This window comes from Nocardia mikamii NBRC 108933 (genome assembly GCF_001613505.1).
In the GTDB taxonomy this organism is placed as follows: domain Bacteria; phylum Actinomycetota; class Actinomycetes; order Mycobacteriales; family Mycobacteriaceae; genus Nocardia; species Nocardia mikamii.
Genome location: NZ_BDCM01000004.1, coordinates 173,015 through 403,700, shown reverse-complemented (window position 1 = coordinate 403,700; position 230,686 = coordinate 173,015). Strand labels below are relative to the sequence as shown.

205 protein-coding genes and 1 riboswitch (1 of these 206 only partly in view) are annotated in these 230,686 nt (G+C 68.1%); of the genes, 114 read left to right on the top strand and 91 right to left on the bottom strand.

The features are described from left to right. From NMI01S_RS06715 to NMI01S_RS33935, 4 genes are all read left to right on the top strand, one after another. Positions 1-290: the 3' portion of a universal stress protein gene (locus NMI01S_RS06715; protein ID WP_062995064.1), read on the top strand. 214 nt of this gene lie to the left of the window's left edge; only the last 290 of its 504 coding nucleotides appear in the window; its start codon lies off the left edge, out of view; its stop codon occupies positions 288-290. A 94-nt stretch (positions 291-384) separates the two neighbouring features. Continuing rightward, entirely contained in the window at positions 385-1,485 is a 1,101-nt protein-coding gene (locus NMI01S_RS06710; protein WP_062995063.1) for an isochorismate synthase, read from the top strand. A 127-nt stretch (positions 1,486-1,612) separates the two neighbouring features. Further along, the gene (locus NMI01S_RS33940) at positions 1,613-1,783 is read left to right on the top strand and encodes a DUF2613 domain-containing protein (protein WP_083871340.1); all 171 of its coding nucleotides are present in this window, start codon (positions 1,613-1,615) and stop codon (positions 1,781-1,783) included. Beyond that, on the top strand, positions 1,764-6,596 hold the full coding sequence (locus NMI01S_RS33935; protein WP_084512533.1) for a DUF3367 domain-containing protein: 4,833 nt from the start codon (positions 1,764-1,766) through the stop codon (positions 6,594-6,596). Before NMI01S_RS33940 ends, NMI01S_RS33935 begins: the two co-directional genes overlap by 20 nt. On the opposite strand, the gene NMI01S_RS06700 is transcribed toward NMI01S_RS33935, so the two are convergent. Further along, on the bottom strand, positions 6,577-7,776 hold the full coding sequence (locus tag NMI01S_RS06700) for an acyltransferase family protein (protein ID WP_084512530.1): 1,200 nt from the start codon (positions 7,774-7,776) through the stop codon (positions 6,577-6,579). The genes NMI01S_RS33935 and NMI01S_RS06700 overlap by 20 nt on opposite strands. A 233-nt stretch (positions 7,777-8,009) precedes the next feature. Between NMI01S_RS06700 and pgfA the strand changes: the two genes are divergently transcribed. Further along, complete coding sequence (gene pgfA, locus NMI01S_RS06695; RefSeq protein ID WP_062995062.1) at positions 8,010-9,149, top strand: cell envelope lipid trafficking protein PgfA; 1,140 nt, start codon at positions 8,010-8,012, stop codon at positions 9,147-9,149. 65 nt (positions 9,150-9,214) lie between these two features. Here the strand turns inward: pgfA and NMI01S_RS06690 are convergent, their stop codons facing one another. Genes NMI01S_RS06690 through NMI01S_RS33930 form a run of 3 tightly spaced genes read right to left on the bottom strand, consistent with a single transcriptional unit; the run spans position 9,215 to position 11,023 of the window. Next, positions 9,215-9,658, bottom strand: a complete 444-nt coding sequence (locus NMI01S_RS06690; protein ID WP_062995061.1) for an SgcJ/EcaC family oxidoreductase — start codon at positions 9,656-9,658, stop codon at positions 9,215-9,217. A 10-nt stretch (positions 9,659-9,668) separates the two neighbouring features. Further along, positions 9,669-10,376, bottom strand: coding sequence for an SDR family NAD(P)-dependent oxidoreductase (locus tag NMI01S_RS06685; RefSeq protein ID WP_218020930.1), 708 nt, complete (start codon positions 10,374-10,376; stop codon positions 9,669-9,671). Positions 10,377-10,384: 8 nt separating this feature from the next. Further along, positions 10,385-11,023 carry an SgcJ/EcaC family oxidoreductase gene (locus NMI01S_RS33930; protein WP_084512527.1) on the bottom strand — a complete coding sequence of 213 codons (639 nt, stop codon included), beginning with the start codon at positions 11,021-11,023 and terminating at the stop codon, positions 10,385-10,387. 95 nt (positions 11,024-11,118) lie between these two features. Here NMI01S_RS33930 and NMI01S_RS06675 point away from each other — a divergent pair, with 95 nt between their 5' ends. Then, positions 11,119-11,601 carry a MarR family winged helix-turn-helix transcriptional regulator gene (locus NMI01S_RS06675; RefSeq protein ID WP_062995059.1) on the top strand — a complete coding sequence of 161 codons (483 nt, stop codon included), beginning with the start codon at positions 11,119-11,121 and terminating at the stop codon, positions 11,599-11,601. An 18-nt stretch (positions 11,602-11,619) separates the two neighbouring features. On the opposite strand, the gene NMI01S_RS06670 is transcribed toward NMI01S_RS06675, so the two are convergent. Both NMI01S_RS06670 and NMI01S_RS06665 read right to left on the bottom strand, forming a co-directional pair. Next, on the bottom strand, positions 11,620-12,948 hold the full coding sequence (locus NMI01S_RS06670) for a hypothetical protein (protein ID WP_062995058.1): 1,329 nt from the start codon (positions 12,946-12,948) through the stop codon (positions 11,620-11,622). A gap of 82 nt (positions 12,949-13,030) precedes the next feature. Further along, positions 13,031-13,534 (bottom strand): DinB family protein, encoded by a 504-nt coding sequence (locus tag NMI01S_RS06665; RefSeq protein WP_084512524.1) that lies wholly within the window; start codon positions 13,532-13,534, stop codon positions 13,031-13,033. A 180-nt stretch (positions 13,535-13,714) separates the two neighbouring features. Here NMI01S_RS06665 and NMI01S_RS06660 point away from each other — a divergent pair, with 180 nt between their 5' ends. Next, positions 13,715-15,697, top strand: a complete 1,983-nt coding sequence (locus NMI01S_RS06660; RefSeq protein WP_062995143.1) for an MmpA family trehalose lipid delivery protein — start codon at positions 13,715-13,717, stop codon at positions 15,695-15,697. Between the two features lie 48 nt (positions 15,698-15,745). On the opposite strand, the gene NMI01S_RS06655 is transcribed toward NMI01S_RS06660, so the two are convergent. Continuing rightward, positions 15,746-17,029 carry a glycosyltransferase family 4 protein gene (locus tag NMI01S_RS06655; RefSeq protein ID WP_062995057.1) on the bottom strand — a complete coding sequence of 428 codons (1,284 nt, stop codon included), beginning with the start codon at positions 17,027-17,029 and terminating at the stop codon, positions 15,746-15,748. A 134-nt stretch (positions 17,030-17,163) separates the two neighbouring features. On the opposite strand from NMI01S_RS06655, the gene NMI01S_RS06650 reads away from it, so the two are divergent. After that, positions 17,164-17,952 (top strand): class I SAM-dependent methyltransferase, encoded by a 789-nt coding sequence (locus NMI01S_RS06650; protein WP_062995056.1) that lies wholly within the window; start codon positions 17,164-17,166, stop codon positions 17,950-17,952. A 15-nt stretch (positions 17,953-17,967) separates the two neighbouring features. On the opposite strand, the gene NMI01S_RS06645 is transcribed toward NMI01S_RS06650, so the two are convergent. The 5 genes from NMI01S_RS06645 to NMI01S_RS06625 all read right to left on the bottom strand — a co-directional run bounded on the left by NMI01S_RS06645 (position 17,968) and on the right by NMI01S_RS06625 (position 23,809). Then, a complete protein-coding gene (locus tag NMI01S_RS06645; protein WP_036506885.1) occupies positions 17,968-18,252 on the bottom strand; it encodes a hypothetical protein in 285 nt (94 codons plus the stop codon). A gap of 199 nt (positions 18,253-18,451) precedes the next feature. Continuing rightward, positions 18,452-18,676 (bottom strand): hypothetical protein, encoded by a 225-nt coding sequence (locus NMI01S_RS06640; RefSeq protein WP_157126052.1) that lies wholly within the window; start codon positions 18,674-18,676, stop codon positions 18,452-18,454. Positions 18,677-18,943: 267 nt separating this feature from the next. Beyond that, the gene (locus tag NMI01S_RS06635) at positions 18,944-20,776 is read right to left on the bottom strand and encodes a phosphoenolpyruvate carboxykinase (GTP) (protein WP_036506897.1); all 1,833 of its coding nucleotides are present in this window, start codon (positions 20,774-20,776) and stop codon (positions 18,944-18,946) included. 284 nt (positions 20,777-21,060) lie between these two features. Further along, positions 21,061-22,680, bottom strand: a complete 1,620-nt coding sequence (locus NMI01S_RS06630; protein ID WP_245716736.1) for an amino acid adenylation domain-containing protein — start codon at positions 22,678-22,680, stop codon at positions 21,061-21,063. Further along, a complete protein-coding gene (locus tag NMI01S_RS06625; RefSeq protein WP_245716735.1) occupies positions 22,667-23,809 on the bottom strand; it encodes a tRNA modification GTPase in 1,143 nt (380 codons plus the stop codon). Before NMI01S_RS06625 ends, NMI01S_RS06630 begins: the two co-directional genes overlap by 14 nt. A gap of 400 nt (positions 23,810-24,209) precedes the next feature. Between NMI01S_RS06625 and NMI01S_RS06620 the strand changes: the two genes are divergently transcribed. The 5 genes from NMI01S_RS06620 (at position 24,210) to NMI01S_RS06600 (ending at position 31,794) form a co-directional block, all read left to right on the top strand. Further along, positions 24,210-25,565, top strand: coding sequence for a lipase family protein (locus NMI01S_RS06620; protein ID WP_062995053.1), 1,356 nt, complete (start codon positions 24,210-24,212; stop codon positions 25,563-25,565). A 92-nt stretch (positions 25,566-25,657) separates the two neighbouring features. Then, positions 25,658-26,461 (top strand): tRNA (guanosine(46)-N7)-methyltransferase TrmB, encoded by an 804-nt coding sequence (gene trmB, locus NMI01S_RS06615; RefSeq protein WP_084512522.1) that lies wholly within the window; start codon positions 25,658-25,660, stop codon positions 26,459-26,461. A 2-nt stretch (positions 26,462-26,463) separates the two neighbouring features. After that, a complete protein-coding gene (locus NMI01S_RS06610) occupies positions 26,464-27,219 on the top strand; it encodes an NYN domain-containing protein (RefSeq protein WP_062966523.1) in 756 nt (251 codons plus the stop codon). Further along, the gene (locus NMI01S_RS33695; protein WP_062995052.1) at positions 27,219-31,343 is read left to right on the top strand and encodes an MMPL family transporter; all 4,125 of its coding nucleotides are present in this window, start codon (positions 27,219-27,221) and stop codon (positions 31,341-31,343) included. Before NMI01S_RS06610 ends, NMI01S_RS33695 begins: the two co-directional genes overlap by 1 nt. A gap of 61 nt (positions 31,344-31,404) precedes the next feature. After that, positions 31,405-31,794 (top strand): VOC family protein, encoded by a 390-nt coding sequence (locus NMI01S_RS06600; RefSeq protein WP_062995051.1) that lies wholly within the window; start codon positions 31,405-31,407, stop codon positions 31,792-31,794. A gap of 3 nt (positions 31,795-31,797) precedes the next feature. On the opposite strand, the gene NMI01S_RS06595 is transcribed toward NMI01S_RS06600, so the two are convergent. Genes NMI01S_RS06595 through NMI01S_RS06585 form a run of 3 tightly spaced genes read right to left on the bottom strand, consistent with a single transcriptional unit; the run spans position 31,798 to position 34,062 of the window. Continuing rightward, complete coding sequence (locus NMI01S_RS06595; protein ID WP_062995140.1) at positions 31,798-32,493, bottom strand: DUF1707 SHOCT-like domain-containing protein; 696 nt, start codon at positions 32,491-32,493, stop codon at positions 31,798-31,800. Between the two features lie 35 nt (positions 32,494-32,528). Continuing rightward, a complete protein-coding gene (locus tag NMI01S_RS33925; RefSeq protein ID WP_281186646.1) occupies positions 32,529-32,846 on the bottom strand; it encodes a LuxR C-terminal-related transcriptional regulator in 318 nt (105 codons plus the stop codon). A gap of 34 nt (positions 32,847-32,880) precedes the next feature. Next, entirely contained in the window at positions 32,881-34,062 is a 1,182-nt protein-coding gene (locus NMI01S_RS06585; protein ID WP_062995139.1) for an AI-2E family transporter, read from the bottom strand. A 244-nt stretch (positions 34,063-34,306) separates the two neighbouring features. On the opposite strand from NMI01S_RS06585, the gene NMI01S_RS06580 reads away from it, so the two are divergent. Beyond that, positions 34,307-35,782 carry an adenylate/guanylate cyclase domain-containing protein gene (locus NMI01S_RS06580; protein WP_062995138.1) on the top strand — a complete coding sequence of 492 codons (1,476 nt, stop codon included), beginning with the start codon at positions 34,307-34,309 and terminating at the stop codon, positions 35,780-35,782. Between the two features lie 10 nt (positions 35,783-35,792). Here NMI01S_RS06580 and NMI01S_RS06575 read toward each other — a convergent pair whose 3' ends face one another. Beyond that, positions 35,793-36,677: an NAD(P)-dependent oxidoreductase gene (locus NMI01S_RS06575; protein ID WP_062995137.1), complete on the bottom strand. Its 885-nt coding sequence runs from the start codon at positions 36,675-36,677 to the stop codon at positions 35,793-35,795. Positions 36,678-36,810: 133 nt separating this feature from the next. Here NMI01S_RS06575 and NMI01S_RS06570 point away from each other — a divergent pair, with 133 nt between their 5' ends. From NMI01S_RS06570 to NMI01S_RS06560, 3 genes are all read left to right on the top strand, one after another. Beyond that, positions 36,811-37,194, top strand: coding sequence for a winged helix-turn-helix transcriptional regulator (locus NMI01S_RS06570; RefSeq protein WP_062995049.1), 384 nt, complete (start codon positions 36,811-36,813; stop codon positions 37,192-37,194). A 210-nt stretch (positions 37,195-37,404) separates the two neighbouring features. Continuing rightward, positions 37,405-38,541: a lysylphosphatidylglycerol synthase transmembrane domain-containing protein gene (locus tag NMI01S_RS06565; protein ID WP_062995048.1), complete on the top strand. Its 1,137-nt coding sequence runs from the start codon at positions 37,405-37,407 to the stop codon at positions 38,539-38,541. Positions 38,542-38,589: 48 nt separating this feature from the next. Continuing rightward, the gene (locus NMI01S_RS06560; protein WP_062995047.1) at positions 38,590-39,000 is read left to right on the top strand and encodes a DUF3054 domain-containing protein; all 411 of its coding nucleotides are present in this window, start codon (positions 38,590-38,592) and stop codon (positions 38,998-39,000) included. Positions 39,001-39,024: 24 nt separating this feature from the next. On the opposite strand, the gene NMI01S_RS06555 is transcribed toward NMI01S_RS06560, so the two are convergent. Next, on the bottom strand, positions 39,025-40,629 hold the full coding sequence (locus NMI01S_RS06555) for an NTF2-like N-terminal transpeptidase domain-containing protein (protein WP_281186645.1): 1,605 nt from the start codon (positions 40,627-40,629) through the stop codon (positions 39,025-39,027). A gap of 348 nt (positions 40,630-40,977) precedes the next feature. Here NMI01S_RS06555 and abmR point away from each other — a divergent pair, with 348 nt between their 5' ends. Beyond that, positions 40,978-41,562 (top strand): ATP-binding transcription factor AbmR, encoded by a 585-nt coding sequence (abmR, locus tag NMI01S_RS06550; protein ID WP_062995046.1) that lies wholly within the window; start codon positions 40,978-40,980, stop codon positions 41,560-41,562. 19 nt (positions 41,563-41,581) lie between these two features. Continuing rightward, positions 41,582-42,010: a type II 3-dehydroquinate dehydratase gene (gene aroQ / locus NMI01S_RS06545; RefSeq protein ID WP_036506929.1), complete on the top strand. Its 429-nt coding sequence runs from the start codon at positions 41,582-41,584 to the stop codon at positions 42,008-42,010. 8 nt (positions 42,011-42,018) lie between these two features. Here aroQ and NMI01S_RS06540 read toward each other — a convergent pair whose 3' ends face one another. Next, the gene (locus tag NMI01S_RS06540; RefSeq protein ID WP_062995045.1) at positions 42,019-42,876 is read right to left on the bottom strand and encodes an NAD(P)-dependent oxidoreductase; all 858 of its coding nucleotides are present in this window, start codon (positions 42,874-42,876) and stop codon (positions 42,019-42,021) included. Between the two features lie 148 nt (positions 42,877-43,024). Between NMI01S_RS06540 and NMI01S_RS06535 the strand changes: the two genes are divergently transcribed. Next, positions 43,025-43,372 (top strand): winged helix-turn-helix transcriptional regulator, encoded by a 348-nt coding sequence (locus NMI01S_RS06535; protein WP_062995044.1) that lies wholly within the window; start codon positions 43,025-43,027, stop codon positions 43,370-43,372. Positions 43,373-43,379: 7 nt separating this feature from the next. Here NMI01S_RS06535 and NMI01S_RS06530 read toward each other — a convergent pair whose 3' ends face one another. Beyond that, positions 43,380-44,549, bottom strand: a complete 1,170-nt coding sequence (locus tag NMI01S_RS06530; RefSeq protein WP_062995135.1) for a glycerate kinase — start codon at positions 44,547-44,549, stop codon at positions 43,380-43,382. Between the two features lie 125 nt (positions 44,550-44,674). Next, positions 44,675-46,285 carry an alpha/beta hydrolase gene (locus NMI01S_RS06525; protein WP_245716733.1) on the bottom strand — a complete coding sequence of 537 codons (1,611 nt, stop codon included), beginning with the start codon at positions 46,283-46,285 and terminating at the stop codon, positions 44,675-44,677. Positions 46,286-46,413: 128 nt separating this feature from the next. On the opposite strand from NMI01S_RS06525, the gene NMI01S_RS06520 reads away from it, so the two are divergent. The 4 genes from NMI01S_RS06520 to NMI01S_RS36225 all read left to right on the top strand — a co-directional run bounded on the left by NMI01S_RS06520 (position 46,414) and on the right by NMI01S_RS36225 (position 48,978). Then, a complete protein-coding gene (locus NMI01S_RS06520) occupies positions 46,414-46,743 on the top strand; it encodes a GNAT family N-acetyltransferase (RefSeq protein ID WP_062995043.1) in 330 nt (109 codons plus the stop codon). Positions 46,744-46,831: 88 nt separating this feature from the next. Beyond that, positions 46,832-47,455 carry a YqgE/AlgH family protein gene (locus NMI01S_RS06515; protein WP_084512512.1) on the top strand — a complete coding sequence of 208 codons (624 nt, stop codon included), beginning with the start codon at positions 46,832-46,834 and terminating at the stop codon, positions 47,453-47,455. Between the two features lie 72 nt (positions 47,456-47,527). Further along, on the top strand, positions 47,528-48,064 hold the full coding sequence (locus tag NMI01S_RS06510) for a sigma-70 family RNA polymerase sigma factor (RefSeq protein WP_062995133.1): 537 nt from the start codon (positions 47,528-47,530) through the stop codon (positions 48,062-48,064). Then, a complete protein-coding gene (locus NMI01S_RS36225) occupies positions 48,061-48,978 on the top strand; it encodes an anti-sigma factor family protein (RefSeq protein ID WP_062995042.1) in 918 nt (305 codons plus the stop codon). The genes NMI01S_RS06510 and NMI01S_RS36225 overlap by 4 nt, the downstream gene beginning before the upstream one ends. 41 nt (positions 48,979-49,019) lie before the next feature. Here the strand turns inward: NMI01S_RS36225 and NMI01S_RS06500 are convergent, their stop codons facing one another. From NMI01S_RS06500 to NMI01S_RS06480, 5 genes are all read right to left on the bottom strand, one after another. Continuing rightward, positions 49,020-49,496 carry a hypothetical protein gene (locus NMI01S_RS06500; RefSeq protein WP_062995041.1) on the bottom strand — a complete coding sequence of 159 codons (477 nt, stop codon included), beginning with the start codon at positions 49,494-49,496 and terminating at the stop codon, positions 49,020-49,022. Positions 49,497-49,585: 89 nt separating this feature from the next. Continuing rightward, on the bottom strand, positions 49,586-50,638 hold the full coding sequence (locus NMI01S_RS06495) for an aminotransferase class I/II-fold pyridoxal phosphate-dependent enzyme (RefSeq protein WP_063920662.1): 1,053 nt from the start codon (positions 50,636-50,638) through the stop codon (positions 49,586-49,588). Continuing rightward, on the bottom strand, positions 50,638-51,675 hold the full coding sequence (locus NMI01S_RS06490) for a 3-oxoacyl-ACP synthase III family protein (protein ID WP_062995040.1): 1,038 nt from the start codon (positions 51,673-51,675) through the stop codon (positions 50,638-50,640). The genes NMI01S_RS06495 and NMI01S_RS06490 overlap by 1 nt, the downstream gene beginning before the upstream one ends. A 12-nt stretch (positions 51,676-51,687) precedes the next feature. Continuing rightward, a complete protein-coding gene (locus NMI01S_RS06485) occupies positions 51,688-52,356 on the bottom strand; it encodes an SRPBCC family protein (RefSeq protein ID WP_084512509.1) in 669 nt (222 codons plus the stop codon). Next, positions 52,353-54,038 carry a thiamine pyrophosphate-binding protein gene (locus tag NMI01S_RS06480; RefSeq protein WP_062995039.1) on the bottom strand — a complete coding sequence of 562 codons (1,686 nt, stop codon included), beginning with the start codon at positions 54,036-54,038 and terminating at the stop codon, positions 52,353-52,355. Before NMI01S_RS06480 ends, NMI01S_RS06485 begins: the two co-directional genes overlap by 4 nt. Before the next feature lie 160 nt (positions 54,039-54,198). On the opposite strand from NMI01S_RS06480, the gene NMI01S_RS06475 reads away from it, so the two are divergent. The 4 genes from NMI01S_RS06475 to NMI01S_RS06460 all read left to right on the top strand — a co-directional run bounded on the left by NMI01S_RS06475 (position 54,199) and on the right by NMI01S_RS06460 (position 57,141). Continuing rightward, a complete protein-coding gene (locus NMI01S_RS06475) occupies positions 54,199-54,714 on the top strand; it encodes an EXLDI protein (protein ID WP_062995038.1) in 516 nt (171 codons plus the stop codon). Positions 54,715-54,845: 131 nt separating this feature from the next. Continuing rightward, positions 54,846-55,784 (top strand): ATP-binding cassette domain-containing protein, encoded by a 939-nt coding sequence (locus NMI01S_RS06470; protein WP_062995037.1) that lies wholly within the window; start codon positions 54,846-54,848, stop codon positions 55,782-55,784. After that, a complete protein-coding gene (locus NMI01S_RS06465) occupies positions 55,781-56,545 on the top strand; it encodes an ABC transporter permease (RefSeq protein WP_062995036.1) in 765 nt (254 codons plus the stop codon). The genes NMI01S_RS06470 and NMI01S_RS06465 overlap by 4 nt, the downstream gene beginning before the upstream one ends. Positions 56,546-56,634: 89 nt before the next feature. Beyond that, positions 56,635-57,141 carry a cupin domain-containing protein gene (locus tag NMI01S_RS06460; RefSeq protein WP_245716732.1) on the top strand — a complete coding sequence of 169 codons (507 nt, stop codon included), beginning with the start codon at positions 56,635-56,637 and terminating at the stop codon, positions 57,139-57,141. Between the two features lie 13 nt (positions 57,142-57,154). On the opposite strand, the gene NMI01S_RS06455 is transcribed toward NMI01S_RS06460, so the two are convergent. Next, entirely contained in the window at positions 57,155-57,766 is a 612-nt protein-coding gene (locus NMI01S_RS06455; RefSeq protein WP_062995035.1) for an HAD family hydrolase, read from the bottom strand. A 25-nt stretch (positions 57,767-57,791) separates the two neighbouring features. Next, on the bottom strand, positions 57,792-58,196 hold the full coding sequence (locus NMI01S_RS06450; protein WP_062995034.1) for an SdpI family protein: 405 nt from the start codon (positions 58,194-58,196) through the stop codon (positions 57,792-57,794). A gap of 237 nt (positions 58,197-58,433) precedes the next feature. Between NMI01S_RS06450 and leuS the strand changes: the two genes are divergently transcribed. Next, on the top strand, positions 58,434-61,271 hold the full coding sequence (gene leuS / locus NMI01S_RS06445; RefSeq protein ID WP_062995130.1) for a leucine--tRNA ligase: 2,838 nt from the start codon (positions 58,434-58,436) through the stop codon (positions 61,269-61,271). Positions 61,272-61,409: 138 nt separating this feature from the next. Here leuS and NMI01S_RS06440 read toward each other — a convergent pair whose 3' ends face one another. Further along, positions 61,410-62,120, bottom strand: coding sequence for an SDR family oxidoreductase (locus NMI01S_RS06440; RefSeq protein WP_062995033.1), 711 nt, complete (start codon positions 62,118-62,120; stop codon positions 61,410-61,412). Positions 62,121-62,513: 393 nt separating this feature from the next. On the opposite strand from NMI01S_RS06440, the gene ggh reads away from it, so the two are divergent. Next, positions 62,514-63,848: a glucosylglycerate hydrolase gene (ggh, locus tag NMI01S_RS06435; RefSeq protein ID WP_062995129.1), complete on the top strand. Its 1,335-nt coding sequence runs from the start codon at positions 62,514-62,516 to the stop codon at positions 63,846-63,848. Positions 63,849-63,899: 51 nt separating this feature from the next. Further along, on the top strand, positions 63,900-64,658 hold the full coding sequence (locus tag NMI01S_RS06430; protein WP_030514185.1) for a glycoside hydrolase family 25 protein: 759 nt from the start codon (positions 63,900-63,902) through the stop codon (positions 64,656-64,658). Here the strand turns inward: NMI01S_RS06430 and NMI01S_RS06425 are convergent. The 3 genes from NMI01S_RS06425 to NMI01S_RS06415 form a co-directional block, all read right to left on the bottom strand. Further along, on the bottom strand, positions 64,655-65,386 hold the full coding sequence (locus NMI01S_RS06425) for an amino acid ABC transporter ATP-binding protein (protein WP_157126057.1): 732 nt from the start codon (positions 65,384-65,386) through the stop codon (positions 64,655-64,657). The genes NMI01S_RS06430 and NMI01S_RS06425 overlap by 4 nt on opposite strands. Positions 65,387-65,478: 92 nt before the next feature. Further along, positions 65,479-67,275 (bottom strand): ABC transporter substrate-binding protein/permease, encoded by a 1,797-nt coding sequence (locus tag NMI01S_RS06420; protein WP_062995032.1) that lies wholly within the window; start codon positions 67,273-67,275, stop codon positions 65,479-65,481. Positions 67,276-67,413: 138 nt separating this feature from the next. Beyond that, a complete protein-coding gene (locus tag NMI01S_RS06415; protein ID WP_062995031.1) occupies positions 67,414-68,208 on the bottom strand; it encodes an LLM class F420-dependent oxidoreductase in 795 nt (264 codons plus the stop codon). Between the two features lie 168 nt (positions 68,209-68,376). Between NMI01S_RS06415 and NMI01S_RS06410 the strand changes: the two genes are divergently transcribed. After that, the gene (locus NMI01S_RS06410) at positions 68,377-69,456 is read left to right on the top strand and encodes an ABC transporter ATP-binding protein (protein ID WP_062995030.1); all 1,080 of its coding nucleotides are present in this window, start codon (positions 68,377-68,379) and stop codon (positions 69,454-69,456) included. A gap of 90 nt (positions 69,457-69,546) precedes the next feature. Here NMI01S_RS06410 and NMI01S_RS06405 read toward each other — a convergent pair whose 3' ends face one another. Next, positions 69,547-70,038, bottom strand: a complete 492-nt coding sequence (locus NMI01S_RS06405; protein WP_062995127.1) for a winged helix-turn-helix transcriptional regulator — start codon at positions 70,036-70,038, stop codon at positions 69,547-69,549. Between the two features lie 109 nt (positions 70,039-70,147). Between NMI01S_RS06405 and NMI01S_RS06400 the strand changes: the two genes are divergently transcribed. Beyond that, positions 70,148-71,317, top strand: coding sequence for a thiolase family protein (locus NMI01S_RS06400; RefSeq protein WP_062995029.1), 1,170 nt, complete (start codon positions 70,148-70,150; stop codon positions 71,315-71,317). A gap of 3 nt (positions 71,318-71,320) precedes the next feature. Here NMI01S_RS06400 and NMI01S_RS06395 read toward each other — a convergent pair whose 3' ends face one another. Beyond that, positions 71,321-71,665: a hypothetical protein gene (locus NMI01S_RS06395; RefSeq protein WP_062995028.1), complete on the bottom strand. Its 345-nt coding sequence runs from the start codon at positions 71,663-71,665 to the stop codon at positions 71,321-71,323. Between the two features lie 216 nt (positions 71,666-71,881). Between NMI01S_RS06395 and NMI01S_RS06390 the strand changes: the two genes are divergently transcribed. Both NMI01S_RS06390 and NMI01S_RS06385 read left to right on the top strand, forming a co-directional pair. Beyond that, positions 71,882-72,853, top strand: a complete 972-nt coding sequence (locus tag NMI01S_RS06390; protein ID WP_245716731.1) for an o-succinylbenzoate synthase — start codon at positions 71,882-71,884, stop codon at positions 72,851-72,853. A gap of 122 nt (positions 72,854-72,975) precedes the next feature. Continuing rightward, on the top strand, positions 72,976-73,773 hold the full coding sequence (locus NMI01S_RS06385) for a VOC family protein (protein WP_062995026.1): 798 nt from the start codon (positions 72,976-72,978) through the stop codon (positions 73,771-73,773). A 141-nt stretch (positions 73,774-73,914) separates the two neighbouring features. Here NMI01S_RS06385 and NMI01S_RS06380 read toward each other — a convergent pair whose 3' ends face one another. Further along, the gene (locus tag NMI01S_RS06380; RefSeq protein WP_062995126.1) at positions 73,915-74,427 is read right to left on the bottom strand and encodes a TIGR04338 family metallohydrolase; all 513 of its coding nucleotides are present in this window, start codon (positions 74,425-74,427) and stop codon (positions 73,915-73,917) included. 238 nt (positions 74,428-74,665) lie between these two features. After that, entirely contained in the window at positions 74,666-75,502 is an 837-nt protein-coding gene (locus tag NMI01S_RS06375) for a DUF2786 domain-containing protein (protein ID WP_062995125.1), read from the bottom strand. 323 nt (positions 75,503-75,825) lie between these two features. On the opposite strand from NMI01S_RS06375, the gene NMI01S_RS06370 reads away from it, so the two are divergent. The 3 genes from NMI01S_RS06370 to NMI01S_RS06360 all read left to right on the top strand — a co-directional run bounded on the left by NMI01S_RS06370 (position 75,826) and on the right by NMI01S_RS06360 (position 79,009). After that, entirely contained in the window at positions 75,826-77,088 is a 1,263-nt protein-coding gene (locus NMI01S_RS06370) for an ABC transporter substrate-binding protein (protein WP_439956235.1), read from the top strand. 86 nt (positions 77,089-77,174) lie between these two features. After that, the gene (locus NMI01S_RS06365) at positions 77,175-78,158 is read left to right on the top strand and encodes a carbohydrate ABC transporter permease (RefSeq protein ID WP_062995124.1); all 984 of its coding nucleotides are present in this window, start codon (positions 77,175-77,177) and stop codon (positions 78,156-78,158) included. Continuing rightward, a complete protein-coding gene (locus NMI01S_RS06360) occupies positions 78,158-79,009 on the top strand; it encodes a carbohydrate ABC transporter permease (RefSeq protein ID WP_062995024.1) in 852 nt (283 codons plus the stop codon). Before NMI01S_RS06365 ends, NMI01S_RS06360 begins: the two co-directional genes overlap by 1 nt. A gap of 39 nt (positions 79,010-79,048) precedes the next feature. Here the strand turns inward: NMI01S_RS06360 and NMI01S_RS06355 are convergent, their stop codons facing one another. Beyond that, positions 79,049-79,711, bottom strand: coding sequence for an HAD family hydrolase (locus tag NMI01S_RS06355; protein WP_062995023.1), 663 nt, complete (start codon positions 79,709-79,711; stop codon positions 79,049-79,051). Then, positions 79,705-80,883, bottom strand: coding sequence for an MFS transporter (locus NMI01S_RS06350; protein ID WP_218020928.1), 1,179 nt, complete (start codon positions 80,881-80,883; stop codon positions 79,705-79,707). The genes NMI01S_RS06355 and NMI01S_RS06350 overlap by 7 nt, the downstream gene beginning before the upstream one ends. Positions 80,884-81,417: 534 nt before the next feature. Here NMI01S_RS06350 and NMI01S_RS06345 point away from each other — a divergent pair. The 5 genes from NMI01S_RS06345 to NMI01S_RS06325 all read left to right on the top strand — a co-directional run bounded on the left by NMI01S_RS06345 (position 81,418) and on the right by NMI01S_RS06325 (position 85,317). Further along, positions 81,418-83,715 carry a transglycosylase domain-containing protein gene (locus tag NMI01S_RS06345; protein ID WP_062995022.1) on the top strand — a complete coding sequence of 766 codons (2,298 nt, stop codon included), beginning with the start codon at positions 81,418-81,420 and terminating at the stop codon, positions 83,713-83,715. A gap of 111 nt (positions 83,716-83,826) precedes the next feature. Further along, a complete protein-coding gene (locus NMI01S_RS06340) occupies positions 83,827-84,330 on the top strand; it encodes a GyrI-like domain-containing protein (protein WP_062995021.1) in 504 nt (167 codons plus the stop codon). A 6-nt stretch (positions 84,331-84,336) separates the two neighbouring features. Continuing rightward, positions 84,337-84,762, top strand: a complete 426-nt coding sequence (locus tag NMI01S_RS06335) for a GyrI-like domain-containing protein (RefSeq protein WP_062995020.1) — start codon at positions 84,337-84,339, stop codon at positions 84,760-84,762. 34 nt (positions 84,763-84,796) lie between these two features. After that, positions 84,797-85,051, top strand: coding sequence for a type II toxin-antitoxin system Phd/YefM family antitoxin (locus NMI01S_RS06330; RefSeq protein ID WP_062995019.1), 255 nt, complete (start codon positions 84,797-84,799; stop codon positions 85,049-85,051). After that, positions 85,048-85,317, top strand: coding sequence for a type II toxin-antitoxin system RelE family toxin (locus NMI01S_RS06325; RefSeq protein WP_062995018.1), 270 nt, complete (start codon positions 85,048-85,050; stop codon positions 85,315-85,317). The genes NMI01S_RS06330 and NMI01S_RS06325 overlap by 4 nt, the downstream gene beginning before the upstream one ends. Before the next feature lie 176 nt (positions 85,318-85,493). Here the strand turns inward: NMI01S_RS06325 and NMI01S_RS06320 are convergent, their stop codons facing one another. Together NMI01S_RS06320 and NMI01S_RS06315 are read right to left on the bottom strand one after the other, a co-directional pair. Next, positions 85,494-86,588: an inositol-3-phosphate synthase gene (locus NMI01S_RS06320; protein WP_062995017.1), complete on the bottom strand. Its 1,095-nt coding sequence runs from the start codon at positions 86,586-86,588 to the stop codon at positions 85,494-85,496. Further along, entirely contained in the window at positions 86,581-87,138 is a 558-nt protein-coding gene (locus NMI01S_RS06315) for a PadR family transcriptional regulator (RefSeq protein ID WP_036507131.1), read from the bottom strand. The genes NMI01S_RS06320 and NMI01S_RS06315 overlap by 8 nt, the downstream gene beginning before the upstream one ends. Positions 87,139-87,284: 146 nt before the next feature. On the opposite strand from NMI01S_RS06315, the gene NMI01S_RS06310 reads away from it, so the two are divergent. From NMI01S_RS06310 to NMI01S_RS06295, 4 genes are all read left to right on the top strand, one after another. Beyond that, a complete protein-coding gene (locus tag NMI01S_RS06310) occupies positions 87,285-87,698 on the top strand; it encodes a DUF5318 domain-containing protein (RefSeq protein ID WP_158271251.1) in 414 nt (137 codons plus the stop codon). A gap of 575 nt (positions 87,699-88,273) precedes the next feature. After that, positions 88,274-90,721, top strand: coding sequence for a transglycosylase domain-containing protein (locus NMI01S_RS06305; protein WP_062995122.1), 2,448 nt, complete (start codon positions 88,274-88,276; stop codon positions 90,719-90,721). Between the two features lie 29 nt (positions 90,722-90,750). Further along, positions 90,751-92,466, top strand: a complete 1,716-nt coding sequence (locus NMI01S_RS06300) for a glycosyltransferase family 87 protein (RefSeq protein WP_062995121.1) — start codon at positions 90,751-90,753, stop codon at positions 92,464-92,466. After that, positions 92,463-93,215 carry an isocitrate lyase/PEP mutase family protein gene (locus NMI01S_RS06295; RefSeq protein WP_062995016.1) on the top strand — a complete coding sequence of 251 codons (753 nt, stop codon included), beginning with the start codon at positions 92,463-92,465 and terminating at the stop codon, positions 93,213-93,215. The genes NMI01S_RS06300 and NMI01S_RS06295 overlap by 4 nt, the downstream gene beginning before the upstream one ends. A 141-nt stretch (positions 93,216-93,356) precedes the next feature. Here the strand turns inward: NMI01S_RS06295 and NMI01S_RS06290 are convergent, their stop codons facing one another. Continuing rightward, complete coding sequence (locus tag NMI01S_RS06290) at positions 93,357-94,445, bottom strand: alkene reductase (RefSeq protein ID WP_062995015.1); 1,089 nt, start codon at positions 94,443-94,445, stop codon at positions 93,357-93,359. A 49-nt stretch (positions 94,446-94,494) separates the two neighbouring features. Between NMI01S_RS06290 and NMI01S_RS06285 the strand changes: the two genes are divergently transcribed. Further along, the gene (locus NMI01S_RS06285) at positions 94,495-94,860 is read left to right on the top strand and encodes a MerR family transcriptional regulator (RefSeq protein ID WP_062995014.1); all 366 of its coding nucleotides are present in this window, start codon (positions 94,495-94,497) and stop codon (positions 94,858-94,860) included. A 26-nt stretch (positions 94,861-94,886) separates the two neighbouring features. On the opposite strand, the gene NMI01S_RS06280 is transcribed toward NMI01S_RS06285, so the two are convergent. Continuing rightward, complete coding sequence (locus NMI01S_RS06280) at positions 94,887-95,831, bottom strand: DMT family transporter (protein WP_245716730.1); 945 nt, start codon at positions 95,829-95,831, stop codon at positions 94,887-94,889. 83 nt (positions 95,832-95,914) lie between these two features. On the opposite strand from NMI01S_RS06280, the gene NMI01S_RS06275 reads away from it, so the two are divergent. Continuing rightward, positions 95,915-96,454: a CGNR zinc finger domain-containing protein gene (locus NMI01S_RS06275; RefSeq protein ID WP_062995012.1), complete on the top strand. Its 540-nt coding sequence runs from the start codon at positions 95,915-95,917 to the stop codon at positions 96,452-96,454. A gap of 1 nt (position 96,455) precedes the next feature. On the opposite strand, the gene NMI01S_RS06270 is transcribed toward NMI01S_RS06275, so the two are convergent. Beyond that, positions 96,456-97,823 carry a glycosyltransferase family protein gene (locus NMI01S_RS06270; RefSeq protein WP_439956230.1) on the bottom strand — a complete coding sequence of 456 codons (1,368 nt, stop codon included), beginning with the start codon at positions 97,821-97,823 and terminating at the stop codon, positions 96,456-96,458. A gap of 260 nt (positions 97,824-98,083) precedes the next feature. Here NMI01S_RS06270 and rpsF point away from each other — a divergent pair, with 260 nt between their 5' ends. The 5 genes from rpsF to dnaB all read left to right on the top strand — a co-directional run bounded on the left by rpsF (position 98,084) and on the right by dnaB (position 101,992). Next, on the top strand, positions 98,084-98,374 hold the full coding sequence (rpsF, locus tag NMI01S_RS06265) for a 30S ribosomal protein S6 (protein ID WP_030514152.1): 291 nt from the start codon (positions 98,084-98,086) through the stop codon (positions 98,372-98,374). A 110-nt stretch (positions 98,375-98,484) separates the two neighbouring features. Beyond that, complete coding sequence (locus NMI01S_RS06260) at positions 98,485-99,024, top strand: single-stranded DNA-binding protein (protein ID WP_036507149.1); 540 nt, start codon at positions 98,485-98,487, stop codon at positions 99,022-99,024. Positions 99,025-99,082: 58 nt separating this feature from the next. Then, a complete protein-coding gene (rpsR, locus tag NMI01S_RS06255) occupies positions 99,083-99,355 on the top strand; it encodes a 30S ribosomal protein S18 (protein WP_025353551.1) in 273 nt (90 codons plus the stop codon). Positions 99,356-99,371: 16 nt separating this feature from the next. Next, a complete protein-coding gene (gene rplI / locus NMI01S_RS06250) occupies positions 99,372-99,827 on the top strand; it encodes a 50S ribosomal protein L9 (protein WP_030514150.1) in 456 nt (151 codons plus the stop codon). Between the two features lie 785 nt (positions 99,828-100,612). Continuing rightward, on the top strand, positions 100,613-101,992 hold the full coding sequence (gene dnaB, locus NMI01S_RS06245; protein ID WP_062995011.1) for a replicative DNA helicase: 1,380 nt from the start codon (positions 100,613-100,615) through the stop codon (positions 101,990-101,992). Here dnaB and NMI01S_RS06240 read toward each other — a convergent pair. Together NMI01S_RS06240 and NMI01S_RS06235 are read right to left on the bottom strand one after the other, a co-directional pair. Further along, positions 101,937-102,821 (bottom strand): AraC family transcriptional regulator, encoded by an 885-nt coding sequence (locus tag NMI01S_RS06240; protein WP_062995010.1) that lies wholly within the window; start codon positions 102,819-102,821, stop codon positions 101,937-101,939. The two genes, dnaB and NMI01S_RS06240, sit on opposite strands and share 56 nt — an antisense overlap. Before the next feature lie 47 nt (positions 102,822-102,868). After that, positions 102,869-103,453, bottom strand: coding sequence for a helix-turn-helix domain-containing protein (locus NMI01S_RS06235; protein ID WP_062995009.1), 585 nt, complete (start codon positions 103,451-103,453; stop codon positions 102,869-102,871). Between the two features lie 253 nt (positions 103,454-103,706). Here NMI01S_RS06235 and NMI01S_RS06230 point away from each other — a divergent pair, with 253 nt between their 5' ends. Beyond that, positions 103,707-105,398: a cutinase family protein gene (locus tag NMI01S_RS06230; protein ID WP_062995008.1), complete on the top strand. Its 1,692-nt coding sequence runs from the start codon at positions 103,707-103,709 to the stop codon at positions 105,396-105,398. 70 nt (positions 105,399-105,468) lie between these two features. Here NMI01S_RS06230 and NMI01S_RS06225 read toward each other — a convergent pair whose 3' ends face one another. The 3 genes from NMI01S_RS06225 to NMI01S_RS06215 all read right to left on the bottom strand — a co-directional run bounded on the left by NMI01S_RS06225 (position 105,469) and on the right by NMI01S_RS06215 (position 108,250). Next, the gene (locus tag NMI01S_RS06225; protein ID WP_174554452.1) at positions 105,469-106,473 is read right to left on the bottom strand and encodes an LLM class flavin-dependent oxidoreductase; all 1,005 of its coding nucleotides are present in this window, start codon (positions 106,471-106,473) and stop codon (positions 105,469-105,471) included. A gap of 47 nt (positions 106,474-106,520) precedes the next feature. Continuing rightward, entirely contained in the window at positions 106,521-106,877 is a 357-nt protein-coding gene (locus NMI01S_RS06220; RefSeq protein WP_245716729.1) for an ArsR/SmtB family transcription factor, read from the bottom strand. Between the two features lie 104 nt (positions 106,878-106,981). Next, positions 106,982-108,250: an MFS transporter gene (locus tag NMI01S_RS06215; protein ID WP_062995006.1), complete on the bottom strand. Its 1,269-nt coding sequence runs from the start codon at positions 108,248-108,250 to the stop codon at positions 106,982-106,984. 189 nt (positions 108,251-108,439) lie between these two features. Here NMI01S_RS06215 and NMI01S_RS06210 point away from each other — a divergent pair, with 189 nt between their 5' ends. Beyond that, positions 108,440-109,975 carry an FAD-binding protein gene (locus tag NMI01S_RS06210; protein ID WP_062995118.1) on the top strand — a complete coding sequence of 512 codons (1,536 nt, stop codon included), beginning with the start codon at positions 108,440-108,442 and terminating at the stop codon, positions 109,973-109,975. Here the strand turns inward: NMI01S_RS06210 and NMI01S_RS06205 are convergent. Continuing rightward, entirely contained in the window at positions 109,972-110,562 is a 591-nt protein-coding gene (locus NMI01S_RS06205) for a helix-turn-helix domain-containing protein (RefSeq protein ID WP_062995005.1), read from the bottom strand. The two genes, NMI01S_RS06210 and NMI01S_RS06205, sit on opposite strands and share 4 nt — an antisense overlap. A 78-nt stretch (positions 110,563-110,640) precedes the next feature. Here NMI01S_RS06205 and NMI01S_RS06200 point away from each other — a divergent pair, with 78 nt between their 5' ends. Continuing rightward, on the top strand, positions 110,641-111,663 hold the full coding sequence (locus NMI01S_RS06200) for an NAD(P)/FAD-dependent oxidoreductase (protein ID WP_062995117.1): 1,023 nt from the start codon (positions 110,641-110,643) through the stop codon (positions 111,661-111,663). Between the two features lie 26 nt (positions 111,664-111,689). Beyond that, the gene (locus tag NMI01S_RS06195) at positions 111,690-112,385 is read left to right on the top strand and encodes a class I SAM-dependent methyltransferase (protein WP_084512571.1); all 696 of its coding nucleotides are present in this window, start codon (positions 111,690-111,692) and stop codon (positions 112,383-112,385) included. A gap of 11 nt (positions 112,386-112,396) precedes the next feature. On the opposite strand, the gene NMI01S_RS06190 is transcribed toward NMI01S_RS06195, so the two are convergent. Further along, positions 112,397-112,927: an NUDIX domain-containing protein gene (locus tag NMI01S_RS06190; RefSeq protein ID WP_062995004.1), complete on the bottom strand. Its 531-nt coding sequence runs from the start codon at positions 112,925-112,927 to the stop codon at positions 112,397-112,399. Between the two features lie 96 nt (positions 112,928-113,023). On the opposite strand from NMI01S_RS06190, the gene NMI01S_RS06185 reads away from it, so the two are divergent. The 3 genes from NMI01S_RS06185 to NMI01S_RS06175 are packed head-to-tail and all read left to right on the top strand — an operon-like array spanning position 113,024 to position 115,660. After that, a complete protein-coding gene (locus tag NMI01S_RS06185; protein WP_062995003.1) occupies positions 113,024-113,695 on the top strand; it encodes a class I SAM-dependent DNA methyltransferase in 672 nt (223 codons plus the stop codon). Positions 113,696-113,707: 12 nt separating this feature from the next. Next, the gene (locus NMI01S_RS06180; protein ID WP_062995002.1) at positions 113,708-115,270 is read left to right on the top strand and encodes a phytoene desaturase family protein; all 1,563 of its coding nucleotides are present in this window, start codon (positions 113,708-113,710) and stop codon (positions 115,268-115,270) included. Positions 115,271-115,306: 36 nt separating this feature from the next. Next, positions 115,307-115,660 (top strand): VOC family protein, encoded by a 354-nt coding sequence (locus tag NMI01S_RS06175; RefSeq protein ID WP_062995116.1) that lies wholly within the window; start codon positions 115,307-115,309, stop codon positions 115,658-115,660. 12 nt (positions 115,661-115,672) lie between these two features. Here the strand turns inward: NMI01S_RS06175 and NMI01S_RS06170 are convergent, their stop codons facing one another. Both NMI01S_RS06170 and NMI01S_RS06165 read right to left on the bottom strand, forming a co-directional pair. Further along, positions 115,673-116,233, bottom strand: a complete 561-nt coding sequence (locus NMI01S_RS06170; RefSeq protein WP_062995001.1) for a dihydrofolate reductase family protein — start codon at positions 116,231-116,233, stop codon at positions 115,673-115,675. Between the two features lie 108 nt (positions 116,234-116,341). Next, positions 116,342-116,941: a GDSL-type esterase/lipase family protein gene (locus NMI01S_RS06165; RefSeq protein ID WP_245716728.1), complete on the bottom strand. Its 600-nt coding sequence runs from the start codon at positions 116,939-116,941 to the stop codon at positions 116,342-116,344. Positions 116,942-117,055: 114 nt separating this feature from the next. On the opposite strand from NMI01S_RS06165, the gene NMI01S_RS06160 reads away from it, so the two are divergent. The 3 genes from NMI01S_RS06160 (at position 117,056) to NMI01S_RS06150 (ending at position 121,207) form a co-directional block, all read left to right on the top strand. After that, positions 117,056-117,829 (top strand): 2OG-Fe(II) oxygenase, encoded by a 774-nt coding sequence (locus NMI01S_RS06160; RefSeq protein ID WP_062994999.1) that lies wholly within the window; start codon positions 117,056-117,058, stop codon positions 117,827-117,829. Next, positions 117,816-118,586, top strand: coding sequence for an SDR family NAD(P)-dependent oxidoreductase (locus NMI01S_RS06155; RefSeq protein ID WP_245716727.1), 771 nt, complete (start codon positions 117,816-117,818; stop codon positions 118,584-118,586). Before NMI01S_RS06160 ends, NMI01S_RS06155 begins: the two co-directional genes overlap by 14 nt. A gap of 248 nt (positions 118,587-118,834) precedes the next feature. After that, positions 118,835-121,207, top strand: a complete 2,373-nt coding sequence (locus NMI01S_RS06150) for a lysylphosphatidylglycerol synthase transmembrane domain-containing protein (protein WP_062994997.1) — start codon at positions 118,835-118,837, stop codon at positions 121,205-121,207. A gap of 124 nt (positions 121,208-121,331) precedes the next feature. Here the strand turns inward: NMI01S_RS06150 and fadD5 are convergent, their stop codons facing one another. Then, positions 121,332-122,897 carry a fatty-acid--CoA ligase FadD5 gene (gene fadD5 / locus NMI01S_RS06145; protein ID WP_062994996.1) on the bottom strand — a complete coding sequence of 522 codons (1,566 nt, stop codon included), beginning with the start codon at positions 122,895-122,897 and terminating at the stop codon, positions 121,332-121,334. Between the two features lie 416 nt (positions 122,898-123,313). On the opposite strand from fadD5, the gene NMI01S_RS06140 reads away from it, so the two are divergent. The 4 genes from NMI01S_RS06140 (at position 123,314) to NMI01S_RS06125 (ending at position 131,670) form a co-directional block, all read left to right on the top strand. Further along, positions 123,314-124,285 (top strand): NAD(P)H-dependent flavin oxidoreductase, encoded by a 972-nt coding sequence (locus NMI01S_RS06140; RefSeq protein ID WP_062994995.1) that lies wholly within the window; start codon positions 123,314-123,316, stop codon positions 124,283-124,285. 190 nt (positions 124,286-124,475) lie between these two features. Next, positions 124,476-124,772 (top strand): acyl carrier protein, encoded by a 297-nt coding sequence (locus NMI01S_RS06135; protein ID WP_245716726.1) that lies wholly within the window; start codon positions 124,476-124,478, stop codon positions 124,770-124,772. After that, on the top strand, positions 124,769-129,952 hold the full coding sequence (locus tag NMI01S_RS06130; RefSeq protein WP_062994994.1) for a type I polyketide synthase: 5,184 nt from the start codon (positions 124,769-124,771) through the stop codon (positions 129,950-129,952). Before NMI01S_RS06135 ends, NMI01S_RS06130 begins: the two co-directional genes overlap by 4 nt. Next, entirely contained in the window at positions 129,949-131,670 is a 1,722-nt protein-coding gene (locus NMI01S_RS06125; protein ID WP_063920661.1) for a fatty acyl-AMP ligase, read from the top strand. Before NMI01S_RS06130 ends, NMI01S_RS06125 begins: the two co-directional genes overlap by 4 nt. On the opposite strand, the gene NMI01S_RS06120 is transcribed toward NMI01S_RS06125, so the two are convergent. The 3 genes from NMI01S_RS06120 to NMI01S_RS06110 all read right to left on the bottom strand — a co-directional run bounded on the left by NMI01S_RS06120 (position 131,647) and on the right by NMI01S_RS06110 (position 133,476). After that, positions 131,647-132,033 (bottom strand): RNA-binding S4 domain-containing protein, encoded by a 387-nt coding sequence (locus tag NMI01S_RS06120; protein WP_062994993.1) that lies wholly within the window; start codon positions 132,031-132,033, stop codon positions 131,647-131,649. The two genes, NMI01S_RS06125 and NMI01S_RS06120, sit on opposite strands and share 24 nt — an antisense overlap. A 60-nt stretch (positions 132,034-132,093) precedes the next feature. Further along, complete coding sequence (locus NMI01S_RS06115; protein ID WP_063920660.1) at positions 132,094-132,771, bottom strand: C40 family peptidase; 678 nt, start codon at positions 132,769-132,771, stop codon at positions 132,094-132,096. Positions 132,772-132,789: 18 nt separating this feature from the next. Further along, positions 132,790-132,954: riboswitch (cyclic di-AMP (ydaO/yuaA leader) on the bottom strand. 234 nt (positions 132,955-133,188) lie between these two features. Continuing rightward, positions 133,189-133,476, bottom strand: a complete 288-nt coding sequence (locus tag NMI01S_RS06110) for a hypothetical protein (protein WP_062994991.1) — start codon at positions 133,474-133,476, stop codon at positions 133,189-133,191. 161 nt (positions 133,477-133,637) lie between these two features. On the opposite strand from NMI01S_RS06110, the gene NMI01S_RS06105 reads away from it, so the two are divergent. Together NMI01S_RS06105 and NMI01S_RS06100 are read left to right on the top strand one after the other, a co-directional pair. After that, positions 133,638-134,822 (top strand): ATP-binding protein, encoded by a 1,185-nt coding sequence (locus tag NMI01S_RS06105; protein WP_062994990.1) that lies wholly within the window; start codon positions 133,638-133,640, stop codon positions 134,820-134,822. A 94-nt stretch (positions 134,823-134,916) separates the two neighbouring features. After that, entirely contained in the window at positions 134,917-136,872 is a 1,956-nt protein-coding gene (locus tag NMI01S_RS06100) for an acyl-CoA dehydrogenase family protein (protein ID WP_062994989.1), read from the top strand. A gap of 72 nt (positions 136,873-136,944) precedes the next feature. On the opposite strand, the gene NMI01S_RS06095 is transcribed toward NMI01S_RS06100, so the two are convergent. Continuing rightward, the gene (locus NMI01S_RS06095; protein ID WP_062995114.1) at positions 136,945-138,075 is read right to left on the bottom strand and encodes an epoxide hydrolase family protein; all 1,131 of its coding nucleotides are present in this window, start codon (positions 138,073-138,075) and stop codon (positions 136,945-136,947) included. Positions 138,076-138,325: 250 nt separating this feature from the next. On the opposite strand from NMI01S_RS06095, the gene NMI01S_RS06090 reads away from it, so the two are divergent. From NMI01S_RS06090 to NMI01S_RS06030, 12 genes are all read left to right on the top strand, one after another. Next, complete coding sequence (locus NMI01S_RS06090) at positions 138,326-139,342, top strand: alpha/beta fold hydrolase (RefSeq protein WP_063920659.1); 1,017 nt, start codon at positions 138,326-138,328, stop codon at positions 139,340-139,342. Between the two features lie 179 nt (positions 139,343-139,521). Further along, positions 139,522-139,812 carry an Rv0250c family protein gene (locus NMI01S_RS06085; RefSeq protein WP_030514117.1) on the top strand — a complete coding sequence of 97 codons (291 nt, stop codon included), beginning with the start codon at positions 139,522-139,524 and terminating at the stop codon, positions 139,810-139,812. A 306-nt stretch (positions 139,813-140,118) separates the two neighbouring features. After that, a complete protein-coding gene (sdhC, locus tag NMI01S_RS06080; RefSeq protein WP_039781718.1) occupies positions 140,119-140,949 on the top strand; it encodes a succinate dehydrogenase subunit SdhC in 831 nt (276 codons plus the stop codon). 60 nt (positions 140,950-141,009) lie between these two features. Next, on the top strand, positions 141,010-143,025 hold the full coding sequence (locus NMI01S_RS06075; protein ID WP_062994988.1) for a fumarate reductase/succinate dehydrogenase flavoprotein subunit: 2,016 nt from the start codon (positions 141,010-141,012) through the stop codon (positions 143,023-143,025). 2 nt (positions 143,026-143,027) lie between these two features. Next, entirely contained in the window at positions 143,028-143,774 is a 747-nt protein-coding gene (locus tag NMI01S_RS06070; RefSeq protein WP_062994987.1) for a succinate dehydrogenase/fumarate reductase iron-sulfur subunit, read from the top strand. Between the two features lie 765 nt (positions 143,775-144,539). After that, positions 144,540-144,743: a hypothetical protein gene (locus tag NMI01S_RS06060; protein WP_036507264.1), complete on the top strand. Its 204-nt coding sequence runs from the start codon at positions 144,540-144,542 to the stop codon at positions 144,741-144,743. Further along, a complete protein-coding gene (locus NMI01S_RS06055) occupies positions 144,740-144,991 on the top strand; it encodes a hypothetical protein (protein WP_062994985.1) in 252 nt (83 codons plus the stop codon). Before NMI01S_RS06060 ends, NMI01S_RS06055 begins: the two co-directional genes overlap by 4 nt. A 161-nt stretch (positions 144,992-145,152) precedes the next feature. After that, positions 145,153-146,016 carry a DUF4190 domain-containing protein gene (locus NMI01S_RS06050; protein ID WP_062994984.1) on the top strand — a complete coding sequence of 288 codons (864 nt, stop codon included), beginning with the start codon at positions 145,153-145,155 and terminating at the stop codon, positions 146,014-146,016. A gap of 163 nt (positions 146,017-146,179) precedes the next feature. After that, on the top strand, positions 146,180-146,932 hold the full coding sequence (gene fabG, locus NMI01S_RS06045) for a 3-oxoacyl-ACP reductase FabG (RefSeq protein WP_036507270.1): 753 nt from the start codon (positions 146,180-146,182) through the stop codon (positions 146,930-146,932). Positions 146,933-146,988: 56 nt separating this feature from the next. Further along, positions 146,989-147,855, top strand: coding sequence for a carbohydrate ABC transporter permease (locus NMI01S_RS06040; RefSeq protein ID WP_062994983.1), 867 nt, complete (start codon positions 146,989-146,991; stop codon positions 147,853-147,855). Then, positions 147,845-148,684, top strand: a complete 840-nt coding sequence (locus NMI01S_RS06035; protein ID WP_062994982.1) for a carbohydrate ABC transporter permease — start codon at positions 147,845-147,847, stop codon at positions 148,682-148,684. The genes NMI01S_RS06040 and NMI01S_RS06035 overlap by 11 nt, the downstream gene beginning before the upstream one ends. Further along, on the top strand, positions 148,681-149,961 hold the full coding sequence (locus NMI01S_RS06030) for an ABC transporter substrate-binding protein (RefSeq protein WP_062994981.1): 1,281 nt from the start codon (positions 148,681-148,683) through the stop codon (positions 149,959-149,961). The genes NMI01S_RS06035 and NMI01S_RS06030 overlap by 4 nt, the downstream gene beginning before the upstream one ends. 5 nt (positions 149,962-149,966) lie before the next feature. Here NMI01S_RS06030 and NMI01S_RS06025 read toward each other — a convergent pair whose 3' ends face one another. The 3 genes from NMI01S_RS06025 to NMI01S_RS06015 all read right to left on the bottom strand — a co-directional run bounded on the left by NMI01S_RS06025 (position 149,967) and on the right by NMI01S_RS06015 (position 155,161). Next, positions 149,967-150,968 carry a DNA-3-methyladenine glycosylase family protein gene (locus NMI01S_RS06025; RefSeq protein WP_245716724.1) on the bottom strand — a complete coding sequence of 334 codons (1,002 nt, stop codon included), beginning with the start codon at positions 150,966-150,968 and terminating at the stop codon, positions 149,967-149,969. Between the two features lie 427 nt (positions 150,969-151,395). Continuing rightward, positions 151,396-154,167, bottom strand: coding sequence for an FAD-binding and (Fe-S)-binding domain-containing protein (locus NMI01S_RS06020; protein WP_062995112.1), 2,772 nt, complete (start codon positions 154,165-154,167; stop codon positions 151,396-151,398). 94 nt (positions 154,168-154,261) lie between these two features. Then, on the bottom strand, positions 154,262-155,161 hold the full coding sequence (locus NMI01S_RS06015; RefSeq protein WP_062995111.1) for an NADP-dependent oxidoreductase: 900 nt from the start codon (positions 155,159-155,161) through the stop codon (positions 154,262-154,264). 189 nt (positions 155,162-155,350) lie between these two features. Here NMI01S_RS06015 and NMI01S_RS06010 point away from each other — a divergent pair, with 189 nt between their 5' ends. Further along, positions 155,351-157,231, top strand: a complete 1,881-nt coding sequence (locus NMI01S_RS06010; RefSeq protein ID WP_062994980.1) for an ABC transporter ATP-binding protein — start codon at positions 155,351-155,353, stop codon at positions 157,229-157,231. Positions 157,232-157,278: 47 nt separating this feature from the next. Here the strand turns inward: NMI01S_RS06010 and NMI01S_RS06005 are convergent, their stop codons facing one another. The 6 genes from NMI01S_RS06005 to NMI01S_RS05980 all read right to left on the bottom strand — a co-directional run bounded on the left by NMI01S_RS06005 (position 157,279) and on the right by NMI01S_RS05980 (position 164,698). After that, the gene (locus tag NMI01S_RS06005; RefSeq protein ID WP_063920658.1) at positions 157,279-158,499 is read right to left on the bottom strand and encodes a Cmx/CmrA family chloramphenicol efflux MFS transporter; all 1,221 of its coding nucleotides are present in this window, start codon (positions 158,497-158,499) and stop codon (positions 157,279-157,281) included. 100 nt (positions 158,500-158,599) lie between these two features. Next, the gene (locus NMI01S_RS06000; RefSeq protein WP_062994979.1) at positions 158,600-159,172 is read right to left on the bottom strand and encodes a TetR/AcrR family transcriptional regulator; all 573 of its coding nucleotides are present in this window, start codon (positions 159,170-159,172) and stop codon (positions 158,600-158,602) included. Between the two features lie 88 nt (positions 159,173-159,260). Then, the gene (locus NMI01S_RS05995; protein WP_062995110.1) at positions 159,261-160,256 is read right to left on the bottom strand and encodes an oxidoreductase; all 996 of its coding nucleotides are present in this window, start codon (positions 160,254-160,256) and stop codon (positions 159,261-159,263) included. Between the two features lie 42 nt (positions 160,257-160,298). Continuing rightward, on the bottom strand, positions 160,299-162,311 hold the full coding sequence (locus tag NMI01S_RS35780; protein ID WP_245716746.1) for a hypothetical protein: 2,013 nt from the start codon (positions 162,309-162,311) through the stop codon (positions 160,299-160,301). A 326-nt stretch (positions 162,312-162,637) separates the two neighbouring features. Continuing rightward, complete coding sequence (locus tag NMI01S_RS05985) at positions 162,638-163,423, bottom strand: enoyl-CoA hydratase/isomerase family protein (protein ID WP_062994978.1); 786 nt, start codon at positions 163,421-163,423, stop codon at positions 162,638-162,640. A gap of 114 nt (positions 163,424-163,537) precedes the next feature. Beyond that, positions 163,538-164,698 carry a DNA polymerase IV gene (locus tag NMI01S_RS05980; RefSeq protein ID WP_062994977.1) on the bottom strand — a complete coding sequence of 387 codons (1,161 nt, stop codon included), beginning with the start codon at positions 164,696-164,698 and terminating at the stop codon, positions 163,538-163,540. 90 nt (positions 164,699-164,788) lie between these two features. On the opposite strand from NMI01S_RS05980, the gene NMI01S_RS05975 reads away from it, so the two are divergent. From NMI01S_RS05975 to NMI01S_RS05965, 3 genes are all read left to right on the top strand, one after another. Further along, the gene (locus NMI01S_RS05975) at positions 164,789-165,343 is read left to right on the top strand and encodes a TetR/AcrR family transcriptional regulator (RefSeq protein ID WP_062994976.1); all 555 of its coding nucleotides are present in this window, start codon (positions 164,789-164,791) and stop codon (positions 165,341-165,343) included. A gap of 127 nt (positions 165,344-165,470) precedes the next feature. After that, entirely contained in the window at positions 165,471-165,899 is a 429-nt protein-coding gene (locus NMI01S_RS05970; RefSeq protein WP_062994975.1) for a PaaI family thioesterase, read from the top strand. Positions 165,900-166,007: 108 nt separating this feature from the next. Next, positions 166,008-166,628: a DUF1707 SHOCT-like domain-containing protein gene (locus tag NMI01S_RS05965; protein ID WP_062994974.1), complete on the top strand. Its 621-nt coding sequence runs from the start codon at positions 166,008-166,010 to the stop codon at positions 166,626-166,628. Between the two features lie 94 nt (positions 166,629-166,722). On the opposite strand, the gene lon is transcribed toward NMI01S_RS05965, so the two are convergent. After that, complete coding sequence (lon, locus tag NMI01S_RS05960; protein ID WP_062995108.1) at positions 166,723-169,182, bottom strand: endopeptidase La; 2,460 nt, start codon at positions 169,180-169,182, stop codon at positions 166,723-166,725. Positions 169,183-169,557: 375 nt separating this feature from the next. Between lon and NMI01S_RS05955 the strand changes: the two genes are divergently transcribed. Then, positions 169,558-170,292 carry a TetR/AcrR family transcriptional regulator gene (locus NMI01S_RS05955; RefSeq protein ID WP_062994973.1) on the top strand — a complete coding sequence of 245 codons (735 nt, stop codon included), beginning with the start codon at positions 169,558-169,560 and terminating at the stop codon, positions 170,290-170,292. Positions 170,293-170,315: 23 nt separating this feature from the next. Here the strand turns inward: NMI01S_RS05955 and NMI01S_RS05950 are convergent, their stop codons facing one another. Continuing rightward, positions 170,316-171,365, bottom strand: coding sequence for an AurF N-oxygenase family protein (locus NMI01S_RS05950; protein WP_062994972.1), 1,050 nt, complete (start codon positions 171,363-171,365; stop codon positions 170,316-170,318). Positions 171,366-171,681: 316 nt separating this feature from the next. Between NMI01S_RS05950 and NMI01S_RS05945 the strand changes: the two genes are divergently transcribed. From NMI01S_RS05945 to NMI01S_RS05920, 6 genes are all read left to right on the top strand, one after another. After that, positions 171,682-172,686, top strand: a complete 1,005-nt coding sequence (locus tag NMI01S_RS05945) for a zinc-binding dehydrogenase (protein ID WP_062994971.1) — start codon at positions 171,682-171,684, stop codon at positions 172,684-172,686. 125 nt (positions 172,687-172,811) lie between these two features. After that, the gene (locus tag NMI01S_RS05940) at positions 172,812-174,167 is read left to right on the top strand and encodes a DUF445 domain-containing protein (protein ID WP_062994970.1); all 1,356 of its coding nucleotides are present in this window, start codon (positions 172,812-172,814) and stop codon (positions 174,165-174,167) included. Between the two features lie 55 nt (positions 174,168-174,222). Further along, positions 174,223-175,014: a TIGR03084 family metal-binding protein gene (locus NMI01S_RS05935; protein WP_062994969.1), complete on the top strand. Its 792-nt coding sequence runs from the start codon at positions 174,223-174,225 to the stop codon at positions 175,012-175,014. A 357-nt stretch (positions 175,015-175,371) separates the two neighbouring features. Continuing rightward, positions 175,372-176,181 carry a hypothetical protein gene (locus NMI01S_RS05930; protein WP_062994968.1) on the top strand — a complete coding sequence of 270 codons (810 nt, stop codon included), beginning with the start codon at positions 175,372-175,374 and terminating at the stop codon, positions 176,179-176,181. 225 nt (positions 176,182-176,406) lie between these two features. Continuing rightward, positions 176,407-176,943 carry an SRPBCC family protein gene (locus tag NMI01S_RS05925; protein ID WP_062994967.1) on the top strand — a complete coding sequence of 179 codons (537 nt, stop codon included), beginning with the start codon at positions 176,407-176,409 and terminating at the stop codon, positions 176,941-176,943. Positions 176,944-176,953: 10 nt separating this feature from the next. Next, a complete protein-coding gene (locus tag NMI01S_RS05920; protein WP_062994966.1) occupies positions 176,954-177,577 on the top strand; it encodes a ribonuclease H family protein in 624 nt (207 codons plus the stop codon). Between the two features lie 179 nt (positions 177,578-177,756). Here the strand turns inward: NMI01S_RS05920 and NMI01S_RS05915 are convergent, their stop codons facing one another. From NMI01S_RS05915 to NMI01S_RS05875, 9 genes are all read right to left on the bottom strand, one after another. Further along, the gene (locus tag NMI01S_RS05915; protein WP_062994965.1) at positions 177,757-178,638 is read right to left on the bottom strand and encodes a hypothetical protein; all 882 of its coding nucleotides are present in this window, start codon (positions 178,636-178,638) and stop codon (positions 177,757-177,759) included. Positions 178,639-178,699: 61 nt separating this feature from the next. After that, the gene (locus NMI01S_RS05910; RefSeq protein ID WP_036507346.1) at positions 178,700-179,869 is read right to left on the bottom strand and encodes an MlaD family protein; all 1,170 of its coding nucleotides are present in this window, start codon (positions 179,867-179,869) and stop codon (positions 178,700-178,702) included. Continuing rightward, positions 179,866-180,960, bottom strand: a complete 1,095-nt coding sequence (locus tag NMI01S_RS05905; RefSeq protein WP_062994964.1) for an MCE family protein — start codon at positions 180,958-180,960, stop codon at positions 179,866-179,868. Before NMI01S_RS05905 ends, NMI01S_RS05910 begins: the two co-directional genes overlap by 4 nt. Beyond that, positions 180,957-182,069, bottom strand: coding sequence for an MCE family protein (locus NMI01S_RS05900; RefSeq protein ID WP_245716722.1), 1,113 nt, complete (start codon positions 182,067-182,069; stop codon positions 180,957-180,959). Before NMI01S_RS05900 ends, NMI01S_RS05905 begins: the two co-directional genes overlap by 4 nt. Beyond that, the gene (locus tag NMI01S_RS05895; protein ID WP_062994963.1) at positions 182,066-183,073 is read right to left on the bottom strand and encodes an MCE family protein; all 1,008 of its coding nucleotides are present in this window, start codon (positions 183,071-183,073) and stop codon (positions 182,066-182,068) included. The genes NMI01S_RS05900 and NMI01S_RS05895 overlap by 4 nt, the downstream gene beginning before the upstream one ends. Next, positions 183,070-184,101: an MCE family protein gene (locus NMI01S_RS05890; protein WP_062994962.1), complete on the bottom strand. Its 1,032-nt coding sequence runs from the start codon at positions 184,099-184,101 to the stop codon at positions 183,070-183,072. Before NMI01S_RS05890 ends, NMI01S_RS05895 begins: the two co-directional genes overlap by 4 nt. After that, positions 184,101-185,603 carry an MlaD family protein gene (locus NMI01S_RS05885; RefSeq protein ID WP_062994961.1) on the bottom strand — a complete coding sequence of 501 codons (1,503 nt, stop codon included), beginning with the start codon at positions 185,601-185,603 and terminating at the stop codon, positions 184,101-184,103. Before NMI01S_RS05885 ends, NMI01S_RS05890 begins: the two co-directional genes overlap by 1 nt. Before the next feature lie 82 nt (positions 185,604-185,685). Then, the gene (locus NMI01S_RS05880; protein WP_030514081.1) at positions 185,686-186,549 is read right to left on the bottom strand and encodes an ABC transporter permease; all 864 of its coding nucleotides are present in this window, start codon (positions 186,547-186,549) and stop codon (positions 185,686-185,688) included. A 4-nt stretch (positions 186,550-186,553) separates the two neighbouring features. Then, positions 186,554-187,372 carry an MlaE family ABC transporter permease gene (locus tag NMI01S_RS05875; RefSeq protein ID WP_030514080.1) on the bottom strand — a complete coding sequence of 273 codons (819 nt, stop codon included), beginning with the start codon at positions 187,370-187,372 and terminating at the stop codon, positions 186,554-186,556. A gap of 541 nt (positions 187,373-187,913) precedes the next feature. Here NMI01S_RS05875 and NMI01S_RS05870 point away from each other — a divergent pair. The 8 genes from NMI01S_RS05870 (at position 187,914) to NMI01S_RS05835 (ending at position 196,672) form a co-directional block, all read left to right on the top strand. Next, the gene (locus tag NMI01S_RS05870) at positions 187,914-188,585 is read left to right on the top strand and encodes a chymotrypsin family serine protease (protein ID WP_062994960.1); all 672 of its coding nucleotides are present in this window, start codon (positions 187,914-187,916) and stop codon (positions 188,583-188,585) included. Between the two features lie 171 nt (positions 188,586-188,756). Further along, on the top strand, positions 188,757-189,269 hold the full coding sequence (locus NMI01S_RS05865; protein WP_245716745.1) for a DUF6764 family protein: 513 nt from the start codon (positions 188,757-188,759) through the stop codon (positions 189,267-189,269). Positions 189,270-189,432: 163 nt separating this feature from the next. Next, positions 189,433-190,599, top strand: coding sequence for a serine hydrolase domain-containing protein (locus NMI01S_RS05860; protein WP_157126056.1), 1,167 nt, complete (start codon positions 189,433-189,435; stop codon positions 190,597-190,599). A 51-nt stretch (positions 190,600-190,650) separates the two neighbouring features. Next, positions 190,651-192,054: a cytochrome P450 gene (locus NMI01S_RS05855; protein WP_084512563.1), complete on the top strand. Its 1,404-nt coding sequence runs from the start codon at positions 190,651-190,653 to the stop codon at positions 192,052-192,054. Positions 192,055-192,406: 352 nt separating this feature from the next. Continuing rightward, entirely contained in the window at positions 192,407-193,306 is a 900-nt protein-coding gene (locus NMI01S_RS05850; protein WP_062995104.1) for a L,D-transpeptidase, read from the top strand. 191 nt (positions 193,307-193,497) lie between these two features. After that, positions 193,498-194,463, top strand: a complete 966-nt coding sequence (locus NMI01S_RS05845) for a carbohydrate ABC transporter permease (RefSeq protein WP_439956228.1) — start codon at positions 193,498-193,500, stop codon at positions 194,461-194,463. Next, positions 194,460-195,332 (top strand): carbohydrate ABC transporter permease, encoded by an 873-nt coding sequence (locus NMI01S_RS05840; RefSeq protein WP_062994958.1) that lies wholly within the window; start codon positions 194,460-194,462, stop codon positions 195,330-195,332. The genes NMI01S_RS05845 and NMI01S_RS05840 overlap by 4 nt, the downstream gene beginning before the upstream one ends. 20 nt (positions 195,333-195,352) lie before the next feature. Beyond that, complete coding sequence (locus NMI01S_RS05835) at positions 195,353-196,672, top strand: ABC transporter substrate-binding protein (RefSeq protein WP_245716721.1); 1,320 nt, start codon at positions 195,353-195,355, stop codon at positions 196,670-196,672. On the opposite strand, the gene NMI01S_RS05830 is transcribed toward NMI01S_RS05835, so the two are convergent. From NMI01S_RS05830 to NMI01S_RS05820, 3 genes are read right to left on the bottom strand one after another with little or no spacing between them, the layout of a single operon-like run. Beyond that, positions 196,673-198,703, bottom strand: coding sequence for a M13 family metallopeptidase (locus tag NMI01S_RS05830; RefSeq protein ID WP_167669870.1), 2,031 nt, complete (start codon positions 198,701-198,703; stop codon positions 196,673-196,675). After that, a complete protein-coding gene (locus NMI01S_RS05825; RefSeq protein WP_062994956.1) occupies positions 198,704-199,093 on the bottom strand; it encodes a DUF397 domain-containing protein in 390 nt (129 codons plus the stop codon). Between the two features lie 10 nt (positions 199,094-199,103). Beyond that, positions 199,104-199,952 carry a DUF5753 domain-containing protein gene (locus NMI01S_RS05820; RefSeq protein WP_062994955.1) on the bottom strand — a complete coding sequence of 283 codons (849 nt, stop codon included), beginning with the start codon at positions 199,950-199,952 and terminating at the stop codon, positions 199,104-199,106. A gap of 117 nt (positions 199,953-200,069) precedes the next feature. Between NMI01S_RS05820 and NMI01S_RS05815 the strand changes: the two genes are divergently transcribed. Continuing rightward, complete coding sequence (locus tag NMI01S_RS05815) at positions 200,070-200,585, top strand: hypothetical protein (protein ID WP_245716720.1); 516 nt, start codon at positions 200,070-200,072, stop codon at positions 200,583-200,585. Between the two features lie 9 nt (positions 200,586-200,594). Here the strand turns inward: NMI01S_RS05815 and NMI01S_RS05810 are convergent, their stop codons facing one another. Together NMI01S_RS05810 and NMI01S_RS05805 are read right to left on the bottom strand one after the other, a co-directional pair. After that, positions 200,595-201,263 (bottom strand): DUF4190 domain-containing protein, encoded by a 669-nt coding sequence (locus NMI01S_RS05810; protein WP_084512490.1) that lies wholly within the window; start codon positions 201,261-201,263, stop codon positions 200,595-200,597. 51 nt (positions 201,264-201,314) lie between these two features. Further along, positions 201,315-202,115: a pirin family protein gene (locus tag NMI01S_RS05805; protein WP_036507411.1), complete on the bottom strand. Its 801-nt coding sequence runs from the start codon at positions 202,113-202,115 to the stop codon at positions 201,315-201,317. A gap of 95 nt (positions 202,116-202,210) precedes the next feature. Between NMI01S_RS05805 and NMI01S_RS05800 the strand changes: the two genes are divergently transcribed. From NMI01S_RS05800 to NMI01S_RS05790, 3 genes are all read left to right on the top strand, one after another. After that, positions 202,211-203,578, top strand: a complete 1,368-nt coding sequence (locus tag NMI01S_RS05800) for an MFS transporter (protein WP_062994954.1) — start codon at positions 202,211-202,213, stop codon at positions 203,576-203,578. 214 nt (positions 203,579-203,792) lie between these two features. Then, complete coding sequence (locus NMI01S_RS05795) at positions 203,793-205,424, top strand: DUF4185 domain-containing protein (protein ID WP_245716742.1); 1,632 nt, start codon at positions 203,793-203,795, stop codon at positions 205,422-205,424. 69 nt (positions 205,425-205,493) lie between these two features. Then, positions 205,494-206,309, top strand: coding sequence for a hypothetical protein (locus NMI01S_RS05790; RefSeq protein ID WP_062994953.1), 816 nt, complete (start codon positions 205,494-205,496; stop codon positions 206,307-206,309). 36 nt (positions 206,310-206,345) lie between these two features. On the opposite strand, the gene NMI01S_RS05785 is transcribed toward NMI01S_RS05790, so the two are convergent. Continuing rightward, positions 206,346-207,794, bottom strand: coding sequence for a CCA tRNA nucleotidyltransferase (locus NMI01S_RS05785; RefSeq protein WP_062995099.1), 1,449 nt, complete (start codon positions 207,792-207,794; stop codon positions 206,346-206,348). Positions 207,795-207,990: 196 nt separating this feature from the next. Here NMI01S_RS05785 and NMI01S_RS05780 point away from each other — a divergent pair, with 196 nt between their 5' ends. From NMI01S_RS05780 to NMI01S_RS05745, 8 genes are all read left to right on the top strand, one after another. Continuing rightward, positions 207,991-208,527, top strand: coding sequence for an NUDIX hydrolase (locus tag NMI01S_RS05780; protein ID WP_064923396.1), 537 nt, complete (start codon positions 207,991-207,993; stop codon positions 208,525-208,527). After that, positions 208,524-211,085, top strand: a complete 2,562-nt coding sequence (locus NMI01S_RS05775) for a DUF6049 family protein (protein WP_062994952.1) — start codon at positions 208,524-208,526, stop codon at positions 211,083-211,085. The genes NMI01S_RS05780 and NMI01S_RS05775 overlap by 4 nt, the downstream gene beginning before the upstream one ends. Before the next feature lie 964 nt (positions 211,086-212,049). Further along, positions 212,050-215,973, top strand: coding sequence for a murein biosynthesis integral membrane protein MurJ (gene murJ, locus NMI01S_RS05770; RefSeq protein ID WP_245716719.1), 3,924 nt, complete (start codon positions 212,050-212,052; stop codon positions 215,971-215,973). 272 nt (positions 215,974-216,245) lie between these two features. Further along, positions 216,246-216,809 (top strand): RNA polymerase sigma factor SigM, encoded by a 564-nt coding sequence (gene sigM, locus NMI01S_RS05765; RefSeq protein WP_062995098.1) that lies wholly within the window; start codon positions 216,246-216,248, stop codon positions 216,807-216,809. A 181-nt stretch (positions 216,810-216,990) separates the two neighbouring features. Continuing rightward, positions 216,991-217,875 carry an RsmA family anti-sigma factor gene (locus tag NMI01S_RS05760; protein WP_157126049.1) on the top strand — a complete coding sequence of 295 codons (885 nt, stop codon included), beginning with the start codon at positions 216,991-216,993 and terminating at the stop codon, positions 217,873-217,875. Between the two features lie 140 nt (positions 217,876-218,015). Continuing rightward, positions 218,016-219,002 carry a thioredoxin-disulfide reductase gene (gene trxB, locus NMI01S_RS05755; protein ID WP_062994949.1) on the top strand — a complete coding sequence of 329 codons (987 nt, stop codon included), beginning with the start codon at positions 218,016-218,018 and terminating at the stop codon, positions 219,000-219,002. 56 nt (positions 219,003-219,058) lie between these two features. Continuing rightward, positions 219,059-219,388 (top strand): thioredoxin, encoded by a 330-nt coding sequence (trxA, locus tag NMI01S_RS05750; protein ID WP_062994948.1) that lies wholly within the window; start codon positions 219,059-219,061, stop codon positions 219,386-219,388. A 238-nt stretch (positions 219,389-219,626) separates the two neighbouring features. Next, the gene (locus NMI01S_RS05745; RefSeq protein ID WP_062994947.1) at positions 219,627-220,823 is read left to right on the top strand and encodes an N-acetylmuramoyl-L-alanine amidase; all 1,197 of its coding nucleotides are present in this window, start codon (positions 219,627-219,629) and stop codon (positions 220,821-220,823) included. 62 nt (positions 220,824-220,885) lie between these two features. On the opposite strand, the gene NMI01S_RS05740 is transcribed toward NMI01S_RS05745, so the two are convergent. The 9 genes from NMI01S_RS05740 to rpmH all read right to left on the bottom strand — a co-directional run bounded on the left by NMI01S_RS05740 (position 220,886) and on the right by rpmH (position 227,801). Then, positions 220,886-221,626 carry a hypothetical protein gene (locus NMI01S_RS05740; protein ID WP_062994946.1) on the bottom strand — a complete coding sequence of 247 codons (741 nt, stop codon included), beginning with the start codon at positions 221,624-221,626 and terminating at the stop codon, positions 220,886-220,888. 192 nt (positions 221,627-221,818) lie between these two features. Beyond that, on the bottom strand, positions 221,819-222,820 hold the full coding sequence (locus NMI01S_RS05735; RefSeq protein ID WP_062994945.1) for a ParB/RepB/Spo0J family partition protein: 1,002 nt from the start codon (positions 222,818-222,820) through the stop codon (positions 221,819-221,821). A gap of 4 nt (positions 222,821-222,824) precedes the next feature. Further along, on the bottom strand, positions 222,825-223,826 hold the full coding sequence (locus NMI01S_RS05730; protein ID WP_245716741.1) for a ParA family protein: 1,002 nt from the start codon (positions 223,824-223,826) through the stop codon (positions 222,825-222,827). A 306-nt stretch (positions 223,827-224,132) separates the two neighbouring features. After that, positions 224,133-224,879: a 16S rRNA (guanine(527)-N(7))-methyltransferase RsmG gene (gene rsmG, locus NMI01S_RS05725; RefSeq protein WP_084512486.1), complete on the bottom strand. Its 747-nt coding sequence runs from the start codon at positions 224,877-224,879 to the stop codon at positions 224,133-224,135. Between the two features lie 115 nt (positions 224,880-224,994). Then, positions 224,995-225,567, bottom strand: a complete 573-nt coding sequence (locus tag NMI01S_RS05720; protein WP_210743953.1) for a Jag family protein — start codon at positions 225,565-225,567, stop codon at positions 224,995-224,997. A 43-nt stretch (positions 225,568-225,610) separates the two neighbouring features. Further along, positions 225,611-226,765 (bottom strand): membrane protein insertase YidC, encoded by a 1,155-nt coding sequence (gene yidC, locus NMI01S_RS05715; RefSeq protein ID WP_062994944.1) that lies wholly within the window; start codon positions 226,763-226,765, stop codon positions 225,611-225,613. Positions 226,766-226,769: 4 nt separating this feature from the next. Next, positions 226,770-227,135 (bottom strand): membrane protein insertion efficiency factor YidD, encoded by a 366-nt coding sequence (gene yidD / locus NMI01S_RS05710; RefSeq protein ID WP_062994943.1) that lies wholly within the window; start codon positions 227,133-227,135, stop codon positions 226,770-226,772. Further along, positions 227,132-227,572, bottom strand: a complete 441-nt coding sequence (gene rnpA / locus NMI01S_RS05705; protein ID WP_084512483.1) for a ribonuclease P protein component — start codon at positions 227,570-227,572, stop codon at positions 227,132-227,134. Before rnpA ends, yidD begins: the two co-directional genes overlap by 4 nt. An 85-nt stretch (positions 227,573-227,657) precedes the next feature. Beyond that, the gene (gene rpmH / locus NMI01S_RS33920; RefSeq protein ID WP_006550910.1) at positions 227,658-227,801 is read right to left on the bottom strand and encodes a 50S ribosomal protein L34; all 144 of its coding nucleotides are present in this window, start codon (positions 227,799-227,801) and stop codon (positions 227,658-227,660) included. A gap of 569 nt (positions 227,802-228,370) precedes the next feature. Here rpmH and dnaA point away from each other — a divergent pair. Beyond that, positions 228,371-230,419: a chromosomal replication initiator protein DnaA gene (gene dnaA / locus NMI01S_RS05700; RefSeq protein WP_062994942.1), complete on the top strand. Its 2,049-nt coding sequence runs from the start codon at positions 228,371-228,373 to the stop codon at positions 230,417-230,419. Positions 230,420-230,686: the final 267 nt, after the last annotated feature.

Genomic DNA, 230,686 nt, shown 5'->3' with positions numbered 1-230,686 from the left:
ACGCCAAACAGATCAATGCCGAGGGCGTAAGGCTGGCGAAATTAGCCGGATTGAATGCGGAGCCACGCACCGCCGAATGCACCTCGACCATCTGGAACGCGATCGTCGACGTGGCCGACGAGCTCGATGTCGACATCATCGTCGCCGGTACGCGCGGCTCCACCGGCATCCGCGCCCTGTTGCATTCGAGTGTGGCGGAGGCGGTGCTGAAACACTGCCACCGGCCGATTCTGCTGGTGCCGCCGGGAAAAGAACCGATTCCGGTCAGCGATCTCGCCGGTCAGCTGTGACGGTTCCGCTCCCCTTCACATGAGTCTGCCCACATGAGATCTGCGTCGCTACCCGGGCGCCGCCCGTTCCGGACACGACTATGGTCGGGAAACTATGGACGGCTTTCTGCTCGCACAACCGGGGGGCGTGGTCCGTACGACCGGCATCCGGCGCGCATTCGACGATGCGCGGCGGGCGGCGGCGGCCCTGCGTGAGGGTGCGGCGGAACTGATCGCCGGCGCGATCCCGTTCGATCCGAGTGATGCGGCCGCCCTGTGCGAACCGGAACAGGCGCGACACAGCGCGGGTCCGTGGCGTCCGGCCGCGGTGCCACCACTGCCCGAGGTCCTGGTCGTCGCGGAAATTCCCAGCCCGGCCGAGCATGTGGCCCGGGTGACGAAACTGGTGGAGCAGCTGTCGGATCCGGCGCAACCGTTACGCAAGGTGGTCGCCGCGCGCTCGTTGATCGCCGAGGCGCGGCAACCGCTCGAACCCGAGGTGATCGCCGCGCATCTGCTGGTTCGCCATCCCCAGGCCAACGTCTTCGCCGTCGACCTGACACCGGCCGGGCGCACCGGCGCGCATCTGGTCGGCGCCACCCCGGAGGTGCTGGTCGCCCGGCACGGCGACACCGTCACGTTGCGTCCGCTGGCCGGGACACTGCCCCGGCACACCGATCCCGCCGTCGATGCCGAACGGTCGCGGGAGTTGTTGTCCAGTGCCAAGAATCGCGACGAGCACGCCTTCGTCATCGAGTGGATCCGCGAACAACTCACCCCGGTCTGTGCCGAACTCGCGATCCCCGAAAGCCCCGAGCTGATCAACACCACCGAGGTCTGGCATCTGGCGACACCCATCACCGGCCGGCTGCGCGATCCGGCCACCACCGCGCTCGACCTGGCCCTGCTGCTGCATCCCACGCCCGCGGTCTGCGGGACCCCCACCGACCTCGCCCTGCGGACCATCACCGAATACGAGGAGCCGCGCGGGTTCTACGGCGGCGCCGTCGGCTGGTGCGATGCCCGCGGCGACGGTGAATGGGTGGTCGCGATCCGCTGCGCCGACGTGTCCGCGGACGGGCGCACCGTGCGGGCCTACGGTGGCGGCGGCATCGTGGCGGCATCCGACCCGCGCACCGAACTCGACGAGACGACGGCCAAACTGCGCACCCTGCTGAACGGGCTGGCCTGCGCGGTACCGGACCAGCCGAGCTGATCGGGGCTGGTCGCCGGGGCTCGAGAGGGCCGACCGACCGGCGGGTTGCCGTGCTGCGTGCCGCCTGCGGTGCGCCCATGTTGTAGGTTGGCTCGCAAGACGCCTGTGTCGATGTTGGGAGTACGCGATGAAGTTTGCCGTCCCGGGGGTTGCGAGCGCCGTCGCCGGAGCGCTGCTCGGCGTGATCGCGGTGTTCGTCGTCGTGACGGCGACAGCGCAGAATTCGCGGCCCGAGGTGGATCGCAGTGGCGACGCGTCGTCGTCGCTGCTGAACAACGTTGAGTACGGCGCGCGCTGACGCTGCGCCCGCCGCTGCCCCCTCCGCCGACTCCCGTTCCTCGGCCACCGCACCACTGGGCCGGCGTTGGTTCGCCGGTACCGTCCTCGCCGCCTTCCTGCTGACCTTTCTGCAGGCGCCCGGCAATACCGTCGCCGACACCAAATACGATCTCGCCCAGAATCCCGTCGGATTCCTGCGGCGCGCCGCCCATCTGTGGAGCAGTCAGGCGCCGATGGGCCAAGTGCAGAACCAGGCGTACGGATATTTCTTCCCGCACGGCGCCTTCTTCTCACTGGGCCACGTGCTGGGCCTTCCGGCCTGGGTGACCCAGCGGATCTGGTGGGCGCTGCTGATTCTCGCCGGTTTCTGGGGCATCGTCCGGCTGTGCGAGGTGCTGGGCATCGGCACCCGCGGTTCCCGCGTGGTCGCGGCGGTCGCGTTCGCGCTCTCCCCGCGGGTGCTGACCACGCTCGGATCCATCTCCTCGGAAACCCTGCCGATGATGCTGGCCCCCTGGGTGCTGCTCGCACCGGCCGCGCTGGGCGTCGCCGGGATGCCGCGGATCCATGCCGTCCGGTCCGGATGGCGGCGACTGCTGCCACACCGGCCGACCGCCGAATCGGTCGCGATGCGGGGTGCGACCTCGCCCGCGGCGAGCGCCCTCGCGCTGGCGCTGATGGGCTCGGTCAACGCAGTCGCGACGGTGGCCGCCTTTCTGCCCGCGGCGCTGTGGTGGGCGTCGTATCGCCCGAATCGCACCTGGTGGCGCTTCACCCGGGCGTGGATTCCGCTGTTGATGCTGGGCACCTTCTGGTGGGTGGTGCCGCTGCTGGTGCTCGGCAAGGTGAGCCCGCCGTTCCTGGACTACATCGAATCCTCCGGGGTGACCACCCAGTGGGCGTCGCTGGGTGAGGTGTTGCGCGGCACCGACAGCTGGACGCCGTACGTCTCACCGGAGCGGATCGCGGGCGCGGTGCTGGTCACCCAGCCCGCGGCGGTGCTGGCGACCGGAGCGCTCGCGGCGGCCGGAATGGCCGGGCTGGCACTGCGTTCCATGCCGGGACGCGGACGGTTCACCCTCGTTCTGATCGCCGGCCTGGTCGGCATCTGCGCCGGATACGCCGGACAGCTCGGCGGGCCGTTCGCCGAATCGGTGCGGATCTTCCTGGACTCCGGCGGCGCCCCCCTGCGCAATGTGCACAAGCTGGAACCACTGATCCGGATCCCGCTGGTGATCGGGCTCGCGCATCTGCTGCGCCGGGTGCCGCTGCCCGCTTCGGCGCCGATGCCGGTGTGGCGCAGTGCCTTCGCGCATCCGGAACGCGACCGGATGGTCGCGGTGGCGGCGCTGCTGCTGGCGGCGCTGGCCTTGTCGACCTCGCTGGCGTGGACCGGGAAGCTCGCCCCGCGTGGCGCCTACGACAAGGTGCCGGCCTACTGGCAGCAGACCGCGGACTGGCTGGCGCACAATGCCTCCGACACCCGGGCGCTGGTGGTGCCCGGCGCGCCGTTCGGCAGCCAGATCTGGGGACTGACCCGTGACGAGCCGCTGCAGGCCCTGGCCCGCGCGCCGTGGGCGGTCCGCGATGCCGTGCCCCTCACACCGCCGGGGGCGATCCGGGCGATGGATTCGGTGCAGCGGCTGATCGCCGACGGCCGGCCCTCCACCGGGCTCGCCCCGACGCTGATCGATCAGGGCATCGGAATCCTCGTGCTGCGCAACGATCTCGACCCCGATACCTCCCGCTCCACCCGTCCGATGCTGGCGCACGAGGCGATCGAGGGTTCCCCCGGGATCACCGAGGTCGCCGCATTCGGCAACCCGATCGAGGTGGGCCACGGCGACGGACTGGTCGCCGACGGCGATCTGCGCCCGACGTATCCCGCGATCGAGATCTACCGGGTGAGCGACGGCGACAGCGGGCAACCGGCCGATATCCGCAGTGGTCCCGGCGCGCCCGCGAGCTTCCCCGGAGCGCGGACCGTGCCGCTGAATTCCGTGCCGGTCGTTCAGGGCGGTCCGGAAGTGCTGGAACGGCTGCGTCGCAACGGTTCCGGCGCGAACGGTCCCGCCCTGCTGGCCACCGATGCCGCACGCGCGGGACTGACTCCCTCGGCGACCACGATCACCGATACCCCGATGGATCGCGAGGCCGATTTCGGGCGGGTGGACAACCACAATTCGGCGTTGCGCGCGCCCACCGACGCCCGCCGCACCCACAACCTGGTCCCCGACTACCCCGTACCCGGCGCGCAGCCGGTGGAGGGGCAATGGTCCGGCGCCACCGTCACGGCCTCCAGTTCCGCGGCCGATGCCACTCAGCTCGGCGGCGCCGCCCCGGGAAGTTCGACCGCCGCCGCCTTCGACGGTGACCCGAGTACCGCGTGGTTGAGCACCAGCGCCGAACACGCTGTCGGACAATGGCTCCGGCTCGGCCTCGACCATCCGATCCAGGCCGGGGCACTCCAGGTGACCACGAGTCCCGCCGCGATCGGCGACCCGGTGAAGTGGATCGAGGTGCGCACCGCCAACGGCACGGTGGCCGCGCGAATATCGGAACCCGGTGCGCCGGTGTCGGTTTCGCTGCCTCCGGGGCGCACCGACTGGCTCACCATCACGGCGACACGCACCGAGAACGGTACCGGCGGTGGGCAATTCGGTATCAGCGAGGTGCAGCTGTTCGACTATTCGAACCGTGACGCGCCGACGCCGGTGACCATTCGCCACCGCACGGTGCTGCCGCCCGTTCCGGCCGGAACACCGGTGCGCGGCTGGAATCTGGGACAGGAATTCCCCGGCCGCAGTGGATGTTTCGATGCGCCGGATCGCGTGCGCTGCAGTAAGGGCCTCGCGCTGCCCGCCGAGGAACCGGGCGCCTTCGAACGCACTCTCGATGTGCCGGACCCGGTGACGGTCGCACCGCGGCTGACCCTGCGCACCCGGCAGGGCCCGGCGCTGGAAAGTCTGCTGACCGATCCGGAGCGGCCCATCGCCCGCGGCAAGGCCGATGTCGGCGATCTGCGCGGTTCTGCCTTCGCGGCGACCGACGGCGATCCGCGCACCAGCTGGATCGCCCCCGAGGACACCGTGCGCAATCGCACCGGCGCCAAACCGACGCTGACCGTTGCGCTGCCGCGCCCGGAACTGGTCACCGGCCTCGAGGTGACTCCGCCGATGGGCGCACTGCCCGCGCGGCCGACCTCGATCGCGGTGAATCTCGGTGACGGGCCGCAGGTGCGCGAGATTCCGCCCGCGCCGAAGGGACGCGATCCGGAGGCGACGGCCGAATCACCGGGCCGCACCTCGCCGACCGCCACACCACCGCGGGACGCACCCGCCCCGCAGCCGAAGTCGACCGACACCCCCGCGCCGATGTCCGCACCGCCCACTCCGGTCCGGCTGGAGCTGTATCCGCACGTCACCGACCACATCGAGATCAGCATCGATACCTGGAAGCCGGTGCTGGACCGCACCGCACTCGGTCTCACCCAGGAGCAGCCGCCGGGCCTGGCGGAAGTGTCCGTACTCGGACCGGACTATCCGGCGCCCGCTCCCGGCGACCGGCTGGTAACGGTGGACTGTGACCACGGCCCGACCCTCGCGGTCGCGGGGCGGGTGCTGCGCACGAGCGTGACCGCGACGGCCGATGAATTGCGCACGGGGAAGCCGGTTTCCGCCACCGTGTGCGCGCCCGGCGAGACCGGGAACGGCGGTGACACGGTGGACCTGCCGCCCGGTTCCGTCGACGTCACGGTCGCGCCGACCGACCTGTTCTCGGTCGACGAACTGCGGTTGGACAACACGGCTTTCGCGGCCGACGGCTCCCCGGCGCCGGCCACCGAATCCACCCCGGCGCCGGCCGTCGAGAACACCGCGCCGGAGCCGCCCGGAAACGAGGGTCGCCCGGCGGGCATCGACGCCCCGCCCGGCGATCGCCTGCTGGTGCTGCCGCTCAGCACCAATGTCGGCTGGACCGCGCACACCAGGGACGGCCACACCTTGCGGCCCGTCGTGGTGGACGGGTGGAAGCAGGGCTGGGTGATTCCCGCCGATGCGTACGGCCCGGTGACCGTGGGATTCCCGATCGACCGCTGGTATCGCCTGGCCATCTTCGGCGGCTTGCTCCTGCTGATCCCGCTGGCGCTGCTGGCCCTGCCGGTGCCCGGACGGCTGCGTAAATGGTTGCGGCACAATAAAAATGGTCGCGGCGCGGCCGAACTGCCGCCGGAGGCGGCTACGCCGCTCCGCGCAGAAGGCAGGATGCCCGGCGACACAGCCCCGGCGGCGGCCGACTCACCCGCCCCGGCGGACGATGCACCCGCCCCGGCGGACGATGCACCGACGACGGCAGACGGTGCGCTCGCACACGGAATCGGCGACGGCACGACGCCCCGGCCGCACGGCGCTTCGAGCGCATCCGACGATCACACCGCCAACCCCGGGGTAACCATCCCGGCACCGGCCTCCTCGGCCGTGTTCTACGACCCACCGCCTCGGACCTGGAACAGCTGGTGGCTGGGCGCCGCCGGTGTGTTGGTCGCCGCCTTCCTCATCGCCGGCCCGATCGCGACGGTGTGCGCCGCGATCGGTGTGGTCGCGGTGCGGGTGCTGCCGCGGGCGCCGCTCGCCCTCGCCGTACTGGCCGGGGCCGGAACGATCCTGGGCGAAGCCGCCCTCTCCACGGGCCCGTGGCGGTCGGGAGAGGTCTATATGGGTGGCTCGCTGTGGGCGCAGTTCCCGGCGCTGGTGGCGGTGGTCGCCGTGGGCGTCGCCGCACTGCCCGCCCGGAAACGGTGGTGGGCGGGTTCCACTACCCGAACCGGCGTTTGACCCACTGCCGCACCGGTTCTTCGACCAGCGCGTAACTCGCGGCGGCCAGCGGAATCGTGAAGGCGACCGTCAAAGCCAGCACATGCAGGAACCCGCCGTTGAACGGGATGAAACCGAAGATGGGGAACATCATCGCCAAGACCACCAGATGCCAGATGAAGATGCCGTAGGACCAGCGTCCGATCGTCAGCGCCAGGCGGCTCTCCAGAAAGCGGTGCCGCGCGACACCGACCACGAGCGGGGCGAGCAGGCCGAAACCGATCAAGGCCCCTAGACCCATTTTCATCGCGTACTGCCACGCCGCGGCGCGAGCCAGTCCGGCGGGCCCGGCCAGGTCGGTGGCCGACAGCGCGAACGCGACCGCGGCGACCGACCACATCAGCCGGCGGTCACCGAGCCGGCGCTGCCACCGCGGCGCCGCGTCCCCGTCCCGCGATCGCGCGCCCAGGATCTCGGCCAGTTCGGCCAGCACCATGCCCGCCGCGAACCACGGCAGATATCCGGGCAGCCAGTTGTCGGCGTGGATGGCGTCCGGGGTGGGTACCGGCAGGAAATTCCAGCCCAGGCACAGCAATCCGATCGCGATCACCGCGAACACCCGCTGCCGTGCCGCCGAACCGCGCAACCCGGCCAGCGCCCAGGCCAGCAGCGGCAGCACCAGATAGAAGGCCACCTCCACCGACAGACTCCACATCTGGGTGAGCCCGTCGGTCAGGGTCAGCGGGACGAAGACCTGCACCAACGCCAGATTGGCCCCCCACACGCGCAGCCCGGCCGACCGGGCCGCGGACGGCAGCAGGGTGAGCGCCACGCAGACGACGACCCAGTAGGCGGGCAGGATCCGAGCGGCCCGGTGCAGCAGATAGCGCCCGGCCCGCGGCGCGGTGCCCAGGTCGCGGGCCGCGGCGGCGTGCGGGCGCCACAGCAGGAAGCCGGAGAGACCGAAGAATACGGCGACGGCCATATCGAACCGCTCCCACACCCGCCCGATCACCGGCGTCCCCGCGGCGCCGGTCTGGAAGGCCACGTGGGTCAGCACCACGCCGAGTGCGGCCAGTCCGCGCAGACCCTCCAGCGCGGGAACGAATTTCCGGGTTCCGGGGACCGCCGGAGCGGGGCGCGCCGCCGGGGCAACCGGCACGTCGGTGCTGGATGGGGCGATTTCGGGCGTGGCGGTCATCGCGGTCCAGTGTGCCCTGCCGGGTTCACGGGCGCCGCGTGCGGCTCTCCGCGACGCGAGCGGCAACCGCGCCTCGCCGGACGCCCGTACTTCTTCGGGGTGTTTTCCGCACTCAGCTCGCCGGGTTAAGGTGCCGGACTGTTAGTGTCGGGGCTCACGAGTGCTTGTGTTATGACCGCACCCGGTTATGAGCGCACCCGGACGAGGCTTGTTCGACGACGAGGAGAGTTTGCATGGCACTCAGTGCCGGTACCAAGAGGACGGTGGCCTGCCTGCTCGTGGGACTCGGTGCGCTGTTGATCGTCGCAGCGATACTGATTCCGACCTACGGGGTGAGCCAGTTGGCCAAAACTCCCCTCGACCTCGAGATCACCACCATCGCATCCAACAAGCCGGACGCCACGAGCGAGGTGCTGGACGCGAAATCGCTCACCTCCGGTGAGGGCCCGGTGCAGATCGACAAGAACGTCGGGCTCATCTCGCAGCGCTTCCTCACCGTGGAGGATCCGTCGGGTAAGACCAATATGACGATCCAGGCCGGTCAGACGCTGCGCCGCAAGGACAAGACCGGTGACACCGGCCTGCTGTCGGCGATCATCGACCGCGTCACCATCAACCGCAAGACCGGTCAGCCGATCGACGACGACCCCAACGGGTCGATCGCGACCACCGTCGACAGCAAGGGCAACAGCGTCCCGGATCCGGTGCAGCACACCGGTCTCCAGTACCGCTTCCCGATCGGCACCGAGAAGACCACGTACCCGTACTTCGACATCAACGCCCGCAAGTCGTTCGATATGAAGTTCGTGGAAGAGACCGAGATCAACGATCTGAAGGTCTACCACTTCCGCCAGCAGGTGCCGCCGACCGATCTGTCCAAGGTCACCTCCGCGCCGACCAACCGGCTCACCTTCCCGGCCGCCAAGTGGGGCGTGCAGGGCGAGGGCGACGTCACGATGAACCGCTACTACACCAACACTCGCGACGTGTGGGTGGAGCCGGAGACCGGCACCGTCGTGAACGGCTCCGAGCAGCTGCACCAGTACTACGCGCGCAGTGCGGACAAGCCCGAGGTCACCGCGATCAACACCACGCTGACCTTCGATCCGGACACCGTCCGCTCGCAGGCCGACGAGGCCCGCAAGTACATGGACCAGATCTCGCTCTACAGCCGCACGCTGCCGATCATCCTCGGTGTGCTGGGCGTGATCTCGCTGATCGCCGGTCTGATCCTGGGTCTGCGCGGCGGCGACGGCTCCTCGAAGCCGGGCCGGCTGGTCAAGAAGCCGCAGACCACTCCGCCGAGCGACAAGCCGGGGCAGGCGTTCTCGGAAGCGCCGACGCAGCAGATCGACATCAGCAAGAACCGGTAGGTTCCCCGGTCGCACAGTGGCTCCCCGGTTTTCGGACCGGGGAGCCACTGGCGTCTTGCGGGCTTCTACCGCGCGGCCGGCCGGGTGGCGGGCTGCATGCGGAAGGTCAGCGCCTCCATCAGGATTTTGCGCTGGGTCTTCTGCACCGCCGCGATTCGCCATTCACCGTCGGATTCGCGGACCACGGTGTAGGTGGCCAGCTTGCCCAGCTTCTTCGGCTGCCCCTTCGATGATTCCCCGCGGGTGACGACGACGGCGGTATCGCTGCCGTAGCGGCGGATCTCGACGATGTCGACGGTGAGCCGGGTGCCCTTCAGAAAACTGTCGAACAGCGCCTGATGCGCACCGCCGATCTCGGCACCACCGTGATAGACGGTGCCCAGATAGGTGACGTCGGTGGCGTCGGCGGTGAAACAGGCGCCGTAGGCGGCGCCGTCGCCGCGGTTCCAGGCGTCGCGGCTGCGCTCGATGAGGGCGCGGATGGCGGTGGTGTCGGTGGTGGTGGACATGGTCGTCTCCTCAATCGGCGATCAGGGTCAGAGCGGTTCGGCGCGGCAGCAGCCGCATGGCAGTCGTCCAGAGCCGGTTGGCCGGACTGGTGAGTACGATCGGTCCCTCCTTGCGGGCCAAGGCTTTTCGCGCTCGGCGCACCACGTCCTGTGGCGACTGCACCAGCCATGGCGGCACATCGGCCGCGGCCTGGGAGGCGGTCGCGGTGACACCGGGGCACAGGGCCATGACGTGGACCCCGCGGGCTTTCTGTTCGTGCCACAGGGTTTCGGAGAACGCGGTGACGAATGCCTTGGACGCGCTGTACACGTTCAGTCCGGGTTTCGGCACGTGTCCGAGCGTCGAGGACACGTTCACGAGCGCGCTGCCGGGGCCGGCGGTGGCGAGGAAGGCGTGCGCGAGCGTGATCACCGCCCGGCAGTTGAGATCGATGGTGGCGAGCGATGATTCGATCGCCACCTGGTCGAAGGGGCCGGGCACGGCGGTGCCGGCGTTGTTGACGAGCAACGAGTAACCGCCTCGATGAAGCAGCCGCGCGACCGCCGCCACTCCCGCCGTGGTGGCCAGGTCCGCGGCGAGATGATCGTGGCCGGGCCCGAGTTCACCGACGAGGCGCGTCAGCCGATCGGCATCGCGGGCGACGACGGTCACCGAGAAACCCTCTGCCGCAAGGGCGATGGCGAAGGCGCGGCCGATGCCGGCACTCGCACCGGTCACCAGCGCCTTCACCGTTCGGCCTCGGGCTCGGTCGCCGGGTCGAACAGGAAGGACACCCGCTCGAATACCGATCGGCGCGCGGTGTTGTGGAAACTCGCGATCCGCCATCGGCCGTCGGCTTCGCGGACGAGCGTGTAGGTCTGCGTCTTGGACAACTCGTGCGGGCGATCACCGTCGTACCGGTCGCCCCGGCTGGTGACGATGGCGACGTCACCACCGTAGAACCGGGCGCCGAGGAACGAATCGGCCAGTTTGCTGCCCTTCAGGAAACCGCTGAACAGCGCGCGGTGCGCCTCGGTGAGATCGCGGCGTCCGCTGTAGTAGGTGCCCACGAAGGTCGTGTACGTGGCGTTCTCGGTGAAAACGGCACCGTAGGCGTCGGCATCGTTGCGATCCCACGCGGCCGTCATATCGCCGATGGTCGAGCACACCGCCCGCAGATCCTCGGCGCTGCCGCCCTCGGCTCGCACACTCGTACATTCGGCGACGCCCGTATTGCGCACATCGGAGGTCTGATCCAGCCAGACGTATCCGCCGGCCGCCGCGATGCCGAGGCCCAGCACGGTGGCGCCGAGCGCCTTGGCCACGGTGCGGCGGCGAGATTTCCCGGGTCGGGCGGGTGCGCTGGGCTCGGTGGCGGTGGTCATGAGCAGGTCCTCTCGTGATATTCTCTGCTTAGAAGATTTTACTTCTTCCAAGAAGTCTCTTCGTTGAAGAAGAGATTACGAGAGAGGTGTGTCCCGTGTCAACGACGAGTCGCGAGAACGACCCCAGCCAGGTGTTTCGCCGCTACCTGAGTTCCGTTGTGCTGCACGCTCAGGCGGGTGCGAAAGCGGTCGGGCTCGGCGCCACCGACCTCTACGCCCTCAACATCCTGGAGTTGAGCGGCGCGATGACGCCCGGCGAACTCGGGGCCCGCACCGGGCTCACCACCGGGCCCACCACCCGCCTGATCGACCGCCTGGAACAGGGCGGCTACGTGCGCCGGGCGCCGGATCCGGCCGACCGGCGCAAGGTCATCGTCGAACCGGTGGACCGGCCCGCCGGCCTGGACAGCGCCCTGGCCCCGGCCCGTCGCCGGATCGGCGACATCGTGCGGGGCTACACCCCCGAACAGCGGGAACTGCTGTTCGACTATTTCGCCCGTGCGGCCGACGCGTACCAGCGCGCCGCCGAAGACATCACCGCCGAGGAGATCACCGAGCCGGAGACGGCGGGCGAGTGAGTCGCCCTCCCCGTGTGGTCACTCGCCGGGCAACGGCGAAAACTTCCCTCCCGCAGCGATATTCGTAGCAGCCGGATCGGGACGGACGGTTCGCACCACCACGGTGACGACCAGCGTGGTCACGATCGCGACGACGGCGGTGGCCAGCGCGATCAACACCGGCAGGCTGCGCACGAACGGCACGGCGACGCCCACTTCGACCGCCAATCCGGCCCAGATGACGGCGGCCGGTGCGGTGCGGTCGGCGGCGATCGCCGACAGCAGGGCCCCCTGCAGGACCGCCAACAGCGCGCCGGCCAGCGCGAACAACCACAGCAGATCCTGGATCGGCGCATAGTCACGGCCGGCGAACAGCGGGGCCAGCGGCGCCAGCACGGCCGCGCCGGCCACGGCGAGCAGGCCGACCGCCGCCAGCACTCCGAGCGCGGACCGCAGCGCGCGCACGGAATGCTGCGGTTGCGCCATTCGCGGATACAGCACGACGCCGACGGCCTGCGGGAGCCAGAACGCGATCTTGGTGGCGATCGCGCCGAGGGCGTAGCGGCTGGCGTCGGCCTCGCCCAAAACGATACGGGCGACGATCAGATCCGCGGACGACAGCGCCATCAGGGCGGCCTGGACCTGAGCCGCGCGCAGGACCGCGGCCACGTCGGCGGCGCGCGCCCCCGCGATCCGCGCGCCGGCGCTGCGGATCTCGACGGCGACCGGAGCCCGCACGACCTCGGCCGCGTTCGGTGGCAGCGGGTTCGAGCCCGCATCCGCCGCCGAGAGCGCGCTCCGGGAGATCCGGTTCGCCGCGGTGGTGGCCACCAGCAGGCCGAGAGCAGCACCCCAGAGCGCGGCAGCGGCGCCCGCGCCGACGGCCAGCGCGATCAGCGCCGGAGCGACCCGGGCGATCGCCGAACCACCGAGAACGGTTGCGAGCGAACGGAATCGGTTCGTTCCCTGCAGAATTCCCTGCTCGCCGGAGAGCAGTACCAGGACCGGCGCGGCGATCAACGCCCCGCCCGCGGCGACCGCGCTCACGTGCAGCAGCACCGCGACGGCGGGTATGAGCGCGAGCGCGACGACCGCCACGATCATCGCGCAGCGCCGGGTCAGGCCGCGCACCGTCGCCACCGCGGCGCCGCGCACCAACTCCCGCGCGACCACGTTCTGCAGCGCCAACGCCGGTACCGCGGCGAGCAACTGCACGGCCAGCAGGCTCGCGAAGGCGCTGTAGCCGGTCACGCCCAGCCAGCGCCCGGCCAGCAGTTGCAGCAGATAACCGGCGATATTGGCGGTCATGGCCCCAGCGGTCACCAGGGTCATATCCGCGACCACGGGTAGACGGCGCAGGGCAGACATCCCGCCATGCTCCCACCTCCGGGCCGCCCCGCCACAGCCGAGGCCCGCCGGTACGCGACCGGGATGCCGCCGAGCGGGCGTTTCAGTCCCCGTCCACCAGCTGGCGCCGCACGTCGAGCAGATGGTGGCGGACCTCGTGGACCGTGTGGGCCGCCACCCAGCGCAGTTCGCGCTCGACGCGATCGGGGTAGTTGTACAGAACCCGCCGGTTCCAGTCGTCGGCGTCGAGGCGGTCGAGAACATTCGCGAGCAGTCGCGCGGAGACGAGTAGTTCCTGAGCCACGTCGGCGGGATCCTGCTCGGTATAGCCGTCGTGATCGGCACGTTCGTCCCGGCCCATGGTGAGAAGTGCCGGGCGATCGGTGCGACGCGCCAGCAGCACGCGTTCGCGCTGCACGAGCAGTACGTCCCGGACGTGGCAGCCGTACTCCAACGGCGACCACACCTCCGGAAGGCGGCGCCGCCGCGCATCGGGGCAGTCGTTCAGCGTGGCGGCCAGCTCGGTGACACCGTCGAGAATCGCGGTCGCGGCCTGCGGCGCCTCGTCCGGCCGGTACTCGTAACCGCATTCGGCGCATCGATCCATCGCACAACCCCGTCTCACCGCGTTGACACCGTCTCAGTGAGACCATACCCGGGTGTAGGAGCCGGGCGGGCGTCCGCGGCCGGCATCCCGGCCGACGTAGGGTGACTCAGCGTGACCGGGGCTCGAGAACACGGCGACGACACCAGAAGCTCGCAGCTGCGGCCGGCGAGCGCCGCGCCGATGTGGGCCCGGATCGTTCCCGTGGCCTACAGCCTCGCACTGGCCCTGATCGTCGTCGGTCCGCTGCTGGGGCCGGGATATCTGCTGCTGCGCGACGGGGTGAGCACGCCGCGGTCCTACGCGACCGATGCGGCTCTGGGGCTGGGCGACGCGGCGCCGAGGGCCGTTCCGCAGGATGGACTGCTCGCCGCACTGTCGGTGGTGGTGGACGGGGGCATCGTCGTCAAGGCGATTCTGGTGCTCGCGCTCACGGCCGCCGGATGGGGCGCGGCGCGGCTCGCGCACACCCTGCTGCGGGTGTCCCTGGCGCCTCAGCTGGTCGCCGCGACGGTTGCGATCTGGAATCCCTATGTGGCCGAACGTCTTCTGCAGGGACATTGGAGCCTGCTCGCCGGCTATGCGGCGCTGCCCTGGACGGTTGTGCTCGGGCAGCGGGTGCGGTCGGCCGCCGGACAGGCCCACCCGGCGACGCGTAAATCGCGCGAGGACACGGAGTCTCCGCCGGACGATGCCGGAGACACGACGGCGCGGGCCGATGCCGACCGCGAGCCGCGAGGAGAACCCTCCGAACCGACGCCCGGTAACCGGACGAGGCCGGGGAGGGTGCGTACCGCCGGTCCATGGTTGATGCTGGGCGGCCTGTTCGCCGCGGCGGGTTTGACGCCGACCGGTTCGCTGCTGGCGGGTCTGCTGGCGGTCCTCACGGTAGGGCGGCGCAATATCGTCGGCGCGGTGGCGCTGTGGCTGGTGAGTGCCGGTCCGTGGCTGGTGGCCACGGCACTGTCCGGCAGCGGGGCCGAACCGTCCGATCCGGCGGGGGTGGCGGCCTTCGCCGCGCGGGCCGAACCGGGGCTCGGCACCCTGGGGAGCCTGGCCGGACTGGGGGGAATCTGGAACGGTGCGGCGGTACCCGGCTCGCGAACAACGCTCGTCGCGGTGCTGTCGACCCTCGTACTGCTCGCGATCGTCCTGTCGGGCGTGCGGGCGGTGGCGGCGCCGGGCGAACGGTCCACGCGCTATCCACGGCGAATGCTGCTGGTGCTGGCCGCGATCTGCATCCTGTTACCTGCCCTGGGCGCGACGGGATGGGGCCTCTCGATCGGCGAATCCCTGATCGAGCGCATCCCCGGCGCCGGACTCCTGCGCGACACCCAGAAGTACGTCGCCCTCGCGATGCCCGCGTACGCCCTGTGCGCTGCGGCGGGATGCCGCACCCTCGCCTCCTTCCGCCGCCGCGGTACACCGGACTTCGCACGGCGACCCGCGCCGCGCACCGACACAATTCACACGGTCGCGGCCGCGGCGTCGACGTCTCCTGCCGCCGGTACCGAGCCCGCGCACAGCGACAGCACAGCGCAGCCGAAACCCCTTGGCGTGCAACAACTTATCGCTGCGCTCTTCATCGCCGCGCTGATCCTCACCCTCCCCGACCTGGCCTGGGGAGTGGGTGGCGCGCTGCGACCGGTGCACTATCCGCCGGCATGGCAGCGGGTGGCCGCTATGGTCGACGGCCCCGGCGACGTCGCCGTGTTGCCCGCCGGAATGTTTCGCGTATTCCCTTACAGCGGAAGGGTTCCGGTGCTGGATCCCGCACCTCGCATGCTGCGGTCGGACGTTCTGCAGACGGGCGTACTGCCGGTTCGGGGGCAGGTGGTGGCGGGGGAGGGCGCGCGAGCCCAGCGGGTGGAGAACCTCCTGCTCCGAGGCGCGGACTCGTCCGCCCTCGCCATCCAGGGCGTCGGCTGGATTCTCGTCGAACACCGCACGCCGGGAGCGGTCGGCGAGGCGAGAACCACGTTGAGCCGGCTGCAGCCGACGTACTCCGACGCCGATCTCACGCTCTATCGCGTACCGGGGGCACGAGATGTGGCCCGGGCCACCGCCACCGACCGCGCCGTGGCCGTCGCCGCGCACCTTCTGTGGGCGGCTCTGCTCCTGACCGGGCTCGCGGCGGCCCTGGCCGACCGGCGACGCGGGCGATGAACCACACCGATCGACAGCCGGGCCGGGTCGGAAATTCCGGTCCGCCGATCAGCGAAGAGTCGGGGCCACGCGGTCGTCCCGCAGCGGCGCCGAGCTCGCTGCCGCCACCGTCGCACGCCCCGTGACAAGCCCCGAGACGAATCGTCCCCGCGCGGCGGCGGCCAGGACTTCACTCACCCCGTTGCCCGTCTGCTCCCAGGAGAACTCGCGAGCTCGCGCACGCGCCTTCTCTCCCATCACCATTCGTCCCTCGGGGTCGGCGAGTAGTTCACCCACGGTGTCGGTCAGCTGGGTGGCGTCGTCGACCAGCACCCCGGTCACACCGTCGACGATCGAATCGGTGAGGCCCCGGGAACTGCGATAACCGATGGTCGGGACACCGTGCTGCGCCGCCTCGATCACCGCCAGGCCCCACCCTTCCTTGCGGGAGGGCAGCACCTGAACCCAAGCGCGGGAGAGCAATTCGTGCTTGCGCGCTTCGTCGACGTAACCGTGGAAATCGACCGCGTCGGCGATCCCCGAGCTGTGCGCCCGCCTCTTCAGGTTGTCGGCCCACCAGCCGTCGCCGATCACGTCCAGGCGCAGGCCGGGGAGCCGGTTCCGCAGACCCGCGACCACGTCCAGTGCGTCCTCGATCTGCTTGTGCGGCACCAACCTCGACAGCACGACGATGCTCGGATACGGCGTGCGGGTCGTCGCGGCGCCGGTCGGCGACTGAGCGGGCACAGGCTCGGCGCCGTTGCGCACCACCGCGATTCGCGTCGCGTCCACCCCGAGCGAGGCGAGTTCCTCCGCGGAGGGCAGCGATACCGTCAGATACTGATCGCGCCGATGGACCCGCGGCGACAATCGCGATTCGATCCACCAGCCGATCCGGCCGACCACCCGGCCCGCCACCGGCCACTGCTCACGATGTCCGTGATGCACCAGGACCACCGAGGGCGCGCCGGAGACCGTCCTGGCGAAGAACGGAATGCCGTTCTGGGTGTCGATCACCGCATCCGGCCGCAGCCCGCGCAGCGGGCCGAAACCCAGCCGCCCGGCCGCGATGGCGGCCAGCGCACGCGGGTAGACCGTGAAGCGCCCGCCCGCGCGGCTGACCTCGATGCCGTCGATGCGTTCCCGGCGCCGCGCACCCGGATAGTGCGCGGTCCGCAGCGTCACCTTCACCCCGCGCGCCGCCAACTGCGCACCCACCTGCTCCAGGTACCGCTCGCTCCCCCCGCCCTGGGGATGGCCGGTGTCGCGCCAGCACAGCAGCAGGACTTCGCGTACGTCCGCACCCGGGCGCAACTCGTTCTCGCCGCTGCCGGGCCCACGGAACTGCCCCATGGCAGCGCGCTCGCGGGGGCCGGTTTCGGGCACGGCAGTTCTCCAGATCGTTCACGTCGGACGACAGTGGGCTCCACCATAGCGGCCGACGGCCGTTCCGGGTCGCTGCGGTGGCCGCATAGACTGGCGCGGCCATGCTTCGATCCGACGCAACCGGACCGCGTCCCCGCTTCGCGCGCCGGGCCACCCTTCGCCGTTCACTGCGCCTGTTGGGCAGTTTCCGCTCCGAACAGACCGACCCGGCCCGGTTCTACGGCGGAATCGCCACCGACACCGCCGACCTCGTAGCCGATTTCTATCGGGATCTGACCGGACGGGACCTCCGCGGCACCGTGGTCGTCGACGTGGGCGGGGGTCCGGGGTACTTCGCGGACGAATTCGCGGCGGCGGGCGCGCGCTACCTGCCGATCGAACCCGATCCCACCGAGATGCACGCCGCCGGGCTCACCGTCGCCGGCGCGGTGCGCGGGTCCGGGATGGCACTGCCGATCCGCGACGACGCCGTCGACATCTGCCTGTCGTCGAATGTCGCCGAACATGTGCCGCAGCCATGGGTGATGGCCGACGAGATGCTGCGCATCACCAAACCGGGCGGCCTGATGGTGCTGTCCTACACGGTGTGGCTCGGACCGTTCGGCGGACACGAAACGGGACCGTGGCACTACCTCGGCGGCGAATTCGCGGCCCGGCGCTACGCCCGGCGCACCGGAAAGCAGCCCAAGAACCGCTTCGGCAGCTCCCTGTTCGCCGTCACCGCCGCCGACGGGCTGCGATGGGCGCGCGAAACCGGAGGCCGGGCCCAGATCCTGGCCACCTTCCCCCGCTACCACCCGCGCTGGGCGTGGTGGGTGACACGCATACCGGGCGTGCGGGAACTCTTGGTCAGCAATCTGGTCGTCGTCGCGGCCAAACCCCTCCGCTGAGGCCGCGTCCGGGACCTACTCCAGCCACCCCCGCCGCCGGGTGCGCCGAGCGGGCTCACTCCACGGCGGCTCCTGCATGGCCAGGCCGACGGTTTCCAGCGGGGTCAGGCCGACGCAGTTGGCGAGTGAGCGGACCGCCGCCACCGCCTCGGCCGCCTGCAGCGCCGCCGCCGCCTGTTCGAGCGTCAAGGTCCGGCCGGGCAGAAAGGACACCACCCAGCCCCCGGTACCGACGGACCTTGCCTGATGTGGGGTCTGATCACTGGTCATCAGCGATCGGCCGACCACTTGCACCGCCATGATTCGGACTCCCCTGCGATTGCATTTGTAAAATCGTCCGACAAATGTTTGCTCTAAGCATGCTCTGCAATCGCAGTAAACGCAATAGTGCGTTTTACGAAAAGCGAACCGCGAGGTAGGATTTCGCGCCTCGCGACTGGGCGATCGGTCCGGGATGTCCGCTGCGCGTAGTACGTGACGCGGGAGAAGACGCGCCGAATCAGTTGTCGGACAAACGAACTCGCAGCACCGGCTGCGGATCTCCATGCGGGCGCGGCGCCGCGAGATCGATCTCGACCTGCCATCCGGGCGGCAGGACGGCCTGCAACCGGGCCGCGGCACGCTGCAGCGGCGTACTCGCCGCTGTCGGCGCGAGATCCAACTCCGGATCGGCCCATCGCGCGCCGGCTAATCCCGAGACAGCATCGAACCCGAGTTCGGTCATGCCCACACCCACCTCCCACATACCCCGACCGGTCGGCCAGACAACGGAATCCACGAGCATCTGCAAGCAGTCAGTTCAGCCGCGTAGTTAATTCCCCGCAACCACGGGGAGTATTCGTGAGATGCAGAACACATTCAGAATAGGACAAGCGCGCCATTCCGCACGCGGAACCGCGGAAATGACGAGCCGCCCGCCCGTCACAAAGACGGTGCGGGCGGCTCGCTTTCGTCGTTCGGGTGGATCGGCCTCCCCCGGCCGGCCCTCCGACTAGCCCAGACGCTGCTTGAGCGCCTCGAATTCGTCACGCACGCCGGACGGCAGCTTCTCGCCGACGAATTCGAACCACTCCTCGATCAGCGGGATCTCCTTGCGCCACTCGTCGAGGTCGACCTTCAGCGAGGCGTCGACGTCGGCGGGGTCCACATCCAGCCCCTCGAGGTCCAGATCGCCGGCGGTGGGCACATTGCCGATCGCGGTGGCCTCGGCCTGCGCCTTGCCCTCGATCCGGTTGACGATCCACTCCAGCACGCGGGAGTTCTCGCCGAATCCGGGCCACAGGAAGCGGCCGTCGTCGCCGCGGCGGAACCAGTTGACGTAGAAGATCTTCGGCAACTTGGTGGCGTCGGCGTTCTTGCCCAGGTTGATCCAGTGATTCATGTAGTCACCGACGTGGTAGCCCATGAACGGCAGCATGGCCATCGGATCGCGGCGCACGTTGCCGACCTTGCCCTCGGCCGCGGCGGTCTGCTCCGACGACATCGTGGCGCCCATGAATACGCCGTGCTGCCAATCGAAGGACTCGGTCACCAGCGGGATCGTGGTCTTGCGGCGACCGCCGAACAGGATCGCCGAGATCGGCACGCCCTGCGGGTCGTCCCATTCCGGGGCGAGCGTCGGGCACTGCGACATCGGCGTGCAGTAGCGCGAGTTCGGGTGCGCGGCAAGGGTTTCGGTCTCGCGCAGGTACCAGTCGTTACCCTTCCAGTCGATCAGGTGGTCGGGCTCGCCTTCGAGTCCCTCCCACCAGACGTCGCGATCGTCGGTCAGAGCGACATTGGTGTAGACCGTATTACCGGCCTCCAGCGTGGACATCGCGTTCGGATTCGACTTGTGGTTGGTGCCGGGGGCGACGCCGAAGAAGCCGAACTCCGGGTTCACCGCGTACAGGCGGCCGTCCTCGCCGAAGCGCATCCACGCGATGTCGTCACCCAGCGTCTCCGCGCGCCAGCCCGGAACGGTCGGCTGCAGCATCGCCAGGTTCGTCTTACCGCAGGCGCTCGGGAACGCGGCGGCGACGTAGTAGTTCTTGTTCTCCGGGGAGATGAGCTTGAGGATCAGCATGTGCTCGGCCAGCCAGCCCTCGTCGTGCGCCATCGCCGAGGCGATGCGCAGCGAGTAGCACTTCTTGCCCAGCAACGCGTTGCCGCCGTAGCCCGAACCGTAGGACCAGATCTCACGGTCCTCGGGGAAGTGGGTGATGTACTTGGTGTCGTTGCACGGCCAGGGGACATCGGCCTGGCCCTCGGCCAGCGGCGCGCCCACCGAATGCAGCGCCTTCACGAACGGGCGATCGGTGCCCAGCTTCTCCAGCGCCGCCTTGCCCATACGGGTCATCACGCGCATCGACACCACGACGTATTCGGAATCGGTGAGCTCGACGCCCAGCTTCGGATCCGCGGCGCCCAGCGGGCCCATGCAGAACGGCACCACGTACATGGTGCGGCCCTTCATGCTGCCGCGGTACAGCTCGGTCATGGTGGCGCGCATCTCGTTCGGGTCGACCCAGTTGTTGGTCGGGCCGGCGTCGGCCTCGGTGCGCGAACAGATGAAGGTCCGCGACTCGACGCGGGCGACGTCGGAGGGGTCCGACAGCGCGAGGAAGGAATTCGGCTTCTTGTGCTCGTTGAGCTTCTGGAAGGTGCCGGCCTCGACCAGTTGCGTGGTCAGCCGGTCCCATTCCTCATCGGACCCGTCGGCCCAGACGACCCGCTCCGGCTGGGTGAGCTCTGCGACCTCCTGCACCCAGGCGAGCAGTCCGGCATGCTTGGTCGGCGCGGTGCCATCGGATCCGTGAAGACCAGGAATGGTCGCTGAGGTCATGAAAACTCTCCTGAGATGAGCGGCGGGCCGGAAAACTGCCGAAACAGCTTTCAACACCAGGAAGGCCGCCGTTGGCTGTGGACATCCGCCCGGCTCGCCGAACAGCGCGCCCCGGCTGGGCGGCGTACGAGAACGAGACGGACACCCGGATTCCTTAAGTAAAGAGGTTAACGCGATGTGACGGTCGGTACGGAATGGGGTTGCTCACTCGGGACCCGCCCGAAACCTTCCCACCTCGGCGGCACCCCGGCTGTGAGGGGTGAGCAAACCGCGACCGGGCGACGTCACCCGGCGACCGCGGCCGCCAGGATCGCCAGATCGCGTTCGCACGCGGCCAGTTGTGCGGGCTGTTCGGCGGCGGTGCGGCGCAGTTGCGCCTCCAGCTCCGCGACCCGGCGATCGGCCTCCACCATGCGCGCGGTGCTCGCGCGCACCACCTGTTCGGTCAGCTCGGACTCCGCCTCCACCAGGGCCGTCGCCACTCGCTGCTCGAGCTGGGCCTTCACGTTGACCAGCACATCGGTCACCCATTGCCGCAGATGTGCCCGATCGGCCAGATGTCCCCGGGCCCGCACCACCCACCACGCGACGCCCGCGCCGAGCGCCAGGGTGACCGGCACGGTCGCGTAATCCAACGCCGGCACCAGCGACAACGGCGCAACGATCAACCGGCCGAGGCCGAAACCCGCCGATGCGCCCAGGGCGATCATCAGCCGATCCTCGACACCGCGATGGCGACGCTCCGGATCGGGGCCGACCCGGGGTGCGGGATCGGTCGGCGGAGCCTGCGGCGAGGCCGGCGCGGGCTGCGGTTCCGAGCCGGCCACGGCCTCGATCTGGCGGGCCAGTTCGATCAGGCGGTGGCGGACCACGGCGTCGAGTTCGGCGGTGGCCTGATTCACCGCCGCCTGCAGAAGCTCGGGATAGCCACGCACCGAGCGGCGGTCGAGACGGTCCAGATCGGCACGGGCGGTGGCATGGACGGTGCGCACGCGAGCGCCCACCTCGTGCGTCAGATCCACCCGGGCCAGCTGTAACCGATTACGCAGGGCGGCCAGCGCCTGGGCGCGGCCACCGTCGCGACCGGCCAGCGCGGCGGTGCGTTCGGCGCGCAGGGCGGCTACGGTGCTGCCCGAGCGCAGCGCTTCGATCTGGCCCAGTACCCGGGCACGGGTGTCGGCGAGCACCCGGGCGGTGACGCCGGCCAATCGATCAGGACCGCCACGGACCCCGACCGCGGCGCTGAGCTGGGCGTGCAGGGCGGCCAAGCCGGAGCGGTCCAGCAAAGCGGCGTCGCCGTTGCCGCGCCCCGCGACGGCCAGCCGGGCCGAAACCGGGAGGATCTCGGGCTCGGCGCCGAGCGCCCGGGCCAGCATGGCGGTATCGCGATCCAGCACCGAGCGCCAGTCGGGATGAGCGTGAACTCCGTTCATGGCGAACAGGATTCGCGTTCCCACCGCCTGCAAGCGCGTCACCGGGTCGAGCAGTGCGGCGCCGACGGCGGCGCCCGGATCCACCAGCACCAGCGCCACCGCCGGACCGCTGCCGGGTCCGAAATCGGTGGCGGCGAGCAGGGTTGCCGGGTCGGTGACCGGATCGCTGAGTGCCACGCGCGGTTCGAAGCGGGACAGTTCGGTGCGCAGCAGCGTGGTGTTGGCATCGTCCGGCCCGATGACGGTCACCGGAACAGGCTGTGCCGCAACAGGTTTCGTATCAGCAGCCGTGGATCCGTGTGGTGCGGCGGAATTCGGGCCCGGTTCGGCCGGAACCGCGCGCAACAGCGCGCTGCCCTGCGGATTCCACCGCTCGACGACGGCCAGCACCTCGGGATCCACGCCGGCGGTAACGCCCGCCCGCGCACCGTTCAGCTCGACCGACGCACCGGGTACCTCACAGTCCGGCACTGCTCATCCGCTCCCACATCCGCATATATCCGTTGTGCAACCGGATCGCCGCGCGGCGGGCGGCGGCCGGCATATCGCTGGCGGCCACCGCGCGCCAGCGCTGGGCGCGGACCAGCGCGTCGTCGGCGTCCGCCGGCGTCGCGGACGGATATCCGGCAGCGAGATGGCGGACCTCCGGGCGGGCCAGACCGGCCTGTAGTGCGGTCCACAGCGCCTCGTCCCCGGCCAGATAATCCTCGATCAGGTCGCGGGCGCGCCCGCCGTCACCCTGCGGAATCGCGCGGGCGGCGATGCGAGCCAGATCGTCGAGCAGGTCGCCACCGCGCCGGGCCGCGATCTGCTCGTAGCGCTGATGCAGGCGCGCGTGCACCGGATCGATCCCGCTCACGGCATGCAGCAACTGCAGCAACTGCTGCGGCCCCAACTCCGGTTCGTAGCGCAATGCGACCAGCGCGCAACCGACCCCGTGCAGGCCCCAGCGCTCCAGCAGCGCCCGGCGATCGGCCACATCGGGCCCGGCCGATCGGTCGACGAACAGTTCCGGGGAGAGCGTGAGCTCGGCGCCCCCACCGGCCGCATGGCGGCGCAGCGTGCGCAGATCATCGTCGCTCGGCGTGCCCGCACGGGTGCGGACCGCGAGTTCGGCGACCATCGGGGCGACCGGCACACCCAGCCCGTGCGCCGCCCGATCGGCGGCCACCACCGCATCGCCCCAGCGCGAGCCCACGGCATCGGCCTTGTTGAGCACGACCATCGTGGTGTCGGGCCGCAAGGATTCGAGAACGCGGCGATCGGCGGCCTGCAGCGAGCCCGCGAGCACGTAGACGACCAGATCGGCGTCGAGCACCGGATCCGGCACGCCCGGCTGATCCACCGGCGCGGTCTCCTCGGCCGACATCAGGGCCAGCGCCCGCAACAGCGTCGATTTCCCGGCGCCGGCCCGGCCGGTGACCTGGATCCGCAGTGGCCGCCGGAAGGCCACGGCCGCACTCGCCAGCTGATCGGCGATTCCCGGTGCGGACCCGGCGCCGATCCGCACCGTGGCGATGAGTTGCTCGAGTTCCGGTGTGGGCCCGCCGTGGTCGTTCACGAAGCCCGGCGAAGCGCTGGTTGCAGTGGCTCTCGACACAGGTGGCACCCCCTTCCAGCGGCAAATTGTGTCAGAACACGCGCCGGTTGTCGGCATCGACCGCTGATTCATCGGCACGTCCGATCGCCGTTGTGCCACACGGAGATGTGTCATCGATCACACGAAACAGCTTGCCCGAGCCCGTGACCGGCGACGATGGCGCATGACTGGACGGCCGCCACCGCTGAGCGGTACTGGGGGTGGAATTGGGAATGTTTCCGGCAATACGGTGGTTGCGCTTGTGTCACAGCATAATTCGACAGTGACGTACTAACGGGTCACGGATTCGATCACCTACGCTGAAGCCGCCGGCGGCACCGCCGGTGCGCGGCCTCGGTGGTGTGGACCCCGGTCGGCCGCGCGCCTGTGCGCCGGTCCCGTGGATCCGAAGGAGGTTGCGATGAGCGTCAATGTGGACGTCATCGGTGACGACGGCACCGCCGTCGCGACGAAGAACGAACGGCCGCTGCCGCCGTCGCAGGATCCCTTCTATCGCCCACCCGCCGACGTGGCCGCACACGCACCCGGAACCGTCCTGCGCAGCAGGCCCGTGCAGATCGCACTGCTGGGCCTGATTCCGCAGCGCGTGACCGCATGGCAACTGCTGTACCGCAGCAACGACCTGCACGGGCGCGCGGAGGTCGCGGTGACGACGGTGTTGTCGCCCGCCGATGCCGACCCCGGCGAACGCCGCCCGCTGCTGGCCTTCGAATCGGCGATCGACGCCGTCACCGAGCGCTGCGCCCCCTCCTACGCGCTGCGTCGCGGGGCCGTCGTCCCGGGATCGATCACCCAGCTCGAACTGCTGCTCGTCGCCAATGCGCTGCGGCGCGGCTGGGCGGTGAGCATCGCCGATCACGAGGGACCGGACGGACGTTTCGGCGCGCCACGCGAACCGGGCTACCGCTCTCTCGACGGCATTCGCGCCGCCATGCACTTCCGCCCGCTGGGGCTGAGTACGACCACTCCGGTCGTGGTGTGGGGCTACTCCGGTGGCGGGATGGCCGGATCGTGGCTGGTCGAAATGGCTCCCACCTATGCGCCCGAACTGACCATCGCCGGGGCGGTCCTCGGCGCGCCGGTCGGCGATCCGGGTGAGGTGTTCATCCGGCTCAACGGCGGCCGGTACGCGGGCTTCCCGGCGATCGTGATCTCGGCGCTGCGCCAGGTGTACCCGGCCCTGGGCGACGTTATCGACGGCCGCATCAGCACCGCCGGGGAACGGCTGCTCGAACGCGCCGCGCAGCTGCCGCCGATCGTGGCGCTGGCCCGGCTGGCCGGCCAGGACGTGAGCAAACACCTCGACCGGTCGCTGGAGGAGGTACTGAGCACCCCCGCGATGTGCGAGATGTTCGACGACATACGGCTCGGACAGCACACCCCGCACTGTCCGCTGCTGGTGATCCAGCCGCTGCACGACCGCATCATCGACGTGTCGTGTATCGACGCGCAGGTCGAGCGCTATCGCGCGGGCGGCGCCGCCGTCGGGTACCTGCGCGACCGGCTGAGCGACCACTTCACCTTGTTACCGCTGGCCACGCCGCTGACCTTGGACTGGCTGGCCGATCGCATCGCCGGCCGGCCGGTCACCGACGCCGACACCGAGACCCGGACCGTCTGGTCGGTCGTGGCGTCTCCGTCGCGCTGGCGCGGGCTGTTGGAGCTCGCCGGTACCGCGGGCCGGATGATCCTGGGCCTGCCACTCGGCACGCACAGCGAACCGCAACTCCCCGACGAGCAGCCGCTCGCCGCCTGACGCCGGGCTCCGCGCCCCCGGCAACACACCCTGACCCGGGATTTCCCTCCTCGACGCGGTCGATTGCGGCCCTGATCATCGAATACTGGACAATGGACGCCGTGAACGACGCCGCGAACGACACCGCTGGTAGCGACGGGGCCGGAGGCGGCAGCTTGCGTAACCACGAAGGCCCTGGCCCCGAGCGCGAGCCTTCCCGCCTCTACCCGCGGGTAACGAGCTTCCGCTCGCGTCGTGGCGCGCTGACCGCGACCCAGCAGCAATCCTGGGAGCGGATGTGGCCGCGCATCGGCCGCGAGGTGAGCGACGAACCGCTCGACGCCGCCGCCTGGTTCGGCCGGACCGCGCCGCTGATCATCGAGATCGGCTGCGGCACCGGGACCGCGACCGCGGCGATGGCCCAGGCCGAGCCGCAGTTCGACCTGATCGGCATCGAGGTGTACAAACCCGGCCTCGCACAGCTCGTGCAGCGGATCGAGCGGGACGGGATCGAGAACATCCGTTTGCTGCGCGGCGATGCAGTCGACGTTCTCGAGCACATGATTGCCAAGGATTCGCTAGCTGGTGTCCGGGTCTTCTTCCCGGACCCCTGGCCGAAGGCACGCCACCACAAGCGCCGGCTGCTGCAGCCCGCGACCATGGCCCTGATCGCCAGCCGCCTGCAGCGCGGCGGAATTTTGCACGTAGCCACCGACCACGCCGGCTACGCCGAACACATCGCCGAGGTGGGCGCGGGAGAACCGCAGCTCGTGGGCCTGAATGAGGCCGCCGGCGGCGATGCGGAACACCCCGCAACCGAGACGGTGATCGGCCTCGAACGCCCGGTGACGAAGTTCGAGAGCAAGGCGCATCGAGCCGGAAGCGCCATCACCGAGTTCATTTGGGGGAAGATCTAGATATGAGTCTCAGGGAGATGGCCCAGCCGGCCGACGAGGTTGCCGGAACAGTGCGCGGCGACGAATCGGACGTCGTCGCCGGTGCGGCGACCCCCGCGACGCCGGTCGCCGAACCCGCCGGGGTGCGGCGGGTGCTGCTGGTGTGGGACGCGCCGAATCTGGATATGGGCCTGGGCGCCATCCTCGGCGGCCGTCCCACCGCGGCCTACCGGCCGCGCTTCGACGCGCTGGGCCGCTGGCTGCTGGCCCGCACCGCCGAACTGTCCGCCGGCAGCACGCAGCGCATCGAACCCGAGGCCACGGTCTTCACCAATATCGCCCCCGGGACCGCCGATGTGGTGCGTCCGTGGGTCGAGGCGCTGCGCAACGTCGGCTACGCGGTCTTCGCGAAACCGAAGATCGACGAGGATTCCGACGTCGACAGCGACATGCTGGCACATATCCAGTTACGCCGCGGCGGAGCCGGTCTCGCGGGGATCATGGTGGCCTCCGCGGACGGTCAGGCCTTCCGCGAACCGCTCGAGGAGGTCGCGGCGACCGGGGTTCCGGTCCAGGTGCTCGGATTCCGCGAGCACGCGAGTTGGGCTGTCACGTCCGATATCCTCGATTTCGTCGACCTCGAGGACATCCCGGGCGTGTTCCGTGAACCGCTGCCCCGGGTCAGCCTCGACTCGCTGCCCGACGAGGGAGCCTGGCTGCAGCCCTTCCGGCCGCTGTCCGCACTGCTCACCTCCCGCCCCGCTCAAGGAGTCGCTTAGTGTTCACCCGCTGGGGCGAGCTGGTCCACAAGTTCCGCTACACCGTGCTGGGTGTAGCGGTGGCCGCACTTCTCGCCCTGGGGGCGTACGGATTCGGTCTGGAAAACCACCTGAGCTCCAGCGGCTGGTTCGACCCCGGAGCGGAGTCCTCACAGGCCGCGGTGCTCAAGGACGAGGTCTACGGCCGCGATCACATGTCCGATGTGATCGTGCTCTACACCGCGCCGGACGGTAGGACCATCGACGATCCGGAGTTCGGCCGGAAGATCACCGACAATCTCAACAGCCTGCCCCGGGAACATCCGGACCAGATCAGCAAGGTCAACGTCGCGTACTGGAAGACCGAGACCGGCGATTGGAGCGCGTCGGCCACCGGTAGCAAGGACAAGAAGTACGCGTTCGCGTCGGTCGCCATCAAGGGCGACGACGACACGACCACGATGAACAACTATCGCGCGGTCAAGGACGCCTTCTACATCCCGGGCGTGGATGTCCAGCTGGCCGGCATGCAGCCGGTCGCGGGAGAGCTGAACGACACCATCGCCTCGGACCAGAAGCGCATGGAGATGCTGGCCATCCCGGCCGTCGCGATCCTGCTGTTCTTCATCTTCGGCGGTATCGTCGCCGCGGCCCTGCCGCTGATCATCGGCGGGCTCACCGTCCTCGGCGCCAACGGCATCGTCATGGCGATCACCCACGTCACCGAGGTGAACTCGTTCGTCGGGGCCGTGGTGTCGATGATCGGCCTGGGTCTGGCGATCGACTACGGACTCTTCATAGTCAGCCGGTTCCGCGAGGAATTGGCCGAGGGCTACACCACCCGCCAAGCCGTGCGCCGATCGGTGATGACCGCCGGACGCACGGTCACCTTCTCGGCGACCATGATCATCGCCGCCAGCGCCGGCATGCTGCTGTTCCCGCAGGGCTTCCTGAAATCGGTGGCCTACGGCACCATCGCGACCGTGCTGCTGGCCGCCCTGGCCTCGCTCACCATCCTGCCCGCGCTGCTGTCGATCCTCGGCCCGCGCGTGGACGCACTGGGATTCAAGCGGTTCCGCAAGACCAAGACCGCCGAAGAGGTCGAGAACGGTTTCTGGGGCCGCACCACGCAGTGGGTGATGAAGCATCCGCTGAAGGTGGCGGTGCCGCTGTGCATCATCCTGCTGCTGCTGATCATTCCGGTGAAGAACCTGAAGTTCGGCGGCATCAGCGAAACCTATCTGCCGCCGGACAATCCGACCCGCATGGCGCAGGAGAAGTTCGACGAGATCTTCCCGCTGCGCCAGACCGACCCGATCCAGCTGGTCATCACCACCCAGAACACCGGCGAGATCAAGGCCATCCTCGATGAGGCCAGTGGCGCGCCCGGACTCACCGATCCGTTCGGCACGCCCGGCATCCCGCCGAACGGCTCCGATGTGTGGGTGTCCGAGGCGACGATGGCGCCGGACGCGAACGTCGAGGACACGATCGCCTATCTGCGCTCGATCAGCGTCCCCGACGATGTCGATCTGATGGTGGGCGGGCAGCCGGTTCTGATGCAGGACAGCATCGATTCACTGCTGGATCGCATGCCGCTGATGATCGTGCTGGTCGTCTTCGTGACGACGCTGCTGATGTTCCTGACCTTCGGATCGCTGGTGCTGCCGATCAAGGCGGCGCTGATGAGCGCCCTGGGCCTCGGGTCCACGCTCGGTATCCTGACCTGGATCTTCGTCGACGGCCACGGCGCCGGACTGCTCAATTTCACGCCGCAGCCGATCATGTCGCCGGTGCTGGTGCTGATCATGGCGGTGATCTACGGCCTGTCCACCGACTACGAGGTCTTCCTGCTCTCCCGCATGGTGGAAACGCGCGCCCAGGGCGCGAGCACCACCGAGTCGGTGCGCAGCGGAACCGCGCAGACCGGTCGCATCATCACCGCGGCGGCGCTGATCCTGCTGGTGGTCGTCGGAGCGTTCGCCTTCTCCGATCTGGTGATGATGCAGTACATCGCCTACGGCATGATGGCCGCGCTGTTCATCGACGCCACCGTGCTGCGCATGCTGCTCGTTCCCGCGACCATGAAACTGCTGGGCGACGACTGCTGGTGGGCCCCGGCCTGGATGAAGCGCATTCAGCAGCGCATCGGCCTGGGCGAACCCATTCTCGACGACGAGCGTCCCGGCACCGGCGAAGTCGTCGACCTGGTCAAGACCACACCGGTGACCGATCCCGTGACCATGCAGCTGCCGCAGCTGCCCGACGGGACGCCGAAGGGTCCGCGCAAGCCGCGGCGGTTGAAGTTCCTGCGTGTCGATCCGGAGGCACCGACCGAGCAGTTGGATCGCATCGATCCGGCCGCGGCCGGCACCTCCGCGCGCGCGACTCGCGCCAAGAGCCCGGCGGCGTCACGAGCCGAGAGCCCCGGGCAGTCACGAGCCACGGGGACCGACCGGTCTCGCGCCGAAAGTTCCGATCCGGCGCGGGCCGAGAGCTCCGAGCCGTCGGTGTCGCGGAGTGGGGGGCCCACGGTACGGACCGGCGAGCCGGCGCAACAGCGCGCGGAATCCGTTGCTTCCTCGGACGCCGGGGCCCAGAAGTCCGACTCGTCCGCATCGGAGCAGCCGGGCAGGACCGAGAAGACAGGGAAGACCGAGAAGCCGGGGAAGTCGGAAAAGTCCCCGAAGCGCAAGCGTTTCGGCTTCCGCCGGTCGGACTCCGGCGCAGATGCGCCGTCGGCCGATTCGGGCAACGCCTCGCCCGACGACCACGCTGACGACGCCTCGGACGGCACCGCGAATCAGGCACCGTCTGCCGCCTCGGGCTCCGCCGACGCCGCTCCGGCCCACCCGGCGGCAGGTCCGCAGGGCGGGCGCTCGTCCACCTCGCCGCAAACGCCGGGCATCCGTTCTTCCCGCGTGCTGCCCCCGCCCGCACGCCCGCAGCCGCAACGCGCATCCGGCGGTTCCGGTGTCATCAGCGGATCCGGTGTCGTCGGCGAATCCGGTGTCATCGGCGCCGGCCCCTCCGCCGCGGACGAGGCGGGCCGTGGCGCGGGAACGTCCGAACCGGCCCCGATGCCCGGGCGCGCCGCGCCGAATCCGAGACCCGCCCCTTCGCGTACCCCGGAACCCCCAGCGCCGCAAGCACCTTCGGTACCGCCCTCGGTCTCGCTGCCCGGTTCGGACACCGCGCCGAACCGTGGCGTGGTGCGGCCGCCACAGGTGGTGCGGCCCGGTATGCCGCCCCGGACGGTGCCCGCCCCGGACACCGCCCCCGATGCCACCGATTCGGTGCCACCGACCGCGCCGGTCGGCACCACGCCGCGGGTCCTGCCACCGAAACCGTCGAAGGTGCCGCCGCATCCGTCGGTCCGCGCCCAGCTCTATCGTCCGGACGCCCCGCCGTACCACCCGGGACAGCCTCCCGCCCAGGGACCCGGCCACACACCGGACGCCGGACGGCCCGGCCACAGCGGACCGCCCGCCGCTCCCGACGGCTCCGCACCCACCGCGAACCCGCCGCGGGGCACCCCTGGTTCGTCCGCACCGACCGGCCACGGCTCCGGCTGGGCCGAACCGGCCGGACGCCCCCAGCAGGGCCCCGACCGGACGCAGCGTGTCGCCCCCGAAGGACGCCCTCCCGCCGTGCAGCCACCGCGGCGGATGCCGCCCGACGGTATGCGCCATTCGCCCGCGCGGACAACGGAATCCGGGCCCGGCGGCGTGCCCCGGGAGCCGAAGGACGCGGAGGCGACCCAGGAGCTGCACGAGCCCGCGAATCCGGGAAACCGGCCCCCGGCCGGCGGCCACGACGCCCCCGCTCCGGGGCCCCGAGGAGACCTCGGCTCGGCGATGTCGCACGGTCCGCAGCAGACCACGTCCGACACCGGGGAAACCGGGGCATCGACGGCGCCGGAGCGGGAAAACCCCACGCCCGCAGCCGAATCCGACGCCTCCGGCAATCCGGCCGGACCCGGCGGGGACAACCGCAACAACATCGAACAGTGGATGGCGGACCTCCGCTCGTCCCGCCGCCGCCCCGAGCCGGAACCGGCCGATCCCGACGACGAGGGTAAGCACCGCACCAGCGGCCGCACGGTGAGCGTCAACGAACTGCTGCGCCGCCAGAACCGGGACTGATCGCCTCGCGCGGGCCGGAGGTTCCCGTACCGGCCCGCGTCCGAGGCTCTACCATGCCCCCATGCTGAACTCCGCGCAGATCGAGGCACGGGTACCCACACAGGATCTGGAACGAGCACGGCGTTGGTATGCCGAAAAACTCGGGCTGCACCCCGTGGAGGAGCGGCCGGGCGGACTGCGCTACGAGGGGGCGGCAGGGGTGTTCTGCCTGTTCGCGTCGGCCGGAGCGGCCGACGGTTCCTTCACCCAGCTGGCGTTCTACGTCGACGATATCGAGGCCACCGTGGCCGCCCTGCGGGAGCGTGGCGTCGTCTTCGAGGAATATCCCGGCACGGTCGGCGGGATCATGGAGATCGAGGGGAACTACCCGAGTAAAGGGCGTGCGGAACGGGGTGCGTGGTTTCGCGACAGCGAGGGCAACATGATCGGACTCGGCGAGGTCGTCGAGTAGGGATCAGAATCCCGACATCAGCTTCTTCCACTGCACACCGAACGGATGTTTCGCGGTGATCGAGCTGAACCGGCTGCGCCCGTGCACGACGATGTGCAGCGGTCCGATCGGCGGGCCGGTCCGCACCTTGTTGTTGGCACTGGATCCGATCAACTCCACGCCGTTGAGATCGACGGTCGCCTCACCGGGCAGGATCATGGTCAGCGAACTGCAGAAATCGTCGACCCGGATCTCGACCACCTGGGTCGACATCACGGCCTGGGTGAAATCCAGGGTGACGCCGGAGAGGTAGCTGTTGACGTACAGCGACGGCGGCACCTGCCACGGTCCCTTGCGGGTGACGCCGGACAGCCGCGGACGAATCACGCTTTCCGCCTCGGTGCGACCACCGGGGGCACCCCACCGCCATGTCGGAGCCGGCCCGGCCGAGGCGGTCGGCTGGGCGGAATTCGGTTGTCCCGCAAGGCGAATGCCGGGCAGGTCGATCAGGACGGCATTGAGTTCGCCGCGCGTCTTGGCCGCCAGCGCGGTATCCATGCGTTCGCTGAACTCGCCCAGCGACAGCATGCCCAGCCCGACCGCGCGCTGCAGCAGGGTTCCGACATGTTCGCGTTCGGTATCCGATACTCGCAGGTCACGGTCGCCCACGGCTCCCCCGGTTCCCGCGGACCCCGGGGCGGAAACGGTCTCACCACCCATGTCCACGAGGCTACCGACGCCGCGGCCCGAGCACATCAGGGCAATCCCTGATCCGGCCCCTGTTCGAGGCCCTGTTCGATGGTGTATCTGGTGAGTTCGCCCCGGTTGCCGAGCTGCAGTTTGCGCAGCGTCGCCTGCACGTGGTTCTCGACCATGCGGTGGCTGACGCTCAGCCTGGTCGCGATCTGTTTCGCCGACAGGTCCAGAACGCCGATCAGAACCCAGCTCAGCGGCTGCCGCTGGTACGACGACACCGAGGCGAACTGCCGGCCCACCGCGTAGAGCATCGTGACCAGACGAAACACCTGCGCCGCCCGCCACAGCGGCGCGGTCGCGGCCGTCGGCCCGGGCACGGTCGAGTCGGCGGGCGGCGTGGCGGCCGCGGACTCAGCCTTCGTCCGCGTCACCGCCGCCCGTGTCACCGCCCGCGTCGGACCGCGATTCGGCCCGGCGGTACCGATCCGGCTCGGGCCGGTCGGGATCGGCGTGGAACATCGGCTCCCCCGGTTCGCCGGTATTGAGTTCCTGATACAGCTCTTCCGGGCTGCCGACCAGCAACGAACGGATCGCGGTATTCATCACCGCGACGAACGGCACCGCCAGCAGACCGCCCGCGATACCGGCCAGCACCACGCCTGCCGTGATCGCCAGCACCACCGCCAGCGGATGGATGCGCACCGCGCGCCCCAGCAACAACGGTTGCAACACATGGCCTTCCAGCTGCATCACCGCCACCGTGATGCCGAGCACGATCAGCGCGGTGACGAAACCTTTCGTCATCAAGGCCAGGAAGACGGCGATGAAACCCGCGAGCAGTGAGCCGACGATCGGGATGAACGCGCCGATGAACACCAGCGATGCCAGCGGAAGCGCCAGCGGCACACTCAGAATCGCCAACCCGGCGCCGATGCCGATGGCGTCGACGGCCGCCACCACGACGGTGGCGCGCACGAAGCCGATCAGCGTGCCGAAGCCGAGCCGCCCGGCGGTGCGCACCCGTTCACGTTGCGGGGTCGGCACGATCCGGGTCACGAAATTCCAGATCTGGTCGCCGCCGTAGAGGAAGAAGATCAGGATGAACAGTGTCAGGAAGGCGCCGGTGAGGAATTCGCCGATCGCGGCGGCGGTGGTCAGGGCGCCGCTGGTCAGCGAATCCTGATTGGCCTCCAGCGTTTTGATGATCGTGTTGCCGCCGTTGCGGATCTGATCGTTGCTCAGATGCAGCGGCCCGTTGATCAGCCAGTCCTGCACAGTGTGGATGCTGGTCTTGAATTCGTCGGTCAGCTGCGGCACACCGGTGATGAACTGCTCGATGACGAAGGTGAAGATCCCCGCCAGCAGGCCCAGCGATCCGACCAGGGCCACGAATACGCCGATGCCGCGCGGGATTCCGAGGCGTTGCAGCAGATCCACCAGCGGCGAGAGCAACGCCGCCGCGAGCAGGGCGATCGCGACCGGAATGACGACCGTGGTCAGCTTGTGCGCCAGATAGGCGACCGCCAGCACCGCCACCAGGATGATCAACAGTCGCCAGCACCATTCGGCGCCCTGGCGCACCAGTGGATGCACCGAGTCGGCGGCGGTGCGCTCGCGACCGCGACCGGATGCGGTACGGCCCGAAGCCGCCGATGCGACGCCCGCCGGGGCAGGCTCGGCCGGATTCCCGGAGGTCTTGCTGTCCCCACTCACGCCGCGAGCCTATCGGCCGGGGACGCAACCGGCACGTGTCCGCTCCGCCCGAATCCGGTGACCTACGACGCGCCCCGCTAGATTGGTCAACGTGTCAGCGCCTCTGGAAGCGGTCAAACAGACCATGCGAACGCGCTGGCCGCTGTACCTCGCATCCATGCTGGCGGCCAATGCCTTCGGTGCGGTCCTGGTCTACGCGTTCATCCAGTACGGGCTGCCCGCGCCCGAGGGCACGCCGAACGGATTGCGGCGCGCCGGTCTGCTGCTTCCGGCGCTGGTCTTCGCGATCGGCGGATTCCTGAGCGTCACCGCCTCGGCGTTGATGCTGCGCCCGGTGATGCGCTGGCAGATGCGCGGCGGGCCGCCCAGTCGCCAGGAACAGATGGCGGCCCTGCACGCCCCGCTGCGGCAGTCCATCCTGCACCTGCTGTTGTGGCTGGTGGGCGGTGCGGTGCTGGCCGCGCGGATCATCGTGGAAACGCCCGAGCTCGCGGGTGCGGTGATCGTCACCGAATGTATGGCCGCCACCATCGTGTTCGGCTTCACCTACATGCTGGGTGAGCGGATTCTGCGGCCCGTCGCCGCGCACGCGCTGACCACCGGCACCTTCGATCACACCCTCACTCCCGGTGTCGGCACGCGCATGGCGATGACGTGGGGTATGGGCACGTTCGCGCCGACCATCGCGATCGTGCTGCTGTGCGTCACCCAGATCACCTCGCAGGTGCATTTCTCGGCGCAGTCGCTGGCCATCTCGATCCTGCTGCTGTGTGGCGTGGTGATCATGCAGGCGCTGGCGCTGTCGATGCTCACCGGGTCGAGCATCTCCGACCCGGTGCGTCAGCTCTCCCGGGCGATCAACCGGGTCCAGGCGGGGGCGCGCGACGTGCAGGTCGAGGTCTTCGACGGCAGCGAGATCGGCCTGCTGCAGGTCGGTTTCAACCGCATGATGGAAGAGGCCGCGCAGCGCCGCGAACTGCAGGAACTGTTCGGCCAGCACGTCGGCGAGGAAGTGGCCCGCCGAGCGCTGGAGTACGGCACCGAACTGGGTGGTGAAACCCGGTTCGTGGCCGTGTTGTTCGTCGATATGGTCGGCTCGACCGCCACCGCCGCCGAGCGGCCGCCCACCGAGGTGGTCAGCCTGCTCAACGAATTCTTCCGGGTGGTGGTCGACGTGGTGGACCGGCACAACGGCCTGATCAACAAGTTCGTCGGCGACGCGGCGCTGGCGATCTTCGGTGCGCCACTGGACCGTCCGGACGCGCCGACCGCCGCGCTGGCCGCGGCCCGCGATCTGCGCGAGGCACTGCGTGAGGTGCAGGGCCTGGATATCGGCATCGGGGTCTCGGCCGGCCTCGCCGTCGCCGGCAATATCGGCGCCGCGAATCGCTTCGAGTACACGGTGATCGGCGATCCGGTGAACGAGGCCTCGCGGCTCACCGAATTGGCGAAGGAACATCCGGGTCGCGTCCTGGCCTCGGGCAGCGCCCTGTACTTCGCCGACGACGACGAACAGAAGCAGTGGCTCTCCGGTGACGAGGTGCAGTTGCGCGGTCGCCGCCGCAAGACCAGGCTCGCGTGGCCGAAGGCCCTGGGCTGAGCGGCTCCGGCTACACCTTCCCGGAACCCGCCAGCTCCTCCACGATCCGCTCCAGACCCGACTCCGCCCGGCCGTCGGCGATCATCCGATCGATCAGGTTCTTGATCGGCGCGACGATATCGAGTGCCACCCCTTCCTCGCGGCTGGCGCGCACGATCGCGTCGAAGGCGGGTTTGTGGAATCGCGCCGGTTGCGCCTCGTCGGTGTAGTCGCCGCTGTCGATCACCGCGGCATACGTGGGCATCAACGCCGCCATCGCGGTGACGTAGGCGGCGGCGCGCGGCGCGAACTCGGTGGCGGTGACCCCCGCCGCGCGGACCATGGCGGTGCCGTGGAAGAAGCCGGTGAACATGGCGTACATCCCGGCCAGCAGGGCGAAGTCGAACAGTGCGGCGGTTCCGGCATCGTCGCCGAAATACTCCGCGGTCGCGAGCTTTTCGAGGTCGGGCCGGAATCGCTCGAAGACCGCGGCGGAGCCGCTGTAGAGGATCGACGCACCGGGTCCGCCGATCATCGGCGGCACCGCCATGATGCCGCCGTCCAGGAAGTCGATCCCGTGGGCCGCGGCCCACCGGCCGAGCTCGCGTGAGTCTTCCGGAGCGGTGCTGGTGAGGTTGATCAGCGCCTTGCCACGCAACCGATCCGCGACCGGGTCGAGGACCTGGTGCACCGACGGATGGTCGCTGAGCACGGTCAGCACGAGCTCGGCGGCATCGATCGCGGCGCCGGGATCGGCACTGCTCGCGGCACCGAGCGCGACGAGTTCGGTGTCCTTGCCGGGTGTCCGGTTCCAGACGGTGGTGGGATTGCCGCTCTCGATCAGGACGGTGGCGACGGCCCGGCCCATCGGGCCGAGGCCCAGCACGGCCACGGCGGTGTGTTCGTTCGCGGTCATCGAGATACTCCTGTTGTTCGGGTGGATGCTGGGCGCGCCGTCATCCACCCTGGTCACCGCGTGTTGTCGGCACAAGTACCTACTATTCGGTGCGGTACCCACCAACAGGTAGGTGAACAGGTAGCGAGGGTGGATGGGCGCGAAAAGATTCGGTCCGTACTTCTGCGGGATCGACGCCGCGATGGATGTCGTCAGCGGTAAATGGAAAGGGCTGATCCTCTGGGAACTCGAGAACTACGGCGTCCGGCGGTTCGGTGAACTGCGGCGCGGCCTGCCGGGAGTGTCGGAGAAGATGCTGATCCAGCAGCTGCGCGAACTCGAGGAGGACGGTCTGATCGACCGGCAGGCCCACCCCGAGGTGCCGCCGCGAGTCGAGTACCGCCTCACCGACCTGGGCCGATCGCTGAACACCGCACTCGAACCGCTCGGCGCGTGGGGCCGTGCGCGGATCGACCGCATCGGCGCCGCGCGTGTGCAGCCGCCGGACACCCCGTCCCGCGCCGTCCCGGCCCGTTGACCCGGGACCACGCGTCCGCTGCCGCCTTCGGGCCCGACCCCACCAGGCTGAGACGATGCGCCCGCGGGATCGGGCCCTACGTGGTTACGCGTCCGCTGCCGCCTTCGGGCCCGACCCCACCAGGCTGAGACGATGCGCCCGCGGGATCGGGCCCTACGTGGTTACGCGTCCGCTGCCGCCTTCGGGCCCGACCCCACTAGGCTGGGCGTCGTGACGGCCCACGCTGAACCCGGCGGCGAACCGGCGCGGCCCGCGCGGCGCAGGTTCCGCTGGTTGAAATGGGTCCTCGGCGTTGCCCTGTCGGCGTTGCTGATCGCCGAGGGCGTATACCTGTGGCCGCGCCTGCACGATTCCTGGCGCAACCTCACGGAGATCCACTGGGGCTGGGTCGCGCTATGCATCTGGATGCAGGCGCTGTCGATGAGCGGATTCGGCCGCATCCAGAAGCGCCTGCTGCGCGCCGGCGGGGTCGACGTCTCGCAGCGTGCCTCGGTCTCGGTTGTCTACGGAGCCACCGCGATGTCGGTGTCGCTGCCCGCCGGCCAGGTCTTCTCCACCGCCTTCACCTATCGCCAGACCCGCCGCTGGGGTGCGAGTCCGATCGTCGCGTCCTGGCAGTTGCTGATGTCGGGCGTGGTCGCGACGAGCGGAATGCTGCTGCTCGGTGTCGGTGGCGCGTTGCTGGTCGGCAATCGCGTCGGCCCGTGGAAGCTGGCCCTGATGCTCGGCACGGTGGCGCTGCTGGTGTGGGCGGGCAAATACGTCTCCGGTAATCCCGGTGCGCTGCGGGCGCTGGTGCGTCGCGGGGTGCGGCTGGTCAACCGGATCCGGCGCCATCCGGCCGATTCCGGTCTGGCGCACGTCGACGAGGTGCTGCGCCAGCTGGAATCGGTGGACCTGAACCGGCGCGACGTCGCGTGGGTCGCGTTCTGGGCGGTCGTGCATCGGCTCGGTGATGTGGCCTGTCTCGGTGCGGCCTGCTACGCGGTCGGCGCCGATCCCCGCTGGGCGGGTCTGCTGATCGCGTTCAGCGTGGGCAAGGCGGTCGGCACGATTCCGTTCGCACCCGGTGGCATCGTCTACGTCGACGCCACCCTGATCTACAGCCTCACCGCCGCCGCGGGACTGCCGGCCGCGCAGGCGGTGGCCGCCGCCTTCGTCTACCGCATGGTGAGTTTCATCCTCGTCGCGATCATCGGCTGGATCGTCTTCGCCTTCCGCTTCCGCAATCCGCAGCTCGGTGATGCGCAGTTCGAGGAGGAATTCGAACAGCGCTCGGCCCTGCTCGCCGAACCCCGCCGGGCCGACGGCGGCGACAAGCGACCCGACGGCGAGCCGCAGACCTGAGCGGTCCCGGACTCCGGCTGCCGCACCGCTGTCACTACCCTGGCGACCGTGAGGAAATGGCTGCCGCTGCTGATCGACGTCGTGCTGGTGATCGTGTTCTGCGCGATCGGCCGGCGCAGCCACGACGAGGCGGTGGCGGCGGGTCTGCTGCGCACGGTCTGGCCGTTCGGCGCCGGTCTGCTGATCGGGTGGGCGATTGCCCTGACGATTGCCGGCCGCGGGCGACTGTCCGCCGCGCTCGCGCGGTTCGACGGATCGGCGGTGTGGCCGACCGGCGTGGCGGTGTGGTTGGCGACGCTGATCGGCGGCATGGTGCTGCGCGTGATCAGCGGTCAGGGCACCGCGGTCAGCTTCGTCATCGTCGCGGCGACGGTCCTCGCGGTCTTCCTGCTGGGCTGGCGCGCGGTGTGGGCCATCGCCGCCCGGCGCATTCGCGTCACCGGCGCATCCGTGAACTGATCAACGCGGACCGCTGCGCGACGACTACTTCTTGTCGTCCGGCGTGGCCAGCGACTGCAGCATGCGCGCCGCCATCCGGGAGGTGGCGTCACCGCTGTCGACATCGTCGATGTGGATGGCGAAGGCCAGGTCACCGGCGTTGGCGAGCAGCCACCCGTCCGAACCGGCGTTGGCTGTGAAGGCCGTGACCCCGGCGTAGCGGGCGACCGTCACCTCCTGCGGACTACCGGTCGCGTCGCGCAGCATGCCACGCAGTTTGTCGACCACATCGCCGGGCAGCGGTTCCAGCTTGGCCTCGGTGGTGCCGGGCCGGCCGATCTCGATCATCGGCGGCGCCACCGATCCGCGCGCGATCGTGGCGGCGGCGATGGCCATTCCGAACGGGCTCGCCAGAATCGGATCGTTGGCGCCCTGTTTGACCTGCTCGACGCCGCGACCACCGATCGGCAGCCGGCCCGTGGTCTCGTCCAGCCCGGGAACCTTGAATCCGATACCGACGCCCAGCATGGCCGCCGCCTCGGCCGCATCCTGCACCGAAACGTCCTGCGGCGCCTTCTTCTTCTGGATCGAGGCGACCGCCTTGAACAGGTCCATCGCACCGCCGACCGGATAGGTCGCGGTGAAGGCGGGCGCGCCCTGAACGCTGGCGTAGTTGTTCTGGGCGGCCGCGACCACCGCTCCGGTGGAGGGCTGAATCGCCACGATCGATGCGGCCGTACCCACACTCACCACGGCGTCCTCGGCCGCACGCTGCAGCTTCTGGTCCATCGTGGAGGCGATGTCCGGTCCGGGCGGCCCCTGATATCCGGCGAGCTGGGTGACCATCTTGCCGTCGGGTTCGAACAGCTGCACACCCCAGCCGGCGTGCTGATCCCGGTTCTCCTGCCACACCTTCTGTAGCGCCTCGGTCATCGGCGACCACACCCGTCGGTCGGCGACGATCAGCTTCGGCTGCTTCTCCATCACCACGCCCGGAATCGAGGCCATCCGCGGCTCGAGAATCGCGAAATCGTCCTCGCGCAGGCTCACGGCGGTGACCGGCTTACCCTGCGAGCCCGCCAGCTGCTGCATCAGCGAGGCACCGGTGATCAGCGGCGCTACCGGCGCGATGGCATCGGCCAGGGCGTTGGTGGTGCCGACCGGATCGCCCGTCTTGGTGGGGTCCACCTTGATGACGTTGATGGTCTGCTGGGTCAGCAGCGGCTGGCCGTCGTTGTCGTTGACCTTGGGCGGCGGCGTCGCCTCGGTGCGGACCAGTTTCACCGAGCGCTTGTAGTCCAGTTGCGGCATGACGACGGTGGGGTCCCAGGAAATCCGCCAGCCGATAGCCAGCTTGCGGATATTGCCCTGCAGGTCGTAACTCCAGTCCTTACCGGGGCCGAAATTCCAGGCGGCTTTGAGGTTGAACATCGCCGAATCGCCGTCGAGGCTGATGAACTGAACCAGCTTGTAATCGGGCTTACCGGGCTGGAGTCCGTCGAACATGGACTTCAGGGTGCTCTCGGCACCGGAGGGGTACGAGGTCAGTGCGGCGGCGCCGGCGGCGTCGCGATCATCCATTAGCTGGGTGAAATGCTCGACGACCCCTTCGGGTCCGCTCGGCGTGCTGTGAAAATCGCACGACCCCATCACGATCGCTACGGCAGCAATTGCGGCCAGTGCCACTGCGCCCCGAACGCGAAAGCGGCGGGATCCCCACACATCCATGTCGCCCACTCTTCACTCTTGTCACTCCAGCAACAAGACCAACGGTACCCGAAGGAGTTGCCCGCGGTCCCACCTAGGCACCGACCGCATCTTCCATGCTCAGCGACCACAATAGTGCCCGATCTTCGACATCCGTTGCAGCCGGTCGGCGAAATCCGCGGACGTGTTCGGACCTTTCCCGTTTCTTCCGACAGCGAAACCCGACGTGCGCTCTTGCGGCGTAATCTTGTAATCACAGTTACAAGGAAACTTTCGCAGTGAGGAAACATCATGAGACACGGACACGGACGGGGATTCGGCCGGCCGGGCGGCTGGCAACAGGCGGATCTTCCCGACGCCGCCGACGCTCCGGACTGGTTCGCCGGAAGGTTGCCGAGCGAGTGGTTCAGCGGTCCGGCGACCATCGAGATCGACCGCGACGAGATCGTGGTGATCGGCGAACTGGCACTGCCGGCCCCCGAATCCGGCGACGACGACGCATCCGGCTCCGAACCGTCACCCGCGACGGTGGACGGACTGATCGCGCGCTTCCGCGAATCGACGCGGCCGGCCCGCATGCAGATCGCCCAGGAGGCCCAGGCGCGCTACGGCCGCAATGTGGCGTGGGGCGTATCGGTCAACGGGGAACGCACCCTGTTCACCCATCTCTCGGTTCCGGTGATGACGCGGCTGCGCCAGCCCGAACGCAAGGTGCTCGACACGCTCGTCGACGCCGGGGTCGCCCGCTCCCGCGCCGACGCGCTGGCGTGGACGGTGAAATTGGCCGGTAAGCACGCCGAGGAGTGGTTGGCGGAACTGCGGACGGCGATGCGCAAGGTGGACGACCTGCGGGCCGAGGGGCCGCGCGGCCTGTGACCGGGCTAGGGTACCGGTCATGGCACCGATTCTCGTGCTCAACGGCCCGAATCTGAATATGCTCGGCACCCGCCAGCCCGAGGTCTACGGCTCGGACACCCTCGACGACGTGGTCGAGCTGTGCCGGGCGACCGCCGCTCGCTTCGATCGCGAGATCACCGCCTACCAGTCCAATTCCGAAGGGGCGCTGATCGATCGGATTCATGCGGCCCGCGGGGTGGAAGCCGGGATCGTGATCAATCCCGGCGGCCTGACCCACACCTCGGTCGCCCTGCGTGACGCCCTGGTGATTCCCGAGGTGCCGATCGTGGAGGTGCACATCTCGAATGTGCACGCGCGCGAGGAATTCCGGCACCATTCCTACATCTCGCCGATCGCCACCGCGGTGATCGCCGGAATGGGGATCCGGGGATACGCGGCGGCGATCGAATTCCTCTGCACCCGTTGAGCTTTCGCTCAGATCCCATCGCGCAGTAGCCGGTACATCGGCACTGCGGCGCCGGCACTGGCCACCTTCTCCCACAGCTCGCGCACGGTGTGCGAGAGCGTGGCGTCCACACCCACTTCCGCACTGGTCTCGACGACGTGGGTCGCACCCGCCACCATCATGCGGGCGGCGGCCTCGTCACCCCAGCCGCCGGACTTCGCGGCGGCGGCGTATTCGGCCATGAAGAAGGGGAACGCCTCGGCGGAACGCTGCGCGAACGGCAGGAAGCGGTCGACGTCGTGGCCGGCGCGCTCGATCACGGCCAAGGCCTGGTTGTAGCCGATCAGCCAGGGATGGAACAGCGTGAGCAGGGCCTGGTAGAACAGCTGCGCCAGGCCGTCGTCGGCGCCGAGGTACTCCGGTGCGCTGAGCGGGCGCAGCAGGTCGACGTGGGCGTCGAAGACCTCGCGCGGACCGCTGTAGAAGATGTAGGACGCCGGATGGGTGATGTTGTCGCCGGCCGACATGAACCCGCCGGACAGGAACCGCGCCCGGTGCGAGCGCACCCATTCGGCGCCCGCGCGGGTGCGCTCCGGAGAATCGGAGGACAGGTTCACGATCACCTTGTCCCGCAACCGTTCCGGAGCCCGGCCCAGGACGTCGTACATGGCGGCGTAGTGGGTCAGGCTCAGCACGATCACCTCGTTGCGGTCCAGTGCGCCGGCCACCGACTCGGCGCGACGGGCGCCCAGTTCCGCCATCGCCTCGGCCTTGTCGGCGCTGCGATTCCAGACCGTCACCTCGGTGCCCGCGGCCAGCAGTGCGCGCACGATCGCCCGGCCCATCGGGCCCAGCCCGATCACCGTGACGGAGGAACGTTCGGACATGGTGTACTCCTTGCTGTTTCGAAGCTGTTTCGAAGTTCTTCCGATCGGCGCCGGATTCGATCGTCACCGGGATCCGGGTCCGGGGCAATAACGCACGTCGACGTGCGGTTGCTTACCTCGAGGTTCGGAAAAAGCTCAGGAGGGCGCGATGGCGGACGAATGTGACACAGAACACTCGGTATGCGGGATGTCGGTGGCCATCGACGTGGTCGGCGGCAAGTGGAAACTCCACCTGATGTGGGTACTGAGCGAGGGCCCTCAGCGCTTCGGCCGCATCCGCGCCCTGCTGCCCGGGGTGAGTGAGAAGGTGCTCACCGAGAATCTCCGCCATCTGGAATCCCACGGCGTGGTCCGCCGCGAGGTGTTTCCCGAAATCCCGCCGCGAGTGGAATATTCGCTCACTCCCGCGGGAGCCGAATTGGCCACGGCCCTGCGCCCGCTCGAACAGTGGGGTGAACGGCGCCGCGACGGACTGTTCGACACCGTGCCGGCATGAGAGCGGGTCAGCGCAGGTAGTCGCGCGCTATGCGCGCGCCGAGTTCCTCGAGCAGGCGCGCGGCCTCGGCGATGGATCGCGCCGGATCGGGTTCGAGGTCGATGAGGGGATAACAGCGGGCGATGCCGGCGCCGTGGAGTTGTTCCGAGTCCAGAGCGCAACGGCCGGCGACGGCGACGACCGGGACACTCGCGGCCCGCGCGGCGGCCGCGACTCCGGCGGGCGCCTTGCCGCGCAATGTCTGCTCGTCCATCGCCCCCTCGCCGGTCACCACCAAGTCCGCGTCCCGGACTCGGCCGGCGAAATCGATCAACTCGAGAATCACCTCGATGCCGGACCGCTGCCGCGCCCCCAGCACCGCCATGGCCCCGAATCCGGTGCCGCCCGCGGCGCCCGCTCCGGGATGCCCGGCCAGGTCGGCACCGCGCTGATGCGCATCCCTCGTCCCGAACGGGTGACCGCTCGTGTCGACCAGGTGCGCCCATTGCGCCAGGATCGCTTCGAGTTCGGCGCATTGCGGGGGTGACGCACCCTTCTGTGGCGCGAAAACCGCTGCGGCACCGTCCGGTCCGAGCAACGGGTTGTCGACGTCGCCGGCGAGTACGAAGACCGCGTCCCGAACGGCCGGATGCAGATCGGAGTAGTCGAGGCGTCGAGCGCGAGCGAGAGCCGCTGCGCCCACACCGATTTCGGTGTCGTCCTCGTCCAGGATCCGCAGTCCCAGCGCTTGCAGCATGCCGGCGCCGCCGTCGGTGGACGCACTACCGCCCAATCCGAGGACGACCTCGCGGAGGCCGTGGTCCAGAGCGTGGCGGATCAGCACGCCGAGCCCGTACGTGCCTGCCCCCATCGGATCCGTTCGGCCGCCGGGTAATTCGACCAGCCCGACCGCTGCGGCCAACTCGACGACGGCCGTATTCCCCCGCACCGCGTAGCTTGCCGAATGCGGCGCCCCGGTCGGCCCGACGGTGTCGACCCGCACCCGTTCCCACCCCGCGGCCACGAACGCGTCGACGGTGCCGTCACCACCGTCGGCAACCGGTACCTGCCGGACCTCCGCATCCGGCACCTCGCGCGCGATGCCGGCCGCGAGCGCCGCCGCCACCTCCGGCGCCGCCAGCGATCCCTTGAACTTGTCCGGTGCCATCACCACTCGCCACGGCTTTCCACGCACCATCGCCACCCCAATCCGTCGGCAAGCAGTCGAACACGCTCACGGTACTGCGCGTACCCCGAGGATGCCGTGAACCCGATCCACCGGAGCCGCTTACCGCTCCAGCGTCCCGCGCGAGGCGGCCGGACTCACGGCATCGGCGCCTGACCCACCTGATCGATGCCCACCTCGCCGGTACGCAGATATCGCACCACGGCGTCGTCGAGCGGAGCGTTACCGCGCCCGAAGGTCCCGTGGTCGCCGCCGTCGACGGTGATCAGATGTCCGTGCAGGGCCGCCGCCATCGCGGGACCGCCCGGATAGGCGGTCACCGCGTCGTTACGGCTCTGCAAAACCAGCGGGGCCGTGGTCAGCCCGTGATCGGCGATCGGCACCGGTGTGGTCACGGGATCCCAATCTGCGCAGGCCAATCCGCTGCGCACCAGATCGGCGCGCGCGTCGAGCGCATTGCCGCCGGAGGCGACGATGGCGGCCGCCGACCCGACGGCGTCCAATCGGGCCGGCACCGCGTTCTCGTTGCAGGTGATCGCGGCGAAGACCGCCTGGCCGGTCGGGTCGGTGGTCGCCGCGCCCGCGATGGCGCGCATCCGCCGCAGATCGCCGGGCTGCGTATTCGCCTCGGCCATCGCCTGCGCCAGACTCGGCCAGAAACCGCGGGTGTAGGCGGCCACGGTGGTCGCCGACACCAACGGCACCTGGGCAGACATACCGCCGGAGGTCAACGCGCGCACGAGATTCTGCGCCTTGCCCATCTCCTCGGCACCGGCGTTCACGCCCTCGCGCGCCAGTGTGGGCAGCGGTGCGGGCAGCTCGCGCGGCAGGTCGGCCGCCGACACCGGGGGCGGAGTCAGGTTGGCGTACCAGCCGCCGCCCTGTGCCGACACCAGCCGCACCCAGGTCTCGTAGACCCGCAGCGCGGAATCGCCGAGATGGTAGACGTTGTCGTGCTGGGCGATCCAGCCGAACAGATCGTCGAGCCGCTGTTTCCCCGCGAGCTGCTGTTGGGCGAACTGCTCGGTCCACACCCATTGCGGGTCGACGTTGGAGTCCAGCACCATCCGGTCGACACGCTGGGGGAACAGCGAGGCGTAGACCGCGCCCAGATAGGTCCCGTAGGAGATGCCGAGGAAATCGATGCGGTCCACTCCCAGCGCCGCGCGCACCGCGTCCGTATCGCGGGCCGTGGTCTCGGTGGTGATGGTCCGCAGATAGCCGGGTTGGGCGGTGTCACACGCCTTCCGGAGCGGTTCGCGCTGGTGATCGGCGTCCTGTGCGATCTCGGACCCGCAGGTCAGCGGCGTCGACCAGCGCAGACCGCGCGGCTGCACGGCCACCAGGTCGTAGTGCTCGACCAGGTCCTTCGGCAGCTGGGACAGCCGGGTGCCCCAGTAGTCGAGGGCATCCGCACCGGGCCCGCCCGGATTGGCGAAGAGGGTCCCGTATCGCTGCCCACTCGCGCGAATCCGGCTGACGGTCACATCGATTCGCGCGCCGTCCGGTGCGGCGTAGTCCATCGGCACCGCGATCGACGCGCAGCGGGCCGGGGTCCGCTCGCCGACGGAACCGGCCGGGCACGTCCCGAAATCCGGTTCGGCATGCGCGGTCACCGGCGCCAGCGCGGCGAGCAGCGCCGTCAGCACCGCAACGGTCGCCGATCGCGCCGCCACAGGTGGTACCCGTCGTCCCATCCGCGCCGTCTCCCCGTCCGGCCGGTCGACGGCCGTCGTCGCATCGAGCATCCGACCACTCGAGCCTCTGCATTGTCGCCACCCGCGCCGGGTGCGACAACTCGAACCACGCCCGACACGGGGAAGGATGTCGGCGGAGTCGCACGCCCGCGGTGATCGGCACGTTCTAGGCTCAGCGGATGACGCAGGGTGCGCAGCAGAACACCGAGATTCGGGACAACCCACAGTTCGACCGATTCGAACTGTGGGTCGACGGACAGCATGCCGGGGTGGCCGCCTATCAGGACACCGCCTCCGAGCGCGCCTTCGTGCACACCGAGATCTACCCGCAGTACGAGGGCCAGGGCTACGGCCGCCTGCTGGTGCAGGGTGCGCTCGACCGGACCGTGGAACAGGGCTTCGGCATTCTGCCGCTGTGCGCGATGGTCCATCACTTCGTCGAATCCCGGCCGCGATACCTGGCGATGGTGCCGCAGTGGGCGCGCGAGCGATTCGGCCTGCCGCAGTAGCCGGCGGGCTCGTCGAGGCGGCCGCTCCGGAATCGAACCGCGAATCACGCGCCACTAAACACAGCGCGCGCCCCGCGACGGTGCGATGATGACTACCGTGGCACGCGCAGAGGAACACGGCGACCGCCCGAGACGCGAATCCCGGTACGAGGAGCAGGCGGTGCGGCCCGGCACCTTGCTGGTCTCGGCAACGGAGCTGGTGGAGCCCACTTTCCGGCGCACCGTGATCTACATCGTCGAGCACAACGATGCGGGCAGTCTCGGTGTCGTCCTGAACCGGCCGAGCGAAACCGCGGTGCAGGATGTGCTGCCACGCTGGGCCGATCTCGCGGCCGGACCCCGAACCCTGTATGTGGGCGGGCCGGTGAAGCGCGATTCGGCACTGTGTCTGACCACGGTCCGCGTCGGTGCCTCGATCGAAGGCATCCGCGGGCTGCGCCGCGTGGACGGTCGCGTGGCGCTGCTCGATCTGGACTCCGATCCCGATTCGATCGCACCGTTGGTCGAGGGCATCCGCATCTTCGCGGGCTACGCCGGGTGGACCTTCGGCCAGCTGGAAGGCGAGCTGGAACGCGGGGACTGGATCGTGTTGTCGGCGTTGCCGTCGGATCCGCTGGCGCGACGCACCGATCTGTGGGCGCACGTGTTGCGCCGGCAGCCGCTGCCGCTGTCGCTACTGGCGACACACCCGATCGAACTAGAACGCAATTGATTACGTATCCACGGAGTGTGGTCCCCCAACGCTCGCCTCGACCGAGGCGGCGGATACGCCCGGTCGGCGCCGATGTCTGACTCCGCGATCCCCCCCGTCGACGCGGCGCCCTCCCGGGCGCAGTTGTTGCGGGTGCTCTACGACGAGCACGCACCGACGCTGTGGCGATTCACCTACAGCCTGGTCGGCGATGCCGGGCGCGCCGAGGACATCGTGCAGGAGACGCTGTTGCGGGCATGGCAGCGGCCGCGGGTCCTCGACCAGTCGACGGCCTCGGCGCGGGCGTGGCTGTTCACCGTGGCCCGGCATCTCGCGGTCGACGAATTCCGCAGCGCGCGGCATCGACGCGAGTACGGCACCGACACTCCGCCCGAACAGACGGCTCCGGATGAGGCGGAACGCGCAGTGGACAGTTGGGTGATCACCGACGCGCTGGCTCGGCTGAGCTCTGATCACCGAGAGGTGATCGTGCGGGCCTACTATCGCGGATTGTCGACACAGCAGATAGCGAACGAATTGGCGATACCCGAGGGCACCGTCAAATCCCGGATGCACTACGGGATGCGAGCGTTGCGTTCGGCCCTACAGGAGATGGGGGTGACGAAATGACGGCCGACACCGCGCCACACGGCGACGACTACGCGACCTGGGATGCGCCGTATCTGCTCGGCGCCCTCGACCGCGACCAGCGGCTCGAATACGAGGCGCATCTATCCGGCTGCGACGAGTGCCGGCTCGCCGTCGCCGACCTGTCGGGCCTGCCGGGACTGCTCAGCCACGTACCCGATGACGTCGCCCTCTCGCTGCTCGACGACGAGTCCGCCGCCGACCATGCCGGCAGTTTCGGCGACGCCGGCTTCGACGCCCTGCTGAACCGGGTGCGCGCCGGCGAGGCGACCACCGACGGCGCCGGGATGCTGCCCTTCGAATCGCGCCCCGTTACCGGCCCGGCCGCCGGTTCCGGCTCCGCCGAGCCGGACGGGGCCGCGGGCACGTCGACGGTCGGCGAAACGCCCGCGGAAACCGGGCGGACCGAGCCGCAGGAACCTCCCGCCTCGCTGGCCGCCGCGCGCGAGCGCAAGCGCAGCCGTAGCGGCCCGTGGCTCGGCCTGGCCGGTGCGGTCGCCGCCGCCGCGGCCGCGGTCGCCATCACCATCCCGATAACCGTCGCTCACACCGAGCACAACAATCCGCCCACCGCCGAACAGGTGGTGACGGAACGGCAGATGGATCAGGTGATCCCATCTCCGATCACCGCGAATTTCACTCTGACGCAATTGCGTTCCGGCACGCGTGTGAACATGTCGTGCAACTACGCGTCCTCGGATACCGATTACACCTGGGACGGCGCCCTGTGGGTGGTGCACACCGACGGCACGCAGTCGATGGTGGCGCAGTGGACGGCCCATCCCGGGCAGACGGTCACCGCGGACGGCATCACATCGGCCGCGCCGGATCAGATCAGGTCGGTCGAAATCCGTTCGACCACAACGAATCAGGTATTCCTGCGCGGAACGGTGTGAGCCCCCGCCCGCAGCCGCTCCGCCGGGAATCGCGATGGCCGTCACAGCAGGGCGAGGGTGGTGCACAGGGCGGCGAGGGCGAGGGCCTGCAGGCCGACGCGGTAGCCCAGGATGCTCTCCCACTTGTCCTGCAGGGCACGGGCGTCGGCGGGGATGGCGCCGGTCATCGCCGCCTGGGTCTGCGCGGTGTTGATCGGCTTGGCGATCCGCGCGTAGAGGCCGAGCCAGGACAGCAGTGCCAGCAACGCGATCCCGGCCGCCACCGCGGCGCCCGTAGCTCCCGCGACGGCCGCGACCAGGACGGCGAGGACGGTGCTGATCACACCGCCCGCACCGGCGAACGGCATCCGCCGGTCGCCGTAGTAGTGCCCCCATCCGGCCGAGACGGTCATGGTCGCGTCGTCGAGTTTGGCGTAGACGGGTCGGAAGATGAGGGCGGCGGCGACATCGGTGCCGTAGACGATGGCGTTGGTGAGAACGGCCAGCACGGCGAGCACCTGGGCGGATGTGGTCAGCATGGGAAGACTCCTAGTCGATATCTAGCGTTGCTAGCTTATGTGGCAACAGTAGATGAGGATGACTAGGTTGTCTAGCGCTGCTAGAAAATTTACCGTCCCGCCCCGATCGGGTAGCCGGCGCACCGATCCCCGGCGGCCCGCCCGGACGGCGGGTGTAGGCGCGGTACCGGCTCGGCGTGGCCGCCGAAGGCGTGCAGCACCGCGGCATCGGCACGTGGATCACCGACCGCGATCCGCGCACTGCCGTCGGGATAACCCTTGGCCGCGATCCCCGCACCCGCCAGCGTCGCGTGCACCGCGGGCCCCGGCAGGTAGAGAAAGTTGCCACGGCTGCACGGCACGGCGAAACCCTTGTGCCGCAGCGCCGTTCGCAGCGACTCCCGCTCGGCCGTGATATCCGCGATTCGGCCGGCGAGCTCGGCCGAGGCGGCATAGCAGGCGCGCACGGCGGCCACGGCATAGTCGGGCATTCCGAACGGAAGTTGCAGCCGCCGCACCCGTGCGACCAGCTCCGGCGCGCCGAAGGCGTAGCCGATGCGCAGTCCGGCGAGGCCGTAGGCCTTCGAAAAGGTGCGCAACACAAGGAGATTGGGATAATGGGCGATGAGTTCACAGGGGTCGACGGTCTCGGCGTCGGCCAGAAATTCCACATAGGCCTCGTCCAGGATCACCGGAACATGTCGCGGCACGCCGAACAGGAAGGCCTTCAACTCCGCGGCGGGCGCCACGGTTCCGGTCGGGTTGTGCGGACGGCAGATCGCGATCAGCGCCGTCCGGTCGTCGACCGCGCGCGCCATCGCCGCCAGCCGCTGACGGCCACTCGAATCCAGCGGCACCGCTACGACTTCCAGTCCCGCCATGGCGGCCATGATCGGGTAGCCGTCGAAGGTCGGCGTCGCGAACACCATGCGCCGGCCCGGTGCCGCGACCGCCTGCATGATCTGCAACGCCACCCCCGTCGCCCCCGCCCCGACCACCACCTGATCGGCATCGACGCCGAGATGCGCGGCGATCACCGCGGGCAGTCGCCGGGGGAGGAATTCCGGATACCGGTTGGCGTCGCGCATCGCCTCGTCCACCACCGCCAGTACCGAAGGCAATGGCGGAAAAGGGTTTTCGCTCAGTGCCAGATCGAATTCCATCACGCCGCACCCCAGCGCACCGCGGCCGCGGCCGCGAAATCTCCGGCATGGGCGAAAGCCGCCAGCAGCACCACCGAACCGTTGCGCAATCGGCCGGCCCGGTTCTCGATATCGAGGGTCACGGGAATGCCCGCGGCGAACAGATTTCCGCACCGATCGAAGGAATCCGGATGGCGTTCGGCGGGCAGTTCCAACGCGTCGTGCCAGTTCCGCAGGAACAGCCGATTCGGCTGGTTGGTGACGAAGGTGTCGATATCGCGGCCCTTGACTCCGATGCGGTCGCACACCGCGAGGGCGAGTTCGGGGACCAGCCGGTTGCCGCGCGCGAAGACCTTCGTCACCTTCGATTCGGTGAAGCTCACGCAGCCCTGGCCCTCGCCGGGCTCCCAATATTTGCGTTCGGAGCCGGTGGAGAAATCCATATCCCCGGCGAATTCCGGAAAGGTACGGCATTCCACGTCGAGGATCGGCGCACGATTGTCCTTGACCAGCAATCCCACTCCGCAGCCGTCGCCCGGAACCGGCGCCTGCGCGAGTTTGCGAATCTCGGTCTGCGTGAAGACCGGTCCGGCGGTGTTCTGCGTCGTCGCGATCAACGCGGTGCGGGCGTCGGTCGTCTGCAGAATCATCCGGGCCAGCATCATCATGTGGATGAATGCCGCGCATCCGCCGTTGTGCACATCGAACACCCATTTCGGGTTCATCCCCAGCCGCCGCGCCACCTCCGGCCCGGCGCCCATGACGGGATTGTCGGGCAGCTGGGTGTGGGTCAGCAGCACGTCGATATCGGCGAGCGTGCCGGCGCCGTGCCGTTCGATCAACGGCGCGACCGCACGTTCGACCATATCCACGGCCGTTTCGTCGCGGCCCTTGTGATGGCGGCCGTGCGGCGCGCGGAACATGACGTTCTTCGCCATTCGCTCCGAACGCGCGAATTGTGTGAAGTATTCGGTACCTACCGGCTCACCCGGCAGATAGCTCGCCACATCGACCAGACTGACCGGTGCCAGCCGCAGGGCGGGATCGGTGAAATCCATTTCGGCGCGTCCTCACTTCATCCACTCGGGGGTGATCGGAAGCCCGTGCGCGGCACGGTATTCGGCGATCGCTTTCAGGTTGTCCAGCTCCAGCCGGTGTCCGGCGGAGAACATCTCCCAGAAATCGCCGACCCAGACCTTGCGGCCCTCCGGTGCCTTGTCGGGATGGGGATTCTCGTCGTAGAACGGGTGCCGGCAATTGGTCCACAGCACCACCGAACCGGGCTTGTTCAACACCACCTGGGCGTCGACGACACGCATCAGGTAGATCATCCACAGGTGTTCACCCTGGTCCCACGCGCAGTGGTAATCCACGGTCATCGCATCCGGGTTGGCCTCGGTGCGAGTGAAGATCCGGGTGTCCTTGCCCAGCCGGTCGTAGGATTCCCACAGACCCGGGGTGTCGGTTTCGGTGAAGCCGCGCAGGCTGTAGGTCCATTCCTCCAAACTCTGGGTGTGCGAGAGGTATTCGTACAGTTCGCGCGGCGGTGCGGCGATGTAATCCTGCACCGGGCAGAACTGCCCGAAGACCTGATCGTGGGGATAGACCGAGCGCAGCATATCCATGATGATCGGAGTGGTCGTCTCGCGATCGGAATTCTCGATACGCAACAATCCGGGCATGACCCGATGCGGATGGTCGGGGATATCGCTGAGCGCGGGTACGGTGCTGATGGTCACGGATTCCTCCTCGATGCGGACAGGAACGGAATGAACGGCGGTATCTCGTCCGGATCGCAGTCGATCGAAACGAACGAGGGCCCAGGCGTTTCCAGGCAGTACGACAGCACTGTCGCGAGTTCGGCCGGCGTCGCCGGCGAGAAGGCGGGCAGATCCGGGAACATCGCCGCCATGCCGGCTCCCAGATGCGCCTTGTGGAATCTGTTGAAGCTGTAGCGATCTCCGTAGAACAGTTGCTCACGGGTCACGCACATGCCATGCGCGGAATTGTCGAGGACGACGAAGGTCACCGGCAGCCGATATTGGATCGCGGTGTGAATTTCCATGCCGTGCATGTAGAAAGCGCCGTCCCCGGCCACGACCACGGTGCGGCGCTCGGTGCCGTCGGCGCGGTGGCGGCGGGCGAAACAGGACCCGATGGCGGCGCCGAAGGCGTAACCCATGCCGCCCATGCCGAGTGCGACGACGAAGCGGCCGTCGCGCGGCGGACGCAGGTGATGGACCACCGAGGCGCCGGTATTACCCGCATCGGCGAAGACGTCGGTATCGGAATGCACTGTGCCGTTGAGTGTTTCGACGATATCGCGGTACCGGAGCCCCGGCCCGTCCGCCGGTGGCACCGGTAGTGGATCCGGCGCCCGGCGCGGCCGCCGCGGTTCGGCCCGGTGCACCCGGCCCGCGCCGGTCGTCAGCTCCGAGGTCAATTCGCGGAGAGTGGCGGCCAGATCGCTACTGGTCGCGTGGACCGTGGGGAGGTAGGGCGGCTCGCCGCCGACCGACGCCGTCGACGCGCCGAGTACCGATTCCAGACCGGCTCGCGCGGTGACCGGCATCCGGGTGCCGACCAGCAGGCACAGCGCGCAGCCGCGCAGGGCATCGGCCAGTTCCGTATGGCCCATACTTCCGGCGACACCGAGGAAGCCGTGTTCGGTGCAGTCGTACACATCCTTGGCGTCCGGTGCGACGCCGACCCCGGCGTCGAGAACCGCCGCCAGATCGCGCAGTTCGTCGCGGGCGTCGTCGCGAGCGACCTGCGCGCCCGCGATGATCACGACCTTGCCCACCGCCCGGGCCGCCCGCAGCCCCTCCAGGAGCCGGTCGATACCGGCATCGTCTCGCCCGTGCATCGGACGCGGCGCGACGAACGCACCGGCGTCGAGTTCGGCCTGCTGAACATCCTTCGGCAGGAGCAGAACCGCCGGGCCGCCCGCCCGTGCGGCCGCGACGGCGCGGGACAGATGCGCCGGTAACGAGGCGGGTGTCTCCACGCGCGCGCAATACAGGGAGACGGTGTCGAAAAGCTCTGCGGCGTCGAAGGTCCCGGCTCGCCCGCTGGTATCCTGAAACGCGCCTTTACCTTCCAGATCGGTCGGCGCCTGGCCCACCAGTGCGAGCACCGGAATCCGCGAGGCGTGCGATTCCGCCAGTCCGGCAACGAGATTCATCGCCCCGCCTCCGGAGGTCGCGCAGACCACGCCGAGACCCGCTGTGGAGCGGGCATATCCGTCGGCCATGGTGGCGGCGGCGAATTCGTGTTTGGCCACCACCGCGGTGATCCGTTCCGCGGCATCGTAGGCCGCGTCGTAGAGATCTTCGATATTGGCGCCGTCGACCCCGAAGATATGTCGCACGCCCATGTCCGATACGGCCTGCACCAGATAGTCGACCACTCGTGTCGGCATCGCCGCTCCTTCCCGTGGGGCGGTCCGAAGCCGGCCGTGCTGCCGGACCGAACGCACACAGCGGGGATACGAAGCACGCCCGCGACCGGTTCACCGCCGCCGCGCGTCGGCGCGGAAGGACTCGCTTGCGTCTACGTATACATCTACGTATAGTTACGCCATGCCGAACAAGACCGTGTACGTCTCCGATGACGATCTCCCCCTGTTCCAGCGCGCACAGGAGCTGGTCGGCGGCAACCTGTCGGGGGCGATCGTGACGGCGCTGCGCCGGTACATCGAACTGGAGGAGGGGCGGCTGCAGGGATACGACGAAATCGTCCTGCGGGTCGGCCACAACGGCGCCCGGCAGGTGCGGTTCTCGGGGGCACTACTCACCGAATCGAGCGATATGAGCGACGCCCGTTTCGAGCGGATCCGCGTATTCCGCACGCGCAAGGGCAAATACGTGCTGCACCGGCAGCGTTCCGAATGGACCGAGTACCCCACCGACACGAATTGGCTGAAGGATCTGACCAATTGGCGGCGGATGCTCGGCGTCACCGATCCGGATTGGGGTGAATTCACCATGGACATCTACGAGTCGCCGGCCGACCTGAAAGGCAGGGTTCCCGACAAGCTGTACGACCGCATCAGCGATCTGACCGAGCATCCGCAGATCGAAGATCTCGACATCTGACCCACCGCTTCGGGCCGACATGGGTTCGGCCGCACGACAATTCGATATCGCCCCCCTTGTCCGCCGGGAATCCGCGGACACGGCTCGGTCGACGCATGCATTCATCGCTATCTTTATATGAAAGGACGACCATGAGTTCACCGGCCATCTCGGTCACCGGCCTGCGCAAATCGTTCGCCGACCACGTGGTGCTCGACGGTATCGACCTCACCGTGCCCGAGGGCAGGATCTTCGCGCTGCTCGGACCCAACGGCGCGGGCAAGACCACCACCGTTCACATCCTCGCCACGCTGACCCGGCCCGACGACGGCAGTCTGCGCGTCGGCGGCCACGATCCGGTCGCCGAACCCGACGCCGTCCGCACCGCCATCGGCGTGACCGGCCAGTTCTCGGCGGTCGACGAACTGCTCACCGGACGCGAGAACCTGCTGCTGATGGCGGATCTGCACCATCTGCCCCGCGGCGAGGGCCGGCGCATCGCCGACGACCTGCTGGCCCGATTCGATCTGCTGGACGCCGCCGACAAGGTCGCCGGAAGCTACTCCGGCGGTATGACGCGACGGCTCGATCTGGCGATGACGCTGGTCGGCGAGCCACGCATCATCTTCCTCGACGAACCCACCGTGGGTCTGGACCCACGCAGCCGGCGCGGAATGTGGGACATCATCCGCGAGCTGGTCGCCGACGGCGTCACCATCTTCCTCACCACCCAGTATCTGGAGGAGGCCGACCAGCTCGCACACCGGATCGCGGTGCTCGACCACGGCCGGATCGTCGCCGAGGGCACACCCGACCAGCTGAAACGCCTTGTGCCGGGCGGACATATCCGCCTGACCTTCGGCGACGACGAACAGCTGCGCAGCGCTGCCGGACTACTCGGCGGAACGACCACGGACTCCACCCTGGCGGTGCCCAGCGACGGCGGCGTCGCCTCGCTGCGCGACGTCCTGGACCGGCTCGGCCGCGCCCACATCGAGCCCGAGAGCCTCTCGGTGCACACCCCCGATCTCGACGACGTCTTCCTCGCCCTCACCGGCCACACCGCACCCGAGAAGGAAACCGCACGATGACCACGCACACCCTCGCCGACTCCCGCACCATGTTGCGCCGGAACCTGGTGCACGCCAAGCGATATCCCGGCATGACGATCAGCATGTTCATCATGCCGCTGGTGATGCTGCTGATGTTCGACTACATCTTCGGCGGCGCGCTGGAGAAGGCCACCGGTGGTAGCTACATCGACTATCTGGTTCCTGGCATGATGCTCATCATCCCGGCCTATCTGGTGGTCGGCGTCGCGGTGGCCATCGCCTCGGATATGACCAAGGGCATCGTGAACCGGTTCCGGACCATGCCCATGGCACATTCCTCGATCCTCACCGGACAGGTCGCCGGCACCGTGATCCAGGGCGTACTCGGCGTCGGGCTGATGGTGGTGGTCGCCGTGCTGATCGGCTTCCGCCCCGATGCCACGATCGTGGAGTGGCTCGCCGCCTTCGGCCTCATCGCCCTGGTGATCTTCGGATTGGCCTGGCTCGGAGTGGGTTTCGGGCTGGCCGCCAAAACGCCGGAGGGGGCGAGCAATACCCCCACTCCGCTGATCTTCCTTCCTTTCCTCGGCAGCGGCCTGGCACCGACCGACACCATGCCCACCGGTGTCCGGCAATTCGCGGAGTACCAGCCCTTCACACCTCTGACCGAAACGCTGCGCGGACTGCTCATGGGTACGGCCATCGGAGGCAACGGCTTCGCGGCGGTGGCCTGGTGCCTCGGTTTCGCGGTGGTCGGCTACCTCTGGTCGCGCTCGCTGTTCCGCCGTAGGACCAACTGAGACAAGCGAGGATTGTGACCAACGCCCCGCCCGCCAGGGCGTTGGCTCATCGCAAAGGGCACATCCGTTTTCTCAAACCGGCGGATTTCATGCAACCGGATGCTCATTTCGGCCGGATCCTGGCGGGCGTCGCCGTGATCATGTATTCGCCGCGCGGCTGCCCGGTCCGCAGCTGCCCGGATTCTGTTTCCGGCATCATCGGTGCCATGCCCGTCCTCGGAAGGTTTCGGCCCAATCCGCCGCCGGCCATCGGTACGCGCAGCCGGGTTCTGATGCGGTTTCGGCCGGTGCGATGGCAGTTCCTGCTCCGGCAGACGATCGTCGAACCGGGCGGTGACAGCGGCTGGCACTATCACGACGGCACCCTGTTCGTCCTGGTCACCGGCAGCACCCTGGACCACCCCGGAACCGACTGCGTACCGGTGAGCTATCGCCCGGGCCGGATGTTCCGCGAGCCCGCCGGCGCCGCCCACGCCCACACGGCCCGCAACCGCACTCGAAAACCCCTGCGGCTCACCGTGTTCTACGTCCTCCCGGCCGGCAGCCCGCTGTCCCGCTCGATCCCCGCACCGGAGTGCGACACGGACCGGCGGTAGCCGCCCGGCCGGGTCAGCCGACGAGCCCGTGCAGCACGCCGGGGAATTCGGTGAGGTCGCGCAGGACGACATCGGCACCTGCGGCCCGCAGCTGGGCCGCGTCGCACGGACCGCTGGTCACGCCGACCGCATAGGCCGACGCGGTGCGGGCGCCGCGCATATCGCCGATATGGTCGCCCACGTACACGCTCGCCTCGTGGTCGCGCAGCGCCTGGGCCTTCTGCTCGGCCCACAGGTCGCCGATCACCGCGTCGGCCGGAATGTCGAGGTGGGTCAGGTGCAGTTTCGCGTTCGGTTCGTATTTGCCGGTGACCACGATCACGCGGCCGCCCAGCGCCCGGACCGCCGCGGCCGCCGCACGGGCGCCGGGCAGTTCCACGGTGCCGGTGATCGCGTACTCCGGATACATCTCCCGATACAGATCGGCGACGGCCGGGACGCGGTCGGTGGGGAACCAGTTGGCCAGCTCGTGTTCCAGCGGCGGGCCGAGGCGGGTGACGACCAGATCGCTGTCGATCGGCGTGCCGGTGCGCCGCGACAATTCCCGATAGCAGGCGCGGATGCCGGGCCGCGAGTCGATCAACGTCATATCGAGGTCGAAGCCGACCGTGAGCGGTGCCGTCATACCGGACGGCCGGACACCGGGCGGATCACTTGGCGGGCTGGCAGGCGTCGCGCAGTGAGCACGCGCCGCAAGAACTGCCGCAGCCGCCGACCTCGGCCGGGGCGAGGCCCGCGATGGCCTCGTTCGCCGCGTTCACGCCGGCGCCCAGGGTGAACAGCGCTACGACCAGCGCCACCGCGGCGGCGGCCAAGCCCACCCATACGGTCGCCACCAGCGCGATCGCACCGGCGGCGGCCAGCAGCAGGCCCGCACCCACCGAGGTCGGCCCGGCGACGCGGTTGGCCACGCGATACGCCTCTTCGGTGCGGAGGGCCTCGTCGGTGTGGACACCGAAGAACCGATTGGGTGGCAGGGTGCCGGTCAGCCCGAGCACGCCCGTGACCACGGCCACGGCCGCCAGCAGAAACAGGAGGAGCGCGACCACGAACACCCGGAATACGGTACTCCGGTATCAAAACGTGGCGTCCGCGGGGCTCGCCGCCGCCACGAACGTCCCGCTCACCCCTTTTTGGGTGCTGACGTGCGCAGGCTCTACCCTGAGTGACGACGTTGTCCACAAACGTTCACCAGGGGAACTCGGCGACAAGAAGGCAGGACCGTGCAGGACACTCGTGCAACCGATACAGCCGGCGCATCGACCGGCCGGGGCGACGGGCCCGAAAGCAGCCTGCCCACGCTTCCCGGAACCGACGTGCCCGCGCACCGCTATAACGCCGAACTGGCCGGCGCCCTGGAGAGCAAGTGGCAGCGGGTGTGGGCGGAGCGCGGCACCTTCCACGCGCCGAATCCGGTGGGCCCGCTGGCCGGCGAGACCCCGGCCGACAAGCTGTTCATCCAGGACATGTTCCCGTATCCGTCGGGTGCGGGCCTGCACGTCGGCCATCCGCTGGGCTATATCGCCACCGACGTGTTCGCGCGCTACCACCGCATGCACGGTCGTAACGTGCTGCACGCGCTGGGCTACGACGCCTTCGGCCTGCCCGCCGAGCAGTACGCGGTGCAGACCGGCGCGCATCCGCGGGTGACCACCGAATCCAATATCGCCACCATGCAACGCCAGCTGGACCGGCTGGGCCTGGGTCACGACCGGCGCCGTTCGTTCGCCACCACCGACCCCGAGTTCTACAAGTGGACGCAGTGGATCTTCCTGCGCATCTACAACGCCTGGTACGACACCTCGGCGAACAAGGCCCGCCCGATCGCGGATCTGGTGGCCGCCTTCGCCGCCGGTGAGCGATCCACCCCGGACGGTCGCGCGTGGGCCGAGTTGTCGGCTGCCGAACAGGGCGAGATCCTGGACTCGTATCGCCTGGTGTACCAATCGGATTCGATGGTCAACTGGTGCCCGGGACTGGGTACGGTGCTGGCCAACGAGGAAGTCACCGCCGAGGGCCGCAGTGAGCGCGGCAATTTCCCGGTGTTCCGGAAACGCCTGCGGCAGTGGATGATGCGCATCACCGCCTACTCCGACCGCCTGGTCGACGATCTGGACCTGCTGGACTGGCCGGACAACGTGAAGGCCATGCAGCGCAACTGGATCGGGCGGTCGCGTGGTGCCGAGGTCTCGTTCGGCGCGAACGGCGAGAACATCGAGGTCTTCACGACCCGGCCCGACACGCTGTTCGGGGCGAGCTATGTGGTGCTGGCTCCCGAACACGAACTGGTGGACCGGCTGGCCGCCGCGCAGTGGCCCGCCGAGGTCGATGCCCGGTGGACCTTCGACGCCGCCACGCCGGCCGAAGCCGTTGCCGCCTACCGCAAGTCGATCGCCGCCAAATCCGATCTGGAACGGCAGGAGAACAAGGAGAAGACCGGCGTCTTCCTGGGCGCCTACGCCACCAACCCGGTCAACGGCGCGCAGCTGCCGATCTTCATCGCCGACTATGTGCTGTCGGGCTACGGCACCGGCGCGATCATGGCGGTGCCCGGCCACGACCAGCGCGACTGGGAGTTCGCGCGGGCGTTCGGCCTGCCGATCGTGGAAGTGATTGCCGGAGGGGACATCTCGGAGTCGGCGTACTCGGGCGACGGCCTGCTGGTGAACTCCGACTACCTGAACGGACTGGACGTCGAGACCGCCAAGGCCACCGTCGTCGAGCGCCTGGAACGCGAGGGCCACGGCAAGGGCACCATCCAGTACAAGCTGCGCGACTGGCTGTTCGCCCGCCAACGCTACTGGGGCGAGCCGTTCCCCATCGTCTACGACGAGCAGGGTGCGGCCCATCCGCTGCCGGAATCGATGCTGCCGGTGGAACTTCCGGAGGTGCGCGACTTCGCGCCCGTCACCTTCGATCCCGACGACGCCGATTCCGAACCGTCGCCGCCGCTGGCCAAGGCCACCGATTGGGTGAACGTCGAACTGGATCTGGGTGACGGGCCGAAAACCTACCGCCGCGACACCAACGTGATGCCGCAGTGGGCCGGTAGCTCCTGGTACCAGCTGCGCTACACCGACCCGACCAACTCGGAGGCGTTCTGCGCGCCGGAGAACGAGCGCTACTGGCTGGGCCCACGCCCGGCCGAACACGGCGCCGACGATCCCGGCGGCGTCGATCTGTACGTCGGCGGCGTGGAACACGCGGTGCTGCATCTGCTGTACGCGCGGTTCTGGCAGAAGGTGCTGTTCGACCTGGGCGAGGTGTCGGGTCCGGAACCGTACCGGCGGCTGTTCAACCAGGGCTACATCCAGGCCTTCGCCTACACCGACGAGCGCGGAACCTACATTCCGGCCGCCGAGGTGGTCGAACGGGACGGCAAGTTCTTCTGGACGAACACCTCCGGTGTGGAGATCGAGGTCTTCCAGGAGTACGGCAAGATCGGCAAATCGCTGAAGAACGCCATCTCGCCCGACGAGATGTGCGATCTGTACGGCGCGGACACCTTCCGGCTGTACGAGATGTCGATGGGCCCGCTGGACACCTCACGTCCGTGGGCGACCAAGGATGTCGTGGGCGCGCACCGCTTCCTGCAGCGGGTCTGGCGTCTGGTGGTCGACGAGGAGTCCGGGGCCGCGCGCGTCACCGACGCCGAGCCGGCCGATGCCACACTTCGCCTGCTGCACAAGACGATCGACGGTGTCGACGCCGACTACGCCGCCCTGCGCGACAACACCGCCGGCGCGAAGCTGATCGAGCTGACCAACCATCTGACCAAGCAGTACCCGCAGGGTGCCCCGCGCACGGTGGTGGAACCGCTGGTGCTGATGCTGGCCCCGATGGCCCCGCATATCGCCGAGGAACTGTGGGAACGCCTGGGGCACGCCACGGCGCTGGCGCACGGTCCCTTCCCGATCGCGGATCCCGCACTGCTGGTGGAGGATTCGGTCGAGTATCCGATCCAGGTCAACGGCAAGGTCCGCAGCCGGGTCAGCGTAGCGGCGGACGCCGATGCGAAGGCGGTCGAGACGGCGGCGCTCGCCGACGAGAAGCTGCTGGAATTCCTGGCCGGCAAGACCCCACGCAAGGTCATCGTCGTACCCGGCAAGCTGGTGAACGTCGTCGCGTAATCCGTTCCCACGCTGTGGGTCTCAGCGCTGGGGCTTTCAGCGCGGTGGCGACAGCACGTCGTCGAGGGTGTGACCATCGAGAGGCGGCGCGCCGCATCGACCAGCCGGTCGTGGCGGTGCGTCGCCCGCAGCGCCGATTCAGCGGGCGATCGGACGCAGCACGATCTCGGTCGGGTGGGCGTCGCGGGGCGTTTCGACGGCGTTGCGGACGGCACGGGCGACGGTCGCCGCGGTGAGGAATTCGTCCGGGTTGTAATCCCGCTCCTCGGAGGCGACGATCGCGCGCTGCATTTCGGTGTCGATGCGCCCCGGGTGAACGGAGGTGACGCGCAGGCTCGGCTCCTCCAGCCGCAGCGCGTCACCGAAGGCGCGCAGCCCGAATTTGCTCGCGGCGTACACTCCCCAGCCCGGGTTGGCACGCAGGCCCGCGCCCGAATTGATAAGCACCACATGGCCGTTCGCGGCGCGCAGCGCGGGCAGTAGCAGCCGGGTCAGCTCGGCGACGGCGATAAGATTGGCTTCCAAGGTATTTCGCCACTGCTCGACCGATGATTCGGCGATCGATCCCAGTTCGGCGACACCCGCGTTGTGCACCAGTACGTCCAGGCGATCGATCGACGCCGTGGCGGCGGGCAGTGCGGCGTAATCGGTCAGATCGACCGGCCACGGTTCGGCGTCGGGAAGTTCCGCCCGGATCGACGCCAGCGACTCCGCCGAGCGCGCGCCCAGCAGCAGCCGGTGGGTTCCCGCCAGCTCCCGCGCGATCGCGGCCCCCAGGCCCCTGCTGGCGCCGGTGATCAAGGCGGTCGGCACATCCTGTGCGGCAGTGGATTCCGAAGTTGCGGCCATGTGCTCACCGTAGACCCCGCCCGCCCCGGCTGTCGCTGCGCTACGCACGGCACCGTCACGGCGCGCTACGCACGGCACCGTCACGGCGCTACCGCACGGCACCGTCACGGCGCTACCGCACCGGGGAGGGACGTCCCGGACAATCACACCGCCGCGAGCGGACATCTGTCGTCCATCGGTGGCGAGCCTCGGCCGATGGGTGTAATCCAGATTCGAGCAACCGGCTCACAGCGGGGCGGGGAGCGAACACCGCGCATGACGAAGAACGAGGCGATGAGGGTGGACACTGCCGAACAGGTGACCGGGCCCGACCATGCCCCCGCAGCGGCCGGTGTGCGGCACGCGACGCCGGGGCGGCGCGCATATCTGAAGGTGACGTCGCAGAATAGGGAAATGAACGGTCCCGGCTTCACCCCCACCCAGCTGGCTGCCCGGGCCTCCTACCTGCTCCGCGGTAACGATCTGGGGACCATGACCAGCGCGGCCCCAAAGCTCTATCCCCATATGTGGAGCTGGGACGCCGCCTTCGTCGCGGTCGGTCTGGCGCCGCTGAGCGTGGAGCGCGCCGTGGTCGAGCTCGACACCCTGCTGTCGGCGCAGTGGCGCAACGGGATGATCCCGCACATCGTGTTCGCCAACGGGGTGGACGGCTACTTCCCGGGACCGAGCCGGTGGGAATGCCGGCGGCTGGCCGCGAACGCTCCCGCCGGTCCCGATACGTCGGGCATCACCCAGCCGCCGGTGCACGCGATCGCGGTCCAGCGCATCCTCGACCATTCCCGGCGCCACGGCCGCACCACCCGGGCGGTCGCCGCGGAATTCCTGGATCGGCGCTGGGTCGATCTGATGCGCTGGCATCGCTGGCTGGCTCATGCCCGCGACCCGAAACAGCACGGCCGGATCACCCTGTATCACGGCTGGGAGTCCGGGATGGACAATTCGCCGCGGTGGGATCGTGCCTACGCCAATGTGGTGGTCGGCGACCTGCCGCCGTATCGGCGGGCCGATATCGACGTGGTCGACCCGGCGCAGCGTCCCTCCGATCGCGAATACGACCGCTACCTGTGGCTTGTGGAACAAATGCGTCGTTGTGGATACGACGATTTTCAACTCGCCTCGACGATGAGCTTCGCTGTGGAGGATGTCTTCGTCACCGCCGTCTTCGCGCTGGCCTGTGAGGTCCTGGCCGGAATCGGGGAGGACTACCGCATGCCACACGCCGACGTGCGCGAGCTCTACGAGTGGGCCGACTATTTCCGCGCCGGCGTGATCGCCACCGCCGACCCGCGCTCCGGCGCCGCGCGCGACTTCGACCTGCGCGCCGACGAGTGGATCGGCACCGAGACGCTGGCCATGTTCGCACCGCTGTTGTGCGGGGGACTGCCGCGCGCCACCGAACGCAGTCTGCTGCGACTGTTCGAGGGTCCGCGCTTCTGCGGACACCCGGATCTGCGCTACGCGCTGCCGCCCTCGACCTCGCCGGTGTCGAAGGATTTCCGCCCGCGCGAATATTGGCGCGGACCGGTCTGGCCGGTGATGAGCTGGCTGTTCTCCTGGGTCTTCGCCCGCCGCGGCTGGGCCGAACGGTCCTTCATGCTGCGTGCGGAAGGTTTGCGGCAGGCGGGCGACGGCAGCTTCGCGGAGTACTACGACCCGTTCACCGGGGACCCGCTGGGGAGTATGCAGCAGTCGTGGACGGCGGCCGCGGTCCTCGACTGGCTCGGATGAGTCACGCGTAGACACTGGTCACAAGCGCCTCGGCTGCATACTCTCGTAGCCATGTATCGACGCACCGTGGCTCGTCCGAAAGTCCGTCGCTTCACCGCAGCCCTGCCGCTGCTCGCCGTTGCCGGCATATTCTCGGCAACCGGTATCGCCTCCGCCGGACCCACCGGGCCGGATGTGTCGTCCTGGCAGCACATCGACGGCCGTCTGATCGATTGGTTCGCGGTCCGCGCCTCCGGGCACAACTTCGCCATGGTGAAGGCCACCGAGGGGCTGAACTACGTCAATCCCTATTTCGTCCCCGACAGCCTGCTCATGCGCGCGGCCGGGGTGGCGCGCGGCACCTATCACTACGCGCATCCGGATCTGCCACCGGAACCGCAGGCCGCCCTCTACGCCGCGGTCGTCCTCGGCCAGAACGGCCCGCTGGACCTGCCACCGGTGCTCGATATGGAGAATTCCGGCGGCTTGCCCCCTGCGGAGCTGATCGACTGGACCCATCGCTATCTAACCACGGTGCAGGCATTGACCGGCCGGGTGCCGATCATCTACACCTACCCGCGGTTCTGGCAGACGGCGATGGCCGATTCCGATCAGTTCCACCAATATCCGCTGTGGATCGCCGATTACCGCGGCAACGCCCAGCCCGAGGTGCCCGGCGGCTGGCCGGCGTGGACGTTCTGGCAGACCACCGATTCCGGCAGTGTGCCCGGTATCGCGGGCAATACCGACCTCAACGTCTACAGCGGGGCGCAGGGCAATTTCGCGCAGTTCGCCAATATGCCGTTCAGCGGTAGCAGTTCGGGCAGTTAGAGGATCTGCGACAGAAATTGTCGCAGCCGTGGGGTTTCCGGATCGTCGAAGAGACGGTCCGGAGCCCCCGACTCCACTACCTTGCCCTGGTCCATGAACACCACACTGTCGGAAACCGAACGGGCGAAACCCATTTCGTGGGTCACCACGATCATCGTCATACCGCCGGAAGCCAGATCCGCCATCAGCGAGAGCACACCCTTGACCAACTCCGGGTCCAAGGCCGAGGTCGCCTCGTCGAACAGCATCAATTCCGGCTTCATCGCCAGCGCGCGGGCGATGGCGACGCGCTGCTGCTGACCACCGGACAGATTCGCGGGCCGGGTATCGGCGCGCGCCGCCAATCCGACCGCCTCGAGTTGTTCCAGTGCCAGCGCCCGCGCCGCTTCCTTGCTCAGGCCGCGCAGTTTCCGCGGTCCCAGAGCCACGTTCTCCGCCACCGTCTTGTGCGGAAACAAATTGAAATGCTGAAAAACCATCCCGATGCGCTGCCGCAGCCGATCCGGATTCTCACCCAGCACCGATACCCCGTCGATCAGCACATCGCCGGAATCGGGTTCGTGCAGGCGGTTCAACACCCGCAGCAGGGTGGATTTTCCCGAACCGGACGGGCCGATGACCGTGGTGGTGTGACCGGCCTCGACGTGAATGTCGACGCCGCGCAGCACCTGGTTGTTGCCGAGGGTCAGATGCAGATCCACCCCGGTCAGCGAGGAACTGGTGCCCACGCCTTTCGGATTCTGGTCGCTCACGCCCTTCGGATTCCGGTCGCTCACGCCCTTCGGATTCTGGTCGCTCACGCCCTTCGGATTCTGGTCGCTCACGCTCCGCGTCCTTCCGTGATGACTGCCTGGTCGATTTCGTCGGCGGCGGCTTCGGCGCGGCCGGTGCGCAATCGGCGGTCGATGTAGTTCACCAGGTGGGTGAGCGGGATGGTGAGCAGCAGATAGACCAGGCCCGCCGCGACCAGCGGCGACAGATTTCCGGTCTGGGAATTCAGATCGCGGCCGACGGCGAACAGTTCCCGCTGCGAGGCGAGCAGGCCGAGGAAGTAGATCAGCGAGGAATCCTTGATCAGCGCGATGAACTGGTTCATCAGCGCCGGCAACACCCGCCGCACGCCCTGCGGAATGACCACCAGCGTCATGGACTGCCGATAGCCGAATCCGATCGCCCGCGCGGCCTCCAACTGCCCCGGCTCCACCGATTGGATACCCGAGCGGAAGATCTCGCCGATATAGGCCGAGGCCAGCAGCGCCAGGGCGACCGCGCCCAGCCAATACGGATTGTTCCCGGTGATCCCCTTGACTATCGGGCCGATGCCCAGACCGATCAACAGGATGATCACCACGGCCGGCAAACCGCGGAAGATGTCGGTGTAGACCCGCGCGGGCCACCGCAACCAGCGGGTGCGCGAAATACCGGCCACCGCCAGCAGGACGCCGATCAGCGTGCCCAGTACCCCCGAAACCAGCGCCAGAATCAGCGTATTCGGCAGACCCGTCTTGAACAGGTCGGGAAATGCCTTGCGGTACAACGACCAATCGAAGAACGTCTCCTTCAATTGCTCCAGCGTCGATTTCGGCGCATTCTGCTGATCGCTGTGCTGATGTTCGGCCGCGATCTTCTCGAAGTCCGGAAGTTGCGGCATCGGCGCGGATTTGGAGCCCGGTTTCCAGCCCGGCGGCAGCGGGCGCGGCACCCAGTCGGAGTAGAGCTTGGCGTAGGTCCCGTCCGCGATCACCGCGTCGAGACCGGAATTGAGGGCGTCGATCAGCGGCTGATTGTTCTTGCGGACCGCCCAGGCGGTGAAATTGTCCAGGCTGAAGGTGTTCTGCACGATCGAGGTGGGATCACCCGGTTTGATCGCACCGGTGGCCTGCTGGGAGGGCGCGACCCAGGCATCGATCTGCCCGGTCTTCAGATTCGCGTAGGCGGTGTTGTAGTCGGGAAATTTCACCGCGTCCAGATGCAAGGTTCCGCTGACGTATTCGTCCTGCACGGTGCCCTGCACCACGCCGATCCGCACGCCCGGTTTCAGATCCGAGAACCCTTGGATCGCACTGCCGTTGGGCACCACGAGCGAGAAGTAACCGAAATCGTAGCCGTTGGTGAAACCGACCTGCTGCCGCCGCGCATCGGTGGTGGTGATGCTCGACGACCCCACGTCGAACCGGCCGGTGGCGACCAGTGAGAGCAGCGAGGCGAATTCGGTACCGGAGAACTGCACCCGCAATCCGAGTTTCGCTCCGATCGCCCTCAGCAGTTCATTGTCGAATCCGGTGAAGGTCCCCGACGGGTCGACGCAGATACTCGGCGGCGCGTCCGACAGCGTGCCCACGCTGAGCACACCGGGCTGGGACAAGCCGAGCTTGGTGATATCGATCGAATTCAGCGGCGCGGTCGTCGCGGTGGTGTAGCGATCGGCGCCGGCCGTCGCACCGCTCGCCAGTTTCGTCGGCGCGGGGGAGGCGGCCGACGGACCTGGGGGTGCGCACAGGTTCGAGGCCTGCGACGAGCTGCCGCCGTCGGAACTGCAGGCGACGGCGAACAGCAGCATCATCGCCGCCATCAGCGCGATCAGCGCACGCGGGCGCGAGACGGGCAAACGGGCCATAGCCGAGAACCCTAGCCGGGCCGGTAGCACACCGAGGACGGCGACGCGGGTCCACGGGCCGCCGCCCCTGCCACATCGCCCGGCGGAAATCGAATCCCGCTGATTCGATCCCGCGGTGTCCGATCGGGCGGTGTTCGATCAGGCGATACCGGTCACCGACTCCGGATTGAAATTATCCCGCCATGCGACGGCCTGCTCCACCACGCTCAGGTCGTAGTCGGGCCCGCCGGCGCCCACGGTGAACAGTGTCGCCCCGGCGCCCACCAGCCGCTCGGCCTGTTCGGCGCCGGGCCAGGACACCGACCGCTCGATCCGGTTCGCGTCGGTGCCGACCTCGGCGCAGTGTTCGGCCAGGATCTTCGATTTGCGTTCCAGCGCTTCGATATCGGCGAAGCTGTGCCAGATGTCGGCGTATTCGGCCACCAGTCGCAACGTCTTTCGTTCACCGCCGCCGCCGATCAGAATCGGAATGTGGCGCGTCGGTTGCGGATTCAGTTTCGGCAGCCGGGCGTCGATGCGCGCGAGGGATTCCTTCAGCAACGCCAGACGTGTTCCGGGCGTGCCGAATTCGTAGCCGTATTGGTCGTAGTCCTTCTGGAACCAGCCGGCGCCGATGCCGAGGATCAGCCGGCCGCCGGAAATGTGGTCGACGGTGCGGGCCATATCGGCGAGCAGATCGGGATTGCGATATCCGCCGCCGGTCACCAGTGCACCGAGTTCTACTCGTTCGGTCTGCTCGGCGATCGCACCGAGCATGGTCCAGCATTCGAAATGCGCGCCGTCGGGATCGCCGGTGAGAGGGTAGAAGTGATCCCAGTTGAACACGATGTCGACGCCCGCATCCTCGGCCCGGCGCACCGCATCCCGGATCAATCCGTAATCGGGAGCATGTTGCGGCTGTAGCTGAACTCCGATGCGAACCGGTCGAGTCATCCGATTCTCCTTCGTCTCGTGAGCTGCTCTCGCGGCCGGTCAGCGGCCCTTGACGAGGCTACTCGCCCGCTGCACCCCGTGCGGTGCGCTGGGTTACTGTGGGGCGCGCACCGCCCCCTCTACTCGGATCGTCCGGCACGTTCCTGCCGGTGAAGGGATTGATTCACCATGGCCACGGTCACCTTCGACCACGCCACCCGGCTCTACCCGGGTGGTACCAAACCCGCTGTCGACAAGCTGAATCTCGAGATCGCCGACGGCGAATTCCTGGTACTGGTCGGACCGTCCGGATGCGGCAAATCCACCTCGCTGCGCATGCTGGCCGGACTCGAGGAGGTCGACGACGGCCGCATCCTGATCGGCGACCGGGACGTCACCGACGCCGAACCCAAACAGCGCGATATCGCGATGGTGTTCCAGAACTACGCGCTCTACCCGCATATGACGGTCGCGGAGAACATGGGCTTCGCGCTGAAGATGGCCAAGGTCGGTAAGGCCGAACGCAACCAGCGCGTGCTGGAGGCGGCGAAACTGCTCGACCTGCAGGACTTCCTGGACCGCAAACCCAAGGCGCTGTCCGGCGGTCAGCGCCAGCGTGTCGCGATGGGCCGCGCGATCGTGCGGCAGCCGCAGGTGTTCCTGATGGACGAACCGCTGTCGAACCTGGACGCGAAACTGCGCGTGCAGACCCGCACGCAGATCGCCCAGTTGCAGCGCAGGCTCGGCACCACCACCGTCTACGTCACCCACGACCAGGTCGAGGCGATGACCATGGGCGACCGGGTGGCGGTGCTCAAGGACGGACTGTTGCAGCAGTGCGCCTCGCCGCGGGATCTGTATCGGGATCCGGCGAATCTGTTCGTCGCGGGCTTCATGGGTTCACCGGCGATGAATCTGTTCACGCTGCCGGTGTCGGACGGTTCGGTCACCCTCGGCGGACATTCGATCGCGCTGCCGCGCGCGGTGGCCGATGCCGCGGGTGCGACCGTGGTGGTCGGTATCCGGCCGGAGCACTTCGATCTGGCCGGCGGTTCCGACGGTGTCGCCATGGAGATCGATGTGGTCGAGGAGCTGGGCTCCGACGCCTACATCTACGGCCGCACCCTGGGCGAGGCCGGCGGCGATCAGACCATCGTCGCCCGCGCCGACTGGCGCAATCCGCCGCAGAAGGGCGACAAGCTGACACTCACCACCGATGCGGAGCACACCTACTTCTTCGACCCGACCGACGGTCGGCGACTGACCTAGTCATCGAAACCGACTGCCCCCGAATGCTTTCCGGCAATCGGGGGCAGTTCGCGATGCGGTGGACACGCGCCGGCCCGCGAGTGCCGCCGTTCAACCGCGTGGCCGGCGCCAATCCTGGTTCACGCGGATCCGGATGTCCTCCAGTCCGATTTCATCGCCTCCGGCGCCGCGCAATTCCACCCGCACCGGTTCGCCGGTGGTGTCCTCGACCCGCTCGAGCGGCGGCACCCCGCCCTGCAGATATTTGTCCCCCCACTGCCACAGCGCGAAGATCGCCGGCAGCAGATCCCGGCCCATATCGGTGAGTACGTACTCGTTGCGGGTGCGCTTACCCTCTTCGCGATACGGCTGTTTGCGCAGCAGGCCGGCGTCGGTGAGTTTGCGCAGTGCGGCGGCCGCGGCGGCGTCGGTGATACCCACCCGCGCCGCGAAACCGTCGAAGCGGGTCGTCCCGTAGATGGATTCGCGCAGAATCAGCATCGCCGAGCGGGCGCCGACGATGTCGAGGGCCTTCACGATGGAACAGCCGTCCGGCTTCCACGAATTCAGGTCACGCAGGGGTCCTTCCAGTTTCACGGGCATGACGACGATCATACCAACTCTGACTTGTCATAACTAATGTCAGCTCCTACCCTGACTTTAGAGCGACTAAGTCAGATTGTCGCAACGGCGCGATACCGGAGGAATCGCCATGAGAGACGCAGTGATCGTCGAGGCCGTACGCACCCCCATCGGGAAGGGCAAAGCCACCGGAGCGCTGCACGACCAGCATCCGGTCGATCTGTTCGCCCACAGCCTGCGCGAGGTCGTGCGGCGCAGCGGGATCGATCCGGTGCTGATCGACGACGTCATCGGCGGCGTGGTCACCCAGATCGGCGAGCAGTCGGTCAACATCACCCGCCGGGCGGCGCTCGCGGCCGGCTATCCGGAATCCGTTCCGGCCACCACGGTCGACCGGCAGTGCGGCAGCAGCCAGCAGGCCATCCACTTCGCCGCTCAGGGCGTGCTGGCCGGGGCCTACGACATCGTCGTCGCCGGCGGGCTGGAGTCGATGAGCCGGGTGCCGATGGGGTCGAGCGTGGCCGGCGCGACCGACATCAACGGGGTGGCCTTCGCCGAACGGTATCCCGACGAGCTGGTACCGCAGGGGATCAGCGCGGAACTGATCGCCGCGCGCTGGGGGATCTCACGCACCGCCATGGACGAGTTCTCCCTCGCCAGTCACGAGAAGGCCGCCGCCGCGACGAAGAACGGATCCTTCGAGGCACAACTCGCGCCGCTGGCCGGGTTGAGCACCGACGAGGGCATCCGGGTCGGCAGCACTCTCGAGACCCTGGCCGGGCTGCGGCCGGCCTACTACAGCGAGGCCTACGCCGCCCGGTTCCCCGAGATCGGCTGGAACGTGACCGCCGCCAATGCGAGCCAGATCAACGACGGCAGCGCGGCGGTGCTGATCATGACCAGTGAGAAGGCCGCGCAACTGGGCCTGCGGCCGCTGGCCCGGCTGCACAGTTTCGCGGTCGCGGGTGACGATCCGCTGCTGATGCTCACCGCGGTGATCCCGGCGACTCGAAAGGTGTTGCAGCGCTCCGGACTGTCGCTGGCCGATATCGATCTGTTCGAGGTCAACGAGGCCTTCGCCTCGGTGGTACTGGCCTGGGCGGCCGACACCGGTGCCGATCTGTCCCGGGTGAACGTCAACGGCGGCGCGATCGCGCTGGGGCATCCGCTCGGCGCCTCCGGTGCGCGGCTGGCGACCACGCTGGTCCACGCGCTGCACGAACGCGGCGCTCGCTTCGGGCTGCACACCATGTGCGAGGCGGGCGGTTTGGCGAACGCGACCATCTACGAGCGGCTGTGATCGTCAGACCGACACCACGACCAGCGCCACCGCGAAACCGAGGAGCCATGCCTCGGCGAGCAGCGGCAGGGTGAGCAGCGCATACCGCCAGGCCGGGCGGCGTTCCCGCAATGCCCGCAGGGTCCACCGCCCGGCCAGCAGCAGCGCACCCACCAGAGCCAGGAAAACCGCGGCGTAGGCCAGCGGCAGATGACTGTGCCCGGGACGAGTGCGCTGCTGCGCCATATCCCGGTACGGCAGGCCGTAACGCCAGATCACCCACGCCACACCACAACCGGCCAGATAGACCACGGCGCTGAGCACGGCATCGCCGCGTCGCAGCGGCGGGCGTTCCGGCCAGAACTCCATAGCTACCCATGGAAGCGCCCACCGGACGCGCTCGCAAGCACAACCGGTTTGTCGCCGTTTCGCGGCGCTGACCTGGACAGGTGACGGCGCCGGTGTGCGGCGGCAAATCGTTGCGGCAGCCGTGCTCGACGCGGTGCCGAGAGAAGCGGAACGGGCGCCGGCGGCTCGGAACCGCAGTGCGCGAACACCCGGCCCGCGATGGTTAGGCTGGCTCGGGTGAGCGATCTGGATCCGGCGTCGGCGCTGGTGTACGCGATTCCGCTGCGGACTCGCTTCCGCGGCATCACCGTCCGCGAAGGGATGCTGCTCGAAGGCCCGCGCGGGTGGGGTGAGTTCTGCCCGTTCGTCGAGTACGACGATCGGGAGGCCGCGAACTGGCTGGCCACCACCGTCGAGCAGATCGAGGACGGGTGGCCGCAACCGGTCCGAGACCGGATTCCGGTCAACTGCACCGTCCCCGCTGTCGGACCCCAGCGCGCGTATTCCATCGTCGCCGAATCCGGTTGCCGCACCGCGAAAGTCAAGATCGCCGATCATCCCGAATCGCTCGCCGAGGATATCGAGCGGGTGGCGGCCGTGCGCGATGCGCTGGGCCGCGACGGCGCCGTCCGGGTCGATGCCAACGCGGTCTGGGACGTCGATACGGCAGTTGCGAACCTGCGGCAGATCGACCGTGCCGCACAGGGTTTGGAATACGCCGAGCAACCGTGCCGGACGATCGAGGAGCTGGCGGCGCTCCGGCGGCGGATCGACATTCCCATCGCCGCGGACGAGTCCATCCGGCGCGCCGAGGATCCGCTGCGGGTCGCGGTGGCGGGAGCGGCCGACATCGCCGTGCTGAAATGCACGCCGCTCGGCGGGGTGCGACGGGCGCTGCGGGTGGCGCAGGCGGCGGGGCTGCCGTGCGTGATCTCCTCGGCACTGGAGACGAGCGTCGGACTGTCCGCCCAGCTCGCGCTGGCCGGCGCGCTGCCGGAACTCGACCACGCCTGCGGGCTGGGCACCGTCAACCTGTTCGCCGGCGATGTGGTGGCGGATTCGCTGCGCCCGGTCGACGGATATCTGAGCGTTCCGCACACCCCGCCGGCCCCGGATCCCGCTCTGCTGGAACGCTTCCGCCACCCCGATCCGGAGCGGGCGACGTGGTGGCGGAACCGGCTGGAGCGGGTGCTCCGGCTTCTGGATTGATCGCGACATCCCCCGCGTCGACGCGGCCGGGAAGAGGGTTTTCCCGCCCGCCGGTCTGTGATTAGCTGATCGTGTGCCATCGGCAGTTCTCACGTGCTCGAACACACGATAGGAGTTCCGCAATGCCCACTCGTGATTCTGCGTGGCCGCAGGGTACGCCCTGCTGGGTCGACTGCTCGGTCGATGATCCGCGGGCCGCCCGCGATTTCTACTCCGGTTTGCTGGGCTGGGAAATCCTGGACAGTCCGCCCGAGGCCGGGGGATATCTGATGGCGATGCTGGGCGGTAAACCGGCGGCCGGAATCGGGCCCAAGATGGGCGAGGCGCCGATGCCTTCGGTATGGACCACCTACCTCGCCGCCGACGACGTCGACGCGGTCGCCGAGGCCATCGGCGCGGCCGGGGGCACCGTCTTCGTCCCGCCCTTCGACGTCATGGACGTGGGCCGCATGTGCGTGGCCTCCGATCCCACCGGCGGGATCTTCGGCGTCTGGCAGGCCAAGGCCCACACCGGCGCCGGTATCTACAACGAACCCGGCTCCTACTGCTGGAACGAACTGCACACCGGCGACTACGCCACCGCCCAGGAGTTCTACCGCCGCGTCTTCGGCTGGACCTTCGACGAGATCGGCGACGGCGAGAATTTCGTCTATTCGACCTTCTCCCCGCCCGGGGCGGACGTCGCCGGCGGTGTCATGGACGCGGGCAACGCGCCCGGCGACAACCCGCCCTACTGGCTCACCTGGTTCCAGGTCGCCGGGACGGACGAGAAACTCTCTCGCGCAACCGAACTCGGCGCCACGGTCCTGATGGGCCCGGACGACACCCCGTTCGGCCGCTCGGCCGTCGTCCAGGCTCCCCAGGGCGAGATATTCGGCCTCATCGACCCGACGGTGCGGGCGGAGGCGCCCGGGCAGTAGCGCTCGTGTCCCGGGCCGTGCGGTACGGCCCGGGACGTCGGCATGCCGTCTGCGGCCGGCACACCCCGATCTCGACTACGCGCGAAGAAGTCCCACCTCGCCGGGCATCGGGTTCGATCGTCCCAGTCGACCGAACCCGGTTCAGCCCACTCGGGCGCCACAGTCGTGCAGAGTGGCGCGCAGAAGAAGGGCGGCTTCCGGGCCGATGATCCCGTCGACCAGCTCGAGGTAGCGCGTACAGAATTCCGGGCCGTGCGGGGCGAGGTCGGCGCCGGGCGGCTCCAAGTGGTGGGCGAGTTCGTGCAGGACAACCAATTCGCGCAGCGCCCATGCGGTTCCGCCGGTATGCAACGGGACGGCCAGCACGGCGCGGCCGGTCTCGTAATGTGCCGCCGCGGTGCCGGCGCGGGCCCGCACGACGAGGGGCGTGCCCGCTCGAACCCATTGCGCGCGTACCCAATTCAGCGCCAGTACGCGGTCGACATAACTCTGAACCGACTCGACCGAGGCGAACTTCCGCTCGATCGGCAGTGTGAGTTGAGAGCCGTGCAAGTCGACCGTGCGGGCCCCGAACTCCTCGGCCCGTTCGAATATCCGCCGCACCAGGCCCTCGGCATCGTAGACCCGGCTGCGCTGCGAATCCCGCGGCGTCACAACGCTTTCCCGCCACGGTGCCGCCCGTTCGCGCGGCGTATCCGCATCCACACGCTTGCCGGACGCGCACGGCAAGCGCCACGAGATTCGGAGCCGGGCACCCGGCCGCAGGCCGGAGCGGCGGTCTTCCTCCGACCACCGTCATCCGTGCCGTGCCGACTGAGCAGGCGGTTTCCGTGCGGCTCACGTTGCGACGGGCACATCAGGGGGGCACCGCACTGCGCCGCTCTCGCGCGACTCATGCTCCGGGCGCTTCGAGACGCCCTCGCCCGGTCGGCAATTCCGGGGACAAACCCAGCCGTGCGCTTCGGCCGGCCCGATCACCCGCACGGCGCGCGGCCGGCGAGTACCCGGTCGATTCCTGCGGGCCGCGCCACGTACCGCGGGCTTCGGAGATGCGGGAGTAGAAATCGGTGAGCTCGAGGTCCTTGTTGCGCAGCGCCAGGGCGGTGCCCGCGGATTCGGCGGCGGTCGTATCCGCGCCCACCGCCTCGGCCTCCACATCCGCCTTCACCTGTGCGAGCCGGCGGCCGATCCGGTCGGCGAACGCCATCTGGAAATTCAGCCGAGCCGTCACGGCAGCGACAGGGGCCTGAATGCGACGCCGCACCTTGCGACCCCACCGCGTCTCCACCACGATCTTCTCCACCGTCGCCGATCTGTAGGCGCCGGATTTGATGTAGTGGTCGGACGCGCGCACCATCTGCACCAGCAGGCTCGTATACAGCGCCTCGCACGTCGCGATATCGGTATCGAAGCCGTAGGCGTAGACCTGCGTAGATGTGCGGGTCACATCGCAGCGCACGTCGTTGGCCGCGGCGATCGCCACGAACAGCTGCACATACGTGCGCAGTCCCTTCTTTCCCGACTCGCCGATCGCGACGACCTTCTGCATCGGCGCCGGGCGGCGTTCGCGACCGGCGATATGGGCGCGCGCCACCGCCAGGTCGATCGACGAACGGGTCGCCAGGCGCTGAGCAGCCGCCATGAAGGCCTCGGCCTCGTGCTCGTTGTCGGTCGACTCGGCCTGACGCAACAGCCCACCGATCCGGGTGAGCAACTTGTCCTGCGGCATCTGGGTCGACATCGAGGGCCAGGATACGAGAACCCACCGACATGGCCACCTGATCGGGCGGGGGCGGACGCCGAGTCCCATCCGGCGGTAGCACCCGTCCGGAGGCGGCAGCTTGCGTAACCACGGAGGGCGGGGGCGGACGCCGAATCCCATGGAGCAGCCGAACAATGTATCTTGCCTTGTGCAACCGGCGCAGTGTGCGGGCGCTCACGCATGGCACCTGTGTTCGTTACGACCCTGGAGTATCGATGGCTTTGAACAAGGCGTCCTCGAACAAGGCGCGCAAGGTTCGCGCGCGCGCCGCGTCACGACGCTCGTCCCTCGTGTCCCGCGCCGCACTGGCCACCGCCTCGGTGGCGCTGCTCACCGCCGGGTTGACGAGCGCCTGTTCGAGCGGCGACGGCAGCAACCCGACCGGCCAGAACCTGGGCGGCCGCGGCCCGATCACCTATGTCGAGGGTAAGGACACCACCGAGACGGGTGCGGTCAAGCAGCTCATCGACCGGTGGAACGCCGCCCATCCGAACGAGCAGGTGACGTTCAAGGAGCAGTCCAACGACGCCTCCCAGCAGTACGACGATCTGGCCCAGCACATGCGGGCCAAGCAGTCCGACTACGACGTGATGGCGCTGGACGTGCCGTGGACCGCGGAATTCGCGGCCAAGGGCTGGATCCAGCCGCTCAAGGACTCCTTCGCTCTCGATACCTCCACGCTGCTCTCGCCGACCGTCGCCAGCGCGACCTACCAGGGCACCCTCTACGCCGCGCCGCGCAACACCAACGGCGGCCTGCTGTACTACCGCAAGGATCTGGTCCCGAATCCGCCGAAGACCTGGCCGGAGCTGCTGGCCGACTGCAATATCGCGCGTGACCACGGAATCGGTTGCTACGCAGGGCAGTTCGCGCCCTACGAAGGTCTGACCGTGAACGCGGCCGAGGTGATCAACGCCTACGGCGGCTCGTTCGTCGGCCCGGACGGCAAAACCGCGACCGTGAACTCCCCGCAGTCGCGCGCCGGCCTGCAGGTGCTCACCGACGCCTACAAGAACGGCGACATCCCCAAGGAGGCCATCTCCTACAAGGAGCCGGAGAGTCAGAACGCCTTCGCCTCGGGCAAGCTGCTGTTCCTGCGCACCTGGCCCAACTTCTACGGTGTGGCCCAGGCCGACTCCTCCGCCGTGAAGGGCAACTTCGGCGTCTCCCCGCTGCCCGGTAAGGACGGCATCGGCGCCTCCACGCTCGGTGGTTACAACGCCGCCATCAGCGCCTACTCCAAGAACAAGGCCACCGCGCTGGACTTCCTGCGCTTCCTGATCAGCGAGGACGCCCAGCGGATCGTCGCCGAGGGCGCGTTCCCGTCGGTGCGGTCGTCGATGTACGACGATCCGGCGCTGATCGCGAAGTTCCCGTACCTGCCCGCGCTGAAGGATTCGATCGCCAGCGCCGTGCCGCGTCCGGTGACCCCCTTCTATCCGGCGGTGTCGAAGGCCATCCAGGACAACGCATATGCTGCGTTGACCGGTAAGAAATCAGTCGATGACGCGATCATCGGCATGCAGAAGGGCATCGAAGCCGCCGGCTCCTGACCCTGTCCGCAGTCTGCCCCGTAGGAGAGTTGAACGTGTCGAGTCCTTCGGGTGCGACCGATCTCGCGCCACCCGACGATCAGCCGGTGAGCCCGAAACCGAAGCGCGACAGTAACTCCCGGGGCTTACGGCTCCCGCGGGGGTCGGGACGCGCGTGGTTGTTCGTCGCACCGGTGCTGGTGGCGCTCGCGGTCGTCATCGGCTATCCGGTGGTGCGCGCGGTGTGGATGTCGTTCCAGAAGGACGCCGGACTCGACCCCGCCACCGGCATGTTCGTCGAAGGCGGCAGCGCCGGGTTCAGCAACTACACGCACTGGTTGCTGCAGCAGTGCACCCTGCCCGGCGGCGGAACCGAGCCCTGCCCCACCGGCAACCTGGGTTCCCAGTTCTGGGCGGCCATCGGCATCACCCTGCTGTTCACGGTGATCACGGTGACGCTGGAGGCGACCATCGGCCTCGGCATGGCGACCGTGATGGGCAAGACGTTCCGCGGGCGGGCGCTGCTGCGCGCCGCGGTGCTGATCCCGTGGGCGATCCCGACCGCGGTGACGGCCCGGTTGTGGGAATTCATGTTCCAGTACAACGGCGTGGTCAACCGGGTGCTGCATACGCACATCCTGTGGCAGACCGATCCGTGGTGGTCGCGATTCGCCGTCATCATCGCCGACGTCTGGAAAACCACCCCGTTCATGGCCCTGCTGATCCTCGCCGGACTGCAGGTGATTCCGAACGACGTGTACGAGGCGGCCAAGGTCGACGGGGCCTCGGCCTGGCAGCGCTTCACCCACATCACGCTGCCGCTGCTGAAGCCGGCGCTGCTGGTCGCGGTGCTGTTCCGGACCATGGACGCGCTACGGCTCTACGACCTTCCGGCCATCATGATGCAGGGCAACCCGGCGACCCGGACCATCTCGATCCTCGTGGTCGATCAGGTGCGGCAGGGCTCCAACAGTGCGGCCGCGCTGTCGGTGCTCACCTTCCTGATGATCTTCGCGGTGGCGTTCGTGCTGGTGAAGATACTGGGCGCCAATGCGGTGGCGACGCAGGAAGAACAGCGGAAGGCACACTGATGACCACTGCTACCTCCGGCCGCAAACCGTGGCGGTCCGCACGGGTGTACGTCGGTGCGCTGATCGTGCTGATCTGGGGCCTGGCCCCGTTCTACTGGATGGCGGTGACCGCCTTCCGCGATCCGGACTACACCTTCGACAACACCCCGTGGCCCACCCACGTGACCTTCGAGAACTTCCGCAACGCGTTCGACACCAGCCGCGGCAACGACTTCGGGCGGGCGCTGACCAACAGCGTCGTCATCGGCACGGCCACCACCGTGATCGCACTGCTGATCGGCATGATGGCCGCCTATGCGCTGGCGCGCATGGCTTTTCGCGGTAAGACGCTGGTCGCCGGCTTGATCCTGAGCGCCTCGATGTTCCCGGTGGTCGTGTTGGTGACGCCGCTGTTCCAGCTGTTCACCAACATCGGCTGGATCGGGCACTACCAGGCGATGATCATTCCGAACATCTCCTTCGTGCTGCCGATGACGGTCTACGTCCTCGCCTCGTTCTTCGCCGAACTGCCGTGGGAACTCGAGGAGGCGGCCCGCATCGACGGCGCCACCCGGTTCCAGGCCTTCCGGCTGGTGATGCTGCCGCTGGCCGCGCCCGCGGTGTTCACCACGGCGATCCTGGCGTTCATCGCCGCGGTGAACGAGTACCTGCTGGCCAGTCTGCTCTCGGTGGACCGGACCGAGCCGGTGACGGTCGCGATCGCGCGGTTCTCCGGTAACGATCCGCTGGTGCAGCCCTATGCGGCGATCATGGCGGCGGGCATCATCGTCACCGTGCCGCTGGTGATCATGGTGCTGCTGTTCCAGCGCCGCATCATCTCCGGCCTCACCGCGGGCGGCGTCAAGAGCTAGCGGAACGTCGGACTCCTCCGCCTCTCCGTGCCCGGGAAGTTACCCATGTGCTCCCGAAATCAGGCGGCCGGCGCCGAAATCGAGGTGTATTTCGATATCGGCGGGTGAGCCGGTGTAGTGGAGGGTTCGCAGGCCGAGCTGTGCCGCCGCTTCGCAGTTGTCGGGTCGGTCGTCGATGAACAGCACCCGGCCGGGATCACCGACTCCGGTGGCGGCCAGGGCATTTCGGTAGGTGTCGGGGTGCGGTTTGTTCATGCCGAGACGGGCCGAGTAGAGGGCATCGGTCATCAGCCCACGCCAGTCGGAGGCATCGAGCGCATCGCCGACCGGATGGGGCGCGTTGGACAGCAGCACCATCGGCAGATCCGCCTGCCGGACCTGCCGCAGGAGGGTGAGGACGCGGTGGTCGGTCCGCGTCCACAGGGCGGTGTCGACCTCGCGCAACCGGGTGAGCAATTCCGGTTCGGGCCGGCGGCCGAGTACCGCGGTCCAGAAGTCCGTGTCGTCGAATTCGCCGGAATCGTAGGGTTCGCGGGCGCTCCAGAACGTGGTCTGGAAGTGGGTGAGGTCGTCGGCGCGCCATCCGGCGAGTTCGGCGAGGCCGCTCCACATGGGTGTCGTGGGCTGCAGACCGATGACACCGTTGTAGTCGAAGATGACCGCGTCGATGTCGGCGGGCGGGTCGGATTCAAGGCTTACCACTGGTTCTCCAATGCTCGATGAGACAGCGCGGCCACGCCCGCGGCGAGCAGGGCGGGCAACACGAGGGCGACAGGAAGGGTCGTGACGGTGGCCACGGCACCGATGAGGGCCGGTCCCGCGAGTAGTCCGAGATATCCGGCGACGGCCACGGCGGCGACGGCGCGCGGACCTCCCGTCCCGGCCGTGCTGAACAGCGAAGGAATCGTGACGGCCAGGCCGAGACCGAAGACGGCCCAGCCCACCAGCGCGAACGGCACATCGTTCACCGCCACACCGGTGAGAAGTCCGGCCGAGGCCGCAATCGCACCCGTCCGAACGACTTTCGGCGCCCCGAAGCGGGTGGTGAGTCGATCGCCGACGAGGCGGCCGCCCGCCATCGCGGCGCTGTACGCGGCGTAGGCGGCGGCGCCGATCGCGGCCGAGGCGTGCAGCCCGGTCAGGTGCACCGCCGACCAATCGGCGGCCGCGCCCTCGCCGAGCAGACATGCGGCGGCCAGTGCGCCCAGCAACCAGATCCGAGACCGGGACAGTCCCGGCGCACGCTCACGCGTCACCGCCGCCGTGTCCGCAACCGGCGAGCCGATGCAGCGCGTGGCGGGCGCCGCCGCGATCGTCGCGAGGACGACCGCGGCCGCGGTGACACCGAAGACGTAGGTGTGCGAAATATGAGCGGCCACAACGGCTATGACCGCCCCACCCAGTGCGCCGAGGCTGTAGGCCGCGTGCAGGCCCGACATGATCGGCCGGCCGTAGGCGTTCTGACAGCGCACCGCGGCGGAGTTCGCCGCGACGTCCAAGACACCGTGCGCGGCACCGAAGCACAGCGCGGCGGCGGCGAGCGCGAGCGGCATTCGGCAGCTGCCGACCAACGCGAGGCCGAGGGCCAGACCGATTCCGCCGGCGGTCAGCAGCGGGGGCAATCGCGCGGGACGGGCGAGGCGACCACCCACCTGGAGTCCGGCGACCATACCGATCGCCGCGGCGAGCAGGACCCCGGCCAGCCCGGCCGTGCCGAGTCCGGCGGCTTCCTGGACGGCGGGGATGCGGGTTCCCCAGACGGCCATCACCACGCCGAGGCCGGCGAAGTAGCCCGTCAGCAGGCCACGACTGCGCACGACGTCGTGGGGGATTTCGAGGACGCGATTCGGAGGCATCGCGAGGGTGCGTGTCATGACGGCTCCATCGACACCACCACCGATTTCGGGGTCGACGACGACCCGCGCGATCGGCGGTGGACGAATATGACGATTCCCGCCTCTTGCTGGACGGCAGAGGCACACGGAAGGCAGGAAGAAGACGTTCGGCGAGTGAGAGGTCGAATGCGATGCGCGACGTTGCACGGGAGCAAAACGGAAGCTACCAGGCAGTTCGACGAGCTACCATCCGGAACGACCGCTGGTGCCCCACTTCACACAATGCACGCCGAAGGTCTAATTCATCCGTTTCCGAATCGGCAACCCGGCCGTCGGCGCGGCGTCGAGTACCCGTTGCGTCTCGCCCCCGTCGCGCGTCGGCCCGGACGGCCGCGAGTCCGGTTGCCGTCGCCGTTGTTCCGCTCACACCGACGGGCCGTCGGCCGGTCGCACCCGGTTTCCGAGTGAGTTTGCGATTTACTGGGCATTAGCTGTTCTGGTCGACCATCGACCGGCCCCGTAGGCTGGTCGGGATCGTTGTTTCTCGCTGGTTCGCCAACGCTCCGGGAGGAGATGATCGTGAGCTCGACCCGCAAACCGCGGCGTGGCCGCCCGGAAACGGCGCCTTATGCCTCGATTGCAGGGTGGAAGCAGCTCGACGGTGCGTCCCGGCCGAACAGCGGCCGTCCCCGCCGCCGCGAGAAACCGGCCGGCGCCGGCGACCGCCCGCCGCGCACTCGCGGGCAGCGAATTCGGCGCCTGCTGCTGGCGCTGTTCCTGATCTTCGTCGCGATTCCGTCGTTGCTGCTGGTACTGGCGTACTGGAGCGCCGAGATACCCGATCCGAGTGCGGTGCAGACCAATCAGATCGCCACCGTCACCGCGGCCGACGGAACGACGGTCCTCGCGAAAATCGTTCCCCCCGAAGGGAACCGCACACCGGTGCCGCTGTCGGAGGTGCCGCAGACCATGCGCGACGCCATGCTCTCGGCCGAGGATCGCGACTTCTACCGCAATCCCGGATTCTCGGCGCCGGCCTTCCTGCGGGCCGCGCGCGACAATCTGCTCGGCCGCGACGATGCGGGCGGTGGGTCCACCATCACCCAGCAGTACGTCAAGAACGCCTTCCTCAGCTCGGAACGCACCCTGTCGCGCAAGATGCGGGAGCTGGTGATCTCGGCGAAGATGGCGCGGCAGTGGAGCAAGGACGACATTCTCGCCGCATACCTCAACACCATCTACTACGGCCGAGACGCCTACGGGATCGCCGCCGCCGCGCGGGCCTACTTCGACAAACCTGTCTCGCAGCTGACCCTCGCCGAGGGCGCGGTGCTGGCGGCGGTGGTACGGACGCCATCGATCCTGGACCCCGAGACGCACCTCGACCAGCTGAAGGCCCGCTGGAACTATGTGCTCGACGGCATGGTCGGGATGGGCGTGCTGCCGCTCGGCGAACGCGACAAAGTGGAGTTCCCGACGATCGCGCCGCCCCCCAAACCCGACGACGACGCCGCCCGCGGCCCCGCCGGGCTGATCCGCACCCAGGTGCTGAAGGAGTTGCGCGCCGCGGGAATCGGCGATCAGGAGATCAATACCGGGGCGCTGCAGATCACGACGACCATCGACGCCAAGGCGCAGCAGGCCGCGCTGGACGCGGTGCACCGCACCCTCGACGGCCAGCCGCCGCAGCTGCGCAGTGCCGTGGTGTCGATCGATCCGCGGTCGGGCGCGATCCGGGCCTACTACGGCGGTGAGGACGGAGTCGGTTACGACTTCGCGCAGGCCCCCTTGCAGACCGGGTCCTCGTTCAAGACCTTCGCCATGCTGGCGGCGCTGCAGCAGGGCTTTACGCTGACGTCCCAGCTGGACAGTTCGCCGGTCGTGGTGAACGGGGTGCGGGTGACCAACGTCGAGGGCGAATCCTGCGGGACCTGCAGTCTCGCCGAGGCCTACAAGCGTTCCCTGAACACCAGTTTCATCCGGCTCACGCAGGCCATCGGGCCGCGGTCGGTGGCCGATGCCGCCCATCAGGCCGGTATTCCGCTGCAGATCCCGGGTGTGCCGGGCACCTCGCTGTCGGAGCCGGACGGGCAGCCGGCGCCCACGGTCGTGCTCGGCGTGTATTCGGTGCGGCCCGTCGACATGGCTTCGGCCTATGCCACGATCGCGGCGGCGGGCAGCTATCACCAGCCGTATTTCGTGCAGCGGGTGGTGGCCGGGGACGGCCGCGTACTGCTCGATCGCGGGGCGCCGGGGGCGGGGCAGCTGCCGCCGCCGCAGCAGCGCTTCCCGCGCGGGATCACCGATACGACCACCAAGGCGATGCAGCCCATCCCCGGATATTCGAACGGCCACAATCTGGCGGGGCGGCCGTCGGCGGCCAAGACCGGGACCACGCAGCTCGGTGACACCGGCGAGAACAAGGACGCCTGGATGATCGGGTTCACCCCCTCGCTGTCCACGGCGGTGTGGGTGGGCACCGATCAGCCCGAGCCGATCCGTACCGCGGGCGGCGGCCTGATCTACGGCTCCGGGCTACCGTCCGACATCTGGAAACGCACCATGGACGGTGCGCTCGCCGGCACGCCGGTCGAGCAGTTCGCCGACGCCGATCCGAGCGCCGCGGCCGGGCCGTTCGCGGCGCCCCCGCCGCCGAATTCGGCCGGGCCGTTCGCGGAGCCGGAGACGCAGGCAGCGCCGCCGCAGCCGACCGGGAACGCACCGTTCGACATTCTGCAACCACCGTCGCAGTCGGAGCGGCAGCCACCGCCGGTGATCGTCATTCCACCCGCGCCGCCACCACCGCCACCGCCACCACCGCCGCGGCAGGTGGAGATCTTTCCTGGACTGACCGTCCCGGTACCCGGATGACGGTCCGATCCGGCACGCTGTGATGAAACGAATTGGAGTTATCCGGCCATCACCCAGCACACGCCGATAGGGTGGAACGGGGTTGAACACGAGACATTAGGGGCGACACGGGTGGATTTCGAAGTGGTTGAGCGCCACGAAACACTGGTGGCGGGCACGGTGCTACGCAGCCCGGCGCTGGCGGTCGAGGGACCGCGCCGGCAGAAGGTGGAAGAGGCGTGGAAGCGAACCCTGGCGCGCCGGTTACCCGGCCCGCCGGCGACCGCCTATGTCGACCACGCGCCCGAGATCGGTTCCTATCTCACTCATATCGTCGGGTATCAGTGTGAAAGCCTCGACGATCTGCAGCCCGGCGATGTGCTGGCCCGCGTCCCCGCGGCGAAGTTCGCGCGCTTCCTGCGCACCGGTGACAACCTGGGCGACACCATCGTCTCGATCTGGCGCGCGGTCTGGGATCTGGAAGCGGCCGGCGCGCTGGTGCGGGCCTACACCGGCGACTTCGAGCACTATCCGGAGGCGCGCACGGTCGAGGTGTTCGTCGCCCTGCAGAGCGACCCGCTGACCGATGCGCTGAACAACGGTGTGGCACAGGCCGATTCCGACGGGAACAGGTAGGGACTCGTGGACTTCGAAATCGTCACCCTGGAACCGAGCCTCGTCGGCGGGCTCACCGTTCCGCTGGCCGGGCGCGAGGTGACCGCCCGCGATCTGGATCTGGTGAACTTCACCTGGGACCGCTACCTGTCGCGCGAGAAGAACGTTCCCCGCGTGGCGGCCTACATCGGCCAGGACGACCACGCGGTCGCGGTGCTCGGCTACGAACTGGGCGGACTCGACGACCTCGACACCGGTGATGTGATCACCCGCATCCCCGCGGGCCGCTACGCCAAATTCGTCGTCTCCGACAAGCCGTACGACCTGCTCCGCACCGCCTGGGCCAAGGTCGCCAAGGCCGAAAGCGCCGGCACCATCACCCGCTCCCACGCCGCGGAAATCGAACGCTACACCGGCCCCACCTCGGTCGAGGTGTACGTGTCCCTCGACTGACCGCCGTGTACACGCGAGCGCGTACACTTGCTGCGTGTCCGAGATCAGCATCCGTGAACTCCGCGCCAACCTGGCCACCCACATCCGTGAAGCCGAGGAGGGCGAGCAGGTGATCATTCTGCGCGACGGCACCCCGGCCGCCGCACTGGTCCCGCTGTCGATGGTGGAAAAGTTCGATGCCGCCGAGGACGAGTTGCTCGCACGCGAAGCGGCGGCCCGGCTCACTTCCGATGAACGGACCTACAGCATGAGCGAGGTTCTCGCCGACCTCTTCGAGGACGAGGAGTGAAGTACCGCTTCCGCTTCCTGGAATCGGCCCGACACGAACTGCGCGCGCTCGAACGGCAGGAGGCGATGCGCATCCTGACCGCACTGACCGCACTCGGCGACGACCCGTATGCCCCGGGCCTGGACGTGAAGAAGCTGTCCGGCCACGAGGGCTTGTATCAGCTGCGGGTCGGAAGATTCCGGGTCGCCTACCGGATCGACAACGGCGTTCTCGTGATCCTCGTGGTCAAAGTCGGATGGCGACGAGACGTCTATCGAGACCTGTAACCCGTCGCCGGAAACGCGATAAGGCTGGGCCGACATGGAAAACCATGTAGCCCAGCCTTTTTCGACAGCCAACGCTCTAGGCGACATAGCGCCTAGCTCAACCCCGCACGGGCCGACCTCGAGGAGGCCCCGTTCGCGGCCGGGGCCGCGAACCCGCCGAACGGAGCGAGGCCAAACTACTCAGCGCCGATGATGAAGGCTTCCAGCTGGGTGCGGGCGACGTCGTCGGCGAGCTGCTTCGGCGGGGACTTCATCAGGTAGGCCGAGGCCGGGATGACGGGTCCGCCGATGCCGCGGTCCTTGGCGATCTTGGCGGCGCGCACGGCGTCGATGATGATGCCGGCCGAGTTCGGCGAGTCCCACACCTCGAGCTTGTACTCCAGGTTCAGCGGCACGTCACCGAAGGCGCGGCCCTCGAGGCGCACGTAGGCCCACTTGCGGTCGTCGAGCCAGCCGACGTGGTCGGACGGGCCGATGTGCACGTCGTTGGCGCCCAGTTCCTTCTTCAGGTTGCTGGTGACGGCCTGGGTCTTGGAGATCTTCTTCGACTCCAGGCGCTCGCGCTCGAGCATGTTCTTGAAGTCCATGTTGCCGCCGACGTTGAGCTGCATGGTGCGGTCCAGCTGCACGCCGCGGTCCTCGAACAGCTTGGCCATCACGCGGTGGGTGATGGTCGCGCCGACCTGGGACTTGATGTCGTCACCGACGATCGGGACGCCGGCGTCGACGAACTTCTGCGCCCAGGCCGGGTCGGAGGCGATGAAGACGGGCAGCGCGTTCACGAATGCGACGTTGGCGTCGATGGCACACTGCGCGTAGAACTTGTCGGCGTCTTCCGAACCGACGGGCAGGTAGGAAACCAGCACGTCGACCTGGGCATCCTTCAGCGCCTGCACGACGTCGACCGGATCGGCCTCGGAGAGTTCGATGGTCTGCGCGTAGTACTTGCCGATGCCGTCGAGGGTCGGACCCCGCTGGACGGTGACGCCGGTCGGCGGCACGTCGGAGATCTTGATGGTGTTGTTCTCGCTGGCGAAGATCGCATCGGACAGGTCGAATCCGACCTTCTTCGCGTCGACGTCGAATGCGGCGACGAACTTCACATCGCGCACGTGGTACTGGCCGAACTTGACGTGCATGAGGCCGGGAACGGTGGCGTTCTCGTCCGCGTCCTTGTAATACTGCACGCCCTGGACCAGCGAGGAGGCGCAGTTTCCCACGCCGACGATGGCCACGCGAATCTCATTGGCAGCCGGGTTGACATCACTCATGGCCGACATTTCCCTCTTTCTGTGGTGCCGCCTTCATTGATTGCTCCGCTGCAATCAACTCGTTGAGCCAGCGCACTTCGCGCTCGCTTGATTCGAGACCGAGTTGATGGAGCTGGCGGGTGTAGCGATCCAGTGTTCCGCTGGCGCGTTTGATCGCCTCCCGCAGTCCTTCTCGGCGCTCCTCGACCTGCCGTCGTCTGCCCTCGAGGATCCGCATCCGCGCCTCGGCGGGGGTGCGGCTGAAGAAGGCGAGATGAACGCCGAAGCCGTCATCGGTGTAGTTCTGCGGTCCGGTGTCGGCGAGCAGTTCACCGAACCGCTCGCGACCCGATTCGGTCAGTTGGTAGACCCGGCGGGCCCGGCGGGTGACCGCGCCGGCCGGACTCTCCTCGGCGATCAGACCGTCGGTCTGCATGCGCCGCAGCGTCGGGTACAGCGACCCGTAGGAGAAGGCCCGGAACGGTCCCAACAGGCCCGTCAACCGTTTGCGCAGCTCGTAGCCGTGCATGGGTGACTCCAGGAGCAGCCCGAGAATCGCGAGTTCGAGCACGGGCTTCACCTCCTGACTGTATTGAACAGACCTAACCGATGGATGCGATTACAAACTATATCGGACCGATATAGTGAGCGGGAAGGAACGTGTGGCTTCTCTCGGTGGCGTGCCGTGCCCCCGCCGACGCAAGTACTCTGGGACCCGTGCGAATTCAGCGGCAGGTGGTCGACTATGCGCTCCGGCGCCGGTCGCTGCTGGCCGATGTCTATGCGGGCCGCGTGGACGTCGCCGAGGTATGTGATGCGAATCCGTACCTGCTGCGTGCGGCGAAATTCCACGGGCGGGGGAGCGATGTCACATGTCCGATCTGCCGGAAAGAGCAGCTCACGCTCGTATCGTGGGTCTACGGCGACGGACTGGGACCGATCGCGGGTTCGGCCCGAACCCCCGAGGAACTGGTGCGGCTGGCCGAAACTCGGGAAGAGTTCTCGGTGCACGTGGTCGAGGTGTGCCGGACCTGTAGTTGGAATCATCTGGTGCAGTCGTATGTGCTGGGGCACACCCCGGCACCGCGGCGCCGTCGTGGTGGCGGCGCTCGTCGGACTGCCGCCGAATGACGGGCACACTCGACTGATATGTGGAGCGGCTCCCATACCGGCCGACGACGGCCGTGCACGCCCGCACCGAGCTATCCGGACCGTATCGAGTTATGGAGATCCAGGCTGTGACTTCGCCTTACGACGATGGACCGAACGGCGGTCGGCCCCCGCGCGGCCCGCAATCCGGACCCGGTGGTCAGCCACCGCGTCCGGCAGGCGGCAACCCGCCCGGCGCCCGGCCGCTACCGCCGCGTCGCCAGGCACCGCCCCCGGGACCGGCCGGTCCCCGTGGCGGCCAGCCGGGCGGACCACCGAATCCCGCCGGCGGCCCCCCGCGACGTCCCGGCCCGCCGCCGGGTGGTGACCGGACCCCGCCGATGCGCGGCCCGGCCGGTGGCCCACCGCGCACGGGCGGGCAGCCCACGGTGCGCGGCGGTCAGCCGAATCCGGCCGGCGGCCCACCGCGGCGCCCCGGAAATTCCGCGAACCCGGCACCCCGTCCCGGTGCGCAGGCGACTCAGAAGATCGCCAAGCCCGGTGAGCAGAAACCTCAGGCCACCCAGAAGATCGCGGCCGGAACCCTCGGTGAAGCGATGGCGCAGCGCGGCCCGCGCTCGACCGCGGCCAGCCGGTCGGCTCCCGGTGGCGCCGGCACTCGACCCGGATCGGGACCGGGCACCGGCGGACGCCGCGCGGTCGGCGCGGGTGCTCCCCCGTCGGGTCCGCCGCCGCGCAAGGGCAACGGCGGCGGTGACGGTCCGGGCGGTTCGGCGGGCAGGGGCCCGAAGGCGAAGAAGAAATCGCCGTGGCGCATCGTGCGGCGAGTGATCTACGTCCTGGTGGCATTGGCCATCGTGGTGCCGAGCGCGGTCTTCCTGATCGCGTACACGACCGTCTCGATACCCCAGCCGGGTGATCTCAAAACCCCTCAGGTCGCCACGATCCTGGCCTCCGACGGCACCACGCAGATCAGCAGAATCGTTCCGCCCGAAGGCAACCGGACCGACGTCACCATCGACCAGATCCCGCCGCACGTGCGCAACGCGGTGATCGCGGCCGAGGACCGGGACTTCTACTCCAACCCCGGCTTCTCCATCAGCGGTTTCGCCCGCGCCGCGCGCGACAACCTGATGGGCAAGGACACCGCCGGTGGTGGTTCGACGATCACCCAGCAGTACGTCAAGAACGCGATGGTCGGCAATCAGCATTCGCTGAGCCGCAAGATGCGCGAGCTGGTGATCTCGGCGAAGATGGCGCGGCAGTGGAGTAAGGACGACATCCTCACCGCGTATCTGAACACCATTCCGTTCGGGCGCGGCACCTTCGGTATCGACGCCGCGGCCAAGGCCTACTTCGGCAAGTCGGTCGAACAGCTGACCGTCGAAGAGGGCGCGATGCTGGCCGCCACCATCAACCAGCCGTACGGCCTGGACCCGGAGAACAACCCGAAGGGCGCCGAGCAGCGCTGGAACTACGTCCTCGACGGCATGGTCAAGGCCGGTTCCGTCCCCGCCGCCGAACGCGCCAAGATGGTGTACCCGAAGGTCCTGCCGTCCAGCGCCAACAGCGACGACAGCGAGAACAAGACCGCGGGCCCCAACGGCTTGATCAAGCGGCAGGTGCTCAGCGAGTTGTCCGAGGCCGGCATCAGCGATACCCAGTTGAACACCGAGGGCCTGCAGATCACCACGACCATCGATCAGAAGGCCCAGCAGTCGGCGATCGATTCGGTGCACAAGAACATGCAGGGTGAACGTGACGAGGTCCGGACCGCGGTCGTCTCGGTCGATCCGAAAACCGGTGCGGTGCGCGCCTATTACGGCGGCGACAACGCGACCGGCTGGGACTTCGCCAATGCCGGTCTGCAGTCCGGCTCGACCTTCAAGGTCTTCGGCTTGGCCGAGAACCTCGAACTCGGCAAGCCGCTGTCGACGATGTACGACAGCTCGGATCTGACGGTCAACGGCATCAAGATCACCAATGCCGAGGGCGAGACCTGCGGTACCTGCACCATCGCCGAAGCGCTCAAGCGGTCGCTGAACACCAGCTTCTACCGCATGGAACTCGATATGCCGGACGGTCCGGCGAAGATCGCCGCGATGGCGCACCGCATGGGCATTCCCGACACGATTCCGGGCGTGGGCCAGACCCTGACCGAACCCGACGGCTCCGGCCCCAACAACGGCATCATCCTGGGTCAGTACCAGGTGCGACCGCTGGATATGGCGTCCGCGTACGCGACCATCGCGGCCTCGGGTGTCTATCACAAGCCGCATTTCGTGCAGAAGGTCGTGACGGCCGACGGTCAGGTCCTGCTCGACCGCGGACAGGTCGCGGGCGAGCAGCGGGTCTCCGCCGCCGTCGCGGACAACCTGTCCGCCGCGATGCAGCCGATCGCCGCCTCGTCCCGCAACCACGGCCTGGCCGGCGGCCGGCTGTCCGGTTCCAAGACCGGTACCACCCAGCTCGGCGACACCGGTCAGAACAAGGACGCGTGGATGATCGGCTTCACCCCGTCGCTGTCCACAGCGGTGTGGGTGGGTACCGCGGACGGTGTCGCGCTGAAGACGCCCGGCGGGTCGATCATGTACGGCTCCGGCCTGCCGTCGGATATCTGGAAGGACACCATGGACGGCGCGCTCGAGGGCACGCCGAAGGAGAACTTCCCGAAGCCGGCCGCGATCGGCGGCCAGGCCGGTGTGCCGTCCTATTCGGCGCCGTACACCGCACCGAGCACCACACAGCAGGAGTATCAGCCGCCGGTCGTGGTGAAGCCGTCGCAGGTCGAGATCCTGCCGGGCATCACCATTCCGGTGCCGGGCATCCAGCCGAATCCGCGCTCGCAGCCGCAGCAGAACCAGCCGCAGGCGCAGGACACGGGGCCGCTGCCCGGGCAACCGGTGGCACCCGCCGACGGATCCCCACCGACCACGTCGAATTCCGGTGACACCAACGGCAATTCACGGTCCCAGCGTCCGGGCGCCGGCGTCGGCAACAGTACCGACGGGACAGGAGACGGGAACTCCAACAGTCACCGGTAGCCTCGGGTGGCGTGAGTGAACAACAGCCGGTGGCGGCCTCGACGTTCGGTGACGAAGGTGTCGAGACCGCCACCGGTTTCGTTTCCGCGGCTCCCCTCGCGGCGGATCGGAGAACGGCGGTGCGCCGGGACAAACCCAGCCGCACCGATTCGATGACCGCTCAGTTGAGCAGCGCGATCGGCGGCCCCGTCGGCGACCATGCCCTGGTCGGCCGCTCTCGCTTCTGGACTCCGCTGCGCGTTCTGCTGGCCTTCGCGGTGGTGTTCCTCGCCCTCGGCTGGGCCGGTAAGGCCGGCTGTATTCAGCAGACGACCACCTCTGAGGGCCATCTCACCCTCGACTGGAACAACGGTCGCCAATACGTGGCCATGTGCTACTCGGATACGGTGCCGCTCTACGGCGCCGAACATCTCGACGAGGGCGCGTTCCCGTACAAGAAGAAGTGGACCGAGGTCGGCTCCGACGGCAAACTGCAGACCCGGTACATGGAATATCCGGTGCTCTCGGGCCTCTATCAGTACCTGGCGATGGAGGTCGCCAATATCTGGATGTCGCTGCCGCTGCCCAAGGCGCTGTCGGTGGTGGTGTATTTCAACGTCGTCGCCGTGGGACTGGCGCTGGCCTGGCTGGTGACGGTGTGGGCGTCGGCGATGCTGGCGGGCCGCCGGATCTGGGATGCGGCGCTGGTGGCGCTCTCACCACTGGTGCTCGTGCACATCTTCACCAATTTCGACGCGTTGGCGACGGCTTTCGCGGCCACGGGCCTGCTGGCGTGGGCCAGACGACGGCCGGTCCTGGCCGGAATACTGCTCGGGTTGGGCGGTGCGGCCAAGCTGTATCCGCTGTTGCTGCTGGGCCCGATCGTGGTGCTCTGCCTGCGTGCCGACGGCCGTGACCGTTTGCCGGGCCTGCGGGAACAGCTGCGGCGCAACGGCAACAACGCCTGGAGCGCCCTGCGCGATTATCTGGCCGGCGCGCGGATCAGCCCGCTGCGGGCGGCGCTGGTGACGGTGGTGTCGGCGGTGCTGGCCTGGCTGGCGGTGAATCTGCCCATCGCGGTGCCGTTCACCGAGGGCTGGTGGGAATTCTTCCGGCTCAACAGTGAACGCCACGCCGACCCGGATTCGCTCTACAACGTGGTCACCTCCTTCACGGGCTGGCAGGGTTTCGACGGTTCCCTCGCCTCCTCCGACACTCCGACCGCGCTGAATCTGGTGTCGCTGGTGCTGTTCGCGGCCGCCTGCGCGGTGATCGGCTACATCGCGCTCACCGCCGCCCGCCGGCCTCGCGTGGCGCAGCTGGCCTTCCTGGTGGTGGCGGCGTTCCTGCTGACCAACAAGGTGTGGAGTCCGCAGTATTCGCTGTGGCTGGTGCCACTGGCGGTGCTGGCCCTGCCGCACCGGCGAATCCTGTTGGCGTGGATGACGATCGACGCGCTGGTGTGGTTCCCGCGCATGTACTACTATCTCGGCACCGACGACAAGGGCGTCCCCGAACAGTGGTTCACCAGCGCGGTCCTGATCCGCGATTTCGCGGTCGTGGGCCTGTGCGCGTTGGTGGTCCGCCAGATCTACCGTCCCGATCAGGACCTCGTCCGGGCCGACGGCGCCGACGACCCGGTGGGCGGCATTCTGGATCGCGCGCAGGATCCGGCGCTGCCGTGGTTGCCGTCGCCCCTGCAACCCAGGCCGCAGTATCCGGCCGCTGGCGCGAACACCCGATCATGGGCGAGGATCGACACATGACCGCATTGAGCGAGCAGGCGACCACCTTCCTCGAGTTGCACCGCCCCGGCGATCCGGCGATTCTGCCGACGGTCTGGGACGCGTGGTCGGCGAATCTGGTGCAGGCGGCCGGTTTCGCCGCACTGACCGTCGGCAGCCATCCACTGGCGGATTCGCTGGGCAAATCCGATCAGGAGGGGATGACCTATCCCGAATCGATGGCCCGGGTTCGCGAGATCACCACGGCGGTCGACATTCCCGTCTCGGTCGATATCGAATCCGGCTACGGCCTGAAGCCCGTCCAGCTGATCGACGGACTGCTGGAGGCAGGCGCGGTCGGTCTCAACATCGAGGATTCGGTGCACAGCGAGGGTGGCCGCCTGCGCGAGCCGAGCGAGCACGCCGACTTCGTCGCCGGACTGCGGCAGGCGGCCGATGCCGCCGGTGTGCACGTGGTGGTCAACGCCCGCACCGACCTGTTCCTGCGCGAGGACCAGAACACCCCCGACCGGGTCGAGCGGGTGCTGGAACGGATGCGGCTGGCGGCCGAAGCGGGCGCCGACGTGCTGTACCCGGTGGGTCAGCGCGATCCGGAGATCCTGCGCCGGCTGTGTGCCGAACTTCCGTTGCCGGTCAACGCCATCGGCCTGCCCGATCAGGGCGATCGCGCCTGGTTCGCCGAAGTGGGCGTTGCCCGAGTCAGTTTCGGGCCGTTCCTGCAGAGCGCGCTGAGCACCGAGGCGAACCGGCTGCTGGAGCGCTGGCGGTAATCCCGGAACCCCGGCACCGAATCGGGCCGGGTTCTGTGACAATGGAAATCGCCGATGCCCGTCACCACGCCTGCCACGAAGCCCGAGATGAGCGAGCCGACAGTAGGCGACCGGGGCGGTCATCGGCGCCGTGAATTCCGGTCAGGCCACCCGCTCGTCGCGGTCGCTCCACGCCGGGTAGTCGGTATATCCGGTCGGTCCCCGGCCGTAGAGACCGTCCTCGCGCACCGGCGCCAGCGCTCGATCGTGCCGGATCCGCGACACCAGATCGGGATTGGCGATGAAAGCGCGCCCGAAGGACACCAGATCGGCCCGGCCGTCGGCGATCGCCCGCTCGGCCGCCGCCGGTCCGGTCGGCGCGCGGTTCTCACCGATATTGGCGATCAGCGTGCCGTTCCAGCGGGGGCGCAGATCGGCGAGTGCCGGATAGTCGTCGTTGTCGGTGAGGTGTAGATAGGCGAGATCCCGGCCGGCGAGTTCACCGACCAGGGCGCGGTAGAGCGGCGCAGGATCGGCCTCGTACATGCCGAATTGCGGATTGCCCGGTGACAACCGGATTCCGACGCGATGCGAACCGGCCACGGCGGCAACGGCATCGGTGACCTCGAGTGCGAATCGCATGCGGTTGGCGATCGTGCCGCCGTATTCGTCGGTGCGCAGGTTGGTGTTGTCGGCCAGGAACTGGTGGACGAGATAGCTGTTCGCACCGTGGATCTCGACACCGTCGAATCCGGCCGCGAGCGCGTTGGCGGCGGCAGCGGCGTAATGTTCGACGGCCCGTGCGATCTCGGCGCGGGTCATGGCACGAGGTCGTGGCGCCGGTGCCTTTCCGCCGTCGATCAGGTGGACCGGATCGGCGGCCGGTACCGCCGACGGGCCGGCCGGCAGGGTGCCGTCGATCCGGGCCAGCGGATGACCCCACCGCCCGCCGTGCATGAGCTGGGCGAAGATCCGCCCGCCCGCGCCGTGGACGGCTTCGGTGACCCGCCGCCATCCGGCGACGTGCGCCTCGGTGGCCAGGCCCGGCACCCAAGCCTCGCTCTGGCCGCTGGAATGCGGCCAGATTCCTTCGGTGACAATGAGTCCCGCGTCGGCGCGCTGGGCGTAGTAGGTCGCCACATCGTCGGTGGGCGAGCCGTCGGGGTGGGAGCGCAGCCGGGTCATCGGCGCCATCACGACGCGATTGGGCAGGTGCAGGTGGCTTGCGTGATAGTCGGTCAGCAACAGCATGCGCGTACCGTAGAACCTGACATCAATGTGAGGTGCAAGGGAGAAATCGGTGCGCATCGGCGAACTGGCACGACGCACGGGCGTCAGCGTGCGATCGTTGCGATACTACGAGAGCCAGGGCCTGCTGGCCTCGTCCCGAACCTCGGGCGGTCAGCGCGAATACCGTGAGCAGGCCGTCGACCGCGTGGTCCGCATTCAGGAGATGTTCGCCGCGGGACTGCACAGCCGCACCATCGCCGCACTGCTGCCGTGCATCAACGACACCGACGGTACGCCCGCGCAGACCGCGACCCCGTGGCTCTCGGAAACCCTTGCCGCCGAACGCAAACGCATCGACGCGTGCATCAAGGATCTGGTCCGCACCCGCGAGGTGCTCGACGGCGTGATCAGCGCGGCGCACGGCGAGCCGCACTAGCGCCCGATCGGTGCGCAACCCCGCACTCAGGCGGCCAGTCCGGGCCGGCGCTCCAGGATGCCGCCGGGCGCCGGCGAGGTCGGCTCCCCGGCCACCGCGGCATCGGGCCGGGTTCCGGATCGGAGCGAGGCCAGAACCATCCCGAGCAGGCCGACGCCGAGCCCCGCAATCGTCAAGGGCCGCAACGGTTGTGCGATCAGCAGCCAAGCGAGCCCCGCCGTGACCAGCGGGGTGACGAAGAACAACTTGCCGACGCGGGTGGCGTCCCAGCGGCGCAGCATCGCGTTCAGGAGCAGGAAGCAGGCGACGGCGTTGATCGCCACCATCCACATCAGCGAGCCGGCGAATCGCAGCGGATCGGCGATGTGCGTATCCCCGCTCCCGAGCATGAGGATTCCCGCCACCGGCGCGCTGATCAGCACGTGCACAGCGGTGTTCGTGCGGGTGTCGACCTGCGGCACGAAACGCTTCTGATAGACCGTGCCGAGGCTCAGGCCCAGGAGACCGACCACGCACAGCATCAATCCCGTTGCGGAGAAATGCGATTGGTCGACAACCGCAAGTCCGACGCCGAGGCCGCCGACACCGAATCCGATCCACTGCCGCACCGTGACCGACTCCCCGAGCACGGTCCCGGCGAACAGCGCGATCACCACCGGATTCAATCCCTGCACCAGTGAGATCACCGCCGCGGACACATGGTCGGCCATGGCGGTGTAGAAGGCGCCGAACTGCACCATCTGCATGAGCAATCCTGCGACGGCGACATGCGCCAACTGCCGGCCGCGTGGCCACCGCGCCCGGACGACGACGGCATACCCCGCCAAGACCAGTCCGGCGAAGGCGAAGCGGGCGAACAGCACCACCATCGGTGGCGCCGCACCGACGCCGATGATGCCGGCGATGAACGCACTGCTCCACATCACGACGAAGGCCGCGGGTGCGGCCGTCTCCATCAGGTGCTTCCGCACGACGCCTCCCGAATAACCGCTTCAACTGGTTACCAACCCTGACATCGGCGCAACTAACCTGTCAAGGGGGTTATGATGACGAGGTGTTCACCTTCGTCAGCGGCAACCTGGCCCTGGATTTCGCCGGGACGGTCCAGGAGCGCAATGCCGGTTTCGTCGATCTCCTGACGGCTCCCGCCACCCTCGACGAATGGATGATCGCTGCCGGGTTACTGGATTCCGCGGCGCGGTGCGACGCGGCCGGCCTGACCCGGGCGGTCGAATTCCGCGAAGCGGTGTACCGCCTGGCCCTGGCCACCACCACCGGTGAGCCGTGGCGCGATGCCGACCGGGTGCTGGTCAACCGGATCGCCGACGGTCCGAAGCCCTCGATCGCCCTGCGCGCCGACGCCGGTGTGACCCGCCGCGGCGACTGCGCTCACGCCCTCGCGCGCATCGCGACCGAGGCGATCGAACTCCTCGGCGGACCCGATCGCGATCGGATCAAACAATGCGGCCGCGACACCTGCACACGCCTCTACCTCGACACCTCCCGCGCGGGTTCGCGGCGCTGGTGCGATATGACGCTGTGCGGCAACCGCGCCAAGAGCGCGTCGTTCCGCGCTCGCCACGGCAAGCCGTAATTCAGCGGGCGGGAACGAGCTCGCGCGCTATCGGCGACACCATCGGCCGGTAGCCGCGCGGGCGGGCGCGGACGAAGGCGAAGAAGAAGAACACCAGCAGGACGGCGCGTCCCCACACTCCGAACTGCACGAGCTTCTCGTAGAAGTCCGCACCCGTTCCGCTACCCAGGGCGTGGAAGTAGCGGAAAACCCCGATGCCGAGCGCCAGATCGGCCAGCAGATAGACGCCGACCGCCGCCCACGGCACCTCGAGCAGGACGAAGAACGGCAGCACCCACAGCGTGTACTGCGGCGAGTGCACCTTGTGGAACAACAGGAATCCACACAGCATCGCCGCACTCACGCCCACCCACGGGTAGTAGCCGAGTGCGGGAAAACGCTTCCACCCCAACCAGACAGCGAGTGCGAACGAGACGACCACCAGGACGGGAGAGGCCATAGCCACGACGTCCTGGAACGACGCTTCCCCGCTGTGCCCATCCGGGAACATCGGCCGCAGACCCCAGTACCAGATCGAGTTGGTGGTGATGTCGGCCTGCCGCATCTGCTGGAAGGTGAACGAGGCCCGCCAGCCGTCGTAGCCGAGCAGAGCGAAGGGCAGGTTGATCGTCGCCACCGTCACGATCGCCGCACCCGCGGCCGCGAACGCACCGGCCGGGTCGTAGCCGCGGCGGGGAACGTCCGGGCGCTCGCCGAGGTCCGGCTCGCCGAGAAGGATGTAGAGCATCAGCGGCAGGACGAAGATTCCCGGATACAGCTTCAGGCAGAATCCGATGCCCAGCAGGACGGCTGCGACAATTCCCCTGGTGCGCAACGAATATCGAGTCAGCGTGGTCATCACGTAGACCGCGCCGACGGCCGTGCACACCACCGGAAGTTCCCAATTGTGGAACGCGTAGAGCACCAGCGGCGGGCCCACCGACCACAGCAGCGCGACCGCACCCGACATCCGTCCCAGCATCCAGGCGGTCAGCAGAGCGAACGGCGCCAGCAGCAGTGCCGAATGCAGCAGGAAGCCGGCGTCGTCGTGCACCCCGGCCGCGCCGAGCCACATCAGCAGCCCACTGAGCACCGGATATTCCACGGCGCCGCCGGTCAGGGTGCCGTCCGGGGTGATACCGCCGCCGACGTACGGAAACAGATGCTCATCGATGCCGCGGCCGAGCCAGAGGAATTGGATGTCGGAATAGCAGACCTCGGCATCCTTGATGCGATCGAAGATCAGGCTGCGCCCGTCGCCGTCGAACGGCGCGCCCGCGCATCGGGCCTTGTTGAGATAGGCGAAGATCAACGTGATTGCGCAGGCCAGCACCGCGGCCGCGGCCGCGACCCGGCCGGTTGCGCGCGCGCGGACTATCGCATCGGCCACGCGGCCACCTCCGCAGCCACGCCCTCGCCACCGCCGGAGTTTCCACGATCGGCGGATCGAATCGGCATGTCCACCACGATAGGTGGGCTACCCCGCCGACGGCGATATTCATCGGGAACGAGACCCATTTCGCACCCGGCGCCCCGGATTCGGGTCCGGACCGGCCGTTCATGTAGCCTTGTCGGGTTGCTGACGCAACGACCCCTCCTGCCACGGAAAGTCCGTGGCCGTTCACAGTCCACAGGAGGTGATGGGTTCCCGTGCGTCATTACGAAGTGATGGTCATCCTCGATCCGAACCTGGACGAGCGCACTGTCGGTCCGAACTTGGACAAGATGCTCAGTGTGGTCTCGCAGCAGGGCGGCAAGATCGACAAGGTAGACCTCTGGGGCCGCCGCCGGCTGGCCTACGAAATCGAGAAGCGCGCCGAGGGCATCTACGCCGTCGTCGACCTGACCGCCGAACCGGCCACGGTCAGCGAGCTCGACCGTCAGCTGGGCCTGAACGAGTCGGTGTTGCGCACCAAGGTGCTGCGGCAGGACAAGAAGTAAGACCCCTGGCATACCTGCCGGAAAGCAAACCGCACTTGTCGTTGCCTGGCCTTAGGCTCTAGCGCAACAGGCGAGTGCACAGCTGATCGCACCGGAGACCAGGAGGAACCATGGCAGGCGACACCGTAATCACCGTCATCGGCAATTTGACGGCAGATCCGGAACTTCGATTCACGCCCGCGGGCGCGGCGGTGGCCAATTTCACCGTCGCCTCGACCCCCCGGGTGTTCGACCGCAACGCCAACGAATGGAAAGACGGCGAGGCACTGTTCCTGCGCTGCAACATTTGGCGTGAGGCCGCGGAGAATGTCGCCGAGAGCCTGACCCGAGGCGCTCGCGTCATCGTGAGCGGACGGCTGAAGCAGCGCTCCTACGAAACCCGCGAGGGTGAGAAGCGCACGGTCGTCGAACTCGAGGTCGACGAGGTCGGTCCCTCCCTGCGCTACGCGACCGCGAAGGTCAACAAGACCTCGCGCGGCGGTGGCGGTGGTGGTTTCGGCGGCAATTCCGGCGGCAGTGGTGGGGGCTTCGGCGGCTCCAACGGTGGCAGTCGCGGCGGGCAGAGTTCCGCCGGCGACGATCCGTGGGGCAGCGCTCCCGCGGCCGGCTCCTTCGGAGGCGGCCAGATGGACGACGAACCGCCGTTCTGAACGGCTCACATATCGGGGCCCGCGGTACGCGGCTCCCAGGCAAACGGAGTGAAGACCCATGGCCAAAGCACCGGCACGCGAAAAGGTGCTGAAGAAGAAGGCTTGCGCGTTCTGCAAGGACGACAAGAAGGCGAAGAAGGACGGCTCGGGCACCGGCGCCGTCATCGACTACAAGGACACGGCGTTGCTGCGCAAGTTCGTCAGCGACCGCGGCAAGATCCGCGCCCGCCGCGTTACCGGAAACTGCGTGCAGCACCAGCGGGACATCGCCGTCGCGGTGAAGAACTCTCGCGAGGTCGCGCTGCTGCCGTACGTGTCCACGGCTCGCTGAGAACGGGAGGCAGACGATGAAGCTGATTCTGACTGCTGATGTGGACAACCTCGGTGCGCCCGGCGACACCGTGGAGGTCAAGGACGGCTACGGCCGTAACTACCTGCTTCCCCGCGGCCTGGCGATCGTCGCCACCCGCGGCGCCGAGAAGCAGGTCGAGGGCATTCGCCGGGCGCAGGACGCCCGTCGCGTGCGCGACCTGGACCACGCCAAGGAACTCAAGGCCGCGATCGAGGGCCTGGAGGGCGTGTCCCTGTCGGTGAAGACCGCCGGCACCGGCAAGCTGTTCGGTTCGGTGACCACCGCCGACGTCGCCGGCGCGGTCAAGGCCGCCGGTGGCCCGGTGCTCGACAAGCGCAGCATCGAGCTGCCGAAGTCGCACATCAAGAGCACCGGCAAGCACAACGTCACCGTGCACCTGCACCCCGACGTGATCGCCAAGTTCGACCTGCAGGTTGCTGCCGCGGAGTGATCTCCGCCCCGCTGTCCGGTACGGCACCCATCGGTTCGCCGATATGCCCGATCCGGCCGACGGGTCACAGTTCATCGAAGACCATCCCCGTGGTTACCGCGGGGATGGTCTTCGCCTGCTCGGATTTCTCCGGCCGACAGGCCCGTATACGGCTCTTGCCGCGTTTCGGACCGGAATCGGATCCGACACGATAGAGTTGCGAAAGATTTGCTAGTTGGTGACGGCAGGCACCGGATCCCGCCGGCGACAGCTTCTGCGCACTTTTTACCCAGCTCCTGGGGATTTGTGGACAAGTAGCCAAACCGACCATCTCGAATGTGATCTACGCCATAGCGTCGGAGAGCGGTGTTAACCCAACACGCCCGGCTGTTCATCTCGGGTGACACGCCGACGCCATATCAATCCACATGTGGGAAATCCAAAAAACGTGGTTCCACCTGGTCATAGCTGCTGCGCATACCGGGTTATCCCCAGTTGATGCACAAGGCCTGCACAACAGTGGGTGAACTGTGCCCAGTTTATCCACAGTTGTTTCCACAGGACGGTTTGGCGATCCCCAACTCGGTCCCTTAGGTTCTTCCAGGCGCCGTCGTCACGCGCCGGTAGCACCGCGATTCTCGCTGTGGGAAATTCGTTAGCTACGGGCAGGTTCTCGATCATGTGGCGGCCGCCGCGACGGCCGGTGTGACATGTTCCGACGTGTCGGTACCCGGGCGTACAACAAGTCATCAATAGGGTCGAAGCCGGGTGGGATCAGGCCGGGTGCGATGAGAGAGGACGGTCGAGTGGCAGTCGTCGACGATCGCGGGCACTCGGACTACAACGATCAGCCCGGCGAGGATTTCGGTCGGCAGCCGCCGCACGATATGGCCGCCGAACAGTCGGTCCTCGGCGGCATGTTGCTCAGCAAGGACGCCATCGCCGACGTCGTCGAGGTCATCCGTCCCGGCGATTTCTACCGTCCCGCGCACCAGGCCGTCTACGACGCGATCCTCGACCTCTACGGCCGCGGCGAACCCGCGGACCCGGTGACCGTCGCCGCCACCCTGGACCGCCGCGGCGAACTCAAACGCATCGGCGGCCCGCCCTATCTGGTGACCCTGACGCAAACCGTGCCGACGGCGGCCAACGCCTCCTACTACGCCGAAATCGTTGCTGAGAAGGCGATTCTGCGGCGCCTGGTCGAGGCCGGCACGCGCATCGTCCAATTCGGCTACGCCGGCTCCGAGGGCCAGGACGTCGCCGAGGTCGTCGACCGCGCCCAGGCCGAGATCTACGAGGTCACCGAACGCCGGTCCACCGAGGACTTCCTGCCCCTGGAGGAACTGCTCCAGCCGACGATGGACGAGATCGACTCCATCGCCAGCCGCGGCGGCATCTCTCTCGGCGTACCGACCGGCTTCACCGAACTCGACGAGGTCACCAACGGCCTGCACCCCGGCCAGATGATCATCGTCGCGGCCCGCCCCGGCGTCGGAAAATCTACCCTCGGAATGGATTTCATGCGGAGTTGCTCGATCAAGCACGGCTTGGCGAGCGTTATCTTCTCGCTGGAAATGAGTAAGACCGAGATCGTGATGCGTCTGCTGTCGGCGGAGGCGAAGATCAAACTCGGGGATATGCGTGCCGGGCGGATGAGCGACGACGACTGGACCAAGCTCGCGCGGCGGATGAGCGAGATCAGTGAGGCGCCGCTGTTCGTCGACGATTCGCCGAACCTGACCATGATGGAGATCCGGGCGAAGGCGCGGCGGCTCAAGCAGCGCCACGATCTGCGGCTCGTCGTGGTGGACTATCTGCAGCTGATGACCTCCGGTAAGAAGGTCGAATCCCGCCAGCAGGAAGTCTCGGAATTTTCCCGGAGCCTGAAACTACTGGCCAAGGAACTGGAAGTTCCGGTGGTCGCGATCAGTCAGCTGAACCGTGGTCCGGAACAGCGAACGGACAAGCGCCCCATGGTCTCCGACCTCCGCGAATCCGGTTCGCTGGAACAGGACGCCGATATGGTGATCCTGCTGCACCGCCCCGACGCGTTCGAACGCGACGATCCGCGCGGCGGCGAGGCCGACCTGATCCTCGGCAAACACCGAAACGGCCCCACGGCGACGATCACCGTCGCCCACCAGCTCCACCTGAGCCGCTTCGTGGATATGGCGCGCGGCTAGCGGGCAGCTGTCGCGGCCAGGCGATGTGGTCGACCGAGAGCCACGGGGCGGCGGCGACGGCCGAGGTGGTCATTCCCGCGAAGTCGGCGATGTCGCGATGGAGATGGGACTGATCGACGAAACCGGTTTCGGCGGCGACCCGAGCGGGGCGGTGCCCGGCGGCGAGTCGATGGGCCACGTGGTCGAACCGCACCAGCCGGGCGCTCTGTTTGGGCGTGATCCCGATCTGGGCGCGGAAGCGCGACCACAGCCGCTGACGGCTCCAGCCGACCTCGGCCGCCAGGGGTTCGATCCGGGCGCCGCCACGGCTGTGCGTCAGTCGGCGCCAGACGAATTCGACCTCCGGATCCACCTCCGGGCCGGTGGCGAGGCGCCGAGCGAGTGCGGCGTGCGCGATCGCGAAGCGCGTGTCCCACGACCGCGCGGCACGCAGTTGCTCCTGGATGCGCGCGGCATCGCCGCCCCAGAGTTCGCCGAGCCCGACCACCATCCCGTTCAGTGCCGCGCCCGCACCGAGCACCGCGTGGGCGACCACGGGAGAGAGCCGGATCTGCAGCAGGTCGACCGCACGGCCCGAACCTCGCAGCGCGCCGCGGGGCAGGCCGACCACGAGGGGCCCGCCCGTGCGCTCACCGCTCACACCGTCGACGACCAGCGCGTCACCGAAATCGACGAAAACCGTCAGCGCCGGATACGGGATCATCTGCAAGGCGACCGTTTCGCCCGCTCTTCCCCGGAATCCGGCCATACTCACGCCCGGCAGGCCGCGCCCGGCCGGGACCGCGAGGTCCATCACGGCACCGGCCAGCACCACCGGCTGCACAGACATGACGCCATGGTACGAGCGATTCGTACGAGCGGCCCGGTGCGGCGAATTCAGTTGGGGCGGTATCGCGCTCGCAGGTGGAAGCGTTCCCCCTGGGGGCCGAGGATGCTGAGGAATTCGACCGCGCGGGCGTCGGCGTTGCCGAACCAGTGCGGGAGGTGCGTGTCGAACTCGGCCACCTCGCCGGTACCGAGAACCAGGTCCTGATCACCGAGCACCACACGCAACCGGCCGTCGAGCACATACAGCCAGTGGTAGCCCTCGTGCGAGCGCGGCGCCGGTTCACGGCGGCTGCCTCCGGCGGGCAGGATCTGGCGGAATACCTGCAGCCCACCGGGATTGCGAGTCAGCGGGACGACGGTCATGCCGTCGCGTGTGAACGGTTGTGGATAGACCCGGGGGTCACCGCTCGCCGGGGCGCCGACCAGTTCGTCCAGCGGAATCCGGTAGGCCCGGGCGAGGGCCAGCAACTGTTCGAGGCCCGGTTTGCGCTGCCCCGACTCGAGCCGCGAAAGGGTGCTGACCGGAATCGCTGTCCCGGCGGAGAGCTCGGTCAGCGTCCGGCCGCTGCGGCGGCGCAGTTCGCGCAGCCGTGGTCCCAGTGCCGCCACTACCGGTTCGAACCCGTCGTCCACGCGTTCACCGTGCCCAGTGCACCGTCCTCGACGCAAAGAAATTTGCCGGATCGTCGAAGCGGCGGTCTCCGGCGTGGGCGCGAAAACGCTTTATCGCCGCGGGCGGCCTCCGCGTTTACACGCCGCGGTTCAGATCACAGAACAGTTCCTGCTGGTAACACTCGCCACGCGGTTCCCGACACCTCTCGTGACACACACGGCCCGTCGGGGGGCCTGTCCCGCTTTCTTGTCGGACCGAATTGGGGATCAGGACATGGCTCTTCGCGAGTTCATCAGACGGCACCGCATCGCCTCCGCGGCTGCCGGACCAGCAGTTTTGGGGGTGGCGGCCATTGTCGCGGCCTCGTGGGGGCTGATGGCGACGCCCGAGACCCGCGATACGCGGCTCACCTCGTCGGTCACCGAGTGTCATGACATGGTGACCATCTCGGTGGCCGGTCGCAACGACAGCCCGGACCCGAACAAGACGGCCATGCTGGTCGACGCGAACGGCAACGCGCTGCCGGCGGCCCTGTCGGGTGACTACAGCAGCCACTGGGTCGATCCGGTGGTCAACGCCCCCGCCGACAAGGTGGATCCGGGTTCCTACGCCGCGGTGTACATCGCGTATCCGGCCAACATGAGCACCTACGAGCAGGCCGTCGACACCGGTGTGGCCAATGCCGAGAAGGTCATGCACGACATCGCGCAGGCCTGCCCCGACACCAAGTTCTCCATTGTCGGTTACAGCGAAGGCGCCGACGTCGCGCGCCGCGTGGCCATGGGCATCGGCCACGACGAGCCCGGCGCCGACGGCAAATACGATGTCGTCGACCCGAAAAACGTTCTGGGCGTGGTGATTCTGGCCGATGCCGGCCGCACTGCGGGCGACGGCCCCTTCCCCGGCGCCCAGGATCCGAATCATCCCGACGGCTTCGGTCAGAACTACCAGAACGGCAACAAGCCGATCTCCGGACAGGGCGCGCTGCCCGACCAGGCCGGCGACTTCGGCGCGCTGAACGGCAAGGTTGCCTCGTTCTGCTCCGAAGGCGACCTCACTTGCGCTGCGCCGCAGAACATTTCGCTGCTGCAGCTGGCCGCGAACGTGGGCCGGCAATTGAACGTCGACAACTTGCAGAACGAGGGACTGACGCCCGCGACGGGTCAGGACGTGGCGGTCACACTCGGCCGGATCGCGATGAACGCCTTCTCCTACATCGCGTCGCAGCCGAATTGGATGGCGAGTAACGAGACCTTCCTGCAGGTGCTGCTGAAGGTGTCCGAGCCGGGGTACAAGCCGGGCGACAATCCGCCCGCACCCGCTCCGGCACAGTCGATTTCGACCGAGCAGATGGCGCCGCTGGCATATCTGCCGCAGAAGGTCCTCAACGAGATCATCGGCCTGATCGTCACCAACCAGAACACGATTCCGGTGATCATGAGTGATCCGTACCAGCTGACCCTGGGCCCCAACGGCACCGGCCACCACTTCGATTACTGGCGCGACTCCGACGCCGCGAACGGCAAGCCGATGACCTCGGCCGAATACGCGGCGGCGTGGCTCACCCACCTGGCGCAGCAGGCGCAGGCGGGTCAGCAGATCGACACCAAGTCGCAGCCGACCCAGGCCGACGTCCAAGCGGCGTACAAGACCGTCCAGGACAGCAAGGCGGCCGACACCAAGGCGGCCACCACGACGAGCCCCGCGGCCACCACCACCCAGCCCGCGCCGACGACCGCTACGCCGACGACCACCAGCACGGCGCCGACCACCACGGCCCCGGCCACCACGACCACGACCGTCGCACCGGCCGAACCGCCGGCTCGCACCCAGGTCGCGGCCCCGGTCGAGACCACGACACCGCCCACCACCCAGCCGACGACGACCCAGCCGACGACAACCGAGCCGACGACGACGCAGCCGACCACCACGTCGGCGGCACCGACCGCGACGGCCACGAAGTAGGCGACCGCAGCGGTAGTCACCGCAGGTGAGCCGGAGACGGCCGGGCCCGTAGCGACGGGCCCGGCCGTTTTCAGTTGGCTGCTCGTTCGGTGCGCATCGCGGCCGCGGTCAGTTCGACGGATCGGACCCGGTCGGCGATATCGGTGGCGTGGTGGACGAGGATCAGCTCGTCGGCGCCGATCGAGCCGGCGAATTCGTCCAGGTGGTCACGTACTTCGTCCGGAGTGCCGGCGGCGGTGTAGCGCGTCATCGAAGCCAGCTGGGCACCGTTGGGCGAGGCGAGGAAGGCGTCGATCTCCTCGTCGGTGAAGGTCGCCGTGCCGGCGCCGCGGGAGATCATCATGCGGGCGCGGGCCCGGTAGGAGACGGTCTTCTGCTCGATCGCCTCCTCGCGGGTCTCGGCGGCGAAGACGTTGATGCCGGCCATCACATACGGTTCGGCGAGTTGCTCCGAGGCGTGGAACTTCTCGCGATAGACCTCGACCGCTTGGTGGAGCGCATCCGGCGCGAAGTGCGAGGCGAAGGCGTACGGCAGGCCGAGATGCGCCGCGAGCTGTGCGCCGAACAGCGAGGAGCCCAGAATGTAGAGCGGCACGATGCCTTCCGCGCGCGGCACCGCCTGCACACCGGGGATGCGTGACTGTCCGCTCAGATATCCCTGGAGTTCGAGGACATCCTGCGGGAACGAGTCGGCCGAGTGGGGATCGCGACGCAGGGCGAGCATCGTCTTCTGATCGCTGCCGGGCGCGCGGCCGAGGCCGAGATCGATGCGGCCGGGGAAGAGCGTTTCGAGGGTGCCGAACTGTTCGGCGATGACCAGCGGGGAATGGTTGGGGAGCATGATCCCGCCCGCGCCGAGCCGGATGGTCTCGGTGTGTTCGGCGACGTGGCCGATGAGCACGCTGGTGGCGCTCGACGCGATGGAGCGCATGTTGTGGTGTTCGGCGTACCAGACGCGCCGATATCCGCTGCGCTCGGCGGCTTGTGCGAGGGCGACGCTGTTGGCGAAGCTCTCGCGCGCGGTCGCGCCGGGTGCCACCGACGCCAGGTCGAGGATGGACAGGGCGGTGGGCACAGTCGCGGTAGGCATGGTCGCTGCCTTTCGTACTCGGGGTGCGTGGATCAGAGCACGCGATGTAGTCGGTCGGTGAAGTGCCGGATGCGGACCTCGTCGCGGCGGTAGTAGGTCCACTGCCCGCGCCGGGTGGCGATGAGGAATCCCGCACGCTGCAGCACCGCCAGGTGGGCCGAGATGGTCGATGCCGACGTTCCGGCCCGCCGCTGGATCAGTCCGACACATACGCCGAGTTCGGCCGAATCCCGGTCCAGCTCAGCGAAATTCGCGTGCGGCTCCTTGAGCCAGTGCAGGATCTGCAACCTGGTCCGGTTGGCCAGGGCCTTGCATTCCTCGAGCATCTCGCATTCGGCCTCGTTCAGCTCGGCGAGGTCTTCCCCGCGAACCGATCCGCTGTCGCGCACATCCACCATCCTTCGGCATTTCGCTAATTAACGAATTTAGGCGCCGAACAGCGGCACGGCACTGTGGCGCTGGTCACTCGAGTCGCTGTCGCTCGGGTCGCTGGTCACCCTTGCCGCAGCGGCTCCGGTGCCGCCGACGACTGCGACGGTTCCGCCGAGGGGCCCACGTCGGTGTATTCGCTTCGGAACAGCAACAACGGCGTGGCCAGCAGCAACACGCCCGCCACGGCGAGTGCGGTGCGCGGGCCCGTGAGTTGCGCCAGCACGCCCCAGAGCGCGGTGAGTATCGCGGTGGTGGCCTTGCCGGTGATCGACCACGCGGTCAGCACGCGTGCGACCGATCCGGATTCGGTGTGCCGCAGGCGGGAGGTGGCCATCACCGGATTGAAGATCCCGATGCTCGCGATGAGGCCGGCCTCGACGACGATCACCAGCATCAGGCCCCCGAGACCCGCCGTGATACCCGCCAATCCGATCGGCCCGCAGGCCCGCACACTGCCCGCGACCAGGATGATCCGGCGTTCCCCGTACTGCCGCACCAGTCGGGGCGACAGCCGGGAGCCGACCAGGCCCGCCAGGCAGGGGATTCCGAACGCCAGCCCGTACTGCCAGGCGGGAAAGCCGAGGCGGCCGAGCATCAGCACGGCCACGACCGGCGCGGTCGCCATGATCAGCCCGTTCACCGCGACGGAGTTGAGAAACAGCGGTCGCAGCCCCGGATGTGTGAGCAGATAGCGCCATCCCGCGAACAGATCGGCGGCGCGGGTGCGCGCGACCGTCCCGCGATCCGGCTGCGGTTCGCCGGCGCGGATCGAGCCGAGCGCCGCGGCGGACAGCAGATAACTGCACGCATCCGCGAGGACGGTTGTGACCGGCCCGAACAGACCGATCGCGGTGCCGCCCAGCGGCGGTCCCAACGCGGTCGCGGTCCAGGTGGTCGATTCGAATCTGCCGTTGGCGACGAGCAGATCCTCCTGCGGGACAATATTTTTCAGATACGCGCCGCTCGCCGCGCGGAAGGCGATATCGGCCGCGGCCATCACGACGGAGACGATCAGCAGTTGCGCGTAACCGAGCACGCCGCACGCGAAGGCGACCGGAATACTCAGCATGGCAGCGAACCGCAGCAGATCCGTCGCGACCATCACCGGACGCTTCGGGCGGTACTCGACCCAGGGACCGAGGGGGATGGCCAGCACCACGCCGACCGCCAATCCAGCGGCGGCCAAGGCGGAGACCGCGCCCGGTTCGGCGTGCAGCACGCGTATCGCGATCAGCGGTAAGGCATCCAGGGCCAGGCAGGTGCCGAAGGTGCTCACCGCGTAGGCCGCCCAGAGCCGGGTGAACGAGGTGCCCAGCCAACGATTCGTCATCGAGGTGATCGAAGCAATCGGTCCGGGCGCCGCGCAAACAACCGACACACACTCCGCCACAACCGCCGGTTGTACCGCGGTGGCACGGATCGGCGGTTGTGGCCACCGGGTTCCTGCCCATCGGGATCTTCGGTGACGCGGGGGCGACGAACGCTTACCGTGAGCACAGACGAGTGCTGGGAGTGTGCGGTGACGGACTGGAACGAAGAAGTCGATGTACTGGTCGCGGGTTCGGGTGGTGGCTTGGCCGGCGCCTATACCGCGGCGCGGGAAGGACTTTCGGTGGCCGTGGTGGAGGCGACCGAGAAATTCGGCGGCACCACCTCGTATTCGGGCGGCGGCGGAGTGTGGTTTCCGTGCAATCCGGTACTGCGACGGGCCGGGGTGGACGACACCTTCGAGGATGCGCTTACCTATTTCCGCGCGGTCGTGGGCGATCGGACGCCCGCCGACCTGCAGGAGACCTATATCCACAACGGCGCCCGGGTGATCGAATACCTGGAGAGCGACGACAGTTTCGAATTCCAGATGTTCCCGTGGCCGGATTATTTCGGTGCGGCGCCCAAGGCTCGCACCGACGGTAAGCGGCATATCGTTCCCGCACCGCTGCCCGCCGGGACTCTCGGGGACCTCGCCACCGCCGTGCGCGGCCCGCTGGGCACCGACCGGCTGGGCGAGCCGCAGCCGGAATATCTGATCGGCGGCCGCGCCCTGGTCGGGCGGTTCCTGCTCGCGCTGTCGAAGTTTCCCGATGTCTCGTTGCAGCTGAACACCCCGCTCGTCGAACTGGTCAGCGAGGACGGCGCGGTGGTCGGCGCGATCGTGGAACGCGAGGGCACGCGGGTCGCGATCCGGGCCCGCAAGGGAGTTCTGCTGGCGGCCGGCGGTTTCGAAGGCAACGACGACCTGCGCCGGCGCTTCGGCGTCCCCGGCGAGGCTCGCGACACCATGGGGCCCTGGGGAAATCAGGGCAAGGCGCACGAGGCGGGGATGGCGGTCGGCGCCGATACCGATCTGATGGATCAGGCGTGGTGGTCGCCGGGAATGATCCATCCCGACGGCCGTGCGGCCTTCGCGCTGTGGTTCACCGGGGGAATCTTCGTCGACGGGGCGGGGCAGCGTTTCGTCAACGAATCCGCACCCTACGACCGGCTGGGCCGCGACATCATCACGCGCCTGGACGAGGGCGCGATGACGCTGCCGTTCTGGATGATCTACGACGACAGCGCCGGCCCGGTGCCACCGGTGCAGGCCAGCAACGTGCCGATGGTCGACCACGAGGAGTACGTGCGCGCGGGGCTGCGGCACAGTGCGGCGACCCTGGACGAACTCGCCGAGAAGATCGGCGTTCCGGCGCAGGCGCTGCTCGCCAGCGTGGACCGGTTCAACGACTTCGCCGACCGCGGCGTCGACGAGGATTTCGGCCGCGGTGACGAGGCCTACGACCGCGCCTTCTCGGAGGGCAAGTCACCGCTGGTGCCGATTCGGAAGGGCCCTTTCCACGCCGCGGCCTTCGGCATCTCCGATCTGGGCACCAAGGGCGGATTGCGCACCGATACGGCCGCGCGGGTGCTGAACGAATCCGGCACGCCGATTCCCGGGCTGTACGCCGCGGGCAACACGATGGCCGCGGTGAGCGGAACCGTCTATCCCGGCGGCGGCAATCCGATCGGAGCATCGGTGCTGTTCAGCCATCTGGCCGCGCTGAACATGGCCGGACGCTAGTCACCGCCGGCTTTGGGGCGGGCGCGCACGTGGGCGCGCTCGCCCTGTTTGCCGAACAGGCTCAGGAATTCGACGGACCGTTCGTCGGCCGGGCCGAACCAGTGCGGGACGCGGGTATCGAATTCGGCGGCCTCACCGGGGGCCAGCACGAGGTCGTGTTCGCCGAGGATCAGGCGGAGGCGGCCGTTGAGGACGTACAGCCACTCGTAGCCCTCGTGGGTCTGCGGATCGGGTTCACCGCGACGGTTCTCGGGGTGGATCACCATCTTGTAGGCCTGAATGCCGCCCGCGCGCCGGGTCAGCGGCAGCATGGTCATACCGTGCCGGGTGATCGGCCGCAGATGGATGCGCGGGTCGCCGGTGGGCGGGGCGTCGACGAGTTCGTCGAGCGTGACGCCGTGGGCCCGGGCCAGCGGCAACAGCAGTTCGAGGGTCGGCTTGCGGTCGCCCGATTCCAGCCGGGACAGGGTGCTCACCGAGATGCCGGTCGTCGTGGACAGATCGGCGAGCGTTGTCTGGCGTTGTTGCCGCAGTGCGCGTAGCCGCGGGCCCACGGCGTCGAGCGCGCGGTCCAAGTTCTCGTCCATGCTCCCAGTTTGCCATTTCAGCAAAGATGTTTGCCATGTTCTCGATGCGTCCGGCACGGTGGACGCCAGGAGGTGGTCATGGTGACCGATGAGCTGAACAGCAACTACGACGTGGTGATCGTCGGCGGTGGAGCAGCGGGGTTGAACGGCGCGTTGATGCTGGCGCGGGCCCGCCGATCGGTGGCGGTGGTCGACGCCGGCGCACCCCGCAACGCCCCGGCCGACGGGGTGCACGGACTGCTCGGGCGGGAGGGGATGCCGCCGGCGGAACTGCTCGCCCGCGGCCGGACCGAGGTGCGCGGCTACGGCGGGCACATCGTGTCGGGTGAGATCACCGGCGCGATCCGCGCGGACGGCGAATTCCTCCTCGAACTCGCCGACGGGCGGACCGTGCGAGCGCGCCGCCTGCTGGTGACCACCGGCTTGGTCGACGAGATTCCGGATATCGCGGGCCTGCGGGAACGCTGGGGCCGCGATGTCGTGCACTGCCCGTACTGCCACGGATGGGAGGTCCGCGACCGCAGGATCGGGGTGATCGCCAACGGCCCGATGTCCGTCCACGGCGCGCTGCTGTTCCGGCAGTGGACCGACGATGTCGTCCTGTTCACCCACACCATGGACGCACCCCGCGGCGAAGAGGCGGAAAAGCTTGCCGCGCGGGGCATTCCGGTGATCACGGGGGAAGTGGCGACGCTGGAGGTCGCCGGGGATCACATCACCGGTGTGCGGCTCGCCGACGGGACGGTGGTGGCGCGCGAGGTGATCACCGTCGGTCCGCGCATGGTCGCGCGGAGCGAAATCCTTCGCAAACTCGGCCTCGAACCTGTCGAACATCCCTCGGGCGCAGGCGAATACATTCCGACGGACGCGATGGGCCGCACCGACGTTCCGGGCGTGTGGGCGGCGGGCAATGTCACCGACCTGAGCGCACAGGTGGGTGCGGCGGCCGCCGCGGGCGCGTTCGCGGCCGCGCAGATCAATGCCGATCTGGTGGAGGAACAGACGCGGCGGGCGGTGGAACGGCGTCGCCGCGGATTCTCCGCCGACGATGAGAGGGAGCTCGCCGACCGCGTGCTCGGCGATCGGCGCCACGGCTTGTGAACTCGCACCCCACCGAAGGAGTCGACATGAGCGGCAGCCATCCGGCCGGCGGCGACGCGACCGGGGATCACGCACCCCACGAGCATCGGCACAGCTCCGGCGGGCGTGAATTCGACCGGCACTATTGGGAACAGCGTTATCACGGCGCCGGTTCGGCCTCCGCGAGCGAACCCAATCCTCACCTCACCGGTGAACTCGCCGGCCTGCCGCCCGGCACGGCCCTGGACGCCGGCTGCGGCGAGGGCGGGGAGGCGATCTGGCTGGCCCGGCAGGGCTGGCAGGTCACCGCCGTCGACATCGCGGCGGCGGCCGTCGCGCGCGGCCGGGAGCGCGCCGATCGGGCCGGCCGCGATATCGCCGGCCGAATCGATTGGCACGCAGCGGATATGACGCAGTGGGACGCGGGGGAGAATCGCTTCGACCTGGTCTGCGCATGTTACGTCCACCCGGTCGATTCGAACGACGCCCTGTTCGAGCGCCTGGCCGCCGCCGTGGCGCCGGGCGGAACGCTGTTCATCGTCGGCCACGCCCCCGGTGATCACGAGTCGGCCGCCCACACCTCCGCTTCCCATGTGCACGTCACCGCCGAGCAGATCGCCGCCGGATTGGCGCCGGATCGCTGGGATATCCAGCTGGTCGAGAGCCGGACGCGATCGGTCGTCCGTCCGAACGGGGAGTCGAACACACTGCGGGACAGCGTTTTCCGCGCCCGGAAGCGTTGACCTCCGCCAGATCAGCGGCGCTCGTGGAGCAGGAGCAGGCCGTAGGCGGCGATGGTCTGGGAGTCGGTGATTTCGCCGGTGCGGATCATCCGTTCCACGACGCCGCGGTCGAACCACTGAGACCGCATGTCCTGCTCTTCGGGTTCGCGTTCGGGTTCGCCCGCGGTGAGACCGGTCGCCAGGTAGGCATGGCCGCGCTGGGCCAGTGTGGCCGGAGCGGCGTCGAGGATGCCGAGGTGGGTCAGGTCGGTGGCGCGCAGACCGGTCTCCTCGCGCAGCTCGCGGCGGGCAATCTCGACCGGGTCGCCGGCCTCGCCACCCGGCAGCGCGCCCGCCGGGAACTCCCAGCACCGTTGTCCCAGTGGGTATCTGAACTGCTCGACCAGATGCAGGCGGTCGCCCTCCATCGGCACCACCACCGCGAATTCCGCCCGGTGGACCACTCCGTAGATGCCGGTGGAGCCGTCGGCGCGGCGAATACTGTCCTCGCGGACCTCGATCCAGGGATTGCGATACACGATGCGGGAAGTGAGCGTCCTCATCCGTCCGCCTCCCGGTGCTGCGTCGAGGTGGCCATGCCGCGACCCTACGCGCCGAAACGCGGAAGGGTATGGGCTCGGCGTGGGTAGGCTGCCGGAGTGAGTGCGAATTCCGATGCGGTGGCGGCCGCGTACGACGAGGTGGCGGAGCTCTATACCAACCTCTTCCGGGATGCGATGGTGAACGCGCCGGTCGATCGGGCGATGCTGGGGCTGTTCGCGGAGTTGGTGCAGGCCGAGGACCGCGGTCCGGTGGCAGACCTGGGATGTGGTCCGGGCCGGATCACCGGATATCTGGATGGGTTGGGGCTGAACACCTTCGGGATCGACGCCTCGGCGGAGATGATCCGGATGGCCCGCGAAGTCCATCCGCATCTGCGATTCGAACAGGGCTCGATGGAGAAGCTGGACGTCGCCGACGGCGGGTTCGGCGCAATTGTGGCCTGGTACAGCATTATTCATATGCGGCCGGAGCAATTGCCGGATCTGTTCGCGGAATTCGCTCGCGCACTGGCCGCCGGGGGTTATCTGATGCTGGCGTTTCAGGCGGCCGACGACGGCGCCGACCGGCAACCGTACGACCACAAGGTGGCGCCGGTGGTGCGGTGGTCGCCCGAACGCCTCACGCAGATGCTGCGGCCGCACCGGTTCGTCCCGGTGACCCGGATGGTGCGCCCCCCGGAACCCGACGAGCGGTGCCCGCACGGATATCTGCTGGTTCGTAAGTCCGCGACACCCGGCGGATCGGACGCGGGTCGCGCGGATTCGTGATATCCAGGGCTGATGCGCGACTCCTATGACGTCGTCATCGTCGGCGGCGGGCACAACGGTCTGGTGGCGGCGGCGTATCTGGCGCGCGCCGGACTGTCGGTGCTGGTTCTCGAGCGGCAGGACCACACCGGTGGCGCGGCGGTATCGGAACGGGTGTTCGCCGGGATCGACGCTCGCCTGTCGCGGTATTCGTATCTGGTGAGTCTGCTTCCGGATCGGATCGTCCGGGATCTGGATCTGCGGTTCCGGACCCGCGAGCGGCGGATCTCGTCGTACACGCCGGTCGGCGACACCGGGCTGCTCGTCGATACCGCCGATGCCGGACGAACTCGCGAGAGCTTCCGCCGGGTCACCGGATCCGATGCGGATTTCGCAGCGTGGCAACAGTTCTACGCGGCGACCACGCGGGCCGCGCAGCGGATCTTCCCTACGATGCTGCGGCCGCTGCCCACCCGTGCGGAACTACAGCGGACGCTCGATGATCCGGATACCTGGGAGATGCTGTTCGAGCGACCGCTCGGCGAAACCGTCGAGGCGCGATTCCGCGACGACACCGTGCGCGGGGTGGTCTTCACCGATGCGCTGATCGGCACGTTCACGCACGCGCACGATCCGGAGCTGCGGCAGAATCGCTGCTTTCTCTACCACGTGATCGGCAACGGGACCGGCGAGTGGAACGTCCCGGTCGGCGGGATGGGCGCGCTGACCGATGCCCTCGCCGACGCGGCCCGGCGGGCGGGCGCGCACCTGCGCACCTCCTGCACGGTGACCGGCATCGAGACCGACGGCGACACCGCGCAGGTGCGGTTCGGCAAGCCGGACGGATCCGGTCTGGCCGATGCCCGCCACGTCCTGGTCAACGCGGCGCCCGCGACCCTCGCCCGGCTGTTGGGCGAGCCGGTCGACGTGCTGCCCGAGGGCAGTCAGTTCAAGGTGAATATGCTTGTGCGCCGGCTTCCCCGGCTGCGCACCGAGATCGATCCGCGCACGGCGTTCTCGGGCACCTTCCACATCGCGGAGGGATACGACCAGCTCGAACGGGCCTATCGCGAGGCGGCCGACGGGCGATTCCCGAGCGCCCCGCCGTCGGAGATCTACTGCCATACGCTGACGGATCCGTCGATTCTGAGTTCCGAGGCCGCCGAACAGGGCATGCATACCCTGACCCTGTTCGGTTTACATACTCCGGCAACTCTTTTCGAGCACGGCTCACGCGACGAGTTGCTGGCTTCGACGCTGCGACAGCTGGATGCCGTTCTGGCCGAGCCGCTTTCCGGCTGTCTCGCCACGGACGCGAACGGCAAACCGTGTATCGAGGCCAGAACGCCGTTGGAATTGGAAGCCGAACTCGGTCTGCCACGCGGCCATATTTTCCACGGCGACTTGGATTTTCCGTTTCGCACCGACGACGATTCCGCTCCCGCCGCTCGATGGGGAGTCGGCACGGGCCATCGCAACATATTCCGCTGCGGTGCCGGCACGGTCCGCGGCGGTGGCGTGAGCGGAATCGGCGGTCACAACGCGGCCATGGCGGTACTGGAGATCATGGGCCGCACCGGCCCCGCGGCGGACTAGCATTACCGACCGATGCCCGGCGGACAGGAGAACCGCATGCGTACCCATCGCATCTTGGCCAACCTTCGAGTGGACGATGTCGACGCCGCCCGCGATTTCTACACCGAATTCCTCGGCCTGAGCACCGAGGAATTCGACCTGGGCTGGGTCGCCCGCTACACCTCCCCGGAAACGGGCGCCGCCGTCCAGCTCGTCACGCAGGACGCGGCCGCGCCCGCGGACTCCGTCGCGTCGGTGCTGGTGGACGATGTCGACGCCGCCTACGCGCAGGCGCAACGCCTCGGCTACGAGATCGTCCATCCCCTCACCACCGAGCCCTGGGGAGTTCGCCGGTTCCTGGTCCGCGCCCCGGACGGCAACGTGCTCAATATCGTCCGCCACCGGGAATGAACCGCGGACCGGTCAGCCGAAGCTCGGTCGCACCACCGAATTGGCGGTGACCCGATAGGTGGTGAGGAGGACGCCGTTGTCGAGCACCTCGGATTCGGCGAGAGCGAGGGTGGCTTCGGGCTCGACGGTCTCGAACAGCCGCAGCCCGCTGCCCAGCAGGACGGGGTAGACGACCAGGCGGTACTCGTCGACCAGTTCATGTTCGCGCAGGTACTTCACCAGCGAGGCGCTGCCGAAGACGAGCAGGTTCTGCTCGGTCCGCAGTTTCGCGATGCCGGCGGCGAGATCGCCCTCGATGCGCTGAGCGTTCCACTCCAGATCGCGCAGCGAATCGGTCGCCACATACTTGGGCATGCTGTTCATCTTGTCCTTGTACGCACCCTCCTCCGGGTGGTCCGGCCAGGACGCGGCGAACATCTGATACGTGCTGCGCCCCAGCAGCAAGGCGTCGGCCGCCTCCAGCTCACCGGATTTGTAGTTCGCGATGCCGTCGCACCAGAACGGCGCGGTCCACAGCGGATCCTGGATGAATCCGTCCAGCGAAACGAACTCGGCGACAATGATCTTCCCCATGCTCGACCTGCTCCTCTGCAACCTGTCACCGGCCCGGTCGGCCGATGCGTTCGAACCATGAAGACGGGACGAACAACGCTAACTGATCGGTGCGGAGAAAACCGCGAATCAGCTCACCGTCGGGAGGCGGGTGCGGGGTTCGGTCAGCCATTGCAACCAGTGCGGGCCGATCATCGCGGCCAGCTGCTCGTAGCCCGGCGCGCCGGGATGGTAGCCGTCGCCGTCGCGCAGTTCGCGCATCCAGATGTCGTTGTGGCGCAGCGGTTGGTGAACGCGAAGGTACTGAACCTGTTCGCGGGCGCACATGTCGGTGAATCGATCATCCAATTCGATCGTGCGCGTGTTCTGTTCGTCGTCGATACAGGGCGGCGGCGCGACCACCAGGACGGTCCAGCCGAGTTCGGCGCAGCGGCGCAGCATGCGGCGGAGATTGGCCGCGGATTCCTCGGCCGGCACCCGGATCGCCTCGTTCTCCCAGAGCGTGTCGTTGACGCCGAAAGAGAAGACGACCCGCGCGTCGACCTCGCCGGATAATCGCTGCCCGCATTCGGCCTCCCAGCGGGCGGCGATATCGGAGGAGGTCTGGCGCCGGACCCCGAGGTTGTAATAGGTCAGCGGTATTCCGGCCGCTGTCGCACGGCCGGCGAGGCGGCCGGCCCAGCCGAGGTAGTGCGGATCTCCCAGTCCCGCAACCAGAGAATCCCCCACGAAACACACCCGAACGTCGCGCACCACCGGCTGATGGTTGCACAAACCGGGACGAACTCGGCGCGGTACCGGGAAGGCAATAAGATCGGCGGGGTAGTCCGGGAGGGAGCTTGTATGTTGTCCGAGGCGCCGTTGCCGCGCTGGTTCGTCGATCTACTGGCCCATCGGCGATGGATTCGCCGCACCCGCCCCTTTCCCCACGTCTACGTTCGTGACGTCTTCGTCCCCGAGTTCTATCAGCGGCTCGCGGTCGAATTCGACCGGGTGCGCACCGACCGCCCGGACCTGTTCGGTCCGGTGGCCGCGGGATACGGCGCCTCCGGGGCGAGCCTGACCCGGATGCGCAACGGCCCGCTCGAGGTCTTCCTGTCGCGCGCCTGGCACGACCTGATCGAACGGGTCGCGGGCGTCTCGGCCAGCGGCGATGTCGAGGGCTCCCTGCATCATCATCCGGCGGGGAGTCCGCGCGGCCGGCCGCACCACGACCTGACCCCGGCCTGGTTCCCGGGTGCGGAGCCGGGCCCGGAGGCGGTCGGCCTGCCGGCGGACGATATCGATCTGAAATCCGGCGCGCGGCCCGCCGGGGTGCCGGCCCGCGAGATGGTGCGCGTGGTCGCGGTCCTGTTCTATCTCGGCAACGGCGAGTGGCAGCCGGGCGACGGCGGCGAGACGGGACTGTTCGCCGATATCGGCACCGCGGACCCGACGCCGACGGTGGTCGTTCCGCCGCTGGACAATTCGATGGTCGTCTTCGAATGCACGCCGCGGTCCTGGCACTCCTTCCTCGGCGCCAACACCGCGGCCCGCAACAGTGTGGTGATGTGGTTGCATCGGCCGAAGGAGCAGGCGGCGAGCCGCTGGGGAGGGGATCGCATTGTCAACTGGTGACGCCCGTCGCGTGTGCCTGCTCACCGGGGCGGGCGGGCGATTGGGTGATGCGTTCTGCCGCGCGTATTACCGGAACTACGACATCGTGGCGGTCTGCCGCAATCGGGTTCCGGCCGCGCCCTCGCAGGAGGAATGGTTCATCGATCCGCTGGAGCCGTGGCAGCCGGTTCCGGAGAACGACTCCCGCGTCTTCGTCGTGCGCGCCGATCTGCGCCGGGAGGGGGAGGCCGAGCGAGTGGTGGATCTGGCACTGGCGAAATTCGGCGCGGTCGATCTGCTGGTCAACAATGCGGCGCAACTGGATCTGCAGCCGAACGGGCTGGTCGACGGCGACACCGCCCTCGACGCGCTCGCGCCGCAGTTCGCGATGAACGTCGAGGTGCCGCTGCGATTGACGACGCGGCTCGCGCAACGCTGCTGGTTGCATCGCGGTGACGAGAATCGGGCGCGTAATCGCAATATCGTCAACGTCTCGAGTCTGTCCGGTTCCCGGGTCTATTCCGGCGGACAGGCCGTGTACTCCGCGACCAAGGCCGCGCTCGACCATCTGACCAGGCATATCGCCGCGGAATTCGCCGAATTCGGGGTCCGCGCGAATGCCGTCGCCCCCAATTCCTTTCCCGCGCTGGTGCCGACGGAGCTGGTCGCGGCCGCGATCGCCGAACTCGATACCGGCACCATGACCGGTGGCATCTTCAGTGTCGGCGACACCGACGCACCCGAGCCCGTCACGGTCAGTCCGGGACCGCCCGGGTGACGCTGCGCCCTGCCGGTCCGCGAAGACCCGGGCGCTCGCGCGGTGGCCTCGGCACGAGCGAGCGGAGATCCGGACGCACAGCATCCGCCCGAGTCCGATCGGCTCGTGTGGAGTACATGCGCGCCCACCTGCGCGAACACGGGGAACGGCGTGTTGCCGACGGGCGCTCGGAGGGCCTGCTGCATACTCACACCCGAGCCGACCCTGGGACCGACGCAGCTCCCTCGATCCGAAAGTTTCGATACGACATGCGAGTAGACGGGCGGGAGATCCCCGTCTCCGGCAGTCTGCTGCAGCCGCGGATCAGGCGGACCAGCGACATCATTCGCGTGGTGCTGTCCGCCCTGCTGGTGGCGGTGGTGGTCGCCGGATCGCTCGTCACCCGGCCGCGCTGGGAGGCCCTGGAGCGGTCGGTCTCCGATATCGTCGGCTTCCTCACGCCCGAACAGTCCAACCTGGTCTATCTGCTCTACGGCATCGCGATTCTGGCGTTGCCCTTCGCGATCCTGGTCCGCCTGGTCTTCCGGATGCAGTGGAAGCTGCTCAGCGGCTACGTCGCCGCGGGTCTGATCGCGGTGCTGGCGCTGTCGATCACCGAATCCGGGATCTCGGCACCGCAGTGGCATCTGGCGGTGCCACGTCAGCTCGATACCTTCCTGTCGCAATTTCTCGACGATCCGCGCTGGATCGCGATGCTGGCCGCCGGTTTGACCGTGGCCAGCCCGTGGCTACCGGTCTCGTGGCGGCGCTGGTGGTGGGCGTTGCTGATCGCGTTCGTGCCGCTGCATCTGTTCGTCAGTCTCGTGGTGCCCTCGCGGGCGATGTTCGGCCTGGTCGTGGGCTGGTTCGTCGGTGCGGTGATCGTGCTGGTCGTCGGCACTCCAGCGTTGGAGGTGCCGCTCGAGGCCGCCGTGCGGGTACTGGCCGGACGCGGATACACCGTCACCGGCTTCACCGTGCTGCGCCCGGCCGGTCCGGGACCACTGCTGCTCAGCGCCGACACCGGACCGCATCGCCAGCTGGTCGTGGAGATGTACGGCCAGAATCAGCGCAGCTGGGGAATGTTGCGGCAAGTACGGCGCTGGCTGACCTTTCGCAGCAGTGAACGCACCCCCGCCTTCGCCTCGATGCGCCGCGCGGTAGAACACCGCGCGCTGATGGGTATCGCGCTCGGCGACCTGGGCCTGGCCAGCAACAAACCGCTGACGGTGGCCGCCCTGAGCCGCGGCTGGACCCTGTACGCGCACACCGCGCCCCGAGGCCGGCAGCTGGCCGCCGGCGACAGCGAGGTGGTGCTGACCAACGTGTGGCGGTCGCTGCAGAACATGCATCGGGCCCAGATCACCCATGGCGATCTGCGGGTCGAGGAAATCCGCATCGCCGAGGGGCGGGTGCTGTTCGGCGGCTTCATGGCCGCGGAATTCGGCGCCTTCGACTCCCGCTTCTCCGCCGATATCGCGCAGCTGCTGCTCACCACGAGCTCGCTGTTCGGGGCGGAAACCGTGGTGGCGACCGCCATTCACGTGCTGGGGGAACAGGCGGTGCTCGACGCGTCGCGCCGGCTCACCAAGAACGGAATCGGCGCCCAGGTCCGCAAATCGGTGCCCGACAGCGGCGAACTGATGAAAACCGTCCGCGCTCAAGTACTTCAGCAGACCGGTAAGGATCGGATCGAGGCCGCGCGGATCACCCGGTACTCGCGCAACCAGATCGTGCAGCTGGTGCTGCTGATCGCACTGGTGTACGTGGCCTACCCGTTCATCAGCCAGGTGCCGACCTTCTTCACCGAATTGCGCACCGCGAACTGGTGGTGGGCCCTGTTGGGGCTGACGATTTCGGCCGCCACCTACGTGGGCGCGGCGATGGCGCTGTGGGGGTGCGCGGGAACGTCGGTGAATTTCCGCAAACTGCTGGGCATGCAGGTCGCCAACACCTTCGCCGCGACCACCACGCCCGCCGGGGTCGGCGGGCTGGCGCTGAGTGTGCGATTCCTGCAGAAGAGCGGCCTGGGCACGGTGAAGGCGACCGCGGCGGTGGCGCTGAATCAGGCGGTGCAGGTGATCACGCACGTGGTGCTGCTGATCATCTTCAGTGTGGCGGCCGGTGTCTCGGCGAACCTGGAACATTTCGTGCCGAGTGCGACCGTGCTGTACCTGCTGGCCGGTGGTCTGCTGGGCGCGGTCGGCGCGGCCATGTTCGTCCCGACGGTGCGGCGCTGGTTGCGCAACGAGGTGCGGCCGCAACTGGCGGAAGTGGTCGCCGAACTGCGCACGCTGGCACGGGAACCGAAACGGCTGCTGATGATCGTCGGCGGCTGCGCGACCACCACGCTCGGCGCGGCGGGCGCGCTGTGGGCCGCCATCGAAGCCTTCGGCGGCGCAACGACATTCGTGACCGTGACGGTCGTGACGATGATCGGCGGGACGCTGGCATCTGCGGCCCCCACGCCCGGCGGTGTGGGCGCGGTGGAGGCGGCGCTGATCGGTGGTCTGGCCGCCTTCGGTGTGCCCGCCGCGATCGGCGTTCCGGCGGTGCTGCTGTACCGCGTACTGACCTGCTGGTTGCCGGTCTTCTGCGGCTGGCCGCTGATGAACTGGCTCACCAAACACGACATGATCTGAGCCGCAGGCCGTTTCGGCGAGTCGGGGGCCGATACGGCAACGAGCCGCCGAGTGCTCGACTCGGCGGCTCGTTCACGACCGGGTATGTGGGCGGCGCATGCCCGTCCTCGGCCGGTGCCGAAGGTCAGCCCGCGTAGTCCTTACGCAGTTGCACCTTCACGACCTTGCCGCTGGCGTTGCGCGGCAGCTCCGGCACGATCACCAGATCCTTCGGATGCTTGTATCGCGCGAGGTTGTCGTTGAGGAACGGGGTCAGTTCCTCCAGGGTCAGCGTTTCGCCGTCGATCAGCGCGACCACGGCCACCGGCACCTCGCCCCACTTCTCGTGGGCCCGGCCGACCACCGCGGCCTCGTGGATCTTCGGGTGCGCGAACAGCACGTTCTCCACTTCGGCACAGTAGATGTTCTCGCCGCCGGAGATGATCATGTCCTTCTTGCGGTCGACCACCCAGACGAAGCCCTCCTCGTCCTGGCGAACCAGGTCGCCGGAGTGGAACCAGCCGCCGGCGAAGGCTTCCGCGGTCGCCTCGGGCTTGTTCCAGTAGCCCTGCATCATGGTCGGCCCGCGATAGACGATCTCGCCGATCTCACCCGGCGCGACGTCGTTCATCTCGTCGTCGACGACGCGGCTCTGGATGGTCGGGATGGGCTTGCCGACCGAGCCGAGTTTGCGCAGCGCGTCCTTGCCCTCGAGCACGCAGGTGATCGGCGACATCTCGGTCTGGCCGAAGACGGCGACGTTCTGCGCGTTCGGGAAGCATTCGGCCATCGCCCGCAGCACCGTCTCCGACGCCGGCGCCGCACCCCAGCTCAGCGTCTCCAGCGCGAGCTTGCGCTCCTTGACCGTCGGGTCCTCACAGATCAGCTGCCACTGGGCGGGCACACAGAACGCGGTCGTGGCCTGCTCGGCCTCGATGGCGTCGAGGAATTCGGTGGCGTTGAACGCGCCCAGCGGATGCAGCACGGTCGTGGAGCCGAGCATGAACGCCGGGGCGAGAGAGCCCAGTCCGGCGATGTGGAACAGCGGCGAGGTGCAGAAGCCGATGCTGTCGGGGGTCGAGTTCATCGCCCGAATGCAGGTCAGGGCCTGGGCATTCAGGTTGGCGTAGGACAGGATCGCGCCCTTGGGACTGCCGGTGGTACCCGAGGTGTACATGATCAACGCCGGAGTGTCCTCCGGAATGTCCTGCGGCACATGGGGTTCGCCGGTTTCGGCGAGGAAGTCGTCGTAGCCGATGACGCCCTCGCCGGTGGTGCCGCCGATGACGACGCAGGTGCGCAGCGCCTCGCTCTGCGCCATCACACCGGTGGCCAGCGGCTGCAGCAGCGAGTCGGTGACGATCGCCGCGGCCCCCGAATCGGCCACGATGTAGGCGACCTCGGGCGGGGTGAGCCGGAAGTTCACCGGTACCGCGATCGCGCCCAGCGCGTTGATGCCGAACACGGCCTCCAGGTACTCGGTGTAGTTGAGCGCCAGAATCAGCACCCGGTCGCCGAAGCCGACACCGCGCCGAGCCAGGGCATCGGCGAATTGCAGTGACCGCTCGTGCAGCTGTTTCCAGGTGGTGTCCTGCCCGCGGAACCGGATCGCCACCGCGTCCGGGCGCATCAGCGCATGCGTGGCGATCTGGTTGTTCCAGTGGTTGCGACGCGACCGGATCGGTTCGTCGGTCTGGACACCGGTGGTCATGCAGGAACTCCTCTCGGCCCGTCAGAGTTCGCCACCGAATGGCCCGGCGGCGTCGACGGCTGAACCAACAGCGAGAATAGCAACTAACTTTTTGCCGTGACAAGGGTTACATACGAGAATCCCGGTTCACAGAAGGTTCGCCATACCGCGCCGTCTCATAGCGATAACCTGCGTTTTTGTCTGAGTGCACCGTGACGTCAGTTCTACGGCCTTCGGGTCCTTCGGAGCAAACTGCCGCTCACATCCTGTTGTCTACGACGCGGTCGCCATGCCAGTATCGACCCATCCGGGCAGGCCCGGCTCGCACGCGGCCAGGCACCCGAGGGGCGGCAGTCTGTGCACACACCGGCATCGAGTCGTGCCGGAGATGCCGGGCGCGTCGCCCCGAGTCGTACCGCGGCCAGGAGGACAACCAGATGTTGCGCACCAGATTCACCGAGATGTTCGGTATCGAACACCCGATCGTGCAGGGCGGCATGATGCACGTCGGCCGCGCCGAACTCGTGGCGGCGGTCGCCAACGCCGGAGGTCTCGGCTTCATCACCGCGCTCACCCAGCCGACCCCCGACGATCTGCGGCGCGAGATCGAGCGCACCCGGCAGCTGACCGACAAGCCGTTCGGTGTCAACGTCACCATCCTGCCGTCGATCAACCCGCCGCCGTACCAGGAATACGCCCAGGCGATCATCGAATCGGGCGTGAAGATCGTCGAGACCGCCGGCAGCAACCCGGAGCCGTTCCTGCCGTACTACAAGGAAGCCGGAATCAAGGTGCTGCACAAGTGCACCAGCGTCCGGCACGCGCTCAAGGCGCAGAAGATCGGCGTCGACGGCGTGAGCATCGACGGTTTCGAATGCGCCGGCCACCCGGGTGAGGACGACGTGCCCGGCCTGATCCTGATCCCGGCCGCCACCAAGGCGCTCGACATCCCGGTCATCGCGTCGGGTGGTTTCGCCGATGCCCGCGGCCTGGTCGCCGCGCTGGCGCTGGGCGCCGACGGCATCAACATGGGCACCCGCTTCCTGTGCACCGAGGAGTCCCCGGTGCATCGGAAGGTCAAGGAGCAGATCGTCGCCCATACCGAGCGTGACACGCAGCTCATCTTCCGCACCATGAACAACACCGCCCGGGTGGCCGACAACGAGATCAGCCGCAAGGTGGTCGAAATCGAGGCCGCCGGAGGCAAATTCGAGGATGTGCGCGATCTGGTCGCCGGCGCGCGCGGCCGCCGCGTCTTCGACGAGGGCGACCTGGACGCCGGCATCTGGTCGGCCGGACAGGTGCAGGGCCTGATCGACGACATCCCGACCTGCGCCGAACTCATCTCGCGCATCGTGGACGAGGCCGAGACGCTGATCAACTCCCGGCTGGGTTCGCTGGTCGTCTGATTCCGGCATTCGGCGCGAGCCGCGACCGCCACGGTCGCGGCTCGTTTCCGTCACTCTCGTCCCTGTGGCCTCAGCTGTCTCGACCTCTTCACCGGGCCCCGACTTGTCGGCATAATCGCTGGGGAACCTGCACCATGCGGGACACCCGCACCCGGTCGGCACCGTGAGCCGCCGCGCGACGATCGCGCACGTGGCCTCGAGACCGTCGTGCGACGGCGCCGGATACGGGGAGGAAGTGGCGGTGGGGCGGCGGGAGCGGATCGACACCATGGCGGACGCGGCGATCGCTGCGATCGCGCACATGCTGGACGCCGAACCCGAATCCGTCTCGACCACACTGCCTTTCACCGATCTGGGGTTGACCTCCGCGCAGCTCGCTCGTCTCACCGGTGTGCTGGAAGACGCGCTCGGCGTGGAGATCTCGCTCACCGATCTCTACGACAACCCGGATATCGAGCGGCTCGTCGACCATCTCGAGGGCCGATGACACCCGCCACCCCATCGATATCGATCATCGGTATCGGCTGCCGAGTACCGGGCGCGTCCGGCGTGAACGACCTGTGGCGCTTGCTGATCGAGAGCCGCAGCGGGGTCGGCGACCCGCCGCCTGATCGCGACGGCGCGGGCCGCGGTGGCTATCTGGATTCGATCGCGGAATTCGACAACGAGCGCTTCTCTATCTCGGATCGTGAAGCGGCACTGATGGATCCGCAACAGCGGCTGGCACTGGAGGTCGCGGTCGAGGCGATCGACGATGCCGGAATCGGCTATCGGCTGGGCGGATCGAATACCGCGGTTCTGTTCGGTGCCTGCGGTTTCGACCACGGAGCGGTCGTCCTCGGCAACGGCGGGCAGGACGCCCCCTACGCGGTGACGGGATCCGCGCTCAGCATCATCGCCAATCGGATCTCCTATGCCCTGGATCTGCACGGACCGAGTGTGGTGCTCGACAGCGCCTGTTCGTCCTCGCTCGCCGCGGTGGACCTCGCGCTGCGGCTGCTGGCCGACGACACGGTGCCCTACGCCATCGTCGGCGGCGTGAATCTCGCTCTGCTGCCACATACTTCGCAGTATCTGGAACAGGGCGGCTTCCTGGCGCCGGACGGGCGGTGCAAACCATTCGACGCGGCCGCCGACGGATACGTGCGCGGTGACGGGGCGACGGTGCTGGTGCTGCAGCGCACGGCCGACGCCCAGCGTGAGGGCAATCGCCGCTATGCCGAGATCGCCGGTGCCGCCGTGGGTTCGGACGGACGCTCGAACGGTCTGTACGCACCGAACGGACGCGCGCAACAACAGGTGATCCGCACAGCGTGGGCACGCGCGGGCCTCGACGTACGCTCGGCCGGGTATTTCGAATGTCACGGCACCGGAACGCCGGTCGGCGATGCGGTGGAAATCGAGGCGCTGGCCGCCGTCCTCGACGCGAGCCGCGGTGCGGTGAAACCGTATGTCGGATCTATCAAATCGAATATCGGCCATCTCGAGGCGGCCGCCGGGGTGACCGGGCTGGCCAAGGTGGCGCTGTGCCTGCACCACGGAACCATCGTGCCCAGCATCAACTTCCAGCGCGAGAATCCGCTGTTGCGGTTGGCCGAACGCGGCCTCCGGGTGCCGGGCGAAGTGGTCGGCTGGGCCGCGGACTCCGGTGATCGGCGCTGCGCGGGAGTCAGCTCGTTCGGATTCGGCGGGACCAACGCGCATGTGGTCGTACGGGAGGCGGAGCCGGGACCGGTACGCGAGGTGCGGCCTCCGGTGCTCATCGGACTCACCGGTCGCGACGAGGACGAACTGCGCGAGACCGCGGCCCGGCTGGCGGGCACGGGGACGCCGTCACTGTCCGGCCCGGCGGCGGCCGGACGCGCACTGCCCCAGCCGATTCGGGCCGCGATCGTCGCGGACGACGCCGACGAGGCCGCCGACGCACTGCGCGCCCTGGCGAGCGGCTCGCACTCGCCGGCCCTGCTCGGAGTCGGTGGCCGCCGGCGCGGGCGCGTGCTGTTCCTGTTCTCCGGGCAGGGCGGTCAGCATCCTCGAATGGGGCGCGAACTGGCGGCCCGGTATCCCGAGTACGTCGACGCCGTGGCCGACGCGGCGGACGCCGTGGCGGATGCGGGCGGGCCGCGAGTGTGGACGCCCCGGCACGGCTTCGCCGACAGCGTCGGCGCCACCGAGACGGTGCAACCGGCGCTGTTCGTCTACCAGGTGGCGCTGGCCCGATTGCTCGCGGCCTGGGGAATCGAACCGGATGCGGTGGCGGGGCACAGCCTGGGGGAAATCGCGGCCGCCGTGGTCGCGGGGGCGTTGTCGCTCGATGATGCCGCACATCTGGTCACCGTGCGCTCGCGGGCGCTGGGCCGGCTGGCCGGGCAGGGCATGATGGCGATGCTCGAGGCGACACCGGACCAGGCGCGGCGGCTGGTCGAACCACTGCGCGCGGAGGTCGCCGTCGCGGCGGTGAACGGCCCCCGGACGGTGGTGGTGTCCGGCACCACGCGGTACATGGAGACGCTGCTGCGGCGAGCGCGACGGCGCCGGTACTACGTGCGGCCGGTGCCGGTGGACTTCGCGGCGCACAGCCCACAGGTTCGCGCGCTGGCCGGCGAATTCACCACCGCGCTCCGGGCGCCGGTACCGCGCACACCCCGAGTGCCGGTGTTCTCGACGGCACGGTCGGGCCGGGTCATCGATTCCGCCGCCATGGATACCGAGTACTGGATCGACAACCTCTGTGGCACGGTCGATCTGGACGCTGCCGTCGAATCGGCCGCGGGCCGGGGATACACCTCGATCGTGGAGATATCGCCGCATCCGGTGCTGGCGCCGGCCGTACGGGACTATCCCGAATTGGCCGACTCCGTCTTCGCGGCCGCGCAGCGCGACGGCGAGGTCGCGGCCCTGCTCCGGACCGTCGGTGCGATGTATGTGCGGGGGCGGCACGTCGACTGGTCGATCCAGGGCCCGGCTGCCGGTCCGGTGATCGAACGGCGTTGGCGGCGAAAAGCTTTCCCACTGCTCACCCGCACCGCGACCGACCCCGGACGCGAGCGACTGGACGATCACGTGGTGGACGGCGTGCCGACCGTGCCCGCCGCGTATTGGATTCGGCGCCTGCTGGATTCGGCGCCAGGACCGATCCGGCTGGCCGACTTCACGGTGCACGAACGCACGGATATCGCCGATCTCGCGGCGGTCGGCTACCGCAGCGGTTCGGATCTGCGCGTACTGCTGGGACCGGTGTTGCTCGCCTCGGCACGCGCCGACAGCGCCGCCGCACCCGCCGACATTCTCGGCTGGATGCGCACGGTGGACGCCCAGCGATCTTCAGTTGCGGCAGCGGACGAACTCGATATCGACGAGTTCTACGCATCCCTGCGCCGCCGCGGACTCGACTACGGTCCGCGCTTTCGGCCGCTGACGGCCATCCGTGCCGGAAACCGTTCCGCGGTCGGCGTCTTCGCTTCGATTCCGCTGTCCACGGCCGCGCTCGACGGCTGTCTGCAGCTGATCGCCGCCGCCGGCCGGGAGGTACTGCCCGCGGCCGGTCTCGCGGTGCCCGCGGCCATCGCGTCGGTATGGCTTTCCGATGCGCACCGCGTGCTGCTGACCGAGGCGCACGCGTTCGTGCGCGAGCACGGGCCCGACGGCCTACTGTGCGATGTCATCGCACTGGACCAGGACGACGCCCCCGCGGTGGCATTGATCGGTGTACGAATCGCGTTCTCGGGCAGGGTTTTCGACTCGCGGCGAGCGCCGAGTATCCCGTCCGGCCACCCGCTCGCCTACCGCCCGTCCGGACACGCCGGGTTCGTCGGCGACCGTTCCGGTGCTGCCGCCGACGGCAGTCCCTGCGTACAGCCGGAGAACACTCGCGCGCCGATCCTCGATGGGCCGCGCGAATCCCGCAGTGCCGGTGGCGATTTCGGCGGCGTCGCGAGCACGGGGATGCAGGTGCTTCGCCGGCGCACGGCCGTGCGGGGACGAGCCGAGTACGACGCGACGGTCGCCACGGCACCGGAGTGGGCGAACTCCGTACTCCGCGAGGAACAGTGGACCGTGTCACCGCCCACAGCGGCCGCCGCGCAGGCAGCGCATCCGACCGTCGAGCGGGCCTCGGTCGTCGGAGAATCGCGCCTCGCGAAGGCGATCGCCCGCGCGCTGGACCGGCACCTCCCCGCCGAGCGAATCGCCCGGGAGCCCGGCGAGTCGACGGCCCTGTCGGCTGCGGCGGCACGGGGATCGGCCCCCACGGCCGTCGTGTTGGTCTGGCCGGAAACAACGGGCACCGGTCCGCTCGTCACGGGCCTCGAGCGAGCCCTGCGCGTCCTGCAGCAGGTGATCGCCGCGGACACGACGGCGAGCCTCACCGTCGTGCTGCGAGATCCGGCGTCGCTCGAACACAGCGCCGTCGCCGCATTCGTACGGACCCTGCAGCTGGAATCCGGTCGGCCGGTGCGCCTGATCTGGGCCGGCGAATCGGACGCCGATACCGTGGGTGACCTCGTACTCCGTGCGTGCGGTCCGGCCGAAGTACGGATCGAGGGCGCGCGGAGGCTGGTCCGGCGGTTCCGGCGGCTGGGGGCGGCGGGTTCCGCGGTGCCGCTCTGTGCCGACGGCACCTATGTGGTGACCGGCGGACTCGGTGCGCTGGGGGCCGCCGCGGTTCGATGGCTGCTCGAGCGGGGTGCCCGCGATGTGGTGGTGCTGACCCGGCGACCCCGGCCGCTGCCGCCACTGCTCGACGGCGCCGAGGACCGGGTGGTGGTCGTGCGCTGCGATGTCGCCGATCGCGCGGATCTGGCCAACGCCCTCGACGACATCCGGGCGTGCGGATCGACGATCCGGGGTCTCGTGCATTCGGCGGGGGTGTTGCAGGACGCCGAATTCGACCGCGTGACAGGCGAATCGCTGGCGATGCACTTCGAACCCAAGGTGGCCGCGGCTGTCTCGCTGCTCGAACTGACCGCGAACGACCCGGTCGACTTCACCCTCCTGTTCTCCTCCGCCACCGGACTTTTCGGAGCGCCCGGCCAGGCCGCGTACGCCGCGGCCAACGCGGCCCTGGACGCGCTCGCGCACGGCAGCATCGGCCGATCGGTGACCAGCATCGCCTGGGGCAGCTGGGACGCCGGACTCGCCCGCGCGGCCGGGGGCGCCGCACATCTGCGGACCGCCGGCATCACGCCCTTCGACGCCGCCCGCGGCATGTCCGTGTTGTCCGCGATCCTCGGGCGCCCGCAAGCCGTGGTCCTCGCGCTGGACTACACGCCCAGCGATGATCCGGGTCCGATCGCGGCCCGGCTTCGCGACGCACTGGCTCCGCCGGGGACACGTGCGGCCGGTCCGGCACCCGAGCGCGTTCCGGAACCGGCGACCGTGGTGGACAGGAACGTTTCCCCGGTCGTCGAAGCTGTCGCGGGCGAGGACGTCCAGCGAATCGTCCGTGCCACGGTCGCCGGCGCACTGTCGCGCGACATCGAATCCGTCGATCCCGACGCGGATTTCGCGACCTTGGATCTCTCCTCGCTGCTGGCGATAGACCTGCGACGCCGTCTGGAGAACCGGCTGGGCATCCGGATCGCCACCGCGGAGCTGTTCGACAATCCCTCTGTCACGGCGTTGTCGGCCGCGTTGGCGGCACGCATGCCACGTCCGGGGCGACCGTGATCGACCTGTTGGCGGCATCCGTCGCGGACCGGGCGGCAGCCGCACCCGACGATCCGGCCTTCACCGCGCTGTCGTATCCGAGCGGCCGGGCGGCGACCGTCACGACGTCGGAATTGCACAGCGCGGCAGGCACACTGGCGCAGCGAATCCGCGAACGGTCAGCGCCGGGTGATCGTGTCGCGATCCTCTGCGAGCACGGCCTCGACTACGTCGTCGCCTTCCTCGCCTGTCTCTACAGCGCCCGGACCGCGGTGCCGCTGTTCCCGATCACGATGCGCCGCAATGCCGAACGGCTGCGGACGATCCTTCTCGACGCCGACTCGCGTCTTATTCTGCGCTCTCCCTCGGCGACCGGTGCGCACGACGTTCCGGATGCCGGCGACCTGCCGCCCGGCGAGCTCCTGACAGTCGACGCGCACGCTCACACCGGCGACATCCGGCAGGATCCGGTCGGCGCGCATCCCGCCTATCTGCAGTACACGTCCGGTTCCACCACGTCGCCTGCGGGAGTGCGTATCACGCACACCAACCTCGCGGCGGCACTCGATCAGCTACGGGCGGCCCTGGCGCCGGCCGGCGACGGCCCGATGGTCACCTGGCTGCCCTTCTTCCACGATATGGGGCTGGTGTTCGCCCTCTCGCTGCCGCTGTATCTCGGCGTCCATGCGATCACGCTGCCACCGGCCGACTTCGCCAAACGGCCGATCCGATGGCTGCGCGCGTGCAGCGACTATCGCGCGGCCACGACGGCGAGCCCGAATTTCGGCCTGTCACTGGCTGTTTCGGGTACCAGCGCGGAGGAACGCGACGGTCTCGACCTGTCGCCACTGGCTCTGCTGCTCAACGGGGCCGAACCGATCCGCGCCACCGCCCTGGGCGCCTTCACCCGCACCTTCGCACCGCACGGGTTCCGTCACCAGGCGCACACCGCCGGATACGGACTCGCGGAGGCGACACTTCCGGTGACGATCTCACCCCCGGCGACGGCGCCGATCTGTGTCGAATTCGATCGCGCCGCCCTGAGCTCCGGCCACGCGATCGTCGCGCCGGCGCAGGGGGACGGTATCGCCCTGGTGGACTGCGGCCGGCCCGCCGGCCAAATCGTGCGGATCGTCGATCCGGTCACGCTCACACGGTGCGACGACGGTGCGGTGGGTGAGATCTGGGTGCAGGGCCCGAATGTCGGCGCGGGATATGCGGGACTGCGTGAGCGGACCGCAGCCACCTTCGGCGCGGTGCTGCCCGGACAGTCCGGAACATGGCTGCGCACCGGTGATCTCGGTTTCGTCCACGATGGGGGTCTGTACATCGCGGGCCGCTTGCGCGACACCATCGTCATCGACGGCCGCAATCATTTCCCCGCCGATATCGAAGCCACCGCCGCCGGCTCCGCACCCGAACTGCGCCCGGGGCATATCGTGGCGTTCGGACTCGAGACCGGTGAGCGCGAGGACCTGGTGGTGGTCGCCGAAGTGGGGAGCCCACCGGCGGACGCGAGCGATATCGCGCGGCGGGTCCGGGTCGCGGTAACGACCGTGCACGGCATTTCGCCGACGGAGGTTCTGCTGTTGTCGCGCGGTGCGATTCCGAAGACCTCGAGCGGAAAGGTCCGCCGAGCCGAATGCCGCACTCGCTATCGGGCAGGAGAGTTCGGCAAGGGTTTCGGCACCGAAGCGGCCACCTGCCGCACGACCTCAGGTGGAATCGCGGCCGAGTAGCCGATCGGTGTCACGGCGTTCGCGCTTCGTGGGCCGTCCGGCACCGCGGTCGCGCTTGGGCATCGCGGCGACGATTTCGGGTGCGGGCGGCGGGGGGCTCTTGTCGATATAGCACTGCGTGGCAATCGAAGCGCCGACGCGTTTGACGACCAGCCGGACCACGACGACGATACGTTCGACTCCGGCATTACGGACCCGCACCTCATCACCGGACTTGATCTGATGAGCGGGTTTGACGGCGGTGCCGTTGACACGCACATGACCGCCGCGGCACGCGGTGGCCGCAGCGGATCGAGTTTTGAACAGCCGGACAGCCCAGATCCAGGAGTCGACCCGCGCTGTAGCTGGTTGTGCCTGTTCCAGTTTCGCTCCTCACAGTAGGCCCGGCGGGTCACCGCCGGGCCGTGCTGTCGAGCGGAACGACTAGGCGACGCGGCGTGCGGTGACGATCGAGTCGGGGTCCAGATGCGCGTAGCTGACGGTCTCGCCCGACTGCGGCGCCTGGAGAATCTTGCCATCCCCGGCGTACATGGACACGTGGCCGCCACCGTTCTGGATGACCAGGTCGCCCGGCTTCAGGTCCTGGAAGGCGACCGGCTTGCCGACGTGCGACTGTTCGAAGCTGGTCCGCGGCAGTTGAATTCCGGCCTGCTTGTACGCCCACTGCACCAGACCGGAGCAGTCGAAGTTCGAAGGACCGGAGGCGCCCCACACGTAGTCGGCGCCGATCTTGCTGCGCGCAGCGTCGAGGGCGACGTCGCCGACGCCGTGCTGCTGCTGCGGCTGACCGAACATGCTACCCATCGGGTTCTGCGCGGCGTTGGGGATGCTGGGCGCGATCGCCTGCGAGCTCAGCGCCTGCTGAACTCCCTTGATCTGATCCGCGTGATCGGCGAGCACCTGGTTCGCCTGGCTGACCTGCTGGTCGAAATCCGAACCCAGCGGAACGTCGAAGTTGCCGACGCCGGGAACGTTGATCGTGGCCGCCATGGCCGGAATCGCCGGAATCGCACCGGTTGTTGCCGCTACTGCGCCGCAGACCAGCGCACCCTTGACGGAATTCGGCAGCCGAGATTCCCGTTGCAGACTGTGTTTACCCACCGAGCTGAGTCTCCTGTTTCTTCCTTGCCCACGCGCCGACCGGGTTAGCTGACGGGTTCGGACCGGGAAGATTCGGCCCTACCCCATCGACCTTGCGACCGAAGAGGATTCACCCCAGTAACCTGGGTCCCCGGTTCAGCGATCGAGCTGCCCACTCGACTGCTGATTAGGCGGTGACTCAGCGGGCCGCCCCTCTAATGAAGCGACATACTCCGCGAAGTCACGAAGAGATTACGACGGCTCGGTGTTGTTGTCCACCCCACACGACGGCGTGTCTGCCCGCGTGTCGCCAAATCGCCAGGACCACCCCCGATTACAGCCCGGCGAAACGATCTGCTATGGAGATCACGACACGGTATCCACGGCGCTGTGCTCGTTATCGAAACGAGTCGCCCGGGCGTTACACCGGCGACCGATTCACTCGGCCTCTCCGCGCGCACGGACCGCGTGCTCCAGGTCCGCGATGCGACCGCGCGCGTCGGCCAGTTCGGTTTCCAGCCGGCCCAGGGCGATCACGAGGGGACCGACCGCGAGATCGGCCACCAGTTGCGGATCGTCGTACCCCTGCGCGATCGCGTGCAGGATGTTGTCGCGAATCTGTCGCGCCACGCTCGCTCCGGCGGGCACGTCCCAGGATCCGACGACCTCGGCCACCGTGGGGTTCGGCCGATCGCCGGACTGCTGATCTTCCGAATCGGTGGACATGACCCCTCCTGCGGACATTTCGGACCTCGATCAGCCCCCAGCGTAGAGCGCGCCGCGCCCGGTCACCCCGCGCGGCGGCTGCGATTCGATGGGATAGCGCAATCTAGGACATCCCCTATATATCCCGAGATTTCGGTGCGAAAGCGCTACGGTGTCGGGGCATGGACCCCGTGCGGAATCCGTATGCCCCGGGCGCCGGCCAGCGCCCGCCCGAACTCGCCGGGCGCGACAAACAGCTCGACGCGTTCGACATCGTGCTCGAACGCATCTCGCGCGGACGTCCCGAACGCAGTGTGATGCTCACCGGCCTGCGCGGCGTGGGAAAGACCGTGCTGCTCAATCAACTTCGGTCCACGGCCCGCTCGCGCGGGTGGGGAACCGGCAAACTGGAGGCCCGCCCGGATCAGGAATTACGGCGGCCGCTGGCCTCGGCGCTGCATATGGCGGTGCGCCAGATCGCGGTCGCCCATCGCAATCCCGAGATGGTCGACGATTTCCTGGGCATCCTCAAGGCCTTCGCCCTGCGCGCGACCGCTGACAAGGGGATGCGCGAACGCTGGCAACCCGGTATCGACGTCCCGGCCGTCACCGGGCGCGCGGACTCCGGTGACATCGAGATCGATCTGGTGGAGTTGCTCCTCGAAGCGGCTCAGCTGGCCCGCGATATCGGCGTCGGCATCGCCGTGTTCATCGACGAGATGCAGGATCTGGGACCGGCCGACATCTCCGCCATCTGCGGCGCCTGCCACGAACTGAGCCAGGAGACAGCGCCGTTGATCGTGGTGGGCGCGGGTCTGCCACATCTGCCGGCCGTCCTGTCGGCCTCCAAGAGCTACTCCGAGCGACTTTTCGGTTATCACCGCATCGACCGGCTCGATCGCGATTCCGCGGATCGCGCGCTGATCGCGCCCGCCGAGCGCGAGACGGTGGAGTTCACCGAGGAGGCGCTGAAAGCCTTGTACGACAAGGCAGATGGATACCCCTATTTCGTCCAGGCCTACGGTAAGGCCACCTGGGATGTGGCCGCCCGCAGCCCGATCGGCGCCGAGGATGTGGAACTGGCGGCCCCGGCGGCCGAGGAGGAACTGGCGGTCGGCTTCTTCGGCTCCCGCTACGAGCGGGCAACGCCCGCCGAGCGCGAGTACATGCGGGCGATGGCCGATCTGGCCGGCGACGACGGGCCGGTACCGACCGCGGCGGTCGCCAAGGAACTGGGTCGCAAACCCGCATCCCTGTCTCCGGCCCGGGACGGACTCATCAAGAAGGGGCTGATCTATTCCGCTGAGCGGGGCACGATCGGCTTCACGGTGCCGCATTTCGGGCGGTATCTGCGCGGCGTGCAGTAATTCTTCGACCCCGATTTCGCCGGAGGCCTACCGGCCAGTAACAAACCCTCCTACACTCGAATGTGATCCTGGTCACGTTTCGAGGGAGGATCCCATGGCGACAGCCGCGAAAGTTCACGCCACCGAAGAACAGGCCCGCGCACTGGTCGAGGAATCGCGCGAAAGCACCTGGGCCAAACCATCGTTCGCCAAGCAGATGTTCCTCGGCCGGTTCCGGCTCGACCTGATCCATCCGTACCCGCAGCCCGCTCCCGACGACGCGGCGCGGACCGAGGCCTTCCTGGAACGGCTGCGGGCCTTCTGCGAGACCTTGGACGGATCGGTCATCGAGGCCGAATCGAAGATCCCCGACGACTACGTCCGCGGCCTGGCCGAACTCGGCTGCTTCGGACTGAAGATCCCGCCGGAATACGGTGGGCAGGGCCTGTCGCAGGTCGGCTACAACCGGGCGCTGATGATGGTCGGCTCGGTGCACGCCAGTTTGGGCGTGCTGCTGTCGGCGCATCAGTCGATCGGCGTACCGGAACCGCTGAAGCTGGCCGGCACCGAGGAACAGAAGCGCGAATTCCTGCCCCGGTGCGCGCGGGGCGCGGTCAGCGCCTTCCTGCTGACCGAACCGGATGTCGGATCGGACCCCGCCCGGATGGCGAGTACCGCGACCCCGACCGCCGACGGCGAGGCCTACGAGCTCGACGGCGTGAAGTTGTGGACGACCAACGGTGTGGTCGCCGAACTGCTGGTGGTGATGGCGCGGGTGCCGAAGGGACAAGGCCATCGCGGCGGGATATCCGCCTTCGTGGTGGAGGCCGACACCCCCGGCATCACCGTCGAGCGCCGCAACACCTTCATGGGTTTGCACGGGATCGAGAACGGCGTCACCCGCATGCACAAGGTCCGGGTGCCCGCCCGCAATCTGATCGGACGCGAGGGCGACGGCCTGAAGATCGCGCTGACCACGCTCAACGCGGGACGGCTGGCCATCCCCGCACTGTGCACCGCGGCGGCGAAGTGGTCGCTGAAGATCAGCCGCGGCTGGTCGGCGGCGCGCGTGCAGTGGGGCCGCCCGGTCGGTGAACACGCGGCGGTCGCGTCGAAGATATCCTTCGTCGCCGCAACCGCTTTCGCGCTGGAGGCGGTCCTCGAACTGTCCGGCACCATGTGCGACGAGGCGCGCAACGACATCCGCATCGAAGCCGCGCTGGCCAAATTGTGGGCCTCCGAGATGAGCTGTCGCATCGCCGACGAACTGGTGCAGATTCGCGGCGGCCGCGGCTACGAGACCGCCGCCTCCCTGCGTCATCGGGGTGAGCGCGCGGTACCGGCCGAACAAATGGTGCGCGATCTGCGGATCAATCGGATCTTCGAAGGCTCCAGCGAGATCATGCGGCTGCTGATCGCCCGGGAGATGGCCGATGCGCATATGGCCGCCGCGGGCGCGCTGGTGGACCGTCATGCGGCGCTCAAGGACAAGGCCACCGCGGCGGTCGGGGCGAGCGGCTTCTACGCGAAATGGTTCCCGCAGTTGGCGGTCGGCCGTGGCACCCTTCCGACGGCGTATACCGAATTCGGGCCGCTGGCAACACATCTGCGCTATGTCGAGCGGATGTCGCGCAAGCAGGCGCGCGAACTGATGTACGCGATGGCGCGCTGGCAGGCGAAACTCGAATACCGGCAGGGGTTCCTGGGCCGCCTCGTCGATATCGGCGCGGAACTGTTCGCCATGTCGGCGGCCTGCGTGCGCGCGCAGGCCATGCGCGCCGAGGGCAGCCGGGACGCGGCCGCGGCGACGGAACTGGCCGACACCTTCTGCCGCCAGTCCCGGTTGCGGGTCGAGGCCGCCTTCGACGCACTGTGGGACAACACCGACGACGCCGACACCGCGCTGACCCGGCAGGTGCTCGACGGCCGCTACGAGTGGCTGGAGTCGGGCGTGCTCGACCAGAGCGAGGGCACCGGCCCGTGGATCGCGGAGTGGGAGTTCGGGCCGTCCACCGAGCACAATCTGCTCGCCCCGTTCCTGCCGTCCACGCGCACGGCGGCCGACGTGTAGCGATCCATCGGGAAATCTACGGTTGTCTAGCATTTTCGGTAGGTGGCCTCAGATTTCCCGATGGCCCGTCACTCAGCCGAGATCGCCGAAGAATCTGCGCAGGTCGGCCGCATATGCCCGGGGCTGATCCATCGCGATGAAATGGTGTCCCGCCGGATTACCCTCCGGCCAGTGCACGACTTTCGCGGTGCGTTCGGCGAGCCGGCGGATGCCCGGTGCGCCGCTGTACACCCCGGTCGGGACCCGCGCCGAACCGGTCGGCCAGGCGAAGCTCGTGCTGTCGTAGTACGACCAGGCCGAGGTCCCGAAACTCTGGGTGAACCAGTAGATGCCGACGGTGGTCAGCAACGCGTCGCGGTCGATCGCCGCGTCGAGCGCGCCGGCGGCGCTGAAGTCGGTGTACTTCTGCACCATCCAGGCCAGGGCGGCGGCGGGCGAATCGTTCCATCCGATCGAGAAGGTCTGCGGCGCCGCACGCAGCAGACCGTGATGATCCACGCCGTTGACCCAGTCCGCCGACATCATCGCCTCGTAGCCGGCTCGTTCGGCATCGGTCAGAATCGGCACATCGGCCTCGGTCGGGAAGCCGAGACCGGCGGTGATGTAGAGCCCGGCCACCCGGTCGGGCGCCGCCTCGGCGATCGCGGTGCCCACGTAGGTGCCCAGGTCGCCGCCCTGTACGCCGTACCGCCGATAGCCGAGCCGGGCCATCAGTTCCACCCACATCCGGCCGACACGGTCTGCGCTCCAGCCGGTTTCGGCAGGCGCGGCCGAGAAGCCGTACCCCGGCACCGACGGTACGACCACATGGAAGGCCCGCCCGGGATCGCCACCGTGCGCGCGGGGATCGACGAGAAGGTCGATGAGGCCGGCGAATTCGGCGAAGGTGTTGGGCCAGCCGTGGTTGAGAATCAGCGGCAGCGCCTCCGGCTCGGGCGAGCGCACGTGCAGGAAGTGCACATCGAGACCGTCGATCTCGGTGCGGTACTGCGGGAAGCGATTGAGCCGGGCTTCCTGTGTCCGCCAGTCGTATTCGGTGCGCCAGTACTCGGCCAGTGCGCGGAGCCGAGCGACCGGGACGCCCCGGCTGCCCTCCGCGCCGGGCAGTTGCGGCGCCCAGCGCGTCCGCCCGAGGCGATCACGCAGATCGTCGATGTCGGACTGGGGAATGTCGATGTGGAAGCTGCGGATCTCTGCGCTCATGAATTCCACGCTAGGGGCGATATAGGCCAGTTTCGGTCCTAGTACGGCGAGCCGGTTTCGCGCTCTTTCTATAGCTTTCTAGAAATTCTCTTAGATACGCGAATACTCTGACGATTCCACTCGTGCCGGAGCGTCTGGCGAACGAGCGGGAGCAGTTGTGCAACTTCTGCATAACACCAGGTTATGACCGTTAACGCCGCGGCAATCAATTCCGACATCCGGGCAGGTACGGACTCTGCAGGAGGACGTCATGTCCACGACGATCGCCACCCGCGTCACCGTCTGCGCCGACGACGGCACCCCACTGGCCGCCTGGACCTTCGGTCCGCTCACGGCCTCGGTGACGGTGGTCTTCGTCCACGGCCACTGCCTGCGGACCGAGTCCTGGTGGTTCCTGCGGGATCAGCTGCTGCGGCAATGGGGCTCCGGCACCCGGATGGTGTTCTACGACCACCGTGGCCACGGCGATTCCGCCGGCGCCCATCCGATGACCTACACCATCGACCAGCTGGGCCACGATCTCGACGCGGTCCTGCGGGCGGTCGCGCCGACGGGACCGGTGGTGCTGGTCGGCCATTCCATGGGCGCGATGGTGGTGCTGGCCTACGCTCGCCTGTTCCCGGCCACGATCGGCACCCGGGTGGTCGGCGTCGGGCTGATCGCCGGGGCGGCCGCCGGCATCACGGCGGTGGGACTGGGCCGACTGCTGAACCGGCACACCGTGACCTCACTGCGGGTCGCGGTCCAGCGGGCGCCGCGGGCACTCCAGGTGTCGAAGCGGTTGGGGCGCCGCGTTTTCGAGCCGATGGTGCGGGAGGCCAGTTTCGGCTCGCGGCGGGTGAATCCGCGCATGGCCGCACTCGCCACCGCGATGCTCAACGACACCCCACTGCCGACGATGGCCTACTTCCTGGATTCACTCATCCACTTCGACGAGACGCCCACACTGCGCCTGCTGTCGGATCTCCCGGCCCTGGTTCTCGGCGGATCGGCCGACATCATGATTCCGTTCGCGCATTCGGTGGTACTCGCCGCGCAACTCGGCTGTGCCGAACTGGTCCGGCTCGACGGCGCCGGACACAGCGTGATCCTGGAACGCGCCGAGGAGGTGGCGGTGGCCGTCGCGGCACTCGTGGACCGCGCGACCGGAACGCCGGCCGTCACGCCCGAAGGTCGTGGAGCCGACACCGCCGCGCGTCCGGTTCTCGCGACGCTCGTCGAGATGGCGTCCCCGTCGGCCGCGACGATCCTGCCGGCCGCCGGGTGAGGTTCGTACACCGCGCCGGGCGCGCAGGTGGCGAGATCTTTTTCCAGCGGCGACGAGCCAGAACGCGAATGATCACGTAATGTGTTGTAGATCACGATGTGCGGTCCGTCACAGGTTTGATCTTGCCCCGCGGGCGAGATCCGATCCGATGATCGGCCCGGAAGCACCAGGAGGTTTCGATGACACGCAGTGAGATCGCCGAACTGCGCTTCGCGGTCGGACAGCTCCGGCAATGTGTCGGCGCGTTGCGCACCCACTACGGAGATGCCAACTCGGTCCGCCGGCTGGAGAACGATCTCGAACGACTCACCATCGACGCCGAGGAGTTCGAGCACACCCCGCCGCCCGAGGTGGACAGCCGCCGGCAGCAGGAGGTCATCTACGTGCCGGACAGCAAATCCGACGAGGCGGCATGGATGGGCGCACAGGACGAGGGCCTCGGCTTCCATTCGAGGCCGCGCACCAAGTAACCCGACGTTCACCAGCAGCACGGGCCGTCGCGGCGGCCGTCCATTCCGCCGTGACGGCGCTGCGGCCCGTCGGTTCCCACCCCACCGTATTCGCGAAGAAGGTCCGAAGTAGCTCGTCATTCACTCATTGCACCGCCGCCGTCGAGCGCTCAGAAAATGTGGCGCAAATCATAGGACGGAGCGGCGACAGAACTTGCCTGGACCGGCCTCGAGTCATAGCCCGGTTGTCGTATGGTGCTCAGCATCACATTCGACGCCGGAGGTAACGATGACGTTCCACGGGGTAGACCAGCGAGGCAGCTTGCAGTGAGCGCAGCACCGACACGCGCCCCCGAGGCGGGCACGGGAGTTTTCAGCAAAGGCCGAGCGGCCATTTCCACACGCACTCTGCGTACCGACCGATGGTGGGTCCCCCCACTGCTCACGGTGCTCGGACTGGCCGCATTCATCATCTACGCCACCGTGAGAGCCTTTGTGCGAACGGCATATTGGGTCTCCGACTATCACTATCTGACGCCGTTCTACTCACCGTGCGTGAGTACGTCGTGCGTCGAGGGTTCGAGCCACTTCGGACACTGGGTCGGCAACCTGCCGATGTGGATTCCGCTCGGTTTCCTGGTGCTGCCGTTCCTCCTGCTGTTCCGGTTGACCTGTTACTACTACCGCAAGGCCTACTACCGCGCGGTGTGGTTCTCACCCCCGGCCTGCGCGGTCGCCGAACCGCACGGCAAATACACCGGTGAGACGCGGCTTCCACTGATCATCCAGAACGTGCACCGCTACTTCTTCTATGTCGCGGTCGTCGTGTCGGTGGTCAACACCTACGACGCGGTCATGGCGTTCCACGGCAAGGACGGCGGCTTCGGCTTCGGCCTGGGCAACATCGTCCTGGTGGTGAATGTCGTTCTGCTGTGGGCATATACGATCTCGTGCCACTCCTGCCGGCATATCACCGGCGGCCGTCTCAAACACTTCTCCGCCCATCCGGTGCGCTACTGGATGTGGACGCAGGTGTCGAAGTTGAACACGCGGCACATGCAGCTGGCATGGACCACGCTGGCCACCCTGGCGATCACCGACTTCTACATCATGCTGGTCGCCAGCGGGACCATCTCCGATCCGCGTTTCATCGGTTGATTCCGGCGACAGACAACGCCATAGAGCCCCATTCCTCAGTGTCCCAGGAGTATTCGTTTCATGCCTGAAGTCGAACGGCACAAGTACGACGTCGTCGTGATCGGTGCCGGTGGCGCCGGCCTGCGTGCGGTGATCGAAGCGCGCGAACACGGCCTCTCGGTGGCGGTGGTGTGTAAATCGTTGTTCGGCAAGGCCCATACGGTCATGGCCGAAGGCGGATGCGCCGCCTCGATGGGCAATGCCAACGAGAAGGACAACTGGCAGACGCATTTCCGCGACACCATGCGTGGCGGAAAATTCCTCAACAACTGGCGCATGGCCGAACTGCACGCCCAGGAAGCACCCGACCGGGTGTGGGAGCTGGAGACGTACGGGGCGCTGTTCGATCGGACGCCCGACGGGCGGATCAGTCAGCGCAACTTCGGCGGGCACACCTACCCCCGCCTCGCCCATGTCGGCGACCGCACCGGCCTCGAGATCATCCGCACCATGCAGCAGAAGATCGTCTCGCTGCAACAGGAGGATTACGCCGAGACCGGCGACTACGAGGCCCGGATCAAGGTGTTCGCCGAATGCACGATCACCGATCTGCTCAAGGATACGAGCGGGATCGGTCAGCGCCCGGAGGAGGCAGCGGGCGTAACCACGGAGGGCGCCCGATCCCGCTCCAGTGACACAGGCGCAATCTCCGGTGCGTTCGGGTACTGGCGGGAGTCGGGACGGTTCATCCTGTTCGAGACTCCGGCGGTCGTGCTGGCCACGGGCGGGGTGGGCAAGTCCTACAAGGTCACCTCGAACTCGTGGGAATACACCGGCGACGGTCACGCCCTCGCACTGCGCGCCGGCGCCTCGCTGATCAACATGGAATTCCTGCAGTTCCATCCGACCGGGATGGTCTGGCCGCCCAGCGTGAAGGGCATTCTGGTCACCGAGGGTGTGCGCGGTGACGGTGGCGTGCTCAAGAACACCGAGGGCAAGCGCTTCATGTTCGAGTACATCCCGGCGGTGTTCAAGGGCCAGTACGCCGAGACCGAGGACGAGGCCGATCAGTGGTTGCGCGACAACGACTCCGCGCGCCGCACCCCGGACCTGCTGCCGCGCGACGAGGTGGCCCGCGCGATCAACGAAGAGGTCAAGAACGGGCGCGGCACCGAGCACGGCGGGGTGTACCTCGACATCGCCTCCCGGCTGCCGGCCGCCGAGATCATGCGGCGGCTGCCGTCGATGCATCACCAGTTCAAGGAGCTGGCCGATGTCGACATCACCAAGGAGCCGATGGAGGTCGGGCCGACCTGTCACTACGTGATGGGCGGCATCGAGGTCGATCCCGACACCGGCGCGGCCACCGTGCCCGGATTGTTCGCCGCCGGTGAATGTTCCGGCGGTATGCACGGATCCAACCGGCTCGGCGGCAACTCGCTGTCGGACCTGCTGGTCTTCGGGCGACGCGCCGGGCTGGGCGCGGCCGCCTACGTCGAACAGCTGGCTCAGCGCCCGGCCGTCGCCGACGCCGATATCGATGCGGCCGCGAAATCCGCACTGGCACCCTTCGATCCGCCGGCCACGGGGACCGGGGAAAACCCGTACACCCTGCACACGGATCTGCAGCAGACGATGAACGACCTGGTCGGCATCATCCGCAAGGAGCACGAACTCGAACAGGCCATCGGACGGCTGGGTGAACTGCGTGAGCGCTACGACAGTGTGACCGTCGAGGGCCACCGTCAGTTCAACCCCGGCTGGCACCTCGCACTCGACCTGCGAAACATGTTGCTGGTCAGCGAATGTGTCGCGCAGGCGGCGCTGCTGCGCACCGAGAGTCGCGGCGGTCACACCCGCGACGACCATCCGCAGATGGATGCGCAGTGGCGCAATCGGTTGCTGGTGTGCCGGATCGATCCGGACGGTGTCGGCCAGACCGTGCCGCCGGTGACGGTCACCTCGGAGGATCAGAAGCCGATGCGGCCGGATCTGCTCGCCCTGTTCGAGTTGAGCGAGCTGGAGAAGTATTACACCCCGGCGGAGACCGCCGCTCATCCCGCGGCCGCCGAATCATCCGCGAAAGGGGATGAGTAGCAATGGGTTACGATGCCCACTTCCGCGTGTGGCGCGGTGACGACGACAAGGGCGAACTGCAGGACTACACCGTGGAGGTGAACGAGGGCGAGGTCGTCCTCGACATCATTCACCGGTTGCAGGCCACCCAGGCTCCGGATCTGGCGGTGCGCTGGAACTGCAAGGCCGGTAAGTGCGGTTCCTGTTCGGCCGAGGTGAACGGCCGCCCGCGCCTGCTGTGTATGACCCGAATGTCGACCTTCACCGCCGACGAGGTGGTGACGGTGACGCCGATGCGCACCTTCCCGGTGATCCGCGACCTCGTCACCGATGTCTCGTTCAACTATCGGAAGGCCAGGGAGATACCGTCTTTCACGCCGCCGGCCGATCTGAAGCCCGGGGACTACCGGATGCAGCAGCGCGATGTGGAACGCTCGCAGGAGTTCCGCAAGTGCATCGAATGTTTCCTGTGCCAGAACACCTGTCACGTCGTGCGCGACCACGAGGACAACAAGAATGCCTTCGCGGGGCCGCGGTATCTGATGCGGGTTGCCGAGTTGGAGATGCATCCCCTGGATGTGGCCGACCGGCGCGAGATGGCGCAGGAGGAGTTCGGGCTCGGTTACTGCAACATCACCAAGTGCTGCACCGAGGTGTGCCCGGAACACATCAAGATCACCGACAATGCCCTCATTCCGATGAAGGAAAGGGTTGTCGATCGCAAATACGATCCGATCGTCTGGCTGGGTAACAAATTGTTCCGGCGATAATTCGACGGCGGAATCGGCGACCGTATCGGTCGCCGATTCCGCCGTTTCTTTTCACCCTGTTCGAATAACGACATCAGGTAGCCGGTCGGTCCGCCGACCGGCTACAGCATTGTCACCACACCGATCGCGACGACGGCGACCAGTGCTCCGCCCAGCAGCGACGAGAGCATGGCCCCGGTCAGTACGTAAACCCCGACGGCCGATACCACGAACAACATTCCGACGATGAGGTGTTCTACCCAATCACCCGGAAGCAGTTTGCGGTACCGAGGTGAGGTGTTTCTCAGCCCGCGATCCATGTAGTTTTGATTACCCGATCACGGCCTGGGTAAACATACATTCGTTGCGAAACGGGTGCGGTTTCGTGATCTGCCGGCAAATACTCGGGGCGCGGGCCCGGGGCCGCGGCGGGACGGCATGCCCGACGTGTTCGCAGGTAGCAGGGCTCGAGCGGATGCGAAAAGTCCTTTTTCCCAAGCTGATTCGCTGCTGGCGATTCGCTGGGAATCGGACGGGATCGGCGATTCCGCCCCGCGCAGCGCCGATCTGATGGATGCTGAGAGTGTGCTCGCAGCGGGGCCCCGGAGTCGGCTCGCCGGGCACAGTCGGGTATCGCATGCAGGAACGAGGAGTCATGGCTGTTCATGTCATCGGGTCGTCGTTGATGACCAGCGAACTTTCGTCCGCTTCGACCGGCCGCGCCGCGACCGGACCACAGGATCCACCAGCTCCACCGCGCCGCCGGTTCGCGGCGGGGGTGTGCGAATGCAACTGACGAATCTGCACATGCCGGTCGCCGGGCTGCTGCGCTGCGGCGCCGATCCGGGCATCATGACGGTCGAACAGGCCCATGCCGCAATGCAACTGCACCTCGACTGCACCGTCGATACGTGCGTGGTCAGGCGGCGGGCACGGGCGGTGCTGGTCGAACAGGGCCGCTGCGTCCTCGACGATCGGGCCATCCCGTGACCGCGTTCGCCGGGGGCGGCGCCCGGCATGCCGCCCACCGACACGCACGCCACCGGGTCCGCGGAGGGTACCGCGCGGCCGTCCAGCTACCGGAGACCCGGCCGCTACCCGTCGGCGGCGCCCACCGTCCACGCCATGCGCGCCGCAGCGGACCGGATCTGTACGACCGCATCGTCCTTGCGATTGCCGGTTGGCTGCTGGCGATCCGGATCGCCTTCGTCGGAGAGCATGTGATCGACGAGGTCTAGCGGCGCGCGCCGGACGCTCGGGGATGACGTCCGGCGCCTCCGGGCGCACCGCCGCCCGGCCCTGAACAGACGGGGGTTGCGGGTCGCGCCGATCCACCTATTCTTCTCGGTAACGGGCGGGGTCCGCGTGTCCAGGTTCCTGCACGACCGAGAGGAACCACATGGCCCGCAACCAGTACGCGGACGAACGCTGGCCCGAGGTTTCCGAGGAGGAGTACTGGGCCGACGAGCCGGTCCCCGCGGACGACCGCTGGGACCCGCCACCACCGCGACGGGCCCCCAATCCCCGAGTCGCCGAACCCTCCGACGACCGTTGGGAAACCACCCCGAACCGGCGCCGGCCGGCGGCCGAAGCCGAGGACGATCGCTGGGACAGCGCACCCAATCGCCGCCGTACCGGGCGGCTGCGGGTCGAGGTGCCGCCGATCGTCAATCCGTACGCGATCGTGGCGCTGGTGGCCGCGCTGCTCGGATTGTTCCCGGTGGCAATAGTATTCGGGCTGATCGCCTTCAGCCATCCGCGCGGGCGGGTGATGGCGATGTCGGCCCTGTTGCTCGGACTGGCCGAGGTGTTGGTTCTGGCCGCGGCGCTGGTGCTCTCGGGCGTCACCCTGCCGCACACCACGCTGGGCACGGTTCCCGCCGCACTCAGCACCGACACCGTCACCTCGAATACCGCAGTCTCCCGGACCGCCGCACCGACGGCGGTGGTGACACCGCCGCCCACCCCACCGGCCACCACCACCGCCACGCCCGCCGGGCCCGTCTCGGCGGCCAAGGGTGAGGTGTGCACGCAGGCCCAGGCCGGACTGATCGGGTCCGCGAGCGACGGCGCCACCCTGCTGTGCCTGCACGGCAGCAGCGGCTATCGCTGGACCGGGCCGTATTCGGTATCGACGGCGGTGTACGAGGGCGGCGCGAAATGCGATGCCGGTCTGGACAAGACGGCCCGCACCCCGGACGGGCACGCCCTGGTCTGCGAAGGACAGGGACGCAGCAGTATCTGGTCGCTGTGGGTGGAATAGCGGCTACCGCCGCGGTGGGTGGAATAGCGGCTACCGCCGCGGTGGGCGGAACAGCGGCTACCGCCGCGGTGGGCGGAACAGCGGCTACCGCCGCGGTGGGCGGAACAGCGGCGCGTACCGTTCTCTCACAGCGAATGTTCCGAGAGGTACAGGAGGACCGCCAATGGCTGAACGCGTTGCCGTCGTCACCGGCGCGGCACGAGGTATCGGGGCCGCGATCGCGACCCGGCTGGCTCAGGACGGACTGAAGGTGGGCGTACTCGACCTGGACGCGGCGCACTGCGCCGATACGGTCCAGGCGATCACCGACGCCGGCGGCCGGGCCGTCGCGCTGGGCGCCGACGTCTCGAACGAGGATTCGGTCGCCGCCGCGGTGACGAAGCTGGCCGACGAGCTCGGACCGCCGACCGTCCTGGTCAACAACGCCGGCATCCTGCGTGACAATCTGCTGTTCAAGATGAGCGTCGACGACTGGGACGCGGTGATGAACGTGCACCTGCGCGGCGCGTTCCTCATGAGCCGCGCGGTGCAGAAGTACATGGTCGACGCCAAGTGGGGTCGCATCGTGAACATGTCGAGCAGTTCGGCGCAGGGCAACCGCGGCCAGGTCAACTACTCCGCGGCCAAGGCCGGTCTGCAGGGCTTCACCAAGACCCTCGCGCTGGAACTCGGCAAATTCGGCGTCACGGCCAATGCCATCGCGCCCGGCTTCATCGTCACCGATATGACCGCCGCGACCGCCGAGCGGGTGGGCGTGCCGTTCGAGGACTTCCAGAAGGCGGCCGCCGCCCAGATCCCGGTGCAGCGGGTGGGCCGGCCCGAGGATATCGCGCACACCGCGTCGTTCCTGGTCAGCGAGGGCGCCGGCTTCGTCTCCGGGCAGGTCGTCTACGTCGCCGGCGGTCCGCTGGACTGAGCGAAGCCCGTCACCGCGGCGAGGCCGCTACCGGGTGCCCGGTAGCGTCACCTGCTGTGAACCGACGAGCGGTTCGTCGTGCCGTGACGAGTTGGGTGCTGCTGGCGCCGAGCCTGTTCGGGATCGGGGTCTTCCTGATCCTGCCGATCGTGCTGGTCGGCTGGCTCAGCCTGCACAGCTGGAATCTGCTCGGGCCCATGGAATTCGTGGGCCTGCGCAATTGGCGCTCGGTGCTGTCCGATGGCGCATTCGGCCATTCGCTCGTGGTGACGGGTGCGCTCACCCTGCTCGTGGTGCCGCTGCAGACCGTCCTCGGATTCGCGATCGCCGCGTTGCTGGTACGCCGGCGTGCCGGTGGTGCGTTCCGGGTGCTGTTCGCACTGCCCTGGATGTGCGCGCCGGTGGCGGTCGGCGTGATCTGGCGCTGGCTGTTCGCGCCCACCGACGGTGCGCTCAACGCACTGCTGGGCCGGCGGATCGAATGGCTGGCCGATCCGGCGCTGGCCCTGCCTTCGGTTGCGACGGTGAGCATCTGGTCGAACGTCGGCTATGTGGCGCTGTTCTTCGTCGCGGGCCTGCGGGCGATACCACCGGAGATCCACGAGGCGGGCGAACTCGACGGGGCCACGGGCTGGCGGCGGATTCGCTGGCTGACACTGCCGCTGCTGCGCCCCACCCTGTTCTTCGTCCTGGTCACGGGGACCATCACCGCGTTTCAGACCTTCGACACCGTCTACGCGCTGACCAAGGGCGGTCCGGGCGATCGCACGAATGTGGTGGCGATGCAGATCTTCTCGGAAGCGTTCGACGCGGCGCGGCCGGGACGGGCAGCGGTGATGGCGATCGTGGTGTGCGTGATCATGCTGGTGATCACCGTGCTCCAGCACCGCTACTTCCGTACCAGGACCAGCTATGAATTCTGATGTCCGGCACCGGCATTCGGCAGCTGCGCGATCGGTTGCCGCCTACCTGCTGCTGCTCGCGGGAGCCGGGTGCACGGTGGCGCCGCTGGTGCTGGGCGCCTTCACGGCCGTGAAGACGCCGGGACAGTTCGCCACGGAATCTCCGCTCGCACTGCCGGATCCGACGACCTGGGACAACTTCCGCGCGGCGTTCGACCAGGGGTTCGGCCGCGCGGTGCTGGTGACGGCGTTGATGACCGCGTTCATCACCGCCGGGCAGCTGATCACCTCGATCGCCGCCGCATACGCGTTCGGCTGCACCGAGTTTCGCGGCCGCGATCTGCTCTTCTGGATGTATCTGGCGACCATGATGGTGCCGCCGATCGTCACGTTGATTCCGCTGTATCTGATGTTCGCGCATCTGGGTTGGCTGAACACCTTCTGGGCGCTGGTGCTGCCGTTCGTCTTCGGCTCGCCGTACGCGATCTTCCTGCTGCGCCAATACTTCCGGGGCATACCGCGCGAGTTGATCGGCGCGGCGCGGCTGGACGGCGCGAACACCCTCGATGTGATCGTGCACGTCGTGGTGCCGATGAGCCGTCCCATTCTGGCGACACTCGCGGTGATCACGGTGGTGACCCAGTGGAACAGCTTCCTGTGGCCGCTGGTCGCCGGCTCGGGCCGCTGGCAGGTGCTCACGGTGGCGACCGCGGATCTGCAGACCCGCTACAACGAGCAGTGGACGCTGGTGATGGCGGCGACGACGCTGGCGATCGTGCCGCTGCTGGTGCTGTTCGTGGTGTTCCAGCGGCAGGTGCTGCGTTCCATCGCATGGACGGGCCTGAAATGAGAGCCGTCAAGACCTCGACGCTGAACGTGCTCGCCGTCGCGCTGGGCGTGGTCCTGCTGGTGACCGCGGCGCTGTGGCTGGGCCACGACGACGAGGGCGGCGCGGGTCGCACGGTGGTCCGGCTGCGGATCTGGGATGCGAGTTTCGTACCGGCCTATCGCGCCGCACTCGACGAATTCCAGCGAGCCGAACCGGATGTCGAGGTCCGGATCACGTTGGTGCCGTGGGCGTCCTATCAGCAGAAATTGCGACTCGACGTGGCGGGCGCAACGGTGGATGACCTGTTCTGGACGAATCTGTACACCGACTACGCCGATGCCGGGCGGCTGGCCGATATCGGCGCGATGCTGGGCCCCGAGGCGGTGCGGCAGTGGGATCCGGGCGCGGTGGAGCAGTACACCCGCCACGGAAAGCTCTGGGCGGTACCGCAGTTCGTGGATGGTGGTACGGCGGTCTACTACAACCGCGACGTGCTGACCGCGGCCGGGATCGATCCCGCGGAGCTCGGACGCGCGAGCTGGAATCCGCACGGACCGGATTCCTTCGAGCCGCTGTTGCGCCGGATCACCGCTGCCGCGCCGTGGGCTTACAACGCCGCCAACGATTTCCAGTCGCTGTCGCTGCCGTATCTGGGATCGGCGGGCGGGCGATTTCAGGACGGGGATCGGTACGTCTTCGACAGTCCACAGGGTGTGGATGCCTTCGGATATCTCGTGGGTCTGGTTCGGGCAGGGCTCACCCCGCCGGCGGCCGATACCCGCAGCGGCAGCGATTTCGCGAAAAACGCGTTCCTGCAGGGCAAGCTGGCGTTGTTCCAATCCGGAAGTTTCACTCTGGCGCAGATCGCGCAGCAGGCGCGCTTCGGCTGGGGGATCGCGATGATTCCGGCCGGGCCCAGCGGGCGGGTGAGCACCGACAACGCGATCGGCATCGCCGCCAACGCCCACACCGCCCATCCCGAAGCGGTGCGGCGCGTGCTGACCTGGCTCGGCAGCGCCGCCGGCAACCGCTATCTGGCGGCCGGTGGGCAGACCATTCCGGCGGTGACGGCCGATCAGCATCTGTACCGGGACTATTGGGCAGCGCGCGGGATCGACGTGTCACCGTTCTTCGATGTGCTGAACGGGCCGCGGATCGCGTCGGGCGGCGGGCCGGGATTCGCGGCCGCACTGCGGGCGATCGACCCGATCCTCGACGAGATGTTCCTCGGCCGCGTCCCCGTGCCCGAGGCATTGCATCGCGCCCAGATCGCCGCACAGGCCACGGCGCAGCGCTGATCCGCTCAGATCCGGCTGTGGTCGACCAGCGGGGTGCGCGGGCCGAACGCCGGCTTGCGCGCCTGACCGGATATCTCGAGCAGCCGGATCGCCCGGTAGCGATGCGGGCGTAGCGGTTCCAGACAGTCGACCATGCCCTCGTCGTCGAGCGGGCGGCCCAGCAGTGTCCAGCCGACGATCGCGGCCAGATGGAAATCACCGACCGACAGCGCGTCGGCGTCACCGAGGGCCCGCTGCGCGATCTCCGCGGCCGTCCACACCCCGATTCCCGGTACCGCACGAAGCCGCTCGGCGGCCTGCTCCGGCGCCATCGTCGCGGCGGCTTCCAGCTTTTCCGCCATCCGCGCGGCGGTGACGATGGTGCGCGAACGCTGCGGATCGACATTGGCACGGTGGTAGACCCAGGACGGGATATAGCGCCAGGTCTGCGCCGTCGGCGGCACCCGCATGGGCGCGGGCGTCGGCCCGGGCGCCGGTTCGCCGTACTGCCACACCAGCTTTCGATACGACCCGCGCGCGGTGACGGTATGCACCCGCTGCTCCAGCACGGCCGGCACCAGGGCTTCGAAGACCAATCCGGTGCGAAGCATGTGCAGGCCGGGATGACGCCGGTGCGCCTCGGCGATGCGGGGATGTTCGGGCGCGAAGTCGTCGAGCTCCTCGTCGACACACAGCATGCGAGGCAACTGCTCGAGGAATTCAGCCGCTCCCGGGCCCCAGGCCCGCGCCGCGACCACGTCGGCGTCGGCCTGGACGAGGCGGTAGGTCACCGGTCCGCTCGCCATGCGCGACGCTCGCCAGTGGGCGCCGTCGGGAGTGACGCGATGGCACGGGTCGCCCTGCCCCCGGCGCAGCGGGGCGAGGGTGTCCGCGAGGGCTATCGGCCGGGACGTGGTGAGGGTGCGGGAGCGGCCGCGTTCGGTGGCGCCGTGATTCACCGGCGAGGCGTTCGCGTGCGGGGAGCGGTGCCGGGGCGCGGTCACCCCGGATCGGGGGTCCTCGATCATCGGCCTGCCGCGTCCTCGCACCGACCCATTGTGCGCCGCGTACGGGGACCGCCGAGCGGGGACCCGCCGGAGAAAGCCGCGTGGCGCCGCTCGAAACGATATCTCGAGGCACCTCTCAGGTGAGAATATGGCGGACGTCACGAATTAGCGCCACCATGTAACAATACGATCACGCACGCCGATTTCGCTGAGGAATGATGTCAACAGCAATCGTTCGGCAATGTCACAACGGAGGTGTCCATGCTTACCAACATCCTGAATTGGCTGCTCAGCGCGTGGGGCGGAGTATCCGCCGGTAGCTCGGGCTACCAGATTCCTCCGGGCACCCTGCCGTTCGGCAGCTGATTCCATCACCGCCCCCGCCCGCCGCGCGTCGATGCGGCGGGCGTGCGCGGTTCGGCACCGCCGCGACCTCCGGACATCTGACTCATCGATCGTTCAGATATTGCGCGAGATGACGACCCGGCCGACCGGCCAACTGTTCGGCCTGGGTTCGACAGGAAAACCCGTCGGCCAGCAGCGATGTCGCCGCATCGGCCGCGCGTAGCGCCGGAAGTAATCCGCCCTCCGCGACCGCGACCGAGATCTCGTAATGTCCGGATTGCATTCCGAAGTTTCCAGCAAGTCCACAGCATCCACTGATTTCGGTGATCTTCGCACCCGTTCGCCGCAATAACCGCCGGTCGGCGTCGAACCCCGTGACGGCGTGCTGATGACAGTGCGGCTGCACCACCACGGTGTCGCCCGAGCGGTCCGGCGGCTGCCAATCCGGTTGCTCCGTCAGGAATTCCGCCAGCGTGCGCACCGCCCGGGCGGTGGCGACCGAGCGCGGATCGTGCGGGAGCAACTGCGGCAGATCCGATCGCAGCGCGGCCGTGCACGACGGCTCCAGGCCGATCAGGGGACCGCCCGCCCGGACGTGCTCCGCCACCGCGTCGAGTGCCGCCCGCAACCGCTTGCGCGCTCCGTCCAGCTGACCCGTGCTGATCCAGGTGAGGCCACAGCACACCCGGCGATCCGGAATGCGGACGCGGTATCCGGCCGATTCCACGAGTTCGACGGCCGCCCAGCCGATGTCCGGGGCGAAGGCATCGGTGAAGCTGTCGATCCACAGCATCGCCACCGGACCGTCCGGATGCCTGTCCCGACCGCGGTGCGCCCACTGAGCGCGGAACGAGCGCGGCGCCAGTCGCGGCGCCGGACGCCGCGGATCCATACCGGCCAGGCGCATACCCGTTCGCCGTAGCCATCGAATGCCGGTGAGCGCGTTCACCGTTCGCGGGATTCTCGCGCCCACCGCCAGCCACCGCGGCAATCGGCCGAGGACATAGTGGTCGATCGGTCGCGGCCGTCCTTTGTACGCGCGGTACAGCGTCTCGGATTTGTAGGTTGCCATATCGACACCGGCCGGGCAGTCGGACGAGCAGGCCCGGCAGGACAGGCACAGATCCAGCGACTGGGCGACCGCCTCGTCACGCCAGTCCAGGGCACCGCGCACCACCTCCTGCAGGACCCGCGCGCGCCCCCGTGTGCTGTCCTTCTCGTCGGCGGTGGCGAGGTAGGACGGGCACATGAAACCACCGGTCGAGCGGGTGTCGGCGCGACATTTCCCGACGCCGACGCAGCGATGCACGGCCGCGCCGATATCGCCGTCGGCGGGAAACGGGAAACCGCCCGCCGCCGGAACCGGCCGCAGCCCGGGCAGCCGCAGGTGGGTGTCGACCGGTTCGGGCCGGACCAGCACCCCCGGGTTCAGCATCGCGTCCGGATCGAAAAGCCCCTTGAATTCGGCGAATACGCGCAGCGCGTCCGGTGAGTACATGCGCGACAGCAATTCCGAGCGGGCGCGGCCGTCCCCGTGTTCACCGGAGGCCGAACCGCCGTAGCGCACCACCAGATCGGTGGCGTCGAACAGGAAGTCGCGGAACCGTTGCGGCGCACGGGCGATCGGAAGGTCGAGCCGGACGTGGATGCAACCGTCGCCGATATGGCCGTACAGCAGGCCGTCGACGCGGTGATCACGCATCAGCCGGTCGAAATCACGAAGGTAGTCACCGAGACGTTCGGGCGGGACGGCGGCGTCCTCCCAGCCCGGCCAGGCCGGTTCGCCTTCGGGTGTGCGCCCGGCGAGACCGGCGCCGTCGGCGCGAATCCGCCACAGCCGGGCGGCCGTCCCGGCGTCGGTGACGATCCGGGTGTCGAGAGCGGCACAGGCGGTGGTCACCGCGGCCGCGCTGTCGTACGCCGATTCCTCTGTGTCCCCGGCGAACTCGACGAACAACCACGCTCCGCCGACGGGTAGTTCCGGTACCGCGCGCCCGTGCGCGCGCACGACATCGACCAGCCGCGCGTCCAGGCCCTCGACCGCGATCGGACGGCCAGCCATCACCGCCTTCACATCGTCGGCGGCGGCGGGCATATCGGGATAGCCGAGAACCGCGACGGCCGTCGCGTTCGGCAGCGGGACCAGATCCACGGTCGCGTCGAGAACGAGGCCGCACGTGCCCTCGGACCCGACGAACGCCTTGGCGATCGACGCACCGCGTTCCGGGGTCAGGTACTGCAGGCCGTATCCCGAGGCCTGCCGATCGAAGCGGCCCACCTCGGTGCGCAGGGTCGCCAGATTGCGGCGGGTGAACTCCGCCAGTCCCGGCACCACCGAGAGATCGGCCGCCAGCGCGCGCTCGGCGCCGGTGCCGTCGAGGATGCGCAGCTCACGCACGGTATCGGAGGTGCGGCCCCAGGACACCGCGCGCGGGCCGCAGGCATTGTTGCCGATCATGCCGCCGAGGGTGCAGCGGTTCTGGGTCGACGGGTCCGGCCCCAGTCGCAGGCCGTGGCGCCCGGCCGCCTGCTGCAGGCCGGACAGCACGACACCCGGCTGCACTCGGGCGCAACGGCGGTCGGCGTCGATGGACAGCACCGCGTTCATGTACCGGCTGAAATCGAGCACAAGTCCGGGCCCGATCGCGTTGCCCGCCACGGATGTTCCGCCACCCCGTGCGGTGATCGGCTTCCCTTCCTCGCGGGCGAATCGCACGGCCGCGGCCACATCCTCGTCGCCGCGCGGGTAGACCACCGCCGCCGGGAGGACGCGATAGTTCGAGGCGTCCGAGGAGTACTCCGCGCGGCGGCGGGCGTCGTCGTCGACCTCGCCGTCGATCCGGTCGCGCAGGGCCCGCACCCAGGAGTCGGTCATATCGCCAGCGTAGAACGCGAGCACCCGTCCGCTCACCGCTCGGGATCGCCACGCACGGCGAGACCCGCTGCACCGCCGCGTGCCGCCGAGGCGGTTACGGGAGCAGGACTATCTTGCCGAGTCCGTGACCGGTTTCGCTGTCGCGCTGGGCCGCGGCGGCCTCGGACAGCGGGTAGGTACGCGCAGCCCCGGGGAGACGGAATTCGCCCGCGGCGACCGATCGCGCGACGCGGGCCACGATGTCGAGGTCGGGGCCGCCGGTTCGAGCGAAGAAGGTGACGCCCTTCTCGGCGGCGGCGCCGTCGGCGATGGTGATGATGCGATCGGTTCCGCCACGCAATTCGATTGCGGCGTCCAGGAATCCGTGGCCGGCGCAGTCGTAGACCGCGTCGACGCCGTGCGGCGCCAGCTCGCGCACGCGCTCGGCGACGCCGGCACCGTAGGTGGTCGGGACCGCACCCAGCGTGCGCACGGTCTCCTGGTTGGCGGCCGAGGCGGTGCCGACGACCGTGGCGCCGCGAGCCCGGGCCAGCTGCACCACGAACGCGCCGACCGCGCCGGAGGCACCGTTCACCAGCAACGTCTCGCCCGACTTCACGGCCAGTTCGTCCAGGCCGGTACCGGCCGTGTTGGCGGCGACCGGAATGGCGGCGGCCTCCGCGAACGACAGCTCGGCCGGTTTGGCGACGAGTTGGGTGCCCAGCGCGTATTCCGCGTAGCCGCCGCCCTGAGCCCAGCCCAGCACCTCGTCACCCGGCCGGAACCGAGCCTCGGGTCCGGCGGCGTCGACCACACCCGCGATCTCGAATCCGGCACGGCGGGGGAATCCGGGCGGACCGGGCATCAGTCCGGCGCGGATCTTCCAATCGGCCGGATTGACCCCCGCCGCCCGGATCGCCACCCGCACTTGATCTCCGGTGGGGTCCGGAATCGGCACCTCCACCTGCGTCAACACCTCGGGCCCGCCCACTCGCTCGTACTGGATCGCTCGCATGCTGTGGTTCGACGACATGACCTCGACCTTAGGAGGCCGACGACCGGCAGCCGGGGCGCGGCGCGGCAGCGCACGTCACCCGGCGCGTTTCGCTCGTGGCGAACCGGGACTACTTGCTCTCAACCTTTGTTGAGGTCTTAATGTCGGTGGCCCGGGGTTAGATGAACCCGGCAGCGGAAGGAGATGCGGATGAGCATCGAATCGGTCGCGTGGAGTCAGCTGTACCGGCAGGCGCACGCACCCCAGCAGCGGCGCGGTCTGCGCCGGGAGACGGCCGCGCGCATTCTGCGATTCGCGCGCCCGCATCGGGCTCAGCTCATCGGCTTCCTGATCTTCAGCATCGCGTCCGCGTTGCTGACGGTGGCCAATCCGGTGCTGGCGGGGCGAGTGGTCAACGACATCGTCGGCCACGCCGCACCGCGCTCGGTCCTCACCCTCGCGGCCGTGATCGCGGTTGTGGCCGTGCTCGACGCTGGCCTGGGCATCGTTATCCGGTGGTTGTCCGCGCGGATCGGGGAGGGTTTGATTCTCGATCTGCGCACGGCGGTATTCGATCACGTGCAGAAGATGCCCGTCGCCTTCTTCACCCGCACCCGCACGGGCGCGCTGGTCAGCCGCCTCAACAACGACGTGATCGGTGCGCAGCGCGCGTTCAGCACGACCTTGTCCGGCGTGGTCACCAATATCGTGACGCTGCTGTTGACCGTGGCGGTGATGGTGCGGCTGTCCTGGCAGATCACACTGCTGGCCCTGATCCTGCTGCCGCTGTTCATGTTTCCCGCGCGCCGGATGGGCACCCGGATCGCGAGTATCCAGCGTGAGGCCGCCCAGCTCAACGCCTCGATGAGCACGCAGATGACCGAGCGTTTCTCGGCGCCCGGCGCCACCTTGGTGAAACTGTTCGGACGCCCGGATCAGGAATCCACGGAATTCGCGGTGCGCGCCGGGCGGGTGCGCGATATCGGCGTGCGGACCGCGATGCTGCAGACGGTGTTCGTCACCGCGTTGACGCTGGTCTCCGCGCTGGCCGTGGCCTTGGTCTACGGCCTCGGCGGCTGGTACGCACTGCGCGGGCAGCTCGACGCCGGCGCCGTGGTCGCGCTGTCGCTGCTGCTGACCCGGCTCTACACCCCGCTGACGGCGCTGGCCAGTGCGCGGGTGGACATCATGTCGGCGCTGGTGAGCTTCGAGCGGGTCTTCGAAATTCTCGATCTGAAGCCGCTGATCCAGGATGCGCCGGATGCGGTGGCGGTTCCGGCGGGCCCGGTCTCGGTGGAATTCGACCGGGTGCGTTTCGGTTACCCGTCGGCCGACAAGGTCTCACTCGCTTCGCTGGAGGATGTGTCGACGCTCGACCATCGCGGCGGCAGCGAGGTGCTGCACGAGATATCGCTGCGCGCCGAGCCGGGGCGGATGATCGCCCTGGTCGGGTCCTCCGGTGCGGGTAAATCGACCATCGCTCAACTGGTTTCGCGGCTCTACGATGTGGACGGCGGCGCGGTCCGGCTCGGCGGCGTCGACGTGCGAGACCTGAGCACCCGGTCGATCCAGGACACGGTCGGACTCGTCACCCAGGACGGCCACCTGTTCCACGACAGCATCCGCGCCAATCTGCTGCTGGCCCGGCCCGAGGCGAGTGAGGCGGAGCTGTGGGACGCGCTGGAGCGAGCCCGGTTGCGCACGGTGATCGACGGGCTGCCCGACGGTCTGGACACCGTGGTCGGCGAACGCGGATATCGGCTGTCCGGCGGTGAACGGCAGCGATTGACCATCGCCCGGCTGCTGCTCAAACAACCGCGGGTGGTCATCCTGGACGAGGCCACCGCGTCGCTGGACTCCACCTCCGAAGCCGCGGTGCAGGAGGCGCTGACCGAGGCACTGGAGGGACGGACCGCCCTGGTCATCGCGCACCGGCTGTCGACCGTCCGGAACGCGGACGAGATCCTGGTGATCGAGGACGGGAGCATCGTCGAGCGGGGCAGTCATGCGCAGTTGCTCGCCGAACAGGGCCGGTACGCGGAGCTCTACCGCACCCAATTCGCCGACGACACGGAAGTCGCTGCGGCATAAGGTGTTCGGCGCGGAGGTGGGATACCACCTCCGCGCCGGCACGTTCGCTACAGCTGCGCGGGGACGACCGTCGCACTCTCTGTGGACGGCCGGGACGCGTCGGACGGCGACGGTCCCGCGTCGGAGCGCTTTCCACCCATGGCCCGGCTCAGACCCACCGATGCCAGCGCCAGCACTCCCAGCCCCGCGCCGATCCAGCCCACCACCGAATAGTCCGCGCCGGCGCCGAGGGCGAGTCCGCCCAGCCAGGGGCCGAGGGTGATGCCGATGTTGAACGACATCACGTTGCCCGCCGCGCCGAGCGTTCCGGCGGCGGGGGCGAGGGCGAAGACCCGGCTGTTCAACACCGGATTGGTCCCGAAACCGAAGGCGCCCAGCAGGAACGACACCACGACGACCGCCGCCCAATAGTGCGCGGTCAGCGCGAGTATCACCGAGGCGAGCACCAGACCCGAGATTCCGGCGGTGAGGCTGCGCAGCGGATGCGCGTCCGCGGTGCGTCCGCCGATCACGATGCCGGCGAACGAGCCGAGACCGTAGACGCCCAGCACCACCGGCACCCAGTTCTCGCCGATCCCGGTCGTCTCGGTGAGCAGGGCGCCGAGGTAGCCGAAGGTGACCAGCAGCGCCGCGGTGGCCGTCACGGTGGTGCCGTACAACAGTGCCACCGGACGGGTGGCCAAGGCGCGCAATTCCTTTCGCACGGGCGGCGCCTGCTCGGCGCGCTGTTGGGGCACCGCGATCGCCACCGCCACCATCACGAGCGCGCAGCCGGCCGCCACCGTCCAGAACGCCGCACGCCAGCCCAGATGCTGACCGATGAAGGTGCCGGCCGGGAGTCCGAGAATGGTCGCGATGGTCAGGCCGCCCGCGACGACGCTCATCGCCCGCCCGCGCGCTGTCGGCGGTACCGATCCGACCGCGGTCGCCGAGGCCACCGACCAGAATCCCGCGTATACGAAGGCGCCGATGACGCGCGTGCCGACGAGGACGCCGTAGTCGGAGGTCAGCGCCGCCACGACGTGGGTGGCGACGAACACGGCCAGGAAGGCGAGCAGGGCGGTGCGCCTCGAGCAGCGCGCCGTGACGACGGCCAGAATCGGCGCGCCCACCAGCATGCCGGCGGCGAAGGCCGAGATCAGCAGTCCGGCTTGCGGAACGGTGACGCCGAGATCGGAGGCCATTCCCGTGAGCAGGCCGGACAACATCATCTCCGAGGTGCCCTGCGCGAATATCGCCAGGCCCAATATGTATACCGCCGAAGGCATTTCGTATCCCTTCCGATTTTGGATCGTTCAGTTCAAAACAAAGGCATGCACAGCCGCGACTCACCGCTCGACCATGTGACGGACCGCCCCGGTCGATCGATCAGAGACAGCGCAGGGCGACCTCCGCGATACCGGCCAACGTGTCCCGAGAAGCGCCGCCGCGCGCCGCCACCCGCATACCGCCGATGGTGGCGACGACGAATTGGGCCAGATCGGACGGATCGGCCCGTTCGTCGACCTCACCCGAGGCCTGTCCGGCGCGAATCACCCCGACCAGCGCGGACATCCGACGATCCAGATCGGCACGCAACATCGCGGCGACCTCGGGATCGCGGGGGCCCATCTCGACGGTCGTGTTCACGACCAGACATCCCAGCGGATCGTCCTCGGGCGCGTCCACCACACGCCGCAGCAGCGCCTCGAGCTTGTCGCGCACCGAACCGGGACCGTCGAGCAGTTCGAACGTATCGGCGTTCTTGAACTCCATGTACCGCCGCAGCGCCCGCTCGAACAGGTCGTGCTTGCTGGTGAAGGTGTTGTAGATACTCGAGCGGCCCAGACCGGTGGCCGCACAGAGGTCCTGGGTGGACGTGCCCTCGTAACCGGCGCTCCAGAAAGCGCGCATGGCCGCGTCCACCGCCCCCGGTTCGTCGAACTGCTTGGGTCGTGCCATGCGGTCAGGCTAACACGTTTTGGATAGATCAGTTCAAAACAGGTGGGGAACGAATGGCGAGCGTTCGATACCGACGCCCGCCGCTCGATCAGAATTCGCCGGCCACCGCCAGAACGGTGCGGCCGGAGTGGTGACCGCCGCGGATGGCGTGCAGCACCGCCTCGGCCTCGGTGATCGGCGCGATATTCTCCAGCGCCGACAGATGCCGGGGCTTCAGGTCCTTGCCGAGCCGGGCCCACAGCGCGCGCCGCTGGTCGATCGGGAAGTTAACCGAGTCGATGCCGAGCAGGCCGACTCCGCGCAGGATGAACGGCATGACGGTGGTGGGCAGTTCGGTCCGGCCGGTCAGGCCGCTGACGGCCACCGACCCGCCGTAGCGGACGGTGCTGAGAATGTGGGCGAGCGATTTACCACCGACGCTGTCGACCGCGCCGGCCCACTGCGCCTTACCCAGCGGACGAGGTTTCGCGTCCGGATCCTCGGGCAGGCGGCCGATCACCGCGGCCGCACCGAGGGTGGACAGCAGCTCGCTCGCATCGGTCTTCCCGGTGGAGGCGGTGACCTCGTAGCCGAGGCCGGACAGGATGTCCACCGCGACGCTGCCGACGCCGCCGGTCGCACCGGTCACCAGCACCGGCCCGTCCCCCGGGGCCAGTCCGCGGTCGAGCAGCGCCTGCACGCTCATGGCCGCGGTGAATCCGGCGGTGCCGAGGGCCGCTGCCTCGCGCGGGCTCAAGCCCTCCAGCTTGACCACCCATTCGGCGGGCACGCGCGCGTATTCGGCGAAGCCGCCGTTGTGCGCGACGCCGATCTCGTAACCGTGCGCGATCACGAGATCACCCACCGTGAAGGCGGCATCCTCGGAGGCCACCACCTCGCCGGTCAGGTCGATGCCGGGGATGATCGGGTAATTGCGCACCACGCCGCCGCGCGGGGTGATGGCGAGCCCGTCCTTGAAGTTCGCACTCGAATAGTGCACCTTGATCGTCACCGTGCCCGGCCCGAGGAAATCCTCGCCCACCTCCTCGCGGGCCAGTACCACGCCGTCGTCGGTCTCGTGCGCAACCATCGCCTGGAACTGCATGTGTCCGAGCATAGGGCGACCGATGCCCCACGGCTATGGCGGTCAGCGCCCGAAGGCCGCCACGCCCACCGGGCCGACCCCGATACACACCTCCAATCCCGGTGTGCGCGAGCCGATTCGCACGATCTCACCGCCACCGACGAGATGCACGAAGACGGTGTGCACACCCGCCCGCACCGGCGCGACCACCACATCGCCGTGCTCGAGCGCCACGGTGATCCGGCCGTCGCGGTCGGCGAAATAGTTGATCTGCGCGGTCCAGCCGTGGTCCAGCATCGGCCCGTCCAGCCACAGCGCCACCGGCTCGGCGCCGTCGATGCGATATCCGCATCCGGGTTCGGGGCCCGCGAGAATCCGGCGGTTCCACCACACCGACGCATCGGCGAGCGTGCCGTCGTCGGTGAGCATCCGCAACTGCGGCGTGGCGACATCGAACGCCTCCGGGCCGGCGATCGGCCCGAGCACCTGCGCGATGAGGTTCTGCGGATAGATCATCGGGGTCAGTACCCCCCACGGCACCTCCTGCTCCAGCAACGGGGCGCCGTGGCGATCCGCCAGTGCGGCACGGGCATTCGTGAGGTAGGTGCGGGTCGGCGAGATCTCCCACGAGCGAGCGAACGAGACGGTCGTGCACACGCTGCTGACCACGAAAGCCGCGGTCAGCACGATCACAGCGCCCCGGGCCACCCGAGGGGACTCCGCCGTCGCCGAATCCCGTGATCTCGTCGCGTCGGCGGCTTGCGCGTCGGTCGGGTGCGGTTCGGGCACACGACGCGCCCGCCCGGCCGACCGCGGCCGTGCGGCAAGCAGCAACGCGATCGCCGCTGCCAGCACCACGGCGACATCGGCCGGATAGCGCAGCGACTGCATGAGTTCGGCGGCGGTGTTGGGCCCGCCGCGAATCAGCACGATCGGAAGCTGAACGGCCAGAACGTATCCTGCGACCAGGACCCACACCGTCAGCACACGGCGGCGCGATCGGAGTGTCACCAGAACCACCGCGGCGAGGATCAGCCAGGCGGGCACGACGGTCCACCCCGGCGGCGTGGCCCACGGTGTCGACGGCAGCCAGCGCGCCCACACCCACGGCCCGCCGAGCAGGGTCGGGACGATCCCCAACGAGGTGGCGCTGTGGAGCAGTCGCCGCGCCCCGGCCAGGCTGGTGTCCACCGCGATGTGGTCGGCGACGGTGAGATAGGCCGCGACCCAGCCCGCGAGGATCAGCGCCGAACCGGTCCACAGCGCCGCGCCCGTGCGCGCCACGTCGCGAACCGCCGCCCAGACGCTGGGGTCGGCATGATCACCTGCCGGCTGTGCTTCGCCGGGATGCGCGCCACCGCCGGACATCCCGGCGTCACCCGAGTCGGCGGGCCCGCCCGGCTGCACGGACGACGAAACGTCGCCGGAATCCGCCTCCGCGTCGACGGTGCGGGCGCCCACGATGTAGCGCTCCAGCACCGCGACGGCGAAGGCGACGAACGGCACCACCACTGCCTTCTCGAAGAACAACAGTCCCACGATCAGCACCAGCAGACCGGAGATCGCATAGCGCCCGCGCCCCGTGCGCATCAGCAGCACCGCGTCCGCGATCACCCAGGCCAGCGCGAACTGCAGCGGCAGCGCGTTCAACGAGGCCGCCCACCAGGCGAATGCCGGAAGGGTCAGCGGACAGAACAGGTAGCCGATCAACGGAACCAGGACGGCCCAGCGCAGGGCACCGGCTCGCCGCGGGACGAGTACCAGCAGCATGCGCAGCACCGCGACCGAGGCGGCGAGCTGCAGCAGCAGCATGGTCACCACCGGCCCGGCCCAGTGCAGCGGCGCGATCCGGGTCACCACCCACGCGGTCACGAAGGCCAGCGGCATGAAATGGCCGTCGTGGTCGTAGAGCAGCAGATCGGCGGACCAGAGCGGATAGCGGTCGGCCCGGCCCACCAGGATGAGATCGTCCCAGTAGAAATAACCGCGCCCGGCCACCCAACCACGCAACCCGATCTGCGCGAGGATCAGCAGGACCGCCACCAGCAGGACGGGACGGCGGATCGACGCGCGCAGGCCCGCGAGCGCGGGTCCACCGGATCGGCCGCGCGGGACGGCGAAGGCGGCTCCGGGGTGGTCGGCGTCCGCCGCGCCGGCCGGAACAGGCTGCGCCGATTCGTCGATCCGGGCGCCGGACGCGGTGATCTCGGCGACGGCGCCGGCAGGAGGATTCTCATGCCCGCTGCCGTCACGGCCTCCGCGATCTCCGGGCACCTCGCCTCGCCGCCGAGCCGGCCACGCCGGGACCGGCGCCCACCCGCGTGCGAAGGCGGGCGCCGAGAACATGGCACCCCACCCTAGTGGCCCGCGACCGGGCTCGCTCGTGGCGACGGCTCAGTCCCTCACTCGAAGACAGGGGCGCGCTTGCCGAGGAATGCCGCGATGCCCTCGGTGCCGTCGGGCGAATCGGCACAGGCGGAGATGAACGCCGCCTCGCGCGCGGTCTGCTCCTCGAGCGTGTGCGAGGAGCTCACCAGCAGGAGCTTCTTGACGCTGGCATTCGAATGCCGGGGGCCCGCCGCGAATTCCGCGACCAGTTCGTCCACGGCGGCGGCGAGTTCGGCGTCCGGGACCACGCGATGCACGAGATTCCAGTCCAGCGCCTCGGCCGCCGTCAGGGTGCGGTTGGTGAGCATCAGTTCCTGCGTGCGGCGCAGGCCGATCAGGCGCGGCAGATAGTAGGACGCGCCACCGTCGGGACTCAGCCCGGCACGGGTATAGGCCATGGTGAACGCCGCCGATTCGCCCGCGAGTACCAGATCACCGGCCATGGCCAGGCTGAATCCGGCCCCTGCGGCCACACCGTTGACCGCCACGACCAGCAGGGCATCCATCCGGGCGAACGACGAGAGCGCCTCGTGCAGGTCGTCGGCCAGGCCCTTGACGTAGTGGCCGGCACCGCCGTCCTGGGCAGCCATGGCCTTGAGGTCACCGCCGGCGGAGAAGAACCTGCCCGCACCGGTCAGCACGACCACCTTCAGCGCGGGATCGTCCACGCACTGTCCCGCGATATCGGCCAGTTCCCGGCCGAGGACGTGGTCGATACCGTTCGCGGCCTTCGGCCGGTTCAGGGTGATCCGGGCGACGGGGCCGGTGCGCTCGAAAGTGATCGTCTCGTACTCGCTCATGGGCTGCCTTTCGGTCGAGTCTGCGGGCCCAGCATGACAAACGGCCGCACCGCGTGCGACGCCGCCACCACCGAGACATATCCGGCATCCCGGCACGGAAACGGAGAGCTCGGGCTATTGCGGGACGAGTTCGAGTCGCACCCCGAGCAGCCGGACCGGCCGATCGAGTTCGAACCGGTCGACGACCCCGAGTGCGACCGCGGTGATCGTCTCGGCGTCGATCGTCGGTTCGGGCAGCTTCTTCTGCTTGGTGCGGGTGTAGAAGGTGTTGGTACGCACCGTGACCCCCACCCGGGTGCCGATCCGGCCGGCCGCGGCCATCTCCGCGGCGACCTCGCGGGCCAGCCGCGCCACCTGTGCGCGAATCTCCTCGCGATCGGTCAGATCGTGCGGGAAGGTTTCGGATTTGCTGCGCCCCACCGGAATGCGCGGCTCGGTCACCACATCGGTATCGCCGGCGCCGTGGCCGAGCACCCAGAGATACGGTCCGGTGGCCGGACCGAATTCGGCGGCCAGGACATTCCGGTCGGCGGCCGCGAGCTGGGCGACGGTATCGATGCCCAGGGCCGACATTCGCTGCGCGATGCGAGTGCCGATACCCCACAGCGCGCTGGTCGGGCGGTGCGCCATGAGTTCATTCCAGTTCTCGGCGGTGAGCCGGAAGATTCCCGCACCGGGCTCGGCGGTCCGGTGCGCCACCGCCGCCTCGCCTTCCGAATGCTCCTGTCCCGCACCCTCGTTCGCGGCAGTATCCCCGCCTTCGGTACCGGTGGTGTTCGCACCCTTCGCGTCCGTACCTTTGCCGACGCTCTTCGCGAATCCGGTCGCCAGTTTCGCGCGCAATTTGTTGTCGCCGATGCCTATCGAACAGGTCAGGTTCAATTCCGCTATCGCACTGCGGATTTCGCGTGCGAGCTGTTCGGGATCGTCGGTGTCGGCGGCGAGGAAGGCCTCGTCCCAGCCCAGCACCTCGACCCGCACCGGGAACCGCCGCAGCACCTCCATGACCTCGTCGGACGCCTCCTCGTAGGTGGTCATGTCCAGGGGCAGGAACACCCCGTCGGGGCATTTGCGGACCGCGGTGCGCAGCGGCATTCCCGCGCGCACACCGAAGGCCCGCGCCGGATACGACGCGCAGGTGACCACCTTGCGCGGTTCGTTCGGATCGCCGTTGCCACCGACGATCACCGGCTGCCCACGCAGCTCGGGATGGCGGCGGAACTCCACCGCCGCCTGGAATTGGTCGAGGTCGACATGCAACAGCCACCTGGCCACGAGACCGTTCTTACCGCACGGCACCGACAGCCGGAGGGACTTCGCAGGTAGCGCCTTGCGTCGCGGCCGAAACAGAACTAAATTCTGATTATGAAGATTCGAGATCGGTTGCTGCTGGCGGCCGAGCGGCAGTTCGCCGAGCACGGGGCGCTCGACGCGACGCTGAGCCGGATCAGGGCCGACGCGGGAGCGAGCGTCGGCGCGCTGTACCACCACTTCCCGGACAAGGCCGATCTGTACCGCCAGGTGTGGGCCAATGCGCTGGCCGACTACCAGCGAAATTTCTGGGCGAGCATCGCCGACAGCACCGACGCCGAGAGCGGAGTCACCGCCGGAGTCACCGAGCATCTGCGCTGGGTCACCGGAAATCAGTACCGCGCAACAATTCTCATGTCGCCGCGGCCACCCGGAGTGCGCGACAGCGACAGCAACCGGGAATTCCTCACCTCCGTCGCGCGCTGGTGGCGCACCCACGCCCGCTACGGCACGGTCCGCGACCTGGAATTCGACCTGCTGTACGCGCTGTGGCTGGGTCCGGCGCAGGAGTATTCGCGGCAGTGGGTGAGCGGCAGCATCCGCACCGCGCCGACCGAGGTCGCCGCGGAATTGGCCGCGGCGGCGTGGAAGTCGCTGCGTGACAACTGACAACTTCGAACAGCAGAGGACAGCGCATATGGAATACGCGGCTCGGAGCGATCGGCGCAGAGAGAGTGCGCCCGATGCGACGGCGACAGGGCCACGACCGGCTGGTGTATCGACGGACAAGCTGACCGTGGAGCAGGCCCGCGCGGTCCTGGCCGCGCAGCCGTTCGCCCAGCACGTAGGCACCGAGATCACCGAATTCGAGGGCGGGGCGGCCACTTTGGTGATCGACGTGGGGCCCGAGCACGCTCAGCAGTTCGGTTTCGTGCACGGTGGGGTGATGGCCTATCTCGCGGACAACGCACTCACCTTCGCCGCCGGGTCCGCCCTCGGTCCGAACGTACTGACCGGCGGTTTCACCGTCACCTACCTGCGACCCGCGCGGGGCGGCCGGCTTCGCGCGCATGCGACGGTCACCGACGCCACCCGCCGCCAAGCCGTCACCCGCTGCGAGATCTATTGCGACAGCGATGGTTCGAGCACGATATGTGCCGTCGCGCAGGGCACGGTGCGGGTCGTCGAGCGCACCCTGCCCACCAACGGATCACGCGAACCGTAGGCGGGAGTTCCGCGGGCGCGCCGGGCACACCTCGGTGCCGCGCCGACCGATATCCGGGGCGCCCGGCCGCACGTAGGATTTCGGCATCACGACCATGAGGATGTGCCGATGACCGAATCCCCGGACCGCCCGGACATCGCCCGCGACCGCCCGGCACCCGCGGTACATGTACGCATCACCGATCACGAACGCGCGCAGGTGGAGCGACTGCTGCAATTGGCTCTGAGTGACGGCTCCCTGGATCTCGCCGAACTCGACCGGCGCCTGGCAGTCGCCTACGCGGCGAACACCCGCGAAGAACTCGCCGCCGTCACCGCCGACCTGCCGGTGGCCGCCGCGCGCGAACCCCTGGTGCTGAGCACCGTCAGTGGTTCGCTGCGCAAGGACGGCCGATGGGTCGTGCCCGCCGAGATCACCGTCTCCGCCGCCTCCGGTTCGGTGCGCCTGGACTTCACCGAGGCGATCTGCCCGCACGCCGTCGTGGACCTGCACGTCGGAATCGCCTCCGGCAGTGTTCGTTTGACGGTGCCACACGGCTGGCAGGTGGATCTGGACCGGGTAGCCTTCGTCAGCGGGAGCGCGAAGAACCGGGTGACCGAACCTCCGCTGCCCGGCTGTCCGACCCTGCGCGTCGACGGATCGGTCACCTCCGGCTCGATCCGCGTCCGCTACCCGAAACCACCCCGCCGCTCCTTCTGGGCCTGGTTGCTGCGCCGCCCTCGCCGGTGACCGAGCACCGCGATCGGTAGACCGAAACACGGCGAGGGGCCGTTCACCCCGAAAGGTGAACGGCCCCTCGACTCGTGGCAGCCGGTCGTCCGGATCAGGCGCTCGCGGCGAAGGCCTGGTAGGCCGGTTCGGCGACCGGTTCGATGGCGTAGGCCAGGATGTCGGCCACGTCGGCGACGGGACGAACGTCCAGTGCGGCCAGCACCTCGGCCGGGACCTCGTCCAGGTCCGGCTCGTTGCGGGCCGGGATGAAGACCGTCTTCAAACCGGCACGCTGGGCGGCGAGCAGCTTCTGCTTCACGCCGCCGATCGGCAGGACCCGGCCGTTCAGCGTGACCTCGCCGGTCATGCCGACGTCCGCGCGGACCTGCCGGCCCAAGGCCAGCGACACCAGGGCGGTGACCATGGTGACGCCCGCGGACGGACCGTCCTTCGGCACCGCACCCGCAGGGAAGTGGATGTGGATGTTGCGATCCAGCACCCCCGCGGCGCTCCGGCGGGCCGGAGACGGCAGCGGAGCGTAACCACTCAGGCCCTCGGGAGCTGCGGCATCGGAGGGAGCCTCGATGCCGATCTCTTCCAGGTGCGAGCGCACGTAGGTCAGTGCGATCTGCGCGGATTCCTTCATGACATCACCGAGCTGACCGGTCAGGGTCAGCGAGCGCTCGCCCTCGGCGGCATTGGCCTCGATGTAGAGGACATCGCCACCGGCGCCGGTCACGGCCAGACCGGTCGCCACACCGGGGACCGAGGTCCGTTCCACCGAATCGGGGGTGAAGCGCGGACGGCCCAGGTACTCCTTCAGATCGCCGAGACCGATCACCAGCGACTCGGAACGGGCTGCGTCACCGGAGTTTTCACCGTAACCGAGCGAAGGATCGTAACCCAGGCCGATCACCGTGGCATCCGAATCACCGTCCGCCGCGACCGTCTGCGCACCGAACTCGTCCTGCGACAGCCGGGTCGCCGCCTTGCGCAAGGCCTTCGCGAGCAGTCGCTCCAGCTGGCGCACACCGGCTTCCCGGGTGTAGTTGGCGGCGATCTCCCGCAGGGCCTCGTCGGTGAACGACACCTCCTCGGCGGTCAGCGCATTGCGTTCCAGCTGCCGCGGCACCAGGAAGTCGCGGGCGATGGCCACCTTGTCGTCCTCGGTGTACCCGTCGACCGTGATCAGTTCCATGCGGTCCAGCAGCGGGCCGGGAATGGTCTCCATGACATTCGCGGTCGCGATGAACAGCACATCGGACAGATCCAGGTCCAGATCCAGGTAGTGGTCGCGGAAGGTGTGGTTCTGCGCCGGATCCAGCACCTCGAGCAGCGCGGCCGCCGGATCACCCCGGAAGTCGGAGCCGACCTTGTCGATCTCGTCCAGCAGGACAACGGGATTCATCGAACCCGCCTCCTTGATGGCACGCACGATCCGGCCCGGCAGGGCACCGACGTAGGTCCGCCGGTGCCCGCGGATCTCGGCCTCGTCGCGCACACCGCCCAGGGCGACGCGCACGAATTTGCGGCCCAGGGCCCGAGCCACGCTCTCGCCGAGCGAGGTCTTACCGACACCGGGAGGTCCGGCCAGCACCATCACGGCGCCGGAGCCACGACCGCCGACGACCTCCAGGCCACGCGCGGCCCGGCGGGCGCGCACGGCCAGGTATTCGACCATGCGGTCCTTGACCTCTTCCAGCCCGTGGTGGTCGGCGTCGAGCACCGCGCGGGCCGCCGAAACATCGGTGCTGTCGGTGGTTTTCACCGCCCACGGCAGATCCAGGACGGTATCCAGCCAGGTGCGGATCCAGCCCGATTCCGGACTCTGATCGCTGCTGCGCTCGAGCCGGTCGACCTCACGCAACGCGGCCTCGCGGACGTTGTCGGGCAGTTCGGCGGTCTCCACCCGGGTGCGGTAGTCGTCCGCGCCGTCGGGCTCACCGTCGCCCAGTTCCTTGCGAATCGCGTTGAGCTGCTGGCGCAGCAGGAATTCCCGCTGCGACTTCTCGACGCCTTCGCGCACATCCTCACTGATCTTCTCGGTGACCTCGACCTCGGCGATGTGGTCCTTGGTCCACCCGATCAGCCGGGTCAGCCGCTCGGCGACATCGGGAGTGTCGAGCAGTTCGCGCTTCTGCTCATCGGTCAGATACGGCGCGTAGCCGGCGGTATCGGCCAGAGCCGAGGGGTCGGTCAGCCGATTGACCACATCGATGACCTGCCAGGCTTCGCGGCGCTGCAGCACCGAGACGACCAGCTGCTTGTATTCGGCGGCCAGTTCCTTCGTGTGCGCATCGGGTGCGGGGATGTCGACCGGTTCGGCCTCCACCCAGAGCGCGGCGCCCGGGCCGGTGACTCCGTGCCCGATCCTCGCCCGCTGCTCGGCCTTCAATACCGCGGCGGCGGCGCCACCGCGCATCCGGCCGACCTGTTCGATGGTCGCGATCACACCGTAGGCGGCGTAGCCCTCGTCCAGACGCGGTGCGAGCAGCACGGAGTCCGATTTCGCGGCCCGTGCGGCGTCGATGGCGGCCTGTGCGGATTCGTCGAGCTCGATGGGGACGACCATGCCCGGCAACACGACCGGATCGGTCAGAAACAGCACCGGCAGACGCTGTGGAGTACTCACAGATTCAGCCCCTTCCAAAGCATGCCCCGGATCCTGTGTTTCTTCGCCTCCAGGGTTGAGCGCTACCTACTCAACTACAGGGTGTGCCGAGTTGTTCCGACCCCTTGTTCACCGGCAGCGAACGACGTATGACCGGCGCCGACGCGACTCGTAAGAGAGTGATTCGAAAACTGTCTCACTGTGTTGAACAGGTCGCCTACGGCAAGGAGGCGGTTGTGGAGCGTCCGTATCGCTCGTGATCGCCCCTGCCCCGCACCCGAGCCGGACGCAACCGACGCTCATTCGCGGGGGAGCCGGTGATTTAAACTCGACCACGTGGCGATTCCCTCCCCGTCCGAACCGGCCCCGATCGGGGGGCGGCAGGCGCGGTGGCAAACGCACAACGACAATCGGCGGGGGCGGATCGTCGAGGCGTTGATCGAACTGCTGGAGGAGTCCGGCGGCGGCGAGATTTCGATGCAACAGATCGCGAAGCGGTCCGGATTGGCGAAATCCGTGGTGTATCGCCAGTTTTCGGGGCGCGAGGAACTGGATCGGCGAGCTCGGAGTGTGATCGCCGAGCAGTTCATCGATACCGTCGACGCGGCACTGGACATCCGGGACGGATCGATTCATCGGATCCTGCACCGCACGGTCGCCGCGGTCGCGGACTGGCTCACCGAGCATGCGCGGCTGTACGACTTCGCGCGCAGCGGGCCGGCGATGGGCGACCCCGACGATGTGGACGCACTCAGCAGTATCAAGGCCACCATCGCGGCGCGGGCCCGGCTGCTCGTGTCGAGCCTGGCGGGGGTGATCGGCGTGGTCGACGAGGCCACGGCCGACACGATGACCTTCGCCATCGTGTCGATGACCGAGGCGACCGTGAGCCGCTGGGCGCGCGATCCGGACCCGCTGCTGAGCCGTGAACAGCTGATCTCCGAGGTCGCCGGCTACGCCTGGAGCGTGCTCGACGGCGCGGCCCGCGCCCACGGATTGACCCTGGACCCCGAACTGCCGCTGATCGAACTCATCAACACACTGGCCGAGGGCGTCGACGACATCCCCTGATCAGGCCCGCCGAGTTCGGCCGGTCAGGCCGCCAGCCAGCCGACGAGAGAACCGACCACGGGCAGCCGCTCGGCCACGGCGGTCGCCGCATTCCGCCGGTCGGGCTCACCGCGATACCGCGACGGATCGCCGTCGACGTGCAGCAGTGTCCACAACTTGCGCGTCACCGGATTCATCAAGCCCAGTTCGTCGGCGAGTTTGCGCATATCGCCGAAGTAGCCGGACAGGATCCGGCGCGAGTTCGGGGACCGCCAGAAGGCGTCCTCGATCACCTCGCGCGGAATGTCGAATTCCTTGGCGAACGAGCGCGGGGGCGCCATGATCTCACCGGCGAGCCAGCGCATCGTGATCGGAAAAGCCAACGCGCACATCGCCTTACCGAACGGACTCATCCGCTCGATATGCGCCTTCAAGAACTCACCGGCGAAGGAGATGTGCCGGGCCTCCTCGGCGATGTGGATCTGCATGGTGCGCAGCACCGCCGGGGGCATCGACTCGCCCTCCCGGATGATCGCCTTCTGATAGTGGTCGATCGGCTCCTCACCACCGAGGATGCCGATGAACAGAATGGCGTGCGCGTAGCCGCCGGCCACGCCGATGAAGGGCGACAACGCACGGAACAGCGGCCGCATCCCGGGGACGTCCACGCCGATCCGGTTGATCAGCTCCTGGAACATCTGGATGTGGTTGCACTCTTCGGTCATCTCGTGCAGGCAGTAGCGAAACTCCGGAGATCCGTTGGGGAGCTTCATGATGTACTGCATCATGCCGCGGATGAGAATGCTCTCGAAGGCGGCGCCGACCTTGATCACGTTGGCGGTGCGCCACTTTCCGATCTCGATCCTGCGCTCCAGCGGCAGCGACTTGTACCAGTCGGTTCCGCCGAGCGGATCGAGCTCCGGCGACAGCACCCATCTCGGATCGTCGGGATCGATCGCCAACTCCGGTGAATCCCAATCGATATCGAGATAGGGATCGAAATTGCGATGGACAGATCCCTCGGACAGGATCGCCAGCATCTCCCGGTAGTCCGGACCGAAGATGTCGGTACGAATGGATTTCGACAGCGTCATCGATGTCTCCTCTGCTCCGCGGGACCCCCGCAGCCGGTCGGCCCGGCGAGCGGGCTTCGCAGTGCGGCTCATCGGGCCTCCTAGCTCCCGGCCCCGAGGCTCGGCCCCGGCGGCGGTCGACACCCAGCAGGTGTGATCCTTCGAGGATATATGGGACTCGCAGTCCCACACAATCCCCCGAGCCCGGAGAGTCGGCCGATGCCTGTGACCGTGCCGTCCCGCAACTCCGGCCGAAGCCGCGCTGTCGATGCGATACTCGACCGGGTTCGCCGGGCCCGCGGGTCCGCCCGCCCCGACCCACGAGGAGTAGCCCGACATGCTGGCCGCACGCCTTCACCTGGGACCGCAACGCCGACTGGAACTGGACGAGGTGCCGACGCCGGAACCGGGTCCCGACCACGTCCTGATCAAGGTCGAAGCGGCGGGAGTCTGCCTGTCCGATGTCCATCTGATCGACGGGACGCTGACCCCGGTGATGCTCGCCGGCGACGTGGTGACGCTCGGCCACGAGGTCGCGGGCACGGTTCACACCCTCGGACCGGGTGTGACCAGCGCGAAGGTGGGGGACCGGGTGCTGCTGCAGGCGGGTGAACTGCGCGGCGGCGCGGTGTTCACCCGCGGGGTCGACTACGACGGCGGGTGGGCGGAATACACCCTGGCCCGGGTCGACACCCTGGTGCCGATTCCCGACGATCTGCCCTTCGAGCAGGCCTGCTTCATTCCGGACGCGGTCTCCACACCGTGGGCCGCGATCACGGCGACCGCCCAGGTGCGGCCCGCCGAACCGGCCGGCGTGTGGGGTGTGGGCGGTCTCGGCGCCCACGGGGTGCAATTGCTGCGCATGGTCGGCGCGGCACCCATCGTGGCGGTGGATCCGCTGCCCGCGGCGCGGGAACGGGCGCTCGGTTTCGGTGCGGATCTGGCCTTCGATCCGGCCGATCCCGAACTGCGGTCGCGGATCTTCGCCGCGACCGGCGGCGCCGGTTTGGCGGCCGCCTTCGATTTCGCCGGGGTGGCGGCGGTTCGCGAACAGGCCGTCACCTGTCTGGGGCCGGGTGGGCGGCTGGTTCTGGTCGGTCTGACCGACAAGCCGATCACGATCACCGGGGGTATCGGCTTCAGCTTCTTCCAGCAGCAATTGCGCGGACACTACGGATCGCAGCCCGAACATGTCACCGAACTGGTGACGCTGCGGCGGCTGCATCGTCTCGATCTCGCCCGTTCGGTCAGCGCGGTGCTGCCGCTCTCGGAAGCCCCGGCAGCGGTGCGGGCGCTGGAAACCAAAGAGGGCAATCCGATTCGACTCGTCCTGCGCCCCTGAACGGGGTGCGTTTGCCCCGCCGACCAGGGCAAGTGCCGCCCCGCCGCATTGACACCATCTGGCCCCGGTGAGAATGTGGGGACCCAGTCAACTCGCAAGTCCGCACGGCGCAAGGGGGATCCACGATGGCGGTAGTCGCCGGCGGTGTGTTCATCGACTGGGAACAACTGACCGGACAGTCCAAATTCGTCGTGGACCTGATCACCTTCCCGATCTTCAGCGCGGTGGCCGGTTGGCTCACCAACTGGACCGGTGTGCTGATGTTGTTCTGGCCGTTGCAATTTCGCGGCGTCCGGATTCCGGGACTGAAGGTGCTGTATCCCTATTTCCCGCGCCGGGTGCAGGTGCTGCCGACGTTCTCCGGCGACGGTAAGCGACTCGGCTTCCAGGGCTTCATTCCCGCCCGCGCGGAGAAGATGGCCAGCATCTGCGTGGATATGGCGATCATGCGGATCGGCAGCCCGCGCGATTTCATCCACGAACTGGATCTGGAAGGTATCGCCGACTACATCGCCGACCGCGCGCACGAACAGTTGCAGCAGATCGTCGACGATGTGATGTACCGGGAGAATCCGGAACTGTGGCGGGCCGTCCCGCGGCCGGCGAAACAGATTCTCTATCAGCGCATCGACCGTGAATTGCCGAAACTGTGCCGGCGCGGTTTCGAGCAACTCGGCGACAATGTCGACCAGCTCATCGATATCAAGAGTTTCGTCATCCGCTATCTGCAGGCCAATCCGGAGATCCTCAAGGATCTGACCACCACGATCGCCGCGCCGGAGCTGCGGTTCATGGTGCGGATCGGGTTGCTCGGTGCCCCGTTCGGTCTCCTGCTGGCGCTGTACCTGCATGTCCATCACGACATTCCGGTGATCGGGTGGATCCCGGGCTGGCTGGTGGTCCTGGCCGCGGCCGCCACCATCGGCGTGCTGGTGAACATGATCGCCATCAAGATGGTGTTCGAACCCGGCGATCCGCAGCCGCGCTACAAATACCTCTGGCGGCAGGCGCTGCTGGCCAAACGGCAACCGCAGGCCGCCGACGACCTCGCCCAGATTCTGGCCTACCAGGTGCTGACCCTGCCGAATCTGGCGGCGGAGCTGCTGGACGGCCCGAACGGAGACAAGACCCGCCAGTTGGTGGAGCATCTGATCGCCGACGAGATCCGCACCCAGCTGGGACCCACGCGCTCGGTGGTGCGCGCGGCCTTCGGAGCGCGGCAGTTCGACAATCTGCAGGTCGGCGCCGCCGGGGCCGCAGTGAGCCTGGCGCCGAGTCTGGTCCAGGACGAGGCCTTCGCCCTGGACCAGGCCAAGAAGATCGATGAATTCGCGGCGCGGAAGCTCAAACAGCTCACGCCGGGCGAGTTCATGGAGATGTTCTACGCCTCGGTCGAACAGGACGCCTGGCTGTTGTATCTGCACGGCGCTGCGCTGGGCCTGGTGGTGGGCGGGGTGCACCTGCTGATCTTCGGTTGGTGAGAAATACAAGCACGCGTGCTTGCATTTTTTTGCGGGCGTTGCCATGCTTTCGGTCATGGCTGATCTAGAGGCGTTGCTCGACGATTTCGAGGCCGAATGCGCGGACTTGGACCGTCTCGTCGCGCCGCTGGATCCGGTCGGCTGGTCGCGGGAGACGCCCGCCCCGGGCTGGACCATCGCACACCAGATCGCACACCTGACCTGGACCGACGAAGTATCGACGATCGCGGCCACCGACGCCGCGGCGTTCGCCGAGCTGCTGCGCGAGGCTACTGCCGAGATCGCCACATTCGTCGACGACGCGGCCGCGGAGGTGGCGCGCACACCGGCGCCGGAACTGCTCGCGCGGTGGCGCCGGGGCCGGGCCGGTCTGGCGCGGGCGCTGCGCGCGGTGCCCGCCGGGACGAAATTGCCCTGGTTCGGACCGCCGATGAGCCCGATGTCCATGGTGAGCGCACGGTTGATGGAGACCTGGGCGCACGGTCAGGACGTCGCCGATGCGCTGGGCGCGACGCGGACGCCGACCGCGCGGCTGCGCAATATCGCGCATATCGGCGTGCGGACCCGCGATTTCGCCTACACCGTGCACGGCCGACCGGCACCCGCGCAACAGTTCCGGGTCGACCTCACGGCGCCGGACGGGTCGGTCTGGAGCTGGGGTCCCGAGGATGCCGCGCAGCGAGTGAGCGGGTCGGCGCTGGACTTCTGCCTGCTGGTCACGCAGCGTCGGCATCGCGACGATCTGCCGCTCGTTGCCACGGGAGCCGACGCCGCGGAGTGGTTGACGATCGCGCAAGCCTTCGCAGGCCCGCCGGGATCGGGGCGCGACGTGGGCCAATTCGCCTGAAGACTTCCGGAAAGAGCGGGCGAGCGCCGACTCAGGGTGCGACGTGCTTGCGGCCGACCGGACGCCGTTGGCCGGAGGACTTCGAGATCGCAGCTCGAAGTTGACGCTCGCCAGCGGTCTGGGGTTACCCGGCGTCGCATCGGCCCAAACCTGGGCGCACCTCGCCGGCCGACGGCGTACCGGCGCCGTCCGGTACGGCGAACAGCGGTTTTCACGACGCTTCGCCGGCTGTTGTGATCTTGACCGCAGGGCCTCGGAATACCGCGTCGTCAGGCAGTAACCTGGACGTGCGTACGACTTTCAACGGTGCGGGTCGGCAACGAGGGGAACCCAGGGGAGAGGGAAGGACGCACCGCTATGGCTCAGTCCGCACAGTCCCGGTCCACCGGCCAAATTCTGCAACACACCGCCGTCGTACTCGCCGGAATGGCGAGTATCGGCCTGACCGTCGCCGCCGGAACCTACATCGTCAATCAGATCGGGGGCGCGGGCCTGCCGAGCGTCATCGGCTCCGGCGAGCGAGGCGACTCGATCGTCCCGGCGCCCGGCGCACACGGGTCCGAGGCGTCACCGAGCATCGGTCCTGCCACCACCGGGCCGTGGGGGCCGACCGCCGAATCCCGCCGCCTGCCGGTCCTCGCGGCCGATGTCTCCGCCGCGCCGGTGCGCATCGTGCCCGGGCCGGCGGACCGCCCACCGAACACCGACACGGCACTCCCGAGTACCCGTCCCGGCGGCGTCGGGGGACGCCTGAACCTCACCGGCGAAACCTACGTCGGGGCGAATCTGTCGAGGACACAACAGCATTCGTTCGCCGTCACCCTCGACACGAATGTGCCGGCGGCATTGGGCGCGAACAGCGATCCGGACCGTCGACAGGGTGTCGCGCCGGACGCGGTGACCGAATTCCGTACCGACGTCGACGTGCACAGTGGCGAGTTCAGCGTCGCGATGAGCGACCCGCTGCTGGGCCGGCACGACGTGCAGGTCCAGCGGCACGCGCGACCGGCTCCCGTGCCGTCGGTCGGCCCCCAGCAGATTCGCGCGGACCGGTCCGGCGATCCGGCCGGCACCGATTCGGCGGAGGCGGTCACCACGGCCGCAACCGGTTCGAACCCGGCCGCAGCCGAGTCGGCCACGGCGGCACCGGATTCCACGGTGGCATAGCGTTTCGACATCTGTCCGGCCGGGTACCGTCAAGGTGCCTGGCCGGTTGTCGTCTGTGCCCGCTCCCGTCGAGCACACTCGAAACGTACTGGTCGTTTGCCGCATTTGTCCTCGTCAGCGGTTATCCGCCACTCGGCGCGCGGGCCGCACGTTATTCCCCGGTAACCATTCAATAAAGAGGAATTCTGTAGTACTTTTGTGGCAAGCGTGGAACAGGGAGGGCCTATGGGCCACATCAGGTACGCGAGCGACGTCGGGGCTCCGGTGGAGGTCGCATTCACGTACACCGACAACCATCTGTTCGTCCCGGATTGGATGTTCGGTATCGCAGCGTTCGACCCGGTCGGCGAGGCCGGCCACGGACCGGGTGCGGTCTATGCGGCGACGTTCCGGCTGGGGCTGTGGCATCCCACGGTCGATTGTGAGATCACCGAATACCGCCGCAACGCGGTCATCGGGTACACCCTGCGCAGGCGCCGGCCGGGGAAGGTGGCGCCTGCGCAGGACCCCACCGGGTTGTCACAGGAGCCCGGAGCCGCCCCCGCGCTCGCCACGCTGACGCTGCGATTCGATCCGCTCGGGTACGGCCGGTCGGTGCTGACCTCCGAGGCGGACTACCCGCCGGCACACGGCTGGCTGGCCCGCCCGGCCGCCAAGGCCATCGATGCGCTGGCCAAGGCGGCGGTCCGTCGCAGCGAAACGCAATTGCGCAGGGAGATCGAGGAATTCCACGGCACGGATCTTGTCGGCCGGATTGCGTAGGGTACCGGTCATGATCATCGTGAGCACCGACGGATCCTGCCTGCGCAATCCTGGCGGCGCCATCGGCTGGGCGTGGGTCAATCATCAGGGCAGTTCGGCCAGCGCCGGCGCGGCCTCCGGCACCAACCAGGTGGCCGAGCTACGCGCGGTTCTGGAAGCGATTCGCGCACATCCGGGCCCCGAACCGCTGTTCATCGAGAGCGATTCGCTGTACGCGATCAAATGTGCGTCGGAATGGCTACCGGGCTGGCGCCTCAACGGCTGGCGCACCGCCACCGGCAGCGCGGTGAAGAATGTGGAACTGGTCCAGTGGATCGATCACGCGATCGCCACCCGGCCGGGTCCGGTGCGTTTCCGCTGGGTACGCGGACACGTCGGCAACTACTACAACGAACAGGCCGACAAACTCGCCGGGGAGGCCGCCCGCGCCGCCGCGGGCCGGGCCGATGCGCCCCCGAACGGCATCGTCGATCTCCCGCCGTTGCCTTCCGCGGTTCGCCCCGCCGCCGCACCCGCCGAGACGATATCCGACACCGCCGCGACGACGCCGCTGACGGTCGTCGTCACCGACAAGCCGGCGCCGAAACGCGGCCGCGCGACAGCCGAAACCGCGGACGCCCTCACCCTTTTCTGACCGGGCACGCGTCAGACCAACTGAATGGCTTCCGGCGGTGGTGGGTCGGCCCACCGCCGGAGGCGCCCGGTTGCTGCCACCTCGGTCGCGGGTTCACAGCCGGATCACCTCGTCGAACGCATTCCGGCCCCGCGACGGAAACCGTCACGGGGCCGGAAAGTGTTGTCCAGTAACCGGATTCAGTTACCCGGCTGCGGAGCCGGGGCGGGCTGCGCCCCGCCGTTGGCCTGCGGGCTGGTGCCCGGAGCCGCCTGCGGCGCACCCGGGGCCGGGCCGGAGGGGCCCATACCCTTGGTGACCGGCGAGTCGAACTTCGCGACCAGCCACTTACCGTCGTGCTTCTCCATCTGGGCCACGCCCGGGATGGTCAGCTTGTCCGGCTGCGGAACGGCCTGGTTGGTCTGCTCCTGCGTGATCACCAGCACCACGTTGGCCTGGCTGTCGTTGCCGGACTCCCACGCGCAGTGGATCTCGTCCAGCTTCGACTTGGCCTGCACGCTGACCATGGCCTGCTTCAGCGTGTCCGAGGCGCCACTGAAGAACTTGCCCCACTCACCCGTCGAGAGATCGTTGACGCTCTTGAAGTAGGCGTCGAGATCCTTCGAGTCGTAGCTGGCCACGGCCTTGCCGAAATCGCACGCCGCCTTGGTCGAATCATCGCGCGCGGCGAGCTGATCCTCGCGGTTGTCGGCCTTCAGATAGAAGACCACCACCGCGGTGATCGCGGCCACCAGCAGCACACCCGCGGCGAAGGCCGACACGATCGGCACCCACGGAGTGCTCTTCCCGGAGGAGGGCGCACTCGCCGGGGCGGGAGCCGCCGACTTGGCGGTTGCCGCGGCGGGCCCCGCGGTCTCGAGCTTCACCGTCTTGTCCGCATCGGCTGTCTTCGCGGTATCGGCTGTCTTCGCGGTATCGGCACCCTTATCGGCAGCAACCGACGAGTCCGATTCGAACTTGACCGTTGCGTCCGCGGCGGTGCTGTCTTGCGCCGCGTCGACCTTCTCGGTCGGCTCGGCATCGTTGTTCGCCTTGTCCTTGGCGGTGTCGTCATCGGACATGAATCGATCTGTCACCTTCCCGGCATGTGGAAACCACGCCGTATGTTTCGGGCCACTCTACTTACCGCACCGGCTTCGGGGTCCGAGCGTTCGGATCGGCACCCGACGGCATCTGCGCTCCGTTGTTCGGAACGTCGGGCCGCGGCGCGTTCGCCGAACCACGAATCTGCTGGTCCGGAGGTGCGTTGGTGCAATAGTTGTACTTCGGGAACGAACCGTCGGTCACGACACTCGGTGCGACCGGCGCGTGCGAGTACTGGCAGAACGGGCGCGGCCAGATATCGAGGATCGTATAGAACTCTCCGTCGTGGGCCGGGACCCCCATGGCCGAACTACCGACGACCAGCGATGGGAACAGCGCCCGCAGCGCCGGCAGCCGCAGCTGCGCCGCCTTGGTGACGGCCACGAAGTTGGTCGCCAGGCTGGTGATCGGATCGGTGGTCTCGTCCAGCGTCGCGCCCAGCGACTTCATCTGCGCCGGGGCCTGGTCCAGCACCTTGCGGAGTTCGTCGTTGGCGTTGTTGAACTGGATGAACAACGTCGACGAGTTCTGGGTCAGGGTGCTCAGATCGGGCTGCGCGTTCGACGTGGTGGCCGCGATGGTCCGCAGGCTGGTGAGCAGGTTGGTGGTCTGCGGCAGCAGATTGTCCAGACCGGCCGTCACCAGGCTCAGCGCATCGACCATGTCGCGCAGCTGATCCGGTCCGCCGCTGAGCGCGGTATCGAATTCGGTGAGGATGGTGCTGAACCGGTCCGGGTCGATCTGATCGAAGAATCCGCTGGCGTTCTCCAGCACCGCCGACACCGGGGTCGGGGTCTGCACCTTCTGCGGATCGAACGGGATCACCGAACCGTCGGTGAGGTACGGCCCCTTGTCGGTTTCGGGCTGGAAGTCGATGTACTGCTCACCGGCGGCCGAGAGGGCGTGCACGACGACCTGGGTGGCCTTCGGGATCTTGTACCGGGTGTCGATCTGGGCTTCGGCCGCGATCGAGGCGCCCCGATCCGCCAGCTTGATCGAATTCACCTTGCCGACGCGGAATCCGCGCAGCGTGACGTCGTTGCCCGGTTGCAGACCACCGGAGCGGTCGAGTGCGACCGTGACCGTGTAGGTACTGCGCAACGGATTGATGCGCATGACGTCCACCGCCAGGTACGTCGCACCCACGACGAACGCGATCACCAGTCCGATCGTGGACAGCAGCAGTTTGTGTCGCAGCAGCCAGCTCATCGGTGGCCCCCTGTCACTCGGCCGTAGACGATCTGCAGCACCTGGATCAAACTGCCCGCCATGTCCTGCAGATCGCGCAGATCCCAGAACTTGCTGTGCGGCGGGTCGGTGAGCAGGCCGACGTCGAGCTGGGTCAGGGTCGCGGCGACGGCGAGGGTATTGCCCTTGAACGAGGCGTCGACCTTCGGCCGGATCTCGTGCAGGGCGTCCAGCGCCGGGCCGAGGTCGTTGCCGGCCCGCGACAGCGCGTCCATCAGCTTGTGCACGTTCTCGAGCAGGCTCGCCAGCTGATCGTGGCTGGTCTCGGCGTAGTCGCCGAGCGCCGCGCTGGTGGTGGAGATCTTGCCGAGCAGATCGCCGATCTGCTTGTTGTTCTCCGCGATGGCGCCGATCATCTGCGGCAGCGAATCCGCCACCTGACCCAGCTGGTCGTGGTTGGCCTCGATGGTGTTGGTCAGCGCGTCGAAGCCGTTGAGCGTGCTGTCGATGCGATCGCTGTTGGCGTGCAGCGTGGTGACCACACTCGTCATCTGCTTGATCAGGCCGGCGAGTTGATCGGGCCGACCGCCGACCACGGAATCCAGTTCCGAGGTCAGCTTCGTCAGCGCGGCCACACCGCCGCCGTTGAACAACATCGAGACCGACAGCAGCAGCTCCTCCACGGTGGCGCCGGCCGAGGTGTGGTCGATGCCGATGGTGTCGCCGTCCTTCAGCATCGGCGTGGACTCGTCGGACTTCGGCTTCGACAGCGCCACGAAGACGTCGCCGAGCGGAGTGGCCTGGCGCAGTTCGGCGGTGGAATCGCGCGGCAGCGTGATGTCCTTGCGCACGTCCATGTCGACGATCGCCTGGTAGTTCTTGGTCGAGATGTGGGTGACCACACCGACATCGGAACCACCGATCTTGACCTTGGCCTGATCGGGCAGGTTGAGAGCGTTGGCGAAAATCGCGTGCAGGGAATAGGTCTCACCGGACTGCCCCGGTTTGGGCAGCGGCAGACTCTCCACGGTCAGACCGCAGCCGGAGGCCGCCACGGTCGCCGAGACGCCGAGGGCCAGCCAGGTGCGCCGCAGGCGCGTCGATACCGTCATTTCGTCAGTCCCAACAGTGCGGCGGACAACCCGAGGTCGGGTCCGAAATCCTCGATCTTGCCGGTCCGGCAGCCGTCGGCCTTCATCTGAATGCGTTCACAGAACAGGCTGACGACCTCGCCGGACAGTGCGGTGCCGAGCACCGCGTGCAGGCGGACGAAGCCGCGGTTGCGGTCCATCGAACGGTCCAGGTTCTGCAGCAGCAGCGGCGCCACGTCGACGGTCTCGATCACACCGGCCGCGTTCTGCCGCAGCTGGTCGGTGACCTTGGTGAGCCCGGTGAGGCTCTCCGACAGCTGGCTCTGATACTGGCTGAAGACGCCGCTGGTGTTGGCCAGGAAGTCGTTGAGCTGGTCCAGCGTGGCTTGCAGACCGGGCGCCTGCTCGGCCAGCAGCGACGACATCTGGGTGACCTTGTTACTGAAGTCGCGCACCGACTGGTCGTTGTCGGCCAGCATCGCGGTCAGCTCGTTGAGCTTGATGATGATGGTCGAGATGGCGTCCTTGTTGTCGACGCCGACCTTCAACGCTCCCGACAGCGCGTTGAGCGTGTCGCGGATCCGCTCACCCTGGCCGTTGACCATGTCGTAGAGCAGCGTGCCCGACAGCGGGCCCTGGGTCTGGCCAGGCGCCGGCTTCAGCGCGGCGGTGAACTGGTCGATGGTCTTGATCATCGTGTCCAGTTCGACCGGGGTGCGGGTCTGTTGCACCGTGAGGTGCGTGTTGTCCGGCAGCTTGGGCCCGCCGGTATAGCGCGGCGTGAGCTCGACGTGCCGGTTGGTCACGATCGAGGGCGACACGATCGCCGCCGTCACATTCTTCGGGATGTCCACGTCGTGGTTCACGGTCATGTGCACCTCGACGTACTCACCCTTCGGGATGATCTTGTCGACCTTGCCGACCTCGAGTCCCAGCACGGTGATCGGATTGCCCTCGAACACGCCGGCGATATTGCGGAAGTCGGCGGTGATGTGGGTCGAACCGCCCACCGCGTTCTGCACCGAACCGCAGCTGCCGGCCACCAGTGCGACCGCACCGATCGCGACCGTCCTCGCGGCGCGAGCCCGCCATGTATTCAGGGCGCGGTCCCGCCTTGTTTTCCGCATCATCCCTGGCACCCCTCGATCACTCGCGCGAAGCACAACCAGTTGTCCGGGAACAGCCACGGCACACCGACCTCACCGTAGGGGCCGTTGCCGAACACGTTGTTGAACTGCCGCAGCGAGGCGGGCATGATCGTCAACAGTTTGTCCAGGTTGTCCTTGTTCTTCTGCAGACCCTGGGCCATCGTGTTCAGCTGTTCGATGGTCGGGCCGAGCTGGTTGTTGTTCTCCGCGCCGATCTGCTGCAGCTGCTTGGTCAGGGTCGCGGTGTTGTTCAGCAGTTGCTTGAGCAGCTCCTGGCGTTCCATCACCCGGCCGGCGATGGCCTCACCCTGGGTGATCACCAGCAGCACGCTGTTGCGGTTGTCGCCGAGGATCCGGGTGACCTTGTCCAGATCCTTGAGCAGACCGTCGACCTGGTCGCGCCGATCGTTGATGGTCTTGGCGAGCGCGCCGACGCTGTCGAGCGCCTGCGCGGTCAGCTGCGGCGAACCGTCGATCTGGTCGCCGAGCACCTTCAGCGATTCGGCCAGCTTCTCGGTGTCGAGCGCCTCGAACTTCGGGGTGCCGATCTGCACCACATCGGCGAGGTCGTAGGGAACCTTGGTGTTGGACTTGTGAATCCGGTTGCCCGGCAAGCCTTTCCCGTTGCCCGGGTCGAGATCGACGTAGCGCGCGCCCAGCAGCGTGGCCATCTTGATGGAGGCGCGGGCATCGGGGCCGAGCTTCACGTCGTTGTTCACGTGCAGGGTGATCAGCACGTGGTCACCCTCGAGCTTCGCCCCGGCGACCGTGCCCACCGGAACACCGGCGACGTTCACCTTGTCACCGGTCTGGACGCCGGCGGTCTGCACGAACTCCGCCTGCACGTCCTTGGTGCCGACGCCCAGCTTCTTGTACCCGCTGGAGACCACCAGCAGCACCACGATGAGCACGGCGCCGATGACGCCGAGCCAGAAGAAGCGGTTGCCCTGGAAGCGATTCTTGATTCGCGTACCGAATGTCGTCATGGGCGGCACACCGCCGAGTGGTTGGGTCCGCCGATCTGGCTGACCAGACCTCGCGGCAACAGCACCCCGTACAGCGAGACGTCCAGCGTGCACAGGTAGGCGTTGGCATAGGCGCCGTCGGAGCTGAACTTGCCCACATCGGCCAGGATGCCCGGCAGGTCGATCGCGGCCTGGTCCAGTTTGGCGCCGTTGTTGATCAGCATGGTCAGCGCGTCGGTGGACGAGTTCTGCGCGGCCGTGATCTTCGGCTGCACCTGATCGACCATGTTCACCAGGGAGCTGGTGGCATTCGCGATCTGGACGGTCGAAGCCTGCAGGGACTGTCCCTGCTCGTAGAGCCCGCCGATCAGCGCACGGGTCTGGGTCACCAGAGTCTCCAATTCGTCACCTCGTTTCGCCAGTCCCGACATCACGCCCGACAGTTTGGTGATCACGTCGGCCAGGATGACGTCGCGTCGCTGGAAGTCACCGGCCAGTGCGGCGGCCTGGGTGATGAACGAGCTCAGCGAAACACCGTCGCCCTGCAACGCCTGGATGAAGGTGTTGGTCAGGTCGTTGACCTGCTGGGGCTGCAGGGTTTCGAACAGCGGCTGAAAACCGTTGAGCAGACCCGAGATATCGAACGAGGGTTCGGTGCGGTCGACCGGGATGGTCGCGTTGTTGCGCAGCGCCGAATTGTCGCCCTTGTTGCCCGGCGCCAGCGCCACATAGCGCTGGCCGATCAGGTTCTGATACCGGACCAGGGCTTTGGTGTTGCCGTACACGGTCTGATCGGTCTGCACGATGAACGACACCTTGGCCTGGTGCTGTCCCTCGACCTCGATCTTGGTGACCTTGCCGACGCGCACGCCCGCCATCCGGACGTCGTCGCCCTCACGCAGGCCCAGCACATCGGTGAAGATCGCCGAGTAGCTGTGGGTGGAACCGTTCACGGTGCGCGCCAGCGTATTCCAGATGACCACGGTCACCAGGACCGAGACGATGGCGAAGATACCGAACCCGATCAGCGGTTTGCGAATTCCTCTCATCAGCTGGCACCGCTTTCGGAAACTTGCAAGGTTCCACCCCTCAGGATCGAGCTCAGCAGCAGATATTCGGCAGTCGTCGGATCCCGGCCGAGCAGCGCGCTCATCGCGTCACGTCCGGTGTAGTAGGCGATCGGCCCCGCGGTGGGCTTCTGCCCGTCCGCGGCCGGAGCAGCGGCCGGAGCCGGCTGCGGCGCGGGCGCCGCGGGCGCACCCGGCAGGCCGGGCAGCTGCGGGAACAGACCTTCCAACGGAGTTCCGGCGAACGGGTTGCCCGGCTTGGGCGCCTGCTGCGGCGCGGCCGTCTGCGCGGTGTCACCGGTGGTGACTCCCGGGATGGCGGGCAGGCCCGGCATCGGCGGCAGCTTGGGCAGTCCCTGCGACGCGTCCAGCGTGCGCGGCTTCAGGGCCGGTGTCGGCGGGCCGATGTCGGCGACCACCGGGGCGGTGCCACAGCTCGGCGCCGCCATGTCGCCGTAGCGCGGGCAGTCGGACCGGTCGTACGGCTTGTACGGCGTGAAGGTCAGCCCCGCGTTCCAGATCATCTGCTGCTGCGGACCCCAGTGGAAGGTGGTGCTCAGCTTGCGGACCGACGCGTTCAGGTTCGCGATGGCCTGCGGGATCGCGTCGGGGTCCTCGGTGAGCGCGCCGAACATGTCGCCGGTGCCCGAGGTCAGCTGCTTGCCGACGTCGGGATTGCGGGCGAACAGGTTGTTGACCTTGTCGATGGTCGCCGAGGTGCCGGTGATGAGACCGGCCAGTTCGCTGCGCTTGTCGGCGATGGTCTGCGCGGTCTTGACCGATTCCGACAGCGTCGTCATCAGATCCGGCGCGGACTGGTTGAGCGCGTGGAACGAGGCGGAGAAGTCGTTCAGCGTGCCCTCCGGATCCGGCACCGCGGCCCGGACCTGGGTGAACCAGTTGTTCAGCCGCTCGACGGTGGAACCCGGGACCCGGCCGCTGCCGTCCAGCGCATAGGACAGGGTGCTCAGCACCCGGCCCAGCTGCATGGGGTCGATCTTGTTCAGGATCGTGCGGACCGTGGTGAGCGTGTCCTGCAGCGCGATGGTGCCCTGGCTGTGGTCCTCGGCGATCTGCGAACCGGCCTTCAGCGAGGCGTTGTCGGGACCGTTGTAGACCAGTTCGACCGAGGTGACGGCGAACAGGTTGCTGGGGACGACGCGGGCGGTGACATTGGCCGGGATATCGGAGATGTAGTCCGGCTTCATATTGATGTGCACCTGCTGCAGCTCGCCCTTGGCGGCCACCGACACTTCCTCGACCGCGCCGACCAGCACGCCGCGGAACTTCACGTCGGCCTGCGCGGGCAGTCCGTCACCGGTGGTGGTCAGGTTGGCGGTGACCTCCACCTTGGGGTTCAGGATGTAGCCCTTGTAGCGGGCCATCAGCAGGGTCAGCGCCGCGGCGATGACGACGATTCCGCAGACGCCCGCGATGAGCAGCTGCCGCATCGTCGGTCCGCGGCCACTCGGATCGATGATCATATTCAGGCCCCTGTGTCCATGCGGGACACCCGCACCCGGTCGGCCCGGTGAACGGGCTTCGCATTGTGATTCACCAGTCCTCCTATCCCGAGATCCTGATGCCCGGGTTCACGCCCCAGATCGCCAGCGTCATGAACAGGTCGGCGAAGACGACCGCGATGATGCAGAGCTTGATCGCCCGGCCCGCGGCCACACCGACGCCCTCGGGACCGCCGGAGGCGAAGAAGCCGTAGTAGCACTGGATGAAGGTCGTGATCGCCACGAACAGAATGGCTTTCAGCAACGACCACAGCACGTCGTGCGGTACCAGGAATTGATAGAAGTAGTGCTGGAAGGTGCCCGAAGCCGTGCCGCCGATGAATCCGACCGTGATGGAACACGACAGGTAGGCGACCGGCAGCGCCAGGCAGTACAGGGGCACGATCGCGATCATCGCGGCGATCATCCGGGTGCTGACCAGGTAGGGCAGCGGCCGGATCGCCTGCGACTCCAGCGCGTCGATCTCCTCGGCGATGCGCATCGAACCCAGCTGGGCGGTGAAGCGGCAGCCGGCCTGTGCGGCGAAGGCGAGGGTGGCGAGCATGGGCCCGAGCTCACGGGTGGTCGCGAAGGCGGAGATCGCACCGGTCAGCGGGCTCAAACCGAGCAGGTTCAGCGAGGTGTAACCCTGGATGGCGACGGTCATACCGCCGAAGGCGCTGAGGATCAGGACCACGCCGATGGTGCCGCCACCGACGATCAGACTGCCGTTACCCCAGGTGACGTCCGAGAGCAGCCGCCAGACTTCCTTCGGATAGTGCTTGAGCGCCAACGGCATCGAGCCGATCGAGCGCAGGAAGAAGAAGACCTGATGACCGACCCGCGCGAGCCAGTCCCGCGGGGCACCGGCGGAGCTGCGGATCCGCTGCAGGGGCCGCAGTAGCGGCGGAACATAAGTTGACGACACCGGCTCAAACCATCTGTGGGGGGAACAGGGCGTTGTAGATCTGCGTGATGATCAGGTTCGTGCCGAACAGCATCAGCGCGGACAACACCACGGCGGTGTTGACCGAGTTCGCGACACCGCCCGGGCCGCCGCGGGTGTTCAAGCCCGAATCACACGCGATGATCGCGGCCAGCAGGCCGAAGATCAGGGATTTGATCAACGCCACCAGCAAATCGCTGGTCACCGCGAACGACGCGAACGTGCCGATATAGGAGCCGGGGGTGCCGTTCTGGGCGAAGATGTTGAAGATATAGCCGGTCAGGAAGCCGACGAAGATCACGAAGCCGCACAGCAGCACCGACACCAGCATGGCGGCGCCGAGCCGGGGGGCCACGAGCCGGCGCATCGGGTCGACGCCCATGACTTTCATGGCGTCGATTTCCTCGCGGATGGTGCGGGAGCCGAGGTCGGCGCAGATCGCCGAGCCGACGGCGCCGGCGATCATGAGCGAGGTGACCAGCGGCGCGCCCTGCTGAATGATGCCCAGCCCGTTGGCCGCGCCGATGAACGAGGTGGCGCCGACCTGCTGCGCGACCGAACCCACCTGAATGGAGACGATGACGCCGATCGGAATGGCGACCAGCAAAGTGGGCGCGGCGGCGACACTGGCCATGAATGCGCACTGCCGGACGAATTCACCGAACGGGAAGCGACGACGGAAGATGGCGACGAACAGTTCCGCGACCGCGGAGAAGCCCATCGTGATCTGTCGACCGAAGGTCTCGAGGGACCGCTTGGGGTGATCCTGCCAGTACGCCTTCGTCCAGTCCGCCGCGGCACTCATTCTCGATGGTGAACTAATTGCCCCCGACCCGTCCGGACCGTTGGTGACTTGCACTGGCTACCCCTCTCGACGCCGGTTACCCGCCCCGACGACTGTTTCGCTTGAGGCACCTTACTACGGAGTTAGGAAAAACACAGCACAAAGTGTGGCTGTGGTCATAGACCCAGATCACGTTGGTTCCGGGCCTGTGATCGCGCCCACCCGACTGGTATCGATCACAATGGACACGACCATTTCCTAGAACAGGTTCTAGTTTCTTGATCGAATGTCCAACTCGCGACCCGATCCCCCTTTTATCGGATTGAAATTCTCGTTATTAAGATTTGCCCCGAATACTGACGAAAGCCTATAGCGAGTACCCGCGAAACAGCGGTCGTCGTGAGCAGGTGTCGCATCTCGTCGGCCTCGTACGTGTCCTCGCGCGGCCACGGCATCGATCCAGCAAACTGCATGGCGATACCGGGCGCACTCGGGCCCGAGAACTGCAAGGATGTAGTACGACAAGGCTGATATCGTGCGGACTTCCGACGTCTGGAGGGAAATGTTCAACAAACTCGTCAGGGCGGCTCATGCCGCCTTCGCCGTAGCTCTGGGCGCGGCGCTGCTCGGGACGGGCGCGGGGGTCGCGCAAGCCGGTCCCGGATCGCCGGTGATCGGCGGCGGCTCCGGAATCATCATCGACAACCAGTTCGAGTGCACGGTCACGACCATCGGCCACGACGGCGGTGGTCGCCTGGTGGGCCTGACCGCCGGTCACTGCGGCGAGGCGGGTTCGGAGGTGTGGTCCGAACAGGACCGCGGCGCCGGCGTGATCGGTCATTTCGTCTATTCCAATCATGACCTGGACTATGCGGTCATCCAATTCGATCCGGGCCACGTCACTCCCGTCAATCGGATCGGCAACGTGACGATCACCAACGTCGGGGCACCGGTCCAGTTCCCCAGCATCGTCTGTAAGGAAGGCCGGACCACCGGCAATACGTGCGGCCTGGCCTTCGGCGACGTCTTCCAGACCGACGAGACGTGGGCCGAGATGTGTGTCGTCGAGGGCGACTCCGGCGCCCCCGTCGTGGTCGGCTCCACCCTGGTCGGCATGGTGAACGCCTACCTGGCGGTGGCCTGCTTCGGCCCCGAGGTGGGCACCAACATGTCGGCGATCGTCAACGACATGAATGTGCGCGGTGGCGTGGGGGCCGGCTACGCGCCGATCTGATCGGCGGCACGACAACCCTTGTAACGGGCGGCGATTCGGGTATGACATCCGAGTCGCCGCCCGTTTCCGTGCCCGGGGCGGGACCGGCCGCGCGGCGCGGATCGGGTCGGCCGCCGCGGGGTCCGGTTATGGTGAGCGTTGCCGGCCCGAAAGGAGCACTCCGTGAAGGTGATGAGCGCGATCACAGGTTGGGGCGTCGCGGCCGGGGCCGTCGTGTGCTGGGCCACCGGCACCGCCTCGGCAACCACCGTGCACTGCGATGCCGACCGCAACCGCGATATCACGATCATCGCCGATACCACGGCATGCCGTGCGACGGGCGACGATTCCGGTCATGCCCGGGCGGCGGGAATCGACGGCGTCGGCTATGCCAAGGCAACCGCGGGTGCGATCGCCCTCGGCCTGGGCGCCGGCGGCGGGATCGGGGCCAGCGAGGGCGCGGCCGGACTGCCGGTCGCGGTCGGGATGGGGCCCGACGCCTTCGCCTTCACCTCCCTCGCTCCGGAGCCCGTTCCCGGCCGGATCGGGCTCTCCTTCGCGATGAACGGTTCACAGGCGCAGGTGGTTTCGGGTGAGCGCAGCACGGTCTGCCTCGGCTCGGCGGCGCTGGCCTGGGATTCGCGAACCGGCGCGATCTGTCTCGCGACGCCGTTCGGGTTGTGGCAGGTCCCGGCCGCGCACTGAGCACGGTTCAGGAGCTCACCTACCCTGGCGGGTAGGCGTAACGACGCCGCGACGATGCGGCGGCAGGAGGTCGACACAGGTGGATTCGGCACGTTCGCGGCAGGCAGCGGAGGTGGAAGCGGCGCAGGTAGCGGGGGCCGCCGATAGCGACGACGCACCGCAGATGGTCATCGACCCACGATTCGTGCCGGTCGTGCACCATTTCTTCCGGCTGTTCCCCCGGCCCAACCGGGGCGGCGGCGCATTCGCGGTCTTCCTGCACGGGCGGCCCGTCGTCGATGTGTGGGCGGGCTGGTCGGCGCCGGATCAGCGCTGGCAGTCCGGCACGGTGGCCCTGAGCTTTTCCACCGGCAAGGGTGTGGTCGCCACGGTGCTGCATCGAATCGCCGAACGCGGGCTGGTCGATTACGACGCCCCGGTGGCCGAATACTGGCCGGAATTCGCCGCGAACGGCAAGCAGGACATCACCGTCCGTGAGGTGCTCACCCATCGCGCGGGACTCCACAAGGTGCGCGGCCTGGCGACCGATCCCGACGGCATCCTCGACTACGACGCGATGATCGCGGCGCTGGCGGCCGCCGAACCGGATCCGCGGCGGCTACAGGGGTCGGGATATCACGCGGTGACCTTCGGCTGGCTGGTCGCCGAGATCGTGCAGCGGGCGACCGGTGAGCCGTTCACCGAGGTGTTGCGGCACGAGATCGCCGAACCGCTGCAGACCGAGGAGTTCTGGTACCGGGTGCCCGAGTCCGAGCGGTACCGCATTGCCCGCACCTTCCCGCGGTTGCGTATTCCCGGGCTGCGCTGGGATACCGCCTCGAAGGTGATCGCCCGCAGCCGCACGGTCGGTGCGATCGCCGAGGCCGGGATGCCGGCCGGTTTCGATGTGCTGGTCGGCGATCCGCGCGTACACGACGCGGTGATGCCCGGCTTCAACGGTGTGTTCTCCGCTCGCGCCCTGGCCCGGATGTACGGCGCCCTGGCGAACGAGGGCCGGGTGCTGCTGCCGGACGGCGCCTGGAGCGAACCGCTGTTGCGCCCGGAAACCATCGAGAACATCAATCATGTGCAACGCAGCGAACATCGCGACTACGTCATCGGCGTACCCGTGCCGTTCACGCTGGGATACCATCGGCCGCCGATCGCCTCCCGGCGCCCGCTGCGCCGTGCGTTCGGCCACTACGGCGTGGGTGGTTCCGGCGCGTTCGCCGATCCGGAATCGGGCATGTCGGTCGCCTTCGTCACCAATCGCCTGGGTAATTCGCTGAACACGATCGGCGACGGGCGGCTGGCCCGATTGGCGGCGGAGACCCGCGCGGCACTCGGCTGACAGGGCGCGGACCGCATCGAACCCGGGCCGTGACTGCTTCGTGTGCTGGGTATGCGCGCAGCAACAGCAGGCCGGCATCGCACCCCGCAGATTTCCGGCGAACGGGCCGCACCCCGGCAACCGCGGTGGGTCGCGGCGCACGCGCTGGCGGCCGGAATCGATTTCGATCGGTACTTCCGGCTGCGCCGCGCGCACGACGGCTATCCGTTTCTGGTCCGCTTCCCGGGATTCGGCGCGGTATTGTTCACGGGGACACCGGGCGGCACGAAAGAATTTCTCCGGTCGCCGATCGGAATTCTGCATCCGCCACAACCGAATCCCATTGAACCGCTAATCGGTTCGGCCTCATTGATACTCGCTCGTGATCAGCGTCATCGCAATGATCGCACGGTGCTGACGCCCGCATTTCATCGCGCGCGAATTACGCAGTACGGCACGGTAATTCGGGACAGCACTCGCGACGAACTCGCGGGCGCCGGCGCCGGTCCCGCGTGGCTGCCGGGAACGACGATCGATGCGCGGGTGGCGGCGCGGGCGCTGACGCTGCGGGTGATCCTCACGCTGATCTTCGGCACCGACGATTCGCGCCGGCGCGACACCTACACCGCCGCGGTCGGCGAATTCCTCACCGCCTTCACCGGACCGCTGATGCTCGTTCCCGCGTTGCGGCACAGCGCATTCGGTTTGTCGCCGTGGGACCGATTCGCGCGGGCGCGCACCCGGCTGGACGCACTGCTCGACGCCGATATCGCCGCCCGGCGGATGTCCGGCACGCCCGGTGACGGTGCGCTCGGTGTGCTGTCGACCGCTCGCTACGAGGACGGCAGCGGGGTGAGCGATGCCGATCTGCGCGAACAGCTGCGCACGCTGTTGGTAGCCGGTCACGAGACCACGGCCACGAGTCTGGTGTGGGCGCTGTTCCGGTTGCACCGCGATCCCGGCGCGCTGGCCCGGCTGCGCGCCGAAGTCAGTGCCGCGGGGCCCGACGCCGATCCCGAGGAGCTGGCCGGTCTGCCGTATCTGAATGCGGTGTGCCAGGAGACTTTGCGACTGCACCCGCCGGTGCCGATCGTGCTGCGGCGGCTCACCGGACCGCACACGGTGTGCGGGGTGGAGTTGGCCGAGGGGGACACGATGGGGGTCGCGATCCCGCTCGTACACTCCGATCCCGATACCTGGGACGAGCCCGAGCGGTTCCGGCCGGAGCGTTTCCTGGACCGCCGGTACGGACCGTTCGAATACCTGCCCTACGGCGGCGGCCATCGCCGCTGTCTCGGCGCCACCCTGGCCGACTACGAGTTGCGAATCGCGCTCGCCACCATCGTGAGTCGGGTCGAGTTGTCGCTGCTCCCGCGCTATCGTCATGGCCGAATTCCGCGCTCGGTGCCGCACAACATCGCCACCGGTCCGCATCGCGGGATCCGCTTCACGGTGGAGGGAATCCGCCACCCCTGAAGTGATTTGCCTCACAAGGAGGTTTGCTGGGTGGCGATCCGGCTCTTATCCACCCACCCGGACCTCGAACCCGACTCGCCGATGCGAACGGGACTTTCACCCTGTCACCACTACGCCACTCGGCCACGGTGACGGATCACACAGGTGCGGTGCGGACTTCATAACTGGCGGAACGCAATTGGCCGATGCCCGCGAGAGATGTAGTAATGGAGGCCGGGCCGGGGCCTGATAGACCGTTCGCGCACCCGCGCGCGAATATTCCTGTGCGCCGTGGCGCGCGATCTAGGTGGGAGAGGACGAAACGGCTGTGCGCACCACAACCTGTCGGAAGCCCGTTCGGGACGAGACCAGCCTGTCCAAGCGGACCGGCCTGTTAGCCCTCGCGGCGACCTCCTTGGCGGTGACCGCCGCCGGTGCCATCGCCATGGCGCCCGCCTCGGCCGCGCCGCTGTGGCCCGGTGGGCCCGACGTCCCCGGCGCTCCGGCCGTCGTGCAGGCGCCGCAGCCCGAACCCGGTGCCGCGCCGGTGAAGAACCCGCCGCCGCTGCCGCAGGCGAATTTCGCCGCGCCGAGCATCAGCCCCGGCGACGGCGACGTGGTCGGCGTCGCGCAGCCCATCATCATCAACTTCAAGGATCCGGTCGGCGACCACGCCGCGGCCGAGAAGGCCATCCGGATCACCTCCAGCAACGCCACCCACGGCCACTTCTACTGGCGCGGTGACAAGCAGGTGCGGTGGCGGCCGGAGGAGTTCTGGCCCGCCAACTCCGACATCACCGTCGAGGCCGGCGGCACCCAGGTCGCCTACAAGGTGGGTGACGCGGTCGTCGCCACCGCCGACGACGCGACCCACACGATCACCGTCACCCGCAACGGCGAGGTCGTCAAGACCATGCCGACCTCGATGGGCAAGAAGGATCACGAAACCCCCAACGGCACCTACTACGTCGGGGAGAAGAACCGGAAGATGATCATGGACTCCTCGACCTACGGGGTTCCGATCACCGATCCGCAGGGCTACAAGCTCGAGGTCGAGTACGCGACCCGGCTGTCCAACAGCGGCATCTTCGTCCACGCCGCCCCGTGGTCGCTCGCCCAGCAGGGCGTGTCCGACTCCAGTCACGGCTGCCTGAACGTCAGCACCGAGGATGCCCAGTGGTTCTTCGAGAACGCGCAGAAGGGCGATCCCGTGGTGGTGACGAACTCCACCGGAAACTTCAGCGCCGGTGACGGTATGGGCGACTGGAGCTAGGCTCCTCCGCCTCTCCGCGTTCGTTGGCGGTTTCGGGGTGGCTTGCTGGGCATTGCCGTGTTCGGGTGGTGACGGCGGGCTCGGAGTTTCCGGAAAGGGCGGCCGTCGCGGTGTCGGACTTCTAGGATCTGCTCATGGCCGGGGTGTCCGAGAATGATCGTCCGACGCCCGGTCGAGAGTTCAGGGGTTCGGTGCCTGGGGTTCTCCGGGCGTTCGCTGGGGGCGGGCAGACCGCGGTGGTGCGGAGCCGCCCGGAGCGAGTACTGCCGCAGAACCGGGGACGGCGGCGGCCGTGGGGGGATTACGGGCTGTTCTTCGTGTTGGTGGTGCCGAACCTGGTGCTGCTGGGGCTGTTCGTCTATCGCCCGCTGATCGACAACATCCGGCTGTCGTTCACCGACTGGAATCTCGCCGAACCCTTCGCGCACTTCGTCGGAGTGCGCAACTACCGCGAGTGGTGGACACGGGCGGACACCTGGCAGATCGTCGGCAATACCGTGATCTTCACCGTCTTCGCGGTCGGCGGCAGTATGGTGCTGGGTCTCGGGCTGGCCCTGCTGCTCGATCGGAAACTGTTCGGCCGCAACGTGGTTCGCTCGGTGATCTTCGCCCCGTTCGTGATCTCCGGCGCGGCGATCGGGGTGGCGTTCCAGTTCATCTTCGATCCGGGCTTCGGCCTGGTGCAGGATCTGCTGCACCGCATCGGCATCACCGATGTGCCGGATTTCTATCAGGAACCGCACTGGGCGCTGTTCATGGTGACCGTGACCTACATCTGGAAGAACCTGGGCTACACCTTCGTCATCTACCTGGCCGCGCTGCAGGGTGTCCAGCGTGACCTGTTGGAGGCGGCCGCGATCGACGGCGCCGGACGGTGGACCACCTTCACCCGCGTCCTGCTGCCGCAGCTGCGGCCCACCACATTCTTCCTGTCGATCACGGTCATGCTGAATTCGCTGCAGGTGTTCGACATCATCAACGTGATGACGCGCGGCGGGCCGCTGGGCACCGGTACGACGACCATGGTCTATCAGGTCTACCAGGAAAGCTTCCGCAATTTCCGCGCCGGATACGGGGCGACGGTCGCGACGATCATGTTCGTGGTGCTGCTGATCATCACGCTGCTCCAGGTACGAGTGATGGATCGAGACGAATGACGAGCACGACGGTAGCGCCGGCCACCCGCGGTCGACAGCGGAAACGCCTGCTGGCAACGGTTTTCGGCTACGCGGCGATGATGTGTGTGCTGATCGTCGTCGGGGTGCCGCTGTTCTGGATTCTGATCACCTCGTTCAAGGCGCGGCCCGATATCTACACCCAGCCGGCGGTATGGTGGCCGCGTAGCTGGCATCCGGAGAACTACCGCGAGGCCACGACCACGCTGCCGTTCTGGACCTTCCTCCGCAACTCGCTGATCGTCACCACCGTCGTCTCCGCGGTCAAATTCGCGCTGGGCGTATTCAGCGCCTACGGCCTCGTCTTCCTGCGCTTTCCGGGGAAGACGCTGATCTTCCTGGCGATCATCGCCGCGCTGATGGTGCCCAATCAGATCACCGTGATCTCCAACTACGCGCTGATCGCCCAGCTGGGTTGGCGCAATACGCTGCTGGGCATCATCGTGCCGCTGTGCGGGGTGGCATTCGGCACCTTCCTGATGCGTAACCACTTTCTCTCCCTGCCGGTTTCGGTGGTCGAGGCGGCGCGCGTCGACGGTGCGAACTGGTGGCAGCTGCTGATCCGGGTGGTACTGCCGATGTCCGGCCCGACGATGGTGGCTTTCGCGGTGGTCACGCTCGTCAACGAATGGAACGAGTATCTGTGGCCGTTCCTGATGGCCGACGACTCCGGCGTCGCGACCCTGCCCGTCGGCTTGACACTGCTACAGAACACCGAAAATCCCAGTGTCACCAACTGGGGGCCGGTGATGGCCGGCACCCTGCTGACCATGCTGCCGATTCTGGTGGTGTTCGTGCTGCTGCAGCGGCACATGATCAAGGGCCTCACCACCGGTGCCGTCAAAGGATGATTCGCTCGAGGAGAGTGCCCGTGACCCGACCGCGCACACTGACCCGTCGCGGATTTCTCACCGCCACCTCGGTGGCCGCCGGGCTGGCCCTGTCGGCGTGTGCGGGAATGGGTGGCAGCACCGGCGTCGGCGGCGATCCGAATACGATCATCTTCTGGTCGAATCATCCGGGCACCTCGAAGAATCAGGAAACCGAGCTGATCAACCGGTTCCACGCGCAGCATCCCGATCTGACTGTGAAGCTGGTGGACGCCGGGCGCAACTACGAAGAAGTGGCGCAGAAGTTCAATGCCGCGCTGACGGGCGGCGCCCTGCCGGATGTCGTTGTGCTCTCGGACGTCTGGTGGTTCAACTACGCGTTGAACAAGGCCATCGAACCGCTCGACGAGCACATCGCGGCCGCCGCAGTGCCGCTGGCGGACTACGTCGACAGCTTCGTCGACGACTACCGGTTCGCGGGAAAACTGTGGGCGCTGCCGTATGCGCGCTCGACGCAGATCTTCTGCTACAACCGCGGTCTGTGGGCCCGCGCCGGACTGCCCGACCGCGGCCCGCGGAGCTGGCAGGAATTCGACGAATGGGGACCGGAACTGCAACGTGCCATCGGCGCGGGGAAGTGGGCCCACGGCTGGGGCGATGCCAAGAACTATCTGGCCTGGACATTTCAAGGACCGAACTGGACCTTCGGCGGGGCCTACTCGGATCGGTGGACACTGAAGTTCTCCGATCCCCGCACGGTCGAGGCCGGAAACTTCCTGCGCGACATGATCAATCGCAAACACTACGCCGCCATCCGCCCGCAGCTGGCCGTGGATTTCGGCACCGGGGTGGTGGGCTCGGCCATCACCTCCACCGGCGATATCAAGGGCATCGTCGCCAATGCGGCGGGCAAACTCGACTTCGCCACGGCATTCCTGCCGCATCCGAACGGGCCGGGATGCACCACCGGCGGTGCGGGACTGGCGATTCCGTCGCGCATCTCCGATCAGCGCAAGGCCAACGCACTACGCTTCATCGAGTTCATCACGAATCCGGTGAACACCGCCTATTTTTCGCAGGCGACGGGTTACATCCCGGTGCGCAAGTCGGCGGTCCACGATCCGTCGGAACAGCAATTCCTCGCCGCCAACCGCAATTTCGCGACCGCCGTCGACCAGCTGCCGCTGACGCGTTCGCAGGACTACGCCCGGGTGTTCCTGCCCGGCGCCGATCAGATCATCGGCACCGGGCTGGAACAGATCGGATTGCAGAACCGGGACGTGACGTCGGCCTTCGCCGATATCACCGATCGGCTGCAGACCATCTACGACCGGCAGATCGAACCGAAACTACCGCGGTAGTCACCAGATCCGCACGCGCTCGGTGGGTTCCAGGTACAATGCGTCACCCGGTTCGACATCGAACGCCTCGTGGAATCCGTCCAGATTGCGAACCACACCGTTGCACCGGAACTCCGGCGGAGAATGCGGGTCGACGGCCAGCCGGCGGATCGCCTCCTCGTCGCGGGCCTTCGTGCGCCACACCTGCGCCCAGCCGAAGAACACTCGCTGCAGTCCGGTCAGTCCGTCGATCACCGGCGGCTCCGCGCCGTCGAGTGAGATCTTGTAGGCCTCCAACGCGATCGAGAGACCACCCAGGTCGCCGATGTTCTCGCCGATGGTGAATTCGCCGTTGACGGTGTGGCCGGGCAGCGCCTTCGGCTCGAATTGGTTGTACTGATCGATCAACGCCTTGGTGCGCTTACCGAATTCGGAGCGATCGGTTTCGGTCCACCAGTCGACCATATTGCCGTCGCCGTCGTACTTGCTGCCCTGGTCGTCGAAGCCGTGGCCGATCTCGTGCCCGATCACCGCACCGATGCCACCGTAGTTGGCGGCGTCGTCGGCGTTCATGTCGAAGAACGGCGGTTGCAGAATCGCCGCCGGGAACACGATCTCGTTCATGCCCGGGTTGTAGTAGGCGTTCACCGTCTGCGGCGTCATGAACCACTCGCCGCGATCGACCGGGCCGCCGAGCTTGTTCATATCACGGTCGTGGTCGGCGGCGTAGCCACTGCGGTAGTTGCCGACCGGATCGGCGGGATCGACGCGGACCGCGGAATAGTCGCGCCAGGTGTCGGGGTAGCCGATCTTGGGAGTGAACCGCTCCAACTTGGCCAGCGCGGCCTCGCGGGTCTGCGGGCTCATCCACTCCAGTTCGCTGATGTTGCGGCGGTAGGCCTCGATCAGGTTCGCCACCAACTCCTGCATCCGCTGTTTGGCCTCGGGCGGGAAGTGTTCGGCGACATAGATTTTCGCGACCGCTTCGCCGAGCAGATCCTGCACCAGCGAGACGCCGCGCTTCCAGCGCTCGCGATTCTCCTGAGCGCCGGTGAGGGTGCGACCGTAGAAGTCGAAACTCTCCTCGACGATCGCGGCGGTCAGATACGGCGCACGTGCCCGCAGCACCCGCCAGCTCGCCCACGCCTGCCAGTCCCCGAGCGGCTCCGCGGCCCACAGCTGCGCGAAGGTACGCGCGTAATCGGGCTGGCGCACAATGACTTCGGCGAACAGCTCGGTGCCGGAGGCCGAGACTCCCGCAGCCAGCTCCTCGGTCCAGGCGGCCCAGTCGAATTCCGGATTCGCGGCGGCGAGGTCGGCGAAAGTGGTGAGGTTGTAACTCAATTCGGCGTCGCGGCGGCGCACCACATCCCAATGTCCCGCGGCCAGTTTGCGCTCCAGCTCGAAGACGCGCTGCGGATCGTACTCGAGCGCGGCCAGCTGGAACATGCGCCGGATGTGCTCGACGTATTTGGTGCGGATCTCGGCGTAATCGTCGTTGCGGTAATACGATTCGTCCGGCAGGCCGAGCCCGGACTGGGTCAGGTTGACCAGATAACGCTGCGAATTCTTGTCGTCGGTATCGACGTAGGCGCCGACCGCCCCGCCCACACCGGTGCGCTGCAGCCGGCCCAGCAGCACAGCCAGCTCACCGCGATCCTTCACCTCGCGTACCGCGGCCAGTTCCCCGGCGATCGGGGTGAGCGCGGCGGCCTCGACCGCCTCCTCGTCCATGAAGCTGTTGTAGAGGTCGGCGATCTTGCGTGCCTCCTCCTCGTCCGGCACCGAGGCAACGGTTCCGGCCGCCAGGTCCTGGATGATCTTCTTGACGTCCAGTTCGGCCTGGTCGTAGAGGGTGCGGAACGCTCCGTCGACCGCGCGATCGGCGGGAATGTCGTAGGTGTCCAGCCATTTGCCGTTGACGTGCGCGAACAGGTCGTCCTGCACCCGCACAGCGTCGTCGCGATAGGTCAGATCGATGCCCGAGGGAGTCGTCACGTCGAAAGTCACGACCTCCAGTATGCCGACGACGGCGACGCGCCGCCGCCGCATTCAGCCCGGTGCGGTGGTCGCCGCCGGGATGCGGTCGAATTCGCCGTCCCGGGCGCCGGCCAGGAACGCCCGCCACTCGCCGGGAGTGAACGACAGTGCGGTGGTGTCGTGGACCAGAACCGTGCCACCGTCCGCCGCGGGGCGAACGTGCAGGTCACCCTCGCTGTCACCGTGCAGGACCCGGCGCAGGAAAGCCATCCAGGCAGGCGCGTCGACGGTGATGATCGGCTCGCGCTCGGGTCTGTTCGCGGGATCACGGCGGTATTTGCTGTCGCGGATCTGCACCGCGTCACCGTCGAAACGGACCTCGACGCACTGGTTGCCGTTGTTGGTGCGCGTGGAGGTGAACCAGGGTGTGACCTCCGGCCGATACCTCGCGGGGGTGGGCATGGGCGGGAGTTTACACGGCTGCGTATTTCTCGATCAGCGCCAATGACTCTGTGCGAGTGAGGGATTGATCGAGCGCTCGCACGAATGCGAACGCCAGATCGTGCACCTGGTCGGGATTGTCGACCGGCGCGCCGAAGACCGCGCTCTCGGCCCAGCCGAAGGTCGGCAGGTACTCGGAGGCGAAGTCCAGCAGATGAAAACTCGCCCCGCCGAGGATCGCGCCGTCGGGAGCCGCGAACGGGATGACCCGGATGTCCACGTTCGGCCTGGTGCGCAACAGCCCGGCCAGATACTCCAGCTGCGCACACAGCACTGCCTGGCCGCCGACCTGCTGCAACAGGGTCGCCTCGCCGACCACGGCGGTGAGGGCGACGGGATCGTGCCCGTGCAACCGCTTGCGGCGGCGCATCCGCATCGCGACCAGCTGTTCGACCTGCGCCGGACGGATCATCACATCGGCGGCGATCAGCGCTCGCGCATAGGCCTCCGTCTGCAGCATCCCGGGGATCACGAGGCTGTCGTAGCTGCGAATACCGTCCGCGCCGTACTCCATCCCGTAATAGCGCTGCAGTTCCGGGCCGATCAGGGCCGATCGCGTCCACCAGCCGCGCTCTCGCCCGGCCGCCAGCAGGGCGAGCAGTTCCGCACGTTCCTGTTCGCCGACCGCGAGCAGGTCCAGCACCGGACCGATGGTGTTGGCGGTCAGCACCCGGCGGCCCTTCTCCACGTGCGACCAATTGGCCGGGGTGAACCCCACCGCGCGGGCGAAGCCGGCCGAGTCGAAGCCACGATGTTCGCGGAGTTCGCGCAGGCGACGGACCAATTCCCACCGGGCGACCACTGGCGAGGTAGGGGCCATGCGGGCAGATGCTACGCCGGCCACCGCGACACGCCCGTGACTATTGTCATTTCAACTGTACGGCGATACGGTCTGCGTATCGGTGGCACTGCACTCGACGACGAGACGAGGTTCGCCATGAGCACGCGCGACCCGATGGCCGGCGCGATCGAACCGAATATCACCACCATCACCACCGCGCCGCGCGCAGTCACCCAAGAAGCGCTGGTCCGCTGTCGTCGCTACCGCAAAGAGAACGGGCTCTACGGGATCGTCGAACCGGTACGAGGTCGCATCCTGTTGGAAATAGGCCCGGTCGGCGCGATCACCGTGCCGGCCGCCCTCGGAGCTCCGATTCGCGAATACCTCACCGTGCGCGGACATCGCGGGCCGATCATCGGACATCCACGGTCGGCACGCTGGACCTTCCTGACCGGACATGTCGACGAATCGGCCACCGACGCCGCGATCGCGTCCGATATGTTCCATCGCTGCGCCGCGCTGGTCGCCCCGGGCACCACCATCGTGCTGCCCTCACCGGCCGACGAACGCACCGGATACCGGGTGTGGATCGATTCGCCGCACGGCGACTACCGGCCGGAACTGGCCGAGGTGCTCACCGCAACCCGCCAGTGCCGGCCGGACCCGTACTGACCCGGCCGATCAGGAGGTCGGCCGCGGACTCAGGGTCACGCTGTACTTGTTCTCCAGCGTCTGATTCCAATCACGTTGGCACTGGTCGATCTTCGACTGATCGCCGTTGGCCTTGTTCACGCAGTCGAGGAAATCCTTACCGCCGTTGTTGACGAAGAAGTTGACCCCGATCGCGGCGATCACGATTCCGGCGATGAGCCCGAGCAGGCCCAGCACCAGGCCGGCCATCGCCATACCGCCGCCGGCCGCGGTGCCGCGCCGAGCCTTGACCGTCGCGATGATGCCGAAGATCAGGGCGACCAGGCCGAACAGGATTCCGCCCACCACTGTCCAGCAGGTCAGCAGGGCGATGATGCCGAGGACCAGCGCCGTGATGGCCAGCCCCTTGCCCTTGGGCTGCTCCCACGTGCCCTGTCCCGGTGGGCCGGGGTAGCCGCCGGCGGGCGGCGGGGGATATCCGCCCGGATACTGCCCCGGCTGCTGGCCGTGCTGCCCCGGCTGCTGGCCGTACTGGCCGGGTTGTTGTGGATACTGACCCGGCTGCTGGGGATATTCGCCCGAGTGGCCGGGATACTCGCCCGAACGGCCGGGGTACTCGCCCGAGCGTCCGGGTTCGCCGCCCGACTGCGGATACGGTTCCGGCGGGGGATAGTTCCCGGGCGGTGGATTCTCGGTCATCGCTGTCCTCTCCTCTAACGCACGGGCCCTCGACGGCCGCGTCTGCCGACTCTATTGGCCGCCGAGACGTGCGTGCATTTCCCACACCAGGACCTCCGCCGGAACCTCGGCGACGATGCGCTGCCCGCCGCTGCGGGTCATCCGCACCGCATCACCTTCGTAGAGGGTTCCGACACCCTCCATCTCGACCTCGCCGCGGGCGACGAAGACATGCAGGTAGGGCGCCTCGGGGAGGGTGATCGCCTGCCCCGCGGCAGCTCCCGCCGCACCGGGCATCCGCCCGACGTGCAGGGCGGAATGGCTGCTGCTGATCGCGATCGCGGTGCGATCGCGATAGCGCGGCATACCCGTGGCGACCGTGATCAGACCGCCGCGGTCCAGTTCGTCGTCGATTTCCAGTTGCTGATATCCGGGAGTAATTCCCGGCTCATCCGGTACTACCCACATCTGCACGAAATGAACCGCTTCGGAATGCGGCGACGTGCCGCCCTGTTCCGGCGGAAGACGCCACGAATCATTCTTTTCCGAATGCAGAATTCCGGTTCCCGCGCTCATTCGCTGTGCCAATCCGGGATAGATGACACCGGCATGTCCGAGCGAATCCTGATGCACCAGAGAACCGTTCAGAACCCAGGTGACAATTTCCATATCGCGATGCGGATGAGTGTCGAATCCCTCGCCCGGCAACACGATGTCCTCGTTGTTCACCAGCAGCAGCCCGTGATGGGTGTTCTCCGGATCGTAATGCTCGCCGAACGAGAACGAATGCTTCGAATCCAGCCATGCCACACGGGTTTTCATGCGATCGCCGGCGCGATGAACATCGATGTGTGGTGTCGTGAGTGTGGACAACGGGGGTCCTCCTCTCGAGCTGCTGTCGAGGCCGCCGGGTAGATTCTACCGTGGCTGTGCACCGGCCCCGCACATTGATCCGGAGGTGAACCGAAATGCGACCCGACGCTGCGCGGCGGGCCGCGGTGGCCGCCGCCGTCCGCCGGCCCGGAATGCCGCGGCTGGCGCTGATCCGGTTCTCCGGACAGTTCGGCGACGGAATGTTTCAAGCAGCGCTGTCGGGGGCGATTCTGTTCAATCCCGAACGTGCCACCGATCCGCTGGCCATCGCGGGCGGGTTCGCGGTACTGCTGCTGCCGTATTCGGTGATCGGACCGTACGCCGGAGCGATGCTGGACCGCTGGGACCGCCGCACGGTGCTGCTGATCGCCAACGTGCTGCGGGCGGTATTGATCGTGGTGACCGCGGTCGGGCTGTGGGCCGGAATCCGCGATACGCCGCTGTTGCTGCTGGCGCTCGCGGTGGTCGGGATCAGCCGATTCGTCCTGGCCGGAATCTCGGCGTCGCTGCCGCGGGTCCTGGAACAGCGCTGGCTGGTGCCGATGAATTCGGTCCTGGCCACGGTGGCATCGGGATGCGCCGGAGCGGGCGCCGCGGGCGCGGTGGCGATCATCGGCGCGGTGGGCGCGGGCGATGTCGCGGGTGCGGTGGCGGTGGCGGCCAGTGCCTGCGGGTCGGTGATCTCGGCGGTGGCCGCGATCGGCTTCGCGCGACATCAGCTCGGACCCGAACATCGAATCGGTGCGTCCGGGCGCGGTGCGACCGCCGAGTCCGTGCGCGCCGTGCTCACCGGTCTGCGCACCGGCGCCCGTGCGGTGGCCGAATCGCGGGATTGCACCACCGCGATGATCGGCGTCGGCACCCACCGCATCGTCTTCGGCGCCAACACCCTGCTCATGGTGCTGGTCCTGCGCCGCCCCAACGAATCCGGCATGTCGGCGAGTTCGGGACTCGTCGGCTTCGGCGTCGCGATCACCGCCGTCGCCGCGGGCATGCTCGCCGCCGCCGTGCTGACGCCGCTGCTGATTCCGCGGCTCGGGCGCCCGCGCACGGTGGTCGCCGGACTGTCGGCGGCGCTGCTGGTGCAGGCGACACTGGTCCCGCCGATCACCGTCGCCACCGGTGCGGCCGAACATCGGGCCCACCAACTGCTGCTGGCCGGCGCGTTCCTGCTCGGCCTGGCCGGGCAGATGGTGAAACTGACCGGCGACGCCACCCTGCAGATCGATGTCGACGACGCTCGGCGCGGGCAGGTATTCGCCCTGCAGGACACGGTTTTCAACATCACGTTCGTCGTCGCCGTCGCCGTCACCGCCCTGGTCATTCCGGCGGACGGCCGTTCCCTCGGTGTAGTGGCGGCAGGCGCCGGACTGTACGTCCTGGGGATCGCGGCGATCGCCGCCAACAGCCGCCGGCGCACGCCACGCGGTTGCTCCGGACGTTCGCAGACGCATCCCGGCTGATCGGTTAGATTGTTAGCCGCTGTGCTCGGTCCCAGCTGATGCGGTGACTGACAGTGCATGTCACCAGCGGTGCGAGTGGTAGTCGAGGAGTGCGGTGTTCGGGAACAACGCGACGGGGAGAGCTGCTGCCGACGGAACGGCGGCGCGCGGCTCCAACCGCCTCGGAAAGCGCTGCGCCTCGGCGGTTTTCACGCCCGCGGTCACCGGATTGCTGGTGTTCGGCACAATCGCACCCGTTCCCGCGTCGGCCGAACTCGCCCCGTGGGCGCCGCCACCGAAGAATGCCTGCGGCGAAACGGGATTCGATCCGCTCGCCCGCCAGCCCGATCCGAATGCGCCTGTGCCGCCGATTCTTCCGCCGAGAATCGACATCCCGGTGCCGGTGCCGGAGATCGTGCCCGTACCCGTACCGGGCCCGCGGCCGGACAACACCCGGATCGTCCCGCAACCCCTGCCCGCGGACCCGTGCCACAACCCGTGCCCGGATATTCGCGATACGCCGAAACCACCGCCGGCCGAAGATCCTTCCGTGCCGGGCGAATCCGCACCCGACTCCGGTTCGGCCCCCGGCTCCGGTTCGGCATCCGGCTCGAACAGTGGCTCGGGCACAGGTTCCGGGTCCGGCTCCGGCACCGGCTCGGGATCGAATTCCGGCCCGTTCAATCTGCCGAACATCAATATCAATCCGGAACCCGAACCGATTCCGATCCCCATCCCCGGAGGCGAACCGCCGACGCCGGAGACGCCGCCGACGCCGGTGCGGCCGTCCACCGACCCGGGCGCGGTCGCGGCGGCACCCGCGCCGCGCACGGTCGAGAACGTGAAGCTGGTCAATCAGGTGACCGGCCACGGCTCGGTCAACCGCACCGATATGCGCTGGCAGGTCGACGGGACCGATCTCGGCATCATGTGGGAGACCGGCCCGGGCAAGGTCGCGGTGGTATTCGGCGACACGTTCGGCAAGGGCTGGGAGTACGGCCAGGTCGGCGGACCGGACTGGCGATCGAATGTGCTCGGCTTCAGCTCCGAACGCGACCTGACCAAGGGCCTGATCATCGACGACATGGTGCAGGACAGCCGCTGCCACGCCGCCGAACTGCTGAACAGCCGCAAGATCAAGAACTTCGAGACCACCGTGATCCCCACCTCCGGATTCGCCCTCGGCGACCGGCAGTACATGAGCTATATGTCGGTCAATCACTGGAGCAGGATCCCGGGGATGTGGTGGACCAACAACGGTGGTCTGGCCTACTCCGACGACGGCGGCAGTACCTGGGTCAAGGATCAGTACGCCAAGTGGGACAACATGTTCGGCATCGATCGCTTCCAGGTCGCGACGATGGTGCCGCACGGCGACTACGTCTACATGTTCGGCACGCCCAACGGCCGCATCGGCATGATCGGCCTGGCGCGGGTGCCGAAGAAGGACGTACTGAACAAGTCCGCGTATCAGTACTGGGTCGACGGCACCTGGGCCTCCGCGCAGGAGAACCATGCCACGCCGCTGCTTCCCGGCATCGCGGGCGAGTTGTCGGTGCGCTACGACGAGTCGAGCAAGCAGTGGCAGATGGTGTACCTGGACCCGGCTCGGCACGCGATCGTGCTGCGGACCGCGACCGAACCGCAGGGAGCCTGGACCGACGGCACCCTGCTGGCCGATACGAACGACTACCCGAAGGCGTACGGCGGTTTCATCCATCCCTGGTCGACGGGTAAGGACCTCTACTTCACGATGTCGGCCTGGGACAGTTACAACGTCTACCTGATGCACGCGACGCTGAACGACCCCACCGCCTCGGAACCCGCCGATCCGAACCCCACCGCGCCGGAACCCGCCGATCCCTAGGCCCGCGCGGGGAAATGTCATCGACACCACCTCGCGTATTCACCGGCGGCCAGTACTCTCGAAGCAATCATGGCCACGTATTTCGATCCCAAATCCTGGTCGCCGTTGCGGGCAGTGGACCTGGGCCGGCGGCTGTTCGACCCGGAGTTGCTGGATCAGTGGACGACTTTCACCACCGCATGGCTCGACCCGGTGGCGGATCTCGGGGCGGGTACGGTCACCGCGCTCATGCCGGATGTGCTGATGACGCTGCTCAGCGAGGGAATCCTGAGCCGCTTCGGCGGTCGGGAGGTCACCGCCACCCTGCTCGGCCACGATCTGACCGCGATTCTGCAGACCCTCAAGGTGCGCCGCCGCGGCGCCCACTTCCAGACCAAGACGGTGCTGACCGACCTGCGCTGGAACGGACATCCGATCGAGGAGATGACGGTGATCGCGCACGGAGTGCGGCTGATTCCCGGCGTCCCGACGAAGGTGCGCACCGCCGGACTCGACGTCACCGGCACCGTGACCACCGCGGCGCTGGTCGAATGGCTCAACGAGAAGCGGCTGGACTGGCGGTTCGAGGTGCATCCGAGCGGATTGATCAGCGCACGCCATCGCACCCGTAAATTCCAGGCGCTGGTCGACGCCGCCATCAGCGACAACCTCGTCACGATCGCGGTCCACCAGGCTGCCTGGTCGGGCGTCCGGGTACCGCGGCGGTGGGTGTCGGTGGCGCCGGTCACGCTGGCGGACCTGCCCAACGACGTGCGCATCGTGCGTGCCGACCGGCACGGCGACCGGGTGGATTTCCGGCTCGAGCTCCCGCAGATCACCGGCTCGTTCGACCTCGGGCAGATGCGTGCGGCGATCGTCGCCGGAACCACGCTGATCGTTTTCTGAGGCCGACTCCGGACCGCCGAGTCCGGTTCCGCGACGCTACTGTCCGCCGGCGTTCCACCATTCGAGCAGCGCGGCCTCGGCCTCGTCGCGAGTCAGCGGACCGCGATCCAGCCGCAGTTCCTTCAGATAGCGCCAGGCGCGGCCGACCTGCGGCCCCGGCTCCAGGCCGAGCAGTTCCATGATCGCGTTGCCGTCCAGGTCCGGACGCACCCGCTGCAGATCCTCCTCCTGCTGCAGGCGTTCGATCCGGGCTTCCAGATCGTCGTAGGTCGAGCGCAGCAGTGCGGCCCGCCGCTTGTTGCGGGTGGTGCAGTCCGCACGCACCAATTTGTGCAGTCGCGGCAGCAGGTCGTCGGCATCGGTGACGTAGCGGCGCACCGCCGAATCGGTCCACTGGCCCTTGCCGTAGCCGTGGAACCGCAGGTGCAGATACACCAGCCGCGCCACGTCCTCGGTGAACTGCTTCGGATATTTCAAGGCGCGCATGCGCTTTCGCACCATTTTCGCGCCGACGACCTCGTGGTGATGGAAACTGACACCGCCGCCGGGCTCGTTGCGCTTGGTCGGCGGTTTGCCGATGTCGTGCAACAGCGCGGCCCAGCGCAGCACCAGATCCGGATCGCCCTGCTCCTGGTCGATGGCCTGGCGCAGCACCGTCAGCGAATGCTGATAGACGTCCTTGTGCTGATGGTGTTCGTCGATCTCCAGCTTCATCGCCGGAACCTCGGGCAGCACCCGTTCGGCCAGTCCGGTCTCGCACATGATGTCGATACCGTCGGTGGGATATTCACCGCCGATCAGCTTGTCCAGTTCGGTACGCACCCGTTCGGCGGTGATGCGGCGGATCTCGTCGGCCATCAGCGCGATCGCCACCCGCACCCGCGGTGCCACCTCGAAGCCGAGCTGGGAGACGAAGCGGGCCGCGCGCAGCATGCGCAGCGGATCGTCGTTGAACGAATCCTCCGGCGCCGCGGGAGTATCCAGCGCGCCGGCCAGCAGGGCGTCCATGCCGTCGAGCGGATCGACGAATTCCAGATCACCGGCCGGGCCGATACGCACTGCCATCGCGTTGACCGTGAAGTCGCGGCGGACCAGATCACCCTCGAGGCTGTCGCCGAAGGTGACCTCGGGATTACGGGAGACGCGGTCGTAGCTGTCGCTGCGGAAGGTGGTGATCTCCAGCTGCCAGCCCGATTTCGACGCGCTCACCGTGCCGAACGCCAAACCGCCGGTGTCCCAGAGATTGTCGGCCCAGCCGCGCACGATCTCCTGAACGACCTCGGGCCGGGCGTCGGTGGTGAAGTCCAGATCGGTACCGAGCCGGCCCAGCACGGCGTCGCGCACGCTGCCGCCGACCAGGTACAGCTCGTGGCCGCGCGCGGCGAACAGGCCGCCCAGCGGAGTCAGCACATCCGAGAGCCGGCCCAGGGTGATCGCCGCTGCGGCAAGCAATCGCGTCCGGCGGTCATCGTCGGGGTCGGACACGGCCCTTCCTTTCACTTGTGTGCCGTCCTCCACTTCTGCGTCAACGGACTTCGGCGAAACCACGCCGAACGCAGCTTAGTTGGTGCGCACCCGCCGGTACCCGCCCGGACCGGACGGACGCCACCACCGCGGTGCGGCATGACACTCGGCATCGAACACGTTCAGTGCATCGATCCGGCGCGGCTAGACTGACCCGGTGTCTCCGGCCGATCGCGCGAACAGTCGACGCCGCCAGCCCCGGCGCCGCGGTTCGGCCGGTAATGCGGCGAAACCTCGCATGCGCACCGTCCGGGAAACCTCCGCGGGCGGACTGGTCGTCGACGGCCTCGACGGGCCCGCCGAACAGCGCTGCGCCGCGCTCATCGGCCGCACCGACCGCCGCGGCCGGTTGCTGTGGTCGCTGCCGAAGGGCCATATCGAAGAGGGGGAGACGGCCGAGCAGACCGCCGTCCGGGAGGTTGCCGAGGAGACCGGCATCAACGGCCGGGTGGTCGCGGAACTGGGAAGCATCGACTACTGGTTCGTCACCGAAGGCCGTCGGGTACACAAGACCGTGCACCATTACTTGATGCGGTCGTTGGGGGGTGAGCTCTCCGATGCCGACGTCGAGGTCACCAAGGTGGCCTGGGTGCCGTTGAGCGAACTCGATTCCCGGCTCGCCTACGCCGACGAACGGCGTCTGGCCGAGGTCGCGAATCGGCTGATAGATCGGATGGAGAGCGGCAGACAATGACGCGTGCGAGTCGCAGTGGGCACCGCTGGGTGCTACTGCTCGTCTCGCTGGCGCTCGCCGTATTGAGCGTGCCGTCGGCCGGGTCGAGCCATGCGCAGCCGTCCGGGTCGGGAGGTTCGACCGCCGCGCCGAAATTCCTCAAACTCACGCTCGATTCGGTGTCGCCGAGCACCATCACCACCACCAGCGATTCCGTCCTCGCGCTGACCGGCACGGTGACCAATATCGGCGACCGCGCGGTGGACGACGTCAGTGTGCGAGTGCAGCGCGGGGCGGCCATCGCCGAACCCGGCGAACTGCGGTCCACGCTGCGCCAGGATCAATCGAACTTCCCGGTCAGCGCGCAGTTCCAGGACATCACCGACCAATTGGGGCCCGGGCAGCGCAAACAGTTCACCCTGCGGATCGGGGTGCGCGAGGGCATGTCCAACGCGGCCGCCAATCCGCCGGTCACGGACTCGCTCGGCATCACCGAGCCGGGCGTGTATCCGCTGCTGCTGAATGTGAACGGTGAACCGGCCTACGGCACTCAGGCGCACCTCGACGATGCGCGGTTCCTGCTGCCGGTGCTCGGCCTGCCCGCCCTGCCGAACGGCGCCGATGCCGCGGCGGAGGGGTCACAACCCGTTCCGGCCGCACCGCAGCCGCCGGTGGCGACCACCATGTTGTGGCCGCTGGCCGACCGGCCGCGCATGGTCGCCGGCATTCCCGGTTCCGTCGACGGCAAGGCGCTGCTCACCGACGACGAACTGGCCGGGGAACTGGCCGCGGGTGGCCGCTTGGATCAACTGGTCTCGGCCCTGGAGTCGGCGCTGCGACCCGACCCCTCGCACGATTCCGGCCGCGCGGGTCCCGGGCTGGCCGGATCGCTGTGCCTGGCCGTGGACCCGGACCTGCTGCTCACCGTGTCGAAGATGACCGAGGGGTATCGGGTACTGGCCTCCCCGTCCGATCCGGACGGGCCCACGCGCGACGGCACCGGTCCGCAGGCCGCGCGCGCGTGGCTCGACCGGCTGCGTGCGCTGGCGCCGACGATGTGCACGGTGGCGCTGCCGTTCGCGCAGGTCGACCCGACCGCGCTGGCCGGTGTTCACGATGCCGACCTGGTCGCCCGCGCGCTCACCGCTCCCGCCGATATCGTCGATTCGCTGCTGTCGGTCAAATCCGTGCGCGGGGTGAGTCTGCCCGCTTCCGGAGCCATCGGAACCGATGCCGCGACCATGCTGACCGAGCGCGGTTTCACCACCGCCGTCCTTTCCGGCAACGCGGTGGCGGAGGGCGGTTCCCTCAGCACCGCAACGGGTTCCGGGCGCGGCGAGGCAACGGTGCGCAGTACCGCCTCCGTCGCCGCGGACATGGCGCCGGTGGTACCGGAGATGGTGCGCTTGCCGGCCGCCGCACCGGTCAAACCGGACGCCGCGCCGCCGGCGCCCGATTCCGGGTTGAAGGTCGCGACCTTCGACATGTGGTCGGCGACCGCACTGGCCGCGGTCGGGTCGAATCCGCCGACTCCGGCGTTCACTCCCGACCGGGTCCGGTACGCGGTCACCAACGACTCCCGCACCGCTCGACTGCAGGACGCGTTGGGAGCGCTGAGCTGGCCGGTGCTGAATACGACCGGGACCCGCCCCCGCGCCACCCTCCTGATGCCGCCGCAACAGTGGGGCGCCGACCGCGACGAGGCCGGGGCGTTGCTCTCGCACTTGGAGCTGATGTTCCGCAGCGGTCTGGCGACACCGCGTTCCTTCGCGGACCTGCTCGCCCAGCCGGTCGATCCGCGCCCGTACGACCTGGACTACTCCGGTGACGCGGCGGCACAGGCGGTGCCGGATCAGTTCGTCGCGCCGGTCGGGCAGCAGGAACATCGGATCGACGATCTGATGAGCGCCCTGGTGGAGATCCCTCAGCAGGAGCCGACACCTCGGACGTTCCTCACACCGTTGCGCGACGATCTCATCCGGGTGCTGACGCTCTCCGACCGCACCGGCACCGATTCCCAGGCCGACACCGTCGCGCAACGACGTCTCGAACAGACCACCCGGACCATGGACGGGCTGTTCTCCTCGGTGAGCGTGCTGCCGCCGGGCGGGGTGTACACGCTGGCCTCGGAGCAGAGCCCGCTGCTGCTGGTCGCGCGCAACGATCTACCGGTGGCGATCCGGATCCGGTTCGAGATCGGGGCACCCGCCGAGACGAATATCACCGATATCGGCGAGCAGCAGCTTCCGGCGGAGGGTACTCGGTCGTTCCAGATTCCGACCAAGGTGAGCGACAGCCGTAACCTGGTGATTCCGATATCCCTTACCACACCGGCCGGAGTGCCTCTCGGCAATGCCACCTCGGTTTCGGTACGTTCGAACGCTTACGGTCAAGCGTTGGCGATAATTACCGCATGTGCCGGTGCACTGCTGTTCCTGCTCGCCGGTCGCCGCTTGTGGCGCCGCTTCCGGGGACAGCCCGATCCGGCCGACAAGGGTTTGGATCCGGGAAAACGACGCAGGGTCAACCGATACCTGCGCGCCCGCAAACGAGTACTGCAGGAAGAGGAGGCACAGTGAGCGACAATCGCGCAGCGGCTTACTGTGCCGACCGGGTGCGGGTGTCCCGCAGGTCACCGGGCACAGTGAGCGACAATCGCGCAGCGGCTTACTGTGCCGACCGGGTGATTCACGGGCCGGCCCGAATGCCGAGCAGACCGGAGGTCCGGTGACCGAGTACGACGGCCCCGTCGTGCCCGATCAGGCCGACGACGAGCACTTTCCGCGACGCGCGCCCGCCGCGCCGTGGGAGCGTGGACCGCGTCGGCTGAGTCCCGATCCCTCGATGCCGCCCTCGGGCGCCAACGGTGTCGTGCCCAACGCGACGCCGCCGCACCGCTTACCGCCGAACGACGCCCGGCCCGATCCGGCCGAGCCGCGGCGGCCGCTGAGTGGCCCGATTCCGCAGGTGCCCCCCGCGGGCCGGACGCCCGGCCCGAACGGAGCACGACCCACTCCGCCGCCGCGCCGGCAGACGCCGCCCAGCGCACCCTTGCGTCAGACCCCGGGTGCCGCCCCGCGCCAGGTTCCGCCGGGGGCATCGCCCCGGCCGGGACCGCCGAATTCACCCGACCGGTATCCGGGACCGCAGAATCCGCCGCGCCGGCAGAGCCCGCCGAGCGCGCCCCTGCGTCAGACGCCGCCGAACGCACCGCGGCAGCCACTGCCGCCGAACGCACCGCCGAGCGAGCCGTTCCGTCAAGTCCCCCCGACGGATCATCGGGGTGCCCGCCCGCCGCAGGACGGCTCACCGCCGGGACGGCCCCGCCCGCCGCAGCGCGGCCCGCGCCCGCCGGCCGAACCCCCGAATCAGGAATCTCGGTACCGCGACCCTCAGTACCGCGAGTCCCAGAACCGGGAGTCCCAGAACCGGGAGATTCCGCGCCGGGATGCGCAACGCCCGGATCCGCGGCGGTCCTATCCGCCGGGTCCGCCGAGCGGTCCGGTCGACCAGGTTCCTCGCGCACCCCGCGCGGAGCGGGCGATGCCGCGCCACATCCCGCCCTCCGAGGCGGAGCCGAGTCGCCGGCCGGCAGGGGAACGTCCGGCTCCGGCACGCCCGGATTCGGCACGGCCGACCCGCGCGCGCAGCGATTCGGCGGGTCCGCGCACCGCCCAGCAGGCCGTCATCGAGCAGGAGCCGGAAGACTCGTCGACTTCGCGGTTGGTCCGCGATTCCGGATCCATCGCGGTCGCCACGTTGGTCAGCCGCATCACCGGCTTCGTCAAGCAGCTGTTGCTCGTCACCGTGCTCGGCCCGGCCATCGCCAGTGCGTTCACGGTCTCCAGCACGATCCCGACCATGATTTCCGAGCTGCTGCTCGGCGCGGTGCTCACCGCCATCGTGGTGCCGACCCTGGTCCGCGCGGAGAAGGAGGATGCCGACCGCGGCGCCGCCTTCGTCCGCCGCTTGGTCACCGCGGCGTTCACGGTGCTGGCCATCGGCACCGTCCTGGCCGTCGCCGCGGCACCGGTGATGACCACTCACATCTTCCTGTCCAACGACGGCAAGGTGAATACCGCGCTGACCACGGCGCTCGCCTTCCTGTTGCTGCCGGCCATCCTCTTCTACGGGATGTCGGGCCTGCTCATGGCGATCTTGAACACCCATCAGGTGTTCAAACCGGGTGCCTGGGCGCCGGTGCTGAACAACGTGGTCGTGCTGGCGATTCTGACCCTGTATGCGGTCACGCCGGGAGAGATCAGCCTCGATCCGGTCCGGATGAGCGATCCGAAGCTGCTGGTCCTCGGCGTCGGTGTGACCGTCGGTGTCATCGTGCAGATGGTGAGCTTGCTGCCGGCCATCCGGCGGCTGGGGATCGATCTGCGCCCGCTGTGGGGGGTGGACGCCCGCCTCAAGCAGTTCGCCGGGATGGGCGCGGCGATCATCCTGTACGTGTTCATCAGCCAGATCGGCTGGACCATCGCCACCCGGGTCTCCTCGCATGCCGACGTCGCCGGCCCGACCATCTATCAGAACGCCTGGCTGCTGCTGCAGCTGCCGTACGGCGTGCTCGGTGTGACGCTACTGACCGCGATCATGCCGCGCCTGAGCCGCAACGCCGCCGCCGACGACAATCCGGCGGTGGTCGACGACCTCGGCGTCGCCACCCGGCTGACCATGATTTCGCTGGTCCCGGTGGTCACCTTCCTCACCATCGCGGGTCCGCAGATCGGCCAGGCGCTGTACGGATACGGCCATTTCGGTAGTTCGGATGCGGGCCGCCTGGGCGAGGCGGTCTCCTGGTCGGCGTTCACGCTGATTCCCTACGCGCTGGTGCTGATTCACCTGCGGGTGTTCTACGCGCGGGAACAGGCCTGGACACCGACCTGGATCATCCTCGGCATCACCGGCGTCAAGATCGTGTTGTCGCTGCTCACGCCGGTGTTCTTCAGTGACGACCACGTCGTCATCGCCTTGGGTGTGGCCAACGGTCTGGGCTTCGTGACCGGCGCGGTGATCGGCGGCTGGCTGCTGCATCGCAGTCTCGGCGATCTGCGGATGGCCAATGTCGGCCGGACCGTCACCCGCGTGGTGCTGGCCTCGGTGGCCGGCGCGGCGGTGACACTGATCGTCGATCAGGTGCTGGGCCTGTCCCGGCTCGACGGCGGCCTCGCCTCGGTACTGCGGGTCGGCCTGGACGCGATCGTCATGTTCGGCGTCGCCTTCGGCCTGATGCGCCTGGCGGGGGTTCCGGAGATCGTCGCGCTCACGGTCGCGGTATCGCGCCGCCTCGGCTTCACGCCGCCGGCGCCGGACCTCGGCTTGGACGACACCGCGGTCGATATGCACGACACGATGGTGCTGCCGCGTCCGGATCTCGCCGCTCCGTATTACTACCGCTACGACCCGTATACCGACGCCCAGACCATGGTGTTGCCGGTAATCCGTCCTGGTGCGGTTGACCGCACCGGCCAGGACGAGTTCCCGTACCCTGTTCGGCAGAGAAACGCAAATGCCGGTGCTACACCGGCACAACGGACTTCGACATATCAGGGCGAAGGAGGAGCGAGGGTGAGCGACGACGCGGCGGAGGGTCAGCCTTCCGCCGAGGCTGCCGGCACGGCAGGCGCAGTGCGCACCGACGACGTCCCGCCCGGGAGTGTTCCGCCGGCCGACCGCACTCCGGAATCCGCATCCGACCATACGGAAGCGGCGAACGCCGCTGCGGCGCCCGATGCCGCAACCGGTGTGGACGGGGACGTCCCCGACGCGCCGAACGCCGCGGATGCGGTGATCGGCACCGCCGCGGACGCGGTACCGCCCGGCGCGGTGCCGCCGCGGGATCCGGCCTACGACACCGGCATGCTGCCGGTCGGTTCGCCGGAGATGCCCCCGATGCGGGTGGAACCGCCGTCCCGGAGGGTGCCGCGCGGTCCCAAACTGATTCCGGGCGCCTCCGTGGCGGGTGGCCGCTATCGGCTGCTCGCCGACCACGGCGGCGCGCGCGGACTGCGATTCTGGCAGGCCTTGGATGTGAAACTCGACCGCGAGGTCGCGCTCACCTTCGTCGATGCCGATCAGAAGGCCGCCGACAATCCCGGCCACGACGGGCCGCAGGCCATCCTCTCGCGCACGCTGCGCCTGGGCCGGATCAACTCGTCCGGCCTGGCCCGCGTGCTCGATGTGGTGCGCGGCAGTTCCGGCGGCATCGTGGTCGCGGAGTGGACTCCCGGCCGCTCGCTGCGCGAGATGGCCGAGACCAGGCCCTCGCCGATCGGCGCTGCCCGGGCCATCCGGGCCCTTGCCGCGGCGGCCGAATTGGCCCATCGCGGCGGCGGTTCGCTGTCGATCGATCATCCCGACCGGGTGCGTATCAGCGCATCCGGCGATGCGGTGCTGGCCTTCCCGGGCACCCTGGCCGACTCCGACGCGCAATCGGATGTGCGTGGCCTCGGCGCGATGCTGTACGCGCTGATCACCGCCCGCTGGCCGATCCGCACCGGCGGCGTCACCGGTTCCGCGGCGACCGTCGGCGGGCTGAAGCCGGCCGATTTCGGCAGCGACGGCTCTCCGGTGGAGCCGCGTCAGATTCGTCCCGAGGTGCCGTTCGAGATCTCCGCGGTGGCGGTCCGCTCGCTCGAGGCCGACAAGGGCGTGCGGACGGCGGCGACCGTACAGCACGTGCTCGAGCAGGCCTCGGTCGTCGACCAGAAGACCGACTTCATCCCGGTCCTGCGCCTGGGCCAGCGGGCGGTGGCGAATCCGGACGAAACCCTCGCCGATCCGGAACTGCTCGCCGCCGAGCGGGAGCGGTCGCAGCGAATGTTGTGGATCCTGGTCGGCCTGGGTGTGCTCGCGGCGCTGGTGGTCGGCGTGATCATCTGGTGGCTGTTGAGCATCTTCGCGCCGGGCTCGGCCGACGAACCGCTCAACGAACAGCGCAAACTGGGCCTGACCACGGCCAGCGTCGCACCGACGACGCCGGCCGCGCAATCCGCGGGACCCGCGCCGACCACGGCCGCCGGACTTCCGCTGCAGGCCACGGGTGTCTCGGTGTACTCGCCGGAGGGCACCCCGGACAGTCCCGGCAACGTATCGGCGCTGCTCGACGGAAATCCGACCACCACCTGGCACACCGATCAGTACTTCCAGCAGTTCCCGGCTCTGAAGAAGGGGATCGGGGTGCTCGCGACGCTGCCCGGCCCCAGCAAGGTGAACAAGGTCGTCATCGATTCCGCGTCACCGGGCACGGTGGTCGAGGTGCGGACCTCGCCCACCGCGGTGCCCACCCTGGATCAGACCCAGCTCGTCGGCCAGGCCACCCTGGCCGACGGCGCCACCACGATCCCCGTGCAGTCCGATCAGCCCGCTCGCTACGTCCTGATCTGGATCACCCAGCTGGCCAACAACGGCGGCCAGTTCCAGACGTCGCTCGGCGACATTCGTTTCGAGGCCGCTTCCTGATTCGTGCCGTCGCGGCCGGCGACCGTCCCGGCCCCGTGACAACGCCTCGCTCTGGTTGCTACCGATTCGTAATAAACGTTATGATTCACAGCGCGCTCTCAGCAGGGGAGCTTCCTGGGATCTGGTGTCTCGGTCCTGGATGATGCGGAATTAGCGGCCTGTCCGGTGTAGGACTTCGTGCCGCCGTGAGCGCTGTCCAAGGGGTTTGTGTGTCGTTCGAAGCGATCGCCAGTGGGGGGACACCGGAGTCGTCTGCTGTCCGTCGTCGCTCGATCGATCCGGACGAAACCACCGATTTCGAATTACTTTCCGCCCATGTCGCGGGCGACCGCGATGCTTTCGGCATTCTGTTCCGCCGCCATTACCACCGGCTCTGGCAATTGGCGCTGCGCACCTGCCGCACTCCGGAGGATGCCGCCGATTCGCTGCAGGACGCGCTGCTGTCCGCGCATCGCAATGCCGCCACCTTCCGCGGGGATGCGGAGGTGCGCAGCTGGCTGCATCGCATCGTGGTCAACGCGTGCCTGGATCGTATGCGGCGCAACAAGTCTCGCCCCGCGACATCACTGTCGGACGAGGCGGTGGCCGAACCGGCGGTGGAACGCGACGACATCGCGCAGCGCGAGGTGAGAATGGTGGTCGCCGCGGCGCTGTTCACACTGCCGCCCGATCAGCGAGCAGCGCTGGTTGCGATCGACATGGAAGGGTATACCGTAGCGGAAGCGGCGCAGTTGCTGGGCGTCGCCGAGGGGACGATCAAAAGTCGCTGCGCCCGTGGCCGTAAACGGCTGGAACAGGAATTGGAATTCCTGCGAAATCCGGGGAACCGGACGTAGCCGAGAAGCGTCATTACTAATAGACGGACAATTATTCGTTGTGCCTGCCGCCGCATCGCTGCGATGACAGGCGCTACATCATGAGGCCGGACCCGGAGAGGCGATGGACGACAAGGGCGAATTCGCCGCGCGGCGACGCCGTTCCGGGGTGTGGGGCGACGAAGCGGACACAGGAGGTGTGATGGCAGCCCGTCCGGTGCCGCGCCCTCCGTTCTCCACCGATCTGCTGGCCGATCTGCACGCCGACAACGTCCCTCCCGAACAGGCCGAGCTGCTGTGGCCGCAAGTTCGCCGGGACCCCGACGCCGTCCGTTTCCTGCACTCGCTCGACGGCGTGAGCGCCGAGTTACGCGCGCTGAGCCTGGACGACCACATTCTGCATCCGATCCCCACCCAGGTAGCGGCCCGGCTGGACGCGCTGCTGGACGAGTTGTCGCGCGGCGAGCAGCCGCAGCCGGTCGCCACCGTCCACCATCTCTACGGCGACGGATCGGGCGGCGAGCCACCCTCGACCCGTCCGATGCCGGCTCTGGACGCGGTATCGCCGGAGGAGCTGCCCGAGGAATCGCTGCCCGAGGAATCGCTCGAGCAGGACGCCGATGTTCCCGGCGCGGCGGGCCCGGGCGAGCCGATTTCGCTGGACGGTCACCGTGCGAAGCGATTGCGGTGGTTCACCGCGGCCGCGGCGGCGGTGGCCGTCATCGCCGGAATTCTGGTCGCCGTGGACGCGGTGACCGATCGCACGGTGAGCCCGAAAGCTCTGCCGGCCCAGCACAGCGCCACCGTCGCCCTCGACGACGAGCTGTCCTCCGCGGCCGTGCTGAGCGCCATGGGCCGCAACGACGTCACCGGCGCGCTCTCGGGCCCCGGGGCCCTGGCCGGCTGCGTGAAAGCCGCGGTTCCGGACCGCACGGTGCTCGGCTCGACGAATGTCACATTTCGCGGTCGGTCGGCCGTGCTGATCCTGCTCACCGGCCCGCGGCCGCCCAAGATCACCGCGCTGGTCGTCGGGACCGGTTGCAGCCCAGCGGATCCGCAGATCTTCGAGATGCGCGATATCGGCTGACGGCGCTCGGGGTGTGCGAACGCCTCGTCGACGCCGACGTTCCCGGGCGTGGCCTCGAGTACGCCGGTCGGCGGCGGGAACATCTACGTTTACCCTGTTGTTGACCGACACGCCTGTTGAACACACTTCGGAAGGGCATCATGAGCACGCCTGTACGCGATCTGATCATTGTCGGCTCCGGCCCCGCCGGCTACACCGCCGCGGTCTACGCTGCCCGGGCCGAGCTCGAACCGCTGCTGTTCGAGGGCACCCAGTTCGGTGGCGCGCTGATGACGACGACCGAGGTGGAGAACTTCCCCGGCTTCCGCGACGGCATCATGGGCCCCGATCTCATGGAAGAGATGCGTGAGCAGGCCAAGCGCTTCGGCGCGGATATCCGTACCGAGGATGTCGAGGCGATCGATCTTTCCGGCCCGATCAAGTCGGTCACGGTCGGCGGCGAGGTCTACCAGGCCTACGCGATCATCCTGGCCATGGGCTCGGCGGCCCGCTACCTGGGCGTACCGGGGGAGCAGGAGCTGCTCGGCCGTGGTGTCAGCGCCTGCGCTACCTGTGACGGCTTCTTCTTCAAGGGCCAGGACATCGTCGTGGTCGGCGGTGGCGATTCCGCGATGGAGGAGGCGACCTTCCTCACCAAATTCGCCTCCAGCGTGACCATCGTGCATCGCCGCGAGGAATTCCGCGCCTCCCGCATCATGCTGGAGCGGGCGAAGGCGAACGAGAAGATCCGCTTCCGCCTGAACTCCGAGGTGGTCCAGGTGCACGGCGACACGGCCGTGACAAGTCTCACCCTGCGCGACACCAAGACCGGCGAAACCTCCGAACTGGCGGCCACCGGCCTGTTCGTGGCGATCGGCCACGACCCGCGCAGCGAATTGGTCCGGGGTCAGGTCGATCTCGATGCCGAGGGATACGTGAAGGTCCGCGAGCCCGGTACCGCGACCTCGGTGGACGGCGTCTTCGCGGCCGGCGATCTGGTCGATCACACCTACCGCCAGGCCATTACCGCCGCCGGTACCGGTTGCCGATCGGCGATCGACGCCGAGCGCTGGCTCGCCGAGAAGGGCGACATCACCAGCAACACCCTCGATCACGCCGGCAACCCGGTGGAAGTGGCCGCCGGCTGATCGGGCCCCCAAGCCTCTCGAATATCGCGTCACCGCACACCGCTAGGAGTTCCGCCATGTCCGAAACAGCCACCAAGACCGTCACCGACGCCACCTTCGAACAGGATGTGCTCGCCAGCGACAAGCCGGTGCTCGTCGACTTCTGGGCCTCCTGGTGCGGGCCGTGCAAGATGGTCGCCCCGGTGCTGGAGGAGATCGCCGCGGCGCACGGTGACAAGCTGACCGTGGCGAAGGTCGACGCCGACGCCAACCCCACCAGCTCCCGTGACTATGGTGTGATGGCATTGCCGACGATGATCCTGTTCTCGGGTGGTAAGGAAGCCAAGCGCATCGTGGGTGCCAAGGGTAAGGCCGCGCTGTTGCGCGAACTCGAGGGCATCATCTGAGTTCTCCCGGTCGAGGCCCCGGGTCCGGGTACGTCGCGAGCGTGCCCGGCTCGGGGCCCCGCTCCGGTTTCACCAGGAGGCACTCCGGGACCCGATGGCTGTGTACTATTTCGGCACCCGGAGAATTGCCGAAATACGGCTCGGGTCTGAGACAATCGACCGACGCTCCGGTCGTGCGAGGGTGTGTGCCATCGCATAAGTGGGTACCCGGGTTGGCGGAAGGAAAGGGCTCTCACGCATGCACCGACTTCGTCACGGCGATACTGGTCCAGCCGTCGCTGAGGTCCGGAGCACCCTGGCAAGTCTCGGATTCCATCCACACCCGCACGGGACCGACCGGTCCGGTGGACAGGGGGAGTACTGGAAGGACTCCGACGCCGTCTTCGATCGTGAAGTCGATTCGGCCGTACGCGCTTTCCAGCAGCAGCGCGGCCTGTTGGTCGACGGCGTCGTCGGGCCCGCCACATATCGCGCGCTGAAGGAAGCCTCCTATCGCCTCGGCGCTCGCACCCTGATCTATCAACTCTCGGCACCGCTGTACGGCGACGACGTCGCCACTCTGCAACGCCGCCTGCAGGATCTGGGCTTCTACGTCCATCGCATCGACGGCTATTTCGGGCCGCACACCCACGATGCGCTCACCGCCTTCCAGCGTGAGATCGGCCTGTCCGCCGACGGCATCTGTGGTCCGGACACTCTGCGTTCGCTGGAACTGCTCGGCGCGCGGGTCACCGGCGGCAATCCGCATCGCATCGCCGAGGAGGAGGTCGTTCACCGGGCCGGCCCGCAGCTGACGGGGAAACGCATCGTCATCGACCCCGGGATGGGCGGCGAGGACAAGGGTTTGGCCGTTCCGACGGAATTCGGCGACGTGTACGAGTCGGAGATCCTCTGGGATCTGGCGAGCCGCCTGGAGGGTCGGATGGCCGCAACCGGCATGGAGACGTTCCTGTCCCGCCCGTGGGGCGCCAACCCGACCGACGCCGAACGCGCCGAGACCTCGAACACCTTCGACGCGGATCTGATGATCTCGCTGCGCTGTGCGGCGAATCTCAGTTCGTCCGCGGGCGGCGTGGCCAGTTTCCACTTCGGGAATTCGCACGGTTCGGTGTCGATGATCGGCCAGGTGCTGGCGGGGTTCATCCAGCGCGAGATCGTGGCGCGAACCTCGTTGCAGGACTGCCGCACCCACGCCCGCACCTGGGACCTGCTGCGACTGACGAAGATGCCGACCGTCCAGGTCGATATCGGATACCTGACAAATGATTACGACGCCTCGGTATTGACCAATCCCCGGATGCGCGATGTGATCGCGGAGGCCATTCTGATCTCGGTCAAGCGGCTGTATCTGCTCGGCCAGGACGATCAGCCCACCGGCACTTATACCTTCGCCGAGCTGTTGGCCGAGGAATTGGCCGCGGCCGACCGGATGTAGGTCCCGAATAGCACAGGAAGGCGCCCCCGGAATTCGATTCCGGGGGCGCCTTCCTTTTCCTGTCAGTGGCAGGGAACGCTCGGCTGGTCCTGCATGGCGGCGGCGGCCAGCAGCTGGTCCAGAGCGCGCTCGACGTCTTCCTTCCACAGATGATCGCTGTCGAGTTCCAGCCGCAGGCGCGGGAATCGGTGATGTTGTGCCACCACCGAGAATCCGACGTCCTCGAGGAAGTCCGCATCGATCATGCAGCTTTCGGGGGAGCAGGCGTCGTTGGCCTTCTGCCGCGGGGCGGAGGCGATACCGTGGCCCGGCGAGTCGATGCGCTCCATGAAGAACATGGACCGCACTCCGCGGGCCGGCAGCGCGGTCGCGGCCGGATCGGTGCGAATCCCGAAGGCTTCGATCGCCCGCACACCTCGGCGCATCAGATCGCCGACGACGGCCTGAATCAGCCGATGGGCAATATCTCCGTCATTGTGCGGTGGTTCGGACCGCAGCGTGGTCAGTAGGACCGCGTCCGGGCTCACGGGGGAGGTGGGGAACAATGCCGCGCGCGGAACCACACTGGGCGGCGAATACAGCGCACACCCGGCCGGCTGACCGTCGACCACAGCGATCTGCCCGCAGGATCCCCATTCGAGCATCACCGTCGACAACCACGCCTCTTTTTCGAAGACGGGGTCGCTGAATTCTCGGGAATCTGCCGCCACGGCCGGGTCGATCTCCCAGAACACGCATCGCCGCGCATGTGCCGGAAGTTTGTCCAGTCCGCCGAGGGTTAGTGCGGTCACGCTGGTCGACACCGCTCTGCTCAGCCTCCAGCTTTCCGATTCATCTATGCTCACGCCGCATCAACATCTTCTCGCCAGCAAGAATATGCGATCAAAGCGAACGCCTCATTTCCCATCCCTTATCGATCGCGGCACATTCGGATCGGCGCGAAAAACAGCGGTGTCACAGTGACGTTTCTCGCCGAACCCCAGGGGTCTGTCTCGTCAGAGCTGTTGTTGCTCCATCAGCCCGACAATGCGCTCCAGATCGTCGACCGAACCGAACTCGACAACGATCTTGCCCTTCTTCTTGCCCATACTCACCGTCACCCTGGTGTCGAACGAATTGGCCAATCGCTCGGCGACCTTGTCCAACCCCGGTGCGTAAATCTGCCTCCGCTTGGGCGTCGGCTTCACTTCGTCTTCGGGGTAGCGGTTCGCGAGAGTGACGGCCTCCTCGGTCGCACGAACCGACAACCCCTCGGCGACGATACGTTCGGCCAACCGCTCCTGCGCCTCGGCGCCCGCTTCCAACCCGAGCAGGGCGCGAGCATGTCCGGCGGAGAGCACGCCGGCCGCGACTCGTCGCTGCACCGGAATCGGCAACTTCAACAGGCGAATCATATTCGTGACGACCGGTCGGGATCGGCCGATTCGGTTCGCCAGTTCCTCGTGGGTGACGCCGAATTCCTCCAGCAGCTGCTGATAGGCCGCCGCCTCTTCGAGCGGATTCAGCTGCACCCGGTGGATGTTCTCCAGCAGCGCATCGCGCAGCATGGCGTCGTCGGTGGTCTCGCGCACGATCGCCGGGATGGTCTCCAGGCCGGCTTCCTGGCAGGCTCGCCATCGCCGTTCACCCATCACCAGCTGATAGCGCGGAGCGGGGGAGGACTCCAGCACCCGCACCACGATCGGCTGCATGAGGCCGAATTCCCGCACCGAATGGACGAGTTCGGCGAGCGCATCCTCTTCGAAGACCTGCCGCGGCTGCTTCGGATTGCGCTCGATCTGATCCGGCCGAATCTCCCGATATACCGCTCCGGCGCTCGACTCCTCGGCTGCATCGGGAACACGATGCAGATAGGCCGACGCGGGATGCGGGCCAATCGGATCGAGTCCGATCACCGCATTGGCTGCCGCACTTCCGAGTCCCTGCACATCGGCAGGACCGGTCGGAATCAACGCGGCCAGCCCGCGCCCCAAGCCACCCTTCTTCGCCTGACTCATCGGCCTACCGACCCCTTTCCTGTGCTGCACCAGCCGTACCGACCGCAGCGCCTTCTTGGCCCGGCGTCGCTCGGCTCTGGACGACGGCCGAGCGGGCCGCGATCTCCCGCCCCGCGTCGAGATAGCTCATCGCGCCACGGGAACCAGGATCGTAATCGAGCACGGTCATGCCGTAGCCCGGCGCCTCGGAAACCTTGACGCTGCGCGGAATCACCGAGCGCAGCACCGCGTCACCGAAGTGGCCGCGAACCTCTTCGGCCACCTGGTCGGCGAGTTTGGTCCGGCCGTCGTACATGGTGAGAACGACGGTCGAGACGTGCAGCTCCGGATTCAGATGTGCCTGCACCAGACCGATATTGCGCAGCAGCTGCCCGACGCCCTCCAGCGCGTAGTACTCACACTGGATCGGGATCATCACTTCCTTGGCCGCCACCATCGCGTTGACGGTCAGCAGGCCGAGAGAAGGCGGGCAGTCGATCATGACGTAGTCGATCTCGTAGCCCGCCAGGTTGGCCTCTTGGATGGCGGCTTTCAATCGGCCCTCACGGGCGACCATGGAGACCAATTCGATTTCGGCGCCCGCGAGATCGATCGTCGCCGGAATGCACAGCAGGCGTTCGTTGTGCGGACTGCGCTGGATCGCGTCCTGCACCGAGATCTCACCGATCAGCAACTCGTAGCTCGACGGCACACCGGAGTGATGCTCGACGCCGAGCGCGGTGCTGGCGTTGCCCTGAGGGTCGAGATCGATGACGAGCACCGTCATTCCCTGCAGCGCCAGTGCGGCAGCGAGATTCACGGCTGTCGTCGTCTTGCCGACGCCGCCCTTCTGATTGGCGATGGTGATGATGCGTTGCTCGCGTGGCTTGGGAAGGTTGAGCGAGCCCGGGTGCAGGACCTGGCTGGCGCGATGCGCCTCGGCCGCGATAGGGGTTTCGGCGGCGGAGATATTTCCGAATGCGGTCTTGGCGAATTCATCTCCCTCGAGGCCGCCGCTGTCCAGCATTCCGGGCACCCGGGACGTTGTTTCCCGTGAAACATTCGCCGGACGGTTCGACATACAGGCTCCTAACCCCGAGAACTTCAGACACGTGCCCAGGCAGCACCGGCGCCGCATGGCTCGAACAAGCAGAACGCGGAGCTGCCGGGAACCGCGAAACCGCGCGCTCACGCTCGACGACAACTAGCTTGCCAGCACCGGCCAGAATACGGAAGTTGAACCGCGGCAATCACTATGCGACACGCGCGGAATGACTCGCCGCGAGCGTCACATGCGGCTTCGCGGGCGTTGTTTCACATGAAACAACGAAAGTTACTGTGCGCGCCGGGCGCGTCGATTCGCTTCCTTGTTCGCCCGCTTCTCCGCGCGCGGGACACGCTCCACACTGAGCACCACGGTCGGTGGTGTCACGATGCCGACGCCGCATTCGAGGATCCTCGCGTGGCCGGCGCCGGCCCGCGCCAGTTCCACCCGATCGCGCTCGAGCTCCTCGGCGACGCTGGATCCCTTGAGCGCCAACATATGGCCGTGCTCGTGAATCAGCGGCAGGGACCATTTCGCCAATTTCCCGAGCGGAGCGACCGCACGAGAAGTCACGTAATCCGCGCCGCCCGCCTCCTTCCGGACGTCCGGCTGTTCGGCACGACCGCGGACCACGGTGATCTCGAGTCCCGCCGATTCGACGAACTCCGCCAGGAACTTGGTGCGCCGCAGCAACGGCTCGACGAGTGTGATGCGCAGATCCGGCCGCGCGATACCGAGCGGAATTCCGGGAAGTCCGGCGCCGCTACCGATATCGACAACGGAGGCTCCGAGGGGAATCAACTCGCCCAGCACGGCGCAGTTGAGGATGTGGCGATCCCAGAGTCGCGGCACCTCTCGCGGTCCGATCAGACCGCGTTCGACGCCCGCGGTCGCCAGCGCGGCGCAGTACTGCTCGGCCAGCGGAAGGCGATCGCCGAATACCTCGGCCGCCACTGCGGGCGGCGTCAGATCGACGGAGTCACCGCCGGGGGAGTGCTGAGGTGTCGCACCCGCGCCTCGTTCCACGTGAAACATCCTTCCGGACCGTCGAAATCCATCAACGCCACTAAACACAAAGAGGTCACTCAACACAAAGAGTAGGGCCCCCGGTCCGATGAACCGGGGGCCCTACCTTACCCATTCGACATTCTCAGGCCGGGATCACGACCACGTGCCGGTTGGGCTCGACACCTTCACTCTCGCTCGCTACACCGTCCACGGCCGCCACGGCGTCGTGAACGATCTTGCGCTCGAACGGAGTCATCGCCGCCAGCGATTCGGGCTTACCCGATTCCGCCACGCGCCGCGCCGCATCGGTTCCGAGCGCGCTCAGCTCCTCGCGGCGCTTCGCCCGCCACCCGGCGACATCGAGCATCAGGCGGCTGCGCACACCGGTCGCCTGCTGCACGGCCAGCCGGGTCAACTCCTGCAGCGCGTCCAGAACCTCACCGCGCCGACCGACGAGCTTCGACAGATCCCGCCCGCCGTCGATGCTCACGACCGCACGGTCGCCCTCGACATCCAGATCGATATCGCCGTCGAAGTCGAGGACGTCCAGCAGCTGTTCCAGATAGTCGCCCGCGATCTCACCTTCTTCGATCAACGCCTCTTCGGCATCAGTCGGGTCCGGTTCGGTCGCCTCGTCGCGGTCGTCCACCGCCGCCGCATCATCCTGCACACCGAGGGCCACAGTGGCGTCCCCTCCATCGGTCTCAACAGTCATATGTCGTTTCCTTCAATCTGAATCATCCGTCGTATCGGATCCGCTAGCGACGTCGCTTCTGATTCGCTCGACCTCTGTTGCCGGATCGCTTGCGATTACCCGGCCCGGGTGACTTACCCGACGAGCCCGACTTGCCGGAGGCCGAACCGGCCTTGGCCGAAGAACTCGAACTCGTGGAGTCCGAAGTCGTCGAGGCGGCGGTGCCGTTGGTCGCGGCCGCGGGCTTGTCCGCGTCGGCGGCCGACGTCTCGGCGGCGCCGGATTTCTTCTTCGCGGTCGGCTTGGCGCCGGGCTTCGGCGCGTTCTGCGCCTTCCGCTCGATCGCCTCTTCCTTCTTCTGCTGCTCTTCCTTGTCGATGCGCCCGAAGACCAGATGCTGCTGCCCGTAGGTCCAGATGTTGTTGGCGACCCAGTAGAGCAGGATCGCGATGGGCAGGAAGGGGCCACCGACGACGACACCGAGCGGGAAGACCCACAGCGCCAACTTGTTCATCAGCGCGGCTTGCGGATTCGCCGCCGCCTCCGCACTCTGGCGCGCCACCGAGGCGCGGGCGTTGAAGTGGGTCGCGAGGCCGGCGACGATCATCAGCGGAACCGCGACGACGACCATATTCCACACGTGCGGGATGCCGCCGTAATCCGCGTACGCGTCCAGGGTCGCCTTGGGGGAGGTGATCGCGGCGGAGATCGGCGCACCGAAGATACGGGCGCTCAGGAACGACTGCACATCGTGCGCGCTGAACACGTAGTTCGGCGTCATCGCGTTCTGCTCGGGCGTCATGTGCAGCTGGCCGATACCACTACCGGTGCGGTTGAACGACCGCAGCACGTGGTACAGACCGATGAACACCGGCACTTGAGCCAGCACCGGCAGACAGCCCATCAGCGGGTTGAAGCCGTGTTCCTTCTGCAGCTTCTGCATCTCGACGGCCATCTTCTGGCGGTCGTTCTTGTACTTGCGCTGCAGTTCCTTGATCTGCGGCTGCAGTTCCTGCATCTGCCGCGTGGTGCGCACCTGTTTGACGAAGGGCTTGTACAGCACCAAGCGCAGGGTGAACACCAGGAACACCACTGCCAGCGCCCAGGCGAACCCGTTGCTGGCGCCCTTGTCGAAATCTCCGAGTCCGAAAACGAACCCGAAGATCCGGTGCCAGAACCAAAGGATCCAGGACACCGGATAATAGATGAAGTCGAGCACGGCTCTATGCACTCCCGTCGGTCGTGTCGCCGGTCACCGCGCGCGGCGACCCTTTACAAGACTTGTGTTCAGCCGCCTCGTCGTGGGCCCGGCTCGTCTCGTGAGCCGCTTCGGCAGCAGCCCGTTTCCGTTCCGGAACCGGGTCCCACCCACCAGGGTGCCAGGGCGCACATTTGGCCAGACGCACGGCCGTCAATCCGAGACCGACGAACAGCCCGCGGGTACGCAGAGCCGTCACCGCGTACTCACTACAGGTCGGGGTGAATCGGCACACCGGCATGCGGGTGGGGGAGACGTACGTCCGGTACAGCTCGATCAGAAAGATCACGAGATTCGCCGGAAGCCGCGTCACCACGCGCAGGCGGTTCATGACGCATCACTCGAAGCCACCCGCGCGGCGGTGAGATCGAAGGACATTTTCCGCAGCGCGGAACGCAATTGCTGATCCAGCTCCGCCGCCGGCGCGGTCGCGGCGCCGGGGAGGGCGCGGATCACGACATCGGCCTCCGCCGGAAGATCGGCGACGACCCCGGCACAGATATGACGCAGGCGGCGGGCGACGCGGTGTCGTACCACCGCGGTGCCCACCGCCTTGCTGACGATCAATCCGAAACGAGGACCACCGAAGCGTGCGAGCGATCGCGCCGCCGCATCGTCGGACCTCCCGGCATCGTCGGATCTGAAATCCGCCGACGCCGACGGCACCACCACATGCACGACGATGTCCCGTCTCCCGACTCGTCGGCCACGTCGCACCGTCCGGGAGAAGTCGGCACGATGATGCAGCCGGTACGGCTCAGGCAACACCCGAGTGTCCGAGCACGTAACGGGTGAACGGAGGCAGCGAGACGATCGACGAGTCAGGCATGGCGGCGATGCCGATGCCGTGCGATCAGGCCGTCAGAGAAGCGCGGCCCTTGCGACGGCGCGCCGACACGATCGCGCGCCCGGCACGGGTGCGCATCCGGAGGCGGAAGCCGTGGACCCGCGCACGACGACGGTTGTTCGGCTGGAACGTCCGCTTGCCCTTGGCCACGGTCAACACTCCTCGAGTTGGTGGGCGCCAGGCGGCGCCCGAAGTTGTTCGGTGAAACGTATGTGGTCGCGATGAAACTGGTCTTCATCGGCACAACGCCCATTGCGTGGTGGTCCCGCTGGGTCGGTGATTCGACCGGGCAGCAGGCAGCCAACACCGCGTCAACGGGTGACTGTACGAGGGTACTGATCAGCCAGGAGAGGGTCAAACTCGGGGTCCCTCATGAGACGCCCGCCACTGAATCCGGGCCCGGCGATAGCCGTTCACCCCTGCGACTCACCGCGCTGCCGCGACGCGCCGTGTGGACGGCGCACTCGTGAACCACCCTTGTCACAGCAACCGTAGACCCACTACGATTCATAGCTAGAAGATAGCTGCAGAAGCGCAGGTCCAGGCGCTGACCGGGGGGTTGTTGCAGCGAGCCACGTATCATCCCAGTTCTCCACATCTGTGGATAATTGTGTGGAAAGACCCCTGGAGTGGCATATTCGTATGGCTGACGGCCAGGCATGTCAGTGGTCGCCGACCGTTGGAGCTCCTGTCGAGTTGCTCCGGGGAGGAAATACTACGTGGACGACGAGCAGAACGTGTTGACCGCGGTCTGGCCCGAAGTGGTCGCCGAGCTCACCGCCGGCTCCACCGACGGAGCCATCCCGCCGGTGACCAACGCCCAGAAGGCGTGGCTCGGCCTGGTCAAGCCGCTCACGGTCGCACAAGGCTTTGCCCTGCTCTCGGTGCCTTCTTCCCTGGCCCAGGAGGCCATCGAACGCGATCTGCGCGAACCGATCCTGCGGTCGCTGGCCCGCCGGCTGGGCCCGCAGGTGGAGGGTCTCGGCGTCCGGATCGCCGCGCCGGCGAACCCGCCGCCGGACCGTCCCGGCGCCGGCGCCCGCCATGCTCGCCTCACCTCACGCCCCGAGCGGATGCGCGACAAGCCCCGCGAACCGGTCGGGTTCCCGGCGCCGCCGCAGTATCCCGACGCCGACGATTTCCCCACCCCACGCTATCTTTCCCCAGCCGACTACCAGGCCCGGACCGCCTATCCCCAGGGTGAGTATCCGTCCGCGCCGATGGCCGGGGAATTGCCGGACAGCCTCGGGCCGTCCTCGCCGCTGCGCCGAGATTCGGAAGCACATCTGCACGACGATGCGCTGGTCCGGCATCCGGACAGCCTGCGTCGCGATCCCGACGATCTGCGCCGGGAGCCCGACGCCTTCCGCCACGATCCGGACTCACTCCGGCGCGAAACCGACGCCCTGCGCCGGGACGCCGACATCCTGCCCGGCCGGGACGGACTGCACGGTCCGGATTCGCTGCGGCGGGAACCGGACTCACTGCGCCGCGACCACGAACTGCACCATCCACAGGAGGCGCTGCGCCGGGAGCCCGAGCCACTGCGTCACGACCAGGAGCTGCCCCGGGCGGGTGGACATCCCGGACAGGAATCGCTGTTCGCGCCGGAACCGGAGGTCGGCCAGCGCCCGGGCGTGGCCGAGGACGCCGACGAACCGGTGGTGAGCGCGCGCAATTCCTGGCCGACGTACTTCGCGAAGTCGCCGGAACCGCCGGCGCCGGCCCCCGCGACGTCGTCGGCCAGTTTGAACGCGAAGTACACCTTCGAGACCTTCGTCATCGGCGCCTCGAACCGGTTCGCGCACGCGGCGGCGGTGGCGATCGCCGAGGCGCCGGCCCGCGCGTACAACCCGCTGTTCGTCTGGGGGGCATCCGGTCTGGGAAAGACGCATCTGCTGCACGCGGCCGGGCATTATGCCCAGCGGCTGTTTCCCGGGATGCGCGTCAAATACGTCTCGACCGAGGAATTCACCAACGACTTCATCAACAGCCTGCGCGACGACCGGAAGGTGGCGTTCAAACGCCGCTACCGCGAGACCGACATCCTGCTGGTGGACGACATCCAGTTCATCGAGGGTAAGGAAGGTATCCAGGAGGAGTTCTTCCACACCTTCAACACCCTGCACAACGCGAACAAGCAGATCGTGGTGTCCTCCGATCGCCCGCCGAAGCAGCTGGCGACGCTGGAGGAACGCCTGCGCACCCGGTTCGAATGGGGTCTGATCACCGATGTGCAGCCGCCCGAGCTGGAGACCCGGATCGCGATTCTGCGCAAGAAGGCGCGGATGGATCGGCTCGATGTGCCGCACGACGTGCTGGAGCTGATCGCAAGCCGGGTCGAGCGCAATATCCGCGAACTCGAGGGCGCGCTGATCCGTGTGACAGCCTTCGCCTCTCTCAACGGCCAGCCGCTGGATCTGTCGCTGGCCGAGGTCGTGCTGCGCGATCTGATGCCCGACACCACGACCATCGAGATCACGGCGTCGACGATCATGGCCGTGACCGCGGAGTACTTCAACACCACGCTGGAGGAACTGACCGGTCCGGGTAAGGCCCGGCCGTTGGCTCAGGCTCGCCAGATCGCGATGTACCTGTGCCGGGAACTGACCGACCTTTCCCTGCCGAAGATCGGCCAGGCCTTCGGTCGCGACCACACGACGGTCATGTACGCGGAGAAGAAGGTGCGCAAGGAGATGACCGAGCGCCGGCGGGTCTACGACCAGGTTCAAGAACTCACAGCCCGAATCAAACAGCGCTCACGCTGAATCCGTACACAAGCCGATCCACCCGGTTGACCTGGGTGGATCGGCTTTTTCGTGTTGTGGATTCCTCGAGGAGTCCTTGTGGAGTCCTCGAGGAATCCCAGGTTTGTCCTCGAGGTTGCGCACAGTCGACGGGTGAACCTGTGCACGCATTCGCTCACAGCCCCCGGTCCACAGTTCTCACAGGCGAATCGGTCCACGGGGTCCGAACTGCGAAGACAGCCGAATCGGCATGTGGATTCCTCGAGGACTCCCTGTCAGGTCCTCGAG

Excerpts from the sequence above, each read along its gene's own strand:
- NMI01S_RS36225 (WP_062995042.1), top strand. The coding sequence starts at position 48,061 with ATGACGGCCGACACCGCGCCACACGGCGACGACTACGCGACCTGGGAT.
- NMI01S_RS05775 (WP_062994952.1), top strand. The coding sequence starts at position 208,524 with ATGACGCGTGCGAGTCGCAGTGGGCACCGCTGGGTGCTACTGCTCGTC.
- NMI01S_RS06405 (WP_062995127.1), bottom strand. The coding sequence starts at position 70,038 with ATGCCCGTGAAACTGGAAGGACCCCTGCGTGACCTGAATTCGTGGAAG.
- yidD (WP_062994943.1), bottom strand. The coding sequence starts at position 227,135 with ATGAACCGCCTGCGCGTGGTGACGCGGCTTCCGGCGAATCTCGTGATC.
- NMI01S_RS06640 (WP_157126052.1), bottom strand. The coding sequence starts at position 18,676 with ATGACCGAACTCGGGTTCGATGCTGTCTCGGGATTAGCCGGCGCGCGA.
- NMI01S_RS05910 (WP_036507346.1), bottom strand. The coding sequence starts at position 179,869 with ATGAGCTGGCTGCTGCGACACAAACTGCTGCTGTCCACGATCGGACTG.
- NMI01S_RS06595 (WP_062995140.1), bottom strand. The coding sequence starts at position 32,493 with ATGGGTGGTGAGACCGTTTCCGCCCCGGGGTCCGCGGGAACCGGGGGA.
- NMI01S_RS05790 (WP_062994953.1), top strand. The coding sequence starts at position 205,494 with ATGGCCACGTATTTCGATCCCAAATCCTGGTCGCCGTTGCGGGCAGTG.
- NMI01S_RS06070 (WP_062994987.1), top strand. The coding sequence starts at position 143,028 with ATGGGTTACGATGCCCACTTCCGCGTGTGGCGCGGTGACGACGACAAG.
- NMI01S_RS06110 (WP_062994991.1), bottom strand. The coding sequence starts at position 133,476 with ATGTCCACCGATTCGGAAGATCAGCAGTCCGGCGATCGGCCGAACCCC.
- murJ (WP_245716719.1), top strand. The coding sequence starts at position 212,050 with ATGCCGCGCCACATCCCGCCCTCCGAGGCGGAGCCGAGTCGCCGGCCG.
- NMI01S_RS06230 (WP_062995008.1), top strand. The coding sequence starts at position 103,707 with ATGGCTCTTCGCGAGTTCATCAGACGGCACCGCATCGCCTCCGCGGCT.
- NMI01S_RS06130 (WP_062994994.1), top strand. The coding sequence starts at position 124,769 with ATGACACCCGCCACCCCATCGATATCGATCATCGGTATCGGCTGCCGA.
- NMI01S_RS05830 (WP_167669870.1), bottom strand. The coding sequence starts at position 198,703 with ATGCGGCGGCGGCGCGTCGCCGTCGTCGGCATACTGGAGGTCGTGACT.
- NMI01S_RS06580 (WP_062995138.1), top strand. The coding sequence starts at position 34,307 with ATGCGAACGCGCTGGCCGCTGTACCTCGCATCCATGCTGGCGGCCAAT.
- NMI01S_RS05870 (WP_062994960.1), top strand. The coding sequence starts at position 187,914 with ATGTTCAACAAACTCGTCAGGGCGGCTCATGCCGCCTTCGCCGTAGCT.
- NMI01S_RS05920 (WP_062994966.1), top strand. The coding sequence starts at position 176,954 with ATGATCATCGTGAGCACCGACGGATCCTGCCTGCGCAATCCTGGCGGC.
- NMI01S_RS06260 (WP_036507149.1), top strand. The coding sequence starts at position 98,485 with ATGGCAGGCGACACCGTAATCACCGTCATCGGCAATTTGACGGCAGAT.
- NMI01S_RS06150 (WP_062994997.1), top strand. The coding sequence starts at position 118,835 with ATGCGAGTAGACGGGCGGGAGATCCCCGTCTCCGGCAGTCTGCTGCAG.
- NMI01S_RS05890 (WP_062994962.1), bottom strand. The coding sequence starts at position 184,101 with ATGAGAGGAATTCGCAAACCGCTGATCGGGTTCGGTATCTTCGCCATC.
- NMI01S_RS06420 (WP_062995032.1), bottom strand. The coding sequence starts at position 67,275 with ATGGCCCGTTTGCCCGTCTCGCGCCCGCGTGCGCTGATCGCGCTGATG.
- NMI01S_RS06025 (WP_245716724.1), bottom strand. The coding sequence starts at position 150,968 with ATGATCGAGGACCCCCGATCCGGGGTGACCGCGCCCCGGCACCGCTCC.
- NMI01S_RS06575 (WP_062995137.1), bottom strand. The coding sequence starts at position 36,677 with ATGACCGCGAACGAACACACCGCCGTGGCCGTGCTGGGCCTCGGCCCG.
- NMI01S_RS06180 (WP_062995002.1), top strand. The coding sequence starts at position 113,708 with ATGCGCGACTCCTATGACGTCGTCATCGTCGGCGGCGGGCACAACGGT.
- NMI01S_RS06460 (WP_245716732.1), top strand. The coding sequence starts at position 56,635 with ATGCAACCGGATGCTCATTTCGGCCGGATCCTGGCGGGCGTCGCCGTG.
- NMI01S_RS06540 (WP_062995045.1), bottom strand. The coding sequence starts at position 42,876 with ATGTCCGAACGTTCCTCCGTCACGGTGATCGGGCTGGGCCCGATGGGC.
- NMI01S_RS05825 (WP_062994956.1), bottom strand. The coding sequence starts at position 199,093 with ATGCCCACCCCCGCGAGGTATCGGCCGGAGGTCACACCCTGGTTCACC.
- trxB (WP_062994949.1), top strand. The coding sequence starts at position 218,016 with ATGAGCACGCCTGTACGCGATCTGATCATTGTCGGCTCCGGCCCCGCC.
- ggh (WP_062995129.1), top strand. The coding sequence starts at position 62,514 with ATGAACGGTCCCGGCTTCACCCCCACCCAGCTGGCTGCCCGGGCCTCC.
- NMI01S_RS06480 (WP_062995039.1), bottom strand. The coding sequence starts at position 54,038 with ATGCCGACACGAGTGGTCGACTATCTGGTGCAGGCCGTATCGGACATG.
- NMI01S_RS06195 (WP_084512571.1), top strand. The coding sequence starts at position 111,690 with ATGAGCGGCAGCCATCCGGCCGGCGGCGACGCGACCGGGGATCACGCA.
- NMI01S_RS05915 (WP_062994965.1), bottom strand. The coding sequence starts at position 178,638 with ATGTCCGATGACGACACCGCCAAGGACAAGGCGAACAACGATGCCGAG.
- NMI01S_RS06620 (WP_062995053.1), top strand. The coding sequence starts at position 24,210 with ATGAGCGTCAATGTGGACGTCATCGGTGACGACGGCACCGCCGTCGCG.
- NMI01S_RS05940 (WP_062994970.1), top strand. The coding sequence starts at position 172,812 with ATGGCGGTAGTCGCCGGCGGTGTGTTCATCGACTGGGAACAACTGACC.
- NMI01S_RS05815 (WP_245716720.1), top strand. The coding sequence starts at position 200,070 with ATGAGCACGCGCGACCCGATGGCCGGCGCGATCGAACCGAATATCACC.
- NMI01S_RS06555 (WP_281186645.1), bottom strand. The coding sequence starts at position 40,629 with ATGGGGTCGTGCGATTTTCACAGCACGCCGAGCGGACCCGAAGGGGTC.
- NMI01S_RS06295 (WP_062995016.1), top strand. The coding sequence starts at position 92,463 with ATGACCGCATTGAGCGAGCAGGCGACCACCTTCCTCGAGTTGCACCGC.
- NMI01S_RS06475 (WP_062995038.1), top strand. The coding sequence starts at position 54,199 with ATGCCGAACAAGACCGTGTACGTCTCCGATGACGATCTCCCCCTGTTC.
- NMI01S_RS06530 (WP_062995135.1), bottom strand. The coding sequence starts at position 44,549 with ATGGTGCGTGGAAAGCCGTGGCGAGTGGTGATGGCACCGGACAAGTTC.
- NMI01S_RS05895 (WP_062994963.1), bottom strand. The coding sequence starts at position 183,073 with ATGACGACATTCGGTACGCGAATCAAGAATCGCTTCCAGGGCAACCGC.
- NMI01S_RS05995 (WP_062995110.1), bottom strand. The coding sequence starts at position 160,256 with ATGCAGTTCCAGGCGATGGTTGCGCACGAGACCGACGACGGCGTGGTA.
- NMI01S_RS06415 (WP_062995031.1), bottom strand. The coding sequence starts at position 68,208 with ATGACTCGACCGGTTCGCATCGGAGTTCAGCTACAGCCGCAACATGCT.
- NMI01S_RS06400 (WP_062995029.1), top strand. The coding sequence starts at position 70,148 with ATGAGAGACGCAGTGATCGTCGAGGCCGTACGCACCCCCATCGGGAAG.
- NMI01S_RS05885 (WP_062994961.1), bottom strand. The coding sequence starts at position 185,603 with ATGATCATCGATCCGAGTGGCCGCGGACCGACGATGCGGCAGCTGCTC.
- NMI01S_RS06095 (WP_062995114.1), bottom strand. The coding sequence starts at position 138,075 with ATGAGCGCAGAGATCCGCAGCTTCCACATCGACATTCCCCAGTCCGAC.
- NMI01S_RS06000 (WP_062994979.1), bottom strand. The coding sequence starts at position 159,172 with ATGGCACGACCCAAGCAGTTCGACGAACCGGGGGCGGTGGACGCGGCC.
- trxA (WP_062994948.1), top strand. The coding sequence starts at position 219,059 with ATGTCCGAAACAGCCACCAAGACCGTCACCGACGCCACCTTCGAACAG.
- NMI01S_RS06060 (WP_036507264.1), top strand. The coding sequence starts at position 144,540 with ATGCAACTGACGAATCTGCACATGCCGGTCGCCGGGCTGCTGCGCTGC.
- NMI01S_RS06600 (WP_062995051.1), top strand. The coding sequence starts at position 31,405 with ATGCTGAACTCCGCGCAGATCGAGGCACGGGTACCCACACAGGATCTG.
- NMI01S_RS06320 (WP_062995017.1), bottom strand. The coding sequence starts at position 86,588 with ATGAGTGATGTCAACCCGGCTGCCAATGAGATTCGCGTGGCCATCGTC.
- NMI01S_RS05950 (WP_062994972.1), bottom strand. The coding sequence starts at position 171,365 with ATGACGCTGTCGAAATCCATTCGTACCGACATCTTCGGTCCGGACTAC.
- NMI01S_RS05925 (WP_062994967.1), top strand. The coding sequence starts at position 176,407 with ATGGGCCACATCAGGTACGCGAGCGACGTCGGGGCTCCGGTGGAGGTC.
- NMI01S_RS06205 (WP_062995005.1), bottom strand. The coding sequence starts at position 110,562 with ATGGACGAGAACTTGGACCGCGCGCTCGACGCCGTGGGCCCGCGGCTA.
- NMI01S_RS06175 (WP_062995116.1), top strand. The coding sequence starts at position 115,307 with ATGCGTACCCATCGCATCTTGGCCAACCTTCGAGTGGACGATGTCGAC.
- NMI01S_RS06465 (WP_062995036.1), top strand. The coding sequence starts at position 55,781 with ATGACCACGCACACCCTCGCCGACTCCCGCACCATGTTGCGCCGGAAC.
- NMI01S_RS06440 (WP_062995033.1), bottom strand. The coding sequence starts at position 62,120 with ATGGCCGCAACTTCGGAATCCACTGCCGCACAGGATGTGCCGACCGCC.
- NMI01S_RS06190 (WP_062995004.1), bottom strand. The coding sequence starts at position 112,927 with ATGAGGACGCTCACTTCCCGCATCGTGTATCGCAATCCCTGGATCGAG.
- NMI01S_RS06515 (WP_084512512.1), top strand. The coding sequence starts at position 46,832 with ATGACTACCGTGGCACGCGCAGAGGAACACGGCGACCGCCCGAGACGC.
- NMI01S_RS06105 (WP_062994990.1), top strand. The coding sequence starts at position 133,638 with ATGGACCCCGTGCGGAATCCGTATGCCCCGGGCGCCGGCCAGCGCCCG.
- NMI01S_RS05760 (WP_157126049.1), top strand. The coding sequence starts at position 216,991 with ATGGCAGCCCGTCCGGTGCCGCGCCCTCCGTTCTCCACCGATCTGCTG.
- NMI01S_RS05800 (WP_062994954.1), top strand. The coding sequence starts at position 202,211 with ATGCGACCCGACGCTGCGCGGCGGGCCGCGGTGGCCGCCGCCGTCCGC.
- NMI01S_RS05875 (WP_030514080.1), bottom strand. The coding sequence starts at position 187,372 with ATGAGTGCCGCGGCGGACTGGACGAAGGCGTACTGGCAGGATCACCCC.
- NMI01S_RS05985 (WP_062994978.1), bottom strand. The coding sequence starts at position 163,423 with ATGAGCGAGTACGAGACGATCACTTTCGAGCGCACCGGCCCCGTCGCC.
- NMI01S_RS06470 (WP_062995037.1), top strand. The coding sequence starts at position 54,846 with ATGAGTTCACCGGCCATCTCGGTCACCGGCCTGCGCAAATCGTTCGCC.
- NMI01S_RS06015 (WP_062995111.1), bottom strand. The coding sequence starts at position 155,161 with ATGCGAGCGATCCAGTACGAGCGAGTGGGCGGGCCCGAGGTGTTGACG.
- NMI01S_RS06495 (WP_063920662.1), bottom strand. The coding sequence starts at position 50,638 with ATGGAATTCGATCTGGCACTGAGCGAAAACCCTTTTCCGCCATTGCCT.
- NMI01S_RS05860 (WP_157126056.1), top strand. The coding sequence starts at position 189,433 with ATGGTCATCGACCCACGATTCGTGCCGGTCGTGCACCATTTCTTCCGG.
- NMI01S_RS05720 (WP_210743953.1), bottom strand. The coding sequence starts at position 225,567 with ATGACTGTTGAGACCGATGGAGGGGACGCCACTGTGGCCCTCGGTGTG.
- NMI01S_RS06410 (WP_062995030.1), top strand. The coding sequence starts at position 68,377 with ATGGCCACGGTCACCTTCGACCACGCCACCCGGCTCTACCCGGGTGGT.
- NMI01S_RS06665 (WP_084512524.1), bottom strand. The coding sequence starts at position 13,534 with ATGGATCGATGCGCCGAATGCGGTTACGAGTACCGGCCGGACGAGGCG.
- NMI01S_RS06660 (WP_062995143.1), top strand. The coding sequence starts at position 13,715 with ATGTGGGCCCGGATCGTTCCCGTGGCCTACAGCCTCGCACTGGCCCTG.
- rsmG (WP_084512486.1), bottom strand. The coding sequence starts at position 224,879 with ATGTTTCACGTGGAACGAGGCGCGGGTGCGACACCTCAGCACTCCCCC.
- trmB (WP_084512522.1), top strand. The coding sequence starts at position 25,658 with ATGGACGCCGTGAACGACGCCGCGAACGACACCGCTGGTAGCGACGGG.
- NMI01S_RS06170 (WP_062995001.1), bottom strand. The coding sequence starts at position 116,233 with ATGGGGAAGATCATTGTCGCCGAGTTCGTTTCGCTGGACGGATTCATC.
- NMI01S_RS06215 (WP_062995006.1), bottom strand. The coding sequence starts at position 108,250 with ATGACGAATCGTTGGCTGGGCACCTCGTTCACCCGGCTCTGGGCGGCC.
- NMI01S_RS06200 (WP_062995117.1), top strand. The coding sequence starts at position 110,641 with ATGGTGACCGATGAGCTGAACAGCAACTACGACGTGGTGATCGTCGGC.
- NMI01S_RS06240 (WP_062995010.1), bottom strand. The coding sequence starts at position 102,821 with ATGTCTGTGCAGCCGGTGGTGCTGGCCGGTGCCGTGATGGACCTCGCG.
- rplI (WP_030514150.1), top strand. The coding sequence starts at position 99,372 with ATGAAGCTGATTCTGACTGCTGATGTGGACAACCTCGGTGCGCCCGGC.
- NMI01S_RS05810 (WP_084512490.1), bottom strand. The coding sequence starts at position 201,263 with ATGACCGAGAATCCACCGCCCGGGAACTATCCCCCGCCGGAACCGTAT.
- NMI01S_RS06525 (WP_245716733.1), bottom strand. The coding sequence starts at position 46,285 with ATGCTCGATGCGACGACGGCCGTCGACCGGCCGGACGGGGAGACGGCG.
- NMI01S_RS06510 (WP_062995133.1), top strand. The coding sequence starts at position 47,528 with ATGTCTGACTCCGCGATCCCCCCCGTCGACGCGGCGCCCTCCCGGGCG.
- NMI01S_RS05855 (WP_084512563.1), top strand. The coding sequence starts at position 190,651 with ATGCGCGCAGCAACAGCAGGCCGGCATCGCACCCCGCAGATTTCCGGC.
- NMI01S_RS06360 (WP_062995024.1), top strand. The coding sequence starts at position 78,158 with ATGACCACTGCTACCTCCGGCCGCAAACCGTGGCGGTCCGCACGGGTG.
- NMI01S_RS06690 (WP_062995061.1), bottom strand. The coding sequence starts at position 9,658 with ATGTCCACCACCACCGACACCACCGCCATCCGCGCCCTCATCGAGCGC.
- NMI01S_RS06345 (WP_062995022.1), top strand. The coding sequence starts at position 81,418 with ATGATCGTGAGCTCGACCCGCAAACCGCGGCGTGGCCGCCCGGAAACG.
- NMI01S_RS06075 (WP_062994988.1), top strand. The coding sequence starts at position 141,010 with ATGCCTGAAGTCGAACGGCACAAGTACGACGTCGTCGTGATCGGTGCC.
- NMI01S_RS05900 (WP_245716722.1), bottom strand. The coding sequence starts at position 182,069 with ATGATGCGGAAAACAAGGCGGGACCGCGCCCTGAATACATGGCGGGCT.
- NMI01S_RS06005 (WP_063920658.1), bottom strand. The coding sequence starts at position 158,499 with ATGCCTTCGGCGGTATACATATTGGGCCTGGCGATATTCGCGCAGGGC.
- NMI01S_RS06430 (WP_030514185.1), top strand. The coding sequence starts at position 63,900 with ATGTATCGACGCACCGTGGCTCGTCCGAAAGTCCGTCGCTTCACCGCA.
- NMI01S_RS05730 (WP_245716741.1), bottom strand. The coding sequence starts at position 223,826 with ATGCTGGACAGCGGCGGCCTCGAGGGAGATGAATTCGCCAAGACCGCA.
- fabG (WP_036507270.1), top strand. The coding sequence starts at position 146,180 with ATGGCTGAACGCGTTGCCGTCGTCACCGGCGCGGCACGAGGTATCGGG.
- NMI01S_RS06085 (WP_030514117.1), top strand. The coding sequence starts at position 139,522 with ATGACACGCAGTGAGATCGCCGAACTGCGCTTCGCGGTCGGACAGCTC.
- NMI01S_RS06395 (WP_062995028.1), bottom strand. The coding sequence starts at position 71,665 with ATGGAGTTCTGGCCGGAACGCCCGCCGCTGCGACGCGGCGATGCCGTG.
- NMI01S_RS05735 (WP_062994945.1), bottom strand. The coding sequence starts at position 222,820 with ATGAGTCAGGCGAAGAAGGGTGGCTTGGGGCGCGGGCTGGCCGCGTTG.
- NMI01S_RS06035 (WP_062994982.1), top strand. The coding sequence starts at position 147,845 with ATGAATTCTGATGTCCGGCACCGGCATTCGGCAGCTGCGCGATCGGTT.
- NMI01S_RS06455 (WP_062995035.1), bottom strand. The coding sequence starts at position 57,766 with ATGACGGCACCGCTCACGGTCGGCTTCGACCTCGATATGACGTTGATC.
- NMI01S_RS06610 (WP_062966523.1), top strand. The coding sequence starts at position 26,464 with ATGAGTCTCAGGGAGATGGCCCAGCCGGCCGACGAGGTTGCCGGAACA.
- NMI01S_RS33940 (WP_083871340.1), top strand. The coding sequence starts at position 1,613 with ATGAAGTTTGCCGTCCCGGGGGTTGCGAGCGCCGTCGCCGGAGCGCTG.
- NMI01S_RS06290 (WP_062995015.1), bottom strand. The coding sequence starts at position 94,445 with ATGCTGTTGCTGACCGACTATCACGCAAGCCACCTGCACCTGCCCAAT.
- pgfA (WP_062995062.1), top strand. The coding sequence starts at position 8,010 with ATGGCACTCAGTGCCGGTACCAAGAGGACGGTGGCCTGCCTGCTCGTG.
- NMI01S_RS06100 (WP_062994989.1), top strand. The coding sequence starts at position 134,917 with ATGGCGACAGCCGCGAAAGTTCACGCCACCGAAGAACAGGCCCGCGCA.
- NMI01S_RS05935 (WP_062994969.1), top strand. The coding sequence starts at position 174,223 with ATGGCTGATCTAGAGGCGTTGCTCGACGATTTCGAGGCCGAATGCGCG.
- NMI01S_RS06010 (WP_062994980.1), top strand. The coding sequence starts at position 155,351 with ATGAGCATCGAATCGGTCGCGTGGAGTCAGCTGTACCGGCAGGCGCAC.
- NMI01S_RS06350 (WP_218020928.1), bottom strand. The coding sequence starts at position 80,883 with ATGACACGCACCCTCGCGATGCCTCCGAATCGCGTCCTCGAAATCCCC.
- NMI01S_RS06030 (WP_062994981.1), top strand. The coding sequence starts at position 148,681 with ATGAGAGCCGTCAAGACCTCGACGCTGAACGTGCTCGCCGTCGCGCTG.
- NMI01S_RS06535 (WP_062995044.1), top strand. The coding sequence starts at position 43,025 with ATGGCGGACGAATGTGACACAGAACACTCGGTATGCGGGATGTCGGTG.
- fadD5 (WP_062994996.1), bottom strand. The coding sequence starts at position 122,897 with ATGACCACCGGTGTCCAGACCGACGAACCGATCCGGTCGCGTCGCAAC.
- aroQ (WP_036506929.1), top strand. The coding sequence starts at position 41,582 with ATGGCACCGATTCTCGTGCTCAACGGCCCGAATCTGAATATGCTCGGC.
- NMI01S_RS05930 (WP_062994968.1), top strand. The coding sequence starts at position 175,372 with ATGGCTCAGTCCGCACAGTCCCGGTCCACCGGCCAAATTCTGCAACAC.
- NMI01S_RS06140 (WP_062994995.1), top strand. The coding sequence starts at position 123,314 with ATGTTGCGCACCAGATTCACCGAGATGTTCGGTATCGAACACCCGATC.
- NMI01S_RS06305 (WP_062995122.1), top strand. The coding sequence starts at position 88,274 with ATGGCGCAGCGCGGCCCGCGCTCGACCGCGGCCAGCCGGTCGGCTCCC.
- NMI01S_RS05840 (WP_062994958.1), top strand. The coding sequence starts at position 194,460 with ATGACGAGCACGACGGTAGCGCCGGCCACCCGCGGTCGACAGCGGAAA.
- NMI01S_RS33930 (WP_084512527.1), bottom strand. The coding sequence starts at position 11,023 with ATGACCACCGCCACCGAGCCCAGCGCACCCGCCCGACCCGGGAAATCT.
- lon (WP_062995108.1), bottom strand. The coding sequence starts at position 169,182 with ATGGTCGTCCCCATCGAGCTCGACGAATCCGCACAGGCCGCCATCGAC.
- NMI01S_RS06375 (WP_062995125.1), bottom strand. The coding sequence starts at position 75,502 with ATGCCGCAGGACAAGTTGCTCACCCGGATCGGTGGGCTGTTGCGTCAG.
- NMI01S_RS06710 (WP_062995063.1), top strand. The coding sequence starts at position 385 with ATGGACGGCTTTCTGCTCGCACAACCGGGGGGCGTGGTCCGTACGACC.
- NMI01S_RS05820 (WP_062994955.1), bottom strand. The coding sequence starts at position 199,952 with ATGGCCCCTACCTCGCCAGTGGTCGCCCGGTGGGAATTGGTCCGTCGC.
- NMI01S_RS06635 (WP_036506897.1), bottom strand. The coding sequence starts at position 20,776 with ATGACCTCAGCGACCATTCCTGGTCTTCACGGATCCGATGGCACCGCG.
- NMI01S_RS06520 (WP_062995043.1), top strand. The coding sequence starts at position 46,414 with ATGACGCAGGGTGCGCAGCAGAACACCGAGATTCGGGACAACCCACAG.
- NMI01S_RS06385 (WP_062995026.1), top strand. The coding sequence starts at position 72,976 with ATGCCCACTCGTGATTCTGCGTGGCCGCAGGGTACGCCCTGCTGGGTC.
- NMI01S_RS06500 (WP_062995041.1), bottom strand. The coding sequence starts at position 49,496 with ATGCTGACCACATCCGCCCAGGTGCTCGCCGTGCTGGCCGTTCTCACC.
- NMI01S_RS05905 (WP_062994964.1), bottom strand. The coding sequence starts at position 180,960 with ATGACGGTATCGACGCGCCTGCGGCGCACCTGGCTGGCCCTCGGCGTC.
- NMI01S_RS06050 (WP_062994984.1), top strand. The coding sequence starts at position 145,153 with ATGGCCCGCAACCAGTACGCGGACGAACGCTGGCCCGAGGTTTCCGAG.
- NMI01S_RS06570 (WP_062995049.1), top strand. The coding sequence starts at position 36,811 with ATGGGCGCGAAAAGATTCGGTCCGTACTTCTGCGGGATCGACGCCGCG.
- abmR (WP_062995046.1), top strand. The coding sequence starts at position 40,978 with ATGAGACACGGACACGGACGGGGATTCGGCCGGCCGGGCGGCTGGCAA.
- NMI01S_RS06020 (WP_062995112.1), bottom strand. The coding sequence starts at position 154,167 with ATGACCGACTCCTGGGTGCGGGCCCTGCGCGACCGGATCGACGGCGAG.
- NMI01S_RS05975 (WP_062994976.1), top strand. The coding sequence starts at position 164,789 with ATGAAGATTCGAGATCGGTTGCTGCTGGCGGCCGAGCGGCAGTTCGCC.
- NMI01S_RS06645 (WP_036506885.1), bottom strand. The coding sequence starts at position 18,252 with ATGGCGGTGCAAGTGGTCGGCCGATCGCTGATGACCAGTGATCAGACC.
- NMI01S_RS06490 (WP_062995040.1), bottom strand. The coding sequence starts at position 51,675 with ATGGATTTCACCGATCCCGCCCTGCGGCTGGCACCGGTCAGTCTGGTC.
- NMI01S_RS05965 (WP_062994974.1), top strand. The coding sequence starts at position 166,008 with ATGACCGAATCCCCGGACCGCCCGGACATCGCCCGCGACCGCCCGGCA.
- NMI01S_RS05865 (WP_245716745.1), top strand. The coding sequence starts at position 188,757 with ATGAGCGCGATCACAGGTTGGGGCGTCGCGGCCGGGGCCGTCGTGTGC.
- NMI01S_RS06650 (WP_062995056.1), top strand. The coding sequence starts at position 17,164 with ATGCTTCGATCCGACGCAACCGGACCGCGTCCCCGCTTCGCGCGCCGG.
- NMI01S_RS06090 (WP_063920659.1), top strand. The coding sequence starts at position 138,326 with ATGTCCACGACGATCGCCACCCGCGTCACCGTCTGCGCCGACGACGGC.
- NMI01S_RS06655 (WP_062995057.1), bottom strand. The coding sequence starts at position 17,029 with ATGGGGCAGTTCCGTGGGCCCGGCAGCGGCGAGAACGAGTTGCGCCCG.
- NMI01S_RS06160 (WP_062994999.1), top strand. The coding sequence starts at position 117,056 with ATGTTGTCCGAGGCGCCGTTGCCGCGCTGGTTCGTCGATCTACTGGCC.
- NMI01S_RS06700 (WP_084512530.1), bottom strand. The coding sequence starts at position 7,776 with ATGACCGCCACGCCCGAAATCGCCCCATCCAGCACCGACGTGCCGGTT.
- rpsR (WP_025353551.1), top strand. The coding sequence starts at position 99,083 with ATGGCCAAAGCACCGGCACGCGAAAAGGTGCTGAAGAAGAAGGCTTGC.
- NMI01S_RS05945 (WP_062994971.1), top strand. The coding sequence starts at position 171,682 with ATGCTGGCCGCACGCCTTCACCTGGGACCGCAACGCCGACTGGAACTG.
- NMI01S_RS05745 (WP_062994947.1), top strand. The coding sequence starts at position 219,627 with ATGCACCGACTTCGTCACGGCGATACTGGTCCAGCCGTCGCTGAGGTC.
- NMI01S_RS06670 (WP_062995058.1), bottom strand. The coding sequence starts at position 12,948 with ATGTCTGCCCTGCGCCGTCTACCCGTGGTCGCGGATATGACCCTGGTG.